This window comes from Bradyrhizobium sp. IC4060, assembly GCF_020193715.1.
Lineage (GTDB): Bacteria > Pseudomonadota > Alphaproteobacteria > Rhizobiales > Xanthobacteraceae > Bradyrhizobium > Bradyrhizobium yuanmingense.
The window spans coordinates 55,161-277,581 of sequence record NZ_JADYVJ010000010.1 but is presented as its reverse complement, the minus strand read 5'-3'; the positions used below and the strand labels follow the sequence as shown (position 1 = coordinate 277,581).

The 222,421-nt window shown below is 65.2% G+C and carries 220 protein-coding genes, 2 tRNA genes, 1 pseudogene and 1 riboswitch (1 of these 224 running past the window's edge); of the genes and pseudogenes, 121 read left to right on the top strand and 102 right to left on the bottom strand.

Going from position 1 to position 222,421, the window contains the following annotated elements:
* Positions 1 to 323: 323 nt before the first annotated feature.
* Positions 324 to 1,148, top strand: coding sequence for a CarD family transcriptional regulator (locus tag I6F16_RS28315; protein WP_074447640.1), 825 nt, complete (start codon positions 324 to 326; stop codon positions 1,146 to 1,148).
* Between the two features lie 84 nt (positions 1,149 to 1,232).
* On the opposite strand, the gene I6F16_RS28310 is transcribed toward I6F16_RS28315, so the two are convergent.
* The gene (locus I6F16_RS28310; protein ID WP_225174182.1) at positions 1,233 to 2,621 is read right to left on the bottom strand and encodes an adenylate/guanylate cyclase domain-containing protein; all 1,389 of its coding nucleotides are present in this window, start codon (positions 2,619 to 2,621) and stop codon (positions 1,233 to 1,235) included.
* 28 nt (positions 2,622 to 2,649) lie between these two features.
* Positions 2,650 to 3,027: a helix-turn-helix domain-containing protein gene (locus I6F16_RS28305; protein WP_225114895.1), complete on the bottom strand. Its 378-nt coding sequence runs from the start codon at positions 3,025 to 3,027 to the stop codon at positions 2,650 to 2,652.
* 108 nt (positions 3,028 to 3,135) lie between these two features.
* Between I6F16_RS28305 and I6F16_RS28300 the strand changes: the two genes are divergently transcribed.
* On the top strand, positions 3,136 to 3,840 hold the full coding sequence (locus tag I6F16_RS28300) for a glutathione S-transferase family protein (RefSeq protein WP_225114909.1): 705 nt from the start codon (positions 3,136 to 3,138) through the stop codon (positions 3,838 to 3,840).
* 184 nt (positions 3,841 to 4,024) lie between these two features.
* On the opposite strand, the gene I6F16_RS28295 is transcribed toward I6F16_RS28300, so the two are convergent.
* From I6F16_RS28295 to cyoA, 7 genes are read right to left on the bottom strand one after another with little or no spacing between them, the layout of a single operon-like run.
* Positions 4,025 to 4,558, bottom strand: a complete 534-nt coding sequence (locus I6F16_RS28295) for a response regulator transcription factor (protein ID WP_057028497.1) — start codon at positions 4,556 to 4,558, stop codon at positions 4,025 to 4,027.
* Positions 4,548 to 5,951 (bottom strand): ATP-binding protein, encoded by a 1,404-nt coding sequence (locus I6F16_RS28290; protein WP_225174176.1) that lies wholly within the window; start codon positions 5,949 to 5,951, stop codon positions 4,548 to 4,550. Before I6F16_RS28290 ends, I6F16_RS28295 begins: the two co-directional genes overlap by 11 nt.
* Positions 5,923 to 6,774 (bottom strand): SURF1 family protein, encoded by an 852-nt coding sequence (locus I6F16_RS28285; RefSeq protein ID WP_225114896.1) that lies wholly within the window; start codon positions 6,772 to 6,774, stop codon positions 5,923 to 5,925. Before I6F16_RS28285 ends, I6F16_RS28290 begins: the two co-directional genes overlap by 29 nt.
* Positions 6,771 to 7,151, bottom strand: a complete 381-nt coding sequence (gene cyoD, locus I6F16_RS28280; protein ID WP_036001948.1) for a cytochrome o ubiquinol oxidase subunit IV — start codon at positions 7,149 to 7,151, stop codon at positions 6,771 to 6,773. The genes I6F16_RS28285 and cyoD overlap by 4 nt, the downstream gene beginning before the upstream one ends.
* Entirely contained in the window at positions 7,148 to 7,777 is a 630-nt protein-coding gene (gene cyoC, locus I6F16_RS28275) for a cytochrome o ubiquinol oxidase subunit III (protein WP_225114897.1), read from the bottom strand. The genes cyoD and cyoC overlap by 4 nt, the downstream gene beginning before the upstream one ends.
* A complete protein-coding gene (gene cyoB, locus I6F16_RS28270; RefSeq protein ID WP_225114898.1) occupies positions 7,778 to 9,775 on the bottom strand; it encodes a cytochrome o ubiquinol oxidase subunit I in 1,998 nt (665 codons plus the stop codon).
* Between the two features lie 25 nt (positions 9,776 to 9,800).
* Positions 9,801 to 10,961, bottom strand: a complete 1,161-nt coding sequence (gene cyoA, locus I6F16_RS28265) for a ubiquinol oxidase subunit II (protein ID WP_225114899.1) — start codon at positions 10,959 to 10,961, stop codon at positions 9,801 to 9,803.
* A 182-nt stretch (positions 10,962 to 11,143) separates the two neighbouring features.
* Between cyoA and I6F16_RS28260 the strand changes: the two genes are divergently transcribed.
* A complete protein-coding gene (locus I6F16_RS28260) occupies positions 11,144 to 12,472 on the top strand; it encodes an MFS transporter (protein ID WP_225114900.1) in 1,329 nt (442 codons plus the stop codon).
* A 60-nt stretch (positions 12,473 to 12,532) separates the two neighbouring features.
* On the opposite strand, the gene I6F16_RS28255 is transcribed toward I6F16_RS28260, so the two are convergent.
* Positions 12,533 to 13,027: a VOC family protein gene (locus I6F16_RS28255; RefSeq protein ID WP_225114901.1), complete on the bottom strand. Its 495-nt coding sequence runs from the start codon at positions 13,025 to 13,027 to the stop codon at positions 12,533 to 12,535.
* Between the two features lie 89 nt (positions 13,028 to 13,116).
* Positions 13,117 to 13,662: a carboxymuconolactone decarboxylase family protein gene (locus tag I6F16_RS28250; protein WP_036001930.1), complete on the bottom strand. Its 546-nt coding sequence runs from the start codon at positions 13,660 to 13,662 to the stop codon at positions 13,117 to 13,119.
* 127 nt (positions 13,663 to 13,789) lie between these two features.
* Here I6F16_RS28250 and I6F16_RS28245 point away from each other — a divergent pair, with 127 nt between their 5' ends.
* Together I6F16_RS28245 and I6F16_RS28240 are read left to right on the top strand one after the other, a co-directional pair.
* Positions 13,790 to 15,004: an acyl-CoA dehydrogenase family protein gene (locus tag I6F16_RS28245; protein ID WP_225114902.1), complete on the top strand. Its 1,215-nt coding sequence runs from the start codon at positions 13,790 to 13,792 to the stop codon at positions 15,002 to 15,004.
* Between the two features lie 145 nt (positions 15,005 to 15,149).
* Positions 15,150 to 16,289 carry an acyl-CoA dehydrogenase family protein gene (locus tag I6F16_RS28240; RefSeq protein WP_225114903.1) on the top strand — a complete coding sequence of 380 codons (1,140 nt, stop codon included), beginning with the start codon at positions 15,150 to 15,152 and terminating at the stop codon, positions 16,287 to 16,289.
* A gap of 225 nt (positions 16,290 to 16,514) precedes the next feature.
* Here I6F16_RS28240 and I6F16_RS28235 read toward each other — a convergent pair whose 3' ends face one another.
* The 10 genes from I6F16_RS28235 to I6F16_RS28190 all read right to left on the bottom strand — a co-directional run bounded on the left by I6F16_RS28235 (position 16,515) and on the right by I6F16_RS28190 (position 28,074).
* Positions 16,515 to 17,552, bottom strand: coding sequence for an amino acid ABC transporter substrate-binding protein (locus tag I6F16_RS28235; RefSeq protein WP_036001959.1), 1,038 nt, complete (start codon positions 17,550 to 17,552; stop codon positions 16,515 to 16,517).
* 130 nt (positions 17,553 to 17,682) lie between these two features.
* Positions 17,683 to 18,276 carry a L,D-transpeptidase gene (locus I6F16_RS28230; RefSeq protein WP_225134377.1) on the bottom strand — a complete coding sequence of 198 codons (594 nt, stop codon included), beginning with the start codon at positions 18,274 to 18,276 and terminating at the stop codon, positions 17,683 to 17,685.
* 357 nt (positions 18,277 to 18,633) lie between these two features.
* Entirely contained in the window at positions 18,634 to 19,605 is a 972-nt protein-coding gene (locus I6F16_RS28225) for a hypothetical protein (protein WP_225114905.1), read from the bottom strand.
* A gap of 103 nt (positions 19,606 to 19,708) precedes the next feature.
* Positions 19,709 to 20,272, bottom strand: coding sequence for a thioredoxin family protein (locus I6F16_RS28220; protein WP_225174175.1), 564 nt, complete (start codon positions 20,270 to 20,272; stop codon positions 19,709 to 19,711).
* A gap of 31 nt (positions 20,273 to 20,303) precedes the next feature.
* Entirely contained in the window at positions 20,304 to 21,002 is a 699-nt protein-coding gene (locus I6F16_RS28215) for a cytochrome c biogenesis CcdA family protein (RefSeq protein ID WP_036020281.1), read from the bottom strand.
* 484 nt (positions 21,003 to 21,486) lie between these two features.
* Complete coding sequence (locus I6F16_RS28210; protein ID WP_225174174.1) at positions 21,487 to 22,098, bottom strand: sigma-70 family RNA polymerase sigma factor; 612 nt, start codon at positions 22,096 to 22,098, stop codon at positions 21,487 to 21,489.
* Between the two features lie 408 nt (positions 22,099 to 22,506).
* Positions 22,507 to 23,238, bottom strand: a complete 732-nt coding sequence (locus I6F16_RS28205) for a response regulator (protein WP_109142152.1) — start codon at positions 23,236 to 23,238, stop codon at positions 22,507 to 22,509.
* Positions 23,239 to 23,263: 25 nt separating this feature from the next.
* Entirely contained in the window at positions 23,264 to 25,009 is a 1,746-nt protein-coding gene (locus I6F16_RS28200; protein WP_109142153.1) for a DUF3369 domain-containing protein, read from the bottom strand.
* Positions 24,979 to 27,057: an ATP-binding protein gene (locus I6F16_RS28195; RefSeq protein ID WP_036001883.1), complete on the bottom strand. Its 2,079-nt coding sequence runs from the start codon at positions 27,055 to 27,057 to the stop codon at positions 24,979 to 24,981. The genes I6F16_RS28200 and I6F16_RS28195 overlap by 31 nt, the downstream gene beginning before the upstream one ends.
* 6 nt (positions 27,058 to 27,063) lie before the next feature.
* Entirely contained in the window at positions 27,064 to 28,074 is a 1,011-nt protein-coding gene (locus I6F16_RS28190) for a TRAP transporter substrate-binding protein (protein ID WP_036001891.1), read from the bottom strand.
* 298 nt (positions 28,075 to 28,372) lie between these two features.
* Here I6F16_RS28190 and ugpB point away from each other — a divergent pair, with 298 nt between their 5' ends.
* The 11 genes from ugpB (at position 28,373) to I6F16_RS28135 (ending at position 39,862) form a co-directional block, all read left to right on the top strand.
* Positions 28,373 to 29,695, top strand: a complete 1,323-nt coding sequence (gene ugpB, locus I6F16_RS28185; RefSeq protein WP_193374946.1) for a sn-glycerol-3-phosphate ABC transporter substrate-binding protein UgpB — start codon at positions 28,373 to 28,375, stop codon at positions 29,693 to 29,695.
* A 251-nt stretch (positions 29,696 to 29,946) separates the two neighbouring features.
* A complete protein-coding gene (locus tag I6F16_RS28180; RefSeq protein ID WP_036001878.1) occupies positions 29,947 to 30,900 on the top strand; it encodes an aminoglycoside 3'-phosphotransferase/choline kinase family protein in 954 nt (317 codons plus the stop codon).
* 353 nt (positions 30,901 to 31,253) lie between these two features.
* The gene (locus I6F16_RS28175; RefSeq protein ID WP_036001875.1) at positions 31,254 to 32,873 is read left to right on the top strand and encodes an ABC transporter substrate-binding protein; all 1,620 of its coding nucleotides are present in this window, start codon (positions 31,254 to 31,256) and stop codon (positions 32,871 to 32,873) included.
* Between the two features lie 111 nt (positions 32,874 to 32,984).
* Positions 32,985 to 33,998, top strand: coding sequence for an ABC transporter permease (locus I6F16_RS28170; protein WP_036001872.1), 1,014 nt, complete (start codon positions 32,985 to 32,987; stop codon positions 33,996 to 33,998).
* A 3-nt stretch (positions 33,999 to 34,001) separates the two neighbouring features.
* Positions 34,002 to 34,901, top strand: a complete 900-nt coding sequence (locus I6F16_RS28165; protein WP_036001868.1) for an ABC transporter permease — start codon at positions 34,002 to 34,004, stop codon at positions 34,899 to 34,901.
* Positions 34,902 to 34,995: 94 nt separating this feature from the next.
* Positions 34,996 to 36,825, top strand: a complete 1,830-nt coding sequence (locus I6F16_RS28160; protein WP_036001864.1) for an ABC transporter ATP-binding protein — start codon at positions 34,996 to 34,998, stop codon at positions 36,823 to 36,825.
* A gap of 26 nt (positions 36,826 to 36,851) precedes the next feature.
* The gene (locus I6F16_RS28155; protein WP_036001861.1) at positions 36,852 to 37,031 is read left to right on the top strand and encodes a DUF4089 domain-containing protein; all 180 of its coding nucleotides are present in this window, start codon (positions 36,852 to 36,854) and stop codon (positions 37,029 to 37,031) included.
* A 4-nt stretch (positions 37,032 to 37,035) separates the two neighbouring features.
* Complete coding sequence (locus tag I6F16_RS28150) at positions 37,036 to 38,430, top strand: AtzE family amidohydrolase (RefSeq protein WP_225113422.1); 1,395 nt, start codon at positions 37,036 to 37,038, stop codon at positions 38,428 to 38,430.
* A 1-nt stretch (position 38,431) separates the two neighbouring features.
* On the top strand, positions 38,432 to 38,827 hold the full coding sequence (hpxZ, locus tag I6F16_RS28145) for an oxalurate catabolism protein HpxZ (RefSeq protein WP_225113423.1): 396 nt from the start codon (positions 38,432 to 38,434) through the stop codon (positions 38,825 to 38,827).
* Positions 38,824 to 39,546 (top strand): GntR family transcriptional regulator, encoded by a 723-nt coding sequence (locus tag I6F16_RS28140; protein ID WP_025033634.1) that lies wholly within the window; start codon positions 38,824 to 38,826, stop codon positions 39,544 to 39,546. Before hpxZ ends, I6F16_RS28140 begins: the two co-directional genes overlap by 4 nt.
* Positions 39,547 to 39,646: 100 nt before the next feature.
* Positions 39,647 to 39,862, top strand: coding sequence for a hypothetical protein (locus tag I6F16_RS28135; RefSeq protein ID WP_225113424.1), 216 nt, complete (start codon positions 39,647 to 39,649; stop codon positions 39,860 to 39,862).
* 15 nt (positions 39,863 to 39,877) lie between these two features.
* Here I6F16_RS28135 and atzF read toward each other — a convergent pair whose 3' ends face one another.
* Both atzF and I6F16_RS28125 read right to left on the bottom strand, forming a co-directional pair.
* On the bottom strand, positions 39,878 to 41,686 hold the full coding sequence (gene atzF / locus I6F16_RS28130; RefSeq protein ID WP_225113425.1) for an allophanate hydrolase: 1,809 nt from the start codon (positions 41,684 to 41,686) through the stop codon (positions 39,878 to 39,880).
* Between the two features lie 185 nt (positions 41,687 to 41,871).
* Positions 41,872 to 42,378: a MarR family winged helix-turn-helix transcriptional regulator gene (locus I6F16_RS28125; RefSeq protein ID WP_225113426.1), complete on the bottom strand. Its 507-nt coding sequence runs from the start codon at positions 42,376 to 42,378 to the stop codon at positions 41,872 to 41,874.
* A gap of 151 nt (positions 42,379 to 42,529) precedes the next feature.
* Here I6F16_RS28125 and I6F16_RS28120 point away from each other — a divergent pair, with 151 nt between their 5' ends.
* Positions 42,530 to 44,377 (top strand): feruloyl-CoA synthase, encoded by a 1,848-nt coding sequence (locus I6F16_RS28120; protein ID WP_225113427.1) that lies wholly within the window; start codon positions 42,530 to 42,532, stop codon positions 44,375 to 44,377.
* Positions 44,378 to 44,722: 345 nt separating this feature from the next.
* Here the strand turns inward: I6F16_RS28120 and I6F16_RS28115 are convergent, their stop codons facing one another.
* The gene (locus I6F16_RS28115; RefSeq protein ID WP_036001836.1) at positions 44,723 to 45,229 is read right to left on the bottom strand and encodes a MarR family transcriptional regulator; all 507 of its coding nucleotides are present in this window, start codon (positions 45,227 to 45,229) and stop codon (positions 44,723 to 44,725) included.
* An 83-nt stretch (positions 45,230 to 45,312) separates the two neighbouring features.
* Here I6F16_RS28115 and I6F16_RS28110 point away from each other — a divergent pair, with 83 nt between their 5' ends.
* From I6F16_RS28110 to I6F16_RS28100, 3 genes are read left to right on the top strand one after another with little or no spacing between them, the layout of a single operon-like run.
* Positions 45,313 to 46,521 carry a cytochrome P450 gene (locus I6F16_RS28110; RefSeq protein WP_225113428.1) on the top strand — a complete coding sequence of 403 codons (1,209 nt, stop codon included), beginning with the start codon at positions 45,313 to 45,315 and terminating at the stop codon, positions 46,519 to 46,521.
* An 11-nt stretch (positions 46,522 to 46,532) separates the two neighbouring features.
* Positions 46,533 to 46,856: a 2Fe-2S iron-sulfur cluster-binding protein gene (locus I6F16_RS28105; RefSeq protein WP_225113429.1), complete on the top strand. Its 324-nt coding sequence runs from the start codon at positions 46,533 to 46,535 to the stop codon at positions 46,854 to 46,856.
* A 48-nt stretch (positions 46,857 to 46,904) separates the two neighbouring features.
* Complete coding sequence (locus I6F16_RS28100) at positions 46,905 to 48,116, top strand: ABC transporter substrate-binding protein (RefSeq protein WP_036001888.1); 1,212 nt, start codon at positions 46,905 to 46,907, stop codon at positions 48,114 to 48,116.
* Between the two features lie 220 nt (positions 48,117 to 48,336).
* Here the strand turns inward: I6F16_RS28100 and I6F16_RS28095 are convergent, their stop codons facing one another.
* Positions 48,337 to 49,599, bottom strand: coding sequence for an NAD(P)/FAD-dependent oxidoreductase (locus tag I6F16_RS28095; protein ID WP_036001827.1), 1,263 nt, complete (start codon positions 49,597 to 49,599; stop codon positions 48,337 to 48,339).
* A 322-nt stretch (positions 49,600 to 49,921) separates the two neighbouring features.
* Between I6F16_RS28095 and I6F16_RS28090 the strand changes: the two genes are divergently transcribed.
* A complete protein-coding gene (locus I6F16_RS28090) occupies positions 49,922 to 51,094 on the top strand; it encodes an ABC transporter substrate-binding protein (RefSeq protein ID WP_036001824.1) in 1,173 nt (390 codons plus the stop codon).
* A gap of 172 nt (positions 51,095 to 51,266) precedes the next feature.
* On the opposite strand, the gene I6F16_RS28085 is transcribed toward I6F16_RS28090, so the two are convergent.
* From I6F16_RS28085 to I6F16_RS28040, 10 genes are all read right to left on the bottom strand, one after another.
* A complete protein-coding gene (locus I6F16_RS28085; RefSeq protein ID WP_225113430.1) occupies positions 51,267 to 53,138 on the bottom strand; it encodes a sugar phosphate isomerase/epimerase and 4-hydroxyphenylpyruvate domain-containing protein in 1,872 nt (623 codons plus the stop codon).
* Positions 53,135 to 54,193: a Gfo/Idh/MocA family oxidoreductase gene (locus tag I6F16_RS28080; protein ID WP_225113431.1), complete on the bottom strand. Its 1,059-nt coding sequence runs from the start codon at positions 54,191 to 54,193 to the stop codon at positions 53,135 to 53,137. The genes I6F16_RS28085 and I6F16_RS28080 overlap by 4 nt, the downstream gene beginning before the upstream one ends.
* The gene (locus I6F16_RS28075; protein WP_036020339.1) at positions 54,190 to 54,927 is read right to left on the bottom strand and encodes an ABC transporter ATP-binding protein; all 738 of its coding nucleotides are present in this window, start codon (positions 54,925 to 54,927) and stop codon (positions 54,190 to 54,192) included. The genes I6F16_RS28080 and I6F16_RS28075 overlap by 4 nt, the downstream gene beginning before the upstream one ends.
* A gap of 9 nt (positions 54,928 to 54,936) precedes the next feature.
* Positions 54,937 to 55,680, bottom strand: a complete 744-nt coding sequence (locus I6F16_RS28070) for an ABC transporter ATP-binding protein (protein WP_036001814.1) — start codon at positions 55,678 to 55,680, stop codon at positions 54,937 to 54,939.
* Complete coding sequence (locus I6F16_RS28065) at positions 55,677 to 56,675, bottom strand: branched-chain amino acid ABC transporter permease (RefSeq protein WP_036020342.1); 999 nt, start codon at positions 56,673 to 56,675, stop codon at positions 55,677 to 55,679. Before I6F16_RS28065 ends, I6F16_RS28070 begins: the two co-directional genes overlap by 4 nt.
* Positions 56,672 to 57,547 carry a branched-chain amino acid ABC transporter permease gene (locus I6F16_RS28060; protein ID WP_225113432.1) on the bottom strand — a complete coding sequence of 292 codons (876 nt, stop codon included), beginning with the start codon at positions 57,545 to 57,547 and terminating at the stop codon, positions 56,672 to 56,674. Before I6F16_RS28060 ends, I6F16_RS28065 begins: the two co-directional genes overlap by 4 nt.
* A 161-nt stretch (positions 57,548 to 57,708) precedes the next feature.
* On the bottom strand, positions 57,709 to 58,839 hold the full coding sequence (locus I6F16_RS28055; protein ID WP_225113433.1) for an ABC transporter substrate-binding protein: 1,131 nt from the start codon (positions 58,837 to 58,839) through the stop codon (positions 57,709 to 57,711).
* Positions 58,840 to 58,895: 56 nt separating this feature from the next.
* A complete protein-coding gene (locus I6F16_RS28050) occupies positions 58,896 to 59,771 on the bottom strand; it encodes a shikimate dehydrogenase (protein ID WP_225113434.1) in 876 nt (291 codons plus the stop codon).
* Positions 59,772 to 59,902: 131 nt separating this feature from the next.
* Positions 59,903 to 60,841, bottom strand: coding sequence for a LysR family transcriptional regulator (locus tag I6F16_RS28045; RefSeq protein ID WP_225113435.1), 939 nt, complete (start codon positions 60,839 to 60,841; stop codon positions 59,903 to 59,905).
* Between the two features lie 367 nt (positions 60,842 to 61,208).
* Complete coding sequence (locus tag I6F16_RS28040; protein WP_036001797.1) at positions 61,209 to 61,385, bottom strand: hypothetical protein; 177 nt, start codon at positions 61,383 to 61,385, stop codon at positions 61,209 to 61,211.
* 165 nt (positions 61,386 to 61,550) lie between these two features.
* Between I6F16_RS28040 and I6F16_RS28035 the strand changes: the two genes are divergently transcribed.
* The 7 genes from I6F16_RS28035 to I6F16_RS28005 all read left to right on the top strand — a co-directional run bounded on the left by I6F16_RS28035 (position 61,551) and on the right by I6F16_RS28005 (position 66,870).
* Positions 61,551 to 62,279, top strand: coding sequence for a LuxR family transcriptional regulator (locus tag I6F16_RS28035; RefSeq protein WP_036001794.1), 729 nt, complete (start codon positions 61,551 to 61,553; stop codon positions 62,277 to 62,279).
* Between the two features lie 83 nt (positions 62,280 to 62,362).
* Positions 62,363 to 63,022 carry an acyl-homoserine-lactone synthase gene (locus tag I6F16_RS28030; RefSeq protein ID WP_036020350.1) on the top strand — a complete coding sequence of 220 codons (660 nt, stop codon included), beginning with the start codon at positions 62,363 to 62,365 and terminating at the stop codon, positions 63,020 to 63,022.
* A gap of 1 nt (position 63,023) precedes the next feature.
* On the top strand, positions 63,024 to 63,242 hold the full coding sequence (locus I6F16_RS28025; protein WP_036001783.1) for a hypothetical protein: 219 nt from the start codon (positions 63,024 to 63,026) through the stop codon (positions 63,240 to 63,242).
* Positions 63,243 to 63,545: 303 nt separating this feature from the next.
* Positions 63,546 to 64,463: a branched-chain amino acid ABC transporter permease gene (locus I6F16_RS28020; protein ID WP_036001780.1), complete on the top strand. Its 918-nt coding sequence runs from the start codon at positions 63,546 to 63,548 to the stop codon at positions 64,461 to 64,463.
* Entirely contained in the window at positions 64,460 to 65,404 is a 945-nt protein-coding gene (locus I6F16_RS28015) for a branched-chain amino acid ABC transporter permease (RefSeq protein WP_036001776.1), read from the top strand. Before I6F16_RS28020 ends, I6F16_RS28015 begins: the two co-directional genes overlap by 4 nt.
* Positions 65,397 to 66,164, top strand: a complete 768-nt coding sequence (locus tag I6F16_RS28010; RefSeq protein ID WP_036001772.1) for an ABC transporter ATP-binding protein — start codon at positions 65,397 to 65,399, stop codon at positions 66,162 to 66,164. The genes I6F16_RS28015 and I6F16_RS28010 overlap by 8 nt, the downstream gene beginning before the upstream one ends.
* Positions 66,157 to 66,870, top strand: a complete 714-nt coding sequence (locus tag I6F16_RS28005) for an ABC transporter ATP-binding protein (protein WP_036001768.1) — start codon at positions 66,157 to 66,159, stop codon at positions 66,868 to 66,870. Before I6F16_RS28010 ends, I6F16_RS28005 begins: the two co-directional genes overlap by 8 nt.
* Before the next feature lie 48 nt (positions 66,871 to 66,918).
* Here the strand turns inward: I6F16_RS28005 and I6F16_RS28000 are convergent, their stop codons facing one another.
* Positions 66,919 to 67,272 carry a hypothetical protein gene (locus tag I6F16_RS28000; protein WP_225113488.1) on the bottom strand — a complete coding sequence of 118 codons (354 nt, stop codon included), beginning with the start codon at positions 67,270 to 67,272 and terminating at the stop codon, positions 66,919 to 66,921.
* A 667-nt stretch (positions 67,273 to 67,939) separates the two neighbouring features.
* On the opposite strand from I6F16_RS28000, the gene I6F16_RS27995 reads away from it, so the two are divergent.
* Entirely contained in the window at positions 67,940 to 68,272 is a 333-nt protein-coding gene (locus I6F16_RS27995; protein WP_036001758.1) for a PRC-barrel domain-containing protein, read from the top strand.
* A 47-nt stretch (positions 68,273 to 68,319) separates the two neighbouring features.
* On the opposite strand, the gene I6F16_RS27990 is transcribed toward I6F16_RS27995, so the two are convergent.
* The 4 genes from I6F16_RS27990 to I6F16_RS27975 form a co-directional block, all read right to left on the bottom strand.
* A complete protein-coding gene (locus I6F16_RS27990; RefSeq protein WP_225113436.1) occupies positions 68,320 to 68,754 on the bottom strand; it encodes a VOC family protein in 435 nt (144 codons plus the stop codon).
* A 119-nt stretch (positions 68,755 to 68,873) separates the two neighbouring features.
* Positions 68,874 to 69,605, bottom strand: coding sequence for a helix-turn-helix domain-containing protein (locus I6F16_RS27985; RefSeq protein WP_225113437.1), 732 nt, complete (start codon positions 69,603 to 69,605; stop codon positions 68,874 to 68,876).
* A gap of 243 nt (positions 69,606 to 69,848) precedes the next feature.
* Positions 69,849 to 70,244: a group II truncated hemoglobin gene (locus I6F16_RS27980; protein ID WP_057028463.1), complete on the bottom strand. Its 396-nt coding sequence runs from the start codon at positions 70,242 to 70,244 to the stop codon at positions 69,849 to 69,851.
* Between the two features lie 2 nt (positions 70,245 to 70,246).
* On the bottom strand, positions 70,247 to 71,155 hold the full coding sequence (locus I6F16_RS27975; protein ID WP_036001723.1) for a helix-turn-helix transcriptional regulator: 909 nt from the start codon (positions 71,153 to 71,155) through the stop codon (positions 70,247 to 70,249).
* A 121-nt stretch (positions 71,156 to 71,276) separates the two neighbouring features.
* Here I6F16_RS27975 and I6F16_RS27970 point away from each other — a divergent pair, with 121 nt between their 5' ends.
* The 4 genes from I6F16_RS27970 (at position 71,277) to boxB (ending at position 77,230) form a co-directional block, all read left to right on the top strand.
* Entirely contained in the window at positions 71,277 to 72,818 is a 1,542-nt protein-coding gene (locus I6F16_RS27970) for a benzoate-CoA ligase family protein (RefSeq protein ID WP_225113438.1), read from the top strand.
* A 234-nt stretch (positions 72,819 to 73,052) separates the two neighbouring features.
* Complete coding sequence (locus I6F16_RS27965; RefSeq protein WP_225113439.1) at positions 73,053 to 73,865, top strand: alpha/beta hydrolase; 813 nt, start codon at positions 73,053 to 73,055, stop codon at positions 73,863 to 73,865.
* Positions 73,866 to 73,989: 124 nt separating this feature from the next.
* Positions 73,990 to 75,678, top strand: a complete 1,689-nt coding sequence (gene boxC / locus I6F16_RS27960) for a 2,3-epoxybenzoyl-CoA dihydrolase (protein WP_225113440.1) — start codon at positions 73,990 to 73,992, stop codon at positions 75,676 to 75,678.
* A gap of 100 nt (positions 75,679 to 75,778) precedes the next feature.
* Entirely contained in the window at positions 75,779 to 77,230 is a 1,452-nt protein-coding gene (gene boxB / locus I6F16_RS27955; RefSeq protein WP_128266003.1) for a benzoyl-CoA 2,3-epoxidase subunit BoxB, read from the top strand.
* A 72-nt stretch (positions 77,231 to 77,302) separates the two neighbouring features.
* Here the strand turns inward: boxB and I6F16_RS27950 are convergent, their stop codons facing one another.
* Together I6F16_RS27950 and I6F16_RS27945 are read right to left on the bottom strand one after the other, a co-directional pair.
* The gene (locus I6F16_RS27950) at positions 77,303 to 78,112 is read right to left on the bottom strand and encodes an SDR family oxidoreductase (RefSeq protein WP_225113441.1); all 810 of its coding nucleotides are present in this window, start codon (positions 78,110 to 78,112) and stop codon (positions 77,303 to 77,305) included.
* Between the two features lie 91 nt (positions 78,113 to 78,203).
* On the bottom strand, positions 78,204 to 79,262 hold the full coding sequence (locus I6F16_RS27945; RefSeq protein ID WP_225113442.1) for a polysaccharide deacetylase family protein: 1,059 nt from the start codon (positions 79,260 to 79,262) through the stop codon (positions 78,204 to 78,206).
* Positions 79,263 to 79,426: 164 nt separating this feature from the next.
* Here I6F16_RS27945 and I6F16_RS27940 point away from each other — a divergent pair, with 164 nt between their 5' ends.
* The 10 genes from I6F16_RS27940 (at position 79,427) to phoB (ending at position 89,382) form a co-directional block, all read left to right on the top strand.
* Positions 79,427 to 80,821, top strand: coding sequence for an OmpA family protein (locus I6F16_RS27940; protein WP_225113443.1), 1,395 nt, complete (start codon positions 79,427 to 79,429; stop codon positions 80,819 to 80,821).
* A 2-nt stretch (positions 80,822 to 80,823) separates the two neighbouring features.
* Positions 80,824 to 81,126: a hypothetical protein gene (locus I6F16_RS27935; protein ID WP_036001688.1), complete on the top strand. Its 303-nt coding sequence runs from the start codon at positions 80,824 to 80,826 to the stop codon at positions 81,124 to 81,126.
* A gap of 448 nt (positions 81,127 to 81,574) precedes the next feature.
* Complete coding sequence (locus I6F16_RS27930; protein WP_036001683.1) at positions 81,575 to 82,630, top strand: lysylphosphatidylglycerol synthase domain-containing protein; 1,056 nt, start codon at positions 81,575 to 81,577, stop codon at positions 82,628 to 82,630.
* 46 nt (positions 82,631 to 82,676) lie between these two features.
* Positions 82,677 to 83,969, top strand: a complete 1,293-nt coding sequence (locus tag I6F16_RS27925; RefSeq protein WP_057028454.1) for an ATP-binding protein — start codon at positions 82,677 to 82,679, stop codon at positions 83,967 to 83,969.
* Positions 83,970 to 84,117: 148 nt separating this feature from the next.
* Positions 84,118 to 85,131, top strand: a complete 1,014-nt coding sequence (gene pstS, locus I6F16_RS27920) for a phosphate ABC transporter substrate-binding protein PstS (protein ID WP_036001732.1) — start codon at positions 84,118 to 84,120, stop codon at positions 85,129 to 85,131.
* 135 nt (positions 85,132 to 85,266) lie between these two features.
* Complete coding sequence (gene pstC / locus I6F16_RS27915) at positions 85,267 to 86,256, top strand: phosphate ABC transporter permease subunit PstC (protein WP_036001678.1); 990 nt, start codon at positions 85,267 to 85,269, stop codon at positions 86,254 to 86,256.
* A gap of 4 nt (positions 86,257 to 86,260) precedes the next feature.
* Positions 86,261 to 87,106, top strand: coding sequence for a phosphate ABC transporter permease PstA (gene pstA, locus I6F16_RS27910; RefSeq protein WP_036001676.1), 846 nt, complete (start codon positions 86,261 to 86,263; stop codon positions 87,104 to 87,106).
* Positions 87,103 to 87,924 (top strand): phosphate ABC transporter ATP-binding protein PstB, encoded by an 822-nt coding sequence (pstB, locus tag I6F16_RS27905; RefSeq protein ID WP_036001673.1) that lies wholly within the window; start codon positions 87,103 to 87,105, stop codon positions 87,922 to 87,924. The genes pstA and pstB overlap by 4 nt, the downstream gene beginning before the upstream one ends.
* 11 nt (positions 87,925 to 87,935) lie before the next feature.
* Positions 87,936 to 88,652, top strand: coding sequence for a phosphate signaling complex protein PhoU (gene phoU, locus I6F16_RS27900; RefSeq protein WP_036001670.1), 717 nt, complete (start codon positions 87,936 to 87,938; stop codon positions 88,650 to 88,652).
* Positions 88,653 to 88,674: 22 nt separating this feature from the next.
* Positions 88,675 to 89,382, top strand: coding sequence for a phosphate regulon transcriptional regulator PhoB (gene phoB / locus I6F16_RS27895; RefSeq protein ID WP_008143479.1), 708 nt, complete (start codon positions 88,675 to 88,677; stop codon positions 89,380 to 89,382).
* A 299-nt stretch (positions 89,383 to 89,681) separates the two neighbouring features.
* On the opposite strand, the gene I6F16_RS27890 is transcribed toward phoB, so the two are convergent.
* The gene (locus I6F16_RS27890; protein WP_036001664.1) at positions 89,682 to 90,194 is read right to left on the bottom strand and encodes a GcrA family cell cycle regulator; all 513 of its coding nucleotides are present in this window, start codon (positions 90,192 to 90,194) and stop codon (positions 89,682 to 89,684) included.
* A 459-nt stretch (positions 90,195 to 90,653) separates the two neighbouring features.
* Here I6F16_RS27890 and I6F16_RS27885 point away from each other — a divergent pair, with 459 nt between their 5' ends.
* The 3 genes from I6F16_RS27885 to I6F16_RS27875 all read left to right on the top strand — a co-directional run bounded on the left by I6F16_RS27885 (position 90,654) and on the right by I6F16_RS27875 (position 94,070).
* Positions 90,654 to 91,862 (top strand): aspartate aminotransferase family protein, encoded by a 1,209-nt coding sequence (locus I6F16_RS27885; protein WP_057028453.1) that lies wholly within the window; start codon positions 90,654 to 90,656, stop codon positions 91,860 to 91,862.
* A complete protein-coding gene (argF, locus tag I6F16_RS27880) occupies positions 91,862 to 92,797 on the top strand; it encodes an ornithine carbamoyltransferase (protein ID WP_036042744.1) in 936 nt (311 codons plus the stop codon). Before I6F16_RS27885 ends, argF begins: the two co-directional genes overlap by 1 nt.
* Positions 92,798 to 93,062: 265 nt before the next feature.
* Positions 93,063 to 94,070 (top strand): Hsp33 family molecular chaperone, encoded by a 1,008-nt coding sequence (locus I6F16_RS27875; RefSeq protein ID WP_109142180.1) that lies wholly within the window; start codon positions 93,063 to 93,065, stop codon positions 94,068 to 94,070.
* 160 nt (positions 94,071 to 94,230) lie between these two features.
* Here the strand turns inward: I6F16_RS27875 and apaG are convergent, their stop codons facing one another.
* The gene (apaG, locus tag I6F16_RS27870) at positions 94,231 to 94,623 is read right to left on the bottom strand and encodes a Co2+/Mg2+ efflux protein ApaG (RefSeq protein WP_024337101.1); all 393 of its coding nucleotides are present in this window, start codon (positions 94,621 to 94,623) and stop codon (positions 94,231 to 94,233) included.
* Positions 94,624 to 94,817: 194 nt separating this feature from the next.
* Between apaG and I6F16_RS27865 the strand changes: the two genes are divergently transcribed.
* The 3 genes from I6F16_RS27865 to I6F16_RS27855 are packed head-to-tail and all read left to right on the top strand — an operon-like array spanning position 94,818 to position 97,855.
* The gene (locus I6F16_RS27865) at positions 94,818 to 96,074 is read left to right on the top strand and encodes an OpgC domain-containing protein (protein ID WP_035996371.1); all 1,257 of its coding nucleotides are present in this window, start codon (positions 94,818 to 94,820) and stop codon (positions 96,072 to 96,074) included.
* A complete protein-coding gene (locus I6F16_RS27860) occupies positions 96,074 to 96,853 on the top strand; it encodes a lipolytic enzyme (RefSeq protein ID WP_036020422.1) in 780 nt (259 codons plus the stop codon). Before I6F16_RS27865 ends, I6F16_RS27860 begins: the two co-directional genes overlap by 1 nt.
* Before the next feature lie 12 nt (positions 96,854 to 96,865).
* Entirely contained in the window at positions 96,866 to 97,855 is a 990-nt protein-coding gene (locus I6F16_RS27855) for an SGNH/GDSL hydrolase family protein (protein WP_225113444.1), read from the top strand.
* 114 nt (positions 97,856 to 97,969) lie between these two features.
* On the opposite strand, the gene I6F16_RS27850 is transcribed toward I6F16_RS27855, so the two are convergent.
* Positions 97,970 to 99,157 (bottom strand): O-succinylhomoserine sulfhydrylase, encoded by a 1,188-nt coding sequence (locus tag I6F16_RS27850; RefSeq protein ID WP_225113445.1) that lies wholly within the window; start codon positions 99,155 to 99,157, stop codon positions 97,970 to 97,972.
* A gap of 76 nt (positions 99,158 to 99,233) precedes the next feature.
* Positions 99,234 to 99,313: riboswitch (SAM riboswitch) on the bottom strand.
* Positions 99,314 to 99,423: 110 nt separating this feature from the next.
* Between I6F16_RS27850 and I6F16_RS27845 the strand changes: the two genes are divergently transcribed.
* The 4 genes from I6F16_RS27845 (at position 99,424) to I6F16_RS27830 (ending at position 104,015) form a co-directional block, all read left to right on the top strand.
* Entirely contained in the window at positions 99,424 to 100,530 is a 1,107-nt protein-coding gene (locus I6F16_RS27845; protein WP_035996377.1) for a 2'-deoxycytidine 5'-triphosphate deaminase, read from the top strand.
* Positions 100,531 to 100,635: 105 nt separating this feature from the next.
* Positions 100,636 to 101,049 carry a PAS domain S-box protein gene (locus I6F16_RS27840; RefSeq protein WP_035996379.1) on the top strand — a complete coding sequence of 138 codons (414 nt, stop codon included), beginning with the start codon at positions 100,636 to 100,638 and terminating at the stop codon, positions 101,047 to 101,049.
* A gap of 105 nt (positions 101,050 to 101,154) precedes the next feature.
* A complete protein-coding gene (locus tag I6F16_RS27835) occupies positions 101,155 to 102,207 on the top strand; it encodes a hypothetical protein (protein WP_225113446.1) in 1,053 nt (350 codons plus the stop codon).
* A gap of 365 nt (positions 102,208 to 102,572) precedes the next feature.
* The gene (locus tag I6F16_RS27830) at positions 102,573 to 104,015 is read left to right on the top strand and encodes an MATE family efflux transporter (RefSeq protein ID WP_225113447.1); all 1,443 of its coding nucleotides are present in this window, start codon (positions 102,573 to 102,575) and stop codon (positions 104,013 to 104,015) included.
* On the opposite strand, the gene I6F16_RS27825 is transcribed toward I6F16_RS27830, so the two are convergent.
* The 5 genes and pseudogenes from I6F16_RS27825 to I6F16_RS27805 form a co-directional block, all read right to left on the bottom strand.
* Positions 104,012 to 104,488, bottom strand: coding sequence for a hypothetical protein (locus I6F16_RS27825; RefSeq protein WP_036020431.1), 477 nt, complete (start codon positions 104,486 to 104,488; stop codon positions 104,012 to 104,014). The two genes, I6F16_RS27830 and I6F16_RS27825, sit on opposite strands and share 4 nt — an antisense overlap.
* Before the next feature lie 114 nt (positions 104,489 to 104,602).
* The gene (locus I6F16_RS27820) at positions 104,603 to 105,004 is read right to left on the bottom strand and encodes an SRPBCC family protein (protein ID WP_036020433.1); all 402 of its coding nucleotides are present in this window, start codon (positions 105,002 to 105,004) and stop codon (positions 104,603 to 104,605) included.
* A gap of 150 nt (positions 105,005 to 105,154) precedes the next feature.
* On the bottom strand, positions 105,155 to 105,514 hold the full coding sequence (locus I6F16_RS27815; RefSeq protein WP_035996395.1) for a VOC family protein: 360 nt from the start codon (positions 105,512 to 105,514) through the stop codon (positions 105,155 to 105,157).
* Positions 105,515 to 105,572: 58 nt separating this feature from the next.
* Complete coding sequence (locus I6F16_RS27810; RefSeq protein WP_225113448.1) at positions 105,573 to 106,412, bottom strand: helix-turn-helix domain-containing protein; 840 nt, start codon at positions 106,410 to 106,412, stop codon at positions 105,573 to 105,575.
* Between the two features lie 9 nt (positions 106,413 to 106,421).
* Positions 106,422 to 106,999, bottom strand: a pseudogene (locus I6F16_RS27805) (methylated-DNA--[protein]-cysteine S-methyltransferase).
* 172 nt (positions 107,000 to 107,171) lie between these two features.
* On the opposite strand from I6F16_RS27805, the gene I6F16_RS27800 reads away from it, so the two are divergent.
* Positions 107,172 to 107,245, top strand: a tRNA-Gly gene (locus I6F16_RS27800).
* A 4-nt stretch (positions 107,246 to 107,249) separates the two neighbouring features.
* Here the strand turns inward: I6F16_RS27800 and I6F16_RS27795 are convergent.
* A complete protein-coding gene (locus I6F16_RS27795) occupies positions 107,250 to 108,242 on the bottom strand; it encodes an alpha/beta hydrolase (RefSeq protein WP_225113485.1) in 993 nt (330 codons plus the stop codon).
* Between the two features lie 170 nt (positions 108,243 to 108,412).
* Between I6F16_RS27795 and I6F16_RS27790 the strand changes: the two genes are divergently transcribed.
* Together I6F16_RS27790 and I6F16_RS27785 are read left to right on the top strand one after the other, a co-directional pair.
* Positions 108,413 to 108,994 (top strand): XRE family transcriptional regulator, encoded by a 582-nt coding sequence (locus I6F16_RS27790; RefSeq protein ID WP_225174173.1) that lies wholly within the window; start codon positions 108,413 to 108,415, stop codon positions 108,992 to 108,994.
* 24 nt (positions 108,995 to 109,018) lie between these two features.
* On the top strand, positions 109,019 to 109,492 hold the full coding sequence (locus I6F16_RS27785) for a GNAT family N-acetyltransferase (RefSeq protein ID WP_225112989.1): 474 nt from the start codon (positions 109,019 to 109,021) through the stop codon (positions 109,490 to 109,492).
* Between the two features lies 1 nt (position 109,493).
* On the opposite strand, the gene I6F16_RS27780 is transcribed toward I6F16_RS27785, so the two are convergent.
* Entirely contained in the window at positions 109,494 to 110,021 is a 528-nt protein-coding gene (locus I6F16_RS27780; protein WP_225112990.1) for a DUF1003 domain-containing protein, read from the bottom strand.
* Between the two features lie 110 nt (positions 110,022 to 110,131).
* Here I6F16_RS27780 and I6F16_RS27775 point away from each other — a divergent pair, with 110 nt between their 5' ends.
* The 8 genes from I6F16_RS27775 (at position 110,132) to I6F16_RS27740 (ending at position 118,861) form a co-directional block, all read left to right on the top strand.
* Positions 110,132 to 111,205 (top strand): LacI family DNA-binding transcriptional regulator, encoded by a 1,074-nt coding sequence (locus I6F16_RS27775; protein ID WP_225112991.1) that lies wholly within the window; start codon positions 110,132 to 110,134, stop codon positions 111,203 to 111,205.
* Positions 111,206 to 111,290: 85 nt separating this feature from the next.
* Positions 111,291 to 112,742 (top strand): xylulokinase, encoded by a 1,452-nt coding sequence (gene xylB, locus I6F16_RS27770; protein WP_225112992.1) that lies wholly within the window; start codon positions 111,291 to 111,293, stop codon positions 112,740 to 112,742.
* Positions 112,743 to 114,065, top strand: a complete 1,323-nt coding sequence (gene xylA, locus I6F16_RS27765; protein WP_225112993.1) for a xylose isomerase — start codon at positions 112,743 to 112,745, stop codon at positions 114,063 to 114,065.
* A 13-nt stretch (positions 114,066 to 114,078) separates the two neighbouring features.
* Complete coding sequence (locus I6F16_RS27760; RefSeq protein WP_109145592.1) at positions 114,079 to 114,837, top strand: ATP-binding cassette domain-containing protein; 759 nt, start codon at positions 114,079 to 114,081, stop codon at positions 114,835 to 114,837.
* The gene (locus I6F16_RS27755) at positions 114,837 to 115,907 is read left to right on the top strand and encodes an ABC transporter permease (RefSeq protein WP_192893049.1); all 1,071 of its coding nucleotides are present in this window, start codon (positions 114,837 to 114,839) and stop codon (positions 115,905 to 115,907) included. Before I6F16_RS27760 ends, I6F16_RS27755 begins: the two co-directional genes overlap by 1 nt.
* Before the next feature lie 93 nt (positions 115,908 to 116,000).
* Positions 116,001 to 116,933 carry a sugar-binding protein gene (locus I6F16_RS27750; protein WP_057028437.1) on the top strand — a complete coding sequence of 311 codons (933 nt, stop codon included), beginning with the start codon at positions 116,001 to 116,003 and terminating at the stop codon, positions 116,931 to 116,933.
* Positions 116,934 to 117,037: 104 nt separating this feature from the next.
* Positions 117,038 to 118,015, top strand: a complete 978-nt coding sequence (locus I6F16_RS27745) for an aldo/keto reductase (RefSeq protein ID WP_225113049.1) — start codon at positions 117,038 to 117,040, stop codon at positions 118,013 to 118,015.
* A 3-nt stretch (positions 118,016 to 118,018) separates the two neighbouring features.
* Positions 118,019 to 118,861: an amidohydrolase family protein gene (locus tag I6F16_RS27740; protein ID WP_225112994.1), complete on the top strand. Its 843-nt coding sequence runs from the start codon at positions 118,019 to 118,021 to the stop codon at positions 118,859 to 118,861.
* Between the two features lie 182 nt (positions 118,862 to 119,043).
* On the opposite strand, the gene I6F16_RS27735 is transcribed toward I6F16_RS27740, so the two are convergent.
* Both I6F16_RS27735 and I6F16_RS27730 read right to left on the bottom strand, forming a co-directional pair.
* Complete coding sequence (locus I6F16_RS27735; RefSeq protein WP_225112995.1) at positions 119,044 to 120,273, bottom strand: ABC transporter substrate-binding protein; 1,230 nt, start codon at positions 120,271 to 120,273, stop codon at positions 119,044 to 119,046.
* 115 nt (positions 120,274 to 120,388) lie between these two features.
* Positions 120,389 to 121,315, bottom strand: coding sequence for a methyltransferase domain-containing protein (locus I6F16_RS27730; RefSeq protein WP_225112996.1), 927 nt, complete (start codon positions 121,313 to 121,315; stop codon positions 120,389 to 120,391).
* Positions 121,316 to 121,381: 66 nt separating this feature from the next.
* Here I6F16_RS27730 and I6F16_RS27725 point away from each other — a divergent pair, with 66 nt between their 5' ends.
* The 5 genes from I6F16_RS27725 (at position 121,382) to I6F16_RS27705 (ending at position 126,595) form a co-directional block, all read left to right on the top strand.
* Positions 121,382 to 122,419 (top strand): ligase-associated DNA damage response exonuclease, encoded by a 1,038-nt coding sequence (locus tag I6F16_RS27725; RefSeq protein WP_036020502.1) that lies wholly within the window; start codon positions 121,382 to 121,384, stop codon positions 122,417 to 122,419.
* Positions 122,416 to 124,077 carry an ATP-dependent DNA ligase gene (locus tag I6F16_RS27720; RefSeq protein WP_225112997.1) on the top strand — a complete coding sequence of 554 codons (1,662 nt, stop codon included), beginning with the start codon at positions 122,416 to 122,418 and terminating at the stop codon, positions 124,075 to 124,077. Before I6F16_RS27725 ends, I6F16_RS27720 begins: the two co-directional genes overlap by 4 nt.
* Before the next feature lie 121 nt (positions 124,078 to 124,198).
* The gene (locus I6F16_RS27715) at positions 124,199 to 124,504 is read left to right on the top strand and encodes a DUF6460 domain-containing protein (protein ID WP_035996474.1); all 306 of its coding nucleotides are present in this window, start codon (positions 124,199 to 124,201) and stop codon (positions 124,502 to 124,504) included.
* A gap of 27 nt (positions 124,505 to 124,531) precedes the next feature.
* Positions 124,532 to 125,266, top strand: a complete 735-nt coding sequence (locus tag I6F16_RS27710) for an MBL fold metallo-hydrolase (RefSeq protein ID WP_109142200.1) — start codon at positions 124,532 to 124,534, stop codon at positions 125,264 to 125,266.
* Positions 125,267 to 125,269: 3 nt separating this feature from the next.
* Entirely contained in the window at positions 125,270 to 126,595 is a 1,326-nt protein-coding gene (locus I6F16_RS27705; RefSeq protein ID WP_074447647.1) for an MATE family efflux transporter, read from the top strand.
* Positions 126,596 to 126,722: 127 nt separating this feature from the next.
* Here the strand turns inward: I6F16_RS27705 and I6F16_RS27700 are convergent, their stop codons facing one another.
* On the bottom strand, positions 126,723 to 127,820 hold the full coding sequence (locus tag I6F16_RS27700) for a quinone-dependent dihydroorotate dehydrogenase (protein ID WP_035996478.1): 1,098 nt from the start codon (positions 127,818 to 127,820) through the stop codon (positions 126,723 to 126,725).
* A complete protein-coding gene (locus I6F16_RS27695; protein WP_035996479.1) occupies positions 127,817 to 128,161 on the bottom strand; it encodes a DUF952 domain-containing protein in 345 nt (114 codons plus the stop codon). The genes I6F16_RS27700 and I6F16_RS27695 overlap by 4 nt, the downstream gene beginning before the upstream one ends.
* Before the next feature lie 292 nt (positions 128,162 to 128,453).
* On the opposite strand from I6F16_RS27695, the gene I6F16_RS27690 reads away from it, so the two are divergent.
* Entirely contained in the window at positions 128,454 to 129,110 is a 657-nt protein-coding gene (locus tag I6F16_RS27690; RefSeq protein ID WP_225112998.1) for a helix-turn-helix transcriptional regulator, read from the top strand.
* Positions 129,111 to 129,119: 9 nt separating this feature from the next.
* Here I6F16_RS27690 and I6F16_RS27685 read toward each other — a convergent pair whose 3' ends face one another.
* From I6F16_RS27685 to I6F16_RS27675, 3 genes are all read right to left on the bottom strand, one after another.
* Positions 129,120 to 130,763 (bottom strand): lysine--tRNA ligase, encoded by a 1,644-nt coding sequence (locus I6F16_RS27685; RefSeq protein ID WP_036020521.1) that lies wholly within the window; start codon positions 130,761 to 130,763, stop codon positions 129,120 to 129,122.
* 353 nt (positions 130,764 to 131,116) lie between these two features.
* Complete coding sequence (locus tag I6F16_RS27680) at positions 131,117 to 134,560, bottom strand: tetratricopeptide repeat protein (RefSeq protein ID WP_225112999.1); 3,444 nt, start codon at positions 134,558 to 134,560, stop codon at positions 131,117 to 131,119.
* A 369-nt stretch (positions 134,561 to 134,929) separates the two neighbouring features.
* Positions 134,930 to 135,517 (bottom strand): PadR family transcriptional regulator, encoded by a 588-nt coding sequence (locus tag I6F16_RS27675; RefSeq protein ID WP_035996500.1) that lies wholly within the window; start codon positions 135,515 to 135,517, stop codon positions 134,930 to 134,932.
* 195 nt (positions 135,518 to 135,712) lie between these two features.
* On the opposite strand from I6F16_RS27675, the gene I6F16_RS27670 reads away from it, so the two are divergent.
* The 4 genes from I6F16_RS27670 to I6F16_RS27655 are packed head-to-tail and all read left to right on the top strand — an operon-like array spanning position 135,713 to position 141,426.
* Positions 135,713 to 136,099: a nuclear transport factor 2 family protein gene (locus I6F16_RS27670; protein ID WP_035996505.1), complete on the top strand. Its 387-nt coding sequence runs from the start codon at positions 135,713 to 135,715 to the stop codon at positions 136,097 to 136,099.
* Positions 136,100 to 136,138: 39 nt separating this feature from the next.
* Positions 136,139 to 137,929 carry an acyl-CoA dehydrogenase C-terminal domain-containing protein gene (locus I6F16_RS27665; RefSeq protein WP_225113000.1) on the top strand — a complete coding sequence of 597 codons (1,791 nt, stop codon included), beginning with the start codon at positions 136,139 to 136,141 and terminating at the stop codon, positions 137,927 to 137,929.
* 55 nt (positions 137,930 to 137,984) lie between these two features.
* Positions 137,985 to 139,193, top strand: a complete 1,209-nt coding sequence (locus tag I6F16_RS27660; RefSeq protein ID WP_036020547.1) for an acetyl-CoA C-acetyltransferase — start codon at positions 137,985 to 137,987, stop codon at positions 139,191 to 139,193.
* Between the two features lie 19 nt (positions 139,194 to 139,212).
* Positions 139,213 to 141,426 carry an FAD-dependent oxidoreductase gene (locus tag I6F16_RS27655; RefSeq protein ID WP_225174172.1) on the top strand — a complete coding sequence of 738 codons (2,214 nt, stop codon included), beginning with the start codon at positions 139,213 to 139,215 and terminating at the stop codon, positions 141,424 to 141,426.
* Positions 141,427 to 141,555: 129 nt separating this feature from the next.
* On the opposite strand, the gene I6F16_RS27650 is transcribed toward I6F16_RS27655, so the two are convergent.
* The 3 genes from I6F16_RS27650 to I6F16_RS38240 form a co-directional block, all read right to left on the bottom strand.
* Positions 141,556 to 141,900: a hypothetical protein gene (locus tag I6F16_RS27650; RefSeq protein ID WP_225113002.1), complete on the bottom strand. Its 345-nt coding sequence runs from the start codon at positions 141,898 to 141,900 to the stop codon at positions 141,556 to 141,558.
* A 374-nt stretch (positions 141,901 to 142,274) separates the two neighbouring features.
* Positions 142,275 to 142,583, bottom strand: a complete 309-nt coding sequence (locus I6F16_RS27645; protein ID WP_225113003.1) for a hypothetical protein — start codon at positions 142,581 to 142,583, stop codon at positions 142,275 to 142,277.
* A gap of 227 nt (positions 142,584 to 142,810) precedes the next feature.
* Positions 142,811 to 142,933: a hypothetical protein gene (locus I6F16_RS38240; RefSeq protein WP_338060675.1), complete on the bottom strand. Its 123-nt coding sequence runs from the start codon at positions 142,931 to 142,933 to the stop codon at positions 142,811 to 142,813.
* 257 nt (positions 142,934 to 143,190) lie between these two features.
* Between I6F16_RS38240 and I6F16_RS27640 the strand changes: the two genes are divergently transcribed.
* The 3 genes from I6F16_RS27640 (at position 143,191) to I6F16_RS27630 (ending at position 145,835) form a co-directional block, all read left to right on the top strand.
* Complete coding sequence (locus tag I6F16_RS27640) at positions 143,191 to 143,685, top strand: MarR family winged helix-turn-helix transcriptional regulator (protein WP_225134318.1); 495 nt, start codon at positions 143,191 to 143,193, stop codon at positions 143,683 to 143,685.
* Positions 143,686 to 143,784: 99 nt separating this feature from the next.
* Entirely contained in the window at positions 143,785 to 145,155 is a 1,371-nt protein-coding gene (locus I6F16_RS27635; protein WP_225134317.1) for a glutamate--cysteine ligase, read from the top strand.
* Between the two features lie 113 nt (positions 145,156 to 145,268).
* Positions 145,269 to 145,835 carry a PAN domain-containing protein gene (locus I6F16_RS27630; RefSeq protein WP_225134316.1) on the top strand — a complete coding sequence of 189 codons (567 nt, stop codon included), beginning with the start codon at positions 145,269 to 145,271 and terminating at the stop codon, positions 145,833 to 145,835.
* A 109-nt stretch (positions 145,836 to 145,944) separates the two neighbouring features.
* Here the strand turns inward: I6F16_RS27630 and I6F16_RS27625 are convergent, their stop codons facing one another.
* The 4 genes from I6F16_RS27625 to I6F16_RS27610 form a co-directional block, all read right to left on the bottom strand.
* Entirely contained in the window at positions 145,945 to 146,511 is a 567-nt protein-coding gene (locus I6F16_RS27625; RefSeq protein WP_225134315.1) for a nucleotidyltransferase family protein, read from the bottom strand.
* A gap of 10 nt (positions 146,512 to 146,521) precedes the next feature.
* Positions 146,522 to 147,301 (bottom strand): signal peptidase I, encoded by a 780-nt coding sequence (gene lepB / locus I6F16_RS27620; RefSeq protein ID WP_036020560.1) that lies wholly within the window; start codon positions 147,299 to 147,301, stop codon positions 146,522 to 146,524.
* Positions 147,298 to 148,725: a metalloprotease TldD gene (gene tldD / locus I6F16_RS27615; protein WP_225134314.1), complete on the bottom strand. Its 1,428-nt coding sequence runs from the start codon at positions 148,723 to 148,725 to the stop codon at positions 147,298 to 147,300. Before tldD ends, lepB begins: the two co-directional genes overlap by 4 nt.
* A gap of 112 nt (positions 148,726 to 148,837) precedes the next feature.
* Positions 148,838 to 149,371 (bottom strand): invasion associated locus B family protein, encoded by a 534-nt coding sequence (locus I6F16_RS27610; RefSeq protein WP_225134313.1) that lies wholly within the window; start codon positions 149,369 to 149,371, stop codon positions 148,838 to 148,840.
* A gap of 458 nt (positions 149,372 to 149,829) precedes the next feature.
* Between I6F16_RS27610 and coxB the strand changes: the two genes are divergently transcribed.
* The 9 genes from coxB to I6F16_RS27565 all read left to right on the top strand — a co-directional run bounded on the left by coxB (position 149,830) and on the right by I6F16_RS27565 (position 156,929).
* Positions 149,830 to 150,684, top strand: a complete 855-nt coding sequence (gene coxB, locus I6F16_RS27605; protein WP_035996579.1) for a cytochrome c oxidase subunit II — start codon at positions 149,830 to 149,832, stop codon at positions 150,682 to 150,684.
* A gap of 83 nt (positions 150,685 to 150,767) precedes the next feature.
* Positions 150,768 to 152,384: a cytochrome c oxidase subunit I gene (ctaD, locus tag I6F16_RS27600; protein WP_035996582.1), complete on the top strand. Its 1,617-nt coding sequence runs from the start codon at positions 150,768 to 150,770 to the stop codon at positions 152,382 to 152,384.
* A 61-nt stretch (positions 152,385 to 152,445) separates the two neighbouring features.
* The gene (locus tag I6F16_RS27595) at positions 152,446 to 153,390 is read left to right on the top strand and encodes a heme o synthase (protein ID WP_035996584.1); all 945 of its coding nucleotides are present in this window, start codon (positions 152,446 to 152,448) and stop codon (positions 153,388 to 153,390) included.
* Positions 153,387 to 153,563 (top strand): hypothetical protein, encoded by a 177-nt coding sequence (locus I6F16_RS27590; RefSeq protein WP_035996586.1) that lies wholly within the window; start codon positions 153,387 to 153,389, stop codon positions 153,561 to 153,563. Before I6F16_RS27595 ends, I6F16_RS27590 begins: the two co-directional genes overlap by 4 nt.
* Positions 153,564 to 153,568: 5 nt before the next feature.
* Positions 153,569 to 154,222, top strand: a complete 654-nt coding sequence (locus tag I6F16_RS27585) for a cytochrome c oxidase assembly protein (protein WP_225113005.1) — start codon at positions 153,569 to 153,571, stop codon at positions 154,220 to 154,222.
* Between the two features lie 78 nt (positions 154,223 to 154,300).
* On the top strand, positions 154,301 to 155,197 hold the full coding sequence (locus I6F16_RS27580) for a cytochrome c oxidase subunit 3 (protein WP_035996590.1): 897 nt from the start codon (positions 154,301 to 154,303) through the stop codon (positions 155,195 to 155,197).
* Between the two features lie 97 nt (positions 155,198 to 155,294).
* Positions 155,295 to 155,696, top strand: coding sequence for a DUF983 domain-containing protein (locus I6F16_RS27575; protein WP_035996593.1), 402 nt, complete (start codon positions 155,295 to 155,297; stop codon positions 155,694 to 155,696).
* Positions 155,693 to 156,448, top strand: coding sequence for an SURF1 family cytochrome oxidase biogenesis protein (locus I6F16_RS27570; RefSeq protein WP_225113006.1), 756 nt, complete (start codon positions 155,693 to 155,695; stop codon positions 156,446 to 156,448). Before I6F16_RS27575 ends, I6F16_RS27570 begins: the two co-directional genes overlap by 4 nt.
* 115 nt (positions 156,449 to 156,563) lie before the next feature.
* Positions 156,564 to 156,929, top strand: coding sequence for a nuclear transport factor 2 family protein (locus tag I6F16_RS27565; protein ID WP_035996598.1), 366 nt, complete (start codon positions 156,564 to 156,566; stop codon positions 156,927 to 156,929).
* A 1-nt stretch (position 156,930) separates the two neighbouring features.
* Here I6F16_RS27565 and I6F16_RS27560 read toward each other — a convergent pair whose 3' ends face one another.
* Positions 156,931 to 158,268, bottom strand: coding sequence for a histidine kinase (locus I6F16_RS27560; RefSeq protein WP_036020569.1), 1,338 nt, complete (start codon positions 158,266 to 158,268; stop codon positions 156,931 to 156,933).
* An 86-nt stretch (positions 158,269 to 158,354) separates the two neighbouring features.
* Here I6F16_RS27560 and I6F16_RS27555 point away from each other — a divergent pair, with 86 nt between their 5' ends.
* From I6F16_RS27555 to I6F16_RS27530, 6 genes are all read left to right on the top strand, one after another.
* Positions 158,355 to 158,999: a response regulator transcription factor gene (locus I6F16_RS27555; RefSeq protein ID WP_028178165.1), complete on the top strand. Its 645-nt coding sequence runs from the start codon at positions 158,355 to 158,357 to the stop codon at positions 158,997 to 158,999.
* Between the two features lie 552 nt (positions 159,000 to 159,551).
* A complete protein-coding gene (gene thrC, locus I6F16_RS27550) occupies positions 159,552 to 160,970 on the top strand; it encodes a threonine synthase (protein ID WP_036040215.1) in 1,419 nt (472 codons plus the stop codon).
* Positions 160,967 to 162,256 carry a pitrilysin family protein gene (locus I6F16_RS27545; protein ID WP_036040217.1) on the top strand — a complete coding sequence of 430 codons (1,290 nt, stop codon included), beginning with the start codon at positions 160,967 to 160,969 and terminating at the stop codon, positions 162,254 to 162,256. The genes thrC and I6F16_RS27545 overlap by 4 nt, the downstream gene beginning before the upstream one ends.
* A 36-nt stretch (positions 162,257 to 162,292) precedes the next feature.
* Positions 162,293 to 162,880 carry a GNAT family protein gene (locus I6F16_RS27540; protein WP_035996611.1) on the top strand — a complete coding sequence of 196 codons (588 nt, stop codon included), beginning with the start codon at positions 162,293 to 162,295 and terminating at the stop codon, positions 162,878 to 162,880.
* A gap of 100 nt (positions 162,881 to 162,980) precedes the next feature.
* Positions 162,981 to 163,631: a hypothetical protein gene (locus I6F16_RS27535; protein WP_225113050.1), complete on the top strand. Its 651-nt coding sequence runs from the start codon at positions 162,981 to 162,983 to the stop codon at positions 163,629 to 163,631.
* A gap of 16 nt (positions 163,632 to 163,647) precedes the next feature.
* On the top strand, positions 163,648 to 163,842 hold the full coding sequence (locus I6F16_RS27530; protein WP_157783945.1) for a hypothetical protein: 195 nt from the start codon (positions 163,648 to 163,650) through the stop codon (positions 163,840 to 163,842).
* Positions 163,843 to 163,860: 18 nt separating this feature from the next.
* On the opposite strand, the gene I6F16_RS27525 is transcribed toward I6F16_RS27530, so the two are convergent.
* The 5 genes from I6F16_RS27525 to I6F16_RS27505 form a co-directional block, all read right to left on the bottom strand.
* A complete protein-coding gene (locus I6F16_RS27525; RefSeq protein WP_035996616.1) occupies positions 163,861 to 164,346 on the bottom strand; it encodes an ATP F0F1 synthase subunit B in 486 nt (161 codons plus the stop codon).
* A gap of 5 nt (positions 164,347 to 164,351) precedes the next feature.
* Entirely contained in the window at positions 164,352 to 164,912 is a 561-nt protein-coding gene (locus I6F16_RS27520) for a F0F1 ATP synthase subunit B (RefSeq protein ID WP_036040220.1), read from the bottom strand.
* Between the two features lie 60 nt (positions 164,913 to 164,972).
* Positions 164,973 to 165,203 (bottom strand): F0F1 ATP synthase subunit C, encoded by a 231-nt coding sequence (locus I6F16_RS27515; protein WP_008541273.1) that lies wholly within the window; start codon positions 165,201 to 165,203, stop codon positions 164,973 to 164,975.
* Between the two features lie 52 nt (positions 165,204 to 165,255).
* Positions 165,256 to 166,005 carry a F0F1 ATP synthase subunit A gene (locus I6F16_RS27510; RefSeq protein WP_225113008.1) on the bottom strand — a complete coding sequence of 250 codons (750 nt, stop codon included), beginning with the start codon at positions 166,003 to 166,005 and terminating at the stop codon, positions 165,256 to 165,258.
* 98 nt (positions 166,006 to 166,103) lie between these two features.
* Complete coding sequence (locus I6F16_RS27505; RefSeq protein ID WP_036020584.1) at positions 166,104 to 166,478, bottom strand: AtpZ/AtpI family protein; 375 nt, start codon at positions 166,476 to 166,478, stop codon at positions 166,104 to 166,106.
* Positions 166,479 to 166,553: 75 nt separating this feature from the next.
* Here I6F16_RS27505 and I6F16_RS27500 point away from each other — a divergent pair, with 75 nt between their 5' ends.
* From I6F16_RS27500 to I6F16_RS27490, 3 genes are read left to right on the top strand one after another with little or no spacing between them, the layout of a single operon-like run.
* Positions 166,554 to 166,796 carry a hypothetical protein gene (locus I6F16_RS27500; protein ID WP_162130829.1) on the top strand — a complete coding sequence of 81 codons (243 nt, stop codon included), beginning with the start codon at positions 166,554 to 166,556 and terminating at the stop codon, positions 166,794 to 166,796.
* Positions 166,797 to 166,838: 42 nt separating this feature from the next.
* Complete coding sequence (locus I6F16_RS27495) at positions 166,839 to 167,354, top strand: hypothetical protein (protein WP_036020619.1); 516 nt, start codon at positions 166,839 to 166,841, stop codon at positions 167,352 to 167,354.
* A gap of 13 nt (positions 167,355 to 167,367) precedes the next feature.
* Positions 167,368 to 167,841, top strand: coding sequence for a secondary thiamine-phosphate synthase enzyme YjbQ (locus I6F16_RS27490; RefSeq protein WP_225113009.1), 474 nt, complete (start codon positions 167,368 to 167,370; stop codon positions 167,839 to 167,841).
* A 63-nt stretch (positions 167,842 to 167,904) separates the two neighbouring features.
* On the opposite strand, the gene I6F16_RS27485 is transcribed toward I6F16_RS27490, so the two are convergent.
* Positions 167,905 to 169,530: an MFS transporter gene (locus I6F16_RS27485; RefSeq protein WP_225113051.1), complete on the bottom strand. Its 1,626-nt coding sequence runs from the start codon at positions 169,528 to 169,530 to the stop codon at positions 167,905 to 167,907.
* Positions 169,531 to 169,874: 344 nt separating this feature from the next.
* Here I6F16_RS27485 and I6F16_RS27480 point away from each other — a divergent pair, with 344 nt between their 5' ends.
* The 3 genes from I6F16_RS27480 to I6F16_RS27470 all read left to right on the top strand — a co-directional run bounded on the left by I6F16_RS27480 (position 169,875) and on the right by I6F16_RS27470 (position 171,202).
* Positions 169,875 to 170,546, top strand: coding sequence for a response regulator transcription factor (locus I6F16_RS27480; RefSeq protein WP_225113010.1), 672 nt, complete (start codon positions 169,875 to 169,877; stop codon positions 170,544 to 170,546).
* Positions 170,547 to 170,737: 191 nt separating this feature from the next.
* On the top strand, positions 170,738 to 170,947 hold the full coding sequence (locus tag I6F16_RS27475) for a hypothetical protein (RefSeq protein WP_036020622.1): 210 nt from the start codon (positions 170,738 to 170,740) through the stop codon (positions 170,945 to 170,947).
* 18 nt (positions 170,948 to 170,965) lie between these two features.
* Entirely contained in the window at positions 170,966 to 171,202 is a 237-nt protein-coding gene (locus tag I6F16_RS27470; protein ID WP_025033504.1) for a hypothetical protein, read from the top strand.
* A gap of 27 nt (positions 171,203 to 171,229) precedes the next feature.
* On the opposite strand, the gene I6F16_RS27465 is transcribed toward I6F16_RS27470, so the two are convergent.
* The gene (locus I6F16_RS27465; RefSeq protein WP_157785976.1) at positions 171,230 to 171,403 is read right to left on the bottom strand and encodes a hypothetical protein; all 174 of its coding nucleotides are present in this window, start codon (positions 171,401 to 171,403) and stop codon (positions 171,230 to 171,232) included.
* 349 nt (positions 171,404 to 171,752) lie between these two features.
* Between I6F16_RS27465 and I6F16_RS27460 the strand changes: the two genes are divergently transcribed.
* Positions 171,753 to 172,292, top strand: coding sequence for a TRAP transporter small permease subunit (locus I6F16_RS27460; RefSeq protein ID WP_036020596.1), 540 nt, complete (start codon positions 171,753 to 171,755; stop codon positions 172,290 to 172,292).
* On the top strand, positions 172,289 to 173,896 hold the full coding sequence (locus I6F16_RS27455) for a TRAP transporter large permease subunit (RefSeq protein WP_036020598.1): 1,608 nt from the start codon (positions 172,289 to 172,291) through the stop codon (positions 173,894 to 173,896). Before I6F16_RS27460 ends, I6F16_RS27455 begins: the two co-directional genes overlap by 4 nt.
* An 866-nt stretch (positions 173,897 to 174,762) precedes the next feature.
* Here I6F16_RS27455 and I6F16_RS27450 read toward each other — a convergent pair.
* Positions 174,763 to 177,594: a tetratricopeptide repeat protein gene (locus tag I6F16_RS27450; protein WP_225113011.1), complete on the bottom strand. Its 2,832-nt coding sequence runs from the start codon at positions 177,592 to 177,594 to the stop codon at positions 174,763 to 174,765.
* Between the two features lie 195 nt (positions 177,595 to 177,789).
* Between I6F16_RS27450 and I6F16_RS27445 the strand changes: the two genes are divergently transcribed.
* The 4 genes from I6F16_RS27445 to I6F16_RS27430 are packed head-to-tail and all read left to right on the top strand — an operon-like array spanning position 177,790 to position 180,728.
* Positions 177,790 to 178,209, top strand: a complete 420-nt coding sequence (locus I6F16_RS27445; RefSeq protein ID WP_035996651.1) for an organic hydroperoxide resistance protein — start codon at positions 177,790 to 177,792, stop codon at positions 178,207 to 178,209.
* 35 nt (positions 178,210 to 178,244) lie between these two features.
* On the top strand, positions 178,245 to 179,273 hold the full coding sequence (locus I6F16_RS27440; RefSeq protein WP_225174171.1) for an alpha/beta hydrolase: 1,029 nt from the start codon (positions 178,245 to 178,247) through the stop codon (positions 179,271 to 179,273).
* Between the two features lie 52 nt (positions 179,274 to 179,325).
* Complete coding sequence (locus I6F16_RS27435; RefSeq protein WP_225113013.1) at positions 179,326 to 179,889, top strand: cytochrome P460 family protein; 564 nt, start codon at positions 179,326 to 179,328, stop codon at positions 179,887 to 179,889.
* Between the two features lie 17 nt (positions 179,890 to 179,906).
* Complete coding sequence (locus I6F16_RS27430; protein WP_035996659.1) at positions 179,907 to 180,728, top strand: SDR family NAD(P)-dependent oxidoreductase; 822 nt, start codon at positions 179,907 to 179,909, stop codon at positions 180,726 to 180,728.
* An 11-nt stretch (positions 180,729 to 180,739) separates the two neighbouring features.
* On the opposite strand, the gene I6F16_RS27425 is transcribed toward I6F16_RS27430, so the two are convergent.
* A complete protein-coding gene (locus I6F16_RS27425) occupies positions 180,740 to 184,249 on the bottom strand; it encodes a PAS domain-containing hybrid sensor histidine kinase/response regulator (protein WP_225113014.1) in 3,510 nt (1,169 codons plus the stop codon).
* A 182-nt stretch (positions 184,250 to 184,431) separates the two neighbouring features.
* Positions 184,432 to 185,661: a 5-aminolevulinate synthase gene (hemA, locus tag I6F16_RS27420; protein ID WP_035996665.1), complete on the bottom strand. Its 1,230-nt coding sequence runs from the start codon at positions 185,659 to 185,661 to the stop codon at positions 184,432 to 184,434.
* A 267-nt stretch (positions 185,662 to 185,928) separates the two neighbouring features.
* On the opposite strand from hemA, the gene aroQ reads away from it, so the two are divergent.
* The gene (aroQ, locus tag I6F16_RS27415; protein WP_036020614.1) at positions 185,929 to 186,360 is read left to right on the top strand and encodes a type II 3-dehydroquinate dehydratase; all 432 of its coding nucleotides are present in this window, start codon (positions 185,929 to 185,931) and stop codon (positions 186,358 to 186,360) included.
* Positions 186,361 to 186,530: 170 nt separating this feature from the next.
* Here the strand turns inward: aroQ and I6F16_RS27410 are convergent, their stop codons facing one another.
* The 4 genes from I6F16_RS27410 to I6F16_RS27395 all read right to left on the bottom strand — a co-directional run bounded on the left by I6F16_RS27410 (position 186,531) and on the right by I6F16_RS27395 (position 191,319).
* Positions 186,531 to 187,592, bottom strand: a complete 1,062-nt coding sequence (locus I6F16_RS27410; RefSeq protein ID WP_035996672.1) for an MBL fold metallo-hydrolase — start codon at positions 187,590 to 187,592, stop codon at positions 186,531 to 186,533.
* 137 nt (positions 187,593 to 187,729) lie between these two features.
* Positions 187,730 to 189,886, bottom strand: a complete 2,157-nt coding sequence (locus tag I6F16_RS27405; protein ID WP_225113015.1) for a methyl-accepting chemotaxis protein — start codon at positions 189,884 to 189,886, stop codon at positions 187,730 to 187,732.
* A 161-nt stretch (positions 189,887 to 190,047) separates the two neighbouring features.
* Positions 190,048 to 190,773, bottom strand: a complete 726-nt coding sequence (locus I6F16_RS27400; RefSeq protein WP_035996788.1) for an outer membrane protein — start codon at positions 190,771 to 190,773, stop codon at positions 190,048 to 190,050.
* A gap of 225 nt (positions 190,774 to 190,998) precedes the next feature.
* Complete coding sequence (locus I6F16_RS27395) at positions 190,999 to 191,319, bottom strand: hypothetical protein (RefSeq protein WP_035996689.1); 321 nt, start codon at positions 191,317 to 191,319, stop codon at positions 190,999 to 191,001.
* A gap of 189 nt (positions 191,320 to 191,508) precedes the next feature.
* On the opposite strand from I6F16_RS27395, the gene I6F16_RS27390 reads away from it, so the two are divergent.
* Positions 191,509 to 191,793 (top strand): hypothetical protein, encoded by a 285-nt coding sequence (locus tag I6F16_RS27390; RefSeq protein ID WP_036020690.1) that lies wholly within the window; start codon positions 191,509 to 191,511, stop codon positions 191,791 to 191,793.
* 32 nt (positions 191,794 to 191,825) lie between these two features.
* On the opposite strand, the gene I6F16_RS27385 is transcribed toward I6F16_RS27390, so the two are convergent.
* The 8 genes from I6F16_RS27385 to I6F16_RS27350 form a co-directional block, all read right to left on the bottom strand.
* The gene (locus I6F16_RS27385) at positions 191,826 to 192,767 is read right to left on the bottom strand and encodes an AEC family transporter (protein ID WP_225113016.1); all 942 of its coding nucleotides are present in this window, start codon (positions 192,765 to 192,767) and stop codon (positions 191,826 to 191,828) included.
* Between the two features lie 105 nt (positions 192,768 to 192,872).
* Positions 192,873 to 193,082, bottom strand: a complete 210-nt coding sequence (locus I6F16_RS27380) for a hypothetical protein (protein WP_035996696.1) — start codon at positions 193,080 to 193,082, stop codon at positions 192,873 to 192,875.
* Positions 193,079 to 193,255 carry a hypothetical protein gene (locus I6F16_RS27375; RefSeq protein WP_225174170.1) on the bottom strand — a complete coding sequence of 59 codons (177 nt, stop codon included), beginning with the start codon at positions 193,253 to 193,255 and terminating at the stop codon, positions 193,079 to 193,081. The genes I6F16_RS27380 and I6F16_RS27375 overlap by 4 nt, the downstream gene beginning before the upstream one ends.
* Before the next feature lie 369 nt (positions 193,256 to 193,624).
* Entirely contained in the window at positions 193,625 to 195,244 is a 1,620-nt protein-coding gene (locus I6F16_RS27370) for an ABC transporter ATP-binding protein (protein WP_192893054.1), read from the bottom strand.
* 2 nt (positions 195,245 to 195,246) lie between these two features.
* A complete protein-coding gene (locus I6F16_RS27365) occupies positions 195,247 to 196,086 on the bottom strand; it encodes an ABC transporter permease (protein WP_035996700.1) in 840 nt (279 codons plus the stop codon).
* Entirely contained in the window at positions 196,083 to 197,054 is a 972-nt protein-coding gene (locus I6F16_RS27360; RefSeq protein WP_035996702.1) for an ABC transporter permease, read from the bottom strand. Before I6F16_RS27360 ends, I6F16_RS27365 begins: the two co-directional genes overlap by 4 nt.
* 199 nt (positions 197,055 to 197,253) lie before the next feature.
* Positions 197,254 to 198,804 carry an ABC transporter substrate-binding protein gene (locus tag I6F16_RS27355; protein WP_035996790.1) on the bottom strand — a complete coding sequence of 517 codons (1,551 nt, stop codon included), beginning with the start codon at positions 198,802 to 198,804 and terminating at the stop codon, positions 197,254 to 197,256.
* Positions 198,805 to 199,105: 301 nt separating this feature from the next.
* Positions 199,106 to 199,417 carry a hypothetical protein gene (locus tag I6F16_RS27350; protein WP_035996705.1) on the bottom strand — a complete coding sequence of 104 codons (312 nt, stop codon included), beginning with the start codon at positions 199,415 to 199,417 and terminating at the stop codon, positions 199,106 to 199,108.
* 180 nt (positions 199,418 to 199,597) lie between these two features.
* Between I6F16_RS27350 and irr the strand changes: the two genes are divergently transcribed.
* A complete protein-coding gene (gene irr, locus I6F16_RS27345) occupies positions 199,598 to 200,083 on the top strand; it encodes a Fur family transcriptional regulator Irr (RefSeq protein ID WP_036020650.1) in 486 nt (161 codons plus the stop codon).
* 29 nt (positions 200,084 to 200,112) lie between these two features.
* Here irr and I6F16_RS27340 read toward each other — a convergent pair whose 3' ends face one another.
* Positions 200,113 to 201,660: a winged helix-turn-helix domain-containing tetratricopeptide repeat protein gene (locus tag I6F16_RS27340; RefSeq protein WP_225113018.1), complete on the bottom strand. Its 1,548-nt coding sequence runs from the start codon at positions 201,658 to 201,660 to the stop codon at positions 200,113 to 200,115.
* Positions 201,661 to 201,793: 133 nt separating this feature from the next.
* Here I6F16_RS27340 and mddA point away from each other — a divergent pair, with 133 nt between their 5' ends.
* Together mddA and I6F16_RS27330 are read left to right on the top strand one after the other, a co-directional pair.
* Positions 201,794 to 202,582 carry a methanethiol S-methyltransferase gene (gene mddA / locus I6F16_RS27335; RefSeq protein ID WP_035996713.1) on the top strand — a complete coding sequence of 263 codons (789 nt, stop codon included), beginning with the start codon at positions 201,794 to 201,796 and terminating at the stop codon, positions 202,580 to 202,582.
* An 88-nt stretch (positions 202,583 to 202,670) separates the two neighbouring features.
* Positions 202,671 to 203,093 carry a GFA family protein gene (locus I6F16_RS27330; RefSeq protein ID WP_035996716.1) on the top strand — a complete coding sequence of 141 codons (423 nt, stop codon included), beginning with the start codon at positions 202,671 to 202,673 and terminating at the stop codon, positions 203,091 to 203,093.
* 80 nt (positions 203,094 to 203,173) lie between these two features.
* Here the strand turns inward: I6F16_RS27330 and I6F16_RS27325 are convergent, their stop codons facing one another.
* On the bottom strand, positions 203,174 to 203,398 hold the full coding sequence (locus I6F16_RS27325) for a hypothetical protein (protein WP_036020653.1): 225 nt from the start codon (positions 203,396 to 203,398) through the stop codon (positions 203,174 to 203,176).
* Positions 203,399 to 203,632: 234 nt separating this feature from the next.
* Between I6F16_RS27325 and I6F16_RS27320 the strand changes: the two genes are divergently transcribed.
* Positions 203,633 to 203,917, top strand: coding sequence for a hypothetical protein (locus I6F16_RS27320; RefSeq protein WP_036020657.1), 285 nt, complete (start codon positions 203,633 to 203,635; stop codon positions 203,915 to 203,917).
* Positions 203,918 to 204,051: 134 nt separating this feature from the next.
* Here I6F16_RS27320 and I6F16_RS27315 read toward each other — a convergent pair whose 3' ends face one another.
* The 4 genes from I6F16_RS27315 to I6F16_RS27300 all read right to left on the bottom strand — a co-directional run bounded on the left by I6F16_RS27315 (position 204,052) and on the right by I6F16_RS27300 (position 208,057).
* Positions 204,052 to 205,986, bottom strand: a complete 1,935-nt coding sequence (locus I6F16_RS27315) for an ATP-binding protein (RefSeq protein WP_036020659.1) — start codon at positions 205,984 to 205,986, stop codon at positions 204,052 to 204,054.
* Positions 205,983 to 206,666: a response regulator transcription factor gene (locus I6F16_RS27310; RefSeq protein ID WP_036020692.1), complete on the bottom strand. Its 684-nt coding sequence runs from the start codon at positions 206,664 to 206,666 to the stop codon at positions 205,983 to 205,985. The genes I6F16_RS27315 and I6F16_RS27310 overlap by 4 nt, the downstream gene beginning before the upstream one ends.
* Positions 206,667 to 206,825: 159 nt before the next feature.
* The gene (locus tag I6F16_RS27305; protein WP_036020661.1) at positions 206,826 to 207,053 is read right to left on the bottom strand and encodes a hypothetical protein; all 228 of its coding nucleotides are present in this window, start codon (positions 207,051 to 207,053) and stop codon (positions 206,826 to 206,828) included.
* 137 nt (positions 207,054 to 207,190) lie between these two features.
* On the bottom strand, positions 207,191 to 208,057 hold the full coding sequence (locus tag I6F16_RS27300) for an alpha/beta hydrolase (RefSeq protein ID WP_036020665.1): 867 nt from the start codon (positions 208,055 to 208,057) through the stop codon (positions 207,191 to 207,193).
* Positions 208,058 to 208,199: 142 nt separating this feature from the next.
* Between I6F16_RS27300 and I6F16_RS27295 the strand changes: the two genes are divergently transcribed.
* The gene (locus I6F16_RS27295) at positions 208,200 to 208,577 is read left to right on the top strand and encodes a VOC family protein (RefSeq protein WP_225113019.1); all 378 of its coding nucleotides are present in this window, start codon (positions 208,200 to 208,202) and stop codon (positions 208,575 to 208,577) included.
* A 19-nt stretch (positions 208,578 to 208,596) separates the two neighbouring features.
* Positions 208,597 to 209,481 carry an arginase family protein gene (locus I6F16_RS27290; protein ID WP_036020669.1) on the top strand — a complete coding sequence of 295 codons (885 nt, stop codon included), beginning with the start codon at positions 208,597 to 208,599 and terminating at the stop codon, positions 209,479 to 209,481.
* A gap of 94 nt (positions 209,482 to 209,575) precedes the next feature.
* Here I6F16_RS27290 and I6F16_RS27285 read toward each other — a convergent pair.
* A tRNA-Leu gene (locus tag I6F16_RS27285) sits at positions 209,576 to 209,660 on the bottom strand.
* 155 nt (positions 209,661 to 209,815) lie between these two features.
* On the opposite strand from I6F16_RS27285, the gene I6F16_RS27280 reads away from it, so the two are divergent.
* Positions 209,816 to 210,355: a disulfide bond formation protein B gene (locus I6F16_RS27280; protein WP_109142230.1), complete on the top strand. Its 540-nt coding sequence runs from the start codon at positions 209,816 to 209,818 to the stop codon at positions 210,353 to 210,355.
* A 3-nt stretch (positions 210,356 to 210,358) separates the two neighbouring features.
* Here the strand turns inward: I6F16_RS27280 and I6F16_RS27275 are convergent, their stop codons facing one another.
* Positions 210,359 to 211,444 carry an AbrB family transcriptional regulator gene (locus I6F16_RS27275; protein ID WP_225113020.1) on the bottom strand — a complete coding sequence of 362 codons (1,086 nt, stop codon included), beginning with the start codon at positions 211,442 to 211,444 and terminating at the stop codon, positions 210,359 to 210,361.
* A 100-nt stretch (positions 211,445 to 211,544) separates the two neighbouring features.
* Positions 211,545 to 211,826 (bottom strand): PsiF family protein, encoded by a 282-nt coding sequence (locus I6F16_RS27270; protein WP_036020676.1) that lies wholly within the window; start codon positions 211,824 to 211,826, stop codon positions 211,545 to 211,547.
* A 200-nt stretch (positions 211,827 to 212,026) separates the two neighbouring features.
* Here I6F16_RS27270 and I6F16_RS27265 point away from each other — a divergent pair, with 200 nt between their 5' ends.
* Positions 212,027 to 212,509: a hypothetical protein gene (locus tag I6F16_RS27265; RefSeq protein WP_035996745.1), complete on the top strand. Its 483-nt coding sequence runs from the start codon at positions 212,027 to 212,029 to the stop codon at positions 212,507 to 212,509.
* Between the two features lie 108 nt (positions 212,510 to 212,617).
* On the opposite strand, the gene I6F16_RS27260 is transcribed toward I6F16_RS27265, so the two are convergent.
* The gene (locus I6F16_RS27260; RefSeq protein WP_225113021.1) at positions 212,618 to 213,166 is read right to left on the bottom strand and encodes a TetR/AcrR family transcriptional regulator; all 549 of its coding nucleotides are present in this window, start codon (positions 213,164 to 213,166) and stop codon (positions 212,618 to 212,620) included.
* A 107-nt stretch (positions 213,167 to 213,273) separates the two neighbouring features.
* On the opposite strand from I6F16_RS27260, the gene I6F16_RS27255 reads away from it, so the two are divergent.
* From I6F16_RS27255 to I6F16_RS27245, 3 genes are all read left to right on the top strand, one after another.
* Positions 213,274 to 213,702 carry an acyl-CoA thioesterase gene (locus I6F16_RS27255; protein WP_035996751.1) on the top strand — a complete coding sequence of 143 codons (429 nt, stop codon included), beginning with the start codon at positions 213,274 to 213,276 and terminating at the stop codon, positions 213,700 to 213,702.
* 3 nt (positions 213,703 to 213,705) lie between these two features.
* Entirely contained in the window at positions 213,706 to 214,149 is a 444-nt protein-coding gene (locus I6F16_RS27250) for a PaaI family thioesterase (protein WP_225113022.1), read from the top strand.
* A gap of 111 nt (positions 214,150 to 214,260) precedes the next feature.
* On the top strand, positions 214,261 to 214,920 hold the full coding sequence (locus tag I6F16_RS27245; protein ID WP_225113023.1) for a DsbA family protein: 660 nt from the start codon (positions 214,261 to 214,263) through the stop codon (positions 214,918 to 214,920).
* 80 nt (positions 214,921 to 215,000) lie between these two features.
* On the opposite strand, the gene I6F16_RS27240 is transcribed toward I6F16_RS27245, so the two are convergent.
* The 3 genes from I6F16_RS27240 to I6F16_RS27230 all read right to left on the bottom strand — a co-directional run bounded on the left by I6F16_RS27240 (position 215,001) and on the right by I6F16_RS27230 (position 217,356).
* Positions 215,001 to 215,207 carry a hypothetical protein gene (locus tag I6F16_RS27240; protein ID WP_035996755.1) on the bottom strand — a complete coding sequence of 69 codons (207 nt, stop codon included), beginning with the start codon at positions 215,205 to 215,207 and terminating at the stop codon, positions 215,001 to 215,003.
* A gap of 80 nt (positions 215,208 to 215,287) precedes the next feature.
* The gene (locus tag I6F16_RS27235; RefSeq protein WP_225113024.1) at positions 215,288 to 216,358 is read right to left on the bottom strand and encodes a phospholipase; all 1,071 of its coding nucleotides are present in this window, start codon (positions 216,356 to 216,358) and stop codon (positions 215,288 to 215,290) included.
* 26 nt (positions 216,359 to 216,384) lie between these two features.
* On the bottom strand, positions 216,385 to 217,356 hold the full coding sequence (locus tag I6F16_RS27230) for a S1C family serine protease (RefSeq protein ID WP_225113025.1): 972 nt from the start codon (positions 217,354 to 217,356) through the stop codon (positions 216,385 to 216,387).
* Positions 217,357 to 217,620: 264 nt separating this feature from the next.
* Between I6F16_RS27230 and I6F16_RS27225 the strand changes: the two genes are divergently transcribed.
* The 4 genes from I6F16_RS27225 to I6F16_RS27210 all read left to right on the top strand — a co-directional run.
* Entirely contained in the window at positions 217,621 to 219,039 is a 1,419-nt protein-coding gene (locus I6F16_RS27225) for a M20 family metallopeptidase (protein WP_225113026.1), read from the top strand.
* Positions 219,040 to 219,298: 259 nt separating this feature from the next.
* A complete protein-coding gene (locus I6F16_RS27220) occupies positions 219,299 to 221,089 on the top strand; it encodes a peptide ABC transporter substrate-binding protein (protein WP_225113027.1) in 1,791 nt (596 codons plus the stop codon).
* Between the two features lie 26 nt (positions 221,090 to 221,115).
* The gene (locus I6F16_RS27215) at positions 221,116 to 222,075 is read left to right on the top strand and encodes an ABC transporter permease (RefSeq protein WP_025033623.1); all 960 of its coding nucleotides are present in this window, start codon (positions 221,116 to 221,118) and stop codon (positions 222,073 to 222,075) included.
* Positions 222,041 to 222,421, top strand: the 5' end (the start) of a protein-coding gene (locus I6F16_RS27210) for an ABC transporter permease (protein ID WP_035996800.1). The gene runs 537 nt beyond the window's last position; only the first 381 of its 918 coding nucleotides appear in the window; its start codon is at positions 222,041 to 222,043; the stop codon falls past the right edge of the window. The genes I6F16_RS27215 and I6F16_RS27210 overlap by 35 nt, the downstream gene beginning before the upstream one ends.

Here is a 222,421-nt window from a genome sequence, read left to right as displayed (position 1 = left end):
AATAGCGGCGCTGCCGCCGAAAACCAGCCCTGAAGACCCCTAAATCATTGATTTTTGCGGGAAATGTGCTATATTGGGCACATTAAGCCGAACCCCGTCAGCCCCGTTGGCCCCTCTGGGTTCCCGTGAAACCAAATGTCGAACAGGGGCGTGGCAGTTTCCGCGCGCAGGCTGTGTCACAGAAAACGCGTAAAAAGAGTACTTCAGCGAGGGCTTCCCATAAGGAGGCCAAAAAAGTCGCCGCGGCCAGCCGTAGCGCATCCAAGGGTCGGACCGCGACGAAGGCGCCGGCTGCAAAGTCCTCGAAGAACAAAAGAAGCGCAATGCCTAACAAGACTGCCAAACCGGCCGCGAAAGCGACCGCTGCCAAGCCTGCTGCCGCCAAGCCTTTGAATGTCAAGCCTGTGACTGCCAAGGCCCCCGCTGCCAAGCCCGCCGCGACGAAGGCCCCTGTTGCCGTTGCGCCCGCCAAGGCTCCCGTCGCCGCCAAGCCGGCTGCCAAGCCCGCGGCTGCGCCGAAGGTCGAGGAAAAGAAGGTCGTGACCCAGCGTCAGGGCTTCAAGGCCAACGAATTCGTGGTCTATCCCGCTCACGGCGTCGGCCAGATCCTGGCCATCGAGGAGCAGGAGATCGCCGGTGCGAAGCTCGAGCTGTTCGTCATCAACTTCATCAAGGACAAGATGACGCTGCGCGTGCCGACCGCCAAGGTCGCCAATGTCGGCATGCGCAAGCTGTCCGACCCGGCCCTGGTCAAGAAGGCGCTGGAGACCCTCAAGGGCCGCGCCCGCGTCAAGCGCACCATGTGGTCGCGCCGCGCCCAGGAATACGAAGCGAAGATCAATTCGGGCGACATCGTCGCGATCGCGGAAGTCGTGCGCGACCTCTATCGCTCGGAATCGCAGCCCGAGCAGTCCTACTCGGAACGCCAGCTCTATGAAGCGGCGCTCGACCGCCTGTCCCGCGAGATCGCGGTGGTGCAGCACTCGACCGAGACCGAAGCGGTCAAGGAGATCGAGGCGCAGCTCGCCAAGAGCCCGCGCCGCAATGCCAAGGCGGAAGCTGCCGAGGGCGAAGCTGACACGGATGCCGAGGGCGATACCGACGATACCGATGGCGACGACAGCACCGTCGCCGACGAGGCCGCGTAAGCCGGCACCGAACGCAAGCAATCAAAAGCCCGGCCGTTTGGCCGGGCTTTTTGTTTGGCTTCCTGAGGCCGCGGGAGTTCGGCTCTACGCGCCGCGCGGCTGGGTCCAGATCGCGATCGGCTGCTGAATGCCGCGGACCGCCCGCGCCTCTCGCGCTTCCAATGACTGAAACGTTGTGGCTGCACCGCCCAGCTCGGCCTTCGCCTGGCTGACGAGATCGTCACTTGCCACCAGCGCGCAGCCCAAGGTGCGGGTCAAGGCCTCGAGACGGCTTGCCACGTTGACGGTCGCGCCGATCACGGCAAATTCCAGACAGGTCTGCCCGAGGTCGCCGAGCACCACCGGCCCATAATGCAAGCCAAAGCTCACATGCAGCTTTGGCTCGCCTGACGCTGCCCGCTGATCGTTCCAACGCTCCGCCGCCGCGATCATCGCCTGGGCACATCGCAGCGCGTTGCTGGCGTCGTGCTCGCCGGCAAAGGGCGTTCCGAACGTCGCCATCAATCCATCCCCGAGATATTTGTCGAGCGTGCCGCTATGGCGGAAAACCTCCTGCTCCATCAATCCGTGGAATTCCCGCAACGTCCGCACAACCTCCTGCGGCGATCGTCCATCGGCAAAGGCCGTGAAGCCGACGATGTCGACGAACAGCACCGCGACGTGTTGCGTGCGCACCTGCTTCAACGGCTCGTCCTGTTTCGACAATTCCGCCACGACATTCGGTGAAAAGTAGCGCGCGAGGTTGCCGCGCTCGCGCTCCACCGCGGCATGCCGGATCAAGAGGACGTTGCTGCGGCGGACCGCGAGCGCCAAGGTCACGGCCACGATCATGAATACGACGATCTCCTGGACGCGAACGTGGAACACGATCTCGCTCGGCGAGATCATCGCAAACAAGCGCTCATCGTTGCCTGTTGCGGCCGCGATGCGGGCCGTCAGCGCAGGATCGCGATCGGGTTGCCACCAGACCCAGGCTATGCCGACAATCCAGAGCGCAGCTGTCCAGATGCCGACCGCAATGACGGTCCGCCAAGTATAGGCCAAAGTGGCGCCTGCGAGCAGGACGAAGAAATAGATGAAGTTGCCGGAATGGTACTGCATCGCGACCGGCCAGTGCGAGGCTCCGAACGGATTGGGAACCACGATGAGGCAGGTCAGCAGCGCCAGGTCGCAGAACAGGAGTGCCAATTCCGGCCGTGACAGGCCGACCCGCCCAACCCGGACCTGGGCCCAGCCGATCAGTGCGAACAAGCCGAGCAGCGCCACGTAGTAGAGCTGCTCCCAGGCGGGGTTGATCACCATGATCAGGCAGCCAATGACGACGAGGGCGACATAGCGCGCCCGCACTGCGAGTTGCAGGCCCTCCCGCTTGGCGGACGTCAGCGCGGCCTGTGCGAACTGAACTGTTTCGGCATCGCGCTCGCTCGGCGCGGGCGAATGCGCAGCCGGCAGGTTGAAGCGCTCGACGAGCATTGTCACGGCAGTCTCCTCGCTTGGGCCTTCAGCCGCTGGTTCGCTGCGCCCTTGCCGAGACGCTGATTTCGTTCCGGCGGCCTTCTCCGTCAGCCGCCGCCGCAACCGACGTCCACCAGTCCCCCAAAGCATCGATCAAGGGCACGAGCGCGTGACCGGCGGCCGTCAGATCGTACTCCACGCGCAGCGGATATCCGCCGAATTCGGTGCGGCTGACGATGCCGGCGTCCTCCAGCTTGCGAAGCTCGAGCGCGAGCATCCTGTGTGAGATGGTCGGATTATCGCGGCGCAGATCGCTGAAGCGCTTGGTGCCCTGCTTCAGATAGTAGATCAGCAGAGTCGGCCAGCGACCGCTCAGAATCTGCATCACTTCCTCGATGGGACATCTCGACACGAGATCCTTCATCGGCGCCTCCAGGTTACAAAAAAGTTCGTAATTTACTTGATGCGGCGAGCGTCTAGGGTCGCATCACCGCTGCGCAGCGTGATCATCAGAAATCACGGAGAATGGATCATGGACCCAATTCTACTCTACGGCTTCCCGAAGGGAAGCTCCATGGGGCTCGTTGCGGCTCTCGAATGGCTGGGCAAGCCATATCGGCTGTGTCGGGTCGATATGTTGGGCGAGATGCGAAACCCGTCATACGCCCATATCAATCCGCGACACGAGACGCCGGTCTTCATCACCGAGCAGGGCGAGGTGCTGACGGAAACGATGGCGATCGCGGCCTGGCTAGAGGCCAGGGATGTCGAACGGCGCATCAGCTTCGATCCGCTGTCACGGCAAGCCGATCGCATGCATCAGCTCATGGCGTTCGTGAATACCGGTTTCACCGCCGCCTTCGCGCCGCTGTGGGCCGCATTGGAAGCCGAAGCCATGGAGCCTGCCGCGAAGTCGGTCCTGCGCGCCTTCGGCACAGCAAGGGTCATCGAGCGTCATGACAAGCTCGAAGAAATGATCGAAACGCAGCAATTTCTGCTCGGGGACCGGCCGACCCTCGCCGACGCCGTGCTTGTCGGTGTCGCACGCTGGCTCGACTTCCACGCGGTCGCGGAGAGGAGCCGCTGGCCGAAGCTGGCGGCGCTGCGCGCGCGCCTCGAAGCCGATCCCGCGGTCCTCTACGCCACCGCTCTGGAGGACGGCGGGTCTGATCCGGGAACGGGATCGTGCACAGGCCACGTCGCGCTAGCCGAATTGATCGCGCAGTTCGGCAAATAGCGGCCGGTGCGCACGCCTCGTCCTTCGAGACGGCGTTGACGCGCCTCCTCAGGATGAGGCTCATCAGCATCAGTGCTCGTTGAAACTGCTGCCGCGCACTCCGCACTCATCCTGAGGAGCCCGCTTAAAGCGGGCGTCTCGAAGGATGGGCCGCAGGGAATGCTCTCAAATGGCGATAGCGCTCCTACTTCACCGGGCGCTTCTCGAGCTTCCTCGCCAGCGTCCGCCGGTGCATGCCCAGCCGGCGGGCCGCTTCCGAGATGTTGAAGTCGGTCTCGATCAAGGTCTGGTGGATGCGTTCCCATTCCAACGTCTTGATCGAGGTCGGCCGCGAATCGAGCGCGACCTCGGCGTTGCCTTCGGCCTTGTGGAAGGCGGCCTCGATGTCGTCGGTGTTCGACGGCTTTGCCAGATAGTGACAGGCCCCCAACTTAATCGCCTCGACCGCGGTGGAGATGCTGGCAAAGCCGGTCAGCACCACGATCAGCATGTCCGGGTCATGCGTGTGCAGGAGCTCGACGCAGGCAAGGCCCGAGGCGCCGCCGAGCTTGAGGTCGACCACGGCATGACCGAAAGAGCGTTCCTCCAGCACCTGGCGCACCTCCTCGATCGAGGCGGCGAGTACCACCTCGTAGCCGCGGCGCTCGAACGAGCGCTTCAGCGTGCGGGCAAAACCCGCATCGTCCTCGACGACGATCAGCGAACGGTCAGGCGTCAAAATTCCCTCCGATCGCCAATGTTGCGAGCGGCAGCGTGAGGCGCACCGTGGCGCCGCGCTTCCTGTGGTTCTTGGCGCTCACGGTGCCCCCCAATTTGCGCACGACGTTCACCACCAGGAACAGGCCGAGCCCGCCGCCGGCACGACCCTTGCTCGACTGGTAGGGCTTCCCCAACTGCGCCAGCATCTCCGGCGCAAAGCCCGGGCCGCGGTCGGAGATCGACAGCACGAGATTGTCGCCCTCGCGCTCGGCGACGAGCTCGACCCACTCGCGCGAGACCTCATAGGCGTTGTCGAGCACGTTGAAGATCACCTGCTTCAGCGCGACGTCGGAGACGATTGCGACGTCCTCGCCGAAGGTGTTGACGAAGTAGAGCGTGCGGGCGGAGCGCGCATTGCGCCATTCGTCGACCAGCGCGGTGACGAAGGCCGTCACCGTCGTCGGCGAGGAGCCTTCGCCGCGCGCTTCGCCCGCCGACACCAAGATGCCTGTCACGATCGACTTGCAGCGCTGCAACGAGGTTTCCATCTCCGCGAGGTCCTCGGCAAGCTCCTGATCGGCGGCAAGATCGGGCATGCGGCGCCAGTCGCTGAGGATTACCGAGAGCGAGGCGAGCGGCGTGCCGAGCTCATGCGCCGCACCGGAGGCGAGCAGGCCCATGCGCACGATATGGTCCTGTTCGGCGGCATGCTGGCGCAGCGCCGCCAGATGCGCGTCGCGCTCGCGCAAATTCCTGTTGATGCGGGTGACGAACACGACGAGCAGCACGGCGTTGAGCACGAAGCCCAGGAGCATGCCTGTTACGGTGAGCGTATAGGTCTCGCTCAACGGATTGGGCGGCAGATCGAGCGGCCGGTAGGCCAATGTCAGCCAGACGAAGCTGGCGCAGGTCAGCGCCACCAGCGACCAGGTCGATCGGGCATCGAGCAGCACCGCACCGAGCGTCACCTGGAGCAGGAACAGCGAGGTGAAGGGATTGGTGGCGCCGCCGGAGAGATAGAGCTGCGCGGTCAGCGCGGCGACGTCCAGTATCAAGGCGACCAACAGCTCGTTGTTGGTGATCGCAGCGCGATGGCGCACCCAGACTAGGCTGGAGACGTTGAGCAGCACCAGCGCGCCGATCACCGCGCCCATCCGCTCCAGCGGCAGGGGGATGTCGAGGCCGAAATGCACGGCACCGATGGTCACGATCTGGCCGACCACCGCGCTCCAGCGCAGCTGGATCAGCAGCGCCATGTTCTTGCGGTTGGTCTCGTCCTCGGTCGGCATGGTGCCGATCAGCTCGCTGCGCGCGTCGGCCTGCGATTGCAGCGTGACGGCTTGCCCGTCACGCCCAAGCGTCTGGGAAAGCGTTTTCCCGTCGTCAGGTCGGCTCGACGATCGTTCCAGCATCTGATCCCGTCCTGCGGGCGTCGGCATCCGAGCCGCCGGCCTTGTCGTGGACGAAGCGCTTGCGACGGAACAGCCCGCCGCCGAATATGACGAAAAGTCTGCCGGCGAGCATGAAAGCCAGGGTAAACCACGTCAGCGCGTAGATCAGGTGGTTATTGGGAAAGCGGATCACGGTCAATCCGCCGATTGGGCCGCCGGCGATTTGTGATCCGGCGTCGGCGTCCACGAAGAAGGGCGCGACCTCGCCAAGACCGCGCGCCGCCGCAATGGCGGCGACGTCCCGCGAGTACCAGCGGTTGTGCTGGGGCACGTTGGTCCGCAGGAAACCGCCCTTCGGCTCGGTGATGCGCAGGAGGCCGGTGATCTCGACCCGACCTTGCGGATTGCCGTCCCGGCGCGTCGATGCGTCGCGGCGCTCGGACGGCACGAAGCCGCGATTGATCAGGACCAGCGTGCCGTCGTCGCGCGCAAGCGGCGTCAGCACCCAATAGCCGGGGCCTTCCTCGGTAACGGCCTGAACCAGCGTCTCGCTCTCATGCAGGAAGCGCCCGCTGAGGCTGACGTGCCTGTATTCGTCATTTGCGGCGCTGACGGTGGACCACGAAGCGGGCGAGGGAATCGGCTGAGCCGGCGCGTGGACGCGCTGCTCGACCCGGTCGATCAGCGCCAGCTTCCAGGCGCGGCGCTCGATCTGCCAGACGCCGAGCGCGATCAGAAGCACGAAAGTAATGAGCGACAGGATCGTAAGCCACAAGGACGGCGACCGCGCAGCCTTGCTGCGCGCATCTCCGTCCTCACCCGTCACGGTCCCGGTTTCGCTCACTTCATGCCGCTCATCTGGTGCATCGGCATCATGTTGCTGTTGAGGTGGCTCATCACCCACAGCGAACCCGACAGTGCGATCACCACCATCACGATGGTGAAGATCAGCGCCATCATGGTCCAGCCGTTCTCGGAGGTCGTGTTCATGTGCAGGAAGTAGACCATGTGCACGACGATCTGCACGATTGCGAAGGCCATGATCACCAGCGCGGTGATCTGCTTGCTCGGCAGCGCGCCGCTCATCACCAGCCAGAACGGGATCGCGGTGAGCACGACCGAGAGCACGAAGCCGAGCATGTAGCCCGAGAACGTGCTGTGGGCGTGGCCGCCCTCGTGGTGATGGTCGTGCGCGCCGGCTGCGTGGGTATCGGTGCTCATCGCAGAACTCCCAGGAGATAGACGAAGGTGAAGACGCCGATCCAGACCACGTCGAGGAAGTGCCAGAACATCGACAGACACATCAGGCGGCGGCGGTTGGCCTCGATCAGGCCGAACTTTCCGACCTGCACCATCAGCGTCACCAGCCAGATCAGGCCGCAGGTGACGTGCAGGCCGTGGGTGCCGACCAGGGTGAAGAAGGCGGAGAGGAAGGCGCTGCGCTGCGGCGTGGCGCCCTCGTGGATCATGTGGGCGAACTCGAAGAGCTCGATGCCGATGAAGGCGAGGCCGAACAGGCCGGTGATCGCGAGCCAGATTTGCGTCTGCGCGACCTTGTTCTGCTGCATCGTCAGCATCGCAAAGCCGTAGGTGATCGACGACAGCAGCAGCATCGAGGTGTTCACCGCGACCAGGGTGAGGTCGAACAGGTCCTTCGGCGCGGGGCCGGCGGCATAGTTGCCGCCGAGCACGCCGTAGGTGGCGAACAGGATCGCAAAGATGAGACAGTCGCTCATCAGATAGATCCAGAAGCCGAGCGAGGTGCTCCAGCCTTCCGGATGCGGATGCTCGTCGGCGAGATAGAAGACCGGCTCGCCGGTCTGCGACGGATTGAGGGCAACGGTCATTTACTTGGCTCCGGCGAGCAGCTTGGTGCGCGCGTCCTCGGTCCGGATGACGTCGTCAGCCGGAATGTCGAAGTCGCGGTGATAGTTGAAGGTGTGGCCGATCCCGACGGCGAGCATCGCGATGAAGCTCAGGGCTGCGAGCCACCACATGTACCAGACGAGAGCAAAGCCCATCGCGGTGGCGAAGCCGGCGAGGATGATGCCGGTGCCGGTGCTGCTGGGCATGTGGATCGGCTTGAACCCGGTGAGCGGACGCTGATAGCCGCGCCGCTTCATGTCCCACCACGCGTCATTGTCGTGAACGACGGGGGTGAAGGCGAAGTTGTAGTCCGGCGGCGGCGAGGAGGTCGCCCATTCCAGCGTGCGCGCGTCCCAGGGATCGCCGGTGACGTCCTTGAGCTGCTCGCGCTTGAGCAGGCTGACCGCGAACTGCATCAGCATCGCGAGGATGCCGATGAAGACGAACACGGCACCGATCGCGGCGATGACGAACCAGATCTGCAAGGACGGATCGTCGAACACGCGCAGGCGCCGGGTCACGCCCATCAGGCCGAGCACGTAGAGCGGCATGAAGGCCAGGTAGAAGCCCGTGACCCAGAACCAGAACGACATCTTGCCCCAGAACGGATCGAGCTTGAAGCCGAACGCCTTCGGAAACCAGTAGTTGATGCCGGCGAACGCGCCGAACACCACGCCGCCGATGATCACGTTGTGGAAGTGCGCGATCAGGAACAGGCTGTTGTGCAGCACGAAGTCGGCCGGCGGCACCGCGAGCAGAACGCCGGTCATGCCGCCGATCACGAAGGTCAGCATGAAGGCGATGGTCCACATCATCGGCAGCTCGTAGCGGATGCGGCCGCGATACATCGTGAACAGCCAGTTGAACATCTTCGCGCCCGTCGGGATCGAGATGATCATCGTGGTGATGCCGAAGAACGAGTTGACGCTGGCACCCGAGCCCATCGTGAAGAAGTGGTGCAGCCACACGAGGTAGGACAGGATGGTGATGACCACGGTGGCGTAGACCATCGAGGTGTAGCCGAACAGCCGCTTGCCCGAGAAGGTCGAGGTGACCTCGGAGAAGATGCCGAAGGCCGGGAGAACCAGGATGTAGACTTCGGGGTGGCCCCAGATCCAGATCAGGTTCACGTACATCATCGGGCTGCCGCCGAAATCGTTGGTGAAGAAGTTGGTGCCGACGTAGCGGTCGAGCGACAGCAGCGCGAGCACCACGGTCAGGACCGGGAAGGAGGCGACGATCAGCACGTTGGTGCAGAGCGAGGTCCAGGTGAACACCGGCATCTTCATCATGGTCATGCCGGGGCAGCGCAGCTTGACGATGGTGCAGATCAGGTTGATGCCGGATAGCGTCGTGCCGACGCCGGCGACCTGCAGCGCCCAGATGTAATAGTCGACGCCGACGTCGGGACTGTAGCCGATGTTCGACAGCGGCGGATAAGCCAGCCAGCCGGTGCGGGCGAATTCGCCGATGAACAGCGAGGCCATCACCAGCACCGCGCCGCCGACCGTCATCCAGAAGCTGAAATTGTTCAGGAAGGGGAACGAGACGTCGCGCGCGCCGATCTGCAGCGGCACGACGTAGTTCATCAGGCCCGTGACCAGCGGCATCGCCACGAAGAAGATCATGATGACGCCGTGGGCGGTGAAGACCTGGTCGTAGTGATGGGCGTTGAGATAGCCTTCGGAGCCATTGAAGGCGAGCATCTGCTGGCCGCGCATCATAAGCGCATCGGCAAAGCCGCGCAGCAGCATCACGATGCCGAGGATCATGTACATGATGCCGATGCGCTTGTGGTCCACCGTGGTGAACCATTCGCGCCAGAGATAGCCCCAGAGGCGGAAATAGGTGAGGCCGCCGAGCAGCGCGGCGCCGCCGAGCGCGACCACCACGAAGGTGCCGACGACGATCGGCTCGTGCAGCGGCAGCGATTCGAGGCCGAGCCGGCCGAAAATGAGCTTGAGAAGATCAGGAGACATGCGCGTTCTCTTTAGGAATCTGACTTCAGGAATCGGACTTGGGACGCTGTCCGAGGAAGAAGGACGAGGACTTCAGCGGCGTGAACGACGGCCGCTTCAGGCCGGCACCCAGGAGCGGCGCGAAATCGGTCGGAGCCTTGATCGAGGCGGTGGTCTGCCCCTGCGGCGCATCCGGCGTGCAGGTGCCGGCGACGAAGGTCGGCTCGGGTCCGAGCACCGTGCCGCGGCGGGCATACTTGTCGTAGGCGAGCGGCAGTGTGTTGTTCAGGCCCTGATGGCCGTTGCCGCCCTTGGCGTCGATCGCCATCATCTCGCTCTGGCACATCTTGCCGGTCTCGACGCACATGTTGAGGATCAGGCGGTAGAGATCGGCATCGACGGCGCCCCAGCGCCGCACCGGCTCGTTCTGGCTGGGCTTCTCCAGCTGAAGATATTCGGCCCGGCCGAGCGAGCCGCCGGCCGACTTGGCGCTGGCGATCCAGGCGTCAAAGCCGTTGTCGTCGAGTCCCTTAAAATTGAAGTGCATGCCGGAGAAGCCGGCGCCGCTATAGTTCGCCGAAAAACCCTTGTAGGTGCCGGCGTGGTTGACGACGGCGTGGAGCTTGGTCTCCATGCCCGGCATCGCATAGATCTGGCCGGCGAGCGCGGGGATGTAGAACGAGTTCATCACCGAGGACGCGGTGATGCGGAAGGTGATCGGGCGATCGACCGGAGCTGCGAGCTCATTGACGGTGGCGATGCCGTAGTCCGGGTAGATGAAGAGCCACTTCCAGTCGAGCGCGACGACGTCGACCTCGAGCGGGGCCTTGGACTTGTCCACGGCGCGCTCGGCATGAATGCGGCCGAGGGTGCGATAGGGATCGAGCAGATGCGTGCCCATCCAGGTCAGCGCGCCCAGGCAAATGATGATGAGAAGCGGCGCCGACCAGATCACCAGCTCGAGCTTGGTCGAGTGATCCCAGTCCGGCTCGTAGCGGGCCGCGGTGTTGGACTGGCGGTAGCGCCAGGCGAACAGCACCGTCAGCGCCATCACGGGCACGACGATCAGCAGCATCAGGACGGTGGAGATGATGACGAGGTCGCGCTGTTGCGCTGCGATATCGCCGGCTGGCGCCAGCACGACATAGTCGCAGCCGCTGAGCGCAGCAGCCAGAGGTAGTAGCGCCAGGATCTTGAGACGAGACACGGGCCGAGCCTTATGAGAATGAGTTTCCTTTGCGGGGCCAAGGGGTAGCTGCGGCGCAACAATCCGGACATTGGACAATTTGTCCAATGTTGCAGTGCGGGAGCTTGGGCCAGACAGGGTCAGATTGCCTGGCGCCCCGCCGGGCGGTCAGCTTTGGTTTTCAGGACGTTAAGGGCGCACGAATGGCGACGGCACAGACCCCCGCAATGGCAAACCTCCACACGGGCGAGCACGGCCACGACCAGGCCAGTCCCGGCGAGATCGCCATCGGCGTCATCATCGGCCGTACCTCGGAATTCTTCGACTTCTTCGTCTTCGCGATCGCCTCGGTGATCGTGTTTCCGCGCCTGGTGTTTCCGTTCGCGAGCGAGCTGACCGGGACCCTCTATTCCTTCATGGTCTTCGCGCTGGCCTTCATGGCCCGTCCGATCGGCACCGTCATTTTCATGACGATCGACCGGGAATACGGCAAGACGGCCAAGCTGATCTCGGCGCTATTCCTGCTCGGCACCGCCACCGTCGCGCTCGCGTTCCTGCCCGGATATCAGGAGATCGGCGTCGCCGCGATCTGGCTGCTGGCGCTGGCGCGCATCGCGCAGGGTCTGGCCTGGGGCGGCGCCTGGGACGGCATGGCTTCGCTGCTGGCGCTGAATGCGCCGGCCTCGCAGCGCGGCTGGTACGCGATGGTGCCTCAGCTCGGCGCCCCGCTCGGGCTGATCGTGGCGAGCGCGCTGTTCGCCTATTTCGCCGGTCTCCTCTCGGCAGATGACTTCTTCGACTGGGGCTGGCGCTATCCGTTCTTCGTCGCCTTCGCCATCAATGTCGTCGCGCTGTTCGCGCGTCTGCGTATGGTGACGACGGAAGAATACGCCACGCTGTTCGAGACGCGCGAACTCCAGCCGGCGCGGATCTCCGAGACGGTCGCGCGCGAAGGCCAGACCATCATGCTAGGGGCCTTCGCGCCGCTGGCGAGCTTCGCGCTGTTTCACATGGTCACGGTGTTCCCGCTGTCCTGGGTGTTCCTGTTCACCCACGAAAGCCCGGTGCGCTTTTTGATCATCGAGATCGTCGCCGCCGTGTTCGGCGTCGCCGCGATCGTGGCCTCCGGCATCATTGCCGACCGCGTCGGCCGCAAGTCGCTCTTGATGGGATCGGCGATCGCGATCGCGATCTACAGCGGCTTCGCGCCGCAGCTGCTCGACGCCGGCGCGTTCGGCGAGACCATCTACATGGTGATCGGCTTCATCCTGCTCGGCCTGTCATTCGGCCAGTCGTCGGGCGCGATCGCCTCGAATTTCCGGCAGGCCTATCGCTACACGGCGTCGGCGCTGACCTCCGACATGGCCTGGCTGTTCGGCGCCGGCTTCGCCCCGCTGGTCGCGCTGCTGCTCGCCACCAATCTCGGCGTCATCGCCTCGGGTGCGTATCTGTTGTCCGGCGCGTTCTGGACCCTGCTCGCGCTCTGGCTCAGCGGCCAGCGCGAGGCGGGGGATATGGACGCAGGGCGCTGATCACGCAGCGCATGCAGGGGTGGGTAAAGGCGCTCCTCGCGCCGTGCCTACCTCTAGGCATCACCCCTCCCGCTGCCGCAACAGCGCTTCGACATCCAGCCGCTTGGTGAACATCGCGAGCTTCCCGTCAGGCCCGAACGGCCATTGCTCCCGCGGCTTGTCCCAATACAGCTCCACGCCGTTCTGGTCGGGATCACGCAGGTAAAGCGCCTCGCTGACGCCATGGTCGCTGGCGCCATCGAGCGCAATCCCGGCCGTGAGCACCCGATGCAGCGCATCCGCCAGCGCGGGGCGCGTCGGAAACAGGATCGCGGTGTGATAGAGCCCGGTCGCATCACGCGGCGGCGGTGAGCCGCCCTTGCTCTCCCAGGTGTTGAGCCCGATGTGGTGGTGATAGCCGCCGGCCGAGATGAAGGCCGCCCCCGAGCCCATCCGCTGCATCAGCTCGAAGCCGAGCACGCCGCAATAGAAGCCGAGCGCACGATCGAGATCGGCGACCTTGAGATGGACGTGGCCGATCCTGGTGCCGGCAGGAATGGTGGGGCTTTGCGACATGTGAATGCTCCCTCGAAAACATGCACGTAGGCCCCGCTTCGAGCCAGTGCTACGGCCAAACTCGAAACCCATCGTTTCTGAATGGGAAACTAAGCCAGCTCCGACACCTCGCCCTCGGGCAGGCCGAACTCGAACGTGTTCAGCGTCATCGACACCAGCGTGTAGTAGCCGCACAGCCCGATGACCTCGACGACGCCGCGCTCGCCGAGCAGCTTGACCGCTTCGTCGTAGAGACCTTTCTCGACGCCGTGGCCCTCGTGCAGCGACTTCGCGAGATCGTAGATCATCTTCCCCATGGGATCGTCGAAATCGGGGGTGCGGCGGTCGCGGATCGCATCGATGATCTCGCCCTTCATGCCGCCGGCGAGCGCGAGGCGCTTGTGCGCGTACCATTCGTAATGCGCGGTCCAGTGCCGCGCCGTCACCAGGATCGCGATCTCCGACAGCTTGGCCGGGAAGATCGTGTCGAAGCGCATGACCTCGCCGAGCCGCGTGGCGTGCCGGGCCATCTCGGGACTATTGAGCCAAGCCATCATCGGAGGCGGCGGCTTGCCGCGCTTGCCGGCGATCGACTCGTCATAGGTCTGCCGCTGGCTCTCGTTCATTTCGCCAGGCGAAAGAAGTTTTAGGCGCATTGTCGTTTCCTCTTTGTTTTCAAGGCTCGCCGCAGCAATGACTATAACCGATAAGTGGTTGAATTCCGCGGGGGCTTGGCCCAGACTCGCTGTCAACAATTCGAATGTTGGGTGATGGAAACGACCAATGACCGATCTCAAAACCAGCGATTCTGAATTCGCCGATCTCGAAACATTCCGCAACGAGACCCGCGCCTGGCTGGAGGCCAATTGCCCGCCGGAGATGCGCAAGCCCGCAACGTCCGATGCCGACGTGTTCTGGGGCGGACGCAACGCGAAATTCTCGTCCGAGCCGCAGCGCATCTGGTTCGAGCGCATGCGCGACAAGGGCTGGACCGTGCCCGACTGGCCGAAGGAGTATGGCGGCGGTGGCTTAAGCGCTGCCGAGCACAAGGTGCTGCGTGCGGAGATGGCGCGGATCGGCGCGCGGCCGCCGCTGTCGAGCTTCGGCATCTGGATGCTCGGGCCGGCGCTCTTGAAATACGGCAACGAGGCCCAGAAGAAGGAGCATCTGCCGAAGATCGCCGCGGGCGAGATCCGTTGGTGCCAGGGCTATTCGGAGCCGAACGCCGGTTCCGACCTCGCTTCGCTCCAGACCCGCGCCGAGAGCGATGGCGACGACTTCATCATCAATGGCCAGAAGATATGGACGTCCTACGCCAATTACGCCGACTGGATCTTCTGCCTGGTCCGCACCGACCCGGCCGCGAAGAAGCATGACGGCATCAGCTTCATCCTGTTCGACATGGCCTCGAAGGGCGTCTCGACCAAGCCGATCCTGCTGATCTCGGGCTACTCGCCGTTCTGCGAGACTTTCTTCGACAATGTCCGCGTGCCGAAGTCGCATGTCGTCGGCACCATCAACCGCGGCTGGGACGTCGCGAAATATCTGCTCCAGCACGAGCGCGCGATGATCTCGGGGATGGGCGAGCGCGGCGTCGGCCGGCCGCTCGGCCAGATCGCGGCCGATTCCGTCGGCACCGATGGGCAGGGCAGGCTCGACGACGCCATGCTGCGCGGTAGAATCGCGAGCTTCGACGTCGATGAAGCTGCGCTCGCGGCCTGCGCCGAGCGCGCGGTCGATCTCGCCAAGGCCGGGCAGGCGCATCCGGCGTTCTCCTCGGCGATGAAATATTACGGCACCGAGCTCAACAAGCGCCGCCACGAAATCCTGATGTCGGCGGGCGGCGTCGATGCGCTGGAATGGGAGAGCGAGCGCTCCAGGCAGGGCGCGCGCCCGCGCGCCTGGCTGCGCACCAAGGCTAACTCGATCGAGGGCGGCACGTCCGAGGTCATGCTCGGCATCGTCGCCAAGCGCATCCTGGACCTGCCGGGGGCGTGAGGTTTCCGTCATTCCGGGGCGCGACGAAGTCGCGAGCCCGGAATCCATTCATCCTCCCCCTCTGCCGCCCGATGGATTCCGGGCCTGCGCCTGCGGCGCATCCCGGAATGACGAACCAGATAGATTTCGAATCGGAAACACGCATATGGCCCTCGTCCTCACCGAAGAACAATCCATGCTCCGCGACTCCGCGCGCGGGCTGATCAGCGACAAGGCGCCGGTGTCGCACCTGCGCCACTTGCGCGACAGCAAGGACCCCACCGGCTTCTCCAAGGATCTTTGGCATTCCTTCGCCGAGATGGGGTTTGCCGGCTTGCTCGTGCCGGAAGAGTTCGGTGGCAGCGATCTCGGTTTCGTCGAAGCCGGAATTATCATGGAGGAGATCGGCCGCACCTTGATGCCATCGCCCTTCCTCGCGACGTCAGTGGTGGCGGCATCAGTGCTGACCCGCGGCGGCAATGCCGCGCAGAAATCGGAATATCTGTCGAAGATCGCGAACGGCTCGCTGCTCGCGACGCTCGCGATCGACGAGGGCGCCAAGCATCGCCCGCTGCAGACCAGCCTCAAGGCCGCGCGCGCCGGCAACGGCTTCAAGCTATCGGGCGCCAAGGCGTTGGTGGTCGACGGTCATGTCGCCGATCTCCTCATCGTCGCCGCGCGCACCGCGGGCTCTGCCGGCGAACGCGAGGGCCTGACGCTGTTCCTGGTCAACCCCAAGGCCAAGGGCGTTGCGATCGAGCGCACCATCATGGTCGATGCGCACAATGCGGCGCGGATTGAATTCGCCAATGTCGAGGTCACCGCCGACAGCGTGCTCGGCGAGGTCGACCAGGCGGCCGGCCTGCTCGATGGCGTGCTCGATATCGGCCGCGGCGCGGTCGCCGCCGAAATGGTCGGCCTCAGCGACGAGGTCTTTGGCCGCACCGTCGAGTATCTGAAGAGCCGCAAGCAGTTCGGCAAGCTGATCGGCGAATTCCAGGCGCTGCAGCATCGCGCCGCCGAGCTCTATATCGACATCGAGATCACCCGCGCGGCCACCATGAAGGCGCTGCAGGCGCTCGATGCCGACCTTGCCAAGGCCGCATCCGCCGTCGCCGTCGCCAAGGCGCGCGCCGGCACCACCGCCACGCGCGCGGTGCAGGAAGGCGTGCAGATGCACGGCGGCATGGGCATGACCGACCAGTTCGACATCGGCTTCTTCATGAAGCGCGCCCGCGTCTGCGAGGAGCTGTTCGGCGATGCGAACTACCACACCGAGCAGCTGGCCAGGTCGCGGGGTTATTGAGTATCCCGTAGCCCGGATGGAGCGCAGCGAAATCCGGGTTCTTTCCGCACGGCGAGACGCCCCGGATTGCGCTACGCTCCATCCGGGCTACGGCACTTGATATTGTGGAAGCGTTCGCCTCAATCTCGTCATTGCGAGCGCAGCGAAGCAATCCAGAATCTTTCCGCGGAGACAGTCTGGATTGCTTCGTCGCTGCGCTCCTCGCAATGACGAAGGACAGTGTCGTTACCGCATCGGCGGTGCGTACTGCACGCCGCCTGCGTTCCACAGCTGGTTCATGCCGCGCGGGATCTTCAGCTTCGACTTCTCGCCGATGTTGCGATCGTACATCTCGCCGTAATTGCCGACGTGGCGGATGATGCGCGCGGCCCAGTCCTTGGTGAGGCCGAGCTGCTCGCCGTAGCGGCCTTCGGTGCCGACGAGGCGCATCACCTCCGGCTTCTTCGACTTCAAGGCCTCGTCGATGTTCTCCGAGGTCACGCCGAGCTCCTCGGCGTTGATCATCGCGTAAAGCGTCCACTTCACGATCATCATCCAGTCGTCGTCGCGCTGGCGCACCACGGGGGCGAGCGGCTCCTTGGAGATCATGTCCGGCAGGATCATGTGGTCGCCGGGCTTCGTCAGGTTCAGCCTGAGAGCATAGAGCTGAGAAACGTCGGCGGAGAACGTGTCGCACTTGCCGGTGTCGTACGCCTTCACCACGTCGTTGAGGTTATCGAACTTCACCTCTTCATACTTCATGTTGTTGATGCGGAAGTAATCGGCGACGTTGAGTGTCGTCGTGGTTCCGTTCTGCACGCAGACCTTGCTGTCTGCCAGGTCGAGCGAGGTCTCCTTGTTGCGCGTGCGCGGCACCATGAAGCCGACGCCGTCGTAATAGGCCACGGCCGGGAAATACAAATCGTAGTCGAGCTCGCGCGCCATGCTCCAGGTCGTGTTGCGCGAGAGGATGTCCACCTTGCGGCTCTGCAGCTCCTTGAAACGCTCGTTGGCGTCGAGCGGAACGAACTTCGCCTTGCCGGGGTCGTTGAAGATCGCAGCGGCCACCGCGCGGCAGAAATCGACGTCGAAGCCGGTCCAGTTGCCCTTGTCGTCGGGGATCGAGAAGCCCGGCAGGCCCTTGTTGACGCCGCACAGCACCTCGCCGCGGCGAACCGTGCGCCTCAGGGTGCGGGTGTCGTAAAACTCGTAAATGATCGCGCCGATGGCGACCAGCACGGCGATGGCGACCCCGATCAGCAGGCCGCCACGAAAAGTGCGCATCATGTTGCTCTCTCGAAAAATCGGGAAAAGGAATCAGGCGAGGACGGAGTGCATGATCCGGATCCGGACGACCGCGTTGGCGCAAGGCACGCTGCGGCCGTCCGAAGCAATCATGCCGGGATCATGAACCTTAGAGCTCGGGCTTCTGCCGGATGACCACCTTGGTGCCGACAGGGACGCGATCGTAGAGGTCGGCGACGTCGGCGTTGACCAGGCGGAAGCAGCCGGACGACACCTTGGTGCCGATCGTGTCGGGTCGGTTGGTGCCGTGGATGCGGTAGACGGTGGTGCCGAGATACATGGCGCGGGCCCCCAGCGGGTTGCCCGGGCCGCCGGCCATGAAGCGCGGCAGATAAGGCTGGCGCTGGATCATCTCCGGCGGCGGTGTCCAGTCCGGCCACTCCTTCTTGTTGGTGATGGTCACCAGCCCCTGCCACTGGAATCCGTCGCGGCCGACGCCGATGCCGTAGCGGATGGCGCGCCCGCCGGGTTGCACCAAATAGAGGTGACGCTCGGCCGTCGAGACGATGATCGTGCCCGGCGGCTCGGTGGTGCGGAAGTAGACCACCTGCTTCTGCCATTCCGGCTCGAGCTGGTATCCGTCATCGGCGATCAGGCCCGGCTCGTCGCCGCGGTCCGGCTGCTGGGCGAAGGCGTGCGGTGTGGACAGGGCCAGTCCCATCGCAGCCACGAAAACCCCGGTCAGGCGACGAAAATCCGTCATTCAAGCTCTCCCCGCTGCCACACAGCGCAAATCATTCGGAACCATCAAACCTGAGGGGCAAGTTCATGGCAAGTTGATGGCGCGCCGTCCTGGCATGTCACGAGAATGCTTTGGTTTTTTGACGGGCTCGGCGCAATGCCAGGAACAGGGGATGGCGCGAAAAGCATAGGTGGTACCGCAGTGGTGGTCCGCTCCCTCCCCCGCTCGCGGGGGAGGGTTGGGGAGAGGGTGCTTCCGCAATGGGACACTCCCCCAGAGGATAGAACCCTCACCCGCCGCTACGCGGCGACCTCTCCCGCAAGCGGGAGAGGCTTAGATCGAACGCGTGGTGAGATCGAGGCCGACAATTTGCGCCAGCTAAATCTTGTTGCTCCCCGCCGGGATCCCGAGCCGCCGGACGATCTCCGTCGCCACGGCGCGGGCTTCGACGCGCGAGCCGATGCGGGGGCTGCGAAACCGCCGCCCCGAATGCAGCCGGATCACCACGATGCAATGCTCGTCCTCGGAGCGGCCGCGGCGCTCGACCGTGATCGACTTGACGTCGGGTCCGGTGATTTGGTCGGCGCGCAGGCTGCCGTCGCCCCACAGGCGCTCGACGCGAATATCGTTCGGTCGAATGACCCAGAACGCGCCGGTCGCAAGGTTGGCATAGCGATAGATGGTGAATGCCGCGATCGCACCCAGCGGCAGCAGCAGTATATCGACATGGCTGGGGGAAAGGCCGCGCCACAGCTTGTAGGCATAGGGGGCCGCGGACAAAGCCACCGCGATCAGTGCGACGATGCGGATCTCCCGTGCAGGAAACGCCTCGAGAGGCTCGCCGAGATGCATCTCGGGATTGCTGGCATCGAGCGGGTTGCTCGGCGCCTCGACATTGGGAACGTCGAAATGCGCCGCGATCCACGCCACGGTGTCGCGGACATGGGTGACGTCGGAAATCGGCGGCGAGGTCAGCCGCTCGCCCGAGGCCAGGGTGAAGACGAGCTGGAAGCGGGCCTTCACCCGCTTGCTGCCGGGGACCTGTAGCGCCGTGATCTCGTCCTTGCCGACGAGGCGCGTCCGGAGCTTTCCGAACGGCCGCTGCCGCCCGATCAGGATCTCGTCCGGCGTGATGATCCACACCACCGCCGGCGCCATCATGATGCCGACGACGAATCCGGCTCCCACCAGCAGCGCCACCGTCGATATCGTGATTTCCAGGAGGTCCTGCGTGAACAGACCCGGCGTGAAGCAGAGCGCAACGGCAGCCGCACAGCCGGCCACGACCAGCCGCTGCGCGATCGAGGAACCTTCACGAAGGCGGATGTCGGTGCTGGTGGTCGCGTCCATTGCGGGCGGCTAATTGCGTCGGTTGCGAAACTCCACGGACGGCTCCGTGGAGTCAAGCAACAAGGGCGACAATTGAAGCCCGCCGCGCGATGACCGTGCGGCGTCAGCTGCTCGCGTTCAGCAGCTTGGCCACCGTGCGATCGATCTCGTCATAGCTGCCTTCGCCGGCGTGCTGGAACACGATCTTGCCGCTCTGGTCGACGATGTATTGCGCCGGCCAATATTGATTGCGATAGGCGTTCCAGGTGTTGGACTCATTGTCCTGCGCCACCGGATAGGTGATGCCATGGCGCTTCAGCGCGGCCTGCACGTTGGCGGCGGAGCGCTCGAACGGGAATTCCGGCGTGTGCACGCCGACCACGACGAGGCCTCGATCCCGGTACTTGGCGTAGAGGCCGGTGACATGCGGCAACGTGTTGACGCAGTTGACGCAGCCATAGGTCCAGAAATTGACCAGCACGACCTTGCCGCGGAGATCGGCGATATGAAGCGGCTTCGAGTTGAACCAGTTGGTGATGCCGGTGAAGTCGGGCGCGGCCTGCTGGTTCGCGGCGGCGGTGACGACAGGCGCGGCGCGTGCGGCCTCGTCGCAGATGCCGGGAATGACGGCGCCGGTCACTGTGATGCCGATCAGTGCAGCAGACATTGCGAGCAGCTTGAGAGTCATGGAAAGTGTCCTCCGGTGAAGATGAGGGGGATCACAGGCCGATCTGGCCGGTGGGGTAGAAGCCGGTGAGCCACGCCACGATCAGCGTGTCGTATTGGAAATAGGCGGCGACCGCGAAGCCGATCACGACGACGCCAAAGCCCTGCTGCAGCCGCGGCGAGATCCGGGCCAGGCTGCGCACGCGCGTGGTCGCGGCCTGTCCGCCGTAGGCTATTCCAAGCATCGGGATCGCAGCGCCAATGGCATAGGCGACGAGCAGCGTGCCGGCCCAGGCAACGTTCTTCGACGTCGCCACCAGCGTCAGGATCGAGCCGAGCACGGGCCCTGCGCAGGGCGTCCAGACCAGTCCCAAGGTGGTGCCGAGGATCAGCCCACCGAGTGCGCCGTCGCGCTGCGTGGCGCCGATGTTGCCGAGATCGAGCCAGCCGTTGATCCGGATCGACAGCCATTCGAACGGCGCCGGCCACAGCATCAACAGGCCGAAGCCGAGCAGCAGGACCGCTGCCGCCTCGCGCAGCACGTTCGGATCGAAATCGAAGGCCCGCGTGATCGCGCCGAGCGCCAGCGCGACCATGGAGAAGGAAAAGACGAAGCCGAGCGCGATCATCGCGGGTCGCAGATGCCCCGCGCGCCCGATCGAGGCGCCGAGCAGGATCGGCAACATTGGCAGCGTACAGGGCGCCGCGATGGTGAGGATGCCGGCGAGGAGAGCAAAGAGCAGGTCGAGCATGAGGCACTCGTGAGGGAGGTCACGAGGGCTGTTCGCGTGCGGTGGGACGGTCGTTACGCAGCGTCACGGCTTCGTGACGGGGGCTGTTGCTTTGCAGAGCACGGTGGCCGCGGGCTCCCGCCTCTCCCCCTTGCCGGAGAGGCCGGCGCACTCGCAGAGTGCGGCGGGTGAGGGTTCTTTCCTCTGGGGGGAGTGCCCCGTTGCGGAAACACCCTCTCCCCAGCCCTCCCCCGCAAGCGGGGGAGGGAGCGCACCGACCGCGGAGCCGGCAACCACTCAGGCCCAAATAAAAACGACCCGGACGGGGCATCGTCCGGGTCGCTGGAGGTCTTGGGAGGTTTAACGAAACCGTATGGGAGCTTTATAGAAGGGAAGTTTTTCCGCCTGATGTTGTCGTTTGTTTCAATTGTTTCGTCAGTGGTAACGCTTCCGTGTCCGGGGAGAGGGCCAAAACGGAGGTCCTATCCCCTTGAAAACATTATTGTTAAGCGGCGAAACGGTCGACGCCGGCGCCCTTAAGCAAATCGGCGAGTTGCTTGCGCGCATAGAACATCCGCGTCTTCACCGTGCTCTGGGGGATGCCGATGATCTGGCCGACCTCCTCCACCGACTTCTCGTGGTAATAGACGAGGTTGATGATCTCCCGATGCGCCGGCGACAGCTTCTGCACGCAGGCGCGCAGGATGGCGCTGGTGTCGCTGCGGTCGAGCGAGGTCTCCGGCGTGTCGCAACCATCAGGGATCTGACGCACGTCCTCCTGATCGATGTCCTCAAAGCGGCGCTGGCGCATCGCGGTCAGCGCCTTGAAGCGGGCGATCGAGAGCAGCCAGGTGGACACCTGCGAGCGGCCCTGGAATTGGCCGGCGGTCCGCCACACGTCCAGAAACACCTGGCTGACCAGATCTTCCGCCGTGGTGGCGTCGCGCACGATGCGCAGGATGAATCGGTACACCCGTACATTGTGCCGGCAGTAAAGGATGTGCATGGCCGTCCGGTTGCCGTCGGCAATGCTTGCGAGGAGCATGTCGTCCGAGGTCGCCTGAGCGGCAATGATGCCCTGGCTGGCTTGGGCGTTGATGGCAATGACGTTCGGCATGGACTTGGCTCCCCGTAGCGCCGCAACCGAGCGGCGTTTCCTTGGGTCAAAGTGTTAAGGAGCCAACGTTTCGGGACGTCTGCACGAAAAGCGGAAAATGGTTTCGTGCGCCGTCAAATTGTTTCGCCGGACAGGGTGCGACGAAACATTCGGGGCAAAAAACCTTGTGATTTCAACGTACGGAAAATACGGGGGTGGGGATTCGGGGCCGGACGGGCGCGCCGCGGAACGAATTTTGGAGGATTGCGTTTGGTCGCGCCGCACCTACCGCTGTCGTCCCGGGGGCGATAATCTCGTAGCCCGGATGAAGCGCAGCGAAATCCGGGGCAACTCCATCCGCGGCTACAGCACCCCCGGATTGCGCTGTGCTCCATCCGGGCTACGGCAGAGCGGGTTGTGCCGCTCGCCCTACGCCTTCTCGCCCTGCGGCGAGAACAGATAGCCGCCGCCGCGGATGGTGCGGATTACGGCAGGCTTGGCCGGGTCGGGCTCGATCTTGCGGCGGATGCGCATGATGCGCAGATCGACCGCGCGGTCGAAGGCTTCGGCGTCGCGGGCGTTGGCGAGCTCGAGCAGGCGCTCGCGCGACAGCACGCGCTTCGGATTGGCCGCGAACACCTTGAGCAGCCCGAACTCGGATGCGGTCAGCGGATGCTCGTTGCCCTCGTCGTCGCGCAAGGCCTGCGCTTCGAGGTCGAGCCATTTGGTGCCGAAGCGCACCAGCTGCTCCTTGTCCGCCTTCGCCGCCGGCGCGTCTGCCGCCTTGGCCGGTCCGCTCCGCCGCAGCACCGAGCGGATGCGCGCCATCAGCTCGCGCAGCTCGCAGGGCTTCGCCACGTAATCGTCCGCGCCGAGCTCAAGGCCAACGACGCGGTCGATCGGGCTCGCGGTCGCCGTCAGCATGATGACGGGTACGTTGATGCGGCTCTTGAGGTCGCGGATGATCGAGAGCCCGTCTTCCTCGGGCATGTTGAGGTCGAGCACGACGAGATCAGGCATGCTGCCCTGGATCGCGGCGCGCAAGGACTTGCCGCCGTCGCACAGCGTCACGGTGAAGCCGTGCATCTTGAGGTAATCGCCGACCATCTCCCGGGCCGGAGCCTCATCGTCGACGATCATGATGTGCTGGCTTTGGGTCATGGTCTTTGCATCACGGGCTTTGGCATCACGGCATTTCAGTCGCGGGGAGGGTGATGGTGAAGGTCGAGCCCTTGCCGGGGCCCTCGCTCTCGGCGGTCACTTCGCCGCCGTGCATGTCGATGATACGCTTGACGATGGAGAGCCCAAGTCCCGTCGAGCTCTCCCCGGCGGTTGGCTTGGCCGACAGCCGCTGGAACCGGCCGAACAGGCGGCCGAGATCCTCCGGCGACAGCCCGGCGCCCTCGTCGCTGACGCTGACGATGGTGTCGCTGCCCTCGTGGACCACGGTGACGTCGATCTTGCCGCCGATCGGTGAGTATTTGATGGCGTTGCTGATGAGATTGTCGATCGCCTCGCGGATGCGGTCGGTGTCGCACATGGTGACGATGTTGGGCGGCGCCGTGACGCTGATCGCCTGCTGCTTGTTGACCGCGAGCGGCTGGTTGGCCTCGGCGACCTCCTTGACCAGGGCGGCGACGTCGACCGGCTCGCGGCGGATGGTGATGTCGAAGGCATCGGCCATCGCGTCCGAGATCAAATGATCGACCATCGTGGTCAGGCGCTTGGTGGCGTCGCGGATATGGTCGACCTGGGCGACGACCCCGCTTTCCGAGGCGCCGGTCGAGATCAGCTCCTTGAGCATCTCGGTGCGCCCGAGAATGACGCCGAGCGGGTTCTTCAGGTCGTGCGCGACGGTGCCGAGAATCTCGTTCTTGAAGCCGTTGGCGCGCTGCAGCCGCAGCCATTGGGCCGAGAGGCGGCGGTTGGCCTGCATCAGGGCGCGGGTGCGCTGGGCGACGCGGTCCTCCAGCTGGGTGTTGGCGTCCTGCAGCTGCTGGTAGAGGATGACGTTGTCAAAGGCGATCGAGAGCCTTGAGGAGAAGATCTCGACCAGCGAACGGTCGGTCTCCGACAGCTCGCGCTCGGCCTGGAGCAGCACCACGACCTCGCGGCCCGATCCGGTGCGCAAATAGATCACGCTGCGATGGTCGGCGAATTCGTTCTTGCGGCGCTGGAACGCGGCCTCCACCATCTCGCGCAGCTCGGGGTCGAGCGCCTTCGAGGAGGTGGTGCCGATGAAGCGGCTGTAGCAGCCGCTGCCGGCGAGCACCGAGAGCTCGGGATCGATGCCGCCATTGTCGCGCAGCACCAGGATGCCGGCGCAGTCGACGTTGAGCAGCGAAGCGAGCTGGGTCAGGACGCCCTCGGCGAGCCGCTGCATCGACTTGAAGTCGTACAGCGTCGAGGCCGCGTCGATGATGATCTCCAGCCCGCGCCGGGTCTGCACCATGCGCTCGAGCTGCTGGTAGGAGCGCAGCGCCGCGGTCAGCGAGGTGAACAGCTTGTCGGCGGTGAGCTCGGTCTTGGCCTTGTAGTCGTTGATGTCGTACTGAACGATGACGCGCCGCTCCGGCGCCTGGCCGGGCTGGCCGGTGCGCAGGATGATGCGCACGGTCTCGTTCCGGATCTCGTTGCGGATGAACTCGACCAGCTCGAGGCCGGCGACGTCGGTCTCCATGATGACGTCGAGCAGCACGGCGGCGACGTCGCGGTGCTCGGCCATCAGCTTGCGCCCTTCGGCCGCGGAATAGGCCGATAGGATCTCCAGGCTCTGGCCGTTCAGGCTGTAGTCCGACAGCGCGAAACGCGTACCGTCATGCACGGCCGGATCGTCATCGATGACGGCGATCTTCCATTTCCGGGCGTTGCTGTCCTCCGACGCGGTACCGGTGTCGTCGATCAGGTGGAGGACATCGTCCTGTTCGGCCATTGCGAAGATCCGTCACTTTCTGTGCTTTGCGCGCCGCCCTTGGCGACGCGGGGCATGATAATGCGAAAAGTAGTGCCTTGTCCCAGCTTGGATTCCAGCATCATCCGGCCGCCGAGCTGCTGGGTGACGAGGTTATAGACGATATGAAGGCCAAGTCCCGTGCCGCCTTCATTGCGCCGGGTGGTAAAGAAAGGGTCAAAGGCCTGGCGCTGCACGTCCGGGGTCATGCCGGCCCCGTCGTCGGAGAAGCTGATCTCGATGTCCTCGGTGCCGCGCGGCCGCGCCGAGATCGCGATCCGGCCGGCGCGGCCGTCGGCGAAGGCGTGGTTGGCGGCGTTGAGGAAGAGGTTGGTCAGGATCTGGCCGTAGGAGCCGGGATAGCCGTCGAGCAGCAGCCCCTCGGGGACATCGACCTCCAGCGTGATCGGCGAGCGCTTCAGCACCGGCTTGAGGCTGGCGATGATCTGGTCGGTGGCCTCGCTGAGCGAGAATTGCCGCCGCTCGGCATGGGAGCGGTCGACCGCGACCTGCTTGAATGACTGGATCAGCTCGCCGGCGCGGGTCAGGTTGGCGACGAGCTGCTGCGAGGCGTCGCGCGAGGACTGCACGAATTCCTCCAGCTGCGAGCGGCGCAGGCCGCCCTCGCCCTTGAGCTGGGCTTCGAAAATCTCGGTGCGCCGGGCAAAGCTCGAAGCCACCGTCAGGCTGATGCCGATCGGGTTGTTGACCTCGTGCGCAACGCCGGCAACCAGGCCGCCGAGCGCGGCCAGCCGCTCGGCGTCGATCAGGTTCTGCTGCGCGGTGTTGAGCTCGAGCAGGGCGCTCTCGGCCTTTTCCTTGGACGCGCGCAGCTCGTCCTCGGTCCGGCGCTTGGCGATCGCGTTCTCGCGGAACACCTCCACCGCGCGCGCCATGGCCCCGACCTCGTCGCGCGCTTTCGTGCCCTGCACCTCGCGGTCGAGATCGCCGAGCGTGATCGCCCGCATCGCGGACATGATCTGCTGCAGCGGCAGGCGGATCGACAGCGCGATCAGGACGCCCGCGGTGAGGATGATGCCGAGGAAGATCACCGCGATCGACAGCACCCGGCGTGAGATATCCGCCAGCGTGCGGTCGAACACCTCCTGCGCCTTCTGCTCGCGCTGGCGCATCTTGGTCGAGAGGTCGTCGATGGCGCCGATCGCCTCGGCCTGGCTGGCGTCGATGGTGTTGCGGAGCAGCTCGGTGCGGCTCGCAAGCTGCTCGGAGAGTTTTGCAAAGCCCTCGCGAAGTGCGGCGGTGCGGGCCGCGAGCCGCCGCAAGGCCATCTTCTGCAGGTCGTTGTCGGCGAGATCGATCATGACCGGGATGGTCCTCTCGATCGTCTCGGTATGGCGGCGCGCGTCGTCGGCGGCGCCCGACGACTGCGACAGGTAATAGGAATTGGCCGCGACCAGCATCGCGGTGAAGGCTTCGCGGGATTTGCCGAGTGAGGGCCAGATCAGCGCGTCGCGATGGCCGGTGGCACCCTCGATGATGGAGTAGAGTCCCGCCATGTCCCTGGCCGGGCCCTGCACCTGCTCCTCATAGGTCTTGGCGATGGTGGACTGCACGCTGCGCAGCTCGCCGAAGCCGTTGAGGAAGCGGTCGGTGGTGCGCTCCAGCTCCTCGACCGACCCTGATAGCATCGGGTCCTTGGCGGCGCGATTGGTCAGCGTGCCCAGCACCGCCTCGCGCAGCAACAGGATCTCGGCGAACAGGTCGGGGCTCGGCTGGTTGATGTAGCGGTGGATCAGGTTCTGCAGCCGCCCGGTCTCGCTCTCGAGCAGCGCCAGGATCCGATCGGACTCGCGCACCTGGCGCACATCGTCCCAGGCCGAGCCGAGCACCTTGGCGCCGTTCCAGATCATCGCCACCAGCACCACGACCACGGCGGAGTTCAGCGCGGCGATCGACAGGATGCGCCAGCGGATCGGCACCGCCCGTAAGAGGCCGACGATGCGCGCGCGCAGCTGCCCGAGCGGGCCGGGCGGCCTGTCCGCGTGTTCGCTATGTCCAAGTGCAGCCAAAAGGCCTCACTCCACCTTGCGAATGCGTTCGATCAGCGCGGCCGCGGCGGGATCGCGCGCGGCCTTGGCGTAGATCGGGGCCATCGCGTCCCAGAACGGCTTGCGGTCGATCTCCCTGACGATGGTGACGCCGGCGTCCTGCGCCTTGCGCTGCGACTGTTCCTCGAGGTCGCGCCACTTCTCGCGCATGAACCGGCTGGAGCGCTGCGCGGCCTCCTTAAAGATCGTCTGCTCCTCCGCCGACAGGCTGTTCCAGGCCTTCAGAGAGATCACCAGCACCTCCGGGCTCATCGTGTGCTCGGTCAGCGTGTAATGGCCGGCATGCTTGTAATGGTTCGTGGTCACGAAGGATGGCCAGTTGTTTTCGGCGCCGTCGATCAGATGGTTGGCAAGCCCGGTGAGCACCTGCCCGTAGGGCAGCTCGACCGGTTCGGCGCCGAGCGCGCGCATCATCTGGCTCATCAACTCCGACTGCTGCACGCGGATCCGCAATCCCTTGAGGTCCGCGATGGTCTTCACCGGGCGGACCCCGTTATAGATCGAGCGCGCACCCGAATCGTAGAAGGCGAGCCCGACGAAGCCGTAGGGCTCGAAGCTACCGAGGATCTCGCTGCCGACAGGTCCGTCCAGCACCTTCTGCATGTGCTCGATGGACCGGAACAGGAACGGCATCGCCAGCACGTTCATCGCCGGGACGAAATTGCCGATCAGGGCGACATTGGTCCGGTTGAGGTCGATCGCACCGGCCCGGGTCTGCTCGATCGTCTCCTTTTCCTCCCCGAGCTGGCGGGAGTGGAACACCTTGATCTCGTGGCGGCCCTTGGTGCGCTCGGCGATCAGGGCGCCCATGTAGCGCAGCGCCTGGACGGTCGGGTAATCTTCGGCCTGGGTGTCGGCGGCGCGAAATTCGCGCGCAACCGCACTCGTCGCGCGCATGCTCGACGAGACTGCGGCAAGCAGAAGCGCGACGAAGACCACCCCGGTCCGCGAGAGTTCGGCACGGCTCAACACTGGCACACTCAACCCCTCAGTGGTGGAGTCTATGGCGGAAGGAAAAGGTTCAATGCAATCTAAAGCGTTTTCAAGCGAAGTGGATACCGGTTCGCGTAAAGAAAACCCGTCAAATTAATAATTTAGAACCCGTTCCGATTGGAACGGGGCTGCAGCAGATGTTAAGGGAAGTCCCATCCCGCCCCCGGCCAGCGGGCTGATTGTGCGGCGCGGCCGGCGTTCATTCCCGGTTGAAACGACCAATGCCGGGCCTTAAGCAGGACAGCCGCCTCGTCGTCGCCGCGGCCTGGGAAGAGCCATCCTGATGTCAGCCTTGCGCCTTTTGCAGCTCGTTGCCGCCTTTGCGGCCCTCGCATTGGCCGCCCCTGCGCGGGCCGCCACCGAGATCGCCTGGTGGCACGCCATGTCCGGCGAGCTCGGGCGGCAGCTGGAAAAGCTCGCCGCCGACTTCAACGCCTCGCAATCCGATTACCGCATCGTGCCCGTCTACAAGGGCAATTACACCGAGACGGTGACGGCCGCGATCTTCGCCTTCCGCTCGCGCACCCAGCCCGCCATCGTCCAGGTCAACGAGGTCGCCACCGCCACCATGACCGCGGCCAAGGGCGCGATCTATCCGGTGTTCAGCCTGATGCGGGACCAGGGCGAGCCGTTCTCGCTCAGTGATTACCTGCCCGCGGTCTCCGGCTATTACACCGATGCGGCCGGCAATCTGTTGTCCTTTCCGTTCAATTCCTCGACGCCGATCCTGTACTACAACAAGACCATGTTCCGCGACGCCGGCCTCGATCCGGAGGCGCCGCCGAAGACCTGGCCGGAACTGGGAGCGGCCGCCAAGCGCCTGCGCGACCGCGGCGCTGCTTGCGGCTTCACCACGTCCTGGCCGTCCTGGATCCATGTCGAGAATTTCGCCGCCTTCCATAACCTCGCGGTCGCGAGCCGGGCGAACGGCTTCGCCGGGCTGGATGCGGAATTGACCATCAACAATCCGAGGCTGGTGCATCACGTCGCGGCGCTCAGCGAGTGGCAGAAGACCAGGCTGTTCGATTATAGCGGCCGTGGGCAGTCGGCCGAGCCGCGCTTCCAGAAAGGCGAATGCGGCATCTTCATCGGCTCCTCGGCCACGCGGGCCGACATCAAGGCGAATTCGAAGTTCGAGATCGGCTACGGCATGATGCCCTATTGGCCCGACGTGAAGGGCGCGCCGCAGAACTCGATCATCGGCGGCGCCACGCTGTGGGTGCTGCGCGACCGTCCGCGCGAGGAATACAAGGGCGTGGCGCGGTTCTTCGCCTATCTGTCCCAGCCCGGCGTGCAGGCGGCCTGGCACCAGAACACCGGCTATCTGCCGGTGACCCGCGCCGCCTTCGAGCTGACGCGCTCGCAAGGCTTCTATGAGCGCAATCCCGGCTCGGCGATCTCGTTCGAGCAGATCACGCTCAATCCGCCGACCGAGAATTCCAAGGGCGTCCGGCTCGGCTCCTTCATCCTGATCCGCGGCGTGATCGAGGACGAGCTCGAGCAGGCCTTCGCCGGCCACAAGAGCGCGCAATCAGCGCTCGATTCCGCCGTCGAGCGCGGCAACAAGCTCTTGCGCCAGTTCGAGCGCGCGAGTCCCGAGCGGTAGGGTGTGTTGCGATTATGTCTCGCCGCCGCTGCGAACGAGGTGCGCTCCCTCCCCCGCTTGCGGGGGAGGGTTGGGGAGAGGGTTCTCTCCACGTTGGGATTGTCTGAAGTCTGCGGAGAGTGTCCCCACGTGGAGAGAGCCCCCACCCGGCGCTTCGCGCCGACCTCCCCCGCAAGCGGGAGAGGTGCACCGTTTCCTTGGCTTGCACCGGGTCAACCAAAGTTGCCCCTGCATTCGATACGCGAGTGCAGATGACAATCACGCCGCAACAGCTGCCTCACTTCACCGACGCCGCAAGCTTCCGCGCCTTCCGCTCCGCCTCCGCGCAATGGCTGCCAATCGCTCTCGACATCGCACGTAGCCATGGCCTCGATGCCGGCTCGCCGCATGTGTTTGCGACCGGCACCAATCTCGTGGTCGGCCTCGGCGAGACGCTGATCCTGAAGATCTTTCCGCCGCTGCTCGCAGCGCAGTTCGTCTCGGAGCGCGCCGCGCTGACGCAGCTCAAAGGCCGTCTGCACCTGCCGATCCCCGAGATCGTCGCGGAGGGGATGCGCGACGGCTGGCCCTATCTCGTCATCACGCGCCTTGCCGGCACGCTGGGTTCGGAGGTCTGGCCATCACTGCCGGAGCCGCAGAAGGAGCGCCTGCTGCTCCAGATCGGGGAGACCATCGCCGCCGTGCAGCGCGTTCCGCTCGGGGAGCTCGCGTCCATCGAGCCGCGCTGGGATGCGTTCATGCGTCAGCAGATGCAGGGCTGCCGCGGGCGGCACGAGCGTCTCGGCCTCGCACCAAAATTCCTCGCCGGCCTCGACGATCTCCTACGTGACGCCCCGAAGCTGATCCCGATGGACGCGCCGCCCGTGATCCTGATCGGTGAATACATCCCCGAGAACTTTCTGCTCGCCTGTGACGGCCAATGGTCGCTCGGCGGCCTGTTCGATTTCGGCGACGTGCTCACGGGGTGGCGCGACTACGATCTGCTCGGCCCCAGCGCCTTCATGGCGGCGGGCCGTCCGGGCAGAGTGAAGAGCCTGCTCGAAGGCTTTGGCTATACGACACTGGATTTTACCCTCAAGCGCCGCCTGATGGCCCTGATGCTGCTGCACCGCGCCAGTGACCTCAACGCGCACATCTGCATCGAGGGCTGGCAGGAGCGGGCGGATGATTTGATCGAGCTGCAGGAGTTGATCTGGCCCAACTGAGGGCCCCCTCCGTCATTCCGGGGCGCCGCGCAGCGGCAGGCCCGGAATCCATTGTGCCGCGCGTTCTGCCGCCCGATGGATTCCGGGTTCGATGCTGCGTATCGCCCCGGAATGACTCTGGGGGGCCGGGACGAGCGCCGGCGGCTGCCTCCATAATGATCCCTCAAGTCGATCAGCCTAAGTTTTACGCAATTGTGCGTCTTTGTATGCAATTGCGCGTTGCGGTGCAGAGTGCTGAGAACAGGAATAATTTGTGATATCAGCGGCTTAGATGGACTTTAGTCTCCCGTTAAGCCTTGGCACAAACCTTGCGAATCCAGTTCCAGCCAAAACCTTTGTGTTGGAGCGATTTCATGAAGCGCCGCGATTTCCTCAAATCCGTTTCCGGGTTGGCCGCTGGCGCGGCGCTTCCGGCCATGCCGTCCGTGATCTCCTCAGCCAAGGCCGATGCCCGCTCGGAGACCTTGCTGATCGTCTCGGAAGGCGGCCCCAACAATCTCGACATCCATGGCATCGGCACCAACGTGCCCGGCTATGAAGTCTCCTGGAATTGCTACGACCGCCTGATCAGCCACGAGATGAAGAGCGGTCCCGGCGGCGTGCCCTATTACGACCGCGACAAGTTCAAGGGCGAACTCGCCGACGACATGAAGATCGACGACATGTCGGTCACCTTCAAGCTGAAGAAGAACGCCAAATTCCACGACGGCGCGCCTGTTACCGCGAAAGACGTGAAATGGTCGCTCGACCGCGCCGTCAGCGTCGGCGGCTTCCCGACCTTCCAGATGAGCGCGGGTTCGCTCACCAAGGCCGAGCAGTTCGTCGTGGTCGACGATCACACTGTGCGCGTCGACTTCCTGAAGAAGGACAAGCTGACGATCCCCGATCTCGCCGTGATCGTGCCCTGCATCGTCAATTCCGAGCTGGTGAAGAAGAATGCCAGCGAGAAGGATCCCTGGGGCCTCGAGTTTACAAAACAGCAGACCGCCGGCTCCGGCGCCTACAAGGTGACGAAGTGGACCGCCGGCACCGAAGTGATCATGGAGCGCAATGAGGATTGGGTCGGCGGTCCGCTTCCCAAGATCAAGCGCGTGATTTGGCGCATGGTGCCGCAGGCCGGCAACCGCCGTGCGCTGCTCGAGCGCGGCGATGCCGACATCTCCTATGAGCTGCCGTTCAAGGATTTCCAGGAGATGAAGGCGAACGGCAAGCTCAACGTGGTGTCGCTGCCGTTCTCCAACGGCATCCAGTATATCGGCATGAACGTCACCAAGCCGCCGTTCGACAATCCGAAAGTGCGGCAGGCCATCGCCTATGCGTTGCCGTACCAGAAGATCATGGACGCCGTGCTGTTCGGTCTCGGCAATCCCATGTTCGGCGCAAAGGACAAGGCCACCGAAGTCGCCTGGCCGCAGCCGCACAAGTACAACACCGACATGGAGAAGGCGAAGGCCCTGCTGGCTGAAGCCGGTTACGCCAACGGCTTCGAGACCACGATCTCGTTCGATCTCAACTTCGCCGGCGTCAACGAACCGCTCTGCATCCTCGTGCAGGAGAGCCTCGCCCAGCTCGGCATCAAGACCACCATCAACAAGGTGCCAGGCGCCAACTGGCGCACCGAGCTCAACAAGAAGGAGATGCCGCTGTTCACCAACGTGTTCTCGGGCTGGCTCGATTACCCCGAGTACTTCTTCTACTGGTGCTATCACGGCAACAACTCCGTCTTCAACACCATGAGCTACAAGTCGGCGGCGATGGACAAGTTCATCGACGGTGCGCGCACGGCGGCCGCCACCGGCGACAAGGCCGCTTACGATGCCGACGTGAAGGGCTTCGTCGATCTCGCCTTCGCCGACGTCCCGCGCATTCCGCTCTACCAGCCCTTCGTCAACGTCGCGATGCAGAAGAACATCAGCGGCTACCAATACTGGTTCCACCGCAGGCTCGATTATCGCGCGATGGCGAAGGGGTGAGGAAAGCGAATAGGGAGCGGCGAATAGCGAATAGGGGGACGTGATGGTTGACAGGAGCGAATATCCATTCGCCACTCGCTATTCGCCATTCGCGCGAGCGGAGCGAGCACCATGCTGACCATGATCGGCAAGCGCCTGATGTTCGCGATCCCCTCGCTGATCGGCGTCGTCATCGTCACCTTCCTGCTGACGCGCGCGCTGCCGGGCGATCCCGCCGCCTACTTCGCCGGCCCCGCCGCGACCAAGGAAGCCGTCGAGCAGATCCGGAAAAAACTCGGCCTCGACAAGCCGCTGATCGAGCAGTTCTTCCGCTATGCCAACGATCTCGCGCATGGCGATTTCGGCAACTCGCTGACGACGGGCCAGCCGGTCGCCACCGAGATTCGTAACCGCCTGCCGGCGTCAGCCGAGCTGACGCTGCTCGGCCTCTTCGTGTCCGTTGCGATCGCCATTCCGCTCGGCGTGCTGGCGGCAACGCGGCCGGGATCATGGATCGACCATCTCTGCCGGGTCACGACCACGGCCGGCGTGTCGCTGCCGGTGTTCTTCACCGGCCTCGTGCTGGTCTATGTCTTCTACTTCCGGCTCGGCTGGTCGCCGGCGCCGCTCGGCCGTCTCGACGTGTTCTACAGTGCGCCGCCGACGGTAACAGGCTTCTATCTGATCGACACTTTGATCGCGCGCGATGTCGAGGCGTTCCGCTCGGCGTTGAGCCAACTCATCCTTCCCGCAACGACGCTCGCGATCTTTTCGCTGGCGCCGATCGCGCGCATGACGCGCGCCTCGATGCTCGCGGTGCTCGCGTCCGAATTCGTCCGCACCGCGCGCGCCAGCGGCCTGTCGCCGGCAACCGTGATCGTCACCTACGCGTTCCGCAACGCGATGCTGCCGGTCATCACCACGCTCAGCATGGTGTTCTCGTTCCTGCTGGGGGCCAACGTGCTGGTCGAGAAAGTGTTCGCATGGCCGGGCATCGGCTCCTACGCGGTGGAAGCGCTGATCTCCTCCGACTTCGCGCCGGTGCAGGGTTTCGTGCTGACCATGGCCGTCATGTACGTGCTGCTCAATCTGATCATCGACATTTTGTACGGCGTGATCGACCCGCGCGTCAGGCTGGAGGGGTAGGTTATGAGCTCCGTTGCGCCTGCTGTTGAACCTGTCGGTCCCGCCCGCACGTCAGGCCTCGTCGCGGTACTCGAGCAGACCCGCTATGTCCTCGGCGAGAACAAGGTCACGGGTTTTGCCTTTGCGCTGCTCCTGATCATCGTGTTCGCCGCGCTGTTCGGCCCTTACGTGGTGCCGTACGATCCGCTCGCCTCCGACACCGCGGCTGCGTTGAAACCGCCGTCGGCGGCGCACTGGTTCGGCACCGACCAGCTGGGGCGCGACATCTTCAGCCGCGTCATCGTCGCCACGCGCCTCGACTTCTTCATCGCGATCGCTTCGGTCGCGCTGGTGTTCCTGATGGGCGGCCTTGCCGGCATCGCGGCCGGCTATTTCGGCGGCTGGACCGACCGCATCGTCGGCCGCATCGCCGATACCATCATGGCCTTCCCGCTATTCGTGCTCGCGATGGGCATCGTCGCCGCGCTCGGCAACACCGTGCAGAACATCATCCTGGCCACCGCGATCGTGAACTTCCCGCTCTATGCCCGCGTCGCGCGCGCGGAAGCCAATGTCCGCCGCAATGCCGGCTTCGTGCAGGCCGCGCGTCTGTCAGGCAACGGCGAGTTCCGCATCCTCCTGGTGCACATCCTGCCGAACATCATGCCGATCATGATCGTGCAGATGTCCCTGACCATGGGGTACGCCATCCTCAACGCCGCCGGCCTCTCCTTCATCGGCCTCGGCGTCCGTCCGCCGACGGCCGAATGGGGCATCATGGTCGCCGAAGGCGCGGGCTTCATGGTGTCGGGCGAATGGTGGATCGCGCTCTTTCCCGGCCTTGCCCTGATGATCGCCGTGTTCTGCTTCAACCTGCTCGGCGATGGCCTCCGCGACATCGTCGATCCCCAGCGGAGGACGTGATGGCAGACGTACGTCAGAAATTCTCCAATGATTTCAGTCGCCATTCTACTGTGCATGGGGTTGTTTTCGACCGCTTGAGTGACGGGAGCCGTCCATGACGGCCCAGCCCCTGCTCGACGTCCAGGACCTCACGGTCGAATTCACCACCCGCCGCGGCATCGTCAAGGCGGTGCAGCACGTCAACATCTCCGTCGCGAAGGGCGAGACGCTCGCCATCGTCGGCGAGTCCGGCTCCGGCAAGTCGGTGACCTCCTACGCGGTGATGCGCATCCTCGACCGCGCCGGCAAGATCGCCGAGGGCTCGGTGATGTTCTCCGGCATCGACGTCAAGGCCGCCACCGAAGACCAGATGCGGGACTTGCGCGGCCGCGAAGTCTCGATGATCTTCCAGAACCCGCGCGCCGCGCTGAACCCGATCCGGAAAGTGGGCGATCAGATCGAGGACGTGCTGCGCACCCATGTGCAGCAGGCCCAGGTCGCCGATCACGGCGAGAAGGCGATCGAGGCGCTCGAGCAGGTCAAGATCGCCCGCCCGCGCGAGCGCTATCACGCCTATCCGTTCGAGCTGTCGGGCGGCATGTGCCAGCGCGTCGTCATCGCGCTCGCGCTGGCCTGCAATCCGCAGCTGCTCATCGCCGACGAGCCGACGACCGGATTGGATGTCACCACGCAGAAGGCGGTGATGGACCTGATCGTCGAGCTGACGAAACGCCGCGCGATGTCGACCATCCTGATCACGCACGATCTTGGCCTCGCTGCCGCCTATTGCGACCGCGTCGTCGTCATGGAGAAGGGCCGCGTCGTCGAGACCGCCACCGCCGCCGACATTTTTGCCAACCCTCAGCACCCCTACACCAAGAAGCTGATGCGCGCGACGCCGCGGCTCGGGGTGAGCTTGCGCGATCTGCTGCCGGAAGAGGAGACTCTTGCCTCTCCCCGCGCGCGGGGAGAGGCCGACGCGCGAAGTGCGGCGGGTGAGGGGGACTCTCCACGAGCCGAGTTCGCAGAGGCAGCCCCTCACCCCAACCCTCTCCCCGTGAAGGACGGGGAGAGGGAGCAGAGCGGTGCAAGCGGTGAGAGGGAGAAGACGCTCCTCCTCCGCGTTGAAAAGCTCGTCAAGGAATATCCCCGTCAGGGCGCGACCGCCGTGCTCGGCAAGCTGTTCGGCCGCAAGCCGCCGGTCGAGCCGGACGTGTTCCGCGCCGTCGACGGCATCAGCTTCGTGATCGGTCATGGCGAGAGCGTCGGTCTCGTCGGCGAATCCGGCTGCGGCAAATCGACCACGTCGATGATGGTGATGCGTCTGCTCGACCAGACCTCCGGCCTGATCCAGTTCGACGGCGAGGACATCGGCGGCATTCAGCCTGCCGCCTTCGCCCGGCTGCCGCAGCGTAGCCGCATCCAGATGGTGTTCCAGGACCCGACCGACAGCCTCAACCCGCGCTTCACCGCCGCGCGCGCGATCGCCGACCCGATCATGCAGCTTGGCGATATCAAGGGCCGCGACGCGCTCCGCGCCCGCTGCGAGGAACTCGCCACCATGGTCGGCCTGCCGCACAATCTGCTCGACCGCTTCCCGCACCAATTGTCCGGCGGCCAGAAGGCCCGCGTCGGTATCGCCCGGGCGATCGCGCTGCATCCCAAGCTCGTCATCCTGGACGAGCCGACCGCGGCGCTGGACGTTTCCGTGCAGGCTGTCGTCCTCAACCTGCTGCAGGACCTCAAGGCGAGGCTAGGTATGAGTTATCTGTTCGTCTCGCATGATTTGAACGTGGTGCGCTTGTTGTGCGATCGTGTCATTGTGATGCGGACCGGACGGATCGTCGAGGAAGGCTCTTCCGAGCAGGTTCTCGGCGATCCCAAGGACGACTACACCAAGGAGCTGCTGACGGCGATCCCGCATCCACCGTTGCCGATCCACTGAGACTGCACTGATTGCTTGAGAGCGTGATGGCCGAACCCCTGGACGACTATATCGACGCCGTATCGAAGGCGCTGGCGCTGCCGATCGAGGAGGCCTGGCGGCCTGCCGTGCGCGCCAACCTCGAGGTCTCGTTGCGGCTTGGCCGTCTGGTCGACGAATTCGCGCTGCCGGACGAAACCGAGCCGGCGCCGATCTTCACGGCCTGACGCCATGTCCGCCAAGCCAGAGATGACGGCCTCCGAGATCGCAAGTGCGGTTGCGGGGCGCAAGATGTCCGCGCTCGATGCCACCGAAGCCGCGCTCGCGCGCATCGAGCGGCATGACGGCATCCTCAATTCCTTCACCGACGTCACCGCCGAACGCGCCCGCGCGAAAGCGCGCGCGATCGATGCCGACATCGCCGCGGGCAGGAATGTCGGTCCGCTCGCCGGCGTCCCCTTCGCCGTCAAGAACCTGTTCGATGTGGCGGGCCTTTCAACGCGCGCCGGCTCAAAGATCAACCGGGACCTCGCGCCCGCCAGGCGCGATGCGACTTTGATCGAGCGGATGGAGGCGGCCGGAGCCGTTCTCGTCGGTGCGCTCAACATGGGCGAATACGCCTACGATTTCACGGGCGAGAACATCCACGACGGTCCCTCGCGCAATCCGCACGACACCACGCGGATGAGCGGCGGCTCCTCCGGCGGCTCGGGCAGCGCCGTCGGCGGCGCGCTGGTGCCGTTCGCGCTCGGCTCCGACACCAACGGCTCGATCCGCGTGCCGTCGTCCTTCTGCGGCATCTTCGGCCTGAAGCCGACCTATGGCCGGCTGTCACGTGCGCGCTCCTTCCCGTTCGTGGCGAGCCTCGATCATCTCGGCCCGTTCGCGCGCTCCGTCGCCGATCTCGCGCTCGCCTATGACGCGATGCAGGGTCCGGATGCCGACGACGGCGCCTGCACTACGCGCGGGTTAGAGCCCGTCACGCCGCTGCTCGATGAGTCCATCTCCGGCCTGCGCGTTGCGATCGCCGGCGGCCACTTCCAGAAGAACGTGTTTCCGGAAGCGGTCGAAGCCGTCAGCCGCGTCGCCAAGGCGCTGGGCGCAACGCAAGTGGTGGATGTTCCCGAAGCATCGCGCGCCCGTGCCGCCGCCTATGTCATCACCACCACTGAAGGCGCTTCGCTCCATCTCGATCGCCTGCGCAAGCGCCCTGGCGATTTCGACCCGGCGGTGCGCGACCGGCTGATCGCGGGCGCCATGGTGCCGGCCCCGCTGGTCGACCGCGCCCAGAAATTCCGCCGCTGGTATCGCGCGCAGCTTGCCGAGATCTTTCGGTCGGTCGACGTGCTGCTGGCGCCGGTGACGCCCTGCACCGCGCCGAAGCTCGGCCAGGTCAATTTCAATCTCGACGGCGTCGATTTGCCGGTGCGCGCCAATATCGGAATCCACACCCAGCCGATCTCCTTCATCGGCCTGCCGGTGGTCGCGGTCCCCGTGCCGCTCGAGCCGCTGCCGATCGGCGTGCAGATCATTTGTGCGCCCTGGCGCGAGGACATCGCGCTGCGCGTCGCGCACGCATTGGAGAAGGTGGGCGTCGTCGCTGCGCCCGCGCCGAGAGGGTTCTAAGATGCAGATCGATCTCCCCGAGGTGATCGCGGAAGTCAAAGCCGCGTTCGAGCGCTATGAGCAAGCCCTCGTCAGCAACGACGTCGCCGTGCTCGGCGAGCTCTTCCGCAACGATCCGCGCACCTTGCGCTACGGCATCGGCGAGAACCTCTATGGCTACGAGGCGATCAGCGGCTTCCGTGCCGCGCGCTCGCCGGCCGGGCTGAACCGCCGCACCGCCAAAACCGTGATCACCAGCTATGGCCGCGACACGGCCGTGGCGTCCACCTTGTTCTATCGCGATACGGCTCCCGGCAAGGTCGGCCGGCAGATGCAGACGTGGATACGTTTCCCGGAGGGCTGGCGCGTCGTCGCCGCTCATGTCAGCATCATCGACGAGCCGAAAGAGACCGTATGACGCTTGATGATCTTCCGCAGGGCGCATTGCCGGCCGAGCCGGTGGTGCCGCGCGTCGACCGTGCATCGCCGTCGCTGCTGAAGGTCACGCGCGCCGAGGAGCTGCGGCTGCAGCTTGCCGACGAGATCGTGCGGGGAACGCTGGCACCGGGCTCGCCGCTGGACGAGACCGACATCGCGCGGCGCTTCAACGTCTCGCGCACGCCGGTACGCGAGGCACTGCGCCAATTGGTGGCGAGCGGCCTCGTCGAGGCGCGGCCGCATCGCGGCGCCGTGGTGGCGCGGCCATCCGTCGAGCGGCTGAAAGGCATGTTCGAGGCGATGGCGGAGCTCGAGGCCTTGTGCGCGGGTCTTGCCGCCGAACGCATGTCGGCGGCCGAGCGTCACGGCCTGGAGGCCGTCCACGAGGAGCTGCGGGTGCTGAGCTACACCGGCAATCCCGAGCGTTTCCACGAGGTCAACGAGCGCTTCCACAATGCGATCTATGCCGGCTCGCAGAACGGTTACATCGCCGAGATCACGCTCGCGACTCGCGTCCGCGTGCAGCCGTTCCGCCGCGCCCAGTTCCGCAACCTCGGCCGCCTCGCCAAGTCGCAGGCCGAGCACGACCGCGTCGTCGTCGCCATCATGCGCGGCGACAAGCAGGGTGCCGCCGCCGCCATGCGTGCGCACATCGAGCTGGTGCGCGGGGAGTATGAGATCTACGCGGTGTCGGTGTGAGTTGCGTGTTCACCACGAGGTGAAGGAGAGGCGTCGGTTCTCAGGAACCCGGCTTTGTACCGATCGTTTCCTCCCATCGATCCGATAAGGAGAAAACACCATGGCCTCCTCCGAGAAAGATCCGCGCCACCACACCCAGAAGATGAAGCAGCGTCTACAGGAGACGGTGACGCATCTGCGCGAAGACATCCGCAAGGTCGACGAGCCCCAGCTCACCGCGATGTTCGAAACGTCCGCAGAGGTGCTGTCCGGCCTCGTCAAGGCGTTCGACGATTACGAGAAGAAGAACGAAGCCGCCTGGCGCAAGCCGGTGTAAGGCCGCGGTCGCTGCCTACGCCGTCGTAGCTTCAGCCATAAACTTCCGCCAGCCGCCATACGCCGTGATGTCCCGCGCATCGCCCAGCACTTCCGGCTCGACGAGGAATCCCTTCACGCTGCGTCCGTCGGCGAGCCTGATTGTGCCGATCGCCATCGGCGCGGGGATCGCGTTGACGAACTTGCCGAAGGCGGACGACGACAACGCCCAGATCTCCAGCTCGATGGCAGCGCCTTTGCTGGCCTCAACGCGCAGCATGCCCGGCTTCGGCGGCGTCGTCTTGAGCGCATAGAGCTTGTAGTCGGGCGCGGTCTTCGTCGCCTCGATCAGCTTTCCGTTCAGCGCCGTCAGCTCGCCGTTCAGCGCCATGCCAGTGAGATGCGCGCCGACCACCGCAATCGGGATTGCATCGCCGTTGCTTGCGGGCAGTGGCGCGAGCGGGGCCTGTGCCACACCTTTCGCGCCAACCGTCAGTTTGGTATCGGCATGGAACACCCGGCCGATGCTCGCGAGCAGCGCGTCGCGCCCTGCGGGCGCCAGCAGCGTGATGCCGAACGGAATTCCGTCGCTGCGCATCGCAGCCGGCACAGCGAGACCGCAGAGGTCGAGCAGGTTGACGAAATTGGTGTAGGTGCCGAGCCGGCTGTTGAGCTCGATCGGATTGGCCAGCACCTGCGCGGTCGTATAGGCCGTCGGCGCCGTCGGCAGCACCAGCGCGTCGATGTTGGCGAACGTGCGCTCGGCGATCTTGCGCAGGCCCTGCAGGCGATAGAGCGCCGAGAAGGTTTCCGCCGCGGTCAGCCGCGCGCCGGCCGCGGTGATCTCCCGCGTGACGGGGTGGATCGTGTCTGGCGCGGACGCCAGCAGGTTCTTGATCACGAGGTAACGCTCGGCGACCCAGGGGCCCTCATAGAGCAGCCGCGCCGTCTCGTAGAACGGCTCGAGGTCGAACTCGACCAGCTTTGCCCCGAGCGCGGTCCATCGCTTCAGCGCATCGTTGTAGGCGGCTTCCGCTTTCTTGTCGCCGAAGAAGATCAGCTGGCCGTTGCGCGGCACACCCAAGCGCAGGTTTGCCGGCATCGGCGTGATCGCGCCGAACGGCCGGTCGCGCGAGAATGGATCGGCCTGGTCGGGGCCGGCCATCACCGACAGCGCGAGTGCGGCATCGTCCACGGTCAGTGCGAACACCGAGATGCAGTCGAGCGTGCGGCAGGCCGGCACCAGGCCTGCGGTCGAGATCATGCCGAGGCTCGGCTTCAACCCGACGATGTTATTGAGCATCGCCGGCACGCGGCCCGAGCCGGCGGTATCCGTGCCGAGCGACAACGGCACGAGCCCGGCGCCGACCGCGGTGGCCGAGCCCGAGCTCGAGCCGCCGGGAATCAGATCCTCGCGGATCGAATTCCGGGGAATGCCGTAGGGCGAGCGGACGCCGACGAGGCCGGTCGCGAACTGGTCGAGATTGGTCTTGCCGATGATGATCGCCCCCGCTGCGCGCAGGCGCTCGACGGCGGTCGAGTCGTGCGTGGGCGTGTAGGAGAAAGCCGGGCAGGCCGCTGTAGTCGGAAAGCCGAGCGCGTCGATATTGTCCTTCACCGCGACCGGCACGCCGTAAAGCGGCAGGCTGGCAGCATCCGCCCGGGCCGCGAGCTTCTCCGCTTCCGCGATCGCGTCCTTCTCGTCGCGCAGGCTGATGAACACGGCAGGATCGTCGTAATCGCGGATGCGCTGATAGGTCCGCGCGACCGTCTCTGCCGGCGAAGGCCGGCCCGCGCGGTGCGCGGCCACAATCGCGGCGATCGTTTCAGGCTGCTCGGCCCCCATGGCGGCAAAACTCCGGCAATTCGTCTTCGCCCGGAGTGAAGCAAGCGATGTGCCATTGTGTACAGAATCCGGGCAGGATGATCGTGCCGGATCCTATCGTGCGATCAGTGGCTTGGGGGACATTTCGGCCGGCGCCCGGCCGGTCGCCTCAGTGACCTATCTGCCCAAATCATAGGCAGTCGGGATCAGGTGAAGCCGGAGAGGATCCGGAGCAGCTGTGCCCGGTTCTCCTTGCCGATCTTCGCCTCGACGTGCCGCTCGTGCGCGGCCGCGAGCCGCTTGAATTTCGTCAGCGCCGTCTCGCCCTGCGTAGTGAGGTGCAGCGCATGCGAGCGCCGGTCCTGCTTCGACTTGATCCGCTTCACCAGCTTGCGCTGTTCGAGGCCGTCGAGCAGGTGCACCAGCCGGGCGCGCTCGATGCCGAGGCGTTTTGCCACCGCCATCTGCGACAGGCCCGGATTGGCGCCGATCACGGTCAGCACCGAATATTGCGTCGGCCTGATGTCGACCTCGCCGAGCGTCTTGATGAAGTCCTGAAAGATCCAGATCTGGAAGCGCCGCACTGCATAGCCGGCGTGGCCGACCAGCGCGTCGAGGCCGACGCCGTCGGCGCCATCGCCTGGTGCCGCGCCGTTGCCGGCGCGCTTGCGTGGGGCGTGGCGGCCGTGGGCCCGGGATGCTGTGGCTGTCACGTCGTGTCTCCTGTCGCGCAACCCTAGCGCCCTTGGGCCAAGAGCGAAAGATTGTTGTTGACGACAACAATTGCCACGCCCAACATTATGACCAAAGCGGCCCGGAACGAGGCTGCGCCGATCCTGTAAACCGGGATGGAGGAGGAAACACATGACAGCCGCCTCACATGGTGACGTTGCAGGCCTGTTCGCAGTCCCAAGGACCGTCGCGGAGCATCGGCCCGACGGCAGCATCGTTCTGCGCTCGCCCGAGCCTCTCGGCGAGACTGCGCGCTGCACCGGCGATTGGCTGGAGCAATGGGCGCAGCAAAGGCCGGATGCGATCTTCCTGGCCGAGCGCGGCAATGTCGAAATGCCCTGGACCACCGTCACCTATGCGCAGGCGCTTCGCAAGGTGCGCGCCGCCGCGTCCTGGGTCCTGGCACAAGGGCTCAGCGCGGACCGCCCCGTCGCGATCCTCTCGGACAACAGCATCGATCATGCGCTGCTCGCGCTCGCCGCCCAGCATGTCGGCGTGCCCTCGGCGGCGATCTCGCCGGCCTATTCGCTGATGTCCAAGGATTTCGATAAGCTCAAGAGCATGATCGCGCTGCTCGATCCTGGCGCGATCTACGTCTCTGCGCTTCAGCCGTTCGCACCGGCGCTGGCTGCCATCGAGCCGCTGCACAGCGCGCAGATCATCAGCGGCAATGCCGATGACACTGAGGTGCTCGCGTTCCGCGCCGTTGCGGCCACCCCCGAGACGGCCGACGTCGCAAGAGCCTTTGCGGCACTCACGCCTGATACGATCGCGAAATTCCTGTTCACCTCGGGCTCGACGGGCACGCCGAAAGCCGTCATCAACACCCAGCGCATGCTGACGTCGAGCCAGCAGGCCAAGGCGCAGACCTGGACCTTCCTCGAACGGAGCCGCGATCTCGTCATTCTCGATTGGCTGCCCTGGAGCCACACCTTCGGCGCCAACCACAATTTCAACCTCGTGCTGCGCAACGGCGGCGCGCTCTACATCGACGGCGGCAAGCCCGCGCCCGGCCTGTTCGCGACCTCGCTCGCCAACCTCAGAAGCGTGATGCCGACGGTCTATTTCAACGTGCCGCGCGGCTTCGACATGCTGATCGCGGCACTGCGCAGCGACGAGGAATTGCGCCGCCGCTTCTTCGGCGAGGTGAAATTCGCCTTCTATGCCGGGGCCGCGCTGCCGCAGAATCTGTGGGATGCTCTCGAAGAGCTCTCACTCGAGACGGTCGGCCGCAAGCTGCCGATGGTCTCGGCCTGGGGCTCGACGGAAACCTCACCGCTCGCCACCGACTGTCATTTTCTCGCCGAGCGCTCCGGCAACATCGGCGTGCCCATTCCCGGCACCGAGCTGAAGCTCGTCACCTCCGGCGACAAGCTGGAGGTGCGGGTGCGTGGCCCCAACGTCACGCCCGGCTATTGGAAGGCACCCGAGCTGACCAGGCAAGCGTTCGACGAGGAGGGCTTTTACTTGATCGGAGATGCGGTGAAGCTTGCCGATAGCGCGCGCCCCGAGCGCGGCCTGTTCTTCGACGGTCGCGTTGCCGAAGACTTCAAGCTCAATTCCGGCACCTGGGTCAGCGTCGGCGGCTTGCGCGTTGCCGGCATCGCCGCGCTGGCGCCGCTGGCTCAGGACATCGTCGTCGCCGGTCACGGCGGTGACGAGGTGCGTTTCCTGGTGTTCCCGAATATTGCGGCTTGCCGCGCCCATGCCGGTCTGCCCGAAACGGCGGCGGCCAGCGACGTGCTGGCGCACGACAAGGTCCGCAGCGCCATCGCGCAGGGTTTGGCGAAGCTGAAACAGCAGAGCGCCAACTCCTCCGGTCACGCCACCCGCGCGCTGCTGCTCGCCGAGCCACCGTCGGTCGACGGCGGCGAGATCACCGACAAGGGCTACATCAACCAGCGCGCCGTGCTGACGCGCCGCGCCGATGCGGTAGCGCGGCTGAACGATGATGCGTCGGGTGAGTGGATCGGATTGTAAAGGCCGAGTTAGCGACGCCACATTCCGCTGTCATTCCGGGGCGCGCCTCTTGGCGCGAGCCCGGAATCCATTTCACCGTAGGGGTGGTGCACGATGGATTCCGGGTTCGCGCTACGCGCGCCCCGGAATGACGAGTGGGATACGCCAACAACCCTGTCGCAACATCCTGCCGATTCTTTTGTTGCCTAAGCAACTAATCTGTGCGAACCGTTCCAGACAGAGATGACGGCGGGCGAACCGCCGCGTTCTTTTCTGGAGGAAGCAATGCGCGGCAGAAGGGGTGCCGTCGGCAAATGCCGGCGCATGATCGGGAGTGACGGGAGCTTGCGCGCCGCGCGCGACCCGTCAGGTGTCGACGCTGCCGGTGACTGCGCCGAGATTTTCGTGCAGCCGGCGCAAGAGATCGATCAGCACCTCGCGTTCGTCCTTGCTGAGGCAGGACAACAGCCGTCGCTCGCGTTCGAACGCAGCGACGATCACCTTGTCATGGGTGGCGCGGCCCCTTGCCGTCAACGAGATCGAGTGGGTGCGGCCGTCGTTCGGGTCGGTGCGGATCGACACCAGCCCGCGCTTTTCGAGGCCGGCAAGCGTCCGGCTCACCGGCCCCTTGTCGAAGCCGATGACGTGGCAGATGCGCGATGCCGGGATGCCGGGTTCGATCGCCAACAGCGACATGATCCGCCATTCGGTGACGTTGACACCGAACTCGCGCTGATAGAACGCGGTCGCGCTGTTCGAGAGCTTGTTGGCGATGAAGGTGATGAACGCCGGGACGTAACGGTCGAGATCGAGCGTCGGCCCTGCATCATGGGGCGCGGGCTTGTGGCGGGCTTTGGTCGAGGACGGCGGCATATCGGGTTTCTGACTCGCGGCGGGCCCAAAGACCTAAGGGCATGCGTCGTCCTTTCACAAGATCAAAATGAGGGAGGTCTTCCATGACCGCATCCGGCTGCGCGGGATCGGGTGTCCCGCATGTCGACGTCGACCCCTTCGACATGAGCTTTTTTGCCGACCCCTATCCGGCGCATGAGCTGCTGCGGGAAGCCGGCCCCGTGGTCTATCTCGACAAGTGGAACGTCTATGGCGTGGCGCGCTATGCCGAGGTCCACGCTGTGCTGAACGATCCCGCAACCTTCTGCTCCAGCCGCGGCGTCGGCCTTTCCGACTTCAAGAAGGAGGCGCCGTGGCGACCGCCGAGCCTGATCCTCGAGGCCGATCCGCCGGCGCACACCCGCACCCGCGCCGTCCTGTCAAAAGTGTTGTCGCCGACCGTGATGAAGCAGGTCCGTGACCGCTTTGCCGAGGCGGCCGAGGCGCGTGTCGATGCCCTGCTGCAGATGCGCAGCTTCGATGCGATCGCGGATCTCGCCGAGGCCTACCCGCTCTCGATCTTTCCGGATGCGCTGGGCCTGAAACCGGAGGGGCGTGAGCATCTGATTCCCTACGCGAGCGTGGTATTCAACGCGTTCGGCCCGCCCAACCGGCTGCGCCAGGAGGCGATCGAACGATCGGCGCCGCATCAGGCATACGTTGCCGAGCAGTGCCAGCGCGAGAATCTGGCACCCAGCGGCTTCGGGGCCTGCATCCACGCGCAGGTCGACGAGGGTGCTATCACGGCCACCGAAGCGCCGCTGCTGGTGCGCTCGCTGCTGTCGGCCGGACTCGACACGACAGTCAACGGCATCGGCGCTGCGGTGTATTGCCTCGCGCGCTTTCCTGATCAATGGCAGCGGCTGCGCGACGACCTCACGCTCGCACGCGGTGCTTTCGAGGAGGCCGTGCGCTTCGAGAGCCCCGTGCAGACCTTCTTCCGCACCACCACCCGTGAGGTCGAGATCTCCGGTGCGCGAATCGGCGAGGGCGAGAAGGTGCTGATGTTCCTTGCCGCCGCCAACCGCGATCCGCGGCGCTGGGATGCCCCTGACAGGTACGACATCACCCGCCGCACCTCCGGCCATGTCGGCTTCGGCTCCGGCATCCACATGTGCGTCGGCCAGCTCGTCGCCCGCTTGGAAGGCGAAGTGATGCTGACCGCGCTGGCCCGGCGCATCGCAAAGCTCGAGATCACGGGCGAGCCGAAGCGCCGTTTCAACAACACGCTGCGCGGGCTCGACAGCCTGCCTGTGACGATCACCCCGGCCTGACGAGGAGCTTGATGCCTGCCATTACCTTCATCCATCCCGACGGCAAGTCCGATCGCGTCGAGACCGCGGGCGGCGAGAGCGCCATGCAGGCCGCGACCCGTCACGGCCTCGACGGCATTCTGGCCGAATGCGGCGGCAACGCGATGTGCGCGACCTGCCATGTCTACGTCGACGAGAGCTGGCTCGCGCGCCTGCCTGCGATGGCCGACGACGAGGATGCGCTGCTCGACGGCACCGCCGCTGAGCGGCAACGGACGAGCCGACTGTCCTGTCAGATCACGATCACGCCCGATCTCGATGGGCTCGTCCTGAAGTTGCCAGAGCGGCAGGTCTGATCTGCCAAGCCGTCGGATCTTCGCAAAATATCAAACAGGGAGGGAATGATGAAACATCTGAAGTGGACGCTCGCGCTGGCTGCGAGCTTGGTGACCGGCGCGGCCAACGCCGAAATATCGGACAACGTCGTGCGCATCGGCGTGCTCAACGACATCTCCGGCATCTTCCAGGACACCAATGGCATGGGCTCGGTCGAGGCCGCGCGGATGGCGGCGGAGGATTTCAACGGCGGCGGCAAGGGCATCAAGGTCGAGATCGTCTATGCCGATCACCAGAACAAGGCCGATGTCGGCAACGCCATCGCGCGCAAATGGCTCGATGTCGAGGGCGTCGACGCCATCGTCGACGTGCCGAACTCGGCCGTCGGTCTTTCCATCAACGCGCTTCTGCGCGACAGCCGCATGACCTTCCTGGCGTCCTCGACCGCAAGCTCGGACCTCACCGGCAAGGCCTGCTCGCCCAACACGATCCAATGGGTCAACGACGCCTGGGCGACCGGCAACACCACCGCAGCCGCCATGGTGTCGCGCGGCGGCAAGGATTGGTATTTCCTCACGGTCGATTACGCGCTCGGCAAGGGCATCGAGGCGGAGGCGCAGAAATACATCGAGGGTCACGGCGGCAAGGTGATCGGCTCGTCGAAGCATCCGCTCGGCACCTCCGATTTCGCGTCCTTCCTGCTGCAGGCGCAAAGCTCGAAGGCGCAGGTCATCGGGCTCGCCAATGCAGGCGGCGACACCATCAACGCGGTGAAACAGGCCGCCGAATTCGGCATCCAGCAGAGTGGGCAGAAGCTCGTCGCCTTCCTGCTCTTCATCAACGACGTTCACGGCATGGGCATCAAAGTCGCGCAGGGCCTCCAGCTCATGGAAGCCTTCTACTGGGACATGAACGATGATACCCGCGCGTTCGCCAAGCGTTTTGCTGCACGGCCCGGCATGAACGGCAAGATGCCGAGCGGCAATCAGGCCGGAGTCTATGCTTCCACGCTCGCTTATCTCAACGCCGTCGCCGCCACCGGCAGCGACAATGCCAAGCAGGTCGTGCCCGAGATGAAGAAGTTCAAGGGCAAGGACAAGCTGTTCGGCGACACCGCGATCCGTCAGGACGGTCGCGTCGTGCATCCGATGTACCTGTTCGAGGTGAAGAAGCCGGAGGAGTCGAAATATCCGTACGACTATTACAAGCTGGTCGCGACGATTCCCGCAGACCAGGCGTTCCGCCCGCTCGCGGAAGGCGGGTGCGAGCTGGTGAAGTAGCGGCCGCGAGCGCGGCGCGATTGCACCCTCTCCCCTTGTGGGAGAGGGTGGCTTCGCGAAGCGAAGCCGGGTGAGGGGTCTCTCTCCTCACGAACAATCGCGAGAGTTGAGAGAACCCCTCATCCGGCGCCGTAGCCGAAGCTCTGCTTCGGCGTTCTTAAGAACGGCGGCCGAAGGCCGCCTATGCCACCTTCTCCCACAAGGGGAGAAGGAAGTAAGACTACACCACCTTGCTCGACCCCTGCGTGATCAACCGCGCTGCGCGCTGGTCTCGCGCGTAGATCCACAGCCAGCTCAGCGCGACGCTGAGGCGGTGGCGCAGGCCGATCAGGAAGTAGATGTGGGCGATGCCCCAGATCCACCACGCGATGGTGCCGCGCAGCTTGATCTTGCCGAAATCGATGATTGCGAGCCGCTTGCCGATCTGCGCGAGGTTACCAGAATGCTTATAGCGGAACGGACCCGCTGCAGCGCCGCGCAGGCGCGCTTTGATGGTCTCCGCGACGTGACGGCCCTGCTGCTTGGCGGCCGGCGCGATGCCGGGCACCGGCTTGCCGTCCCAGGCGTTGATGCTGACGGTATCCCCGATCGCGAAGATCTCGGGATGGCCTGATATGGTGAGGTCGGCCTCGACCAGCACGCGCCCGGCGCGATCGTGCGCTGCGCCGAGCCATTCGGCAGCGGGCGAGGCGCGCACGCCGGCGGCCCAGATCCGTGTCTTGGCCTCGAGCAGTTTGCCGCCGAACACGACGCCCTCGCGATTGATCTCGGTGACGGCCTGCCCGAGCACGACCTCGACGCCGATCTTTTCCAGCGAGGCCTGCGCATAGGCTGATAGCTCGTCGGGAAAGCCGGCGAGCACGCGCTGGCCGGCCTCGATCAGCACGACGCGGGCCTTGTGCGTGTCGATGTTGCGGAAATCGGCGGGCAGGGTGTGATGCGCCATCTCGGCGATGGTGCCGGCGAGCTCGACGCCGGTCGGACCGGCGCCGACGATCACGAAGGTCAGCCGTGCCGCGCGCCGCTTTGGATCGATCTCGCGCTCGGCGCGCTCGAACGCCACCAGGATGTGCCGGCGCAAGGTGGTCGCATCCTCCAGCGTCTTCAGGCCGGGCGCGAACTGCTCCCATTCATCGTGGCCGAAATAGGCGTGCCGCGCGCCCGTGGCCAGCACCAGCGTGTCGTAGGGCACCTCGCTGCCGTCGTCGATCAGCACGCAGCGTCGTTCGGCATCGACGCCGCTCACGGTGGCGAACAGCGTCGTCACCTCGCGCCGGTCGCGCATGAGATGACGGATCGGCCAGGCGATCTCGCTGGTTGCGAGCGAGGCGGTCGCGACCTGGTAAAGCAGGGGCTGGAACAGATGATGATTGCGGCGGTCGATCAGCGTGATCTCGACGGGAGCGCCCGCAAGCCGGTAAGTCGCCTCCAGCCCGCCGAAGCCGGCGCCGACGATGACGACGCGATGGGGATTTGCGGCCATGATTTAATCCTCGAATCTCGCTGCTGCTCGCCTTCATTTAAGTGCGGATTGGGCGCCGCGGTCCAATAGAGGTCATCAATCGTCGCATAGGCCTGATGTATCGATCCGGCGCGAAAAAGCGCCACAGCCTCCCGGACCGGCCCTGGGTCGGCCTCGGCCGAAGTGAGTAGAATTATAATTCTTGCCATCTCCAATCGGGGCGAAATATGGTGCAGGGCGGGCGCTGAGCCATTGGCGGCGCGACAGATTTTGCGTTCAATAGAGACAGGCCTGGAGCGGCGATCACCCCGCTTCCAGGACCGATAATTAAGGAGGGAGTGTTATGAGGACGGCATTCTGGCTGGCGGGCGCAGCGGCGCTGGTGCTGGCAAATCAGGCATTCGCCGGAGACACCATCAAGATCGGTTTCGTCTCGACCTTCAGCGGCCCGACCGCCGTGATCGGCAACGACATGCGCAATTCCTTCGAGCTCGCGCTCGATCATCTCGGCCGCAAGATGGCCGGCAAGCCGGTCGAGGTGCTCTACGAGGACGACGGGCAGAAGCCCGACGTCGGCAAGCAGAAGACCGAGAAGCTGGTGCAGTCGGACAAGGTCGATTTCATCGTCGGCTATATCTGGTCGAACGTGCTGCTCGCCTCGCTCAAGACCGCGGTCGATTCGAAGACCTTCCTGATCTCGGCCAATGCCGGGCCGTCGCAGCTCGCGGGCGAGCTGTGCTCGCCTTACGTGTTCTCGACCTCCTGGCAGAACGACCAGACCCCGCAGGCGGTCGGCACCTATATGAACCAGAAGGGTGTCAAGTCGGTGTTCCTGATCGGCCCGAACTATGCCGCCGGCAAGGACATGCTGGCCGGCGTCAAGAGCACCTTCAAGGGTCAGGTCGTGGGTGAGGAATATACGGTGTGGCCGAGCCAGCTCGACTTCTCCGCCGAGCTCTCCAAGGCGCGTGCCTCCGGCGCCGAGTCGATCTTCGTGTTCTACCCGGGTGCTGCTGGCGTGCAATTCCTGAACCAATATGCACAGGCCGGGCTGAAGAGCACGATGCCGCTCTACACCGCCTTCACCATCGACGAGCTCTCGCTGCCGCTCCAGAAGGAGAACGCGCTCGGGGTGCCCGGCGCGCAGCAATGGGTCAACGACCTCCCCAACGAGCAGAACAAGCGCTTCGTCGCCGACTACCGCAAGAAGTACCCCGGCCTGCGCCCGACCTTCTACGGCGCGCAGTCCTATGACGCCGCGAACCTGATCAACAGCGCCGTCGTCGCCGTGAAGGGAGACACCTCCAAGAAGGACGAGATGAAGGCCGAGATGGAGAAGGCCAACTTCAAGTCGGTGCGCGGCGCGTTCAAGTTCGGCAACAACCACATCCCGATCCAGAACTTTTATCTGCAGGACGTGGTCAAGGATTCCGAAGGCCAGCTCGCCTTGAAGACCGTCGCCACCATCGTCGAGAACGATCAGGATCGCTTCCACGAGAAGTGCAAGATGAAGTGAGCCACAAGCGACGTAGCCCCTTCTCCCCTTGTGGGAGAAGGTGGCGCGAAGCGCCGGATGAGGGGTTCTCTCCCCTTGCAAGATTGGCCGTGAGGAGAGAGACCCCTCACCCGTCTCGCCGCTTTGCGGCGAGCCACCCTCTCCCGCAAGGGGAGAGGGGAAGCAGAATTGCCTACACCCTCGGCATGCTTGCCGGGCGCACCTCGCGCGCTTGCGCTGCGAGCCTGATGCCGGCGTTGGCGGCGCCAAAACCCTGATAATTCCTGCGTTCGACGATCTCGAAGAAGAAGCGCTCGTCGAAGATGTGGGTGTAGACCTGGAAGAACTCGCCGTCGCCCTCGCGGTCGTAGAGGATGTGGTTGGCGCGCAGCTGCGCCATCAGTTCGGGCGAAAGATCGTATTTGGCTTCGATGTCGTCGTAGTAATTGTCGGGGATGTCCAGGAAGCCCGCGCCGCGCTGGCGCATCGCGGCGACGGTCGCAAAAATATCCTGACACGCGAAGGCGACATGCTGCACGCCCGAGCCGAAGAACTCCGAGATGAAGCGTGCCGGCAGGGTGCGGTTGGCGGAGGAGCCATTGAGCACGAAGCGCAGGCTCTGGTCGGCGTTGATGACCGCCTGGCTCTGCACGAGGCCTCTGGGGTCGGCGATCTCCATCTGCGGCAGGCGTTTCAGATCGAGAATGCCGGTGTAGAACAGCAGCCAGGTCAGCATCTCGTCATAGGGCATCGACTGCGCGATGTGGTCGACGGCGACCAGCGCATCGGCGCTGGCGTCGCTTGCGACAGGCTCGAAATCGGTGTCCCAGTTCTTGCCGGCTTGGTCGAGAAAATAGAGCAGGCTGCCGCCGACGCCATGGATCGCGGGAATCTCGAGTTCACCCGGTCCGACCGGCTGGTAGAAGGTGCGCGCTTTCAGCGTCTCGGCACGCTGCATGGCGCGGTCGGCGTCGTCGACGTCGAGCGCGATGGCGCAGACGCCGGGCCCGTGGGTGACATAGTGCGAATGCGCAAAGCCGTCGGTCTCGCAATTGATGACGAGCTCGACCTTGCCCAGCGACCAGCGCTCCACCGCCTTGCTGCGGTGCTGGCCGCTCTTGCGGAAGCCGAGCTGTGAGAACAGGCGGCCAAGCTCGCCGGCCTTGCTCTCGTTCACGGCAAATTCGATGAAGCCGGTGCCGCGGCTCTTCGCCTTCGGGGCCAGCGCCTTGCCGGCGAAATTCGGCCAGTCCGGTGCGAGCTGGTCCTCCAGCAGGATCAGCGAGCGCAGGCCGTCGACCGCGGTCTGTGCGGCCGAGCCGGCGCGGAACTGGTCGTTGAAGATTTCCAGCGACAGCGGTCCGGCATAGCCGGTCGCTGCGATCGCCGCCATGAACGCGCCGACCGGCAGGTCGCCCTGGCCGGGGAAGGAGCGGAAGTGCCGGCTCAATGACAGGATGTCGAGCTCGAGCCTTGGCGCGTCGGAGAGCTGCACCAGAAAGATCTTGTCGCCGGGGATCGAGGCCATGGCGCGGGTCGGAAAGCCAGGTGCCAGCGCATGAAAGCTGTCGAGGATGACGCCAATCGCGGGATGATCGGCGCGGCGCACGATCTCCCAGGCGTCGCGATAATCGTTGACGTGACGGCCCCAGGCCAGCGCCTCATAGCCGACGCGCAAACGACGTTTCGCGGCGCGATCGCCAAGCTCGCGAAAATCGTCAGCCGCGCGGTCGATGCCGCCGAGCGCGGCGGGTGAGACGTTGGAGCAGATCAGCAACAGATCGGTGCCGAGCTCCTGCATCAGATCGAACTTCCGCTCCGCGCGGGCGAAGTTGCGCGCGCGCTGCGGCTCCGGCATGCCTTCGAAATCGCGGAACGGCTGGAACGCACAGATCTCGAGATTGAGGTCCGTGCACATCTTCGCGATATCGCGTGGGCCGGCGCCGAACGACAGCAGGTCGTTCTCGAAGATTTCGACCGCATCGAAGCCCGCGGCGGCGATGGCGCGGAGCTTTTCGTCGAGGCTGCCTGAGAGGGAGACGGTGGCGATCGAGCGCTTGTTCATGCGGCCTGCTCCATGATCTGCCCCGGCGAGATCGTTTGCCCGGTACGCGCGGCCGCGCTGACGGCTTCGACGACGGCGAGCGTTCCCATCGCGTCCTCGACCGAGATCAGCGGCTGTTCACGGCCGGCAATCATTGCGCAGAAATGCCGGAGCTGCTCGACCAGCGGATCGAACGCGGGCGGCGCGATGGTCGCGCGCGCCAGCGGCGCGTACCAGCCGGGCTGCTCAGTGTATGACCACAGCTCCATGTTCGGCACGGAGAGCGAACCCGCCGTCCCTGCGAAGATGTAGCAGGGCTGGTCCTGCCTGGGATAGGCCGGGTTCTCGCCTGAGGAGAGCTCCCAGCTCCACGGCGCCGGCGTCGCATCCGACACGGTTACCGTGCCCAGCGCGCCGTTGGCGAAGCGCAGCAGCAGCGCGGCGGTGTCCTCGACCGCGAAGCCGCGCACCTTGTTCGAGGTCAGCGCCTGCACCTCGACGATCTCGCCGCAGATGAAGCGGAGATTGTCGATGTCGTGGATGAGATTGATCAGCAGTGGCCCGCCGCCTGCCTCACGCCGCCAGGCGACCTCGAAATAATCGTCGGGCTTCTTGAGGAGCCACAGCCCGACCACGGCCGTGAGCTGGCCGAGCTTTCCGTTCGTCACGGCCTCGCGGGCCGACTTGATGACGGGATTGTGCCGCCGGTGGTGGCCGACCAGCATCGGCACGCCGGTGCGTCTCACCGCCGCGCACAGGCGTTGCGCGGTGGCAACCGTCTCGGTCACCGGCTTCTCGATCAAAGCCGGCACGCCGGCTTCGGCGCAGTCGAGCGCCATCGGCAAGTGCAACGTGTTGGGCGACGCAATGATGAGGCCGTCGGGCTTCTCTTCGGCCAGCAGCGCGCGATGGTCCGCATAGCAGGGCACGCCATGCGCCCGCGCATATTCCTTCGCGGCGGGCGAGGGGTCTGCGATGCCGGCGAGCACGCAATCCTGGGAGGACTCGATCAACTCGATATGGCGACGGCCGATCAGGCCGGCGCCGGCCACGGCGATCCGCATTCTCGCGCTCATGCTGCACTCTCCTCCATGGCGCCGCCGAGGAAGAGCTGCCCGATGCGCGGATCGTTCAGAATGCGCCTGGCGTCATCGACCATGCGGGTCTGGCCAAGCTCCAGCACGATGCCGATGTCGGAGATCTCCAGCGCCGAGCGCGCGTTCTGCTCGATCATCAGGATGGTGACGCCGCGATCGCGCAAGCTCTTGAGGATGTCGAAGGTCTGCTGCACCATCAGCGGCGACAGACCGATCGAGGGCTCGTCGACCAGCACCAGCTTCGGCTCGAGCAGCAGCGAGCGGGCGATCTCGAGCTGCTTCTGCTCGCCGCCTGATAGCGTCGAGGCCTGCTGCGCGGACTTGCGCCGCAATGCCGGAAACAGGTCGAGCGCCGCCTCGATCCGCTTGGGCAGGTCGAGGCCCTTGTCGGCGGCGACGCCGCCGAGCTCGATATTGTGGCGCACCGACAGCTCGGGAAAGATGTTGCGGCCCTGCGGCACGTAGCAGATGCCGGCGTTGAGCAGCGCGCGCTGGCTCAAATTGGTGACGTCGCGGCCGGCGAAGCTGATCTTGCCTTCGCGCAGCTTGAGCAGGCCGAAGATGGCCTTGAATACCGTCGATTTGCCGGCGCCGTTCGGGCCGATGATCGTCGTGATCGTGGCTGACGGCACGGCAAACGTCGTGCCGTTCAAGATCGTCATCTTGCCGTAGCCGCCGACGAGATTGTGGACCGAGAGAATGGGATCGCTCATTACGCGCCCCTAATGTCCGAGATAGGCTTCGATCACGGCGGGGTTCTTGCGGACCTCGTCGGGCCGGCCCATCGCCAGCACCTTGCCTTCCGCCATCACCATCACGCGCGAGCACAGCGACATCACGAACTCCATGTTGTGCTCGATCACGACGAAGGTGGCGTTCTTCTCGCGGTTGATCGCGACCAGGCGCTCCTTGAGGTCCGCCAGCATCGACGGGTTGACGCCGCCGGCTGGCTCGTCGAGCAGCACCAGGCGCGAGCCGCCCATGAAGGCCATGGCGGCATCGAGCAGTTTTTGCTGACCATAAGAGAGACCCCCAGCCGGCTCGTCGGCGAGATGGTCGAGCTTGAAGAATCCGATCATCTGGTTCGCGGCCTCCGTCAGCCCGGCATCGGAGCGGCCGACCAGGCGCGAGGCCATGTTGCCCTGGTGCTCCTGTCCGGCGAGGATCAGGTTCTCGCGCACCGAGAGCTTTGGGAACACCTGCAACAGCTGGAAGGTGCGGCTGACCCCGAGCTTGTTGAGCTCGGAGGGACGCAGGCCCGTGACGACCTGTCCGTCGAGCTTGACTTCGCCGCCGGTCGGCGTGAGCTGGCCGAGGATGCAGTTGAACAGCGTGGACTTGCCGCAGCCGTTCGGCCCGATCAGGCCGAGGATCTCGCCCTCGCGCACGTCGAACGAGACCCCGTTGACGGCGTGGATGCCGCCAAAGCTCTTCTTGATGTCGGTGACTTCGAGGACCGCGCTCATTGCGCCGTCTCCAGGCGCGACTTTGCGACGGCGCGCAGCGCGGACGCCGCCTTGGTGCGGCGCTCGGCGAGATATCGGTCGAGGATTCCGAGAATGCCGGTCGGCGACCAGATCAGCAGCAGCATCACGGCGACGGCGTAGAGCATCAGGTAGTAGCCTTCCGTGAAGCGCAGCCATTCCGGCAGCAGCACCGCGATCATCGCTCCCAGGAACGGACCGAAATAGAAGCCGGCGCCGCCGACGATCACCATCAGCAGGAGGTCGAGCGAGAGCGACAGGTTGAACGGCACGGGATCGATATATTGCGTCAGCGGCGCATAGAGCGCTCCGGCGACGCCGCCGAGTGCCGAGCCGATCGCGAACGCCATCAGCGTGTAGCGGCGGGTATCGACGCCGAGGGATTGCGCGCGCAACGGATTCTCGCGCAGCGCCATGAAGGCACGGCCCCAGGGCGAACGGATCAGCCACCACACCGCAAGCGAGACGATCGCGAGCGAGCCGAGGCAGACATAGTAGAACGGCAGCGGCTTGTTGGTCGCGATGCCGAAGATGTGCGGACGCGGAATGTTGGAGATGCCGTAGATGCCGCCGGTCAGCCAGCTCTCGTTGCGGAACACCAGGAAGGCGAGGGTGGAAAAGGCGAGGGTGACGAAGGCGAGGTAATGATGCTGCACGCGCAGTGCGGGATAGCCGAGCACCCAGCCGATCGCAAAGCTCAAGACGATCGCCACCAGGATCGCCGCCGGCAGCGGCCAGCCATGCGTGGTCATGATCGCGGCCGCATAGGCGCCGATGCCGACGAAGGCGCCTTGCGCCAGCGAGACCTGGCCGGCATAGCCGAGCGTGAGATTGAGCCCCATGGCGGCGATGCTCATCACCGCCCATTGGCTCAGGATGAACAGGCCGTAGCGGTTGAAGTTCATGGGGACGATGATCAGCGCGGCGATGATGGCAAGGCCGAGCGCGATCTTCAGGGGTTTGGCGATGCCGCTCATACGGTGCGCTCCTCGGCACGGCCGAGCAAGCCCTGCGGCCGGAACAGGATGACGGCGATCAGGAACATCATCGGCACGGCGGCGCGATACTGCGTCGAGACATAGGCCGCCGCGAGATTGTCGAGCACGCCGATCAACAGGCCGCCGGCGATCGCGCCGCGCACCTGGTTGAAGCCGCCGACGATCGCGGCGATGAAGGCGGCCTGGCCCAGCACCTCGCCGGACGAAAATTTTGCGAGGTAGATCGGCGTGATCAGCAGCGAGGCCAGCGCGACCAGAAAGGCGTTGATCAGAAAGGTCAGCAGGATCATGCGCTCGACCGGGACGCCGATGATGCGGGCCACCGTCGGGTTCTGCGCCGCCGCCTGCATCTGGTGGCCGAGCGAGGTACGGCTCAGCAGCGTGGTCAGGCCGAGAACGGCGAGGATGGCAACAGTGAGCACGCCGATGCTCTGCAGCGACACCGCATGGCCGAGGATGGAGATGTCGCCGGTCGGCACGATCGAGGGGAAGGGCGAAGCCTCCGCGCTGTAGAACTGCTTGACCGATTCCTTGACGCCGATCGCGAGCGCCATGGTCGCGATCGCCAGCGGTAGCACACCGTGACGCATCATCGGGTCCACCAGCAGCATCTTGAAGGCGAGCCCGAGCAGGATCAGCGAGAGCAGGATGCCGAGGATGATCGCGAGCCAGAACGGCGCGCCCACATGCATCGCGGCCAGCATCAGGAACGCCGGCAGCATCACGAACTCGCCTTGCGCGAAATTGATAGTCTGCGAGGTCTGCCACAGCAGCGTGAAGCCGACCGCGACCAGCGCGTAGATGGCGCCGGTGGCGAGCCCCGCGACCAGTAGATCGAATAAGTTGGACATGTTCCCCTCTCTCCTCTCCCTCTCCCCGCTTGCGGGGAGAGGGTTGGGTGAGGGGGAACCTCCGCGAATTCGGTGATAATCGGACTCGCGGAAGCTCCCCCTCACCCGGAATTTGCGCTGCAAATTCCGGCCTCTCCCCGCAAGCGGGAGAGGCGGAGATCTCACTTCACCTTGGGCAGCACCTGCTTCACCACCTGCTTGCCTTCGACCACCTCGACCAGGAAGCTCTGGCGGTCGATGTCGCCGGTGTCGCTGAAGGTGACGTCCATCAAAATGCCCGGCTCGTCCGCGGCCTTGATGGTGAGGCCGTGCAGCGTGTCGGCGAACTTCTTCGGGTCGACCTTGCCCATCTTTTCCGTGGTGGCCTTCACCATGTAGACGGCGAGGTAGCCCTTCAGGCCGTTATGGTCAGGAACGTAATTGTACTTCTTGGAGAACTTCTCGCGGAACGCCTTGACCAGGTCGACCGGCGCGTCGGTGGTGAGGCCGACATGGCCGCGCGCGCCGTTGGCGGCATCGCCGGCCAGCTCGATCACCTTCTGGCCGATCAGCGTGGTCTCGCCCATCAGCGGCGCGGTGACGCCCTGGCGCTTCAGCTCTTTGAGGATGCGCGCGCTCTCTTCCTCGTTCAGATAGACGAACACGGCGTCGGGATTGGCGGCCTTGATCTTGCCGACGTCGGCGGCGAAGTCGGCCTGGCCCGCTTCGGTCGACAGATCGGCAACAACCTTCGAGCCGAGCCGGTCGAGCTCCTTGACGATGACGTCGCGGCCACCGCGGCCGAAATCGTTGTTGACCCAGACCACCGCAACGGTCTTCGCCTTCATCTCGTCGTGGATGTACTTTGCGACCTTCGGCATTGAGGATTGCTGGCCGAAGGAGGTGCGGAACAGGAACTTGTTACCGGTCTGCGTCAGCTCGGCGGCCTCGCCGCCCATGATCTGCGCGATGCCGGCTTCGGCCGCGAGCGGCGCGGTCACCTTCACCGAGCCGGAATAGCCGGGCCCGAGCAGCACATAGGGCTCGGCGTCGAGCGCCTTCTGCACCTGGGCGCGCGCCACCCCGGGGTTGGACTGCGAGTCGGCGTGGCTGACCTCGAGCTTGCGGCCGAGCACGCCGCCCTTGGCGTTGATCTCCTCGATCGCGAGGTCGATGCCGTTCTTCCAGTTCGTGCCGACGGTGGCACCGCCGCCCGAGAGCTCCGCGACGTTGGCGAGCTTGATCGCCTGGGCAAAGGCGCCCGTTGCGGTCATGACGGTGAGCAATGCGCCCACCACTAGCGTTGATTTCATCGTCCTCTCCTCCCGTTTCAAATCTTGCAAGCGGCCTTGTATCCGGCCGCTTCGCCTCAAGCTGCCTGATAGGCGGCGCTGCGCGCTGCCATCACGGCGTCGAAAGCCTCTCCCATGATCTCGGTGGATGGGGCAAGGCCTGTGAACAATTCGAAGGCGTCGGCGGCCTGGTAGATCGCGAGGTCGCGGCCGGTCATGATCTTCGCGCCTTTCTCTCGCGCTGCGGCCAGCAGCGGCGTGATCAGCGGCGAGTAGACGGCGTCGGCGACCCATAGGTCCGCTCTGAGCAGTCCCGCCGGCACCGGCGTGTCACGGTTCGGCAGCATGCCGACCGGCGTGCCGTTGACGAGACCGGTCGCACCCTCGAGCGCATCCTCGACGCTGGCGGCAACGCGGGCGCCGCGCGGGGCGAGCATGGCGGCCAGTTTCTCGGCGCGCGCCGGCTCGCTGTCGAAAATGCGGATGTCGGCCACGTTCAGGCTCGCCAGCGCAAACGCGATGGCCTTGCCGACGCCGCCGGCGCCGATCAGGGCGATGGCGTTGCCGGAGGGCGCCAGCAATGGCGTCACCGCCCGCGCGAAACCCGTGGTGTCGGTGTTGTGGCCGGTCAGCCGGCCATCCCTGACGACGACGGTGTTGACCGCGCCCATGCTGGCTGCGCCCGGCGCCAGCGCGTCGAGCAGCGGCACCACCGCTTCCTTGTAGGGGTAGGTGACGTTGACGCCGGCAAAGCCGAGCCGCCGGACGCCCTCGAGCATCAAGCGCAGCCCGGCCGCATCGGCGCCGGCGACCTCGATAAGCTGGTAATGGCCGCGCAGGCCGAGCGCTTCGGCGGCGCGCTCATGCATGGCGGGCGAGGCGGAATGCGCGATCGGGGCGCCGATCAGGCCGGTGAGGAGCTTCTTACTGGCGGCGTATCCGCGTTTCGACATGGTTCGCTATCGTCTCAAGGGAGCGTCCGGCCCCGGCCATTAGCGGGGAAATCCGTGCAATTCCAGCTGCGACGATAGCCTTTCCCCCGCCTAACACAATTACCCTTTTATCTGGGAAACCTAACATCATGTTATTTCCTCCGCCCGCGGGCAGGGGCGGTCTTGCCACTGCCGCGGGACGGCTCGACCGCGCGCATCTCGGTGCGCAGGGCCTCGATGAAATACTCGGCATGCAGCGACAGCGGCGTGCCGCGCTTGACTGCGATGTAGGTGTCGAACCGCGTCGGCTCGGCGATCTTCAGAAGCTCGATCCCGGGATAGCCGCCATGGGCGACGGTGAACTGGTCGATGATGGCGATGCCGAGTCCCGCCTTCACCAGCGCGCAGACGGTGGTGCCGAAGCGCGCGCGGATCGTGATGTTGTAGTCGAGCCGGTGGCGCGCGAAGATCCCGGCCATGATCCGGCCGTAGGGGTCGTTGGGATCGATGCCGATCAGCGGATAGCGCGTGATCTCGGCGGCGGAGACCTGCTTGCGGCCGGAGAGCTCGTGGCCGGGCGGCACGATGCAATAGAGCTCGCCCGAAGCGAGCGGCATGAAGTCGAGCCCGGAATGCTCGAGCCGATAGCTCATCGCCACGCATTCGCCGCGGCCGAGCATCAGGTAGTCGATGGCTTCCTCGAGCTTGAGGATGTTGATGTCGATGCCGAGATCGGGATAGCGGCGGCGGACGCGCTCGATCGCACGCGGCACCATCACCTGCGAGATGCTCGGCACCGAGCCGATGCGCAGCTCCGACAGGCCGCCGCGGCCGATCTTGGAGATGATCTCGGAGAGGTCGTCGACCTTCTTGTAGACGCCGTTGATCTGCTCGAAGATGTTCTCCGCTTCCGGCGTCGGGAAGTAGCGCCCGTTCTGGCGCTGGAAGAAGCGGATGCCAAGCGAGCGCTCGGTGTATTTGACGAGGCGGCTGATCCCCGGCGCCGAGACGTTGAGCAGCTTCGCCGCACCGCCGATGGTGCCCGTCACCATCACGGCACGGATCACTTCGACCTGGCGCAGCGTCATCATGGCCTTGAACCGTCCCTGGCATCGACAAGAGATCGCGGCGATCATCTCACGAGAGATGCGCTGTCATCCAGCGGCAAGTGTGCGCCGATGTGGTCGGAGGCTGGCGCTTTCCCTCTCCCCTTGTGGGAGAGGGTGGATCGCCGCAGAGCGGCGAGACGGGTGAGGGGTCTCTCTCCGCGACTTCAAATGGGAGTTGGATTCGCGGAGAGAGACCCTCATCCGGCGCTTCGCGCCACCTTCTCCCACAAGGGGAGAAGGGAAGCCAAAATTCGCGGTCAGAGTGTTTCGACTAAAACCCGCGCGGTCAGATGGAGAGGCGTCCTCGTGACGCGATCTGTTGCTCCGGCGTCGTCTTTGCAACGGCGTTCTAGCTCGCCGGCCCTTCCGGCGACACGCTCTCGGCCAGCTCCGCGCGCTCGCTCTGCAGCACCTCGCGCGCAAACTCGATGATCTTCTGCTTGTTCGCCGTTTCGCGGACGGCAAAAAACACGCGGTTCAATTCCAGGCCGAGCACGCTGTTGAGGGCGATGTCCTCGTCTTCCATCGTTGGCTTCCCGCTTCGGATGTTCTCAGGTGTATCGTGGCGTCAATTCTGCCACAAGTAGTTAAATCCTCAGAGCGCATGAGCACCGGGAAACTACGGCCACAGCGAATTGAGGCGGTCTGTGAATACGTGCTATACGGAAGCGCGAGGGTCAGGAAACGTACGATGTCCGCCGTAGACTATGGCCGGGAGGCGCTCGACTTCATCGAAGGCCTGCAGACCTACCGCAAGGTACCAGAGGCCATGAACGCGCTCGAAGCGGCGTTCGGTCGCTTCGGCTTCGAAACCATCATCGTGACGGGGTTGCCCAATCCCGATCAGCAGTTTGCGCAGATGGTGCTCGCCAAACGCTGGCCTGCGGGATGGTTCAGCCTCTACACCGAGAAAAACTACGATCGTTTCGATCCCGTGGTGCGGTTGTGCCGGCAGTCGGTCAATCCGTTCGAGTGGTCGGAAGCGCCCTATGATGCGGAACTCGAGCCGAATGCGGCCGAGGTGATGAACCGTGCCAGCGAGTTCCGCATGTCGCGCGGCTTCATCGTGCCGATCCACGGCCTCACCGGCTACGAGGCGGCGGTCTCGCTCGGCGGTGTCCATCTCGACCTCAATGCCCGCAGCAAGCCGGCGCTGCATCTGATGGCGATGTATGGCTTCGACCACATTCGCCGTCTGCTCGAGCCGATGCCGCATCCGTCGACGCGCCTCACGCCGCGCGAACGCGAGGTGATCGCCTGGGCTTCGCAGGGGAAGTCGGCCTGGGAAATCGGCGAGATCCTGCACATCACCCAGCGCACCGCCGAAGAGCATCTTGCAACTGCTGCGCGCAAGCTCGGCGCGGTCAACCGTACGCATGCGGTCGCGCTGGCGATTCGGAACAAGATCATCAATCCTTAAGCCGCCTTACTGGGAAATTTCCCAATACCGAAGCTGCGTCTTTTCGCAGAATCTCCCCCCATTGAGGATGAATGGGGGTTTTCATGATTCACGCAGTTTCCGCGGTAAATCGTCACCTTTATGAAGACGTAATCGAGCAGCATTTCCGGCTGCGTCACGACATCTTCGTCGAGGAGCGGCGCTGGGAGACGCTGCGCAGGCCGGATGGCCGTGAGATCGATTCCTACGACGACGAGGACACCGTCTACCTGCTGGCGCTGGAAGGCCGCCGCGTCGTGGGCGGTCATCGGCTCTATCCGACCACCAAGCCCTCGATGATGAGTGAGGTGTTTCCGCATCTGGCGGCGGTTCGCGGCTGGCCCGCCGATCCGCTAGTGTGGGAATGGTCGCGCTACTTCGTCGTGCGCGATCGCCGCGACGGCGCGCTCAACCTGCAACTGATGGCTGCGGTGCAGGAGTTCTGCCTCGACCAGGGAATCGCGCAGGTCAGCGCGATCATGGAGACCTGGTGGCTGCCGCGCTTCCACGAAGCCGGCTTCGTCGTGACGCCGCTCGGCCTACCGGCTCTGGTCGAGAACGCATGGACCATGGCGGCGACCATCGACATTCGTCGGGAGACGCTCGATGCCCTGCATCATCGGATCGGCACGGCTTCGGTCGTGCAGCAGGACGGCCCTCGTCTCGATGCCATCGCCCGTGCCAACCTCTGCGGTCATGTTGCCGCGCAACGAAAGAGCGCCTGAGATGTCGAACGTGATGCGGGACAGCCAGATCATGGCGCAAATGAAAGACGAGGATCTCGGCTACATGTCCGACATGGCGCTCGAACTGGCGCAAATGGCGGAGGACACCGGATTGACGACGCTCGCTTATCTGTTTCGGATGGCGGCCCTGGAGGCGTCGACGGCCAACAGCGTTCTCGCCGAGCCGGACGAGCTCCCCCGGCAGATGACGTCGCACTAGACGCAGCCCTGCTCGATTTTACGACGATCGTACCCTCTCACCGCCAGCCGGTGAGAGGGTGATGCCGTTTCGCTGCGGCAGGTTGCCTCATGCCGCGCGGCAGCCTTTTTGCATTGCGGGGCGCGTCCCGGCCGCACGTGCCGAGATGCAACAAAGTGCATGTTTGATGTCGAATCGCTCTTGCCTCGGAACGATACTGCCATTACCCATTTTTCGGCCTTGAAGAGGCAGGGGGAGCTCTTTCACTGATGGCGACAGTGTTCGAACATCGGCGCGCGTCTGTATGCGCCTGAAAGAGTCCTGATGCTGCTCGTCGTCGAACAATTCTTGAATGGGTTGCAGTTCGGTCTGCTGCTGTTCCTGCTCGCCGCAGGCCTGACGCTGGTGTTCGGGATCATGGATCTCGTCAACCTCGCGCACGGCTCGCTCTATATGATGGGCGCCTATTTCGCCGCCACCTTCGCGGCCTGGACCGGCAGCTTCCTGCTCGGCGCGCTGATGGCGTTGGGCGCGACGCTCGTGCTCGGCATCGTGCTGGAGGTGAGCGCGCTGCGGCATCTCTATGGCCGCGACCATCTCGACCACGTGCTCGCGACCTTCGGCCTGATCCTGTTCTTCAACGAAGCCGTGCGGCTGATCTGGGGCCCGGCGGGCCTGGCGTTGCCGCTGCCGGCCTGGCTCACCGTGCCGGTGCCGATCCTGCCCGGCATTCACTATCCCGCCTATCGCCTCGCCATCATTGGGGTAGCGCTGCTGGTCGCGCTGCTGCTCTATCTCGGCGTGATGCGCACCCGCATCGGCATGCTGATCCGGGCCGGCGCATCCAACCGCGAGATGATCGGCGCGCTCGGCATCAACATCAAGCTGCTCTACACGCTGGTGTTCGGCCTGGGCGCCGCACTCGCGGGCCTTGCCGGGCTGATGCAGGCGCCGATCCTGACCGTGCAGATCGGCATGGGCGAGAACATCCTGATCCTCGCTTTCGTCATCATCGTGATCGGCGGCATCGGTTCGATCCGCGGCGCTTTCCTCGCCGCGATCTTCGTCGGCATGATCGACACGCTCGGCCGCGCCTTCCTTCCGAACCTGCTCCGCCAGGTGCTGAGCGGCGCCGCCGCATCCACCGCCGCGCCCGCGCTGTCCTCCATGCTGATCTATCTGCTGATGGCGATCGTGCTGGTGGTGCGGCCGGAGGGGCTGTTTCCGGCCAATCGTCGATGAAGGGTTTGAGCGTGAGCAAGGCCGTCACGGCCCTGATGCTGGCGGGCCTCGTGCTGCTGCCGCTCTATTCGCAGCTGACCGGCAACGTCTTCATCCTGACGCTGTTCACCCGCATCATCATCCTGGCGCTGGCGGCTGCGAGCCTCAACCTCATCATGGGATTTGCGGGCCTGATGAGCTTTGGCCATGCCGCGTATCTCGGCATCGGCGGCTATGCCGTCGGCATGCTCGCGCAGGAAGGCGTTGGGTCCGGCTTCATCCAGTTTCCCGTCGCGATTGCGGCGTCGGCGATCTATGCGCTGGTGATCGGCGCGCTGTCGCTGCGCACCCGTGGCGTCTACTTCATCATGATCACGCTGGCCTTCGCTCAGATGGCCTACTATGTCGCCTCGGGCCTGGCTCGTTACGGCGGCGACGACGGCCTGACCATCTACACGCGCAGCGACTTCTCGGGCCTGATCGATCTCGGCAACCGCACGCAGTTCTATTATCTCTGCCTCGCCTGCCTTTTCGGCGTCATGCTCCTGATATGGCGCATCGTCAACTCGCGCTTCGGTCTTGTCGTGCAGGGCCTGCGTTCCAACGAGCAGCGCATGCAGGCCATCGGCTTCCCGGCCAAGCGTTACCAACTGGTCTGCTTCGTCATATCAGGCACGATGTGCGGCCTTGCCGGCGCGCTGCTCGCCAACAACACCGATTTCGTAAGCCCGGCCGTGATGTACTGGACCCGTTCCGGCGACCTCATGGTGATGGTGATCCTGGGCGGCATGGGCACGCTGTTCGGCCCGGTCATGGGTGCGGTGGTGTTCCTGCTGCTGGAAGAACTGCTGTCGCAGATCACCGAATATTGGGCGCTGATCCTGGGCCCGCTGCTGCTGCTCATCGTCCTGTTCGGCCGCGGCGGCATCATGGGCGCACTCGGGAGGGCTGGCCGTGGCTGAACCCTTGCTCCGCGTCGAAAAGCTGGTGCGCCGCTTCGGCGGAATCATCGCGACCGACAACGTCTCGCTCGACGTCGCATCCGGCGAGCTGCACGCCATCATCGGCCCGAACGGCGCCGGCAAGACCACGCTGATTAGCCAGCTCACCGGGCATCTCGAACCGCATTCCGGCAGCGTCTCGCTGGCGGGGCGCGACATCACCTATCTGCCGGCCTATCGCCGCTGCGCGTTGGGCCTGGCGCGTTCGTTCCAGATCACCTCGCTGCTGCTCGACTTCACCGCCGCGGACAATGTCGCGCTGGCGGCGCAGGCGCATGCCGGCACCTCGTTCCGATTCTTCGCCAATGCGCGGAAAGAGAAGGGTCTGCGCGATGCCGCCCAGGCGGCGCTCGATCGCGTCGGCCTCGGCCATCGCGCCGATATCGTGGTCTCCAGGCTCAGCCACGGCGAACGCCGCGAGCTGGAGCTCGCAGTCGCGCTCGCAAGTAAGCCGAAGCTGTTGCTACTCGACGAGCCGATGGCCGGCCTCGGCGTGACCGAATCCCAGCGCATGGTGAAGCTGCTCCAGGAGCTGCGGAAAGAGGTCTCGATCGTGCTGGTCGAGCACGACATGCCGGCGGTGTTCGCGCTGGCCGACCGCATCACGGTGCTGGTCTATGGCCGCGTCATCGCCTCCGGCGACCCGGCCGCGATCCGGGCCAATGAGGACGTCAAGCGCGCCTATCTCGGCGATCAGCATGTGGTGACGCATCATGGCTGACACGCTGCTCGAGGTCGACGGCATCGAGACCTGCTACGGCCTGTCCCAGGTGCTGTTCGGCCTGTCGCTGTCGATCAAGCCGGGCGAGATGGTCTCGCTGATGGGCCGCAACGGCATGGGCAAGACCACCACCATCCGCTCCATCATGGGCCTGACGCCGGCGCGCGCGGGCACCATTCGCTTCGCGGGCGCGGAGGTGCGGCAGCTTCCGTCCTACCGGATTGCGAAACTCGGTGTTGGTCTCGTGCCCGAGGGCCGGCAGATCTTTCCGAACCTCACCGTGCGCGAAAACCTGGTCGCGGCCGCGGCGGATCGCTTCAACAGCGATAATCCCTGGACGCTCGCCGCGATCTACGTGATGTTTCCGCGCCTCGCCGAACGCGCGTCCAACATGGGCAACCAGCTTTCCGGCGGCGAGCAGCAGATGCTCGCGATCGGCCGCGCGCTGATGACGAATCCAAAGCTCCTGATCCTGGACGAGGCGACCGAAGGCCTCGCGCCGCTGATCCGGCAGGAGATCTGGAATTGCCTGTCGCTACTCAAGAGCCGCGGACAGTCGATCCTGGTCGTCGACAAGAACGTCGACCATCTCGCCCGCATCTGCGATCGCCACTACATCATCGAGCGCGGCAAGACGGTGTGGAGCGGCACCTCCGACGAGCTGATGGCCGCGCCGGATCTGCAGCACAAATATCTGGGAATCTGAGCCCCGCTCCAGCCGCGTCGCAATGACGGAAGAGATAGACGCGATCGCTCACCAATAGATCCCATGCCGATGCAGCTCGCGGATCACGCGCGCCTCGGTGGACGGCTGCCGGCGCTTCGGCTTGGCTGTTTCGGTCGTCGACGCCGTTGCGGGCCGGGGGGACGTTGTGGCGGCCGGAATTGCCGCGGCAGGCGCCGTCGGTGCAGCTGGTGCGGTCGTCGCCGTCGGCACATTCGTTGTTGAAGGGGCTTGAGGCGTCTGCGCCGGAGCAGGCGTCGCGGTGGCCGGCTGTTCCGCCTGCTGGCTTGCATTGCTGGCCGCCAGGCTGAGGCTCCGCGAGCCTCCGGCATGGGCCTGGCTTGCGAGCAGCGACATCGCTGCGATCAGGATCAGCTTGCGCATGGTAATCCCCGTCATCTGGTCAATCGATCTTACCCAATTCCCGTGGACTTCATGGGCTTAGCGCGCGAGGCGGTGCGTGCCGATCTCGATCAGGGTGGTCCGGCAGGACAGGCGATAGATCAGGCTGAAAAGTTGACCCCACATGACCGAACTCCGTTGTTGATCAATGCAGAGAATCTAGACCGCCTGCCTTTCCGGCGTTTTTCGCCGGGTGAGGAAAATGGCTTCGTCCGGGGGCGGCGCGATGTCGTCGCAACAGTCCGGAAGAAGTCGCCTCACGCGGGCGTGAAGCAGCGCGCCGAGCGGGGCCGATCGGATTCCGATCAAGGCCGGTAGTTCTCCCGGGATGAAGCGCCCGCAGCGCGGCAGTAACGTGCGGGCGCCTCAGCCCCGGTTATTGTATGAGTTCCGATCGCCAAGACGATCCGCCGATCCTCATCTGCTCAAAATGCAGGCGGCCAATGAAGTTCCTGGCGACACTACCTGGAATAGTCACGCTGCCTGCGGAGCACGTTTATCATTGCGTCCAGTGCCGTCGCGTCGACACGATTCGGCTGAAGTGACGCTCTGGTGGCCGGGGCGGGCCGCTTACAGCAGTTGTAGCTGCTCCCGCCGCCGCGAAACCGGTGCTATAATATCGTGAACACAAGAGAACAGGGAGGACACCATGAACCACACCATGGTTCCCAGTGATCGCGTGGAGCACGTCGCCGTCTACGGACGCGACGGCACGAAGCTCGGCACGATCGAGCGGTTGATGCTCGACAAGATGAGCGGAACGGTTGCCTATGCTGTGATCAAGACCGGCGGGCTGCTCGGTACGCGTCACCATTATCCGCTGCAGTGGAGCGCGCTGAAATACGATCCAGCACGGCAGGCGTTTCAGACCGAGCAGACGCTGGACGAACTCAGCAGCGGCCCGTGCGAGTTCGATGGCGACGCGTTCGACTGGGGCGACCGCTCGCGGCCCTACCCGCATCCGCATTACTGGTCGGTCTAGCGAGCAAGACCGTTCGGCCGCGGAGCAGTATTTGACGCGAGCGCCCGCTATCCCGCGAGCGGCTGCTCGCCGACCTTGGGCCAATAGGTGCCGAAGCTCCAGAGCCCGCCCTCCGGATCGCGTGCGGCGAAATCGCGGCTGCCATAATCGGTCGTGTAGGGCTCCATCTCGATCTGCGCCCCGGCGGCTTTCACCTTTTGAAAGAGCGCGTCGGGATCCTCCACGGCCAGATAGACGGCATCCGTCCGCCGGCCGCCGATGTCGCCAACCAATTTGCCGTAGGCGTCGTCGCGATGCGCGCCCAGCATGAGGATCGACGATCCGAACGCCAGCTCGGCGTGAACGACCGTGCCCTCCTTGCGGTACACCACCCGTTCGGTGAAGCCGAGAACGTTCTTCAGCCAGGCGATCATCGCCTCGGCATCCCTACAGCGCATGGTGTGGTAGAGGCGCGGCGCTTCGTAGCCGTTCGGCTGGTTCATGACACTCTCCAGGTTCGGTGCAAGCTTGTTGCGAAGCCGACCCTAGTTCGGATCATGGCGGCCGGCTTGAACAAATGGGACCTGACCGTGCCTCGCGCCGTCTTGCCGCTGTTTTGGCGCTAGCCCCCGCCGTCCCGCATCAGGCGTGAATCGACGACATCGAGCCGCGCGGCCCATCCGGTCGGCGTCTCTCCGCTGAACATCCGGAAATCGCGAGCAAGATGTGCCTGGTCGGCATAGCCGGCGTCCGCGGCAATGGCCGCCCAGCCGCCTGCGCCATCCGTCCGGGCCAGGACGCAAGCGCGATGAAAGCGCAGCATCTGGGCCAGCGTCTTTGGCGGAGCGCCGATCTCGCGGTGGAAGCGGCGTGTGAGATGCTTGCGGCTCCAGCCGATGTCGGAGGCAATGTCGGCGATCCTGACCGCGCCCGCGCCTCGCCACAGCGTCTCCAGCGCGAAGGCGACCTCAGGCGAGGGCTCGTGTACGGCGCGGCGAAGCACGAAGTCTTCGACGATCTCGAATCGTCGCTGCCAGCCGGCCGCCTCGGCCACCCTGGCGCGGAGCTCCCTGCCGTGCCGTCCCAGAATGTCGTCGAGCCCGACGATCCGCGCGGTCAGATCGGGCACGGCGCCTCCGAAGAAGCGATACGCCCCGAGCGGCGTGAAATCGACCTGAACGCATTCGGCGCGCCCGTCGGATTCGATCACGACCGGCCCGGGAAACAGACCCGCTGCGAAACTCGGCCGCGCATCGGCGGTGTCCGGTCGGTGTCCGAGCGCAATGCGGAAGGGCGTTCCCAAATTCACCAGCAGAGGCAGTGCAAGCGGCGCGGCGTGGCGGAAGGCGGCCAAGCCGATCCCGCGCTCGCGGTAGAAGGAAATGCTGGAGATCAGCCGCGCAAGACGCGGCGAGGGCGGTCGACGGATGACATCGGGAGGTGCGTCCATCACGCGCTAACGCTCCGTCACTTCGCGCTCCATGCGTATGGTGTCGCAGAGCATGTCGGTCATGCCTGGAGCTTAGCAGGCGATCGCAGCGGAACTCAAATGACCCGGTGCGTGGCCGTCGAATTGCGCCGAAGCGCTGCCGCCCCGTCACGGCCGGTTGCGCATCCAGTCGGCCAGGCCCGCTATCGCCTTGTCGAGATCCTGGCGCGCGGCGGCGTCGGTGATCGTCTCCTCCAGCGCGCCGCGCATGCAGAGCATCCAGGCGTCGCGCTCGGCGTCCCCAATGGCGAAGCCGAAATGGCGCTGGCGCAGCCGCGGATGACCTTTCTCGGGTGTATAGAGCCGCGGGCCACCGGTCCATTCGGTGAGATAGCGCTTCAGCACGTCCCTGATCAGGCCAAGGTCGTCCGCATGCATGGCGCGGATGATCTTCGCCTCCGGCAGCGTGTCCATGCGGTCGTAGAAGCGGTCGACGAGGGCGTCGATCGTGGCGCTGCCGCCGATCCGCTCGAACATGGAGGTGGCGACGTCGGTGGACGTCATCGCTACAGCGCCACGCTGCGCAGGCCGAAGCTGCGGGCTTCGTTCTGCAGCACCGGCCGCACCGCATCGATCAGGCGTGCGGCGGCGGCATCGACGGAGAGGCCGGCGGTATCCACCACCGCGGTCGCGCGCGAATACAACGGCTCGCGGCTGAGCAGGATGTTGCGCAGCTCCGTCATCGCCGAGCGATCATCAGCCATCGGGCGTAGATCGCCCTGGCGACGCACGCGCGCCATGTGCTCCTCGGGCTCGGCCTTCAGCCAGATCGTGTAGAACGAGGAGAGGACCTGGTCGAAGGTCAGGGGCTCGGAGACGATTCCGCCGCCGGTTGCCAGCACCATCAGCTCGTTGCGCGCGAGCAGCTGTTGCAGTGCCGCCTGCTCCATGCGGCGAAAGCCTTCCTGGCCGTACAGCGCGATGATCTCGGCGACCGAGAGCCCGTTCTGCTGCTCGACCTCCTTGTTGAGCTCGACGAAACTCCAGCCGATCCTCTTCGCCAGCATCCGCCCAAGTGTGGACTTGCCGGCGCCGCGCAGGCCGATCAGCGCGATCCCGCAGAACGGCGCGCGCCGGGGCGCGGTTGCGCTGCCGCCGGCGAGCAGATCCTTGGCCTGAGCAATCTGCGCGGGCGTCGCCTTGCGCAGGAGGTCGCGAAACACCTGCCAGTCCGGGGTCGGATCGGCGCTGGGCAGCAAATCTTCGAGATGGGCGCCCATCGCGTCGGAGACGCGGCGCAGCAGCACGATCGAGACATTGCCCTTGCCGCTCTCGAGCTGCGCGATGTAGCGCTCCGAAATTCCCGACACCTTGGCGAGTACTTTGCGCGACATGCCGCGCAGCGCGCGCATGGTGCGCACACGCTGGCCGAGTTGTTCGAGGAAGCGGGATTCGGCGTCGGGACTTTCGGTCATGAGTCTTCTTTACAGTGGTCCTGCGGCGCGTTTTAATGAAACATAGTGCCTGCTGGCATTGACAGCAAGCCGCCGTGGTGTCTTTCTATGAATTATAATTCTAAATTCCGGGGAGATGTCCGTGAGCGAGGGATCCTATAACGCGGTGACCTGGCTGCTCGACCGTAACGTCAGGGAGGGCAGGGGCAGTAAGCTCGCCTTCGACGACACCGTCTCGCGACTCACCTATGGCGAGCTCCAGCAACAGACCCGGCGCGCCGCCAACATGCTGCGCCGGCTCGGCGTCCGCCGCGAGGAGCGCGTGGCGATGATCATGCTGGATACAATCGATTTCCCGATCGTGTTCCTGGGCGCGATCCGCGCCGGCATCGTGCCGGTGCCGCTCAACACGCTGCTGACCGCGGACCAATACGCCTACATCCTCGCCGACTGCCGCGCGCGCGTGCTGTTCGTGTCCGAAGCGCTCTACCCCGTCATCAAGGACGTCGTCGGCCGCATGCCGGATCTCGAGCATGTCGTGGTCTCCGGCACCAAGCTGAACGGCCACAAGCAGCTCGCCGAGGAAATTGCCGGCGAGAGCGACCAGTTCACCACCGCCGCGACGCATCCGGACGAGCCGGCGTTCTGGCTCTATTCGTCGGGGTCGACGGGTATGCCGAAGGGCGTGCGTCATATCCATTCCAATTTGCAGGCCACTGCCGACACCTATGCCAAGCAGGTGCTCGGCATCCGTGAGAGCGATGTGTGTCTCTCCGCGGCGAAATTGTTCTTCGCCTATGGCCTCGGCAATGCGCTGACCTTTCCAATGTCTGTCGGTGCCAGCGTGATCCTCAACAGCGAGCGTCCGACGCCGGCGCGCATGTTCGACCTGATGAACCGCTACAATCCCTCGATCTTCTATGGCGTGCCGACCTTGTTCGCGGCGATGCTCAACGACGAGACCATGAAGAGCGAGCGCGGCGGCAAGGCTTTGCGCATCTGCACCTCCGCCGGCGAGGCGCTGCCGGAATCCGTCGGCCACAGCTGGAAGGCACGGTTCGGTGTCGACATTCTCGACGGCGTCGGCTCGACCGAGCTGTTGCACATTTTTCTGTCGAACGCGCCCGGCGACATCAAATACGGCTCGTCCGGCAAGCCGGTGCCCGGCTATGCGGTGCGGCTCGTCAACGAGGCCGGGCAGGACGTCGCCGACGGCGAGGTCGGCGAGCTGCTGGTCGATGCGCCCTCGGCCGGCGAGGGCTACTGGAACCAGCGTCACAAGAGCCGCCGCACCTTCGAGGGGCCGTGGACCCGCACCGGCGACAAATACATTCGTGACGCCGAGGGCCGCTACACCTTCTGCGGCCGCGCCGACGACATGTTCAAGGTCTCCGGCATCTGGGTCTCGCCGTTCGAAGTGGAGAGCGCGCTGATCACGCATCCGGCCGTGCTGGAAGCTGCAGTCGTGCCTGAGGCCGATCCGGAAGGCCTCCTGAAGCCGAAAGCCTTCGTCGTGCTGCGCCCCGGCGCCAAGACGACGGATTTGCAGGAGATGCTCAAGGAGCACGTCAAGCAGAAGATCGGCCCCTGGAAATATCCGCGCTGGATCGATGTGGTGGAGTCCTTGCCGAAGACGGCGACGGGCAAGATCCAGCGCTTCAAGTTGCGCGAGGGCGCGCATTGAGTGAGCAGGCGGCGAACGCGCTCGCTTACCCTCCCCTGGAGGGGGAGAGTCGGCACGCGATCGAGCGTAGCGAGACGCGTGGCGGGGTGGGGTGATCTCTCCACACGGGCACTGCCTCTCCGGAGAGCCTGTCACCCCGCCCCGATTCAGATCTCGCTGCGCTCGCTGTGAATCGACCCTCCCCCTCCAGGGAGGGTGGGCATTTCGGCATTGGCTAGGAATGGGAATTCGACCATGACCAATCTCACCCCCACCGGCTTCCTCGACATTGGTACCGCCAGCCTCGAATACAGATGGTTCGCGCCGCTAGTCCCCGACGCGCCCACCATCGTGATGCTGCACGAAGGCCTCGGCTCCGTCGGCCTCTGGGGTGATTTCCCAGAGAAGCTGCAGCAGGCCACGGGCGCGGGCATCTTCGCCTATTCGCGCGCAGGCTACGGCCAGTCCAGCCCGGTCGCACTGCCGCGGCCGCTCGACTACATGCATCGCGAGGCGCTGGACGTGTTGCCGAAGCTGCTCGACATGATCGGCTTCAAGCGCGGCCTCCTGCTCGGCCATTCCGATGGTGCCTCGATCGCCACCATCTATGCCGGGGCCCATCAGGATCATCGCCTCAATGGGCTCGTGCTGATCGCGCCGCATTTCATCGTCGAGGACATCTCGATCAAATCCATCGCCGCGATCAAGACGACGTTCGAGACCACGGACCTCAAGACAAAGCTCGCGCGCTGGCACAAGGACGTCGACAACGCCTTCTACGGCTGGAACGACGCCTGGCTCGATCCGGATTTCCGCGATTGGGATATCTCCGAATACCTCGCCTACATCCGCGTGCCCGTGATGATCGTGCAGGGCGCAGACGACCAATATGGGACGCTGCGCCAGGCGGAGATCGCGCAGGAAGAATGTTACTGCCCGGTCGACCTGAAAATCATTGCCGGCGCGGCGCATTCCCCGCATCGCGAGGCCGCGGGGCCGACGCTCGATGCCATCATGCAGTTTGCAAAGGCCGCCTTGCGGGACGATCCGGGGCTTCAGGCTGCATGAAACCCATGCGCGCCTAGATGAAGCAAAGTGCATATGAGGTCGCGATTCGGGCTAGACTAACCTAACTAGATGCACTATTGTGCATCTAACGCTCCAAATGCATAACCAAGCTTAAGGGTGGCTCATGGCCGGGGAAGATCGGCGCCTCGCAGGCGGCGCGACATTCATCGATTTCCAGACCGAACCGTCCCGCTACAAGCATTGGAAGCTCGCGGTCGACGGTGACGTCGCAACGTTGACCATGGACGTCGACGAGAATGGCGGCCTGTTCGAGGGCTACCAGCTCAAGCTCAATTCCTACGACCTTGGCGTCGACATTGAGCTCGCCGACGCGATCCAGCGCCTGCGCTTCGAGCATCCCGAGGTGAAGGTCGTGGTGCTGCGCTCGGCCAAGAACCGCGTGTTCTGCGCTGGCGCCAACATCCGCATGCTCGCGGGCTCGACCCATGCCCACAAGGTGAACTTTTGCAAGTTCACCAACGAAACCCGCAACGGCATGGAAGATTCGTCGGAGAATTCCGGCCAGCGCTTCATCACGGTCGTGAACGGCTCCGCCGCCGGCGGCGGCTATGAGCTCGCGCTCGCGACCGATCACATCATCCTCGCCGACGACGGCTCGTCCGCCGTCGCGCTGCCCGAAGTGCCGCTGCTCGCGGTGCTGCCGGGCACCGGCGGTCTGACGCGGGTGGTCGACAAGCGCAAGGTGCGGCGCGATCACGCCGATGTCTTCTGCACCATCGAGGAAGGCGTGAAGGGCAAGCGCGCCGTGCAATGGCGCCTCGTCGACGAGATCGCGCCGAACTCCAAGCTCGAGGCCAAGATCGCCGAGCGCGCCAAGGAATTCGCAGGCCAATCGAAGCGCAAGGGCAGCGGCAAGGGCATCGCGCTGACGCCGCTCAGGCGCCTGATCGACGAGAACAGCATCCGCTACGGCTTCGTCACCGTCGATATCGATCGCACAGCGCGCATCGCCACCATCTCGATCAAGGCGCCGGAGACCGCGCCGCCCGCCGACATCGACGGCATGATGGCGCAAGGCGCCTCGTTCTGGCCGCTGCAAGTGGCGCGCGAGCTCGACGACGCCATCCTTCACTTACGCATCAACGAGCTCGAGATCGCGATGCTCGTCTTCAAGAGCCACGGCGACCGCGCCCATGTGCTCGCGGCCGACGCCTTCCTCGAAGCCAACAAGGCGCATTGGCTCGTCAACGAGATCAGGCACTACTGGAAGCGCGTGCTCAAGCGCGTCGACGTCACCTCGCGCACGCTGGTGACGCTGGTCGAGCCCGGCTCCTGCTTTGCCGGCACGCTCGCCGAGCTCGTCTTCGCCGCCGACCGCTCCTACATGCTGATCGGCACGCGCCAGGGCGACAATCGTCCGCCGCCGTCGATCGAGCTGTCCGCCATGAATTTCGGCCCCTATCCGATGAGCCACGGCCTGACACGGCTGGAGTCGCGCTTCCAGGCCGATCCGTCCGATCTGGAGCGCGCGGAAGCAACGCTCGGCACCAGCCTCGATGCGGAGCAGGCCGAAGAGCTCGGCCTCGTTACCTTCGCGCTCGACGACATCGACTGGGACGACGAGGTCCGCGTATTCCTTGAGGAGCGCGCCACCTTCTCGCCCGACAGCCTCACCGGCATGGAAGCGAGCCTGCGCTTCGTCGGCCCCGAGACGATGGAATCGAAGATCTTCGCGCGCCTCACGGCGTGGCAGAACTGGATCTTCCAGCGCCCGAACGCCGTCGGCGAAGAAGGCGCGCTGCGCCGCTACGGCAGCGGCCAGAAGCCGAAATTCGATATGACGCGAGTCTAGCGAGTAGGGAGTGGCGAATGGCGAATAGGGAATGCCCATTCGCTACTCGCCATTCGCCATTCGCCCCTTCAAACGAGCTAGTCCCACACGGGAGGTCCCCATGAACATGAACATCATGAACGTCGACTACTCGACCAAGATTCCCAATAACGTCAACCTCGCCGAAGACCGCCAGGTGCTCAAAGCGCTGGAGGGCTGGCACCCCGGCTACATGGACTGGTGGAGCGACATGGGCCCCGAGGGCTTCCAGGAATCCCTGGTCTATTTGCGCACCGCCTACTCCGTCGATCCGCGCGGCTGGGCCAAGTTCGACTATGTCCGCATGCCCGAGTATCGCTGGGGCATTCTGCTTGCGCCGCAGGAAGAGAACCGCGTCGTGCCGTTCGGCGAGCATTATGGCGAGCCGGCCTGGCAGGAAGTGCCGGGCGAGCACCGCGCCATGCTGCGCCGCCTGATCGTGATCCAGGGCGACACCGAGCCGGCCTCGGTCGAGCAGCAGCGCCATCTCGGCAAGACCGCGCCCTCGCTCTACGACATGCGCAATCTGTTCCAGGTCAATGTCGAGGAAGGCCGTCACCTCTGGGCGATGGTCTATCTGCTCCAGAAATATTTCGGCCGCGACGGCCGTGAGGAGGCCGACGATCTCTTGCGCCGCCGCTCCGGCGATGCCGACGCGCCGCGCATGCTGGGCGCGTTCAACGAAGCAACGCCGGACTGGCTGTCCTTCTTCATGTTCACCTATTTCACCGACCGCGACGGCAAGATGCAGCTGCACTCGCTCGCGCAGTCCGGCTTCGACCCCCTGTCGCGCACCTGCCGCTTCATGCTGACGGAGGAAGCGCACCACATGTTCGTCGGCGAGACCGGCATTACCCGCGTCGTGCAGCGCACCTGCGATGCGATGCGCGCGGCCGGCATCACCGACCCCACCGACATCGCGAAGGTCCGCGCGCTCGGCGTCATCGATCTTCCGACCATCCAGAAGAAGCTGAACCTGCATTACACGCTGTCGCTCGACCTGTTCGGCTCGGAAGTCTCGACCAACGCGGCCAACGCGTTCAACGCCGGCATCAAGGGCCGCTACCACGAGACCCAGATCGACGACGATCACCAGCTCAAGAATTCGACCTATCCGGTGCTCAAGCTGATCAACGGCGAAGTCAAGCTGGTCGACGAGCCGGCGCTGACCGCGCTCAACATGCGCCTGCGCGACGATTACAGCCAGGATTGCGTCAAGGGCATGCTGCGCTGGAACAAGGTAATCTCGACCGCCGGCTACGACTTCAAGCTGACGCTGCCCAACGTCGCCTTCCACCGCCACATCGGCGAGTTCAAGGACGTGCACGCGACGCCCGACGGCATCCTGATCGACGATGCCACCTGGGCCAAGCGCAAGGACGAATGGCTGCCGTCGGCCAGCGACGGCGACTTCATCACCTCCCTGATGCAGCCCGTCACCGAGATCGGCCAGTTCGCCTCCTGGATCTCGCCGCCCAAGGTCGGCATCGACAACAAGCCGGGCGATTTCGAGTATGTGAAGATCGAGTCGTGAGATAGGCGAATGGCGAGTGGCGAATAGTGCAACAGATGCTATTCGCCATTCGCTACCTCACTACTCGTGCACTCAGCTGTCCCACCCGCTGCCCTTGATCCCCGGGTTCGCATAGACGATGCCGCCATCCACCGCGATGGTCGCTCCCACCACGTAATCGCCGGCGCGGGAGGCGAGGTAGATCGCAGCGCCCGCCATGTCCTCGTCGGTGCCGATGCGGCCCACGGGGACGCGCGTTGCGACCTCGTCGGCGTGGTCGCGCGCGGCGCGGTTCATGTCTGACTTGAACGGGCCCGGCGCGATTGCGGTGACCACGATGTGGTCCGGGATGAGCTTCACCGCCATGCGCCGCGTCAGATGAATCAGCCCGGCCTTGCTCGCGGCATAGGAATAGGTCTCGCCGGGATTGACGAAGATGCCGTCGATCGAGGCGATGTTGATCACCTTCGCCGGCCGTTCCGCGCTCGCTGACGTGCGCAGCGTCGGCGCCAACGCCTTGGTCAGGAAGAACGGCGCCTTGACGTTGAGGTTCATCACCTTGTCCCAGCCGTTCTCCGGAAATTCGTCGAACTCCGCGCCCCAGGCGGCGCCCGCATTGTTGACGAGGATGTCGAGCCGGGACTCGCGTTTCCCGAACTCGCTGGCCAGCAGCTCGGCGCCGGCAACGGTCGAGATGTCGATCGGCAGCGCGATGCATTCCCCGTCATATTGCGCGCTGAGCTCCTTCGCGGTGGCCTCGCACGGTCCGGCCTTGCGCGCGGTGATGTAGACCTTTGCCGCGCCGGCGCTGAGAAATCCCGCCGCGATCATCTTTCCGATGCCGCGCGAGCCGCCGGTTACCAGCGCGATGCGGCCTTTGAGCGAGAACAGATCGTTGAACATGCGTCCCTCCCTCGGTTGCCGCCGGTTGTGGGCGGAGCGGGGAGGGGTGTCAAGGAAGGCACGCTTGTCCTCGACCAGTGCAGATTGAGGCCTACGCCGCCGCGATGCGGCGGAAGCCGTTCCACATCGCGGTCGCGGCACCCGAGGTCAGCACCGGCAGGATCCGCGCGTCCTGATAATTGCCATTGAGCGAGACGCGGGGCAGCGCGGTCATGTGGCCGGCGTTCTCCGCGAACAGCATGCCGGGCCGCGTCGTCACCGCGGTCTTGAAACCGGCGGATGCGGCAAGGGCGAATTCGCGCGCGCCCGCGGCGTCGCGGTCGCCATAGGGATAGGCGAGGTGCAGCACGGGGCGCTCCAGCACCTGCTCGATCCGCGCGCGGCTTGCGGCCATCTCCTGCGCGGCGATGTCTTCCGTCTGCTTGGCGAGATTGCAATGGCTGATGCTGTGCGCGCCGATCGTGACCAGCGGATCGGCGGCAAAGGACTTGAGCTCGGCCCAGGACAGGCAGAGGCCGCGGCACTGCGCTTCCATGTCGACGCCGTGAGTCCTGCACAGCGCCCCGATCTCGCGCGCAAGATCCTGCTCGCCCGGCAGCGCGCGCAGCCAGTCGTGCAGGCGGTCGAATGCCGCCTGCTTCGCCGCGACACTGGTCGCATCGAGCCGCAGGGCGGAATTGCCGATCTGAATGTCGATCTGCTCGGCCTTGGCGATCACGGCCTCCAGCGCCGTCCACCACAATCGCCCGGTGCCGTCGGCAAAATCGCTCGTGACATAGACCGCCAGCGGCGCGTCAAATTCGCGCAGCACCGGCAGCGCGTAATCCAGATTGTCGCGGTAACCGTCGTCGAGGGTGAAGGCGGCGAAGCGACGGTCGAACCGGCCCTGCACCAGCCGCTCATGCAGCTCGTCCATGCTGACGATGTCGATGTCGCGCGAGCGCAAATGGCACAGCGTGGCGCGCAGGAAGTCGGGGGTGACCTCGAGATGCCGGTTCGGCTGGAACGCGGCCTCGCGCGCCGGCCGCACATGGTGCAGCATGAAAATGGCGCCGACGCCCGACAAGAGCGGGCGCAACAGGTGGTGCGCCCCGCTGAGATAGAGTGCTCCCAGCCCGGCGCGGATGACGTTGTTACGCAGTTGTTTCATGACCGGGTGGGGGACTTTGGCATTCCGGCCTCAACTTACGGAAGAACCCTTGAAGAAAAAGTTATTCCGATTGTCCCACCCGGGCCTTGGGACCAGGGCCATTTCCGGTTTGACAGCCTGCCAAGGGTTTGTTTTGTCTCCGTTTCCAGAGGTCGGGTCGTCGAATGCAGAAGCTTTTCTCGTGGGCCAGCAAATGGTGGCCGGGGTTGATCCCCCTTGCCGTCATGTGGGGATTTGCGGCCTGGAATAATACCTTACCGGTCGAGGCTGATCTGTCGGCCCGCAGCTCGGCTGCGCTCAAGGACACCGTTCTGGACAAGACCCGGATCGCGGTCGACGGCCGCGACGTCAGCCTGGCCGCGGACGCCTTCTCCGAGGAGGGGCGCCGCGACGCAGTGATGGCGGTCGAAACCGTGCCCGGCGTGCGGCTGGTCGACGACCGGACCCGCCTCGTTCCCGAGGCCAAGCCCTTCGTGTGGAATGCCGAGCGCGACGTGGTGCGGGTGACGCTGTCGGGCTCCGCGCCGCTGCCATCGATGAGGGCCCGGCTGACCGAGGCGGCCCGCAAGGAAGTCGGCGGCGTCGAGGTCGCCGACCAGATGGGGCTGGCGCGCGGGGCGCCGCCCCGGTTCGAAGCCGCCGCGATGCTGCTGCTGGATCAGATCGGCAAGCTGAAGGACGGCAAGATCACGATCACGGACACCAAGGTCAATCTGTCGGGCATGGCGCGTGAGCTCGGCGGCCGTGAGGCGATCGCGGCTGCGCTGAAGAACCTGCCCGAGGGTTTTTCGATTGCGGCCAACGAGATCAAGGCGCCGCCCTACATCTTCCAGGCCTACAAGGATCCGGTGGCTGCGACGGTGACGCTGACCGGCAATGTTCCGGACAACAACGTCCACGCCGCGATCGGCACCAGCGCCTCGCGAAAGTTCTTCACCGAAAAGGTCGTCGACAATCTCAAGGCCAGTATCGGCGCCCCCGGCTCCTTCAGCACGGCTGTTATCGCCGCGCTCGGCGCGCTGTCGCGGCTGTCGACCGGCACGCTGGTCGTCTCCGACCGCGAGGTGAAGCTCTCGGGCGATGCGCTCTACGAGGGCGCCGCCAACGAGATCCGCGCAGGCCTCGGCAAGGACTTCCCGAAGAACTGGCAGTATAAGCCGGAGATCACGGTGAAGCCCGCCGCAGGCCCGGTCGACGGCACCGTGTGCCAGCAATTGTTCTCGGAGCTTCTGACCAAGGGCAAGATCCGCTTCGCGAACAGGCGCGCGGACATCGATCCTGACTCGGCCGGCATTCTCGATCGCCTCATCGAGACTGCGCTGCGCTGCCCCACCACCAATATCGAGGTCGTCGGACATACCGACGCCGATGGCGAGGATGCCTTCAACCAGGCCCTTTCGGAAAAGCGCGCGCAGGCGGTGATCGACTATCTGGTCAAGGCGGGCCTTCCTGCCAGCCGCTTCACCGCGGTCGGCCATGGCAGCACGCAGCCCGTCGCCGGCAACGACACCGATGAAGGCAAGGCGCAGAACCGCCGCATCGAATTTCTGGTGAGGTGACGATGCCTTATCTCGTCTCGTTCCATCTGGGCTGGCTGATCGGCTCGCTGCTGCTGGGCTTCTGCATGGGCTGGATCTCGGTGGTCCAGCGCGGCAACGGCACCTCGAAGGTGATTGCGCGGTGGCTCGCAGTGCTTGCCGCCGCCCTGGTCGCGGCCTCTCTCACCCATGTGGTCCCCGGTCGCTTCGGCTACTGGCTCGACCTCGGCCTGATCATGTTCGCCTGCTATCTCGTCGGCGGCACGATCGGAGCGTGGCTGCGCGATCGGGTGGTCTCGCGTACCGCGCCGCCAGCCGCTGTGTGATGTTGCTATGCACCCTCACGCGCGGGACGGGGTGTGCTCCGCCGCGGCCTTTCGGCGCATTGGAAAACCGGGACCTGGCCGCTCCAGTCACCCCTCTTTCAACAGGCAGGCCGGCTCCATAGATTGACGTTGGCTTAAGGCGTGACGGAACATTGTGCGGCCGAAATCATCAAAACTTCATGGCCCCTGCGCAGGATCGCCTGGAGATTCGCGCCAAGCCTTGCCGACGAAAGCGCCAAATTCTGCACTGGGAGCTGCGACCCTGCCTAAAATATTGAAGGCACGTGTTTTTGTTCGAATTGGCGAATTCCACTTCGGCCGAAAACGCGCTAGTGGAGGGGCAGGGGGCATGCGCGATTCCGGCGCCGGCGGCGAGGGTTCGTTGAATGCCTGCGCGTCCGCCTGTCCGCCGGCCACCCTGGCCGCTGAAGCGTTGTTCGAGGTCTAGATGCTGGAAGCCATACGCAGGGCGACGACGTTTCTGCGCCAGAAGCAAGTCCTGCATAAGCTTGGAGTCGTGATCAGCATCGCGGTCATCGGCATCGCTTGCTACGTGCTCTACCACATGCTGCGCGGCATCGATTTCAACGAGGTCCTCGAAGCGATCAAGAGCACTGAGCCGAGCCAGATTGCGATGGCGGCGCTATTCGTCACTGCGGGCTATTTCACGCTGACCTTCTACGACCTCTTCGCCACGCGCGCGATCGGCCATGCCCATGTGCCCTATCGCATCAACGCGCTCGCGGCCTTCACCAGCTATTCGATCGGCCACAATGTCGGCGCCTCCGTCTTCACCGGCGGGGCGGTGCGCTACCGCATCTATTCGGCCTATGGGCTCAACGCGATCGACGTCGCAAAAATCTGCTTTCTCGCCGGCCTGACCTTCTGGCTGGGCAATGCCGCGGTGCTCGGCCTCGGCATCGCCTACCATCCGGAGGCGGCAGCCTCGATCGACCAGCTGCCGGTCTGGCTGAACCGGACACTGGCGCTGATGATCATCGTGGCGCTGATCGGTTACGTGATCTGGGTCTGGAGCCAGCCGCGGGTGGTCGGCCGCGGCCCTTGGACGGTGGTGCTGCCGGGCGGCCCGCTGACGCTGCTCCAGATCGCGATCGGCATCGTCGATCTCGGTTTCTGCGCGCTGGCGATGTATGTGCTGGTCCCCGACGAGCCCAATCTCGGCTTCGTGATGGTCGCGGTGATCTTCGTCTCGGCGACCCTGCTCGGCTTCGCCAGCCATTCGCCCGGAGGCCTGGGGGTGTTCGATGCCGCCATGCTGGTTGGGCTCTGGCAGATGGACCGCGAGGAGCTGCTGGGCGGCATGCTCCTGTTCCGCGTCCTCTATTATCTGTCTCCGTTCGTCTTATCTGTAATCTTGCTGACGTTTCGAGAGGTTATAATCGGCGCCCGATCGAAGCGCTTGCAACAGGCGGCGCTCAAGCTGGACCCCGGCCCGGCGCCTGAAGCCGCCTATGTGAGAGAGCGCAGCGACAGCGGCGCCTGACCGGTGTCAGGTCCTTAAGGACAGTCCCCAGGAGAAGTCCGCCCCGATGGCGATCGACGCCCCCTCTTCTCCCTCCGCCCAGCCCTGGTCCGATCGGCTGCGGCACTCGACCATCATCCTGATCGCCGCGGCGCTGGCGCTGTCCGTCGTGGTCTCGCTCGGCGAATTGTCGGCGCTGCACGCTGCAATCGTGTTCCTCTGCATCGCGGCGGCTGCCTTGATCCCGTGGCGGCTGCACGATCCCGCCACCTCCCGCGACGACGTCAGACGCATCAACCCGGTCGAGAGCGCGGCGGTGGCCGCGGTGGTCGCCGGCATGCCGGATCCGGCGGTGCTGCTCGACCGGGCCGGCCGCGTCATCCACCTCAACGCCGCCGCCGCCCAGCTCGCGCCGGCGCTGCGCAAGAACGAGCTCGCCCAGTTCGCGCTGCGCTCGCCGGAGATCATCACCGCGCTGCGCGAGGCTATCGCGACCACCGAGCCGCGGCGCGCGACCTATCTCGATCATGTTCCGGTTGATCGCTGGATGGAGCTGATCATCACGCCGGTACCGGTGCCGACCAGCTTCGGCGGCGCCGACAAATGCATGCTGATGACCTTCCACGACCAGACGCCGCTGCGCCGGGTCGAGGAGATGCGCGCCGACTTCGTCGCCAATGCCAGCCACGAGCTGCGCACGCCGCTGGCGGCGCTGTCGGGCTTCATCGATACGCTCCAGGGCCAGGCCAAGGACGATCCCAAGGCGCGCGAGCGCTTTCTCGGCATCATGCACAACCAGGCCACGCGCATGGCGCGCCTGATCGACGATCTCTTGTCGCTGTCGCGGGTCGAGCTGTCGGCCCATGTCCGGCCCGACACCCTGGTCGATCTCGTCCCGATCATCCGTCAGGTCGCCGACGGGCTCGAGCCGCTGGCGCGCGAGCGTCAGGTCGAGGTGGACATCCACCTGCCGGAGCCGCCGGTGATGATCGCGGGGGACCGCGAGGAACTGCTCCGCCTGTTCGAGAACCTGATCGAGAACGCGCTCAAATACGGCGCCTCCGGCGGGCGCGTCATCGTGTCGCTGACCTCGAGCGCCGCCGCTGACGGAACTCAGGAAATGCGGGTCATGGTCCGCGATTTCGGCCCGGGCATCGCGCCGGAGCACCTGCCGCGGCTGACCGAGCGCTTCTATCGGGTCGACGTCGGCGACAGCCGCTCGCAAGGCGGCACCGGGCTCGGGTTATCGTTGGTGAAACATATCCTTAACCGTCATCGCGGCCGCCTTTTGATCGAAAGCGTGCCCAGGCAGGGCGCCACCTTCACCGCCTGCTTTCCCCAGATCAAGACTCCGGCTTGATCGGAAACGCAAGCAATTTCAATTGCTTGGTGTCGTCATCCAACTGTCACGAAACCTTCGTAAAAGCACAGCCGACCGCCCCTAAAGCGGCGGCGCGGGAGCGCGATCGGGCGCGGATGGCGCTTCGCTCCCCTGTATGGAGACCAGCATGAATTTCCTCAAAACCATGGTCGCTGCCGGCTTGGTCGCCGCATCGACGACGGTAGCCTTTGCGGCCGACATCACCGGTGCCGGCGCGACGTTCCCGTTCCCGATCTATTCGAAGTGGGCTGACGCCTACAAAAAGGAGACCGGCAACGGTCTGAACTACCAGTCGATCGGCTCGGGTGGTGGCATCAAGCAGATCCAGGCCAAGACCGTGACCTTCGGCGCCACCGACGCGCCGCTCAAGGCCGAGCAGCTCGAGAAGGACGGCCTCGTCCAGTGGCCGATGGTGATGGGTGCCATCGTCCCCGTCGTCAATATCGAGGGCGTGAAGCCGGGCGAGCTGGTTTTCGACGGCGAGACCCTGGCCAACATCTATCTCGGCAAGATCACCAAGTGGGACGATGCCGCGATCAAGAAGCTCAATCCCAACGCGAAGCTGCCGTCAGAGGCCATCACCGTGGTCCGTCGTTCGGACGGCTCGGGCACCACCTTCAACTTCACCAACTATCTCTCCAAGGCCAGCGCGGACTGGAAGAGCAAGGTCGGCGAGGGCACCGCGGTCGAGTGGCCGGTCGGCGTCGGCGCCAAGGGCAACGAGGGTGTGTCGGGCAACATCAGCCAGACCAAGAACTCGATCGGCTATGTCGAATACGCCTATGCCAAGCAGAACAAGCTCACCCACACCGGTCTCGTCAACAAGGCCGGCAAGCCGGTGCAGCCGACCGTCGAGGCCTTCCAGGCGGCCGCCTCCAACGCCGATTGGTCCAAGGCTCCCGGCTATTACGTCATCCTGACCGAGCAGCCCGGCGAGAAGTCCTGGCCGATCACGGCGGCGACCTTCATCCTGATGCACAAGTCCGCCACCGACAAGGCGGCCGCGCAGGAAGCGATCAAGTTCTTCCGCTGGGCCTTCAAGAACGGCGGCAAGATGGCCGAGGAGCTCGACTACATTCCGATGCCGGACAGCGTCGTCCAGCAGATCGAGAAGACCTGGGCTGCCGAGATCAAGAGCTAAGGCGCTATATGTGTCCCGGACACGGTTCCGGGACGCTGCAAGATCTCCGCTCCGGATCGGCCTCCTGCCGCATCCGGAGCGCGCCACCAACAACAAGCGTACATAAAACGGGTATAGGGGATCGGCGTGGCTGAGATGGCTGTTGAGAGCAATGTGATTGATGCTGCCGGTCCATATGATCGCGCCAAGGCCTTGAGCGCGTTCAAGCTCGGCGACGTCACCTTCTACTGGATCACGCGGTTGTCCGCGATCTCGGTGCTGCTGATCCTCGGCGGCATCATCATCTCGCTGATCGTCGGCGCCTTCCCGGCGATCCAGGAGTTCGGCATCTCCTTCCTGTGGACGCAGCGCTGGGCGCCCTCGGCCGATCCGCCGGTGCTCGGCGCGCTCGGGCCGATCTACGGCACGCTCGTCACCTCCTTCATCGCGATGCTGATCGCCATTCCCGTCGGTCTCGGCATTGCGATCTTCCTCACCGAGCTCTGCCCGCAATGGCTGCGCCGCCCGATCGGCATGGCGGTTGAGCTGCTCGCCGGCATCCCCTCGATCATCTACGGCATGTGGGGCTTCTTCGTGCTCGGCCCGTTCCTGGCCAACACCTTCCAGCCTTTCATGATCAGGGTGTTCGACGGCGTCCCCGTGCTGGGCGCGATCTTCGCAGGGCCCCCGTCCTATCTCAGCCTGTTCAACGCCGCGCTGATCCTCGCCATCATGGTGCTGCCCTTCATCACCTCGATTTCGGTCGACGTGTTCAAGACGGTGCCGCCGGTGCTGAAGGAAGCCGCCTACGGCGTCGGCTGCACCACCTGGGAGGTCGTCCGCAGCGTGGTGATCCCCTACACCCGCGTCGGCATCATCGGCGGCGTCATGCTGGCGCTGGGCCGGGCGCTCGGCGAGACCATGGCGGTGACCTTCATCATCGGCAACTCGTTTCGGATCTCCTCGTCGATCTTCGCGCCGGGCACGACGATTTCGGCGGCGATCGCCTCCGAATTTGCCGAGAGCGACGGCCTGCACCAGTCCGGCCTGATCCTGCTCGGCCTCCTGCTGTTCGTGCTGACGTTCTTCGTGCTCGCTGCCGCCCGTTTGATGCTGCTGCGCCTCGAAACCAAGGCCGGGAAGTGAAGCCATGAACCCGATCTATTCGCGCCGCCGCCGCTGGGACATCGTCATTCGCGGCCTCTGCATCGCAGCCGCCGCCTTCGGCGTCACCTGGCTCGCGCTGATCCTGGTCACGCTGCTCTACAACGGCCTGGCCGGGCTCAACCTCCAGGTCTTCACAGCTGACACGCCGCCGCCCGGATCGACCGAGGGCGGCCTGCGCAACGCCATCGTCGGTTCGTTGATCATGACCGTGATCGGCGTCGGCATCGGCGCGCCGCTCGGCCTGTTCGCCGGCACCTATCTCGCCGAGTACGGCCGCAACGACAAGCTGACCTCGGTGATCCGCTTCATCAACGACATTCTCCTGTCGGCACCCTCGATCATCATCGGCCTCTTCATCTATGGCGCGGTGGTGGTGCCGATGCGCGGCTTCTCGGCGATTGCGGGCGCGCTGGCGCTTGCCGTCATCGTGATCCCGGTCGTCGTGCGCACCACCGAAGACATGCTACTGCTGGTGCCGAATCCGTTGCGCGAAGCTGCCAGCGCGCTCGGCCTGCCGCGCTCGCTGGTGATCAAGCGTATCGCCTATCGTGCCGCGCGCTCCGGCCTCATCACCGGCGTGCTGCTGGCGACCGCCCGCGTCGCCGGCGAGACCGCGCCGCTGTTGTTCACGGCACTGTCGAACCAGTTCTTCAGCCTCGGCCTGAACAAGACGATGGCGAACCTGCCTGTCACCATCAACAACTTCGTGCAGAGCCCCTACGAGTATTGGAAGCAACTCGCCTGGAGCGGCGCGCTGTTGATCACCCTGACCGTGCTTGCCCTTAACATTGGCGCGCGCATCCTTGGCGCCGAGAGGACTGCAAAATGAGTGAAATGTCTGTTTCCGTCAGCGCGCCGACCGTTCATCCCGGCTCGCAGCCCCTGCCCGAGGCGCCCGCCAAGGTCACGGCGCGCAACCTCAACTTCTACTACGGCGACCACCACGCGCTGAAGAACATCAACCTGGCGCTCGGCACCAACCGCGTCACGGCGTTCATCGGCCCGTCCGGCTGCGGCAAGTCCACCCTGCTGCGCATCTTCAACCGGATGTACGACCTCTATCCGGGCCAGCGCGCCGACGGTCAGCTGTTGCTCGACCATACCAACATCCTCGACCCCAAGCTCGACCTCAACCTGCTCCGCGCCCGGGTCGGCATGGTGTTCCAGAAGCCGACGCCGTTCCCGATGACGATCTACGAGAACATCGCCTTCGGCATTCGTCTCTATGAGAAGATCTCCAAGTCCGAGATGGACGACCGCGTCGAGAAGGCACTGCGCGGTGGCGCGCTGTGGAACGAGGTCAAGGACAAGCTCAATGCCTCCGGCCTGTCGCTCTCCGGCGGCCAGCAGCAGCGCCTCTGCATCGCCCGCACCGTCGCGGTGCGGCCCGAGGTGATCCTGTTTGACGAGCCCTGCTCGGCGCTCGACCCGATCTCGACCGCCAAGGTCGAGGAGCTGATCCAGGAATTGTCCGAGAACTACACGATCGCGATCGTCACCCACAACATGCAGCAGGCCGCGCGCGTTTCCGACAAGACCGCCTTCATGTATCTCGGCGAGTTGATCGAGTTCGACGACACCAGCAAGATCTTCACGTCGCCGAGCGATCGGCGCACGCAGGATTACATCACCGGCCGGTTCGGCTGAGGAGACGGAACATGGGTTCTGAACATACCGTAAAGGCTTTCGACAGCGACCTTCAGGAGCTCACCCGCCTGGTCGCCGAGATGGGCGGCATCGCCGAGCGCATGATCGTCGATTCCGTCGACGCGCTGATCCGCCGCGACGTCGCGCTCGGCCAGCGCGTCGTCGCCACCGACGTCGAGCTCGACGCGCTGCAGAAGCGCATCGAGGAGCGCGCCGTGCTCACCATCGCCCGCCGCCAGCCGATGGCCGTCGACCTGCGCGAGATCGTCGGCGCGATGCGCGTTGCGACCGATCTCGAGCGCATCGGCGATCTCGCCAAGAATATGGGCAAGCGCGTCGCGGCGCTGGAGACGGATTTCCATCCGCTCAAGCTGTTCCGCGGCCTGGAGCACATGACCGACCTCGTGCAGCAGCAGGTCAAGTCGGTACTGGACGCCTATGCCGCGCACGACCTGCCGGCGGCGATGGCGGTGTGGAAGGGCGACGAAGAAGTCGACGCCATCTGCACCTCGCTGTTCCGCGAGCTCCTCACCTACATGATGGAGGATCCGCGCAACATCTCGTTCTGCATCCACCTGATGTTCTGTGCCAAGAACATCGAGCGGATCGGCGACCACGCCACCAACATCGCCGAGACCGTGTTCTACATGATCGAGGGCCAGGCGATCACCGACAAGCGGCCGAAGGGCGACATGACGACCTTCGCCACGACGGTGCCGAACACCTGACGACTTAAGGAGCTACGACCACATGGGCGCACGCATTATGGTGGTTGAGGACGAGGAAGCTCTCACCGAGCTTCTTCGCTACAACCTCGAAGGCGACGGCTATGACGTCGAGACGGTGATGCGCGGCGATGACGCCGACACCCGCCTCAAGGAGCACATTCCCGATCTGATCGTGCTCGACTGGATGCTGCCGGGCCTGTCAGGCATCGAGCTGTGCCGGCGGCTTCGGACCCGCCCCGAGACCAAGCAGCTGCCGATCATCATGCTCACCGCGCGCGGCGAGGAGAGCGAACGGGTGCGCGGGCTCGCGACCGGCGCGGATGATTATATCGTCAAGCCGTTCTCGGTGCCGGAGCTGCTTGCGCGCGTGAAGGGCTTGCTCAGGCGCGCGAGCCCCGAGCGCCTCGCCACCGTGCTCGCCTATGGCGATATCGAGCTCGACCGCGACAAGCGCCGCGTGGCGCGCTCGGGCCGGCCGATCGATCTCGGTCCGACCGAATATCGCCTGCTGGAGTTCTTCCTGGAGCATCCCGGCCGCGTGTTCTCGCGCGAGCAGCTGCTCGACAGCGTCTGGGGCCGCGACATCTACATCGACGAGCGCACCGTCGACGTGCATATCGGCCGCCTGCGCAAGCTGCTCAATCTCGGCCGCGAGCAGGACCCGATCCGCACCGTCCGCGGCGCCGGCTACGCGCTGGACGATCGCTTCGCGAAGGCTGAGCAGACGTAAGGCGCCAGCGACAGCTGGTTTGGCGAACTGCGGCGCCGATCTCGGCCGTCATCCCGGGGCGCGCGCAGCGTGAGCCCGGGATCTCAGCGCGAGCGCTTGCGCTCTTCGCGATTAGCCACAGGACGTGGTTTGGCGAAGACTCGGAGTGACCATCTCGCGCAACGATTGCGCCCCGCGGTTACGGATCCCGCATTCGCGGGGATGACACCGAACGATTGGGAGCCGTCATCGTGTGACGGCTGCAGTCTTGGCGATCAAGCTTGGCGATCAAAGCTTGGCGATCAGGGAATTCCGCAAGCTCACCGCGTGCCCGGTTTCGGTGCTGCGCGACGGCGGTCCGCTGCGGGCTGATAGGCCACGCGCGAATGCTGGGCGCAGTAGGGCAGGCCGGAGAGCGCCTTGCCGCCGCAGAAGAAGAAATCCGGGCTCGAGGGATCGCCGACCGGCCAGTGGCAGGTCGCCTCGTTCAATTCCAGCAGCGACAGCCGCTGGCTCATCGGCACCACGTTGTCGTAGGTAACCGGCTCGGCTTCCAACTCGACCTCGAAGGCCTGCGCCAACGCGGTGTTGCCGCGCGCGACGGGGCGGGTCACCCGCATCATATGCTGCGCGGGCCGTGCCTTGCGCGGCCGCGGCGCTGCCGATGAAGGGCTCTTGGCGCGGCCGGACAGGCCGAGCCGGTGCACCTTGCCGATCACGGCATTGCGGGTCACATTGCCGAGCTCCGCCGCGATCTGGCTGGCCGAAAGTCCGGCCTCCCAGAGCTTCTTCAGCTGCTCGACGCGATCATCGGACCAGGTCAAAACCGTCATTGCACCCTTTCCCTCGCTGCGCGCCTGCCATCCTGGGGCCTTCGCAGCGAATGCTTTAGCCTTGAAAAACCCGTGCCGTCAGAATCCCTTAAGGCTCGCCGGGCGCGCTCAAGACGCCCGAACGTTTACGCCGGTACATGAGGACTTCTGGGATCAGAACTGCTGCACGAGATGTCGTATCTGACAGTCCAAACGCTACAATATGGCGTGACTCCCGCGCAAGAGTCCGCCGACTCGCTTCCACATGTTCCGTGGTGAAAAACCCGCAAAATCGGCACCGCAAGACTACGGAATCAGCGTTTCGCGAGGCTTTCCGGGCGGCATTGACACCCGTCTTGCCAGGCATAAGATAGTGCCACGTGCCGCCCTTAAAAGGCGGCACGTTTCGTTTTCCGGGGCCGGTCGATGGTGCGTCGCGCAATGCATGCCTCACACCGTCCGCAACATTCAAGTGACGTCATGACTAACAGCGCAGCGCCGCATTTGCTCCCCGTTTTCGCCAGGGCCGACCTCGGTTTCGAGCGCGGCGAAGGCTGCTGGCTGATCGCGACCAACGGCGATCGCTATCTCGATTTCACCTCGGGTGTCGCGGTGAATGCGCTCGGCCATGTCCATCCCGCGCTGGTCAAGGCGTTGCAGGAGCAGGCGACCAAGCTCTGGCACATGTCGAACCTGTTCCAGAGCCCTGACGGCGAGAAGCTCGCAAGCCGCCTCTGCAATGAGAGCTTTGCGGACTTCGTGTTCTTCTGCAATTCCGGCGCCGAGGCGCTGGAAGGCGTGATCAAGCTGGTGCGCCACCATCACTTCTCCAAGGGGCATCCGGAACGTTACCGCATGATCACCTTCGAGGGTGCCTTCCATGGCCGCACGCTGGCGACGCTCGCCGCCACCGGCTCTGCGAAATATCTCGAGGGCTTCGGTCCGCCGATGGACGGCTTCGATCAGGTGCCGCACGGCGACCTCGACGCCGTGAAGAAGGCGATCGGTCCGCACACCGCCGGCATTCTCATCGAGCCGATCCAGGGCGAGGGTGGCGTTCGTTCTGCACCTCACGCCTTCCTGAGGGCGCTGCGCGAACTCTGTAACGAGCGCGGCCTGTTGCTCGCCTTCGACGAGGTGCAGACCGGCATGGGCCGCACCGGCGAGCTCTTTGCCTACAAGCGCACCGGCGTCACACCGGATGTGATGTCGCTCGCCAAGGCGCTCGGCGGCGGCTTTCCGATCGGTGCGGTGCTGGCGACCGCGGACGCGGCGGCCGGCATGGGGCCCGGCTCGCACGGCTCCACCTTCGGCGGCAATCCGCTCGCGATCTCGGCTGCCAACGCCGTGCTCGATGTCATGCTCAAGCCCGGCTTCTTCGACCACGTGCAGAAGATGTCGCTGCTGCTCAAGCAGAAGCTCGCCTCCGTGATCGATCGTCATCCCGAAATCGTCAGCGAGGTGCGCGGCGAGGGCCTGCTGATCGGTATCAAGGCGGTGGTGCCCTCGGGCGATCTCGTCGCGGCGCTGCGCGCCGAAAAGCTGCTCACCGTCGGGGCCGGCGACAATGTCGTGCGCTTCCTGCCGCCCCTGATCGTCACGGAAGCGGAGATCGAGGACAGCGTCGGCCGGTTAGAGCGCGCCTGCGCTGCGATCTCCTCCAGCCAGACCAAGCGGGCGGCAAGCTGATGAGCACGACGCCCAACAAAGCTCCCAAGCACTTCCTGGATATCAACGAGCTGCCGCTCTCGGAGCTCAAGAGCATGCTCGCCGCCTCTTCGGCGATGAAGGCGAAGCAGAAGGCGCAGCAGCCGGTCAGGCCGCTCGAGGGCAAGACGCTGGCGATGATCTTCGAGCGTCCCTCGACCCGCACCCGCGTCTCGTTCGACGTCGGCATGCGCCAGCTCGGCGGCGAGGCGATCATGCTCACCGGCGCCGAGATGCAGCTCGGCCGCGGCGAGACCATCGCCGACACCGCGCGGGTTCTGTCGCGCTATGTCGACGCCATCATGATCCGCATCCTCAACCACGATGCGCTGCTGGAGCTTGCGGCCAACGCCACCGTGCCCGTCATCAACGGCCTGACGCGGCGTTCGCATCCCTGCCAGGTGATGGCCGACCTCATGACCTATGAGGAACATCGCGGCCCGATCGAGGGCAAGACGGTGGCCTGGACCGGCGACGACAACAACGTGCTGGCGTCCTGGGCCCATGCCGCCGAGCGCTTCAAATTCCAGCTCAATGTCGCAACGCCGCCGGAGCTCGCACCGAAAAAGGCCATGCGCGACTGGATCAAGGCGACGGGCGCGCCGATCGTGCTCGGCACCGATCCGGAAGCCGCCGTGCGCGGCGCCGATTGCGTCGTCACCGACACCTGGGTGTCGATGGGCGACAAGGAGGGCGAGCACCGCCACAACGTGCTCAAGCCCTACCAGGTCAATGCCAAGCTGATGTCGCTGGCCAAGGCGGACGCATTGTTCATGCATTGCCTGCCGGCCCATCGCGGCGAGGAGGTCACCGACGAGGTGATCGACGGGCCGCAATCGGTCGTGTTCGACGAGGCCGAAAACCGCCTGCACGCGCAGAAGGGCATCTTGGCCTGGTGCTTCGACGCGGTGAAGTAGGCGCGCTGGAAGCCCGGCTGCGGCCTCACACGCAATTGTCGTCCCGCACAAGCGCGCCAAAAGCGCGCGCAGATCCACAGGAAGTCGTTTGGCGAAGACTCGGAGTTGCCATCTCGCTCGATGACGTGGTCCTGTGGTTATGGGTCCCGGGCTCGCGCGTTGCGCGCCCCGGGACGACACCGAGCTTGCTGTAGCGTTGTGCACCCTCATCGCATCCGGAACGCGCCCCCTTCCATTTCCGCCCTCCGACCCCAGATAAAGCGCCATGGTTTCCCAGTCTCCTGACATGAACACCGGGCCTGAAGGCCCGGTTCGCGCGCCATCATCGGTTCCGATCGATGACGCCGTGCTGCCTTACGAGGTCGACGCGCTTGACGTGCGCGGGCGCCTGGTGCGGCTTGGCCCCGCGCTCGACGACATCCTCACCAAGCACGATTATCCCGCAGCCGTGGGCAAGCTGCTCGGCGAGGCCATCGTGCTGACGACGCTGCTCGGCTCGACGCTGAAATTCGAGGGCCGCTTCATTCTTCAGGCCCAGACCGACGGTCCGGTGTCGTTCCTGGTGGTCGACTACAAGGCCCCGGACCGCCTGCGCGCCTATGCGCGCTTTGACGCCTCGCGCCTGGGCACGGCCAAGGATTCCGGCACGCTGCTCGGCCGCGGCCATCTCGCCATGACCATCGACCAGGGCCCCGACATGAGCCGTTACCAGGGCCTGGTTGCGCTCGACGGCGGCAGCCTGGAAGACGCCGCCCACGAATATTTCCTGCGCTCCGAGCAGATCCCGACGCGCGTGCGCCTCGCGGTCGGCGAGGAGTGGCGCTCGAGCGACGGCGGCAAGCATCGCTGGCGCGCCGGCGGCATGCTGATGCAATTTCTGCCGAAGGCGCCGGAGCGCGCGCGGCAGGCGGACTTGCATCCCGGCGATGCGCCCGACGGCACCGAGGTGCACAGCGTCGCGGAAGACGATGCATGGGTCGAGGCACGCTCGCTGATCGAGACGGTCGAAGACGTCGAGCTGATCGATCCCGAGCTCTCCGGCGAGCGGCTGCTCTACCGCCTCTTCCACGAGCGCGGCGTGCGCGTGTTCAATCCGCAGGTGCTCGAGGCGCGGTGCTCCTGCTCGCGCGATGCGGTCGCCGCGATGCTCAAGAGCTTCTCGCACGACGACCGCGCCGCCATGGTCAAGGACGACAAGGTCGTCGTCACCTGCGAGTTCTGCTCGTCGGTGTATCAGTTCACGCCCCACGAGGCGGGCGTCGAGGACGCCTGAGCCTACCCGCGTCGCTGCACTCGCAATGTCGAGTGGAGCAGTGCCACACGCGCGGTGTCATCGCCCGACTTGATCGGGCGATCCAGTACTCCGAGACGATGCTGATCGCAACGAGAGGCCGCGGCGTACTGGATGCCCCGGTTACGGCGAACTCGCCTCTCTAATTCAACACCCGCTTGTTGTCGGGGCTGTCCAGCGAAAACGTCGGCACGTCGATCTCGAAACGCTCGCCGGTTTCGCTGACCATCTGGTAGCGGCCGGTCATGAAGCCCGAGGCGGTCGAGAGCGGCACGCCGGAGGTGTATTCGAAGCGTTCGCCGGGGGCGAGGATCGGCTGCTCGCCGACCACGCCTTCGCCCTTCACCTCCTGCTGGCGGCCGGAGGCATCGGTGATGATCCAGTGCCGCGTCTTGAGCTGCACGGTCTCCTCGCCCGAATTGGTGATGACGATGGTGTAGGACCAGAAGTAGCGCGAGCGGTCGGCCGACGATTGCTCCGGAACAAAGTTCGGCTCGACGGTCACTTCGATCTGGCGGGTCACGGCGCGGTACATGGCTGTCATCATACCGAATCCGCCTCGGGAACCAAACCCCGCCGGCGGCTTTGGCGACATCGTCCCGCCAGAATTGGAGGAAAAGCACACCACCGAGGGAGACACCCTTATGTGATCCGCGCGCTTTGCGAGACGACACCCGGACCATTACACTGCTTCGACGTCGCGATTTGCGGAAGGGTTTCCAGGCCCCGATGACCATTGCCGACCAAGTGACGGGATCGACCATCGCAGGAACCGCGGGCGCCAAGCCCGCAGGGACCAAGGCGCGCGCCGCAGCGCCGGCCATCACGCTGCCCGCCATCGGCGAGCGCGAGCTCCGGCTCGATCTGTTCCGCGGGCTCGCGCTGTGGCTGATCTTCATCGACCATCTGCCGCCCAGTCTGCTGACCTGGTTCACGATCCGCAATTACGGCCTCAGCGACGCCACCGAGATCTTCATCTTCATCTCCGGCTACACCGCCGCCTTCGTCTATGGCCGGGCCATGCTGGAGAGCGGCGTTCTCATCGCCACCGCGCGCATCCTGCGCCGGGTCTGGCAGATCTACGTCGCCCACGTCTTCCTGTTCACGATCTTCCTCGCCGAGATCTCCTATGTCGCGACCAGGTTCGAGAACCCGCTCTACACCGAAGAGATGGGCATCATGGACTTCCTCAAGCAGCCCGACGTCGTCATCGTGCAGGCGCTGCTGCTGCGCTTCCGTCCCGTCAACATGGACGTGCTGCCGCTCTACATCGTGCTGATGCTGGCGCTGCCGCTGATCCTGTGGTCGATGAAATGGCGGCCGGACGTCACGCTCGGGCTGTCGGTCCTGCTCTACGCGGTGACCTGGGAGTACGACCTTTACCTGTCGGCCTATCCGAACGGCTTCTGGGCCTTCAATCCGTTCGCCTGGCAATTGCTGTTCGTGTTTGGTGCCTGGTGCGCGCTCGGAGGTGCGCGTCGCATGTCGGGCATCCTGGCCTCGCCCGTGACGATGTGGATCTCGATCGCCTATCTCATCGCGGCGTTCTACGTGACCTTGACCTGGTACGTGCCCCAGCTCTCCCAGTTCATGCCGAAGCAGATCGAACAATGGATGTATCCGATCGACAAGACCGACCTCGACGTGCTGCGCTTCGCGCACTTCCTGGCGCTGGCGGCGCTGACCGTACGCTTCCTGCCCCGCGACTGGCCGGGCTTGAAATCGCGCTGGCTGCGACCATTGATTCTATGTGGTCAGCATTCGCTCGAGATCTTCTGCCTCGGCGTCTTCCTGGCCTTTGCCGGCCATTTCGTCCTCGCCGAAATCTCCGGCGGGCCGGTCATGCATGCGTTGATTAGCCTCTCCGGAGTCCTGATCATGTGGGGGGTGGCCTGGGTCATTTCGTGGTACAAGCGTGTGGCTGACAAGAGCGGTGCGAAAACCAAAAACGCCGTCGGCAACGCCGATCTGGCGGGAGGGGGCTGATGAAGGCGAAGGTTCTCCTGAGCCTGGTCCTGCTATGCGGTAACCTCGCCGCGCCCACGGCGCGCGCGGGCGATGCCGCGTCTGCCGCATCCCCTATGCCTGCGGCCTGCGAACTGCCGTCCTATCTGCTGACCAGCGAAAGCCAGCTGCCCAAGGTCGCCGAGGCGATCAAGGCCGGCAAACCGCTCGACATCCTGGTGATCGGCAGCCGCTCGACCACGATTCCGTCGTCGGAGAGCAGCTCCTATCCGGCGCGCATGGAGGCGATCCTCAAGGAGAAACTGCCGCCCTCCGAGCCCGTGCACGTCTCCGTAGAAATACAGAGCAAGAAAACGGCAGAGGAGACCGCGTCCACCTTCGTTAAGCTGATGGAAGCAAAAACGCCTACTTTGGTCATCTGGCAGACCGGGACCGTGGATGCTATCCGATCCATCGATCCCGACGAATTTCGTAGCGCGGTGACCGACGGGGTTGTTGCGTTGCAAAAGGCAGGGGCGGACGTCGTCTTGATGAATTTGCAATATAGCCCGCGCACCGAGACCATGATCTCGGCGCAGCCTTTTCTCGATAATATGCGCGTCGTGGCACAGGAGCACGACATCCCGCTGTTCGATCGTTTCGCGATCATGCGGCAGTGGAATGAACAGGGCCAGTTCGACCTGTTCAACCCGTCCCGCGGGCCTGAGCTGGCGAAGCAGGTCCATGATTGCCTTGGCCGGGCGTTGGCACAGTTCGTGATCGACGCTGCTCATCTGGAGCCGGCCCAGCAGCAAAATTGAGGTCTAGCGTTAATGAGTTCTCTCCGCCCTTTTTGCCTGACGTCATGGCTAGCCGTGCCTGCAACAGCAGTGCTGTTGTTGCTGACGCCCGCCGCGCATGCGCAGACGCCGGCCGCTCAGCCGGCGACCCCCGCACCCGCCCAGTCGCCTGATCCCGCGCCCGCTGCGCCGTCCCAGACCACCGTCGCCGCGAGGTCGCCCGAGCAGCGCGGCGTCACCTCGCGCGCCATCGACAAGGTGAAGGAGGTCGCGAAGTCCGCCGCCGACATCTTCAGCCGGGTGCCCTGCCTGCCGCCGAAGGGCGGCTCCAAGGCGATGGGCTCGCTGCCGCATGTCGCGAGCAAGCTGGCCGCCGGCCAGCCCGTCGTCATCGTCGCGTTCGGCTCCTCGTCGACTCAAGGGTTCGGCGCGAGCTCGCCGGAGTTCAATTACCCCAATCGTCTCGCCGCGCAGCTGCGCCGGCACTATCCGACTGCCGACATCAGCGTCATCAATGCCGGCGTCGGCGGCGAGGACGCCCCCGAGATGATGAAGCGTCTGCAGACGCAGGTGATCGACAGGCATCCGGATCTCGTGATCTGGCAGGTCGGCACCAACGCGGTGCTGCGCAATCTCGATCCTGCCGATACGGCCAAGCTGGTCGAGGACGGCATCAGCCGCATTCAGGCCGCCGGCGGCACCGACATCGTGCTGGTCGATCCGCAATATTCGCCGGCCGTCAACCAGCGCAAGGAGAGCGCCGGCAAGATGATCAAGCTGCTCGGCAACGTCGCCGAGCTCCGCAAGGTCGGCATTTTCCCGCGCTTCGAGGTGATGCGCGACTGGCACGAGAACCAGTCGATCCCGGTCGAGGGCTTCGTCATCGCCGACGGCCTGCACATGAACGATTGGGGCTATGCCTGCTTCGCCCAGCTGCTCGGCGACGACATCATCCGCTCCGTCGGCCAGATCAAGCTCGGTGTGAGCGTGCCCGCCGATGTGAGAACGTACCGGCCGATGTGAGAGGGCGCGTAGGGTGGGTTAGGCGAAGCCGTAACCCACCACTGTCTATCTCCGCGGATGCAGCAGAGGTGGATTACGCCTTCGGCTAATCCACCCTACGAGACCTCGCTTCCCTCACGCCTTCTCCAGCGCCGCGGTGAGATCCTCGATCAGGTCATCCGCGTGCTCGAGCCCCGCCGAGAAGCGGATAAATCCCTCGCTGATGCCGAGCGCGGCGCGGTCTTCCGGCTTGAGGCGCTGATGCGTCGTCGTCGCCGGATGCGTGACGAGGCTCTTGGCGTCGCCGAGATTGTTGGAGATCTTGGCAAGCTTCAATTCGTTGAGCACACGGAACGCCGCCGCCTTGCCGCCCTTCACCTCGAAGCCGACCAGCGTCGAGCCGCCGCGCATCTGCTTCTTCACCAGCGCCGCCTGCGGATGATCGGCGCGGCCGGGATAAACCAGCCGCGAAATCTTCGGATGGCTCGCCAGCACCTCGGCGACGCGCGCGGCATTGTCGGTCTGCGCGCGCACGCGCACGCCCAGCGTCTCCAGGCCCTTGAGCAGGACCCAGGCATTGAACGGCGAAATCGACGGGCCGGTCTGGCGCATGAAATTGTGGATGTGCTCGGCGATGAAGGCTTCGGAGGACAGGATGATGCCGCCGAGACAGCGGCCCTGGCCGTCGATGTGCTTGGTCGCAGAGTAGACGACGACGTCGGCGCCGAGCGCGAGCGGGCTCTGCCAGATCGGCGTCGCGAACACGTTGTCGACGACGAGCCGCGCGCCGCCCTTGTGCGCGATCTCGGCGATCGAGGGGATGTCGAGCACGTCCAGCGTCGGGTTGGTCGGGCTCTCCAGGAAGAACGTCTTGGTGTTGGGCCTCAGCGCGCGCTGCCACTGGTCGAGATCGAGCCCGTCGACCAGCGTGGCCTCGATGCCGTAGCGCGGCAACAGGTCCTGGATGACGTAGAGGCAGGAGCCGAACAGCGCGCGGGAGGCGACCACGTGATCGCCGGCCTTGAGCGGCGCCAGGATCGCGGTCGTCACCGCCGCCATGCCGGTTGCCGCCGAGCGCGCGGCCTCGGCGCCTTCGAGCTCGATCATGCGGCGCTCGAACATCGCAATCGTCGGGTTGGAATAGCGCGAATAGATGAAGCCGGGATCCTCGCCCTTGAACCGTGCCTCGCACTCCTCCGCGCTGGCGTAGACATAGCCTTGCGTCAGGAATAGCGCCTCCGAGGTCTCGCCATATTGCGAGCGCAGGGTGCCGGAATGGACCAGGCGGGTTTCGGGGCGATAGGCAGCAGACGACTTCGACATAGGACCCTCTCCGAGATGACCGTCGAGGCGAAAACGGTCACAAAAAAACCGGCCTGGATATCTCCACGGGCCGGGATCACAGAGGTCCCCGGCCTGTTTAGCGACTTATTTAACGTGGCTGCAAGCCGGCCGGCTCAAATCACCACGGGATAAGTGATGCTCATATTCCGCAATGCCCTTTCCGTCAAGGCGTCCATCGGATAGCCGTAAAAGACTTGTATTTCCGGCATGTCCGGATGCACTCGACCCCTGATGAGGACCCCCGGTTGACGTTCACGGTCGCCGCCGACGCCAATGGTATCCTGCCCGACCGCATGATCGCGGCGATGGCGGAAGAAGGTCTCATCCTGCCCGCCTACGACTTCGTCGAGAGCCAGATCCAGCCGGCGAGCCTCGATCTGCGCCTCGGCGACATCGCCTATCGGGTCCGCGCCAGCTTCCTCCCCGGGCCCGGTGCCACCGTGGCCGAGCGCATCGACGAGCTGAAGCTGCACGAGTTCAGCCTCGCCGACGGCGCGGTGCTCGAGACCAACTGCGTCTACATCGTGCCGTTGCTCGAGAGTCTGGCGCTGCCGCCGGAGATCGTCGCTGCCGCCAATCCGAAGAGCTCGACCGGCCGGCTCGACGTCTTCACCCGCGTGATCGCCGACGGCACCCGTCGCTTCGACATGATCGGCGCCGGCTATCACGGCCCGCTCTATGCCGAGATCAGCCCGAAGACGTTTCCGGTGCTGGTGCGCGAGGGCTCGCGTCTCAGCCAGGTGCGCTTCCGCACCGGCGATGCCATCCTCAATGCCGACGAGCTCGATGCGCTGCACGCCAGCGAGCGTCTCGTCGACATCGACGATGCCGATCTCTCGGGCGGCGTTGCCGTCTCGGTCGATCTCTCCGGCGAGAAGGCGAGCGGCTTCGTCGGCTACCGCGCCAAGCGCCACACCGGCGTCGTCGATGTCGACCGCCGCGCGGGCTACGCGGTGGAGGATTTCTGGGAGCCGATCTCGGCGCGCCCCGACGGCAGCCTGATCCTCGACCCCGGCGAGTTCTATATCCTCGCCTCCAAGGAAGCGGTGCAGGTGCCGCCCGATTACGCCGCTGAGATGGTGCCGTTCGATCCCCTGGTCGGCGAATTCCGCGTGCACTATGCCGGCTTTTTCGATCCCGGCTTCGGCTATGCCGGCGCTGGCGGGCTGGGATCGCGCGCCGTGCTGGAGGTGCGCTCGCGCGAGGTGCCGTTCATCCTCGAGCACGGTCAGATCGTCGGCCGCCTCGTCTACGAGAAGATGCTGGCCCGACCCGACGCCATGTACGGCCAGCGCATCGGTTCCAACTACCAGGCGCAAGGCCTCAAGCTCTCGAAGCATTTTCGGGTGTAGCCCGATCCTGTAGCCCGGATGGAGCGCAAGCGTAATCCGGGAAGGTCTCACTTGTGGCGCGATCCCGGATTACGCTTTGCTCCATCCGGGCTACAAGGTGGTGACATGATTGAGCCATCCCAACTCGACGCACAGATCATCAACGACGTCGCGGACGCGCTGATCTATTCCGATCGCTCCGGCACGATCACACGCTGGAATCGCGCATCGACCGCGCTGTTCGGCTTCACGGCCGACGAAGCGCTCGGCCAGAACCTCGATCTGATCATTCCCGAACATCTTCGCGCCGCGCACTGGAAAGGCTTCGACGCCGCGCTCGCGAGCGGCACCATGAAGCTTGCGGGCAAGCCGACGCTGACCCGCGCGCTGCACAAGAGCGGGCGCAAGCTCTACATCGAGATGACCTTCGCATTGGTGCGAGACAACGATGGCGCGGTGCAGGGATCGGTGGCGATGGCTCGCGACGTCACGGAGCGCGTTGAGCGCGAACGGGCGGCCAAGGCGGCGCAAAATTCGTGATGCGGAATTGACGGAAAGCCGCGCAGGGAGGCCTGCACGCGCGTCATGTTGCCTGTCACCGGCGGCGGTGACACACTCGATCAAAACCATGATCAGGGAGCGAACATGACCACCGCACCAGACCTCGCGCAGCACGCGCAATGGAAGCGCTGGCGCGCCGTCGCCGATCTCTATCACGCTTACTTCACCGGGCTGATCCTCACAATAGTCACGCGCCGCGGCACGGCGGATGCCGCAGAGTTCGTCTTCCGCGTGTTTCGTCGCCAGCAGCAGGAGCGTTTCCTGCCGGGGCTCAGGAAGCTCGGGATCGACCATCTGCCGCCGGCGGTCGCGGCTGCGCAATACCACTATCTCTCCAACTGGATCGGCGGCGTTCATGTCGAATACATGTACGAGAGCGACACCAAGGCTTGGATCCGCTATCCGCCGCCGCGCTGGATCTGGAAGGGCACTGCGATCTGTGGCGTGCCGGGCGAAGTCTCACGCGCCATGCTGCGCGGCTGGCACGCCAACAATGGCGCAGCCCTCGGCGATCTCAGGCTCGGCTTCGTCTGCACCAAGCAGAGCGTCGACGGCCAGGACGGGCTCGAAGGCTATTATCATCAATACGACCATCCGCTCGAGCTCGACCAGCGCCTCGTATTCGCGCGGCACCTGGAAGCGCCTTTGTTCGATGCGAAGACGGCGCCCGCCTTGCCGGTCGCGAGCTGGCCAAGACCGCGGCTGGAAAAGGCCTATCGCAATTACGCGATGGAATATGTCCGCACCGCCGCGCCCGTGATGGTGCAGCTGTTCGGCCCGGAGGATGCCGGCTATCTGCTGCACCTCACCGGCAAGCTGATCGGCATGCAATATTTCGACGAGGTCGCCGCGGCGCTGGCGACGACCCGCGGCGGCGCGCGAGAATTCGCATCGTTCCTGAGCGCGTTGCTCGCCGCGCAGGATGATGCAGCCGAGACGGCTCAATCGGAAGACACCTTCGAGATCCGGCAGCAGAGCTGGAAGCTGATGGACGACGTCGCCGACACTCACCGCGCCTGCGCCAAGCTGCTGGAGGGATTGTTCGAGGGTCTCGCTGCAGGTTGCGGCCGGCATATCGGCGTGCAGATGCGCGCCGCTCCGGGCGGCCGTCCGCCGCTGGTCTGGACGATCGGTTAGGCGACGGCCGCAGCGGGCTTCACCTCGCCCCGCTTGCGGGGAGAGGTCGGATTGCATCGAAGATGCAATCCAGGTGAGGGGGAGTCTCCGCGAGTCCAGCTCTCGCCGTCTTCGCGGATAGAGCCCCTCACCCCAACCCTCTCAGGGCGAGCGAAGCTCGTCCCGGCCCCGTAAGAACGGGGAGAGGGAGAAGAACGAATTCCACCGCTTGAAATGCGCTGCCGCAGGGCACGCCTGCATCGGGCGCAGGCAGAATCGGAGCACGCCGTGCTAACACGCCTCAGCCGCGCCATTCGCGCGAACGACGCCATTGGCACACCAAGTGATTGCTGCGCTGCAAACGGCGCCTGCGCCCGGGAGAGGACATGTCCGACATCGCCGAAATCCCGGTCGATGAGCAAGAGCGCCCACTGCCGCCGCCTCCGCCGCCGATCAGAAGCGTCCTGACCGAGGGGCCGATCCTGCGCACGCTGCTCTCGCTCGCCTGGCCGAACGCGATCGGTCTGTCGGCCGGCATTTGCGTGGTGATCGCCGAGACCTCCTATGTCGGCCGGCTCGGCGTCGAGGCGCTGGCGGCGATGGCGCTGGTGTTTCCGACGATCATTCTGACCATGACGATGTCCGGCGGCGCCATGGGCGGCGCGGTGGCTTCGGCCATTGCGCGTGCGCTCGGCGCCGGGAATCGCGAGCGCGCCGGCATATTGGCCGTGCACGCGATGCTGATCGGCATCAGCTTCGGACTCGTCTTCATGCTGGGCATGTTGATCTTCGGGCCGAGGTTGCTCGAGATGCTCGGCGGCCGCGGCGATGTGCTGACGCATGCGATCGCCTATACGCAGGTGTTCTTCGGCGGTGCCGTGCTGCCCTGGCTGCTTAACACCATGGCGGGCATCCTGCGCGGCACCGGCAACATGAAGCTGCCGTCGTTCCTGATCCTCAACTCCGCGGCCTGGCAGATCGTGCTCGGCGGCACGCTCGGTCTCGGGCTCGGGCCAGTGCCGCAGTTCGGCATGCGCGGCGTCGCCGCTGGCGCGCTGATCGCCTATACTATGAACATCGGCATTATGGCCTGGTACCTGTTCTCCGGCCGCGCGCGGATCACGCTGAAGCTGCGCGGCCTGCGCATCCAATGGGCGATGTTCTTCGACATCCTCAAGGTCGGCGCCATCGCCTGCTTCTCGCCGCTGCAATCGGTGCTGACGATCTCCATCTTCACGCACATGCTGGCGCAGTTCGGCACTGCGATCCTCGCCGGCTACGGCGTCGGCGCGCGGCTCGAATTCCTGCTGACCTCGATCGCATTCTCGTTCGGCATTGCCTGCGTGCCGATGGTCGGGATGGCGATCGGTGCTGGCCGCATCGCGCGGGCCCGGCGCATCGCCTGGACCGCCAGCGTTGCTGCTTTCGTGGCGGTCGGCGTGCCGGCGTGCCTCGTTGCGATCTTCCCCGATCTCTGGGTCAACATGTTCACCGACAGTGTGGCGGTGCGCGCGGCGAGCCATCAATATCTTTCGACGGTCGGGCCGTTCTACGCCTTCTTCGGCCTGGCAACGACGATGTATTTCTCCTCGCAAGGCGCGGCCAAGGTGATCGGGCCCGTGCTGGCGCAGACCGCGCGGCTGATCTACATCGCCGGAATCGGCTGGTGGCTGTCGAGGCACGGCGCCAGCGCGCAGAGCTTCTTCTGGCTCGCCGCGAGCTCGATGGTCGTGCTCGGCCTCTTGTCGTGCTCCAGCGTCGTGCTGACACGCTGGGGACCGCGCGAGACGAAGCCTGCGATCAAGCCGGCGCTTTCGGCTGCGGACTAGCGACGCTTGTGGCGGCGATGGCCGCCGCCGGTATTGGCGAGACGCATCAATTGCGGGATCATCGCCATCATGTCGCTGCCGCCGCTGCCGCCGAGCATGCCCATGATGTCGCCGCCGCCCATGCTGCCGATCCCGACCGGCATGGTGCCGCCGCCCATCGGCGTGTAGCCGCCGTAGCTCGGTGCACCCAATCCGCCGCCGAAATTGCCGCCGCCCATCAAGCCGCCGAGCCCGCCGCCGCCGTTCTCCATCATGCGGCTCATCATCGGCCCCATGGTCTGCATCAGCATGGCGAAGCGGCGCTTGCCCATCTTCGCCTTCATCATCTCCAGCATCGGCGCCATCTGGGTCATCATGTCCTCGCCGCCGGCTCCTCCGCCGCCGAGGAATTGCGCCTTTGCCGGCACGCTCGAGATTGAAAACAGCAGCAGCACCGCGGCCGCCTGGCAGATCACCTTGTCCGCACCTCTCATGGCATGCTCCTCGCGTGCGTGGCGCCGCCGGGAGAGCGGAGCCGACCGGACGCACGAGGGGCATGGTTAGGGCGGTCGAGGACGGGCTTCTGTGAGACAACTCACAGTGAATGATCAGGCCGAAGCGGGCGGAAACGCCTTGTGCATGGCGGCCACCGCCTCCTTGGTTTGCCCCTGAACGTAAGGCGCGAGCTCGTTCGGCAGCATGTCGATGATCCAGACGAGACGGCAGCTCGCCTCGCCCTCGGCAATGACCTGCACCGAGGCGCTGTAATGCCTCAGCCGCTCGTTGCTGATGGCATAGACGAGGCGCCGCCGCGTATCGTCGCAATCGACCAGCACCTCGCGCGCGACCGAGCCGTTGGCAAAGGTGACGATGCGCGCATCGCCGTCGAGCGTGCACGCGGTGACGAAGCCCGGCACCAGCCGCCGATGCAGCGCGCCGAAATCGCGCACCGCGTCCCAGACGTCGCGCGCGGAGGCGGGGAGGGAGATGTCGTTGTGGATGGAGGCCATGATCTCTCCTGGAATGCGTAGGGTGGGCAAAGGCGCGCTCTTCGCGCGCCGTGCCCACCATTCATCGGGCGTTGTCGCGAGCAATTGGTGGGCACGCTACGCTTTGCCCACCCTACGCGATCTCGCAATGACGGAGCGAGTGGCTAGCGCTCACACACAAACCGCCTCGACATTGTTGCCATCAGGGTCGATCAGGAACGCGGCGTAGTAGGTCGGGCTGTAATCCCTGCGTGGGCCGGCGCCGCCATTGTCGCGACCGCCGCTCTTCAGCCCTTCGCTATGGAACGCCTTGACTGCGTCGTGATCCTTGGCGCGAAACGCGATATGCGCACCATCTGCCTTGCGGCCCTTGTTCAGGTGCAGCCACAGCGCCGGCTCGCCCTTCGGCCCGAAACCGGCATAACCGTCGCCGCTCGAGCACAGGACAAAACCGAGCGGCGCCAGCACCGCGCTGTAGAAGCGCGTGGCGGCGTCGAGGTCGGCAACGCGCAATCCGATGTGGTCGTACATGTTCGCCTCCATTGCGAAGAAGCGTGCCGCGAAGGGCACGCGCCGGAGACGACCCTAGTCAGTTGAGGGCAAGCTGCTCTTGGAGAATCTTGCGCTCCCCCTTCGACGCCTGCCGGAACTTGGTCGGCGACACGCCGGCGGCGCGATGGAAGGTGCGGACGAAATTGGAGAGATCGCCGAAGCCGACGTCATAGGCGATATCGGTGACGGCGATGTCCTCGTCAGCGAGCAGCCGTGCCGCGTGGCGCAGCCGGGAGCGCACCAGATATTGATGCGGGGTGACACCGAGCACGGCCGAGAACAGCCGCAGGAAATGAAACGGGCTCAATCCCGCCTGCTTGGCTGCTTGCTCGAGGTCGAGCTCGGCATGCGAATTATCGTCCATCCACAGCGCCGCCTCCACCGCGCGGCGGCGGTCACGTGCGGTGGGTGTGGCCGGCTTGCGCGCTTTGCCCGAGACAGCGTCGACAAAACGGCCGGCCAGGATTTGGCCGATCTCGTCGAGGCCGAGATCGCTGTTGCCATCTGCTGCCGTCTGGGCCAGCTCGCCCAGCACCATCAGCTCGGGCAGCGGCGGCGTCGCGCCGATCTGCCAGACCTCGCGCCGCCCGCCGAGGGCGTCGACCAAATCCTCGCTGAAGAAGAAGCCGAGGCAGACGTCGCCGGACACGTGCTCATGCGTGCAGGTGTATTCCTCGCCGGGAGCGCCGATCAGCATCGAGCCCGCCACCAGCTCGAAGAAGCCGGCGCGACAATGACAGCCGAAGCTGCCGGAGCGCACATAGGCGATGGAATGGCCGGTGCGGCATTCCGCAAACGGCGTGTCGTCCGGTCCCGCATCGCAGCGAAACTCGGAAGCCGTGATCGAGGGCGTCGTCAGCAACGTGGTGGCGTGCATCCCGCGTATTTAGGTAGGCGCGCGGGGCGGAGCAACCGGCAGCAGCACCTCGAACAGCGTCTTGCTGGCGATGGGATGGGCCCCTTCCAGCGCCAGCAGCCGCCGCTTGGAGATCACGCCGCCATAGGGCGAGAGCCGGTCGGCGTAATTGCCAGCCTCCAGCACCCGGTGGCAGGGCACGATCAGCATGAAGGGATTTTTCGCAATCGCCTGCGCCACGGAATAGGACGCGCCGGAGGCGCCCAGCGCCCGGGCGACCTCGTGATAGGTGCGTGTCTCTCCGCGCGGAATGCTGCAGGTGTACTCGTAGACGCGCCGGTCGAAGCCGGGCACCCCGCCGGCGTCCAGGCTGACCTCGGAAAAATCGGGATCGTGACCCTGCAGGGGCCCGTGATGCCCTCGATCGCAAGCTCGGCGTTCTCGGACGGGCGCTGCTCCCGCGCCTCGGGATGGACCTGGAAAATCCGGCGGCGGGTGTCGATCTCCCGCGCCTCCGGCAATTGCACGGCGACCACGCCGGTGCCGCTCCAGATGATGCCGCAACGGCCGATGGCCGTATCGAATATCGCGTAAGCCCGCCCCACCATGCACACGCCCCACTCAGTGCACGTTTCTCCCCGGAGAAGCGATCATAACACCGCCACAATCCGGCGCACCTGGAATCTTATCAGGACGTTAACAACCGCCCCGCTGGTCGCGCCAAACCGCTTGGCGGCAGGCGCCGTCTCGGCTAATCAAGAGGGGCGCAAAGCGCACATCGCGGGCGTAGTTCAATGGTAGAACGGCAGCTTCCCAAGCTGCATACGAGGGTTCGATTCCCTTCGCCCGCTCCAGCCCTTAGTTCGGCAGGCTTCTCAGAAACTGGACGATCGCCGCGTTCACCTCCGCCGGCCGCTCCTGCTGCGTCCAATGTCCGCAGCCGGGCAGCATCTTGATTTCGCGCAGCTGCGGCACCCATTGTTTCATGTTGGCGAGATGTTCGGCGGCACCGGGGAAGGCGATGACCATGTCATGGTCGCCGGCGACGAAGAGCGAGGGCACCACCACTTGCATGCCCTCGAATGCTGCCATCAGCTCCCAATTGCGATCGATGTTTCGGTAGTAATTGAGCGGCCCGCGAAAGCCGCTGCGCGCAAATTCGGCAGCGTAGTGGTCGAGCTCGGCGGCACTCAGCCAGGACGGAAGCGGCACCGGCACCTTCGGCAGCATGCCGTCCTTTCGGGAGACCATGCCGGCGGCGACGGTCCGCCCTTGACGCTCGGCATTGGCGCGGATCGCGGTCGCCCCTTCGCCGGAGCCGCCGAAGAGCATGGCGCCGAGCGTTGCGTGAGGATCCCGCTCGAACTCCGCTTCGGCGATACCTGGCTCCTGGAAGTACAGCTGATAGAACTGCGCATCCGCCGTCTGCGGCATGACGCTCGTCGGCCGCACGGGACTGCGCGGCCGATACGGTACGCTGAGGATCGCGGCGGCCCGGAAGCGATCGGGCCGCAGGCGCGCCGTGTGCCAAGCGATTGTCGCGCCCCAGTCATGTCCAACGATGACGGCGTCCTTTGCCTCGAACGCGTCGAGCACGCCGACGAGATCGCCGACCATATGGAGGATCGTGTATTGATCGATCGCTTCGGGCCGGTCGCTCTTTCCGTAGCCGCGCATATCCGGTGCGACCGCGTGGTAGCCAGCCGCCGCCAGCGCCTCGAGTTGATGCCGCCAGGAGTACCAGCCTTCCGGAAAGCCATGGCAGAGCAGCACCATAGGCCCGTCGCCCTGCTCGGCGACATTGAGGCTGATGCCGTTGGCTTTGATCCTCCGCTGCGTCGGGCCATCCATTCGTCGCCTCCGATTTTTTGTGGTTGGGGCGCATCCTAATCGGGCGTACGGCCTGCGCAAAATTTCTAATATATTGGACTGCCGCTCCCGGCGTGTGCCTCCGCGCGCGCTAAGCTTCTCTCACCCCGGCGGATGCGGTCCTCGTATCGGGCGATGTTCGGATGAAACCCATGGACCAGCAAAAACTCGATCGCGCCATCGGTCGGCGCCTGAAGACGCTGCGGACGCAGGCAGGGATGACGTTGAACGAGCTGGCAGGGCGCTCCGGCGTCAGCCGGGCCATGATCGGGCGGGTGGAGCGGGCACAGAGCAGTGCGACGGCGGCGCTGCTCAACAAGCTCTGCGCGGCGCTCGACGTCACGCTCAGCGATGTCGTCGCGCTCGCCGAGAAGCCGCCGGAGCGCCTGGTGCGGCTTGCCGACCAGCCGCTCTGGCGCGATCCCGACAGCGGCTATCGCCGGCGACACGCCTCGCCGCCGGATGCGGCCAGCGGCATCGAGATCATTGTCGTCGACCTTCCCGCCGGCGCGCGCGTCTCCTACAGCCCCTGGGGCCGCAACGCCTTCACCCAGCAGCTCCTGATGCTGGAGGGCGCCATCGCCGTGCATATCGACGCCAAGGCGGTGCGGCTGCGCGAGGGCGATTGTCTGGATTTCGACGTGATGCGCGCCGTGATCTTCGAGAACGAAACCAGGCAGGACGCGCGCTACGTCATCATCGTCAGGCGCGGCGCGTCCTACGGCAAGATGTGAAGGCAAAGCGTGGAGACGAGCACGATGCAGATCCGTACCGGCGACACCTATGATCCGCGCGTCGTCGCGCTGCTCGATCACCACGTCACGGCCGCGCGGGCGCAGACGGCGCCGGGCAGCGCCCATGCGCTCGATCTCGCGGGCCTGCGTGCACCCGAGGTGGCGTTCTGGACCGGCTGGGACGGCGAGACGCTGGTCGCGACCGGCGCGCTGAAGACGCTTTCGACGCGACACGGCGAGGTCAAGTCGATGCACACGCTGCAGACCGCGCGCCGGCGCGGCTATGGCGGCCAGATGCTGCGTCACATCATCACGGAAGCCCGCGCGCGCGGCATGACGCGGCTCAGCCTCGAGACCGGCTCGTGGGACTATTTCAAGCCGGCCCACGCGCTCTATGTGTCGCACGGTTTCGTCGCCTGCGGCCCGTTCGAGGGTTATGTCGAGGATCCCAACAGCCTGTACCTGACGCTGGAGCTGTCGGCGCCAGGCCGCCGATAGCTCAAGAGCGCGTCTCCTCGATCTTGTCGAGCACGCGCTCGGGGGCGATGTCCCGGGCCGCCTCCTGCAGGTCGCGCTCCGCGTCCGGCTTGACGTCGAGCCGCTCGGCGACCTGGGTGAGCAGGCGGGCCACCTTGGTCAGCTCGTGCTCGGCGAGCAGGCTGATCTGGAGATCGAGATCGGCGCGCTTGTCGGCCGCCGCCGTCATGCGGTTCTGTGAGATCAGCACGAAGGTGGAAAGGAAGATCGCCTCCACCGAGGCGATCATCGCCAGCATGACGAAGCTCTCGTCCCAGGCGGCAAGCCCCGGAATCCAATGCAGGTTGGCGATGATCCAGAACCCGAACAGGGCGAGGTGCAGGTAGACGAAGATCATGCTGCCGGTGAAGGCCGTGATCGCGTCCGCGACCTTGTCCTGGCCGCTTGCCGCCTGCTGCTCGCGGCGCCGCCGCGCCACCAGCGCCTGGATGTTGCGCTCGAGCGTCGGGCTCAGCCCCTCGCCGGAATCATGGGTGATGTCGTTATGCACGCCCCGGCAACGGTCCGCTCGCGGAGCCGTTCCTGTAAGGGGAAGCAAAAAGACCGATCCCCTCATCAAATGAGTTGCGTACCTCAAAACACCTCTGCTAGCCTTCAGCCATGGCCGAGACCCTGAGCCCGACTGTGCTGACGCTGAAGGACATCGCCCGCGAGGCCGGTGTCAGCCTCGCCACGGTCGATCGCGTGCTGCACAACCGGCCGGGGGTCCGCCCGGATACGGTCCGGCGCGTCAAGGACGCCATCGCGCGCAATTCGTTCCAGCCGCATGTGGCGGCCGCCGAGCTCGCGCGCGGCCGGGCCCGCCGCTTCGCCTTCGTGATGCCGTCGGGGCCGAACCCGTTCATGCAGCAGATCGAGGCCTATCTCGGCGAGATGGGGGGCTGGCTGTCGGCCCGCCGCCTCAATGTCGAGATGATCGCAACCGACGTGTTCGAGCCCGCCGCGCTCGCGGCCTCGCTCGAGGCGCTGTCCGGCGACTATGACGGCGTCGCCGTGGTGGCGCTGGACCATCCGAGCGTCCGCGCCGCCATCAATGACCTCGTCGATGCCGGCGCCAAGGTCGTGACGCTGGTCTCGGATGTGCCGTCCTCGCGCCGCCACCATTATGTCGGCATCGACAACATCGCCGCGGGCCGCACCGCCGGCGCGCTGGTCGGGCGCCTGGTCGGCCAGAGGTCCGGCAAGGTCGCGATCATCGCGGGCTCGCAGGGCCTGCGCGACCATGCCGAGCGCATCTTCGGCTTCAACCAGGTGATGGCGACGGAATTCCCCGATCTCAGCGTGCTGCCGGTGCTGGAAGGGCGCGATGAAGATGATCGTTCGGAGCAGCTGCTGGCGCGGCTGCTCGGCAAGCATGGCGACATCGTCGGTCTCTACAACGTCGGCGCCGGCACGCAGGGCGTCGCCAAAGCGCTGAACAGCAAGGCGTTGAACGACAAGGCCTCTGGCGCGGCCGGGCGTGACAAGCAGGTGGTGTTCGTCGGACACGACGTCACCGCGCTGACGCGCCGCTTGCTACTGCAGGGCGTGATGGATGCCGCGATCTCGCAGAACCCCGGACATGAAGCGCGCGCGGCCGTCCGCGTGCTGCTCGCGCTCGCCCGCGGCGAGCCGATCTTGAGTGAACAGGAGAAGATCCGGATCGACATCGTGATGCGGGACAATCTGCCCTAGCGGCAGGTGAACTTGGAAACGGGACCGCCAGCGGGGAAAAGCGACGCAAGATCGCTCTCCCGCGGCAGGCGAAAGGGAGGACGATTTGTATCTCGGGATCGACATCGGCACGTCCGGTGTGAAAGCGGTGCTCGTGAGCGAAGCCGGCGCGGTTGTCGCGACGGCGGCGCGCGAGCTTGCGCTGTCGCACCCGGCGCCGCTGTGGTCCGAGCAGGATCCCGACGCCTGGGTCGATGCGGCCGTCGGCGCCGTCGACGATCTCGCCGCGCGCCATCCGCGCGAGGTTGCGCAGGTGCGCGGCATCGGGCTGTCGGGTCAGATGCACGGTGCGACGCTGCTTGGCGAGGACGGCCGGCCGCTGCGTCCGGCCATCCTCTGGAACGACGGCCGCTCGCAGGCCGAATGCGCCGCGCTGGAGCGGCGCTGTCCCTCGCTGCACGCGATTGCCGGCAATCTCGCGATGCCGGGCTTCACCGCGCCGAAGCTACTCTGGGTGGCACGGCACGAGCCGAAGATCTTCGACCGCGTGGCAAAGGTGCTGCTGCCGAAAGCCTATGTCCGCTATCGCCTCACCGGCGAGATGGTCGAGGACATGTCGGACGCGTCAGGCACGCTGTGGCTCGACGTCGGCCTGCGGCGCTGGTCCGCGCTGCTGCTGCATGCCACCGGGCTCGATCTGCACCACATGCCGCGCCTCGTCGAGGGCAGTGCGGTGAGCGCGGTGCTCGCGCCTGAATACGCGCAGCGCTGGGGCATGGCGAAAAATGTCGTGGTCGCGGGCGGCGCCGGCGACAATGCGGCCAGCGCGATCGGGCTCGGCGCCATCGCGCCGGGCGATGCCTTCCTGTCGCTGGGAACGTCGGGTGTCCTGTTCCGCGTCACCGATCGCTTCGCCCCCGCGCCGGCTTCGGCGGTGCATGCCTTCTGCCACGCGCTGCCCGGCCTCTGGCACCAGATGGGCGTGATGCTGTCGGCCGCAGCTTCGCTCGCCTGGCTGGCCGGCGTGATGGAGACGCCGGCCGCAGCGCTCCTGGCGCCGCTCGGCGAGCGCGTCGATGCACCTGGCACGGTCCAGTTCCTGCCTTATCTCGACGGCGAGCGCACGCCGCACAACGATGCCGCCGCCAGCGGCGCTTTCGTCGGCCTGCGCGGCGCGACCGGGCGCTCAGAGATCGTGCAGGCCGTGCTCGAAGGCGTCGCCTTTGCCGCGCGCGACAATCTGGCGGCGCTGAGCACAGCCAGCGGGCCGATCGGCGAGGTCGATCTCGTCGGCGGCGGCTCGCGCTCGCCGCTATGGGCGCAGATCTGCGCCGACGTGCTCGGCATGCCCGTCCACCGCGTCGAGGAAGGCGAGGTCGGCGCCGCGCTCGGCGCTGCGCGGCTCGGCCGGCTCGCCGCGACCGGCGAGAACCCCGCGGACGTCTGCACGCGCCCGCGCAGGCTCGCAAGCTTCACACCCCGCCCGTCCGTCGCTGCGGCCTATGACGAGGCCTATCGGCGATGGCGCGCGCTTTATCCCGCATTGAAGGAGCCTTAAGTGAACGCGCCAGCCAAATTCTTCGATGCAAGTGCACCCGTCGCCTTCGGCGGCAAGGAGGCCGAAGGTGCGCCCGCCTTCCGCTGGTACGACAAGGACCGCCTGGTGCATGGCCGCCGGCTCGAGGATCACTTGCGCTTTGCGGTCTGCTATTGGCATTCGTTCTGCTGGCCGGGTGGCGATCCCTTCGGCGGCGAGACCTTCTTGCGGCCTTGGCACCACGGCACCGACGCGATGACGATGGCGCGCGCCAAGGCCGATGCCGCCTTCGAGCTGTTCCGCCTGCTGGACGTCCCCTTCTTCACCTTCCACGACGTCGATGCGGCGCCGGAGGGCGCTTCGCTCGCCGAGTCCGTCGCCAACCTCAACGCCATCGCCGATCTGTTCGAGCAGAAGATGGCATCGAGCAAGGTCCGCCTGCTCTGGGGCACTGCGAACCTGTTCACGCACCGCCGCTACATGGCGGGCGCCGCGACCAATCCGGATCCCGACATCTTCACCTATGCCGCCGGCCAGGTCCGTGCCGCACTGGAGGTGACGCACCGGCTCGGTGGGCAGAACTACGTGCTGTGGGGCGGACGCGAGGGCTACGAGACGCTGCTCAACACCGATCTCAAGCGCGAGCTCGACCAGCTCGGCCGCTTCGTCTCGCTCGTCGTCGAGCACAAGCACAAAATAGGCTTTAAGGGCCCGCTGCTGATCGAGCCGAAGCCGAAGGAGCCGACCAAGCATCAATATGATTTCGACGTCGCCACCTGCTACGGCTTCCTCGAACGCTACGACCTGCTCAAGGACGTCAAGCTCAACATCGAGCAGAACCACGCCATCCTCGCCGGTCACTCCTTCCATCACGAGGTCGCGCTGGCCGAGGCGCTCGGCGTGTTCGGCTCGCTCGACATCAACCGGGGCGACGATCTGCTCGGCTGGGACACCGACCAGTTCGCGATGAACGTGCCGGAGCTGGCGCTGGTGTTCCACGAGATCCTGAACCGCGGCGGCTTCACCACGGGTGGACTCAATTTCGATGCCAAGATCCGCCGCCAGTCGATCGATCCCGATGATCTCATCCATGCCCATGTCGGCTCGATGGATGCTTGTGCGCGGGCCTTCCTCGCCGCCGCCGACATGCTCGACGCCGGCACGCTGAGTGCGCCGCTCGCAAAGCGCTACGAGGGCTGGGCCAGCCCGGAGGGCCGCGCCATTCTCGGCGGCCAGCGTTCGCTCGCCGATCTCGCCGACCGTGCGATGTCTCCCGGCTTCGATCCGAAGCCGCGCTCGGGCCGGCAGGAATATCTGGAAACCCTGGTCAACCGCTATGTCTGAGGAAACGCCGCTGATGACGAAGACTGACGCGACGCCGGTGCTCGAGCTCACCGGCATCGGCAAGGAGTTCGGCGCGATCCGCGCGCTGCACGACGTCGATATGCAGGTCTGGCCCGGCGAGGTGGTCGGCCTGATGGGCGACAACGGCGCCGGCAAGTCGACGCTGGTGAAGATCATCGCCGGCAATTTCCGTCCCACGCATGGCGAGATGCGCTTTGCCGGCAGCGCGGTGCATTTCAACCGGCCGGTCGATGCCCGCGCCGTAGGCATCGAGGTCGTCTACCAGGACCTCGCGCTGGCGGATAATCTCACGGCCGCCGCCAACGTCTTCCTCGGCCGCGAGTTGAAGCGCAGGTTCGGACCGATTGCCTTGCTCGACCACAAGGCGATGGCATCGCGCGCGCTGGAGCTGTTCGGCGAGCTGCGTTCGGAGACGCGCCCGGACGATCTCGTCAGACAGATGTCGGGCGGCCAGCGCCAGGCGGTCGCGATCGCGCGTACCCGGCTCTCCAATGCGCGGCTGGTAATGATGGATGAGCCGACCGCCGCGATCTCGGTGCGCCAGGTCGAGCAGGTGCTCGGCCTGATCCACCGGCTCAAGGAGCAGGGCGTCGCCGTGATGCTGATCTCGCACCGCATGCCCGACGTGTTCGCCGTATGCGACCGCGTCGTCGTCATGCGACGCGGCGAGAAGCGCGCCGACAAGTCGATTCACCAGACCTCCCCCGAGGAGGTCACCGCCCTCATCACCGGTGCGAAGGAGGCGGCGTGATGGCCATGCCCTTGGAATCCCCGATCAGCTTCACCAATGTCGGCAAGATCAGGTGGTGGCAGCGCGGCATCTTCGCCTCGCAGACCGGCTACGTCCTGCTCGCGCTGGCGGTGCTGCTGGTGATCATGCATTTCGCCAGCCCCTACTTCTTCACCCAGGGCAACATGCAGAACGTGGCGAAGAACTTTTCCTTCATCGCCATTGCGACGCTCGGCGTCACCTTCGTGATCATCACCGGCGGTATCGACCTGTCGGTGGGATCGATGATGTGCTTTTCCGCCATGATCACATCGATGGTGATGACCGAGCTGTCGGCGCCCGGATCGCCGCTGGTGCACATGGCCGCCGACGGCAAGACCGTGCTCGCCAATGTTCCGGGGCTGATCCTGCTTGTCTCGATCCTCGCCGGCCTCGGCGCCGCGCTGATTGCCGGCCTCGTCAACGGCTTCTGCATCGCCGTGCTCGGCCTGTCACCCTTCGTCACCACGCTCGGCATGCTCTCGATCGTGCGCGGGCTCGGCTATGTCGTCTCCAACGGACGCGGCAGCTTCCCGGGTGGGCCCGACGCCGATTATTTCTATGCGCTCACGTCCGGTGACGTGCTCGGCGTGCCGGCGCCGTTCATCTATCTCGTGATCCTGGCGCTGACCATGGCGGTGGTGCTGCACCACACCTCGTTCGGCCGCCACGTCTTTGCGCTCGGCGGCAACGAGAAGGCGGCCGAGCTCACCGGCATTCCGGTGGTGCGGGTGAAGATCGAGGTCTACGTGATCTGCGCGCTCGCCGCGGGCCTGCAGGGCATCATCATCTCCGGCTGGCTCGGATCGGCGCCGGCCAACATGGCGATGTCCTACGAGCTCAACGTGATCGCGGCGGCCGTGATCGGCGGTGCCAATCTCGCCGGCGGCATCGGCGGTCCGCTCGGGGCCATCGTCGGCTGCGTGCTGCTGGAGGTGATCCGCAACGGCCTCGTGCTGGCCCAGGTCAGCTCGTACTGGCAGCAGACGTTGGTCGGCGTGATCATCATTCTGGCTGTGCTGGTCGACCGCGTCCGCTCGCGGATGACCTGAAATGACGACATCTCGGGAAGGCAAGGAAAACGTCGCCTATCCGCTTCCCGGGGGCTTTCGAGGGGATAGGCACCAACAAGAGTGGAGGAGACAATGAGGAAACTGCTTCTTGCCGGCATCGCGGTTGCGATGATGGCGACGCCGGCATTTGCTGCGAACTACCGCTTCGTCATCGTGCCGAAGGCGATGAACAATCCGTTCTTCGATTTTTCGCGCGACGGCTGCCTGAAGCGCGCCAAGGAGCTTGGCAACATCGAGTGCATCTACAAGGGACCGGTCGAGCATGAGCCGGCGAACCAGGCCCAGATCATCCAGGACTTCATCACGCAGAAGGTCGACGGTCTCGCCATCTCGGTCGCGGACGTCGCGGCCATGACCAAGTCGATCGAGGCGGCGACCGCCGCCGGCATTCCGGTCATCACCTTCGATGCCGACGCGCCGGGCTCCAAGCGCATCGCCTATATCGGCACCAACAACAAGGAGTTCGGCCTGGCCCTCGGCAAGGAATTGCTGAAATTGCGGCCTGACGGCGGCAAATACGCGATGGTCTCCGGCGGTCCCGGCGCAAAGAACCTGGCCGAGCGTGTCGACGGCGTGCGCGAGGCGCTGAAGGGCTCGAAATGGACCGAGGTCGCGGGTTCGCCGAGCTTCTGCAACGACGATCCCGCGCTCGCGGTCCAGCAGATGACGGACATGCGCACCGCAACGCCGGATCTCGCCGCCATCGTTCCGATCGGCGGCTGGCCGATGTTCGCGCCCGAAGGTTTCAAGGCCTTCGCCAGCAGGAACAAGAAGGACATCGATTCCGGCAAGTTCACGCTGGTCGTCGCCGATACGCTGAAGATGCAGCTCGAGCTGCTGCGTGACGGCTATGCCAATGCGCTGGTCGGCCAGCGTCCGTTCGAGATGGGCGAGAAGGCGATGGACACGCTGCTCGCCATCAAGAAGGGCGAGAAGGTGCCGGAGATCGTCTACACCGGCCTCGATCTCGTCACCAAGGACAACGTCGCGAAGATGTTGAAGTAGGAGCGCTGCCCAGCCCCGCGCTTCTGCATGCCTCTCCCGCTTGCGGTTTCCGCAAGTGGGAGAGATGATTTGGAATGGACGACGACTGCTGGAAGGCGATGGGAATGAAAAGGTCGCGGCTCGGCGCTCTCGATGTCACCTCGATCGGCCTCGGTTCAGCCCCGCTCGGTGGATTGTTCTCGCCCGTCAGCGATGCCGATGCGCAAGCGACGATTGAACGCGCCTGGTCGCTCGGTGTCCGATTCTTCGACACCGCCCCGCTTTACGGCTTCGGCCTCGCGGAGCGGCGGCTGGGCGCCTTCCTGCGGCAACAGAGGCGCGACTCCTACGCCATCTCGACCAAGGTCGGCCGCCTGCTGCGCGCACCGGACAATGCTGCGCCGGAGGACGAGCACTACAAGGGCACGCCGCGCGAGCGGCCGGTGTTCGATTTCAGCTATGACGGCGTGATGCGGTCGGTGGAGGAGAGCCTGCAGCGCCTCGGCCTCGACCGCGTCGACGTCCTGCTCGTGCATGATCCCGACGATCACTATGACGACGCCGTCACCGGCGCCTTCCGCGCGCTCCAGCGCCTGCGCGAGGACGGCACGGTGAAGGCGATCGGCGCCGGCATGAACCAGTCGGGGATGCTGGCTCGCTTCGCCGAGGCCGTGCCGGTCGACTGCTTCCTGCTCGCCGGCCGCTACACGCTGCTCGACCAGGGCGCACTGGATGCGCTGTTTCCGCTGTGCCAGGCCAGCAATATCGGCATCCTGCTCGGCGGCATCTACAACAGCGGCATCCTGGCCAATCCGCGGGCCAGCGCGAAATTCAACTATCAGGATGCTGATGCTGCGCTCGTGGCACGCGCGCTGGAGCTCGACGAACTTTGCCGCGGGCACGGCACCGAGCTGAAAGCCGCCGCGCTGCAATTCTGCATGGCCCATCCGGCGGTGACGGTCGCCGTGATGGGCGCGCGCAATGCCGCCGAGGTCGCCGACAACATCGCGATGTCCGAGAAGGCGGTGCCGCCGGCATTCTGGCAGGAGCTGCGGGCACGAAAGCTGGTCGATACGCGCGCGCCGCTTCCTGGCGGAGGTTGAGGCATGATCGTCGATGCACACCAGCATTTCTGGGATCCGGCGCGCGCCGATTATCCCTGGATGGAAGCGGACGAGCTGGCGCCGATCCGCCGTGCCTTCGGCCCGGCCGATCTCGCGCCGCTGCTACAGGCGAACGGCATCGAGGCCAGCATCCTGGTGCAATGCCGCTCCGCGCTGGAGGAGACCGAGGAGTTCCTGCGTATCGCGGATGCGACGCCCTCGGTGATCGGCGTGGTCGGCTGGGCCGATCTCACCGATGCGGCGCTCGGCGAGACGCTCGACCGGCTGCGCGCTCTGCCTGGTGGTGACAAGCTGGTCGGCATCCGCCACCAGGTCCACGACGAGCTTGATGCGGATTGGCTGCTGCGCGAGGACGTCCAGCGCGGACTCACGGCCGTGTTCGCCCACGATCTCGCTTACGATTTCCTTGTCCGCAGCCGCGAGCTGCCCGCGGCGATCGCAACCGCGCAGGCCTTTCCGCACGCGCGTTTCGTGCTGGATCACGCCGCCAAGCCGCCGATTGCCGCTGGCGGGAGCGCGGAATGGACCGAGCGCATTGCAGCGCTGGCTGCCTGCGGCAATGTCTGGTGCAAGATCTCGGGATTGGCGACCGAGGCGGTCTGGGACGACTGGAATGCGGAACGGCTGATTCCGTTCGTGGAGCACACCGCAAAATGTTTCGGCGAGGACCGGCTGATCTTCGGATCGGATTGGCCCGTATGCCTGCTCGCGGGAAGCTACGGCGAGATCAAGACCGCGCTGGAGGCCTGCCTGGCGCGGCTCGGCCCGCGCGTGCGGGACAAGGCTTTCGGCGTGAATGCCAAGGCTGTGTATCGCTTGGGTTAATCTGCAGTGGATGTGCGCTCTTACCCTCTCCCCTTGTGGGAGAGGGTGGCTCGCCGCGAAGCGGCGAGACGGGTGAGGGGTCTCTCTCCGCGAGCTCGCGTGTGGATAGATACCCCTCATCCGGCGCTTCGCGCCACCTTCTCCCACAAGGGGAGAAGGAAAAGGCGACGGGGCCCGCCTCGCTACTCCGACATCGGCTTGTCGGAGATGTCCCAGTCTTTCCCGGTGAAGGTGGAGATGAACAGCGTCTTCATCGGTGTGTAGTCCTCGGGCGTGTAGCTGTAGGTGACGCCATCGAGGAAATACGGCGAGTGGAAACCTTGCAGGTTCGATGCCTGCTTCAGCACGTTGGCGCGGGTGAGCTCGTTGCCGCAGCGGCGCAGGATCTCGGCCATCGTGGCGGCCTGCCCGTAGCCGGCGAAAGCGATGGTGTTGTCGGGATCGATCGCCGGCGTGTACTTCTTGCGCAGCTCCTCGAACGCCGTCACGTCCGGGTCCTTCTCCCATTTGGGCAGGCCGACCTCCTTGTTGTAGCGGATCGCGACGATGCCGGTGGCGTTCTCGAGCCCCGCGGCATTGAGGATCGAGCGGCCGGTGGAGCCGGCGGAGAGGAGGTGCAGCGGCTTCCAGCCGAGCTCGGCCACTTTCCGGATCGACTGCGACGAGGCCTTGCCGGTCGAGATGTTGTAGAAGACGTCGGCTCCGGACTTGGAGAGATTGATGAGCTGGGAATCGACGGTCGGCTCGGTGAGATCGTAGGTCTGCTCCATGATCACTTGTGCGGTGCCGCCGGCGTCAGCCAGCACCTTCTTGAAGGGACCGAGGAAGTCGCGGCCGAAGTCGTCGTTCTGGTAGAGGATGCCGATTTTCGCGTTCGGCTTCACGCTGACGACGTGGCGCGCGAGGATGCGCGCCTCGGTCGGATAGAGCGGCAGGCCCGCCATCGTCCACTTGAACTCTTTCGGATTATTCCACTTCGACGCGCCGGTGTTGAGCAGGAGCTGCGGCACGCCCTTGGAGTTCAGGTATTTGTGCACGGCGGTCTGCGGTGCGGTGCCGAGCGAGCCGTACAGCGCGAGCACTTCTTCCTGCTCGACCAGGCGCCGCGTGGCCTCGACGCATTTCGGCGCGCTGTAGGCGTCGTCCATGGTGAGGAACTTGACCTTGCGCCCGTTGATGCCGCCCTTCTCGTTCAGCATCTGGAAATAGGCTTCGCCGACGCGGCCGAGCACGCCGTAGAGCGAGCCGGGGCCGGAATGCGGCACGGTCTGACCGATCTTGATCTCGGTGTCGCTGGCGCCCGCATCGTATTTCTTCTCCGCGGCCCAGACGTAGGGCGCGGGCAATGTCGATGCGGCGATGGTGGCGAGCGCGGCGGCGCTGAAATCGCGCCGCGATGGATTCTTGGTCATTGTTGTTTTCTCCCTGATGCGCGCATTGTGCTGACATCGCAGCTCGGCTCGCAAGTGGGAAGTCGCAGCTTTGCGACGCAATGACGCTCAAATCATGAGGCGTTAGCGCCTAGACTCAAGTTTTCTCGGCGACCACGATGAGGCCACGCACCGGCTCATTGTTCTCGTTGCGTGGCGAGGCCGGCTCCAGAGTCAACAGCTTCATCCCCGCCTTCGCGATGGCGCTGCGCACATATTCCGCGGAATGGGCATAACGCAGGCCATCGCCGAGCACGATGCCGTCGCCCGCATGCGTCTCCAGCGTGAAGGCGAGCACGCCGCCTGAGACGAGCACGCGCCTTACTTCGCTCAGCACCGGTGCGAGATCGGAGAGATAAACGAACGCATCCGCGGCCACGACGAGGTTCGCGCTCGCGTCGGCCTTGCCGCGCAGGCCCTCGATCATGTCGGCGACTTCGAGCTCGGCATAGAGGTTCGTCGCCCGCGCCTCCTTGATCATGCCGGGTGACAAATCGATGCCGGTGAAATGGTCGACCTGCTTGGCGAAGGCAGCGGCCGCGAGCCCGGTGCCGCAGCCGAGATCGATGGTGCGCTTGAAGTAGGCGGGCTTCTTGGCGGCGACGCGCGCCGCCAGCACCGCCTTGAAGATCAGCGTCGGGGCACGATAGCCGAGATCGTTGATCAGCGCGTGCTCGAACCGCGGCGCGTATTGATCGAACAAGGCCTGCACGTAGGCCTTGGGCATCTCCGCCATCTCGGTATCGCCGAGCCGCATCAGGTGCAGGCCGGCGCCGTGCTGATCCCCGGGATCGCATCGCCGCGCTTCACGAAAGGCCGCGATGGCCTTGTCGCGCTCGCCGAGCTGCTGACGAATCTCGCCGAGCGTGAACCAGGCCGAGGTGAAATCAGGTGCAAGCTCGATCGCCTGCTCCAGGAGATCGGCCGCGGCGGGAAGGTCGCCCTTGAGCTGGAGATCGCGCGCGAACTCGAAACGGCGGTCGGCCATGAGATCGCCGGAGGTCAGGAACAGGCGGAGCGGCATTGAGGAACCAGGAAACGAAACGGGCAAGTGACTCGAAGATGTGATGGTTCGACTTATATAACAGGCATGCGTCCGCAAGACATCCTGCTGCCAAATGCTGCCGGCCTGTGCTGCAAGCCCGGCGGCTTCCATATCGACCCCGTCCGCCCCGTGGAGCGGGCCGTGATCACCCACGGCCATTCCGACCATGCCCGTGCGGGCCATGGCGCGGTGCTGGCGACGCAGGAAACGCTGGACATGATGCGGCTGCGTTACGGCGAGAACTTCGCCGGTTCGACCCAGGCCATCCGCTATGGCGAGGAGATCCGGCTCGGCGACGTCAAGATCAAGTTTCACCCGGCCGGCCACGTGCTGGGCTCCGCGCAGATCGCCGTCTCGTGCAAGGACACGTGCATCGTCGCCTCCGGCGACTACAAGGACGCGCCGGACCCGACCTGCGCGCCGTTCGAGCTGGTGCCCTGCGATGTCTTCATCACCGAGGCGACGTTCGGCCTGCCGGTCTTCAGGCATGGCGATGCGAGCGACGAGGTCAAGAAGCTGCTGGCTTCGGTCGCGCTGTTTCCGGAGCGCGCGCATCTCGTCGGCGCCTATTCGCTCGGCAAGGCGCAGCGCGTGATCAAGCTGCTGCGTCAGGCCGGCTATGATGCGCCGATTTACCTGCATGGCGCGATGGACACGATCACGCATTACTATCAGAGCCGCGGGATCGACCTCGGCGAGCTCAAACCAGTGAAGGGCATGAAGAAGGCGGCGCTCGCCGGCACCATCACGCTGGCGCCGCCCTCAGCCACCTCCGATCTCTGGACGCGGCGCTTTCCCGATCCGGTCACCGCCTTCGCCTCCGGCTGGATGCGCGTGCGCGCCCGAGCGCGGCAGCGCGGCGTCGAGCTGCCGCTGGTGATCTCCGATCACGCCGATTGGGATGGCCTCACCGCAACCATCGCGGCGACCGGCGCCGGCGAGATCTGGGTCACCCACGGCCAGGAAGATGCGCTGGTGCATTGGTGCCGGAGCAAAGGCCTGAAGGCACGGCCGCTCGACCTCGTCGGCTATGGCGACGAGGAGGAGAGCGAGACGCCGATTCAAGCCGAGGCCGAAGCATGAACCGCTTCGCCGAGCTGCTCGACCGCCTCGCCTATGAGCCCGGCCGCAACAACAAGCTGCGGCTGATCACCGGTTATTTCCGCGAGGTCGGCGATCCCGACCGCGGCTATGCGCTGGCTGCGCTGACCGGCGCACTCAGCTTCAAGCACGCCAAGCCCGCGCTGATCCGCGACCTCATCGCAGCACGCACGGACGAGGTGCTGTTCGGGCTGAGCTACGACTATGTCGGCGATCTCTCCGAGACGGTGGCGCTGATGTGGCCGAAGGCCGCGCTCGCCGCCCACAACAACCCGCCGCCACCGAGCCTCACCGAGGTCGTTACCACGCTGCGCACGCTGGGCAAGACCGAGCTGCCCAAGCAGCTCGAGCGCTGGCTCGACGAGTTAGATGAGACCGGGCGCTGGGCGCTGCTGAAGCTCGTCACCGGGAGCTTGCGGATCGGCATCTCCGCGCGCCTTGCCAAGACTGCGGCCGCAGCGCTCGGCGACAAGGACCCACACGAGATCGAGCTGATCTGGCCGGGGCTCGTCCCGCCCTATCTCGACCTGTTCGCCTGGCTGGAAGGCCGCGGCGACAAGCCCGTCAATCGCGATCCCGCGCCGTTCCGGCCGGTGATGCTGGCGCATGCGATCGAGGACAACGATTTCGCCGCGCTCGATCCCGCCGACTACATCGCCGAATGGAAATGGGACGGCATCCGCGTGCAGGCGGTGGCCGGGCGCGACGAGCGCGGCCATATCACCGCGCGGCTCTATTCGCGCACTGGCGAGGACATCACGGGAAGCTTTCCGGATCTCGTGCCGTCGCTGCGCCTGCCGGGCGCGATCGATGGCGAGCTCTTGATCCTGCGCGAGGGCCGGGTGCAGAGCTTCAACGTGTTGCAGCAGCGCCTCAACCGCAAGGTCGTGTCGCCGAAGCTGATCAAGGAGTTTCCGATTCACTTGCGTGCCTACGATCTGCTCGGCGACGACGAGAACGATCTGCGCGAGCTGCCTTTTGCCGAGCGGCGCGAGCGGCTGGAGCGATTCATCGCAAAGCTCGACGATCCCCGCATCGATCTCTCGCCCACCGTGCCTTTTGATAGCTGGCAGGCGCTGACCGCCGCACGCGCCGACCCCGCGAGCGCCGGCGCCGGCGAGGATGCGGACGCCGTCGAAGGCGTCATGCTGAAGCGGCGCGATGCGCCCTACTTGCCGGGGCGGCCGAAGGGGCAATGGTGGAAGTGGAAGCGCGATCCGCACATCATCGATGCCGTGTTGATGTATGCGCAGCGCGGCCACGGCAAGCGCTCGTCCTATTATTCCGACTACACCTTCGGCGTCTGGACCCAGACCGAGAATGGCGAGGAGCTGGTGCCGGTCGGAAAGGCCTATTTCGGCTTCACCGACGAGGAGCTCTTGCAGATCGACCGCTTCGTCCGCCGCAACACCACGGAAAAATTCGGCCCCGTCCGCCACGTCGTGCACGAAGCGGACAAGGGGCTGGTGCTGGAGGTCGCTTTCGAAGGATTGCAGCGCTCGCCCCGGCACAAATCCGGCGTCGCCATGCGTTTCCCCCGCATCAGCCGCCTGCGCTGGGACAAGCCGCCGCGAGAGGCCGACCGGCTGGAAACGCTGGAGAAGATGTTGAAGGCCGAGGCGGCGGAGATCGAGGTGTGAGGCATCTTCCCGGTGGCTCACCCGAATTAAACTCCCGTAACCCGATTGACGGCCCCTTGCGGGTTCCCCATGTCCCCCGCCGTGCCTTATAATGGGCTCGAATCCGCTTCAGGAGTTTGCGATGGTCCAAGACGTCAGAGATTTGCCGGCCGGCCGCAGCGACGGCCTGCACCGCTTTCTCGGCGGCTCGCCGCTGGCGGTCGCGTTCCGCCTGGTGCTGCTCTCGATCCTGGTCGGCGTGGTGCTGGCGACGATCGGCTTCGACCCCTGGAACATCATCCACAGCATCCGCCTGTTGTTCCAGCGGCTGTGGGACCTCGGCTTCGATGCGGTGAACTGGCTGTGGCGCTACTTCCTGCTTGGTGCGGTCATCGTGATTCCGATCTGGCTGCTGTCGCGCGTGTTCGGCGCGCCGCGCGGCCGGTAAGGATCGGATTGAGGGGGTGCGCAGCCGATGCAATTGCGGTTCGTCGGCTGCGGTGATGCCTTCGGCTCCGGCGGCAGGCTCAACACCTGCTTCCACGTCTCGGGGCGCAAAGCGAACTTCCTGATCGACTGCGGTGCGTCGGCGCTGCCGGCGCTGAAGCGGCTCGAGATCGATCGGGGCGACATCGACCTGATCCTGATCACGCATTTCCATGGCGACCATTTTGCCGGTCTGCCGTTCTTTCTGCTCGACGCGCAATTCTCGCGGCGAACGCGGCCGCTGACGATCGCGGGCCCGCAAGGCATCGAGAGGCGGCTGCGCGAGGTGATGGAGGCGCTGTTCGAGCATTCCTCGAACACCAAGCCGCGCTTCGAGCTGAACGTGGTCGAGCTCGCGCCCGGGCAAAGCCAAAGCTTCGGCGCGGTGAATGTGACGCCCTATCCGGTCGTGCACGGCGAATCAGGCGGACCGTTCCTGGCCTATCGCATCGCGGCCGAGGGCCGCACGCTCGCCTACACCGCCGATACCGAATGGACGGAGACGCTCATTCCGCTGGCGCATGGCGCGGACCTTTTCATTGCCGAAGCCTATATGTACGAGAAGGTGGTAAAGAACCATCTCAGCCTGAAGACCTTGGAACAGCATCTGCCCGACATCGGCGCCAAGCGGCTCGTCCTCACCCATATGAGCGACGACATGCTGTCGCGCCTGGGCGAGGTCGAGCACCTCGCCGCCGAAGACGGCATGGTGCTCGTGTTCTGAAAGATGCACGCACCCGTCCATCACCGCGTCGGTAGCCGGCAGGTCTTCGCCATTGCAGGTCCCGCGATGGTCGCGAACCTCACGACGCCGCTGATCGGCGTGGTCTCGACCACCGCGATCGGGCGGCTCGACGATGCCGCGCTGCTCGGCGGCGTCGCGATGGCCTCCGTCATCTTCGACTGCCTGTTCTGGTTGTTCGGCTTCCTGCGCATGAGCACGCTCGCCTTCACCGCGCAGGCGCTCGGCGCGGGCGAGACGCGCGAGCAGACCGTGATCCTGGTGCGCGGTTTCATCGTCGCCGGCCTGATCGGTGCGGCGCTGATCGTGCTGCAGCTGCCGCTGGCAGGCGCACTGTTCGACCTGATGGGCGGCAGCGAGGGCGTGACGCAGGCCGCAAAGACCTATTTCATGATCAGGATCTGGTCCTCGCCCTTCGCCTTCGCCAATTACGTCATCCTCGGCTGGCTGGTGGGGCAGGCCCGCGCCAATCCGGCCCTTGCGCTCCAGGTCGTCATCAACCTCATCAATATGGTGGCGACCATCCTGCTGGTGCTGGTCTACGACACCGGCATTGCCGGCGCGGCGATCGCCGCGCTTCTGTCCGAGACGATCGGCTTCATGCTCGGCGTGATCGTGTGCAGGCGCCATGCGCTCGGCGGTTTTGCCATACCTCGCGCAACGCTGTTCGATCGCGACAAGCTGATGCGGCTCCTGGCGGTGAATACCGACATCCTGATCCGCACCGCGGCGCTGATCGCCGTGTTCCTGTTCTTCACCGCCAAGGGCGCGCGGGCCGGCGACGTCACGCTGGCCGCGAACTCCGTGCTCAACAATTTCCTCCTGGTCAGCGCCTTCTTCCTCGACGGCCTTGCCAATGCGGCCCAGCAGCTCTGCGGCCGCGCCTTTGGCGGCCGCGACGCCAAGGGATTTGCGGATTCGACCAGGCTGGTGCTGCTCTGGGGGCTCGGCTTCGCAATTGTCGTCGCCGTGCTGTTCGCAGCCTTCGGCCCTGACATCATCAACGTCATGACGGCGAGCGAGGACGTCCGCCGCGCGGCGCGCGAGTTCCTGCCCTTCATCGTGCTGGCGCCGCTCCCCGGCGTGTTCGCCTTCGGTTTCGACGGCATCTATGTCGGCGCGACCTGGGCGCGGGAGATGCGCAATCTGATGCTGCTCTCGCTCGCGATCTTCTTCGCCGCCTGGCTGGCGCTGCAATCGTTCGGCAATGCCGGCCTGTGGAGTGCGCTGATCGCGTTCTACGTCGCGCGCGGCGGCTTGCAGGGCGCGAGGTATCCGGCGCTGTATCGCGCGACGTTCGTGAAGCCGTAGAAGAACCGTAGCCCGGATGGGGCGCAGCGTAATCCGGGGGCTTTGTCCATGCCGATAGCTTCCCGGATTGCGCTGCGCTCCATCCGGGCTACGAAGTCTGCGCAGGCGGGGAGAGGCGAAGGACGCCTCACATCCCCGGCCAGTCTTCCGCCGTCAGCGTCGCCGCGTCGGCGCCGACGATCTCCGACAGCGAATCCCGCCCTGTCCGCAGCAATGTCGACGTCAGGTCGCGCTTGATCTCGTCGACCAGGCCGAGGCCCTTGTAGACTAGCGACGAATAGAGTTGGATCAAGCTGGCGCCGGCGCGGATCTTGGTCAGCGCGGCGCCGCCCGAATCCACGCCGCCGACGCCGATCAGCGGGAATGCGCCCTCGACGCGCACATAGGTTTCCGCGACCATGCGCGTCGACAGACGGAACAGCGGCCGGCCGGACAGGCCGCCTTGTTCCTTCGCCCGCGTCTCTTCACGCAACGTGCTCGGCCGCGCGACCGTGGTGTTCGACACGATCATGCCGTCGACCCGGCGCGAGCGCGCGACCTGCACGACGTCGTCGAGCTGAGCGAGGCTCAAATCCGGCGCGATCTTGAGCAGCACCGGCGTGTCGCCGGCCTTCTGCCTGACACGCTCGCGGGCCTCGATCACGCGCGCGAGCAGATCGTCGAGCAGCGCGCCTTCCTGAAGGTTGCGCAGGCCCGGCGTGTTCGGCGAGGAGACGTTGACGGTGAAATAGCTCGCCACCGGCGCGAAGGTCTCGATCAGCTTGACGTAGTCGCCGACGCGGTCCGGCGAATCCTTGTTGGCGCCGACATTGACGCCGACGATGCCGCCGTGCTGCGCGCGCGCGGCAAGCCGGCGCAGAGCCGCCTCCGCGCCGTCATTGTTGAAGCCCATGCGGTTGATGATCGCCTCGTCGCGCTCGAGACGGAAGAGCCGCGGCCGCGGATTGCCGGCTTGCGGCTTCGGCGTCACCGAGCCGATCTCTACGAAACCGAAGCCGAGCCGCAGCAGCGCGTCCGGCACCTCGGCGCTCTTGTCGAAGCCCGCAGCCATGCCGATCGGATTGGGAAAGTTCAGCCCGAAGGCGCGCACCGCGAGCTTGGGATCATCGGCGCGCGGCTTGACCGGCGGCAGGAAGCGCAGGCCCTGGATCGCGAGGCGATGCGCGTCCTCGGGATCGAGCCAGCGCAGCACCGGCAGCGAAAAGGCGTCGAACGCGCGGATCACGGCAACAGCTCCGGAACATCGTGACTGCCGTCGGAGCGCATGTTGAGGTTCATCACCGCAAGGACCGCGCCGAGATCGAGCTCGCCATAGAGATGCGGGAAGAGCTCGTCATTGCGCGAGCGTTCCCAGCGCAACTCGCTGCCGAGCGCGTCGCCGTCGACCTCGACCAGGAACAGCGCGCGCTGCCCGAAATAGTGCTTGCGCAGGGTCTCGGGAACCTGGGCCGCGGTCGAGAAATGGATGAACCCGTCGCGCGCGTCATCTGCGCTGCCCCGGTAGACACCCTGCCGTTCCGCCTCGCGCCAGGCCGAGGCCGGACAGATTTTGTAGATCTTGACCACCGCTACCGCAGCCTTGTTTGTTCTTTGAGTCTCTTGGGTTTTTTCGCTTTTCGCGGGTCCTCGAAACCCCGGCGTGACCGTAAAGCCCGCCCCTTCCGAACTCAAGGCTTTGAGCCTTTTCCGCGCCGATGAAATCGGCACGGGGCTCCAGATTCCCGTTTTGCGCGCTTTCCTGACGCGAACGGCTACCCGCTTCGTTTGCGAACGCCGCCTCGGTCGCCTCTTGCGCGAAAAACGGAAAACCGGTTGATTTGAGGACAGTTTTCCTGAGTTGCGACGGGCTGGGCCTTCCATGGTCAGACAGGCCAAAGCGCAGAGGATGCTGACTCACGACCAGATCTGGGCCGCGCTGGACCGGCTGGCGGCGCGCGCCGGATTGTCGCCGTCCGGCCTTGCCAAGCGTGCCGGGCTCGACCCCACCACCTTCAACAGGTCCAAGCGCGTCACCGCCGACGGCCGCGAGCGCTGGCCCTCGACCGAATCGATCGCAAAAGCGCTGGCGGCGGCCGACGCCTCGATCGACAGCTTTGCGAAGCTGATTGATGACGACGGTGGAAGCGGCCGCGGCTCGGTGCCGCTGCTCGGCTTTGCACAGGCCGGAATGAGCGGCGCCTTCGATGAGGCCGGTCTTCCAACCGGCAGGGGCTGGACCGAGATCGCGCTTCCGATCGGAGAGGACGGTCAAGTCTTTGCGCTGGAGATTTCCGGCGCTGCGCTACTGCCTGCCTATCGCGACGGTGACATCATCCTGGTCTCGCCTGCGGCGCCGATCCGCAAGGGTGATCGCGTGGTGGTCAAGATCAAGACGGACGAGATCACGATTGCGACCCTGAAGCGCCGCACGGCAAAGACCCTGGAGTTGGCGCCCCTCGATGCGTCACAGGCGGCGCGAACGGTCGCGGCGAGCGATGTCGCCTGGGTTGCGCGGATCCTCTGGGCGAGCCAGTGATGGCGCCGCTCACGCACTCCTCGCCAGCGCGCCGTCGATCATGTTGACCGCGTTCTGCACGCCGTAGACCGCGACGAAGGAGCCGAAGCGCGGGCCCTTCTCCTGGCCGAGCAGGACCTGGTAGAGCATGTTGAACCAGTCCAGCGTCACGCCCGGGCGGCCGTCCTTGCCCTTCTTGACCTGGTCGAGGAACGGCTCGCGGCGGCCGATCTCGTAGACGACGTTCTGGATGTCCTCGGCGGATGCGTCCTGCGCCAGCTGCGACAGCGCATCGCGCAAATCCTGCAGCGCGGCGCGCTCGCTGTCCGTGGGTACGCGGAACTGCTTCGTCGGCGCGACGAAGTCGCGATAATAGTTGATGGCATAGCCGACCATCGCATCCAGCTTCGGATGCGTCTGCGGACTCACGCCGGGCCGATAGCGGCCGATGAAGCCCCACAGCGTCTCGGCGTTCTCCGCGTTCGACGACGACACCAGCGTCAGGAGCAGCTGGAAGGTGACGGGCATGTCGCCCGTCGGCGGCTTGCCGTTGTGGATGTGCCAGACCGGATTGCCGAGCTGCTGCTTGCCGTCCTGCTTCGGAAAGCCGTCGAGGAATTGCTGGTAGTCGTCGACATTGCGCGGGATGACGTCGAAATACAGCCGCTTGGCCGCCTTCGGTTCGCGGTACATGAACAGCGAGAGCGATTCCGGCGAGGCGTAGCGCAGCCATTCGTCGATGGTTAGGCCGTTGCCCTTCGACTTCGAGATCTTCTGGCCCTTCTCGTCGAGGAAGAGCTCGTAGTTGAAACCTTCGGGCGGCGTGCTGCCGAGCGCTCTGGCGATCGCGCCGGACAGCTTCACGGAATCGATCAGGTCCTTGCCCGCCATCTCGTAGTCGACGCCGAGCGCGACCCAGCGCATCGCCCAGTCGGCCTTCCACTGGCACTTGACGTTGCCGCCGGTGACGGGTGTCTCGACTTCCTGGTTGGTGTCGGGATCGACATAGGTCACCGTGCCGGCCGCGACGTCGCGGCGGATCATCGGCACCTGCAGCACGACGCCCGTGGTCTTGCTGATGGGCAGGAACGGCGAATAGGTCGCGCGGCGATCCGGGCCCAGCGTCGGCAGGATGATCGCCATGATCTTGTCGTAGGCGGCGAGCATCTTCAGCAGCGTCGCATCGAAGCGGCCCGACGTATAATAGTCCGTCGAGCTCGCGAACTCGTAGTCGAAGCCGAAATGATCCAGAAACGCGCGCAAGCGCGCGTTATTGTGCGCGCCGAACGACGGATATTCGTTTGAAAACGGATCCGGCACCCGCGTCAGCGGCTTGCCGATATGAGCGGCCAGCATCTCCTTGTTCGGAACGTTGTCGGGCACCTTGCGGAAGCCGTCCATGTCGTCGGAGAACGCCAACAGGCGCGTCTTGACCTTGTCCTCGGTGAGCACGCGGAAGGCGTGGCGCACCATCGAGGTGCGCGCCACCTCGCCGAACGTGCCGATATGCGGCAAGCCAGACGGACCATAGCCGGTCTCGAACAGCACCTCGTCCTTCGGGCTTTTCTTCAGCCGCGCGACAATGGCCTTCGCCTGCTCGAACGGCCAGGCGTTGGATTGTTCGGCGAGCGCACGCAACTCGCTCGGGTTTGCGGCTAGATCAATAACGGACATCAGGGGCCTCCGGGCCGCGGAAAATAGCGATTTCCCGGCAGAATGCAAAAGCTGCGAGCTGATTCCCCCAGCCGTCTCCCGCTGGCGCAGGGGCTAGCGCATTTGGGAGTTTTCCCCTGCGGCCATCCTTCGAGACGCCCGCTTTGGGCGGGCTCCTCAGGATGAGGGCGGAGTGCGCGGCAGCAGGTTCAACGAGCACTGATGCCGATTAGCCTCATCCTGAGGAGGCGCGTTAGCGCCGTCTCGAAGGACGAGGCGTGCGCGCAGCCCGCCGCCACAAGTCATATGCGCTAGCCATGCGCTTGCGGGGGAGGGTTGGGAGTGTCTCCGCGTCGGATCGAATGCGATCCGGCTCAATGCGCCGCTGAGGCCGAGCGTTTCGTCGCCACTTGCTTGGGGGCCGGCTTCGCGCTGGCCTGCGGTGCGCTGTCCCAGCCGCCGTTCGGGGTCGCAACGTTGACGGCATCGTCGGGCTGCGGCTCGGCGCTGAAGGTCTGGATCGCGAGCTTGGCGGCCGCCAGCGATTGCGGGTCGAGGCGCTTGGCGACATCGTCGCGCTTGCCGGCGGCATCCGCATCGCCCTGGGCGGCAGCTAAGCTGAACCATTTGTAGGATTCGGCGAGGTTCTGCTCGACGCCGATGCCGCGGGCATAGAGGATGCCGAGGTTGAACTGGCTGTCGGCGACGCCGCGATCGGCCGCTTTCCGGAACCACTGCGCCGCGCTCTTGTAATTGGCGCCGCGACCGCCGCCGTCGGCATCGAGCACGGCGAGATTGTGCATCGCCTTAGCGTTGCCGCGCTCGGCGGCCTGGGTGTAGTAGCGGCGCGCGATGTCGGCGTCCTTCTTCACCCCTAGGCCCTTTTCGTAGAGCGTGCCGAGGCGGAAGATTGCGGGGACGACCCCGGCCTGCGCCGCGCGGTCGTACCACTTCGCCGCTTCGTCGTAATTCGTGCCAACGCCCTTGCCTTCGGCAAAGCGCACGCCGATCTCGTAGGCCGCGGTCGCATCGCCCTTCATCGCGGCGCTGCGCAAGGCCGGGCCGCCAATGCCGTCAGGCAGCTTCTCGCTCGGCGGCACCTGAACGACGCCGAGCTTGGCGCGACTCGTGCCCGACAGCGCGCCGGTGACGTCGCTTGAGGCCGGCGGCATCGCCGCGGCAGGCGCTTGCGGGATCTCAACGGAGGCCGAGCCGCCGGAACCGGGAAGAGGCGCCGGCGCGGCATTGTTCTGCGACTGCCGTCCGATCGGTGTCGGCGACGTCATCGACGGGGTGATCTGCTCGGGCGCGGCTGGCTTGGTCTCGACCGGCGGCGCCGCTGGCTGCGGCGCCGGCTCGCTCGGGATGTTTTGCATCGCCTGCGGCGTCGGTGACGAGCTGCCGCCTTCGAGCAGGTTCATCGCCATCTTGAAGGTGCCGAGCACGATCACGACCACGCTCGCGCCGACCAGCAGCGAGCGGATTTTTGAGGTGATGGTCGAGCCGCCTTCCTGGCCCTTCTCCTTGGCGCGGGCGATCGCGGCCTTGGCGCCGCGGGCCGGCTTCTCGGGCGGCTGTGCGGCGGCAGCTTGCGCCGCGCGGCGGGCCGCCGCGATGAAGCTCGACGACGACACCGGCTCCTTCGGTGCGGCGGCAATTCCGCTGATCGCGCTTTCGGAGGCGGCGATGCGTTCCGACGGCGTGGCGACGCGCCCGCCCGGCCGTGTGCCCGGCTCGAGCGGGTGATCCGGCGGCAGTTCCGGCGCGAGTGCAGCGCGCGCCGTGTGCGGCTCCAGGATCTCGCTGATCGCGCGCGGGGGAACCGGCGGCGCCGCCGGCACGGGCGGCGGCGCGGCGGGGGTGGCGGCGTGGAACTCGCGCGGTGCGGCGACGAAGGCAGCCGGCGGCGCCTGCGCGGCAGCTGGATTGGGCAGCTCGGGCTTCGGATCGTATTTCGGCGGCTGTGCTGGCGGTTGCGGCCGCGGCTCGCGCGCCATCGGCGCCGGCTCCATCGCCGCTGCCATCGGCGTCGACATCGGCTGTGGGGCGGGAGGAGGCGGCGCGGTGCGTACCGCGCGCAGATCGCCCTCGATCATCGAGAGGCGATCGACGACGTGACCGAGCGCGCTGTGGACGGCCTCGAGCGAGTCCTGGGTGTGCCGGTTGGTCTCGGCCTGACTGAAGCGGATGTCGGAGAGCTCGCGCTTGACGAGATCGACCATGCCGGAATCGGGCGGCGGCGCGGAACTGCGGCTCTCGGCGAGGGCCGCATAGGTCGCCTGCTGCCGTTCCAGGTGCCTGAGGATGTCGTGCAGCCCGTCCTCGACGCGGCTCAGATTGCCGTTGCGCGGATCGGCGGCGGCCTCGATCCGCTCCAGCAGATAGGAGACGCGCTGCTCGAGATGGGCGAAGGTCGAGGCGGAATCGTTGCCGACCTGCATGCGGTCGAAGCGGTCCGACAGCGCGCGGATCGCAGCTTCCAGATGCTCGGTGCTCTCCGACGGCTGCGGCCGCTCGCGGGTTTCCAGCGCCGCCGTGAGCGCCGCGATGCGCTGCTCCAGCGCCGCGAAGCTGTCGCCATGGCCGGAGGCGCGGGTGATCTGGTCGACCTTGGACGACAGCAGCTGTACGTCTTCGGATAGCCGTGCCAGCGCCTCGTTGGAGGCGACGTTGGAGACGATGGCGCGCAGCGCCGCGATCGCGCCTTCGAGCTGCTGCACGGTCGAGGGATCGTCATTGGCGCGCAGGATCAGGTCGAGCTTGGCGCCGAGATTGCGGATCGCCTCGTCATATCCGGTGAGCTGCTCGGCCGGCGTCAGCGTGCGCAGTACCTGCTTGATGTCGGACAGTGCGCGCTCGATGCCGGCAAGAACCTGCCCGTCGGTGCCGTTGGAGCGGGTCTCGTCGATCCGGCGGTGCAGCGAGCGGATCTCGTTCTCGATCGATTCGATCGCGCGCCGCGGCATCGCCTCGGTGATGGCGGCGCGGATTTCGGCCAGCTCGCTGCGGAAGACGTTGATGGCCTGCTCGGTATTGTCGGGCCGCTGCAGCGATTCGATCTGGCTCGTGATCTTGAGCAGATGGCGCTCGAGCGCGGAGAAATCCGGCCCCGGCTGCGGTGGCGGCGGCGCATAGTTAGGGGCGGGCGGCGCCATCGGCGGCGCGCAAGGAGCCGTTGGCGCAAGCGGCGGCGCGGCACGCGGCGGCATCTGCCGCGGCGCAAAGCCGTCGAGCTCGCTCTGGCGCGCGGTGATCTCGGCGACCGCGACGTCGAACGAAGCCGGGCTCAGGGGTGGTGAGCCGCGATAGACCTGCGCGGCGGCGCGCTCGACGGCATCGGCCTGGCGCTGGCGCGTCTCGGCCGGGGTGGGGCGAGGGGCCTGCGGCTGCGGCGCTTGCCGCTGTGGACGGGAGATCTGCGACAGGCGCGCGTCGAGCCGCGAGATCGCATCGTTGAGCTGGCGCGCGACGCCCTGCTCACGCGAGACGTCTGGTCGTGAGGAGTCTTGTCTTGAGACGTCTTGTCTTGAGGAGTCTTGGCGCGGCGCGGGTTTCGAGATCCGCTCGATCTGCTGGGTGATCGCGTCGAGCCGCTGGTGGATGTCGGCGACTTCGCGGCTCTCCTGACTCGGTCCTTGGCTCGGCACGTGCTGCGGACGCTGATCGTAGGATCCGCGGAAGTTGGGCGGGGCAGTATCGCCGAGCGTGGAGTTCAGCCAATCGTTGAGCGACATGCCGGCACGGCGCGCAGCAGCCTCGGCCCGCTCCCGGACGGATGGATCGATGCCGTCGACACTCCACGATACGCGCGAATTCATGACTCTGTCCGGTTCCGACTTCGGCACCCCACCCCGGCGCCTCCAGCTTCCCCACGCGTGCCGGTTGCAAAGACAATCGAATTTGGCGCGGGTCGTCTGCCTCGAAAACCGACTTTTTCCTGTTACGGTAAATAACGAGTTAAGGAATGCGGAGCCGCTGTCTTAAAGTTGGGCGGCGGGAACTGGGGGGCGGTGTTGTGTCGCTCATCCGGTCCCGAAACAAACCGGTGTCATGCCCCGCGAAGGCGGAGCATCCGGTACGCCGCGGCTCCTCGGCTCTAGCCGCGCCGTCTCTGGAATACTGGATCGCCCGCCTTCGCGGGCGATGACAGCGAGGAGGCGGAAAGGGCTCGCGTAACGTCGGCGCCCTCAGCCCTTCTCGCGCTTGCCATCCTCCAGCGGTACCACCGTCGCCTTGCCGCTCATCGCCGACAGCGCTTCCAGCGCCTCCTCGCAGAAGTCGGCCACCATCTGCTCGTGGCGGGCGCCGAGCTGGAGCAGGAGCAGATTGCCGAGATCGAGCCGGCCTTCCGCCGTGCCGTCGGGAAAGCGCTTCTTCAGGATGCGCTCGTAATTGGCGTGGCGGTCGCGGTGGTGCTCCAGGCGGGCCATCAGGTCGGTGCGCATGGGCTCGATGTCGATGCTGTCGAGCGCATGCAGCCGCACCAGGAGGTCGTCCTTGATCGAGGGCGGCGTGCTTGGCCGCGCGGCCCAGTGCCGCAGTGCTGTTCGGCCCTCGGGAGTCAGCGTATAGATCAGTTTATTGGGCTTGCCCGACTGCACGACCTCGCGGCCCTGGATGTAGCCGCGGTCCCGCAGCTTGGAGAGCTCGCGGTAGATCTGCTGATGGTCGGCCTTCCAGAAGAAGCCGATCGAGGAATCGAACGTCTTGGCGAGTTCGTAGCCCGTCATCGGGCGTTCCGTCAGGCATGCGAGGATTGCGTCGCCCAGTGCCATGATCGGCCCCCTTCTTTAGGTTTGACCAAGCTGCTTGACTTTATGCGCATCGGCGCATATGCGTCAATGTGCATATGAGGCAGCGTGCAGGCGGGCCACAGGCCCGACTGAATAATCAAGTGAAATCAATCTCCTCGCTACTGTGCATGGGGTTGTTTTCGCACTTTTGCCCTTAGCCTAGGGAGGCACCTGAGAATGACCGGCCTCGATTCCTGGTACGCCTACATGAAGTCTCACGACCGCGCCGCGCTCTGGGACCTCCTGCATCCCGACGCCGTGTTCGAAAGCCCCGTCGTGCATACGCCGCAACGCGGCCGCGACATCACCTTCAAATACCTCTCCAGCGCCGAGAAGGTGCTCGGCGGCCCCGGCTTCACCTATGTCGGCGAGTGGCGCAGCGACAACGGCGCGGTGCTCGAATTCAAGAATGTCATCGACGGCATCGAGATCAACGGCGTCGACATCATCAGCTTCGATAGCGAGGGGCGCATCACCCACTTCAAGGTGATGGTGCGTCCGCTCAAGGCGATCAACATGCTGCACCGCCTGATGGCGGAGCAGCTTGCCGCCGCCCAATCATAAGCCCAACATCCTCCTCAAGCCCCATGCCGGGAGACCACCATGCCGATCTATAAAGCCCCCGTCGAAGACGTGAACTTCCTGCTCAACGACGTCTTCCAGATCGATCGCTACGACAATCTCGCCGGCTTCTCCGATGCGTCGAGCGACGTGCGCGAGGCCATCCTCGCCGAAGCCGCCAAGCTCGCCGAAGAGGTGCTGCAGCCGCTCAACCGCGTCGGCGATCTCGAGGGCTGCAAGCGCGCGGATGATGGCAGCGTCGCCACGCCGAAGGGTTTCAAGGAAGCCTTCAAGCAGGTCGCCGAGGGCGGCTGGCTCGGCCTGTCGGCGCCGACCGAATATGGCGGCCAGGGCCTGCCGGTGACGCTGTCGCAGGCCGTCAACGAATTTCAGATTTCCGCCAACATGGCGTTCTCGATGTATGGCGGCCTCACCATGGGCGCGACCGCAGCGCTCTTGGTGCACGGCACGCCCGAGCAGAAGAAGACCTACGTGCCGAAGATGGTGGCCGGCGAATGGACCGGCACCATGAACCTCACCGAGCCGCATTGCGGCACCGATCTCGGCATGCTCCGCACCAAGGCAGTGCGGCAGGCGGACGGCAGCTTCAAGATCACGGGCACCAAGATCTTCATCTCGGCCGGTGAGCACGATCTCGCCGACAACATCATCCATCTCGTGCTCGCCCGCATCGAGGGCGCGCCGGCCGGCATCAAGGGCGTGTCGCTGTTCGTGGTGCCGAAGTTCCTGGTCAATGCCGACGGTTCGGTGGGCGCGCGCAACGGCGTCGTCTGTGGCTCGATCGAGCACAAGATGGGCATCCACGGCAATTCGACCTGCGTGATGAACTACGACAACGCCACCGGCTGGCTGATCGGCGAAGAGAACAAGGGCATGCAGGGCATGTTCGTGATGATGAACGAGGCCCGGCTCGGCGTCGCCGTGCAGGGCCTCGCGCAGTCCGAGGTCGCCTATCAGAACGCGGTCGCCTATGCCCGCGAGCGCATCCAGGGCCGCGCGCTGTCAGGCGTCAAGGCGCCGGACAAGCCGGCCGACCCGATCATCGTGCATCCCGACGTGCGCCGCACGCTGCTCTCGATCCGCGCGTTCAACGAGGCCGCGCGAGCCTTCGTGATGTGGACCGCGCTGAAGAGCGACGTCGCCCACCGCTCCGAAGACCCCAAGGACCGCCAGGCCGCCGACGACCACATGGGTCTGATGACGCCGGTGTTGAAGGGCTTCCTCACTGACTATGGTTTCGCCAACGCGGTGCAGGCGCAGCAGATGTATGGCGGCCACGGCTACATCGCCGAGCAGGGCATGGAGCAGTTCGTGCGCGATGCGCGCATCGCCATGATCTATGAAGGCGCCAACGGCATCCAGGCGCTCGACCTCGTCGGCCGCAAGCTGCCGCGCGACGGCGGCCGCGCCATCATGGCCTTCTTCGGCGAGGTCATGGCGTTCGCCAAGGAGAACGGCGGCGACGAGGCGCTGAACCCCTTCATCACGCCGCTCTCGACCTCGCTCGGCCATCTGCAGCAGGCGACGACCTGGCTGATGCAGAACGCGATGGCTAAGCCCGACAATGCCGGTGCCGCCGCAACCGATTACCTGCATCTCTTCGGCTTCGTCGCGCTCGGCTACATGTGGGCGCGGATGGCCAAGGTGACGAATGCCAAGATTGCCGAGAGCGGGGCGACGCCCTATCTCTCCACAAAACTCGTCACCGGCCGCTTCTTCATGGAGCGGATGCTGCCGGAGACCGCCGCCAATCTCGCGCGCATCCAGGCCGGTTGCGCCACCATCATGGAACTGCCGGCGGAAGCGTTCTGAGCCTGCTTCCGCTGCCTGCTCCCAATCGTACCGAACATCACATCAGGAGGGCGTCATGCCTGAGGCATTCATCTACGACCACGTTCGTACCCCGCGCGGCCGCGGCAAGCCGGACGGCGCGCTGCACGAAGTCACCGCCCTCGCGCTCGCGACCGTGCCGCTGAAGGCGCTGAAGGACCGCAATAATTTGCCTGAGGATTCGGTCGATGACGTCGTGCTCGGCGTGGTCGATCCGGTTGGCGAAGCCGGCTCCGACATCGCGCGCTTCGCGGCGCTGAAGGCCGGTCTTGGGGAGGCCGTGCCCGGCGTGCAGATCAGCCGCTTCTGCGCTTCCGGCCTCGATGCCGTGAACTTCGCAGCGGCGCAGATCATGAGCGGCCAGCATGAGCTCGTGATCGGCGGCGGCGCCGAATCCATGAGCCGCGTCGGCATCGGCGCCTCCGGCGGGGCCTGGCCGATGGATCCCTCGATGGCGGTGCCTGCCTACTTCATGCCGCAGGGCGTGTCGGCCGACCTGATCGCCACCAAATACGGCTTCTCGCGCGACGACGTCGACGCCTACGCCGTGCAGAGCCAGCAGCGCGCCGGCAAGGCCTGGGACGAAGGCCGCTTCAACAAATCCGTGGTGCCGGTGAAGGACATCAACGGCCTCACCATTCTCGCCAAGGACGAGCACATGCGCCCCTCGACGACGATGCAGTCGCTGGCGCAGCTGCAGCCGTCGTTCACGATGATGGCGCAGATGGGCGGCTTCGACGGCGTCGCGGTGCAGTCGCATCCGGAGATCGAGCGCGTCAATTACGTGCACCACGCCGGCAATTCCTCGGGCATCGTCGACGGCGCCGGCGCCGTGCTGCTCGGCAGCAAGGAAGCTGGCAGCAAGTACGGCCTGAAGCCGCGCGCCAAGATCCGCGCATTCGCCAACATCGGCTCGGAGCCGGCGATGATGCTGACCGGTCCGGTCGACGTCACCGAGAAGCTGTTCGCGCGCTCCGGCATGAAGAAGTCGGACATCGACCTGTTCGAGCTGAACGAGGCTTTCGCCTCGGTCGTGCTGCGCTACATCCAGGCCTTCGACATCGACAATGCCAAGATCAACGTCAATGGCGGCGCGATCGCGCTCGGCCACCCGCTCGGGGCGACCGGCGCGATGATCCTCGGCACCGTGCTCGACGAGCTCGAGCGCACCAACAAGTCCACCGCCCTCGTCACGCTGTGCATCGGTGGCGGCATGGGCACCGCGACCATCATCGAGCGCGTCTAAGGGTTGAGGAGCAACCAACATGTCGTACAAGAACTTCAAGGTTGAGACCGATTCGGACGGCATCGCGCTCGTCACCTGGGACATCCCGGGCCGCTCCATGAACGTGCTCGACGAGACCTCGACCAACGAGCTCGAGGCGATCGTCAAGGCGACCACGGCGGATGCCGCGGTGAAGGGCATCGTCATCACCTCCGCCAAGGAAGCGTTCTGCGCCGGCGCCGATCTGTCCATGCTCGAAGGCATGAACCAGGCCTATGCGAAGGTTTTCAAGGAGCAGGGCGAGATCGCGGCGAACCAGATGCTGTTCGACCAGAGCCGGCGCTTCTCGCAGGTGCTGCGCGGAATCGAAACCTCAGGCAAGCCGTGGGCGGCGGCGATCAACGGGCTCGCGCTCGGCGGCGGCTTCGAGATCACGCTGTGCTGCCATTATCGCGTCGCGGCGGAGAATCCCAAGACGCGCCTCGGCCTGCCCGAGGTCAAGGTCGGCCTATTCCCCGGCGCCGGCGGCACGCAGCGCGTGCCGCGCCTGGTGCCGCCGCAGGACGCCATGACCATCCTGCTCAAGGGCGACCCCGTCACGGTCGACAAGGCCAAGGCGCTGAATTTGATTCACGCCATCGTGCCCGCAGCCGACCTCATCAAAGCCGCCAAGGACTGGATCAAGGGCGGCGGCAAGGCCGTCGCGCCGTGGGACGAGAAGGGCTTCAAGCTGCCCGGCGGCCCGGTGTTCTCCAAGGCCGGCATGATGATGTTCCCGGCCGGCAACGCGATCTATCGCCGCGAGACCTACGACAATTACCCGGCCGCGCGGGCGATCATGAGCTGCGTCTATGAGGGCCTGCAGCTGCCGATCGACGCCGCGCTGCGGGTGGAGTCGCGCTACTTCACCTCGGTGCTGCGCTCCAAGGAAGCGGCTGCGATGATCCGCAGCCTGTTCCTGTCGATGCAGGAGCTCAACAAGGGCGCGCGCCGTCCCAAGGATGTGCCCGCGACCAAGGTGAAGAAGATCGCCGTGATCGGCGCCGGCTTCATGGGCGCGAGCGTCGGCTATGTCTCGGCCCGCGCCGGCCTCGACGTCGTCCTGATCGATCGCGACCAGGAGAGCGCCGACAAGGGCAAGGCGCATGCCCAGAAGGTGATCGAGGAGCAGATCAAGAAGGGCCGCGCCAAGCCCGCGGACGCCGAAGCGCTGCTCGCGCGCATCACGCCGACCGCGGACTACGCCGCGCTGAAGGACGTCGACCTCGTCATCGAGGCCGTGTTCGAGGACCGCAAGGTCAAGGCGGAGACCTTTGCCAAGGCGCAGCAATATCTGAAGCCTGATGTGATCTTCGCCTCTAACACTTCGACGCTGCCGATCACCTCGCTGGCCGAGAGTTTTGAGGATCAGGGCAAGTTCATCGGCATTCACTTCTTCTCGCCGGTCGAGAAGATGATGCTGGTCGAGATCATCCTCGGCAAGAACACCGGCGACGTCGCGCTCGCGACCGCGCTCGACTACGTCCGCCAGATCGGCAAGACGCCGATCGTGGTCAACGACTCCAGAGGCTTCTTCGCCAATCGCTGCGTCGGCCGCTACGTCGCCGAAGGCAACGAGATGTTCCTGGAGGGCGTGCCGCCCGCGATGATCGAGAACTGCGCCAAGATGGCCGGCATGCCGGTCGGCCCGCTCTCGCTCTCGGACGAGGTCGCGCTCGATCTCGGTCTCAAGATCATGAAGGCGACCGAAGCCGATCTCGGCCCCAACGCGATCAATCCCGAGCAGAAGAAGCTGATGGTGGAGATGGTCGAGAAGCAGGGCCGGCTCGGCCGCAAGAACAGCAAGGGCTTCTACGATTATCCCGAGAAAGGCAAGGGCCAGAAGAGCCTGTGGCCGGGCCTCTCCGCGTTGCAGCCGAAGCAGCTCGACCCCGACACGCTCGATATCGAGGAGCTGAAGCAGCGCTTCCTGGTGGTGCAGGCGGTGGAAGCCGCGCGCACGGTCGAGGACCACGTCATCACCGATCCGCGCGAGGCCGATGTCGGCTCGATCCTCGGCTTCGGCTTCGCGCCGTTCACGGGCGGCACGCTGTCCTACATCGACTTCATGGGCACGAAGAAGTTCGTCGAGCTCTGCCACAAGCTGGAGGCCAAGTACGGCTCGCGCTTCACCCCGCCGAAGCTCTTGGAAGAGATGGCCGCGAAGGGCGAGACCTTCTACGGCCGCTTCGCGCCGAAGAAGGCGGCGGCCTGACGAGAGGCTTGTAGCCCGGATGGAGCGCAAGCGAAATCCGGGAGCAGTCCTTCAACGCGAGAACCCCGGATTGCGCTTCGCTCCATCCGGGCTACGCAAATAAAGGCCGGATCATCGATCCGGCCTTCTTCATTTGCTGTCTCCGAACGGCGAGAAGGCGCGGCCCCCGACCGCATCGTCGGCGAGGCTGGCCTTCCAGCTGCCCTCGTCGCCGCGGCCGATGCGCACCTTGAAACGCCAACCATTCTGGTTGGTAAAGGCGACGTCCGCGCCGCTCTTCGTCCTGGCGTAGCGGCAGGGATATTCGGTCGGCCGGTCCGGAAAGACGATCTTGCCTTCCTTGCTCTCGAACACAGCCGAGGTGATCTGCGGATGGATCGTGAAGATGCAATTGCGTTCCGGCGCGACCGGCGTCGAGAGCCCGAGCATCGCCAGCGGCGCGCCCGCGGCGGTCATGAGGACGATCATGTTCATGGAGGCAATTGTCTCCTGGAGATGCTCCTTCGACGTCGCCGCGGATCAGATGGTTCACAAAAGGAAGGGCTGGATCATCGCTTGGGCGCTCTGCCTTGAGCCTTGTCACATCGATTGATGCGCTTTCGTCTCACCCCAGCACCCAATCCCTCCACCCCGGCCACGCTCGCTTCGCCCTGGCACCGCTCTTGCTGATGATCCACCGGATGGCCCATCGACATTGAAGGTGTCCCGCAATGATCCCCACGGTGTCTCAAGACAGCGCAGCCGGCGTTGCGGTAAGATACGCCCCCTTGTTGCTGCTGGATCGGCCGTGGCGCCGCCGCAGGCTCCTCCGGTGGCGCAGAAAAATTCCTTCGTGGTTTGGCCTGGTCTTACTCGTCCTCGTCTTTGATGTTGCGCTGGCCGTGCTTGCCTGGTTCGCCGTCGATCTCGTCCTGCACTGAAAGCTCACCTCTGTGCACGTAGAACGTCGCCGCCAAATAGGCGACCTGGCCGGCAATCAGGCAGCCGACGACGATTGGAACGCCCGTCCAGAATCCAAAGCCCGAGGTCTGAAGCACCGTCGCGGCAAGGATCGCAGTCGCCGGCGAGACCAGCAATAGAGTCCAGACTCGGAAGAATAGACCCGTCGCCAAGCCGGTGATTGCGCTCGCGAGCAGGAGGAGGATTACAGTCGTCACAATAGCTTTCCGGTCCGACGGTTAGCGTCCTGTCCCGCGCTGAAGTTGAGGCACAGGAGGATTGCTCTCACAAGGATGGCGACGTCCGCGGAGCGCAAAAGGCGGAGTTATTGTTAACCCGGACAATGCTCGTAAAATCCCCGTCAGCGCATCGCGAATCATCGGATTAGCGAATGACGCAAGCAAAGAGCCGAATCATCGGTCCGGCTCTTCGTCGACCCCGCCCGTTACGCTTCGCGAACGGCGGACCAGAGCTGATCGGCGATCATCTGGACAATCACTTGGCCTTCCGTCACGATCTGATTGCCGTCGAGGCCCAGCGCAGGGACTTGGCCCGAAGGAGGCCCCAACTTCAGATAATCCTCACCATTTCGGGCTTCTTGGCGCCGCTACCGACCTCGACCAGGCCACAGAGCGGGCTGGCCTCCAGGAGCACGAGGCGGGGACGGCGGGCACACACCGGGGAAACCATCCGGTTTCGAGGAATTTCCTTCCCCTGACGCTTGGCTCGGCCGAAAGAACGACTACATGCACCTGCTTGAATAGTCAAGATTGATGCAGGTGCATCGAATGGAGTAAGAGACGGGCGACGAGCTTGAGCGGGACCATGAAACGCAAACCATCGACCGAGGCAACCGCCGCCTGGATCCGCCTCATGCGGGTGCAGAGCCGCGTGCTCGATTGCGTCGAGCAGGACTTGAAGAAGGCCGGCTTCCCACCGCTGGCCTGGTATGACGCCCTGCTCGAACTGTCGCGGGCGCCCTCGGGCGAGCTGCGGCCGGTCGAGCTCGAGCGGCAAATGCTGATCCCGCAATATTCAACCTCGCGGCTGATAGACCGCCTGGTCGACGAGGGCCTCGCCTCGCGGCGCGAATGCAAGATCGACAAGCGCGGCCAGTTCGTCGAGATCACCGAAGCCGGCCGCGAGCTGCAGAAGCGGATGTGGGGTGCCTATTCGGCCGCGATCGAGAAATATGTCGGCTCGAAGCTGTCGGATGCCGACGCCGTCAAGCTCAGCAATCTGCTCGATCGCCTGGGCTGCTCGTGCGGCGAGATGAAACTGCCGCCCGAGACTGCCAACGAAACCATGCCGTCGCGATGATCGCGCGGCAAACCCGCTCGCCCGTACAACCGGTGGGTTGGCGGGCCGTCCCTGTCACCCGCGCGCGTTCGGTCGGAGCGCTTTTGATTAGAGTTTGATATGGCGCGAGACCAGATCGATATGACGCCGCTGCAATCGCGCGACGAGCTCGTCGCGTGGTTCGAGGCCGGCTGCAAGGACCCGTCCGAATTTCGCATGGGCACCGAGCACGAGAAGACGCCGTTCACGCTCGAAGGCCACCGTCCGGTGCCGTACGAGGGCGCGCGCGGCATCGGCGCGCTGCTCGAAGGCATGAAGCTCCTGCTCGGCTGGGAGCCGATTATGGAGCAGGGCAACATCATCGGCCTCTATGACGTCACCGGCGGCGGCGCGATCTCGCTCGAGCCCGGCGGACAGTTCGAGCTGTCCGGCGCGCCAGTCGAAAACGTGCATCAGACCCAGAGCGAGCTCATGGCGCATCTGGCGCAGGTGCGCGAGATCGCAACGCCGCTCGGCATCGGCTTCCTCGGTCTCGGCATGACGCCGTCCTGGTCCCGCGCCGACATCCCGATGATGCCGAAGGGCCGCTACAAGATCATGACCAATTACATGCCGAAGGTCGGTCAATACGGCCTCGACATGATGTACCGGACCTGCACGGTGCAGACCAATCTCGACTTCTCCTCGGAAGCCGACATGGTCAAGAAGCTGCGCGTCTCGCTTGCGCTTCAGCCGGTCGCAACTGCACTGTTCGCCAATTCACCGTTCACCGAGGGCAGGCCGAACGGCTTCCTCTCGTTCCGCTCCGAAATCTGGCGCGATACCGACAACGCTCGCGCGGGCATGATGCCGTGGGCGTTCGAGGACGGCATGGGGTTCGAGCGCTATGTCGACTACGCGCTCGACGTGCCCATGTATTTCGTCAAGCGCGGCGAGGAATATATCGACGTCTCGGGCTCCTCGTTTCGCGCCTTCTTCGACGGCCGCAACAACAACCTTCCCGGCGAGCGTCCGACCTTGTCGGACTGGGCCAACCACCTCTCGACGATCTTCCCGGAAGTGCGGCTCAAGCGTTATCTCGAGATGCGCGGCTCCGACGGCGGCCCGTGGGGCCGCTTGCCGGCGTTGCCGGCGTTCTGGGTCGGGCTGCTCTACGACGACGCTTCGCTCGATGCCGCCTGGGACCTGGTGAAGCACTGGACCTCGCATGAGCGCCAGGCGCTGCGCGACGACGTGCCACGCCTCGGCTTCAAGGCGCGGATCAAGGACCGATATTTGTTCGAGGTCGCCAAGGAATGCCTGGTCCTTGCCCATGCCGGCCTGCGCCGGCGCGGCCGGATCGACCAGCTCGGGCGCGACGAAACACGGCATCTCGAACCGCTCGATCGCATCATCGATTCCGGCCGGACGCCAGCCGAGGAGATGCTGGATAAGTTCAACGGTCCCTGGAAGGGCTCGGTGGAACCAGCCTACGCGGAATACGCGTTCTAGACCTCTGAAGCCGGCCACCCGGGATTCAGCCGTTCATCGCCCATACAGGTTTGTGGCGATCAAATGATCGGCTGAAAAACCCGAGCGTCGTCAATAACTCGAAAGCTATTCCGATGAGGAAGGGCCGCCTGTCCGGGGCCATCATGGCCAGCGCTGCGGCATCCGTCACGCTGCTTTCGCTTGCGTTTGCGAGCGCGCCGGCGCTTGCCCAGACGGCGTTCGACCGGCCCGGCGGCGACTATTTCAGTACGCCCGTCACCTCCGGCGATCCCGAGGATTGCGCGCTTTTGTGCGAGCGCGATCGCCGCTGCCGCTCCTGGAGTTTCAACTATCCCGATGTCGAAGGCGGCTCGGCGGTGTGCTGGCTGAAGAACACCGTGCCGGCCCGCGTGCCGGGAAGTTGCTGCATTTCGGGAGTGCGCGGCGCCGGCGTGATCGAGCCTCGCGTCGAAGGCGTCGAGACGTCGATCGACCGCCCCGGCGGCGACTTGCGCAATTTCGAACTCAAGGATGGCGAAAGCGTCGAGGCGTGCAAGGCCGCCTGCATCGCCGACAACAAATGCCGCGCCTTCACCTATGCCCGCCCCGGCTACACCGGGCGCGAGGCGCGCTGCTTCCTGAAGAAGGAAATCAAGCCGCCGCGAAGGAAGGCGGGGTTCACGTCGGGCGTGGTGCGGTAGCATCCATACTCGTGCCCCGGACGCCATCAGCGCGTTTACGCGCGTCTTCGACGCGCTATGGCGGCGCTTCTTCAGCGCCGCACTGCAGAGACGGGACACGTGAGGCACCTCACTCCGCCGCGATCACCGTGATCTCCGGCCACAGCGCTTTCCAGCGCTTAGCCTTCGCTTCGTAGTTCGCCGCGGAAAAATTCGGTCCTGGATTTGGCCGCGCGATCAGTGCCGCAATGTCGTCAAACCCGCGCGGTGCGTAGACTTCGTGGCCATCGCTTGCGCGCCTGACGCCGACCTGCGTGTTCTGCGTGAGGAAGCGGTCGATGCCTTCCCTCGAGCTTCTCAGCGGCGGATAGGGCAGGCCGTGCTTGGCCGGGTACCACATGTGCACGCGGGCCTGGTTGCGGACCTCGATCTTGGCGCCGAGATGCGCGAGGCGCGCATGGAGGGTGCGGATCACCGCGTCCTCGGCCTCCCACAATGTGTCGGCGTCGAAATAGAACACGTCGTAATCGGCGATGCCGTGGTCGATCGGGCGCCCCGTGAGCACGTTCCATACCGTCTGCACCAGGCATCCCGACATCAGCCACGCATCCGGCAGCGCGAGCCGGTGCAGTTCGTCGAGGATCGCGGCGTTGACCGGATTGCGTAAGGCGAGCGCGAGGAATTCGTCCTTGCTCACCTGCGACCGGTCAGTGCACGGCGGTGAAGAACCGCGACAGCCTGAATCCGGACAGCCAGGTCCACACCGGCTGGCTGCGCATGCCGAGGTCCCAGGAGCCGACCACGGCGTCCGCACGGCCGATCAGATTGTCGATCGGCAGCAGGCCGACGCCGCCGGAGCGCAGCGGCACGCGGCTATCGGCGGAATTGTCGCGGTTGTCGCCGAGCACGAACAGATGTCCCGCCGGCACCGTCACCTCGGGCGTGTTGTCGAGCGGACCGCTGTCGCGCATCTTGAAGATCAGATGCGAGACGCCGTTCGGCAGCGTCTCGACATAGCGATAGGCGGGCTCGCTGCCGCCACGGTCGTTCTCGGCGGCACCGACGCCATCGGGCTTCAGCTCGGCCGGACGGTCGTTGATGAAGAGCTGGCCCTGCCGCATCTGGATGCGGTCGCCGGGCAGACCCACGACACGCTTGACCCAGGCCTGCGAGCGATCGCCGGGCCAGCGGAAGACGACGACGTCGCCGAGCTTCGGCGTCTCCGCGAACACGCGGCCGCTCTCCGGCAGGCTGATCTGGATCGGCAGCGACGAGGTGCCGTAGCCATAGGGGAATTTCGAGGCGAGCAGCGCATCACCGATCAGGAGCGTCGGCTCCATCGAGCCCGACGGCACGTAGAACGGCTCGGCGAGCGCGCCCTTGGCGATGAAGACCGCGGCGACGATGCCGGCGAGCTGAGCGATCTGTCCGCCCCAGCCGCTGCTTTTGCGCTTGGGGCTGACCGTGACCTTGTCTTCAACGCTCATGCGCCGGTTCCACCCACGGTGATGCGTTCCATCAGCAGCGACGGCTGGCCGACGCCGACAGGCACGCCCTGGCCGTTCTTGCCGCAGGTGCCGATGCCGGTGTCGAGCGCAAGGTCGTTGCCGATCATGCGGATGCGATGCAGGTCGGTCGGTCCGTTGCCGATCAGCATGGCGCCCTTGAGCGGCGCCCCAATCTTGCCGTTCTCGATCTTGTAGGCTTCGGTGCACTGGAACACGTATTTGCCCGAGGTGATGTCGACCTGTCCGCCGCCGAAATTCGCGGCGAACACGCCGTTCTTCACCGAGGCGATGATCTCGGCCGGATCGCGATCGCCGGCGAGCATGTAGGTGTTGGTCATGCGCGGCATCGGCACATGGGCATAACCCTGGCGACGGCCGTTGCCGGTCGGCTTCATGTTCATCAGCCGTGCGTTCTGGCGGTCCTGCATGTAGCCGACCAGGATGCCGTCCTCGATCAGCACGGTGCGATTGGTCGGCGTGCCCTCGTCGTCGATCGACAGCGAGCCGCGGCGCGAGGCGATGGTGCCGTCGTCGACCACGGTGACGCCCTTGGCCGCGACCTGCTGGCCCATCAGGCCCGCAAAAGCAGATGTCTTCTTGCGATTGAAGTCGCCCTCGAGGCCATGGCCCACCGCTTCATGCAGCATCACGCCGGGCCAGCCGGCGCCGAGCACGACGTCCATCTCGCCGGCGGGCGCCGGAATCGATTCCAGATTGACCAGCGCCTCGCGCAGCGCGCCGTCGGCAGCGTCGCGCCAGTTCCTGCTCTCGATGAACTCGGCATAGCCGGCGCGGCCGCCATAACCCTTGCTGCCGCTCTCCTGCCGGTCGCCCTGGCCGGCGACCACGGAAATGTTGATGCGCACCAGCGGGCGGATGTCGCGATAGCTCTCTCCGTCGGGCCGCAGGATCTCGACGACCTGCCAGGTCGCACCGAGACTGACGCTGACCTGCCGCACCCGTGGATCCTTGTCGCGCAGGTAAGCGTCGATCTCGGCGAGCAGTTTTACTTTTGTCTCGAAGCCTGGGGCATCCAGGGGATTGTCGTCGCCATAGAGGCGGACATTGGTATGCGGGGGCGGCGCCGAGAAGCTGCCGGAATAGCCGCCGCGCACGGCAGCAACCGCGTCCGCCGCGCGAATCAGCGCCGGCAGCGACACGTCGGAGGAATGCGCATAGCCGACCGCATCATCCTTGACGGCGCGCAAACCAAAACCCTGCGAGGTGTCGTAGGTCGCCTGCTTGAGCCGCCCATTGTCGAACATGAGAGCTTCGGTCTGGCTGTATTCCAGGAACAGCTCGCCGTCGTCAGCGCCGGAAAGCCCGCGCGCGACCTCGCTGCGAACCTGGTCGCGGTCGAGATTGGCACGGTCGAGCAGGGAGGTCGTGGCAGGATTGGTCATGCGTCCGTCCATTAGCCGGGGATGTGGGGCAAGATAATGGTTTCGGACCAGTTCCGCGAGAGCGCGAAGCCTCACATTACGGAAACAAAAGGATTGCCCAGGTTAGCCGCTGCTACGGCAGCTTGTCATAGCCCTCGCCGAGCCCGTTCAGGCTGAGCGGGAAGCCGATGCCTTCTTCCGGGGTCTCGAAGATGATGAAGGTCGCGGTCTTGGCGCTGCGGAGCTGACCGAGCAGTTTGTCCTCCAGGACCACCTCGGCGACGCAGCCGTTGGGCAGGCAGCGGACGAAGCCGGCGCGGCCGACGTCCTGGTTGTCGAGCTTGAGCCCGAGGCCGGAGGGCAAGAGGACCCCGAGCGGAGCGACCACGCGCATCAGCCGGCTCTTCTGGTCGGCGGTCTTGAGCACGATCACGGTCAGGCCGGCATTGGAGCGGTCTTCCGCCACCACGCTCTGGATCAGGGCGCATTGCTCGGTCTGGGCGCCCGGCGGGGTGTCGCAGCGGATCTGCCAGTCGCCATGGACGGAGCGCACCGCGCCCTGCGCATGGGCAAGCCCCGGCAGCGCCAGCAGGACCATCGCAGCCACGAGGCCGGCGAGCGCCGGGAGGCCGTTCGCCGGCCTTGCCATCGATCTCGGAAGCCCCATCGGGTCGGTCCCTCTGCTCGCCTGGGTTGCTCGCGCTTGGCGGACTGATCTGGCGGACTGATACGGAATGACGGCGTCTTGAAGGCGATTCCCAAGCAAATTCCGCGCCGCCCACACCGCCATTGCCCGCACGAATCAGGCTGCCGCGTGGCAGTCTTCCAGTGCCTACCGCGGGCAATTCCGCTGTCAAGCCGCAGCGTCCCGGGAAACGGTATTTTTGTCTGATCTTGCTGGGAAATATCTTGCCGGTGATGGCTGGCAGGCGGGGCTCAAGACTGCATTGCGATAGATCAAGAATTATGGTTTGAGAGGCTTGATTTCGCGTTCTAGCGATCTGGCCCCAATTCCTCTTAGAGGTATTCTTGCGTGGCGGTTTGTCGGACTGGCGGATCGAATAAGCGTTTCCCGCAAGCAGGGGAATGCACGTGGGGTGATCTCGGAAGGGGAGCGCGAACGACATGAGGATGTCGATGGGTCGGGTGGGCCGGCAATTGCTGGGATTGGCCACCATCGCCTTGGTGGCGACTGGAGTCACGCTGGCGACGGGTGGTGCGGCCTTGGCCGAGCTCGGGCAGCCGGCGCCGTGGGAGTGGACGCTTCAGCAGTCCGGTTCCCCGGTGATGGACAACATCGTCTGGTTCCATAACTTCCTCTTCGTGCTGATCACTCTGATCACGCTGTTCGTCCTGGCGCTGCTCGTGATCGTGGTCGTCAAGTTCAACGCGAAGGCCAATCCGGTGCCGTCGCGGACCACCCACAACACGCTGATCGAGGTGGCTTGGACGCTCGTCCCGGTGCTGATCCTGGTCGGCATTTCGGTGCCGTCGTTCCGGCTGCTGTTCCTGGAGCTCGACATTCCGAAAGCGGACCTGACCGTGAAGGCGACCGGCAAGCAGTGGTACTGGTCCTATGCCTATCCGGATAACGGCAAGTTCGAATTCGATTCGCTGATGGCGCAGGACAAGCAGCCCCGTCTGCTCGGCGTCGACAACGAGATGGTGGTGCCGGTCAACAAGGTGATTCGCGTCCAGACCACGGGTGCGGACGTCATCCATGCGTTCGCGCTGCCGGCTTTCGGCGTCAAGATCGACGCCATTCCCGGCCGTCTGAACGAGACCTGGTTCAAGGCTACCAAGACCGGCATGTACTACGGTCAGTGCTCGGAACTGTGCGGCAAGGATCACGCCTTCATGCCGATTGCGATCCGCGTGGTGAGCGACCAGGAGTTCGCCTCTTGGGTCGAGACGGCGAAGAAGAAATTTGCGAGCGGCGGCACCAGCACCTACGCCTCCGCGGCCGGCCCGACGCAGTAAGCGCCGGGGGCGGCCTGAGGGACTGAAAGCGATAAGGGTGGGACCTCCAAAGGTCCGAATGGGACGCAAGGCAGGATTTGAAAATGGCAACGAGCGCAGCGGCACACGGCGATCACGCGCATCATGACGAGCATGCCCATCCGACCGGATGGCGGCGCTACGTCTATTCGACCAATCACAAGGACATCGGCACGATGTACCTGATCTTCGCGGTCGTCGCCGGCATCATCGGTGCGGCGATGTCGATCGCGATCCGGGCCGAGTTGATGTATCCGGGCGTGCAGGTCTTCCACGAGGCCCATACCTACAACGTGTTCGTGACCTCGCATGGCTTGATCATGATCTTCTTCATGGTCATGCCCGCGATGATCGGCGGCTTCGGCAACTGGTTCGTGCCGCTGATGATCGGCGCGCCCGACATGGCGTTCCCGCGCATGAACAACATTTCGTTCTGGCTGCTGCCGGCATCGTTCGCGCTGCTCTTGATGTCGACCTTCGTCGAGGGCGAGCCGGGCTCCAACGGCGTCGGGGCGGGTTGGACCATCTACGCGCCGCTGTCGACCTCGGGCCATCCCGGCCCGGCGGTCGACTTCGCGATCCTGTCGCTGCACCTCGCTGGTGCCTCCTCGATCCTGGGCGCGATCAACTTCATCACCACCATCTTCAACATGCGCGCGCCGGGCATGACCCTGCACAAGATGCCGCTGTTCGTGTGGTCGATCCTGGTGACGGTGTTCCTGCTGCTGTTGTCGCTGCCGGTGCTCGCCGGTGCGATCACCATGCTGCTCACCGACCGCAATTTCGGCACGACGTTCTTCGCCCCCGACGGCGGCGGCGACCCCGTGCTGTTCCAGCATCTGTTCTGGTTCTTCGGTCACCCCGAGGTCTACATCCTGATCCTGCCCGGCTTCGGCATGATCAGCCAGATCGTCTCGACCTTCTCGCGCAAGCCCGTGTTCGGCTATCTCGGCATGGCCTATGCCATGGTCGCGATCGGCGGCATCGGCTTCGTGGTGTGGGCGCACCACATGTACACGGTCGGCATGTCCTCGGCGACGCAGGCCTATTTCGTCGCCGCCACGATGGTCATCGCGGTTCCGACCGGCGTGAAGATATTCTCCTGGATCGCCACGATGTGGGGCGGCTCGATCGAGTTCCGCGCGCCGATGATCTGGGCGGTGGGCTTCATCTTCCTGTTCACGGTCGGCGGCGTGACCGGCGTCGTGCTGGCGAACGCGGGTGTCGATCGGGTGCTCCAGGAGACGTACTACGTCGTCGCCCACTTCCACTACGTGCTGTCGCTCGGCGCGGTATTCGCGATCTTCGCCGGCTGGTACTACTGGTTCCCGAAGATGTCGGGCTACATGTACAATGAGGGCCTTGCCAAGCTGCACTTCTGGGTCACCTTCGTCGGCGTCAACCTGGTGTTCTTCCCGCAGCACTTCCTCGGCCTGTCCGGCATGCCGCGCCGCTACATCGACTATCCCGATGCGTTCGCGGGCTGGAACCTGGTCTCGTCGGTCGGCTCATACATCTCCGGCTTCGGCGTGCTGATCTTCCTCTACTGCGTGCTGGACGCCTTCATGAAGAGGGTGCCGGCAGGCGACAATCCCTGGGGTGCCGGCGCGACCACGCTGGAGTGGACGCTGTCCTCGCCGCCGCCCTTCCACCAGTTCGAAGTGCTGCCCCGCGTGCAGTAACCAATCCCCCGCGGCGCCCGTGACGGGCGCCGCGGCGCTGTAACGAAGCGAGTAGATCTAAGTGTCCGTCCTCGACCACAACGCCATCGACATCAATCCCCACATCTCCGAAGCGGAGGTTGGCGATTATCTCGCATTGCTCAAGCCGCGGGTGATGTCGTTGGTGATCTTCACTGCGCTGGTCGGGATGGCGATGGCCCCGGGGCATTTCCACCCGGTGCTGGCGATCACCTCGCTGCTCTGCATTGCCGTCGGCGCCGGTGCCTCCGGGGCGCTCAACATGGCGCTCGAAGGCGACATCGACGCCAAGATGTCGCGCACGGCGAACCGGCCGATCCCGCGCGGCCGCATCACCCGCCCCGAGGCGATGGCGTTCGGCATGACGCTCGCCTTCTTCTCGGTGATGACGCTCGGCATCCTCGTCAACTGGATCGCGGGTGCGCTGCTCGCCTTCACCATCTTCTTCTACGTCGTGATCTACACGATGTGGCTGAAGCGCTGGACCGCGCAGAACATCGTGATCGGCGGCGCCGCCGGTGCGCTGCCTCCGGTGGTGGCCTGGGCCTCGGTGACGGGCACGGTCGATGTCGAGCCGCTGCTGCTGTTCGCCATCATCTTCTTCTGGACCCCGCCGCATTTCTGGGCGCTGGCGCTGTTCCGCTCCGACGACTACGCGCGCGCCGGCATTCCGATGCTGCCGAACGTCGCCGGTCCCGACGCCACGCGTCTGCAGATCCTGCTCTACACCATCGTGCTGATCGCGGTCGCCGCCGCGCCCTGGGCGCTCGGCTATTTCGATGCCGTCTACGGCGTGGTCTCGCTGATTCTCGGTGCCGGCATGCTGGTGCTCGCCATCAACGTCTATCTGCGCCGCGAGCGCAGCCAGTCGCTGCGCGCGACCCGCAAGCTGTTTGCCTTCTCGATCCTGTACCTGTTCGCGCTGTTTGCGACCCTGCTGGCCGAGGTCGTGTACCGGGCGCTTGCTCCGATGGTTGGGGGCGCATGATCACCGCGATGGCCGACAAACCCGAGCCGGAAGGAATCGTCCTCACCGAGGCGCAGCGGAAGAGCCGTCGTCAGCGCTCCATCGCGATCGCTTTGGCGCTCGGCGTGCTCGTGGTGCTGTTCTTCGCCGTCACCATGGTCAAGGGGCCGGCCGTGCTCGTGCGGCCGATGTAGGAAACATGGATCACGAGCCCACCATATCGCAGGACGTCAGCGCCAAGCCGGGCCATCGCAACGTGGGCAAGGGCCGCGGGCTGGGGCGCGATGTGGTGGTCGCGTCCATCTGCGGCGGCGTGGTCGCGCTGATGGTCGGCGCCTCCTACGCGGCGGTGCCGTTCTACAATTGGTTCTGCCGCGCCACCGGATTCAACGGCACGACGCAGGTGGCGACCTCTGCGCCGGCCACGGGCCCGATCGCGCGGAAGATCTCGGTGCGCTTCGATTCCAACGTCGCGCCCGGCCTGCCCTGGAAGTTCGAGCCGGAGCAGAGCGAGATCGAGGTCAATATCGGCCAGGTCGTGACCGTCTTCTACACCGTGACCAACCAGGCGGCGCGCGCCACCGCGGGCCAGGCCGCCTATAACGTCGCGCCCCTGACGGTCGGCGCCTATTTCCAGAAGATCAACTGCTTCTGCTTCACCGAGCAGACCATGGCACCCGGTGAGAAGCGCGAGATGCCGGTCGTGTTCTACGTCGACCCGTCGATCGCCGCCGACCACGAGAACGACGGGCTGAGCACGATCACGCTGTCCTACACGTTCTATCCGGTGCGCGATCCCGTGGTGAAACCGCTGGCATCGGGCGAAGCCGACAAGCGCAAGGGAAATCTTTGACCGCAGGGCTCACGCGCAGGCGGTTGGACGCAAGGGGATAAGTGCCGGACAGGCACGGGATTGAGGAGAGAGACGGAAATGGCCACGGCGCACACCAAGCATCACGACTATCACCTGGTCGATCCCTCTCCCTGGCCGGCGGTCGGCTCGCTCTCGGCCTTCATCATGGCGGTCGGCGCGGTCGCCTGGATGCACCACATGTTCTCGGCGGCGCCGATCGTATTCGGCGTCGGCACCGTGGGCGTGCTCTACACCATGGCGAGCTGGTGGGCCGACGTGATCAAGGAGGCCCAGTACAAGGGCGATCACACCCGGGTCGTGCAGCTGCATCACCGCTACGGCATGATCCTGTTCATCGCCTCCGAGGTGATGTTCTTCGTCGCCTGGTTCTGGGCTTATTTCAACGCGGCGCTGTTTCCGGCCGACGCCGTCCACGCCACCCGCGATGCGGTGTTCGGTTGCGGCCTCGGCACGCAGCCCGGCGCCTGCGCGGTCCCGGGCACCTGGCCGCCGAAGGGCATCGAGACCTTCGATCCCTGGCATCTGCCGCTGCTGAACACGCTGATCCTGCTCACGTCAGGTACCACCGTGACCTGGGCGCACCATGCGCTGCTCGAGAACGACCGCCAGGGCCTGAAGTATGGCCTGATCCTCACCGTCGTGCTCGGCGCGCTCTTCACCTGCGTGCAGGCCTATGAGTACGCCCACGCGGCGTTCTCCTTCGGCGGCAACGTCTATGGCGCGACGTTCTTCATGGCGACCGGATTCCACGGCTTCCATGTGCTGGTCGGCACCATCTTCCTGCTGGTGTGCCTGTTCCGCGCCTATGCCGGCCACTTCACGCCGAAGCAGCATCTCGGCTTCGAGTTCGCGGCCTGGTACTGGCACTTCGTCGACGTGGTCTGGCTGTTCCTGTTCCTCTGCATCTACGTCTGGGGACGCGGCGCCGAGACCATGGCCAGCGCCGCGCACTGAGCCCGATCGAACCGATCAGGAAGGGCGGCCGCAGGGCCGCCCTTTCGCTTTCCGGCCGCCGGAAGTTTCGTCGGAAACTGTGATAGAGTCCGCCATCATGAACGACAGTGCCGGCACACCCCCGTCCGAAACCACCGTCCTGCAAAGCGCGCTGCGTGGGCTTGCCTGCAAATGCCCGCGCTGCGGCCAAGGCAAGCTTTATGCGGGCTTTCTGACGCTCGCGCCGGCATGCGACCGTTGCGGGCTCGACTATGCCTTCATCGATACCGGCGACGGCCCGGCGATCTTCATCATCATGCTGGCCGGCGGCATCGTCGTCGCGTGCGCCCTCATCGTCGAAGTCAAATACCAGCCGCCATATTGGCTGCATGCGGTGCTCTGGCTGCCGCTCATCCTCGCCACCACGCTGTTGCCGCTGCGCTCGATGAAGTCGTTGCTGATCGCGCTGCAATTCCACCACAAGGCGGCGCCGGGCCGGTTGGTCGATCGCGCGAAATGAATGAGCCTGCGTCGCGCAAGGCCCCCGTGGCCGGCTTCGCGCTGTTCACGCTGTTCCTCACGGCTGTGTTCGTGGCGCTCGGTGTCTGGCAGCTGCAGCGCCGCACCGCCAAACACGAGTTGATTGCGGCGCTCACCGAGCGGCTTGCGGCCGCGCCGGTTGCGCTGCCGCCGTCCGCGCAATGGGTCGCGCTCAATCCCGCCCGCGACGAATTCCGCCGCGTCAGCTTCACCGCGACCTACGCAGCCCTCCCCGATGCAATGGTCTATTCCTCCGGCTCGGCGGTGCGCAAGGACGCCTCCGGCCCCGGCACCTGGGCGTTCCTGCCGGCGCGGCTTCCCGGCGGCGACATGGTCGTGATCGACGCGGGTTTCGTCGAGAACACGATGCAGGACCGCGGCGTCGAGGATCGCGCGGTGAACAAGCTTATCACGGGCCAACCGGTTGAGCTCACCGGCTATCTGCGCTTTCCCGAGGCGCCAAGCTGGCTGACTCCGGCGGAGAATCGCGGCAAGCGGCTCTGGTTCGTGCGCGATCATCTGGCAATCGCAAGCGTGCTGGGCTGGGGCACGGTTGCGCCGTTCTATATCGATCTCGAACGGCCCGCGCCGGCGAACGGCATCCCGCGTCCGGGACCGCTCCAGGTGAATCTCAAGGACGACCATCTGCAATATGCAATCACCTGGTTCACGCTTGCAGGCGCCGTGCTCATCGCCTTCGGCGTGTGGGCAAGAGGCCGGCGGCAGAGCTGAGCTCATTGGCAGGTCCATCGAGGGAACCCGGTATCGCCCGGGGTTTATTATTCAGCGCATATTCACGAGGGTGGTTCTAAGCCGCCAATATTGTCCGCGGCAGATTGGGTGCGGCGTGAGTGATTTCGACCAGATGGGAATTATCGTCGACTGGGTGGATGCCTGCCGTAAGGGCGACCTCACAGCCCTGCTCGACCTCTATGCCGACGACGCGCAGCTCGAATGCACCTGCGACGGCGCGCGGCGCTTTCGTGGCCGGAGCGAGATCGAGGCCTATTGGCAGCCGCGGCTCAGCGCCTTCTCCTCGGCGGGGTTCGGGCTGGAAGAGATCAATCCCGCGCCCCACGGCGTCCACCTCGAATATTCCGTCGCCGGCGCGCTGCGCATTCAGGCCTCGTTCCGCTTCAGCCCGGATGGCAAGATCCGCAGCACGCTGTGCGAACCGGCGCGACAGAATGCGCATGATGGTTGCGCCTGCTGAATTAGCCTGGTGACGGAACGTCCCGCATCGTCTCCGCCGGAAGGCGGCAGCGCACGTAGGTTCGGTCATCCACGCGCAACAGCGATAGCGATCCGCTGAGCGCGCGCACGCGCTCATGCATGCCGGTCAGGCCCCGGCCGAAGACGTTGTCCGCAGGGAAACCGCCGCCATCGTCGGAGATCTCGACGACGAGCGTCTTGTCGGCAACCGTCGCCTGCACATGTGCGTTGCCCGCGTTGGCATGTCGCAGCACGTTGGTCAGTGCCTCCTGGATCACTCGATAGACGGTCTGCGCCAGCGGTCCGCCGATTGCGCTGAGATCGCGATCGATCGCGTCCGTCAGCACGATATGAGGTGCCTGCTTGCGAAAATTCCGGAGCAGCGTTTGCACGCTCCTCGAAAGGCCGAGCTCCTCGATATAGAGCGGCCGCAGCCGGTCGAGGATGCGGCGGTTGGTCTGCTGCAGGGCCTCGACCGATTGCAGCAGGTCCTGTGCCGAATTGCCGAGATGTCCCGTTGGCTCGGAGGCATCGGTCAGCGCGATCGTGCCGGCGCGGATGCTGAAGAGGAGGGGCCCGAGCTCGTCGTGCAGTTCGCGGGCGAGATCGCGCCGCTCGTCATCCTGCAGCGACACCAGGCGGTGCATCAGATCGCGATTGTCCTGGCTGAGTTGCGCCAGTGTCGCTGCCAGCGCATTGGCTTCCTCGCAGCTCTGCCGGATCTCCGGCGGTCCTCCGACCGGGATCGGCCTTGCGTAGTCGCCGCGCCGAATCCGCGTAAGACCGTCGCCGAGATGTTGCAGGGGGCGCAGGGCCGAACCGGCGAAGACATAGGCAACGGTGCCGGTGAGCACCATCAGGACAGCGACCAGGCTGGTCAGCGCAAGGAAGCCGATCCACTTCTCGAACAAGTCGGCCGATATGTCCGGGAAGAACACGATATCGCCGACATGTCTGCCGTCTATGACGATCGGAAACGCCGCTTCCATCTCTGGTATGGTGATGAGGTTGACGAACCATTGCGGAACCTTCTTCAGGTTGCGCAAGTCTTTCGGAGAAGGCGGGGGACCTCCGTCCATGCGGCGGAATTGAATATCCGTGGAGGCGTCCAAGGACTGAACAAATGCATCGAGGGTCTTTTGCGGATTGTCCGATGCGCGCAGGGTGCTGTTGAGCGCGGCGGCGATGGTCTGGATCGAGCGTCGAGCCGGCTCGTGTTCATCAGCTACCTGACCTGGTGCAAATATCTGCAGTAATATGCCGCCCAGGATCAGGGCTGCGAGAAGGCTCGCGCCGAGCGGGAGAAACAATTGCGTTCGGAACGAAAGTCGTCGCCACATTAGGTCAATTCTAACGCGTATCGGCCGGATTTGCTCTTTCCATTTATTCCCGGCGGGCTATGAGTCGAAAAACAAGAGAGTGCGCGATGCAAGATACCGCCAAGCTGGCGACGAGGGTCCTGATCGTCGACGACCATCCCGTGGTGCTGTCCGGCTGCCGCACCCTGTTCGCATCCGACCATTCAATCCGCATTGACGAGGCGAGCGATGCCAAATCCGGGCATCGCGCCTATGTCAGCAAGCGGCCCGACGTCACCGTGATCGACATCAGCCTGCCCGACGTCTCCGGGTTCGAGCTGATGCGGCGCATCCGCAAGGACGACCCCGACGCCAAGATCATCATGTTCAGCATGAACGACGATCCGGCGTTCGTCGTGCGGGCCGTCGAGCTCGGGGCGCAGGGCTATGTCTCCAAAGGCGACGATCCCAGGATCCTGCTCAAAGCGGTGCGCAAGGTGGTCGCGGGTGACAACTTCATCTCGCCGCAGCTTGCGGAAGCCGTGACGTTTTCCGGCGCGGCGATCAAGGCCAACCCCGCGTCACAGATGACGCCGCGGGAGCTCGAAATTCTTCGCTTGCTCGGACGCGGCGACAAGATCGTCGAGGTCGCCGAGGCGCTCGGCATCTCCTACAAGACGGTCGCCAACACCACGTCCCTGCTCAAGCAGAAGCTTGGCGCCAAGAACCATTCCGACCTGATCCGGATCGCAGTGGAAATCGGAATGAACTGACTTTCGCCATCGACCGAACCGGCTGCTCCGGGATGCAGCGGTTCGGCCGACGGATCGACGCCGCCGTTGGCCGGGCAATGCATTGGACAACGGGCTGACACCCATCCGCCGACACAATGGGCCGAGGCTGTATTCGTTCCCGCGACTGATTCGGGAAAAAGCGGAATTCAGGGTCAGGATCACGGCCGGGGCTTGGCTGCAACTGCCAAAAGCGAACCAGAGCCGGATCGGGAAGAATAGGAACATTTTCGACACGCGCGGGGTTTTGGACTTGACGATTTCATGACAGGCGACGAAAGCTTGCCGGAACAGTTTTGAGGGCTCGGCGACCCCGACGAGGCAACTGGTCTGCACACAACGACAGGCCTTCCAAGAGAAGGGCTGCGGCAATGCCGCAGCCCTTTTTCATTGGGCGAGGGGTACGCCGGAAGCGGTTTCCCGATGCCGCAAAACACTCTATGGTGGTTCAAAGCCACCGGCTGTTGACAAGTAATTACGTAAAATCAAAGGCTTAAGGGTCGAGCTCCGGCCCGGCCGCCTTTGGAGGGCAGTTTGACTCGCTATATCTCGACCCGGGGCGAAGCCCCCGAACTCGGCTTTTGTGACGTGATGCTGACCGGGCTTGCCCGCGACGGCGGCCTGTATGTGCCGGCGGTGTGGCCACAGCTTCCGAGCGAGACGATCGCCGGCTTCTTCGGCCGCCCCTATTGGGAGGTCGCGGTCGACGTGATTCGTCCCTTCGCCGGTGGCGAGATTTCCGACGCCGAGCTCGGGCGCATGGCGAACGAGGCCTATGCCACCTTCCGCCATCCTGCGGTGGTGCCGCTGCGCCAGATGTCCCCGCACCAGTTCGTGCTGGAGCTGTTCCACGGTCCGACGCTCGCCTTCAAGGACGTGGCGATGCAGCTGATCTCGCGGCTGATGGACCATGTGCTAGAAAAGCGCGGCCAGCGCACCACCATCGTGGTCGCGACGTCAGGCGATACCGGCGGCGCCGCGGTCGAAGCCTTTGCGGGCCTCGAGAACGTCGATCTAATCGTGCTGTTTCCGCACGGCCGCATCTCCGAGGTGCAGCGGCGGATGATGACCACGACGGGCGCGGCCAACGTCCATGCGCTCGCCATCGAGGGCACCTTCGACGACTGCCAGGCGCTCGTGAAGGGGATGTTCAACAACCATCGCTTCCGCGATGCGACCTCGCTCTCCGGCGTCAATTCCATCAACTGGGCGCGCATCGTCGCGCAGGTGGTCTACTATTTCACCTCTGCCGTCGCGGTCGGTGCTCCGGCGCGCGCGGTCGATTTCGTCGTTCCGACGGGCAATTTCGGCGATATCTTCGCCGGCTACGTCGCCAAGCGCATGGGGCTGCCGGTGCGCACCCTGCGCATCGCCGCCAACGTCAACGACATCCTGGCGCGCACGCTGAAGACCGGCATCTACGAGGTGCGCGAGGTGCACGCGACGGCATCGCCGTCGATGGACATCCAGATCTCCTCGAACTTCGAACGGCTGCTGTTCGAGGCCGGCCGGCGCGATGGCGCCGGCGTGCGCCGCCTGATGGAACAGCTGAAGCAGTCCGGCCGCTTCGTGCTGCCCGATGCGACACTCGCCGCGATCCGCGAGGAGTTCGATGCCGGGCGCGCCGACGAGACCGAGACTGCGGCTGCGATCCGCGCCGCCTGGCGCGAAGCAGGCGAGCTGGTCGATCCTCATACCGCCGTGGCGCTCGCCGTCGCGGACCGCGACACCACCGATACGAAGGTGCCGAGCATCGTGCTCTCCACCGCCCATCCGGCCAAGTTCCCCGACGCCGTCGAGGCGGCTTGCGGCCAGCGGCCGCAATTGCCGGCCTGGCTCGACGGCCTGATGACCAAATCCGAACACATGAGGGTGATGAAGAACGATCAGGTCGAGCTCGAGCGGTTCGTGCTGTCCGCCAGCCGCGCCGCAAAGCAGGGAGTTGCCGGATGAGCGTCGAGATGTCCAAGCTTGCCTCCGGCCTCACCGTCGTCACCGACGAGATGCCCCACCTCGAGACGGCGGCGCTCGGTGTCTGGGCCGGCGTCGGCGGACGCGACGAGAAGCCGAACGAGCACGGCATCTCGCATCTGTTGGAACACATGGCGTTCAAGGGCACGACCAGGCGCTCCTCGCGCGAGATCGTCGAGGAGATCGAGGCGGTCGGCGGCGACCTCAATGCCGGCACCTCGACCGAGACCACGTCCTATTACGCGCGGGTGCTGAAGGCCGACGTGCCGCTCGCGCTCGACGTGCTCGCCGACATCCTTGCCAATCCCGCCTTCGAGCCCGACGAGCTGGAGCGCGAGAAGAACGTCATCGTGCAGGAGATCGGTGCCGCGCAGGACACGCCCGATGACGTCGTGTTCGAGCATCTGAACGAGCTCTGCTATCCCGACCAGCCGATGGGCCGTTCGCTGCTCGGCACCGCCAAGACGCTGCGCGCCTTCAACCGCGACATGCTGCGTGGCTATCTGTCGACGCATTATCGCGGGCCCGACATGGTGGTGGCCGCGGCCGGGGCGGTCGACCACGGTCAGGTCGTCGCCGAGGTCGAAAAGCGTTTTGCGAGCTTCGAGGGTACGCCCGGGCCGAAGCCGCAGGCCGCTCGGTTCGGCCAGGGCGGCGCCAAGGTGGTGCATCGCGAGCTCGAGCAGGCGCATCTGACGCTGGCGCTCGAGGGGGTGCCTCAGACCGATCCTTCGCTGTTCTCGCTGCAGGTCTTCACCAATGTCCTCGGCGGCGGAATGTCGTCGCGCCTGTTCCAGGAGGTGCGCGAGAAGCGCGGCCTCTGCTACTCTATCTACACCTTCCACGCCCCCTACACCGATACCGGCTTTTTCGGCCTCTATACCGGCACCGATCCCGCCGACGCGCCGGAGATGATGGAGGTCGTGGTCGACATCATGAACGAATCGGTGGAGACGCTGACCGACGCCGAGATCGCCCGAGCCAAGGCACAGATGAAGGCGGGGTTGCTGATGGCGCTGGAGAGCTGCTCCTCCCGCGCCGAGCAGCTCGCCCGGCATGTGCTGGCCTACGGGCGGCCGCAGACAGTGCAGGAACTGGTTGCCCGGATCGACGCCGTCAGCATCGAATCGACCCGGGACGCGGCCCGTGCGCTGCTGTCGCGCAGCCGGCCTGCGGTCGTCGCATTGGGCAGCGGCAGGGGTCTGGACACGGCGGTGTCTTTTGCGGAAGGATTGACACGGGCGCGCGCCAAGGCGCGGCTGCACTAAGAGCCGCGTGCGGGCCTCGCCCGGGGAAGCATCACCATGGCCCTCTTTCGCCTGCCATCCAGTGGACCCGCCGCCCTGGCGCCGCGCGGCAACGGGCTGCTCCTGCGCGCGCCGCAAATGTCCGACTTCCTGCAATGGGCTCATTTGCGCGAGACCAGCCGCGACTATCTCACGCCTTGGGAGCCGATCTGGCCGTCCGACGATCTCACCCGCTCCGGCTTCCGCCGCCGCCTGCGCCGCTATGCCGAGGACATTGCCGCGGACCGCTCCTATCCCTTTCTGATCTTCCGCGAGCTCGACGGCGCCCTGGTCGGCGGCATCACGCTCGCCAATGTCCGGCGTGGCATCGTGCAGGCCGGGACCATCGGCTATTGGGTCGGCCAGCCTTATGCCCATCGCGGCTACATGACGGCCGCACTGCGGGTGCTGCTGCCGACGCTGTTCGGCGAGCTCAATCTGCACCGGGTCGAGGCCGCCTGCATCCCGACCAATGCGCCGTCGATCCGGGTGCTGGAGAAGTGCGGCTTCTCGCGCGAGGGCCTGGCGCGCCGCTATCTCTGCATCAACGGGGTCTGGCAGGATCACCTGCTGTTCGGCCTGCTGCACGAGGACTTCCGCGGCTGAGCAGCCTGATGGATGCAGCCAAATCCCTTTTTGCCGCCTTGGGTTCGCCGATATTGGCGATATAACCCGGCCGGAACATTGTCATGGAGTACGGGTGTTGATGGTGCAGGAGCTTCGGTCATCGCGAACGAGGTTGCGGCGGGGCGCAGCGGTCGTGCTGGCATTATCGGTCGGGCTCGCCTCCGTCTCGCCGGTGGCGGCACAGTCGTTGACCGACCGCTTCAAGAGCCTGTTCGGCGGCAAGTCCGACGAGCCGGCGGAGCCGAAGCCGGCGCCTGCGCCCGGGCAGCCGGCCGAAGACGACGTCGATTGCCCGCAGGTCACGGTGCGCGCGGGCGCCTCGACCTACGCGGTCGGCGCCAGCGGCAAGCCGGCGGTCGGCAATGACATCCGCTTCCAGGCCTCGATCACCAAGATGGCGCGCGAATGCTTGCGCAGCAGTGCCGGCATCACCGCCCGGATCGGCATCCAGGGCCGCGTCATCGCCGGCCCCGCCGGGGCGCCTGCCTCCGTCGAGGTGCCGCTGCGCATCGCCGTCGTGCAGGGCGGCGTCGGCGAGAAGGTGATCGCCTCGAAGGCCTACCGGACCACGGTGGCGATGTCGGAAGGCGGCAGCGTGCCCTTCACCTTCGTCGCCGAGGATCTGGCCTATCCGGTGCCGGCGCCCGCGGTCGCCGATACCTACATCTTCTATGTCGGCTTCGACCCGCAGGCGCTCTCGCCGGAGCCGAGAGGGAAGAAGAAGAAGTAGGGGAGATCTTGCGGCAATGTCAGCTGTCATTGCCCGCGAAGGCGGGCAATCCAGTATTCCAGAGGCCGCGGTGCTTGAACTGAGAAGCCTCGGCGCAATGGATCACCCGCCCCAGTGCGCAAGTGCGCACAAGGTGGGTGATGATACCGCACTTGTGGATGCTGTTACCCGACAGACAAAAAAGCCGGCGCTCGTCGCGCCGGCTTTTTGATTGGGTAAGGCAAATCCCTCAGTTCAGCTTCTGCCTGACTTCGTTGATGCCCTTGGCGAGCAGGTCGTCGGCGATCTGGCCCTTGACCGACTGCGACAGGATCGTGGAGGCAGCCTGCACGGCGGCTTCCGCGGCGGCTGCCCGGACGTCCGCGAGAGCCTGAGCCTCGGCGAGTGCGATCTTGCCCTCGGCGGTCTTGGTGCGGCGGGTGACGAAATCTTCCAATTTCGCCTTGGCCTCTGCTGCGATGCGCTCCGCTTCGGCATTCGCGTTGGCGATGATGTCGGCGGCCTCGCGCTCGGCACCGGCAGTGCGCGCCTTGTAGTCGGCGAGCACCTTGGTGGCCTCCTGCTTGAGGCGCGCCGCCTCGTCCAGCTCGGCCTTGATACGAGCGGCGCGATGATCGAGCGCCGACATCGCCGTCTTGAACACCCCCACATAGGCGAAGATCACCATCAGAATCACGAAGGCAACGGCGACCCAAAACTCAGGTGTGAAGAACATCGAGACTAACCCTTCAAGGTCGCATCAACGGCGGCATTGACCGACGCTGCATCCGGAACGACGCCCGTGAGCTGCTGAACGATGGTGCCGGCTGCATCGGCCGCGATGCCGCGGACGTTGCTCATGGCGGTCGCGCGGGTCGAGGCAATGGTCTTCTCCGCCTCGGCGAGCTTGGCGGACAGTTGCTCTTCCAGCGCCTTGCGTTCGGCTTCCGCCTGCGCATTCGCCTTCTCGCGGGATTCGTTGCCGATCGCCTGTGCACGCGCGCGCGCCGACGCGAGCTCGCCTTCATAGGCCTTGAGCGCCGCCTCGGACTGGTCCTTCAGCTTCTGCGCTTCGGCGAGATCGCCCTCGATCTTGTTCTGACGCGCCTCGATCGCACCCCCGACACGCGGCAGCGCGAACCGGGAGACGATCAGATACAGCGCGACGAAGGCGATCGCGAGCGACACCAGTTGCGAAGCAAAGGTGCTGCTCTCGAAAGGCGGAAAGCCACCGCCGTGGTGACCGCCATCGGCCTCCGTGTGAGCGCCGGTACCTTTGGCGCCGCCATGACTTTCAGCCATGGAGTTCTCCTGTTGCTGTCAGACGCGCCGCCTCCCACCTGGAAGCGGCGCGAAACGCGTTCAGAGCGGGACGAACAGCAGCAGCAGAGCGATCAGCAGCGAGAAGATGCCGAGCGCTTCGGTCACGGCGAAGCCGAAGATCAGGTTGCCGAACTGGCCCTGAGCAGCTGCCGGGTTGCGCATGGCTGCGGACAGATAATTGCCGAAGATGAAGGCCACGCCGATGCCGGCGCCGCCCATGCCGATGCACGCGATGCCCGCGCCGAGAAACTTAGCTGCTTGCGGATCCATTTTTGACTCCTTGGAAGAAAGACAGGTGTGGGTGGAAAAGCACCCGGATCACTCAGTGTCCAGGGTGAATGGCGTCGTTGAGGTAGATACAGGTCAAGATCGCAAACACATAGGCTTGCAGGAACGCGACCAGCAGTTCGAGCGCGGTGAGCGCGACGGCGAGCGCCAGCGGCATGACACCGCCGATCCAGCCGACCACGCCAAGAGACGCGCCGAGCATGGCAACGAAACCGGCGAACACCTTCAGCGCGATGTGGCCCGCGAGCATGTTCGCGAACAGTCGAACGCTGTGCGAGACCGGCCGCAGGAAGAACGACAGCACCTCGATCGCCATGACCAGCGGCAGGATGTAGCCCGGAACGCCCGAGGGCACGAACACTTTCAGGAACTTCAGGCCGTTCTTGTAGAGGCCGTAGATCAGGACCGTGAAGAACACCAGCAGCGCCAGCGCCGCAGTGACGATGAGATGGCTCGTCACGGTGAACGTGTACGGAACGATGCCTACGAGGTTCGAGACGCAGATGAACATGAAGAGCGAGAAGATCAGCGGGAAGAACCGCATGCCATCCGCTCCGGCAGTGCTGCGGATCATGCTGGCCACGAACTCATAGGAGAGCTCGGCCACCGACTGCAGACGCCCCGGAACCAGCTGCTTGCCGCTGGTGAGCAGAAGCAGCGCAATGATCCCCACCGCGGCGAACATGTAGAGAGAGGCATTGGTGAAGGCGATCGTGTGATCGCCGATACGGCCGATTGTGAAGAGCGGTTCGACGTTGAACTGATGGATCGGGTCGATTTTCATCCGCGCGGCATCTCTCGTCTGCTGGACAAGCCGACCAGTGAAGATTGGTCGGCCGGCTGTGCCGGCGAGCGGCACGACAGTTAACCCGGCTAGGCCAATTACGAACCACCGCGCCTGTTCGGACCCGCGCCTGCCGTTCTCACCACATTCACCACGCCGGCGATGAAGCCCAGCAGCAGGAACGCGATGAATCCGAAAGGCGACGTCGACAGCAAGTGGTCGAACCCCCAGCCAATCCCCGCTCCGACAGCGACGCCGGCGACCAACTCCGAGGATAGTCGGAAACCAAGCGCCATCGCCGAGGCTCTGGCCGCTTTGTCTCCATCGTCACCTGCGGGTTGCTCGGTCTTGGCCCGGCGGTCGCGAAATTCGGACAACCGCTGATCAAGATTTCCGAGCCGATCGGAAAGCGCGGCTTCCTCGGGCGATCTATCGCGATCTCCATCATCGCCGTGTCCCGTGCCCTGTGTCATGCAACGAAGACCCGAAACGCTGCGGCTGAATGGAAATTGCGCCCGTCACCCTCAAAAGCCGCGCGGACCATACTGATGGCCTATAATCAAGTCAAGCCAAGTCACGATTGCGTCGCTTCCGATTATGTATTTGATTTACTTGATGATATTGACGCGCACGGCAGCGCTGCACACAGCGTGACGCCGCACCGCAGCAGGTCTGCTTGCGAACGGCGGACGCAGCCGTGCTTTCGCCGCGCTCGCGGGATCAAAGAAGCCGCCGCGTTCGTTGATTTCGGGGGCGGCTTTTTGGCGGCGGATTGCCGGCTGGGGGTGTAGAATTGCAACCGCAGCCGCAGCAGTGCCGGGGCGGAGACAATGATGAGACCTGCGACGTCATCCACGACATCATGGCTCGCGGCGGCGGCCGCGGTGATGGTAGTCAGCGGCGGCCTCGCGGCCGCGCAATCTACGCCCGACGGCGAAAATGGCCGCTACAGCATGACGCCCATCCCCGAGGGCGTGCTGCGGCTCGACACGCGCACCGGCACGGTGTCGACCTGCACCAGGAACGGCGCCGGTTGGGCCTGCTACGCGGTGCCCGACGAGCGGACCGCACTCGACGCCGAGATCGGCAGGCTCCAGGCCGAGGTCGAGCGGCTGAAGGCACAGCTCGCGGCGGGGCCAACGGTATCGGGCAAGATCGACGAGGCGCTGCCGAAATCCGATCCACTCAGGAAGCCCGAGCCCAAGGTCGCCGAGGGCGAGCGCAAGATCGAGATCCCGCTGCCGAGCGAGCAGGACGTCGACCGTGTGATGTCGTTCCTGGAAAAGGCCTGGCGGCGGCTGATCGACATGGCCAACCGCGTGCAGAAAGACGTGTCGGGGAAGATCTGATGCGGGCCCCTCCATGACATCTGCCAGATCCGTCACCCGCTCCGCACCATCGTCCGTACAGGCCACGACCGTCACATCGGCACTGCTCACCGTGCAGACGCCTGGCCGCGGCTTCACCGATCTGACCAGCGAGGCCGCACGATTCATCGCCGAGGCGCGGGCGGGCGAGGGTGCATTGACGCTGTTCATCCGCCACACCTCGGCCTCGCTGACGATCCAGGAGAACGCCGATCCCTCCGTGCTGGTCGACCTTACCACCGCGCTGTCTCGGCTCGCACCGGAGAACGCCGGGTGGACCCATGATACCGAGGGGCCCGACGACATGCCGGCCCATATCAAGACCATGCTGACGCAGACTTCGCTTCAGGTCCCGGTCCTGAGCGGCAAGCTCGCGCTCGGCACCTGGCAGGCGATCTACCTGATCGAGCATCGCAGCCGCCCGCACCGCCGTGAGATCGTGCTGCAATTCATCGGCAGCGATCGATAACGACACAAAGCAAAACCGGCCGCGGAGACCGCGGCCGGTTGGTGTCGTCGATTGCTGCTGCGATCAGGTCGCCTTGATGTCGACGTCCTTGGTTTCCGGCAGGAACAGGAAGCCGATCACCACGGTAATCGAGGCGAAGATGATCGGGTACCACAGACCGGCATAGATGTCGCCTGTCGAGGCCACGATGGCGAAGGCGGTGGCAGGCAGGAGGCCGCCGAACCAGCCGTTGCCGATGTGGTAGGGCAGCGACATCGAGGTGTAGCGGATGCGGGTTGGGAACAATTCGACCAGCATCGCCGCGATCGGGCCGTACACCATGGTCACGAACAGGACCAGGACGAACAGCAGGCCGATGATCGCCGCCGGCTGCGGACGGAAGACGTCGAACGGATGCGACATCTTCACGATGCCGGTGTCACCCGCCTTGGGATAGCCGGCCGCCTGCACCGCGGCGAGAACCGCCGGGTTGCTGTCCTTGGCGTTGGCGTAGGGCACGTCCTTGCCGTTGACCACGACCTTCACGCCCGAGCCGGCCGGACCCGAAGTCGTCGTGTACCTGACCGACGATTGCGACAGGTAGGCGCGTGCGGTGTCGCAAGGCGCGGTGAACACGCGGGTGCCGACCGGGTTGAACAGATCGCCGCAGCCGGCGGGATCGGCCACCACCTCGACCTTGACCGACTCGATGGCCTTTTCCAGCGCCGGGTTGGCGTTGGACGTGATCATCTTGAAGATCGGGAAGAAGGTCAGCGCCGCGATCAGACAGCCGCCGAGGATGATCGGCTTGCGGCCGATCTTGTCGGACAACATGCCGAACACGATGAAGAACCCGGTGCCGAGCAGCAGCGACCATGCAATCAGCAGGTTGGCGGTATAGCCGTCGACCTTCAGGATCGATTGCAGGAAGAACAGCGCGTAGAACTGGCCGGTGTACCAGACCACGCCCTGGCCCATGACGCCGCCGAGCAGGGCGAGCAGCACCAGCTTGCCGTTCTGCCAATTGCCGAAGGCTTCCGTCAGCGGCGCCTTCGAACTCTTCCCCTCTTCCTTCATCTTCTGGAAGATCGGCGATTCGTTGAGGCGGAGCCGGATCCAGACCGAGATGCCGAGCAGCAGCACGGAGACGAGGAACGGAATGCGCCAGCCCCACGCCGCGAAATCGGCCTCGCCGAGCGCGGTGCGGGTGAACAGAATCACCAGCAGCGACAGGAACAGGCCGAGGGTTGCCGTGGTCTGGATGAAGGAGGTGTAGAAGCCGCGCTTGCCGTTCGGCGCATGCTCCGCGACGTAGGTCGCCGCACCGCCATATTCGCCGCCGAGCGCCAGACCCTGGGCGAGGCGCAGCACGATCAGGATGATCGGGGCCGCGATGCCGATGGTCGCCGCGTTGGGCAACAGGCCGACGATGAAGGTCGACAGACCCATGATCAGGATGGTGACAAGGAAAGTGTATTTGCGGCCGACGATGTCGCCGACGCGGCCGAACACGATCGCGCCGAACGGACGCACCAGGAAGCCCGCGGCAAACGCCAGCAGCGCGAAGATATCGCGGGTTGCCGGGGGATAGGCCGAGAAGAACTGCGCGCCGATGATGCCGGCCAGCGAGCCGTAGAGATAGAAGTCGTACCACTCGAAGACGGTACCGAGCGAGGAGGCGAGAATGACGAACCGTTCGTCCTTCGTCATCCCCTGCGCGCTCGATTGAGACACAGCCATTGTCGACATGTTGGATCGCTCCCCAAAAATGCGTTTCCCTCGCGCCCCGGACGTCCGGACATGCCGGATCGCCCCAGGTCTTGGCCACAAGGTAACATCGGCGTGAAACCGGCCCCAATACGACTTTCGGCCCTGCGCACTGTCGCGCAGGTGACGTCGCGGTATCGGGGGCCGGCGCGCGGGCCATCAGGGCGGGGATTAACCCCTTTGCAGCAAAGGAATAATGTGCACTTGCATGCCACGGCCGCTCGGGGGAAGAATTGACGTACCCGGGATCTGTTCGCCGACCCGGCGCGAACGACAGCAAGAGAACGATGAACGCTCCTTCGACCCATCTCGTCATCGCCGATGATCATCCCCTGTTCCGCGATGCACTGCGGCAGGCGGTGGCGGGCGTTCTCCCGTCGGCCCGGATCGACGAGGCCGGCACCTTCGAGGATCTGACCAAGCTTCTGGAGCAGACCTCCGAGGTCGATCTGGTCCTGCTCGACCTCTCCATGCCCGGGATCTCCGGCTTCTCCGGCCTGATCTATCTGCGTGCGCAATACCCGGCGATCCCGGTCGTAATCGTCTCGGCCTCCGACGACAGCGCCACGATCCGCCGTTCGCTCGATTTCGGTGCGTCCGGCTTCATTCCGAAGCGATTCGGGGTCGAGACCTTGCGCGACGCCATCCTCAAGGTGATGGAGGGCGACGTCTGGGTCCCCGCCGATACCGACCTGTCCGCCGCCGCCGACCCCGACATGACCCGCCTGCGCGACCGCCTGGTGACGCTGACGCCGCAGCAGGTTCGCGTCCTGATGATGCTGTCGGAGGGACTGCTCAACAAGCAGATCGCCTACGAGCTCGGTGTTTCCGAGGCCACCATCAAGGCGCATGTCTCGGCGATCCTGCAAAAGCTCGGCGTCGAGAGCCGGACGCAGGCGGTGATTGCCGCGGCGAAGATCGCCGGCAGCCAGTGGAAGCAGGGTACGCCGACGGGGTAGCGCTTGCGCGTTAACTGGTGGATGTCCGGGCCCGCGGCAGAGCGCAATCATTCGGTGCGATGAGAGCTTCGGCGGTTTTGACCCGTGTGGGCATGTCGATCGATGGATTAGCTGGACCGCCAAGCCGCCGTTTGGAATAGACCGCCAGTAGCTGACGCGGCTAAGTTGGGGTCAAACCCCGGAGGATGAAGATGCCGTACTTCACAGCCAACCAGACCCAATCCGATCGCACGTCTAAGGTGCTTGCAGATGTCTTCTGTGCGCTTTTACTGGGGACCTTTTCCATCGTCTTTTTCGGCCTGGTTGGCGGCCTTATTGCTTTAGTTCTGCTGGAAGCTTGCTTGCTCGCCCTCGATTGGGTGATGCCGAGCGACGATGATGCCGCTGGGGTTGTCCGCTAGGAGATCAAGGGCCAACGAATGAGCAAGCCCGTAAAATCTGAAAGCGAACTCGTCGCCATGGCGAGAGCCGAGTTGAAGGTCCACGCCGACTGTCCCGATGGAATGACGATTTCCATCCTCCGCGACGGGAAATCCTGGGAGTTTCGGGCCAGCGCTGATCAGGCGACCTCTGATCGGCCGGGCTATCCTGAATGCGTTGCCATGCTGGTCCAGATTGGGGATCACCTCTGCAGGCAGTACGACGTCGAGGGTTAGGCGCGCCGCCTCGACAGCCGACACCGGTCAGAAGATGCGGTCGATCACCATCGTCAGGCCAGCTGAGAAGGCCATGATGATCACCAGGGGGACTCCTGTCTCAAAGAATGGCAGCTCCATCCACCGATGTGACTGCCCGTTGCGAGGCAGGAAGACCCAGAGGAGAGCGATCGACAAGACGACCAGGAATGCGCCGATCACGAAATCCTCCTCTGGAGCAGCGATATCTCGCTGGAGGTTGTCCTCCGCCGGTCGCGTCGCCGGTAAGCCCCGAAGGTCAACCCAATTAAGCCTAGTGACGCTAACTTAGACATTGCTGCGGCAAACTGTCCATTTTCCTGTTGACCGGGAATTGGCCGACGGTAAAGGTGGCCCTGCTTCACGCGGCGGCTGAGACCTGAACGTGTCTTGCCGAAAACCGACAGCAAGAACGGGCGGAAGCATCAGGAGGGGTCAACTAGCTCCCGCGCAGACGTGGCAGGCAGCTGATGCAGCGCCATGGTCCTGCTCGCCTGGGGGATAGTACTCAGCGAGCGGGGACAAGGCATCGATGCGCCCATTGTTGGCGATGAGTACGGCTATCGACTGGCTGAACGAAAAGGTCGGCAACGTCTGCAATATTCTGGTGCTCGCGGCCTGCGTCGTGAGTGCTGTCAATGCGATGATCCGGTACGCCTTCAGCTACAGCTCGAACAGCTGGCTAGAGACGCAGTGGTATATGTTCGCCGTCATCGTGATGTTCGGCGCGTCCTACACCTTTAAGCGCAACGAGCACGTCCGCGTCGAGATCCTTTATCTCATGCTCACCGAACGCGGCCAGCTGTGGCTGGACCTGATCGGGACATTGGTCTTCCTCGTCCCTGCCTGCCTGCTCCTCAGCTACCTGTCTTGGGGGATGTTCTACAATTCGTTCGTCATCGGCGAAATGTCCAACAATGCAGGCGGCCTTCTGCGGTGGCCGATCAAGTTCGTCCTGCCGGCCGGCTTCTTCATGGTGGCTTTGCAGGGTATCTCGGAGGTCATCAAGCGCGCCGCCGCCTTGCGCGGTGAAGTCACCATCGATGCGAAATACGAGCGGCCGACCCAATGATCACGATCGAGATGATGCCGCCGCTGATGTTCGGCGGACTTGTGCTGGCGATGCTCATCGGCTTTCCGGTCGCCTTCACGCTGGCCGCCCTCGGGCTCTCGTTCGGATTTCTCGCGATCCATTTGGGATTTTTCGAGTTCAGCTTCCTTCAGGCGATCCCGGAGCGCATCTACGGCAGCGTTCTGTCCAACGAGCTGCTGCTGGCCATCCCATTCTTCACGTTCATGGGCGCGATCCTCGAACGATGTGGCCTCGCAGAGGACATGCTGGATTCGATGGGACAGCTGTTTGGCCCCGTTCGCGGCGGTCTCGGCTATTCCGTGATCATCGTCGGCTTCATCCTTGGGGCCATCACAGGCACAGTGGCGGCGCAGGTCATCGCCATGGCGCTGATCTCGATGCCGGTCATGATCCGCTACGGCTACAACGTGCGCTACATCACCGGCGTGCTCGCAGCCTCCGGCACCATAACCCAGCTGGTGCCTCCCTCGCTGGTTTTGATCGTGCTCGCGGACCAACTCGGAAAGTCGGTGGGTGACATGTATCTGGGCGCCTGGGGGCCATCGATACTCCAGATCGCGCTGTTCGCGGGCTACACCTTCGTTCTGAGCATCGTCAAACCGGGCCATGTTCCGGCGGTGCCGAAGGAAGCGAGGACGCTCAAGGGCTGGGCACTCTGGCGCAAATGCCTTCTGGGCATCATTCCGTCCGCCGTTCTGATCTTCGTGGTGCTCGGCACGATGATGCTGGGGCTCGCCACGCCGACCGAAGCGGGTGCCATGGGCGCCGTCGGCGCGATCGTCCTCGCCGTCATCCATCACAAGGATTTCAGCTCGGCCGGTCACAAGGTCTTGCTCGTGGGCGTGGCCGCGGCCGGCGTGGGCACCATCATCGGCATCTACTTCACGCCTAATCTGCCGTTCAAAATGGCGTTCGCGATTGCCTATCTGGCGGTGGCCTGGGCGTGTCTCGAGGTAATCAGGATTCCCGACCTGCGCTTGCTGGTAAAGCAGGGTTATGAGACCACCATGCGCATCACCTGCATGGTGACTTTTATCCTCATTGGATCGACCTGTTTCTCGATTGTCTTTCTCGGCTGCAACGGGGGCGTCTGGCTGGAACACATGCTGACATCGTTGCCGGGCGGTGTATGGGGCTTCTTAATCTTCATCAATCTGTTCATCTTCTTTGTCGCCTTCTTCCTCGACTTCTTCGAGATTGCCTTCATTATCGTTCCCATGATCGCGCCGACCGCCCTCAAGCTCCTCACGCCTGTCGTCGGCGCGGATGCCGCCTTGATCTGGTTTGGGATCATGCTGTGCGTGAACATGCAGACCTCCTTCCTGCATCCCCCCTTCGGCTTCGCACTGTTCTATTTGCGCGGCGTGGCGCCGAGGGAAGTCAAGAGTTCAGACATCTATTGGGGCGCGGTGCCGTGGATCGGTCTGCAGGCGATCATGGTTGCGGTCGTGATCGCATTCCCGATCACTGTCACCGGGTTGCTGGACGCCCCGATCAAGGTGGATCTGGATAAGATCAAGATCGAGATTCCGGACATCGAGTTGCCGCCACCGCTGGTCGATTTCGGGCAGCCCAAGAACTAAGGGACGTCCGCCGAAGCACTTCCGCTTTTCGTCCAACCCGGGCGGTTGACGCTCTCCGCTTTTCGCGCTGCTGCTGGAGACGACGGGACATCATGTGCGCGTTCTTCGAAACATGATTTGCAGGGACGTGACCGAGCCACCCCTAGGGGTTGGGCCGTCGTCGCGCAAAACAGCAACGGCTGGGTCAACCGATCGGCGGCCATATATTCTGCTTTACAGAAATTCGGATTCAACGTAAATGTCGCCCACCCTGATCCGGCGAAAGGGGCGGTCGTACGTCGTCACGAGCCGCGGATCGGGCTGCGGTGGACGCATTTGCGCCGTCGCGGATGTGAGACGCAGGGCGGGGTGATGGATTGAGCCGAGCCCCGTGAGCGCCTCGCAAGCCGCGTTGTACGAACGGCGCTGGTTGCGTAACGGCAAAACCGTGTGGTCCTGGCCGTCGTTGCTAGGGTCAAGCGCTTGCGGATGCGGCATCTGCGCCAACCGGCGCGGTGCCGGTGACTTTCGTGAGGGCGAGGGAGGCCAGAGGGAACTCGGCTCCCGGGAGAGCACGGCATAAGCCGTCCGACCATCGCGCAGGGAAGGCCGTGTGTTCGGCTCCACCTGTATGCTGCTGTGCGGTTCTTCCTGCGTGTGCATTTCGCGCAGCGGACCGCGGGTGCGATGTCAGCACCCGGCCTTCCCTGCGCCCTTTCTTCCAAGAGGGCGTGACGCGAAGCGCAAAACTCGGGCGAAAGGCGCCGCGAGAAGGCGAGGGCATGTCTGCAAGCCGAGGTGCTGGTTTGAGGACGATAGCGGTTCACCTAGCGCTGTCATTGCGAAAAGCGAAGCGACGAAGCAGGGCACGCCGACGGGGTGATCCGCTACAGCGTGGTCAGAAGCACGCTGACCGCTCTGATATCCGCCGTATCGGAGCCCTCGGCAAAGCCTTCGAGCGCCGATTGGAGCCATCGCTTCGCCTCGTCGCGCTGCCCGCGTCCGGCAAACAGCCCGGCGAGATCGATCGCAGCGCGCAGCTCCCAGGCCGTGGCGCCTTGCCGGCGGCCGAGATCCAGGGATTGCATGAAGTGGGCTTCTGCCTGCTCGGCGTCGGGCTCCGGCAGCGACAACAGAACTCTGCCTTTCATCCGCAGCAACTCGGGCATGTAGAGATGATCGCCGCTCTGATCGACGAGGCGGATCGCATCGTCGATCAGGCGCGCACTCTGCTCGACCTGTCCAAGCGCCAACAAGCCTTGAACCAGTGCGATGTTGAAGGTCGTGGTGAGCAGTTCGTAGCCCGCCTCGTGGAGCTTGCGTAGGCAAGCCATGATCGTATCGACGCCTTGCGCGGCGTCTCCCCGACGGATCGCCAGTTCGCCTTTCACGCCGCGGCCCACCACGAGATAGGGACCCATCGAGCGAGATTCGGCATGCGCGATGAATTGGTCGATGCTCTGCTCGGCGCCGTCGAGATCGCCGTCCCAGAGCGAGATCGAGACCGCCCAGATCAACGCGATGCACAGCGTGATCGGATGCTCCATCTGCGCGGCTTCAGTCACCGTCTGTTGCGCCAGCTGCCGCGCGTCCGCGGGCCGGCCCTGCAACCAGAGTTCGCGCGCCAGCGTGATGCCGGCCCGGTTGCGATGATCGAAGCCATGGATGGTGCTGATTCGTTCGGCGCCCGGCCCTTGCCGTGCGACCTCCAGCATCTTCAGCGCGTCGCGGTGCTCGCCGGCCAGATGCAGCGAAACCCCGAGCAGCGAATGGGCGAGGACGATCGAGCCGGGATCGCCGAGCGGCTGCGCGACCGCAAGGCTCTGCTGCGCATAGCCAAGCGCGGCATGGAACTGCCCCATCCGTTCGTGAAAGATATGCATGCGGCCGAGCAGCTGCAGCTGGTTCGGCGCGTCGCCGCGCGCCTCCGCGATCGCAAGGCTCCTGCTCAAGGCCACGCGCGCCGCCTCGCTGCCGCCGCGCGTGAACATCAGGGTCAGCCCGAGGGCAGCCTGGATGTGCATTTCATCGGCGCTGCCGCGCGCGGACGGGGTCATCGCAAGCAGTGCCCGTTCCGACCAGCGCCGGCATTCGATCAAGAGGGACATCGCGAGGAAGATCGGCGCTGCCGCGGCGGCGAGCGCAATGCCGGCGGTGGCGTCGCCGCCCGCGCCAAAGCACCAGTCCAGCGCGGCACGCACATTGTGGAGCGCGGAGAAGTGGATCGCCCGTTCGTCGGCGTTCGGCGTTGCCGCCCATGTGCTGCCGGCCTGCTCCAGCCATCGCCGGTAGTAGGTCGCGTGGCGGGCGGCGAGCGCGGCGTCGTTCGGCTCGATCTCGAGCAGATAGGCGCGCGTGGTATCGAGCAGACGGTAGCGCATCATGGCGCCGACCGGCCGCGGCGCGACCATCGATTTGGCGACGAGACTGTCGATGGCATCGAACAAATGGGAGCGGTCGGCACATTCATCCGGGACGACCTCGAGGGCGGCGTCGATGGTGAAGTGACCTGCGAAGACCGCCAGCCTGCGGAGGACGAGGCGCTCGATGTCGGACAGCAGCCCGTAGCTCCAGTCCAGCGTCGCCCGCAACGTCTTCTGTCGCGGGGGCGCGGTGCGCTGGCCCTGCCAGAGCAGATTGAGACGCTCATCGAGCAGCGCGGCCGTCTGCTCCAGGCCGTAAGCTTCGACCCGGCCGGCGGCGAGCTCGATCGCCAGGGCCATGCCGTCGAGGTTGCGGCAGATCCTCGCGATAGTCGCGGCGTTGGTATCGTCGAGCGCGATCTGCGCGCCGCCAGCGGTCGCCCGTTCGATGAAGAGCTGAAGCGCGGGATAGGTCTGTGCAGCCGCCGCACTCAGCCCGGCACTATCAGGCGGTACGGCGAGCGGCGCCAGTCGATAGACCTGCTCGCCCTCGACGCGCAGGGCTTCGCGGCTGGTGGCGAGGATGTGGACATCAGGCGCAGCGTGGAAGATCGCCGAAGCCAGCGGTGCCGCCGCGGCGATGACATGCTCGCAATTGTCGAGGATGAGCAGCAACCGCTTGTCCCTGACATGCGCGAGCAGCGCGGGCAGGGGATCGTCGGTCTCGGCCGGCAAGCCGAGCATCAACAGGATCGAGGTGATCACGAGATCGGGATCGCTGAGCGCGGCAAGGTCGACGAAATGCGCGGCGTCGGAGAACGTCGCGAGCAGGTCGTGGGCGATCGCCACCGCGACGGCAGTCTTGCCGACGCCGCCCGGACCGACGATCGTGACGAAGCGCGAGGTGAGAAGCTTGTCGGAGATGGTGGCGACGGCCTGGTCGCGCCCGACCATCCGTTGCAGCCGATTTGGCAGCTTGACCGGCGGCAATTCCGTTGGCGGGGACGAGCGCCGCGCCGCCGCAAACTGCGTGTGCGAGATCGGCGCCACGAAGCAATAGCCGCGCCCGGAAAGCGTCGTGATGTAGCGTGCGCCGTCCTTGCCGTCGCCGAGCGCCTTGCGGAGAGCGGCGATGTGAAAGCGCAGATTGGCCTCTTCGACGGTGATGCCGGGCCACACCAGCGCCATTAGATCCCATTTGCTGACGACCTCGTTCGGCCGCGACATCAGTGCGATCAGCGCGTCGAAGGCCTTCGCACCCAGCGGCACCGCGAGGCCGTCGCGCGTCACGAGCCTTTCATGTGGCGCCACGGTGAATGGTCCGAACGAGAGTCTTGGCCCGGTCGGCGTGGTCATCGCGAAATCTTGCTCATTTGCGAACCGGATAGCCAGAGGGCAGCCATCCCGCAAGGCCTGCGTTGCATCGGCCTCAGACCTTGTTTGCAGACCTCGCATCAGCTTCTGCGCCGGCCTCACAACTTCTCACAAGTCCAAACGGGTCTCCGGAGCGCGTCGCTGCTAGTCAGTTTGCGCGACTGCAAGGAGCTCTTCATGACGCAAACGGCAAAACTGCTCTACACGGCCCGGACCCACACCAGCGGCGGCCGGCACGACGGCATATCGCGCAGTTCCGACGGTCGCCTCGACGTCAAGCTGTCGCCGCCGGGCGGGGCCGGCATCGGCACAAATCCCGAGCAATTGTTTGCGGCCGGCTGGTCGGCCTGCTTCGAAGGCGCCATGGAACTCGCCGCGCGCAAGCAGAAGGTGACCCTTCCCAGGAAAAGCGCGATCGACGCGGAGATCGATCTCGTGCTCGACGAGGGCGCCTACGCGCTGAGGGCGCGCCTCAATGTCAGCCTGCCGGGACTCGACCCCGAGATCGCACGCGGCATCATCGATGAAGCGCATCAAACCTGCCCCTACTCCAAGGCCGTCCGCGGCAACATCGACGTCACGGTCGCGCTGATCTGACGCACCATCATCAACCACGACGAGGTAACACCATCATGAAGCAGCTCATCGATCAGCACCGCCGCCAGTTTCTCGGCATCGCCACCGGAGCCGCCGCCGCGGGCATCGGCGTGATCGCGTTCGCTCGTGCCGAGACGGAACCGCAGCGATCCCAAGCATCGAATGCGTCCTTCGGCGCGATCAAGCAGATCGATGCCGGCGTTCTCAACGTCGGCTATGCCGAGGCGGGTCCCTCGAACGGTCCGGTAGCGATCCTGCTGCATGGCTGGCCCTACGACATTCACGCCTTCATTGACGTCGCGCCCCTCCTGGCAAAGGCCGGCTATCGCGTGATCATCCCATACTTGCGTGGCTACGGCACGACGCACTTCCTCTCCAGCGAAACGCCGCGCAACGGCGAGCCTGTGGCCATGGCCGCGGACATCATCGCGCTGATGGACAAGCTCGAGATCAAGAAAGCCGTCGTCGCCGGCTTCGACTGGGGTGCACGCACCGCCGACATCATCGCCGCGCTGTGGCCGGACCGTTGTCGCGCGTTGGTAGCGGTCAGCGGCTATCTGATCTCGAGCCAGGCTGCCGGCAACGCGCCGTTGCCGCCGCAGGCGGAGCTGCAATGGTGGTACCAGTTCTACTTCGCGACCGAACGCGGCCGGGCCGGATACGAGAAGTACACGCACGATTTCGCCAAGCTGATCTGGAAGCTGGCCTCGCCGCAGTGGAAGTTCGACGACGCCACCTTCAACAGGAGCGCGGCGGCGCTCGACAACAGGGATCACGTCGCGATCACGATCCACAATTACCGCTGGCGGCTCGGGCTTGCCCAGGGCGAGGCGAAATACGAGCCTCTCGAAAAGAAGCTGGCCGCTGCTCCGCAGATCGAGGTGCCGACGATCACGATGGAGGGCGATGCCAACGGCGCGCCCCATCCCGATCCCAGCGCCTATGCCAAGAAGTTCTCAGGCCGATACGAGTTTCGCCTGATCACCGGCGGCGTCGGCCACAATCTGCCGCAGGAAGCGCCACAAGCCTTCGCCAAGGCCGTCATCGACGCCGACGGCGCCTAGGCATTCGTCGGCACCTCCGTCCAGCCTCATTGATCGAGCCCGATGAAACATCATGACGATAGCCGAACCCGAAAAGAAGAAATCTCTCTACACCACGATGATCGTGCTGACCGTGGTCGTCCTCGTCGTGCTCCTGACCTGCATGCCCTACCTCGTCACGATCGCCTTCGCGGAAGGGCCAGCGGAACAGAGCGCGGCGGACGCCTCGCCGATCTTCGGCGTCACAATTCCAGCCGGCTATAAGCGGTGGGAGCTGATCGCGCCGGCCGAAGAGGCCGCGCCGCTCGACGAGCTGCGCGCTGTTGTCGGCAACCAGACCGCCATCGATGCCTATCAGGCCGGAAAACTGCCGTTCCCGGACGGCACCATCCTGGTCAAGCGCGCCTGGAAGCGGAAACAGTCACCCGAGTTTGCGTCCGCGACGATTCCCGGCGCCGCCACCACGGTCCAGGTGATGGTGAAGGATTCCAGGAAATACGCGGCTACCGGCGGCTGGGGCTTTGGCCGCTTCATCAACGGCAAGCCGGTGGACGAGGCGCAGCACCGCACCTGCTTCGCCTGCCACGAAGCCCGCGCCAAGAGCCGCGACTATGTCTTCACGCGGCTTGCGCCTTGAGACATACGGTGACTGGCTTGAAGACTTGGTTCATCAGCGGCAGCTCTCGCGGGCTTGGCCGTGCCATCACGGAAGCGGCACTCGCCGCGGGCGACCAGGTGGTTGCCACTGCGCGGACGCTCCAACCGCTTGAACCGTTGCGGGAACGTTTCGCTGAAAGACTGTGCCTTGCAACGCTCGACGTCACGGATGAAGCTGCCGCGCCGGCAGCCATCGCGCTTGCTGCGGAGACGTTCGGCGGACTCGACGTGGTCGTCAACAATGCCGGCTACGGCGACCTCGGATCGGTCGAGGATACTGGCCTGGACTCGTTCCGGCGGCAGATCGAGGCCAATTTGATAGGCACCATTATCGTCACCAAGGCGGCGATTCCGGTGCTGCGCCGGCAGCGCCGTGGCCACATCGTGCAAGTCTCGTCCGTAGGCGGCCGGATCGGCGCCCCAGCCCGCGCCGCCTATTCGGCCGCGAAATGGGGTATCGAGGGCTTTTCGGAATCGCTGGCGCGCGAGATGGCGCTGATCGGCGTGAACGTCACGATCGTCGAGCCCGGCGGCTTTCGCACCGGCTTTGCGCGAGCCGCACATGGGACCGGCGAAGGACGCCCGGAATACGATGCGCTCGTCGGCGCTGCCGTCAGGATGCAGCGCGATTACGACGGCCGGCAGCCCGGCGATCCAGCCAAAGCCGCGGCCGTGGTTCTGAAGCTTGCCGATATGGAGCGCCCGCCTCTGCGCATTGCGCTCGGAAGCGATGCCGTCGACGCCATCGCTGCGATCGATAAGCTCCGCCTCGAAGAGCTGGAGAGGTGGCGAGCGCTCAGCGTATCGACTGACTATTGACCCCGGGGGCCTCACTCCGCCGCCACCATTTGTTGCGTGCGCCACTGGCCCAGCAGGGCACGCAGCGAAGCCGGCTTCACCGGCTTGTTGAGCACCGCGATCTTCTCGTCACGCGCGGCGACCTGCACGGCGGGACTGCGATCGGCGGTGATCAGGATCGCAGGGATGCCATCGCCGAAACGGCGGCGGATCTCGCGGATGGCGGCGATGCCGTTGCCGCGATCGAGGTGATAATCGACCAGAAGGCCGGTGACGCGGCGGCCGGCGGTTTCGATCGCAGCGATCGCGCCTTCGGGATCGGCGACCGCGATCACCTCGGCGTCCCAAGCCTTGAGCAGCGTGCGCATGCCGTCGAGGATCGCCGCATCGTTCTCGATGCAGACGATCAGCGCGCCCGAGATCGGTGTGCGCGCCAGCGGCGTCGCGCTGGTCACGGCCGCGGTGTGGGTGACCGCCTTCGCCGTCGGCACCGTCACCGAGAAGACCGAGCCGCCGCTTCGATTGCCGTCGATGGCGATGCCGTGCTTGAGCACGCGGGCCAGGCGTTCCACGATCGAGAGGCCGAGGCCCAGACCGCGCGCGATCCGCGCCCCCTGCTCCAGGCGATGGAATTCCTTGAAGATCTCGCCTCGCTTGACCGCGGGGATACCGACGCCGGTGTCGTAGACGCAGATCTTGAGCGAGGCGCCGCGGCGGCGGCAGCCGACCAGCACGCGGCCGCGCGGGGTATACTTGATCGCGTTCGAGATCAGGTTCTGGAGCAGGCGCCGCAGCAGGAGCCGGTCCGACTCGACCGGCAACGAGCAGGGCACGAAGGCGAGCTCCAGGCCCTTGGCGCGCGCGATCGGCGCGAACTCGATTTCCAGCGACCGCATCAGATCGGCCATCTTGAAGCTCGAGATCGAGGTCGCCATCGCGCCAGCGTCGAGCCTGGAAATGTCGAGCAGCGCGCCGAGGATTTCCTCGATCGCCTGCAAGGATTCGTCGATGTTCTCGACCAGCCGCGTCTCCTCGCCATTGTGCTGGCGCTCGACGAGGCTGGTGACGTAGAGCCGCGCCGCGTTCAGCGGCTGCAGGATGTCGTGGCTGGCGGCGGCGAGGAAACGCGTCTTGGAGATGCTGGCGTCCTCCGCCGCGCTCTTGGCGATGGCCAGCTCGGAGTTCAGCCGCGTCAGCTCCTCGGTGCGGTCGCGCACGCGCTTTTCCAGGGTCGCATTGGCGCGCTCCAGCGCTTCGGCGGCTTCGAAGCTCGGCGTGACGTCGGTGAAAGTGATGACGAAGCCCCCGCCGGGCATGCGGTTGGTGAGCACTTCGATCACCATGTGGCGTTCCGGCAGCCGCTCGAGATAAGGCTCGCTGTCGGTGGTGTAGGCCGCAAGGCGCCGTTCCAGCAGGGCCTCGCGCTCGAGCGGATCGTTCGGATCGCCGAGGCCGATGAACTCCAGGATCTCGCGCAAGGGCGTGCCGAACTGGATCAGATGCAGCGGCACATTGAGGAGGTCGCCGAACTGCCGGTTGGAGCAGATCAGTTGCAGATCGGCGTCGAACACGGCGATGCCCTGGCGCACATGGTTGAGCGCGGTCTGCAGGATCTCGCGGTTGAAATGCAGCGCGGCGTGCGAATCGTCGAGCAGCTTCAGCGCGGCCTTGGCGGAGACCGTCCGCTTGCGCAGCAGCAGCGACATCACGAGGCGGGAGGAGGCCGCGCCGATCGAGGAGGCAATCAGATGCTCGGCGTGCTGCAGCAGCTCGAAATCGGCGGGCGCACCGGGCTCCAGCCGCACGTTGCGCCGCGCCGAGAAGGCCTCGAAGGAATGTCGCGCGCGGTCGGGCCCGAGATATTGCGCCACCGTGGTCTGGATGTCCTGCACGGTGACGGTGCTGCGCCAGCGGCGGAAGCTCGGGGAGATCGGTGCGAGCGTATTGGGCACGAACAGATCGGCTTGCAGCAGCTCGATGGAGGATGGCCGGCGTGCCAGCGACAGCAGCACATAGGTCAGGATGTTGAGGGACAGCGACCAGATCACGCCGTGCATCAGGGGCGGCAGGTCGGCGCCGAACAGTGCCTGCGGCCGCAGCGCCTCGATGCCGAACGGGCCGTGCTGCAGCAGCAGGATGCCTGACGTCGAGGAATCCATGAAGCTCGGCATGAACAGCGTGTAGAGCCACACCGCAAACCCGACCAGCATGCCGCCGATCGCCCCGCGCGCGGTCGCGCGCCGCCAGAGCAGGCCGCCGAAGAAGCTCGGGGCGAGCTGGGCGATGGCGGCAAAGGAGAGCAGGCCGATCGCCGCGAGCTGGGTGCTGCCGAGCGCGCGATAGTAGAAATAGGCCATCACCATGATGGCGAAGATCGCGAGCCGGCGCGAGCGCAGCAGGAAGTTGCTGAAATCGGCCCCGCCGGCGCGCCCCTCCGGCCGACGTTTCAGCACCAGCGGCACCACGAGGTCGTTCGAGACCATGATGGAGAGCGCGACGCATTCGACGATCACCATGGCGGTTGCCGCCGAAAGCCCGCCGACGAAGACGGCGACGCTGAGCAGGTTCGCGCCGCTCTCGATCGGCAGGGCCAGCACGTACATATCAGGGTCGGCCGTGCCGAACGGGAAGGTCACGAGGCCGGCGAGCGCGATCGGGATCACGAACAGGTTGATGGCGACGAGGTAGAGCGGAAACAGCCAGCGCGCGCGGCCGACCTCGGCATCCGAGGAATTCTCCACCACGCTGACGTGAAACTGGCGCGGCAGCAGCATGATCGCGCACAGCGACAGCAATGTCATGGTCAGGAAGTTGCCGATCGACGGCGAATAATTGATGGCGCGCACCGCTTCCGGCGTCCTCATCGCGCGCTCGATCAATTCATGCGGCGAGAACATCCAGAAGGTGACGAAGATGCCGGCGGCGAGGAAGGCGACCAGCTTGATGATGGATTCGGTCGCGATCGCCAGCATCAGGCCGTGCTGGTGCTCGGTCGCGTCGGTCTGTCGCGTGCCGAACAGCACAGCGAAGGCCGCCATCGTCAGCGTCACCATCAGCGCCATGTCGCCGAGGATCGGGATGTGCGAGAAGGCCTGGTCTTCGCTCAGGATTGTGCCCAGCGAAGAAGCCACCGCCTTGAGCTGGAGCGCGATATAGGGCACCGAGCCGATGATCGCGATTGCGGCGACGGTCGCCGCCACCGCCTGGCTCTTGCCGTAGCGGGCTCCGATGAAGTCGGCGATCGAGGTGATGTTGTGGGCTTTCGCCAGCTGGATCACGCGTCGGAGCACCCCGGCCCCCAACCCGATCATCAGGATCGGGCCGACATAGATCGCGAGGAAATCGGTCGAGGTGCGGGTCGCGAAGCCGACCGACCCGAAGAAGGTCCAGGACGTGCAGTAGATCGCCAGCGACAGCGGATAGATCAGCCCGGAGGCCCGGCCGCGACCGGCCGGCGAGCGGCGGTCGCCGTGGCTCGCCACCAGGAACAGGAAGCCGATATAGCCGAAGGCGGCGGCGATCACGCCCCAATCGTGCAGCATGGGTCGGGGGCTCTCTCCCTGGGCGCCGGCGGCGCCCGAGCTCATTTTCCTTGCAAACCTAGCGCGTTGAGCGAGTGCAGGCGACAGCGAAATGCCGTGCGGCGGTAGGAACTGCCGGCGTCGTTAAGCGGTGGGGCGAGCTGTCCGCCCGCTCTTACCCTCCAGGGGAGGGTAAAAGAGGCCTATTCCGCGGCCAGCGACTTCGCGCGCAGCGGCAGGCCGAGGCGGTCCCACACTTGCAGCAGCGCTTCGGCGAGCTGATCGATCAGGCCGTCGTCGTGATAGGGCGAGGGCGTGATACGCAGGCGCTCGGTGCCCTTGGCGACGGTCGGATAGTTGATCGGCTGGATGTAGATCCCGTGCTGTTCGAGCAGCAGGTCGGAAGCCTGCTTGCACTTCTCGGGATCGCCGACGAACAGCGGTACGATGTGTGTGTCGCTCGACATCACCGGCAGGCCGGCGGCATTGAGGATCGCCTTGACGCGGGCGGCACGGTCCTGGTGGCGCTCGCGCTCCCAGCTCGACGTCTTCAGGTGCCTGATCGCGGCGGTCGCGGCCGAGCAGACCGCCGGCGGCAGCGCGGTGGTGAAGATGAAGCCCGGCGCATAGGAGCGCACGGCGTCGATGATCTGGCCGTTGGCGGCGATGTAGCCGCCGAGACAGCCGAACGCCTTGGCCAGCGTGCCCTCGAGAATGTCGATGCGATGCATCACGCCGTCGCGCTCGGCGATGCCGCCGCCGCGCGGGCCGTACATGCCGACGGCGTGGACTTCGTCGACATAGGTCATCGCGCCATATTTCTCGGCGAGATCGCAGATCCTGGCGAGCGGCGCGACATCGCCGTCCATGGAATAGAGACTCTCGCAGACGATCAGCTTCGGCCGATCGGGACCGGCCGCTTTCAACAGCTCTTCGAGATGCGCAACGTCGTTGTGGCGGAACACGATCCGCTCGCAGCCGGACTGGCGGATGCCCTCGATCATCGAATTGTGGTTGAGCTCGTCCGACAGGATCAGGCAGTTCGGAATGAGCTTTGCGATGGTCGGGATGCCGGTCTGGTTCGAGACATAGCCCGAGGTGAACAGCAGCGCGGCTTCCTTGCCGTGGAGATCGGCGAGCTCGGCTTCGAGCTGCACCAGCGGATGATGCGTGCCGGCGATGTTGCGGGTGCCGCCGGCGCCGGTGCCGACGCGCGTGGCAGTCTCGACCATGGCGCCGACCACCTTCGGATGCTGGCCCATGCCGAGATAGTCGTTGGAGCACCAGATCACGACGTCGCGCTTGCCCTTGGGCGAGTGCCAGACCGCATGCGGGAACCGGCCGGCCGTGCGTTCGAGGTCGGCGAACACGCGATAACGCCGCTCGGTGTGGAGACGATCGAGGGCGGAATCGAAGAATTGGGCGTAATCCATCGGCAAACCTGCAACGGAACCTGACCAAGGGGACGGGTCTACTTAGAGCTTTTCCAGCTCCAATGTCTATGCGCTATCCCACATTTGGATCTGTGGGGCATTTGGGCAAAATGCCCTATCCGGCGCGTCTCAGTTTGATCCCGATCAATCCTGCGCGACATATAATGCTGCTCTGCACCATCTGCCGGGGCGACCCAGCCTATGGTCTTCCGTCGCAGCCCGGCGCGCGCTTTCCTTGCTCAACCAGGCTCTCGAAAGGACCCTTCCATGAAGCGCGTGATGATCCTCAACGGCCCCAACCTCAACATGCTCGGCATCCGCGAGCCGCACATCTACGGCACGACGACGCTCGCGGAGGTCAACGCGAGCTGCGAGGACGCGGCCGCCAGGCTCGGCCTCAAGCTCGCCTTCCACCAGTCCAACCACGAGGGCGTGCTGGTTGATCTGATCCAGTCGGCGCGGCAGGACGCCGAGGCCATCGTCATCAATCCGGCCGGCCTCTCCTTCACCTCGGTCTCGATCATGGACGCGATCAAGACGTTCGAGGGTCCGGTGCTGGAGGTGCACATCTCCAACATCCACGCCCGTGACGAATATCACCGGCACTCCAAGATCTCGTACGTGGCGACCGGCGTGATCTGCGGGCTCGGGCCGTTCGGCTACATCGCGGCGCTGCACGCGATCGCGAATATGAAGTGAGGCGCCAGCCGCGCCGGAGGTCTGCTCCCTCGCCCCGTTCTTACGGGGAGAGGGTTGGGGTGAGGGGCTGTTTCGGCAATGATGGTGAGAGTTGGACTCGCGGAGACTCCCCCTCACCCGCCACGCTTCGCGTGTCGGCCTCTCCCCGCAGGCGGGGAGAGGCGAATAACTCACGTCGTCCGAAACTGCAGCACGCCGTCCTGCATCTCGGGCGTGAGGCGGCCCTCGACGATCATGTAGTTGACGTGGGCGACGAGCTCGCCGGCGGCAAAGCCCATCTGGTGCTCGTCCAGCACGTGCTTGTTGAACACCACGGGCACCAGAGCGCGCGAGGTTTGCGGCACCTCACGGCAGGCTTCCGCGATCAATCGGCAGCGCTCTTCGTGGTGGTCGGCGAGCTGCTTGATGCGGGTCTTCAATCCGTAGAATGGCACGCCATGGCCGGGCAGCACCAGCACGTCATAGGGCAGCGTCGTGGTCAGGCTGGCGAGCGAGGCCAGATATTCGCCGAGCGAGTTCTGGTCGGGCTCGACCGCCCAGACGCTGACATTCGGCGAGATCTTGCTCAGCACCTGGTCGGCGGAGAGGAACAGCTTGTCGTCGGCGCAATACAGCATCACCTGGTCGAGGGCGTGGCCGCCGCCGGTGATGACCTTGAAGCGGCGCGTGCCGATCACGACGTCGTCGCCATGCGAGATGCGGCGGTAGGACGGCGGCAGCACCGAGACGCGCTTCAGATAGTCCTGGCCGCGGCCGAGCAGCTTTTCGGTGAGCGACTCGTCCATGCCATGGCGGCGGAAGAACAGCCGCTGCGCCTCGCGCCGCTCCTCGGTGCCGCGGTTCTGGTGATAGACCGATTGCAGATATTCGACCTGCGACATCACCAGCGGGCAGCCGAACCGCTCGACGATCCAACCGGCGAGGCCGACATGATCCGGGTGGGAGTGGGTGACGATCAGGCGCGTGATGTTGACGCCTTTCAGCGGTCCGTCGAACAGCTTCGTCCAGGCCTCGATCGTCTCCTCGTTGCCGAAGCCGGCATCGATCATCGCATAGCCGTCGCCATCGGCGAGCAGGTAGATGTTCACGTGGTTGAGGCGGAACGGCAGCTTCAGCCGCGCCCACAACACGCCGGGCCGCACCTCGACCACCTGTTCGGGGCCGGGATGCTGTTCCCAGGGGTAGCGCAGGGCCTCGGCCGAGGACTGCGGGGTGTCGGTTTTCGAGCTCATGCTATCGGCTTAAACCCAGCGCGCGCGGGGCGCCAGCCGAAAAAGGATGCTGGGCGGCGACAGCATGGCGGTCATACCGAGGCAGTTTTCCGTAGCCCGGATTGCGCTACGCTCCATCCAGGCTACAGGACAGGGCCTTACGCCGCCCGCATGTCGTTGAGGAAGGCGTCGATCTCCCCGCGCAGCATATCGGCCTCGCGGCGCAGCGCGTCAGAGGCGCCCAGCACCTCGGTGGCCGCAGCGCCGGCTTCGGCGGACGCGGTGGAGACGCCGACGATGTTGCTGGAGACCTCGCTGGTGCCGCCGGCGGCATGCTGGATGTTGCGGGCGATTTCGCGCGTCGCGGCGCCCTGCTCCTCGACCGCTGCTGCGATCGTGGTGGTGACGTCGTTGATCTCGCCGATGATCCGGCCGATGCCCTGGATGGCGCCGACCGCGGAGGTCGTGACTGACTGCATGCTGGCGATCTGGGTGCGGATCTCGTCGGTCGCCTTGGCGGTCTGGCTCGCCAGGCTCTTCACCTCGGAGGCAACCACCGCGAAGCCGCGGCCGGCCTCGCCGGCGCGTGCCGCCTCGATGGTGGCGTTGAGCGCGAGCAGATTGGTCTGCGAGGCGATGGTCTGGATCAGGTCGACGACGACGCTGATGCGGCTCGCGCTGTCGGCAAGGCTCTGCACCGTGGCGTCGGTCGCTCCCGCTTCGTCGACCGCCTTTTTGGCGATCTCGGCGGAGGTCACGACCTGACGGCTGATCTCCTGGATCGAGGAGGACAGCTGCTCGGTGCCGGCCGAGACGGTCTGCACGTTGACCGACGTCTCTTCCGCGGCGGAGGCGACCGCGTTGACCAGCGCGTTGGACTGGTCGGCGGTGTTCGACATGCTCTGCGCGGTCGATTGCATCGAATTGGCCGATTGGGCCAGATTATCGAGCGCGGAGCGCACCGTGCTTTCGAACTGGGCGATCTTCGCCTCCATGCGCGCGGCGCGCTCGGCCTTGGCGATACGGTCCTTGTCCTGCTCGCTCGTCAGCGCGCGGGTCTCGATCATGCTCTCCCGGAACACCTGCAGCGTGTTCGCCATCACCGAGATTTCGTCGTTGTGATTCTTCGAGCGGTAGATCTCGGTTTCGAGATCCCCGTTCGCGAGCAGCTGCATCGACTGCTGCAAGGCGCCGATCCGGCGCAGGATGTTACGGCCGACATAGAGCCAGACGAACAGCGCCGAGCCGACCAGCATCAGCGCGCCCAAGCCCAGCATGACCGACGTCGCGAGCGAAATCTCCTGCCGCGCCTGGAAGGTCGAGGTGTTGGTCTCTTTCTGCACGCCGTCGACGAGCTGCTGCACGCTGATGCCGAGCCCGACATTGAGCTTGCGGGTCTCGTCCAGGATGGTCTGGCCGTAGTCGATGGAGTCGAGCTCTTTCTCGCGCAGATTGAACACGCCGGTCTTGCCGGTGCCGAGCGCGAGCAGCTTTTCCGCGGTGTCGCGCAGCATCTTGTTGCCCTGGTTGTCCGGCAACAGATCGAGGTTCGACCGCAGGCGCCCCTGCGCCGTCTTGAATTCCTTCTGGATGTCATCGAGCTTGTCGCTGGTGTTCGCCGACAGCGCCGCGCTCATGTTGGCGGCGGCGAGATTACCGCTGGCGACGACGTTGCCGAGCTGACCGACGGTCTGCGCGGCGTCGGTCGCGTCTGCGGCTGACAGGTCGGCTGAACCGAGAATGGCATTGACGCGGGTCTGCGCGTCCAGCATCGCCGGACTCGCTGCGCCGACGAACGCGCCCTGCGCGGCGCGAAGCGCGTCATATTGCTTGTCGTGCAGCGCCGCGATGTCGAGCCGTTCGCGGGCGGCTTTCGTCAGGCTCTGAGCCGCCTCGTTGATGCTCTTCATCGTCTCGCTGAGCCCGGAGACGACGCTCTTGTCGCCGCCGAGCTCGATGATCTCGTTGAGCTTCTGCTGCGTCTGCTCCTGTAATTCCCTGAGCTTCTTGGTACGTTCGGTCAAGGCGTCCTCGCTCTGCGCCGCAAGCAGGGCCGGTCCCTGCGCCGCGAGGCTCGCACTCAGCGCCGACAATTGCAGGCTGGCGGAAAGGCGCGGAATGTCCCGTCCGCTCAGTTCAGTCATGCGTCCGCCGAGATTCTGCAGCGCAAGGCCGGCGCCGGCCGCGATCACGAGGCCCATGCCCGCGATGACCGCAAACGCCGCGAACAGGCTGCCGCGCACGCCCCATTTGGGCATTTTGAAACGCGGACGGAAACTGCCAAGGAAGCGGCCAAGGCCCAAACGGATCGGCATCGAAAATTCCCCCAATGTTCTTCTATTTGTGGCTGCAGTATCGGCAGCACCGGTTAAGGAATCGCAATGAGCCCAATCGGTTGACGTTGTTCCGCAGAGCGAAAAAAGAGGGGCCGGCAACGAGGCCGGCCCCTTCATCTTGATAAGGTCCTGGTAACCGATCAGTAGCGCGCCATGGCCGGGCTCGCCCAGTTGAAGCGGTAGTTGACGCCCGCCTTGAAGGTATGGTCGTCGGTGGTGAAGGCGCCGGTGCCGGCGAGCGGACCGGCAGTGAAGCTGGCGTCGCCGAAATTGTAGTACTGGTACTCGGCCTTGGCCGACCAGTTCGGGGCGAACATGTATTCGAGGCCGGCGCCGACGGTGTAGCCGTTGCGGTGATCGCCGGTGATGACGAAGGCGGCCGGCACGCCGCCGACGGTGACCCTCTCGTTGTTGTCCGAATAGGCGTAGCCGCCCTTCACATAGACCAGGCCGGGACCCCAGGTGTAGCCGACGCGGCCCGTGATCGAGCCGAGGCCGCGCTGGTCGTTGGTGTAGGCGATGCCGCCCGGGAACACGGCGCCGACGCTGCCGGAGAGCCAGGAATACTGGCCTTCGACGCCGACCACGAAGTTCGGGTGGAACTGCCAGTCCGCACCGACCTGCACGCCGCCGAGGAAGCGGCCGTTGCCGTTGTTGCCGGTGGAGAGGCCATTGAAATTGTTGTCGCTGGAGAACGCGCCGCCGACATGGGCGCCGAGATAGAAGCCCGTCCAATTGTAGATCGGCGCGGCGTAGGCCGGCGCGGGCGTCTTGTAATAATTGCGGTTGCCGAGATCGGCACCGACGGCCGGCGCAGCCGCGCCCAACACGAGCAGCGCCACGGTCGCAAACAGAATCTTCTTCATCGTCTTGAACTCCAACACGTAAGGTCCCCCGGCAGGCGCGTTTTCTGCGCCGCATTGGTTTTGCAGATAGCTCGCTTTTGACGAAAATGCTGTCACATCAGTGGCACAGCGACGGCCAACGTAACTTGTTGGGCCGTAAATGATTTTCGTGCTTAATGGCAACTTAAGAAGTGGTGAAGGAAGGCTTAACGGCGCACTCTGTCGGTAACTTGCGCGCGCCTTGCGTTAACCAAGACGCCGCCGTGCCTCATCGCGCATCTGCGCGCGAAAGGCGGCGCGCTTTGCCGGCCTGTCTTCCTCACGCACGTCGTGTCGATCGAAGATGTCGAACTTCTCCAGGATCGGATAGCGCTCGCTCGCCATCGCGAGCACGCGCAGTATCCTGGTCCCCTCCGGCGTCGGGCCGCTGACCTCCCATCGCCGGATGGTGTCGGCGCCGCCTCTTTCCGGCAGTCCGCAAAGCTTGGCCATGTCGGCCGCGCTGAGCTTGCGCTCGAGGGCATCGGAGAGGTCGTTGCGAAGCTGCTTCAGTTCGGCGCCGGTCATGCTTGCGTCCAGGGAAGTCACTGAAAGCAATGCACTAGCGCTGATTCGGGTCCATCCGAAGACGGTGTGAGTCCGCCGCGCTCCGGCACCTTCGTCCGCACACGGAGTTATGAAGGGAGAACCCATGGAAATTTGCCGATGCATGAACACTTGGCATATCGGGGCGCGCAACGGGTGAAGGGATCAGCCATGAAAACCATCAGACTCGCCATTTCCGCGCTGATCACGACGGGACTGCTTGCCGCACCATTCGCAGCTGAGGCGAAAAAGGTCCGGTCCAGCCGGCAATACAGCACTGGTGTGGTGGCTCCGACCTATGGCGGAGCCGGAGCGCCGGCCGCGCAACCGAGGGCGGCCTACGGATCGTCGGGACAGTCGGTTGGCACTGTCACCGCGCCGTCGATCGGATCATACAATTGGCCCTCGGTCGGCGTGACCAACTCGGCTCCCACCTGGAGCAACACCACGAGATAGAGGGCTCCGGCAAGGTGGAGGCCACTGGCGGATCAACGCATGCCGCTCGCCAATCCCGAGAGCAGATAAAGCGCGATGAGCAATGTCGCGACCGACAGCATCGTCGTGATCGAGACCGTGGCCGCAACCAGCTTCTCCTCGACCTTGTGTTCATGTGCGAGGACGTAGACGGTTTTCGCCGTCGGCACGGCCGCGCAGATGACCGCCGCAACCGTGTAGAGAGGGGTGAGGCCGATCACGACGCAAAGCCCGTAGACGATGAGCGGCATGACCACCAGTTTCACCGCGGCGAGCGCAAACGACGCTTTCAGGTTGGACCGCAAGCCCTCGATGGACAGGCCGAGCCCGATGGCGAACAGCGCGCACGGCGTGAGCGCGGCGGCGATCATGTTGAGATAGGCCGCGACCGGTGCCGGAATCGGCAATCCCGTCACCGCCCAGGTGAGGCCGATGAACGTCGACAGCACCATGGGATTGAGCAGGATCTGCTTTGCCAGTCCCATAGAGCGCACGGAGGCCCCGCGTGCATCGCGCTTTTCCAGCAGGATCACCGTGATCGGAAACATCACCGCGGCCACGAACACCGTTGCGACGGCCGCGGGCAGGACGGCGGGTTGGCCGTAGATCGCATGCAGGATCGGCAGCGCAACGAACCCGGTGTTGGTCATCGCCGCCGCCATCCCGTGAATGGTGCTGCTGGCGAGGTCGTGTTTGCCGCCTGCGCGGACCGGCACGAACACGAGCGCGAAGCAGATCAGCGAGCCGCCGCCGAAGGCGAGCAGAAAACGCCATTCCAGGAGATTGCGCGCCGGCTCCTGGGCGATCGTGACAATCAACAGCGCCGGCATCGCCACGTTGTAGGCGAAATGCACCAGGGCATCGGCCAGCGCCCGCGAGAGATAGCCGAGCTCGCCGGCGAGCCAGCCGGTGACGATGATCGCGAATACGGGAAGAACGAGGCTGGCGACCTCCATTCGGCTTCCCCCTCATTTTCGAACAGGGAGGGTAGACCGGCAATGGACTGGCGTCACTCCGTGATTTGTGGGTCGCCTTGATTTGTCGGAGGAGAATCCGCCTCGCTAGATTCCCCGGCGCCCCTGGTCTCCGATCACGCAGCGCCAGGCCGCCAGGCGCTCGGCCGGATGCTGGTTCATCCATTCGGCAAGCTGCGGCGCGCCCATCAGGCAGGCCTGCACCGAGATTTGCGCAAAGTCCGACGTGGTGACGATCTGCTCGTGACAATTGGAGGGAGAGGCGAGGCTGCAAAGCACGGCGATGATCTTGATCACGATACGTTACCTCCGTCGCGGTCGATGAACGGGCGACGGATCGCCGGCTTTCCCTGGCCCTCGTCCGTCGGATCGACCGGCGGGAAGATGCTGTCGTAGATCGCCCGCGCTTCCTGGATGAGACGCGTTCGCTCGCGCTCGGACTTCGAGACAAATCGAATAACTTCGCCCATGTTGGCTCCGAATATCAGTGTGAGTCCGTCATGAGATGACGTCGATCATTCAAACGTCATCTATGGTCATGCCCTTAAGCTTTGAAGCGGCCGGTCCGGTCACGACCGGATAAAAAGCGCGTGACCAGGCTGCGCAGTTCCCAGCATCCCGGTGCGTCTTGCTTGCTGGGTTGTTGAGCTGCCCATCACACCACGTTCGTTGTACGGCGCCAGCCGCGACGAGCGATTATGGCGTCAACTCACCCCTTGCCGACATGAGCAAGGATGATCTCACGAAAGCAAATGCCGCTGAATCGAATATGTTTCGCCTCGCTCGGCGTGCAAGTTTTTGGAACCATCACGGAAATCAATGAACGAGGACGAGCCGCCTCAGGCCGCCGGCGCGTGCTCCTTCCGTCCGGGCACGGCTGCGAGCAATTCGCGCGTATAGGCGTGCTCGGGCGCGGCGAAGAGTTGCGCCGTCGGCTTCAGCTCGACGATGGCGCCGCGCTGCATCACCGCGATACGGTCGCAGATCTGGGCCGCGACGCGCAGATCGTGGGTGATGAACAGCATCGACAAGCCAAGGCGCGCCTTGAGATCTTCCAGCAGCTTCAACACCTGCGCCTGCACCGAGACGTCGAGCGCGGAGACGGCCTCGTCCGCGACGATGATCTCCGGCTCGAGCGCAAGCGCGCGGGCGATGCCGATGCGCTGGCGCTGGCCGCCCGAGAATTCATGCGGATAGCGCTCGAGCGCGCCGGCGTCCAGGCCCACCATCTTGAGGAGATCGCGGGCGCGGTCGAACGCCACCTTCGGATCGGTCCCGGCTGCGATCGGCCCGTCGGCGATGATGTGGCCGATTTTGCGGCGCGGATTGAGCGAGGCGAACGGATCCTGGAAGATCATCTGGATGCGATGGCGCTCGCCGCGCAGCGCCTTGCCGGAAAGCGAGGTCAGGTCGGTCTCGCCGATCCGCACCGTGCCGCGGTCGGCTTCGATCAGTCGCATCACCAGGCGCGCTACCGACGACTTGCCCGAGCCGGATTCACCGACGAGGCCGAGCGTCTCGCCCTTGAGGATGTTGAAGTTGACCGCGCGCGCCGCATCGACGCGGCGGGCCTGGCGGAACCAGCCGCCCGACGTGACGTAGGTCTTGTCCAGCCCGATCACCTCGACGGCCTTGGCCCGATCGTCCAATGGCTCTCGCGGCGGCGGATCCATCGAGGGCACGGCGGCAAGCAATGCCTTGGTGTAGTCGTGCTGCGGCTCGTTGAAGATGGCCGCGGCCGGACCTTCCTCCACGACCTTGCCGTGGCGGAGCACCACGACCTGGTCGGCGATGTCGGCGACCACGCCGAAATCATGGGTGATGAACATCACCGCCATGTTGCGGCTCCGCTGGAGGTTGCGGATCAGCTTCAGGATCTGGGCCTGCGTGGTGACGTCGAGCGCGGTGGTCGGCTCGTCCGCGACCAGCACCGCGGGCTCGAGCGCGAGCGCCATCGCGATCATGGCGCGCTGGCGTTGGCCGCCGGAGAGCTGGTGCGGATAGGCGCGCACGATACGCTCAGGGTCGGGCAGGCCGACTTCGCTTGCCAGCGCCAGCGCCTTGGCCCGCCGCTCCTTCGGCGTGAGCAGGCCGTGCGCCTCGAACATCTCCGCCATCTGGTCGCCGATCCGCATCAACGGATTGAGCGCGGTCATCGGCTCCTGGAAGATCATCGCCAGCCGACGGCCGCGCAGATCGCGCCAGCCGTCGTCAGCGAGCTTGAGCAGGTCCCGGCCCTCGAACTGGATTTCACCGGAGGTGACCGAGACCGTATCCGGCAAAAGGCCCATCAGCGCATGCGCGCACATCGACTTGCCGGAGCCGGACTCGCCGACGACGCAGACGATCTTGCCGGGCTGCAGATCGAGCGAGACACCGTCGACCGCGAAGGGGCGCTCGGCGCCCTTGGGCAGCGCGATCCGCAAGTTCCTGATGGAGACGGCGGGCGAGGCGGTCATCGTCAGCGGCCCTCCCGCGACAGGCGCGGATTGAGCGCATCGTTGAGGCCTTCGCCGATCAGGTTCAGCCCGAGCACCGAGATCAGGATGGCGATGCCGGGAAACACGGTGATCCACCAGGCCTGTCGGATCACGGTGCGGCCGGCGCCGACCATGTAGCCCCAGGAGATCAGATTGGGATCGCCGAGGCCGAGGAAGGACAGCGAGGATTCAAGCAGGATCGCGGTGGCCACCATCAACGAGGCCAGCACGATCACGGGCGACAACGCGTTGGGCAGGATCTCGCGCAGGATGATCCAGCTGTTGCTCTGGCCGGTGACGACGGCGGCCTGGACATATTCGCGCGTGCGCAGCGACAGCACCTCGCCGCGCACGAGGCGAGCGACCGGCGGCCAGCTCACCACCGCGATCGAGGCGACGATCGAATAGATCGAGGGCTGCAGGATGGCGACCAGCACGATCGCGAGCGCGAAGCTCGGAATGGTCTGGAAGAACTCGGTGAAGCGCATCAGGGCGTCGTCGACCTTGCCGCCGAAATAACCGGCCATGGCCCCGATCGGCACGCCCACGATCAGCGCCGCCAGCGTGGAGACGAGACCGACCAGAAGCGAGACGCGGGCGCCGAAGATCATGCCGGCGAAGATGTCGCGGCCGAGCGCGTCGGTGCCGAGCGGCACGGCCCCGAGCGTGAACGGCGGCAGGAACGGCCGCTGCACCATGCGCCAGGGCGAGTTCGGGAACAGCATCGGTCCGAACACCGCGACAGAGATTGCAACCAGGAGGATGACGAGCCCGATGACGCCGCTCGGGCTCTTCAGCATCGATTTCCAGAACTGTTTCATGCGGCGTATTCGATCCGCGGATCGACCAGGCGATAGACGAGGTCGGTGATGAGGTTGAAGGTGAGGACCATGGCGGAGCAGATCACGAACACGCCGAGCAGCAGATTGTAATCCCGCTGCAGCAGTGCGTCGTACATCAGCCGCCCGATGCCGGGCCAGGCGAATACGGTCTCGGTGATGACGGCGCCGCCGATCAGCGTGCCGGAATGCACGCCGGCGAGCGTCACCACCGGCAGCAGCGCGTTGCGCAGCACGTGGCGGCGCTGGATCACGGCGTCGGAGAGCCCCTTGGCGCGCGCCGTCTTGACGAAGTCGAGGCGTTTCACCTCCAGCATCGAGGCGCGCGTCATGCGGGTGTAGGTCGCCATGAAGAACAGTCCCAGCGTCATCGCCGGCATGATCAGGTGCTTTGCGACGTCGAACGCGTGGGCAAGGCCGGTGAGATTGGCGCCGACCGTCTCGTAACCGAAGCTCGGCAGCCAATCCATCGTGACCGAGAACAGGAGGATGCCCATCAGCGCCACCCAGAAGATCGGCATGGCGTAGAAGATCAGAGCGAACACGGTGATGGCGGTGTCGAGGAAGGTCCCGGCAAAGCGCGCGGCGAAGGTGCCGAACAGGATGCCGAGCGTGAGCGAGATCGCGAAGGCGGTCAGCGTCAACAACAGCGTCGCCGGCAGCCGCTCGCCGATCAGTTTTGCGACCGGAGCCTGCTGGCGGAAGGAAAAGCCGAGGTCGAGGCTGACGACGCCCTTGACGTAGATGAAGAGCTGCTCGGGCAGCGGCTTGTCGAGCCCGAACTTCTCCCGGAGCTGCTTGACGAAGACCTGATCGCTGGCCCCGGCCTCGCCCGCCATCACGATCGCGGGATCGCCAGGCGCCAGGCGGATCAGGAAGAAATTGAGAACGACGATCGCGAGCAGGACGATCACGCCCTTCAGGACGCGCTGAGCAACGAAGGAGAGCATCTAGTGAGTCATATTGGTGATGTGACCTGGCGCCACGGAGACGGAGTGACTCCCTCGCCCCGCTTGCGGGGAGAGGGTTGGGGTGAGGGGGACTTCCCGCGAACGTATCAGCAGTTGGACTCGTGGAGACTCCCCCTCACCCGAATGTGCGCTATGCGCACATTCGACCTCTCCCCGCAGGGGAGAGAGGTAAGAGGCTTCACTTGTCGAGCCATGCGTCCTTGAAGCCGTCATTGACCCCGATCCCCGTGGTGATCAGGTTCTTGACCTTGCAGCGCATGATGGTCGGAAATTGCAGCTCGAGCATCCAGGCAACCGGCACGTCCTCGACCAGGATCTTCTGCGCCTTCTCGTAGATCTCCTTGCGCTTGGAATCCGGCGTTGCAACCGCGCCCTCGGCGAACAGCTTGTCGATATCCGGGTTGGAGTAACCCTCGACGTTGTTGAACATCTGGCCCTTGGCGATGTTGCTGGAGATGTAGTTGCGTCCCACTCCGAGCGCGGGGTCGCCGTACTGGTAGAGATAGGTAAAGGCGATGTCGTAATCCCACTCGGCGATCTTCTGGTTGCCGCCGGCGACGTCGGTGGCGATCGTCTCGATGGTCATGCCGACATCCTGGAGGTTCTGCTTGACGGCTTCGCCCCAGCGCTGCCAGGTCTCGCCATAGGCGAGCGGCAGCAGGCGGATCTTTTCGCCCTTGTAGCCGGCTTCCTTCAGCAGTGCCTTGGCCTTGGCCGGATCGTAGGGGTATTTCTTCACGTCATCGGTATAGAACTTGATGGTCGAGGCCGACGGGCCGGTGGCGACCTTGCCGAGCCCGTTCCAGATCACGTCCTTGGCGAAGTCGCGGTCGACCGCATACATGATCGCCTGCCGCACCCGCTTGTCGGCGAGCGGACCCTGGCGGTTGTTCAGCCACAGCCAGGCCAGCGGCGAGAAGAATTCCCAGCCGGCGCCGGTGACGCAGGTGTCCTTCAGCTTGGACAGCCGCGGCACGTCGAAATTCTCGACCGAGCCGCCGGGCAGCACGTCGACCTTGCCGGTCTCGTAAGCCACCGAGCGCGCGGCGGCGTCCGGGATGATCTGCCAGTAGATCTCGTCGAGATGGGGCTTGCCCTTTTCGTGGTAGTTCGGATTCTTGACCAGGCGGATGAACGAGCCCTTCTGCCATTCCTTGAACATGAATGGGCCGGTGCCGATGGGTGCGTTGTTGTAGGGGTTGGTCTTCCAGTCGGTGCCTGCATAGAGATGCTTCGGCACCATCGGCATCGAGCCGACCTCGAAGATGCCGAGGAACGGGCCGAACGGCTGCTTCAGCGTGAAGACCACCGTATGATCGTCCGGCGTCTCGACCTTGTCGACCTGCGCCAAATTGGTTCGGGCGCGCGCATGGGTCTGCTTCAGCATCTCGATCGAGAACAGCACGTCGGCGGCGGTGAAGGGCTTGCCGTCGTGCCAGGTCACGCCCTTCTTCAGCTTGAAGATGTAGGTCTTGGCGTCCTCGCTGACGCTCCAGCTCTCGGCGAGCTCCGGCAGGGGATCGAGCTTGGGGCTGTAGCGCAAGAGGCCTTCGAAGATGTTGCCCGAGACCATCTGGGTCGGGCCGTTCTGGACCTGCGCAAGCATCAGGCCGGGCGGCTCGGGCTGGATCACGGCATTGATCACACCCCCCGTCTTCGGCTCTTGCGCCAGCGCAGGGGCCGCAAGGCCGCAAGCCAGGAGGAGACCAAGCAACACTCGTTTTGGCATGTCGTAATCTTTCTCAAGCGAGACCAGCCGGAAACGCTTCGCACGCGCCCTCGCGCGCAAAGCGACGGTCGGTCCATCCCAGTCCCCATCCGCCATCGAGGCTCACACAGTCCCGTTCAGCGCGGCAAGATGAAAGTCGCGACAGTGCTCGCACAAAAAATGTACAGCTCGTCCTGTTTCTCCGCCTGTGCGACGGCACGGTAGATCGGCCAGCTCCGAGGGATCAGGCGGCCTTCAGAAGTGATGAGAGCATGCCGGGGCAGTGCACAAGTCCGCGCCTGCGACCAAAAGCATCAGCCCGTCATTTTGCGCCGAGCGCCCGCCGCAATTCGTCGAGCGCCTCTGCAAGCTGCTCGCGGTGCGCGATGTCGTCCTTGGGAAGCGCGGCGACGCTGCCGGCGAGCTCCCGCAGGATGCCGGCCAGCAGGCCGAAGTTGACGTGCAGATGCACCGATTTGCGTTCATCGGCCGCACCAGGATGTTGCAGCACCAGCGCAATGCCGCTGCCGTCGAGCTTCGCCTCGAAGCGGGACGAATGCTCGAAGGTGCCGACATAGAATTTGTCGGGATATTCGAGTGCGACCTCTGCCTTGTCGGGAACCGGCTTGGACATGCGAACCTCATCTATGCCCGCGCATTCTGGCCGGGAATGAGCCGGCCCGCCTTGCGCCAGGTCAGAGGCGGTCGACGCCAAATTTGATCCGGATCAAAGCCGGCCCGCCGCTTTTGCGATCGAATGGCAAGTAGCGGGACGCGGCTGCGCATCCCGTTTGCTTGAGCCGTGAGACGATGGATGGACATTCAGGCCACGACTATCCCTGCGGATGACGACGGCGGATCCGATATCGCCGGTCTTGAGCCGTCGCCGGATGCGGGCGTGCAGCACTGCCTGCAATTGCTCGGCAATGCCGGCTTGCGCCCGACACGCCAGCGCGTGGCGCTGGGCCGACTGCTGTTCCTGGGCGGCCATCGTCACGTCACCGCAGAAAGTCTCTACGCAGAAGCGATGGCTGCGAACGCATACCTGTCGCTCGCCACCGTCTACAACACGCTGAACCAGTTCACCGAAGCGGGGCTCTTGCGCCGGATCGCGGCCGACGGCATCAAGTCGTTCTTCGACACCGACACGTCCCTGCATCCGCACTTCTATCTCGAAGGCGAGGACGTGCTGGTCGACGTGGCCGAGGGCCTCGCCTTCACCAAGATGCCCGAGGCGCTTCCCGGCCACGAGATCGCGCGGCTCGATGTCGTCGTCCATTTACGCCGGAAGCGAACTTAGCGCTTGCCCTGCAGGGAGGGTAAGACGCCTCACTGCAAGCCTGCGCGGCGGAATCCCTCCAGATAGTGTTCGCGATCTCGCTCACTGGCCCACGGCAGCTGCGTCGCGATCCAGTGCAGCGAGATGCCCGGCTGGGTGCGGCGGAGCTCTCCGAGTGCCATTTCCGCAAGCGTGCCATCGCCGGTCATGCCGGCGGAGACGGCGAGCACGCGGTATGCGCCGGTAAGATCGCCGCGGTGGCGGATCGCCTCGCGCGCCAGCGCGATGGCCTCGCCATAGTGCCGTTCGGTGAAGCGCGCATAGGCGGCGATACCGTGATAGATCGCCAATGACGGATCGCGCGGCGACAGCCGGATCGCCTTTTGCGCGGCCTCGAACGAGTCGTTCGAGCGTCCGGCATAGGACAGTGCCAGCGCGTAATAGCCCTGCGCCAGTGAGAAGTTCGGATTGAGCGCGAGCGCCTGCTCGAACTCGGACAGCGCGTCTGGGAGCCTGCGGGTCGAGAAGCAGACGCTGCCGAGCGCGGCATGTGCCCAGGCGTCCTCATGGTCGCAGCGCACCGCTTTGAGCGCGGCGGCTTCCGCGGACGGCGCAACCGCGGCCAGCTCGGTCCAGCCGAGATGCACGCCGAACATGTCGTTCACGGCCAGCACCGACAACGCCTGGCCGTAATCCGGATCGATCGCGATCGCGCGCGCGAGCAGCGCCTTCGCGGCCGCATGGTCCTGCCGGGTCACGCGCCAATAATGCGACAGCGCGCGCATCAACAGGTCCCAGGCGTCGAGGCTCGCCGGCGGCTTACGACGGCTGCGGAAATTCTCGGCGGCGTGGATCTGCGGCTCGATCGCGGCGGCGATCGCGTTGGTGATCTCGTCCTGCACGGCGAAGACGTCGACGAGCTCGCGGTCATAGCGCTCGGCCCAGAGATGACCGCCCGACACGGCGTCGTTGAGCTGCGCGGTGATGCGCACCCTTTTGTCCGTCTTGCGCACGCTGCCTTCGACGATGTAGCGGACGCCGAGCTCCTCGGCGATCTGCCTGATATGGACCGCGCGTCCCTTGTAAGTGAAGGAGGAGTTACGGGCGATCACCATGAACCAGCGCTGCTTCGACAGCGCGGTGAGGATGTCCTCGCTGATCCCGTCGCCGAAATAGTCCTGCTCGGGATCCCCGCTCTTGTTCTCGAAGGCGAGCACCGCGACCGCCGGGCGGTCCGCCATGCGCGGGGGAGCGAGCCTGGCTTCGGTCCGCGCGGGCGATGCCGCCACCTCTTTCCGGACCTCGCCGACGAACCGAAAGCCCTTGCGCGGAATGGTCTTGATCAGGCGCTGGCTCGCGCCGTCGTCGCCGAGCGCCTTGCGCGCGGCGTTGATCCGGCTGTTGAGGGCGGAATCCGAGACGATGCGGTCGTTCCAGACCTGGCTGATCAGGTCATCCTTACTGACCACACGCGCCCGTTGCGTGACCAGATAAAGCAGCAGATCGAACACCTGCGGCTGCAACGGGACGGGTTTTCCGTCGCAAGTGAGCTCCCGGAGGTCGCCGTCCAGCACGTTGTTTTCAAAGCGAAATCGCACGTTCTCGTCGTCTCAAGCAAAAATCAAAGTCGTCTCAGGCGAAAATCAATCGTCCGCGAAAGCCGCGGGACGTCCGATCCGGCATGGTGCGAAGACCAAACCGTGTCGATGCCTCGGCACAACGGAGTGTTTCATGACCCAAATTGATCATCAGGTTCATTCTCTCGGCCCGGAGGTTACGGGCTCTCGTATTTTCAGGTTCATCGCCTTTCTGTACGGAATTGCGGCATATCTCGTGTTTTTCGTCACCATTCTCTACGCGATCGGCTTCGTCATGGGGGTGATGGTGCCCAAGACCATCGATACCGGTGCCGAAGCGCCCGTCGTTCGCGCGGTCGTCATCAATCTGCTGCTGATGTCGCTGTTCGCGGTTCAACACAGCGTGATGGCGCGCCAACAATTCAAGGCATGGTGGACGCAGTTCGTCCCCAAGCCGGTCGAGCGAAGCACGTATGTGCTGTTCGCGAGCCTGTCATTGCTCCTGCTGTTCTGGCAGTGGCGTCCGCTACCCGCGGTCATATGGGAGGTCGAGAACCCCGATCTTGCCGTGACACTGGTCACATTGTCCTTCGCTGGCTGGGTGCTGGTGTTCACCTCGACCTTCATCATCAACCATTTCGAACTGTTCGGCCTGCATCAGGTGACGAATCATCTCGTCGGCAAGGAAATGCAGCCGCCGCGTTTCAAGACGCCGCTGCTCTACAAATTCGTCCGCCATCCGATCTATCTCGGTTTCATCATCGCGTTCTGGGCGGCGCCAGTCATGACCGCGGGTCATCTCTTGTTCGCGGCCGTGACCACGCTCTACATCTTCGTCGGCATCGCGCTGGAGGAGAGCGATCTCGTCGATCTCTTCGGCGACGAGTACCGGCAGTACAAGCAACGCGTCTCCATGCTTATTCCCTGGCGCCGGTCGGTATAGTCTAGGTCAAGCCCCGCGCATCCAATCGAAACGGCGCGCGGGGCGCCGACGCGCGATAACGATCCATCAGAAAAAGGGAGACGTCCAAATGAAACATGTCGGAAACTGCTTCTGCGGCGCGGTCACGGTCGAGGTCACGGGCGCGCCGGAGGCGATGGGCTATTGCCATTGCCGCTCCTGCCGCTCGTGGTCGGGCGGTCCGGTCAACGCTTTCAGCCTTTGGAAGCCGGAAGCCGTGCGCATCATCGAAGGCGCTCAGAATGTCGAGACCTTCGTCAAGACGCCGCTCAGCCAGCGCAAATATTGCAGGAAGTGCGGTGGCCATCTCATGACCAACCATCCGCCGCTCGGTCTGGTCGACGTTTTCGCCGCCACCATCCCCACCCTCGCGTTCACGCCCAGCGTCCACGTCAACTATGCCGAGACCGTGCTGCCGATGCGCGATGGCCTGCCCAAGCTGAAGGATTTTCCCGCCGAGTTCGGCGGAAGCGGCGAAATGATGCAGGAATAGCGGCGCGCCTTTGGCATTTTTTCGAGAGGGCGGCAGAGCGCCGCCCTCTCTGGCTTCTTCCAAGAGAGAAGGATCAAGGACTAGCCTCCGCGCGATTCGACCACCTTGCGGCAGGAATCGGACAGCTTCGACTTGTTCTCGCGCAGGCAGGCGTTCATCTGCGGCGGCTTGCCGATATGCTCGGCGCAGAATTTGCTGGCGTCGCCGCGGCAGGCCATTTGCTCCTGCACAGATGGACCGGACTGTGCGGCAGCAGGCAGGGCGGCAGCTGCGAGCAGCAGCGCGGCAAGAACCGAAATCTTCATAGAGCACCTCTTTGGAATTCTCGTTGGTCCCGACCGGGATCAATCGGGCCGGACCATTCCGCAAAGGCCGGGCGCCGGTCCATGCCATGTTCATGGCAGCGGCCAGTCCTCCCGCCCGCGGTACCCCCATCTTCATGGCATGTATCCGCGCGCCGACTTTTGTCATTCAGGCTGCACCTCGGCTGCGAGACCTGGTGATTGCGTCGGGACGCCGAACGGAACCAGGAGAGCAAGATGTCGAAGAGAGCTGGAGCGCTGGGCGCAGGGCTGACGGTCATGGCGCTGGCGGGCGCGGCGACGGTGTCGCTGGGCACGAGCCCGGCGCAGGCCGTGGTCTATTGCAAGACCGTTGGCGTGCCCAAGGGCTGCGTGGTGCGGCCGACTGGCGCCGTGGTGGTGGGAGCGCCGGTCGCGCGGGCTGCCGTCGCGACCCCCGGTGTCGGCGCGCCCGGTGTCGGTGTGCGTGCCGGCACGCCGATGAATCGCGGCGGCCCGGTCAATCGCGTCGGCGTGCGCTGATATTTCCGCTTCATTGAATTGATGCATCGCTTCGGGCCAAGGGGCCTGCGGACGACCCCCCGTCCTCCGCAGGCAATTTTACCCGGCCCGTCCCCTCTCTCCGTGCGCCCCACACGTTCGGGGAGGGGGCCCTTTCAGCCCGCGGCCATGTCGCTGTCGGGAAAACGTTGCGGCAATTTCAGCCGCACGCGCGTGCCGGAGGAATCAGACGTCAGGTCGAGCACCGCGCCGCAGCGCGCGGCGCGGCTTTTCATGTTGCGCAGGCCGCGCGCGGTCTGGCCGGCCCCCGCGGCCTCGCCATTGCCGGCCAGCGCAAAGCCGCCTCCGTCATCAGTCACGCTGATCACGCCATACGGCCCCTGGCCCGCGTCGAACGTGTCGATGGTCACCGCGATGCGGCGGGCCTGCGCGTGCTTGACCGCATTGGTCACGGCTTCGTCGAGGATGCGCACGATCTGGACGACGTGCCATGGCCTGAGCTCGGGATGCAGCGGCAGGCCCTGCGGCGTCGCCACGCGCCAGTCGAGCGTGATGTCGTGCGGGCGCAATTGGGCCGTGGCGCGCTCGCGCCAGGAGCCGAGCGCCAGCATCAGGTCGCCGCCAATGTCGTCCATGGAATCGATCACGAGACGGAGATCCTTCAGCGCCGCGCGGGCGGCGTCCGTGATGCTCGCGCCCGTGCTGCCGCGTTCGGACAGCGCGACGATGCTCACCAGCTGGCCGCCGAGGCCGTCGTGCAGGTCTCGCATCAGGCGCGTGCGCTCGTTGGCGAGCGCCGCCGCGCGGGCGCGCTCCTCCTCGCGGGCAAAGCTCGCCTTCAGCCGCTCCTCGGCCTCCCGCACCCGCGTCACCAACTGGCCGGCAAAGCTGTCGACCTGGTTCAAGGCGCGGGCGAAGCGCCAGGTCAGCCCGGCGCCGATCGCGACCAGCATCGCCGAATAGGACAGGCGCGAGACGAAGATGCGATCGTTGCTCACGATGTCGAGCACCGTGAGCATGTCCTGGACCCAGCAGACCAGCACGATGGTCACCGCGCAGCCGATCGTGAAGCTCGCCGCGTCTTGCCGTCGCACCACCGCGGTTGCAGTGACGCAAGCCATCAGAAACAGGCAGAGCCCGACGGTGGGAATGCCGAGCACCAGGAACAGGATGCGCGGTAGCGGCGGGCCCCCGATCAGCCCGACCACGAACACGAGGACGCCGGGCACGAACAGCAGCGTGCCGTAGCGCGGCCAGCGCCAGCCGAAGAACAGCACGCCGAACACGACGATCAGCGCGCTCTCAATCGGTGCGGAGGCCAGCAGCACCGCGGCCAGGTGCGATACCGTAGCCGGCGGCACCGGCGGCGGCGCGAATGCCTGCACCACGCCGAGCACCATCGCCGTCGCCAGTACGCCATAGACCGGCTCGTGACGCCGCATCAGCCACATGATCGCGAGGATGACGGCCAGGATCGCCTGCCAGGCGGAAAACACCACCGGCAGGGTGACGAACAGCAGCGTGCGTGTCTCATAGGCCGGGCGCAAGGCGGCATCCGGCCCGACATAGACGGTGTCGAGGAAGCCCTTGAGCGGGCCCCATACGAACAGCCGCACCGTGATCTCGTTTCCGCCCTCGCGCAGCAGCGACGCGGGGATGGCGGCGATCTGCGGCGTGTTGCGGTCGGGCCGGTTGGCGTTGGTGTCGCGTCGGGAGTCGAGCACGACGACGCCGTTGACGGCGACCTCCACCGCGTTGCTGAAGCGCGGCAGGAACACCGACCAGCCCGAGGCCGCATCGCCGCTCCGGAACGTGAAGGTGCCGGCGTAGATCGGCGGGTCGGCCAGCGAATAGCGCGACGAGGTGAAATGGGGCAGCGTCACCGGGCGCGTCAGACCGTCCTCCCGCGCCGAGAAATCGTCCACCGCGTAGTCGTCGGGATCGCTCGGCTGCAGCAACCGAATCCCCAGGATCGTGACGATCACGATCAGCGCCTGAAGCAGCAGATAGGGCACGAGGCGCGAGGCGATTAGCCGGCGCCGCGGGCGTGTCGGTGCCTTCGTAGGTGCTTTGGCCGCGATCTCGCTCACAGCTTGATCAGGCCCTGCTGCACCGCCTCGAACACCGCCTCGCTGCGCGTATGCACCTCGAGCTTGCGATAGATGTTCTTGATATGGCCGGGGACGGTCTGTTTGGACAGGCCGAGATGGCTCGCGATCTCGGCATAGCTGAAGCCTTTGGCGATGCCCCACAGAATATCGATCTCGCGCGGGGTGAGCCTTGCCGTATTGAGCGCGGGGCCGGGCGGCGGCTCCGCCGAATTCTGCGCGGCACCTTGCGTCCTGCGCACGATGAAGCGGGCGATCGAGGCCGAGATCGGCGAATGTCCCGCGACCAGATCGCGCACCGTGGTGGCGATGTCGGTGGGGAAGGCGTCCTTGAGCAGGTAGCCGGTGGCGCCGACCGTGATCGCGGAGATCACGCTTTCCTCGTCGCCGAGCGCGGAAATCACCATGATTTCGGTGTCGGGGAAGCGCTGCCGCATCTCGCGGATCAGCTCGACGCCGTGGCCGTCGGGCAGTCGGAGGTCGGTCAGCAGCACGCGCGGCGCCCCGGCGGCGAGGGCCTGCCGCGCCTCCGCAAGCGTACCGGCGCTGCGGACCTCGTAACCGGCCTTGGCCAGCGCATCCTGCAGCCGCCAGCAGGTCGGCGCATCGTCCTCGACGAGGAGGATGGTGATGGCTTCACCCGTCTCGCCTTGTTCGGTCATGATCATGGTCCCGCGATCCGCGTGTCCCCCGCGGCGCGAGGCAAGTCTAACCGCAGCCCGAAGACGGTGACACCCATAATCATGGGGGCGGGAAAGTCACGGGACTGCCATGTGCCGACCCAACGTTGCCGCGCGACGGAGTGCCGCCGCCAATCCAGCTTACGAAAGATCAACCCGCGGCGGCGGATATCGCCGCGCCAGGACCGATAGCGACAGCGGCCGTTCGTCTTCCGGTAGCTCCAAATAGGCCAGCACGAGCGGCCGCTTCCAATCGCCGACGCCGAAATCCATCGCCGTCCATTTCTGCGGCTCGGGCCCTTCGAGCCCCCGGACCCAGACGAAATAGCGGGGAAGGTCGTCCGTGTCCGTCGTGCGTCTCCTGGCCATCGAAGCGGTCCGCTGCGTCAAGATCGTTGCCGCACGATATAGGGAATATCTGGGGGAAGTCGAACGTCCCGGGACGATCGGGGAAGCTTGCCGCCCGCGCCGGTGCCGGTTGGCGACAAAAGCGCTGTCGTTGCCCGTTAAGGTTCGATCCGTTCGAGAAATGATCGCGTCAGCGCGACAACCTCATCGAGGTTGGTTTCGAGCAGCCAATGGCCGCCATCCAGGAAATGCAGTTCGGCATCCGGCAGGTCGCGGAGATAGGCCCGCCCTGACTCCTCAGGCATGTAATGGTCCTGCGGCCCCCACAGGATCAATGTTGGCGGCTTGTGCTGCTGAAGATATCGGCGGTGCTCGGGAAACCATTGGCGGTTCGCCTTGAGGCCAAACAGAACGTCTGCGGCGGCGTCTTTCCGCCGCTCGGTCATCAGCGACCAGTGCAATCGCCAAAGGTCCGGCGCGATGAGCCCAGCCAGATCCGCACGCACGTCATTCAGGAACTCGTCGCGGAAATTCTCTTCAGTGATAGCTTCCCTCATCGCCGCACGCATCTCCTGATCGGGCAGTGACCAGAACTTCTCGATGTCGGCGTATGCCGGGCCAAGCGCATCTTCGTAAGGTATGTCGCCGTTTTGAATGATCTGGGCCACCACCCTTTCAGGCCGCATGATCGCCAGCCTGGCTCCGATCGGTGAGCCGAAATCATGAAGGTAGATCACGAAGCGTTCGATCTTCAGCTGCTTCACGAACTGGTCGAGCCACGCGGCATAGCCGTCGAAGCTGTAATCGAAGTCATCAGGTGTCCCGCTATAGCCGAACCCGGGATAGTCGGGAGCAATCAGCCGCCATTTATCGGCCAGTCGCGGCATCAGATTGCGGAATTCGTAGGATGAACAGGGATAGCCGTGCGGTAGCAGAACGACGGGCGCGCGTTCAGGACCGGCTTCTCGGTAGAAGGTATCCACGGATCCGATCCGGACCCTGCAATGTCTGACGCGTGTGTCCATGTCTTGCTTCCTTTGTAGATAAAGCAACTTCGGGGGCGGGGTTCCCGGCATCTGCTTCGTGGTGGGTAGAACCGCAGGCGGCTCTGCGGAACAACGACCGGAAGCTCACCGTTACGAAGCAACACCGGAACGGGAGGTCGTTGTGATCCATCATGTCTCCGTCGGTACGAATGATGTTCAGCGTGCGAAGCGCTTCTACGATGCGGTCTTGCCGGTCGTCGGGATCACGCCGATGGCCGAGGACGAGGGTGGACTGGGCTACGGAAGCGGGACGTTTCACTTCAGCGTTCAAGTTCCGATCGATGGAAAACCCGCGACCGTGGGTAACGGCAGTCATATCGCCTTTGCCGTCGAGAACCGCGCGATGGTCGATCGCTTCCACGCAGCAGCATTAGAGCATGGTGGCAGCGACGCTGGCGCTCCCGGGCTGCGGCCGAGTTACGACCTCAACTATTATGGGGCGTTTGTCCGCGATCCAGACGGTCACAAGATCGAGGCCGTGACCTACTCGGCACAATAGTCGCGAGCGGGAAGGCGCCATGCCGACCATGCCCTATGCAATTATCGAAGCGCCTTCGACGCTCGGCCTTGCGACCGACGGCGTGGAGCGCTTGCCCGAACAGCTGCTGAAGCTTCGACTTGCGGAGCGCATCGGCGCACGCCGCGCCGGGCGGCTGGTGGTGCCTTCGAAAGATCCGGTGCCGGATCCCGAGACCGGCATCTTGAACGCCGGCGCAATAGCGGCGTGGTCGCCCCAGCTCGCCGACGCGGTGGAAGCGGTGCTTGTCGCGGGCGAGTTTCCGCTGGTGCTGGGCGGCGATTGCACGATCTTGCTGGGCTCGATGCTCGCGCTTCGACGGCGCGGCCGCTACGGCCTGTTGTTCATCGACGGCCACGCCGATTTTTTCCAGCCCGAGGCGGAGCCCAATGGTGAGGGCGCCTCGATGGACCTTGCCTTCGTTTCCGGCTACGGCCCGTCCCTCCTGGCCGACATCGAAGGTCACGGTCCTCTGGTCCGCCCTGAAGACATTGTGGCGTTTGGATATCGCGATCACCAGGATCAGGCGGAATATGGAAGCCAGCCGCTTCCCGAAGAGCTCAAGGTGCTTGATCTTCCGGCTGTGCGGGCGCGGGGCATCGAGGCCGCTGCACGCGAAGCCGTCGATTACCTGATGCGAGCCGAGCTGGACGGCTTCTTCATCCATCTCGACGCCGATTGTCTCGACGATGCCATCATGCCGGCTGTCGATTTTCGCGTGCCGGGTGGGTTGTCGTGGGACGAGCTATCGACCGTGCTCCGGGTTGGCTTGGCGAGTGGCAAGGCGGTCGGCCTGGAGATCACCATTTACAATCCGGGCCTGGATGAAGACGGCAGCGCCGGGCGTGGCCTGGCCGATGTGCTCGCAGCAACGCTCGGGTCGTAGTTCGAGTTTGCTGAACCAGTCCGACTTCGCCAAGAGGCTTCGCCGGACACGCTTCGCCCTTCTAGCCCCCACGCGAAGCCCAAAGGGCGAAGCGTGGTGCCCCTGGCCGGAATCGAACCAGCACTCCTTGCGGAACTCGATTTTGAGTCGAGCGCGTCTACCAGTTCCGCCACAGGGGCCCTCGGTCGGCCCCATAGGCGGCGTCGCGAAGCCGGCGGACTATAGCCATGGACGGGACGGGGTCAACCCGCGCCAAAGTGATCCCGGCCGTTCTCGACAGCCGCATGGGCCGGGGCTAGAGGCTTAGGGCGCGCGAGATACGAAAGAGGCTGCCGTGACCACCCAGAGTGCCGCCATACCTGCGTTCAAGCCGGGCGCCACGAGCCCCGCGCTGACCGCCGCGGCCTTGGTCACGCTGATCGGCGCAGCCACGATTGCGGGCGCCTGGTTCTTCCAGCTCGTCCTGGAGATCCTGCCCTGCCCATTGTGCCTGGAGCAGCGCTACGCCTATTACCTTGCGATACCGCTCGGTGTGCTGACGGCGCTGGCGGCGCGAAGCGGCGCGCCGCGGCCGCTGCTGCTGGCTGGGCTGGCGATCCTCACCCTGGCCACGCTCGCCAATGCCGGCCTCGGCGCCTACCATTCCGGGGTCGAATGGGGGTTCTGGAAGGGGCCGACCGATTGCTCCGGTCCGGTCGTCAACCTCGGCAGCGCCGCCGATCTCTTGTCGAAGCTCGACACCGTGAAGGTGGTGCGCTGCGACGAGGTGCAATGGCGCTTCCTCGGCCTGTCGCTCGCCGGCTACAACGTGCTGATCTCGCTCGTGATGGCCGCGATCGCCGCGTGGGGATTCGTGCGGACCGCGAAGCGCTAAAGCTCAATCATCCACGTCGTCCTGCGTGCGCCCGAACAGGTGCACGATGCCCGGCGTTGCGATCGTCACGAAGACGAAACGCGACAGGTGGTGGGCGCCGACGAAGATCGGGTCGATGTGCAGCGTCAAGGCCAGCGCCAGCATCGCGTCCATCGCGCCCGGCGCGAAGGCGACGACGACGTCGGAGAATTTCACCGGGGTGGTCAGCGCCACGATGGCAACGAAGATGGCGGAGACGGCGATGGCCACGGCAAACGAGCCCAGCGCAGCGCGGAGGTGGCCGGCGAGCGTCTTGATCCGCATCCGCGCGAAACGGCTGCCGATCAGTGCGCCGATCCCGATCAGCGCAACGCCACGCACCCAGTCCGGCAGGCCGCCCTCGACCCATCCGGCACCATGCAGCACGCTGGAGGCGATCATCGCGCCGAACATCCAGCTCGCGGGAAACCTGATCAGCCGCAACACGAGCGCCGCGGCCAGCGACGCGGCGGCCAACTCGAGCAGATCGAGCGGCGAGGCGATGGTCGTCGTCAACGACGGTGCAGCGGAGGGCGTGACGCCTGCAATCGCCAGCACCATCGGCAGCGCGGCGGTCAGGATCATGACGCGCATGGTCTGCACCACCGCAATGCCCGGCAGGTCGGCGCCGCGCTCGACCGCCAGGATCGTGATCTGCGACAGCGCGCCGGGACTGCCGGCCAGGAAAGCGGAGGTGCGGTCCCAGCCATGCATGCGCTGGAGGTAATAGCTCGACCCGAACGTGGAGCAGAACGTGGCGAGCGCAAGCAGGCCGATGGTGACGGGGTAGGCGCTGACCTGCTGAAGCAAATGGCGCGAGACGACCGAGCCCAGCGAGATGCCGAGCAGCACCAGCACGGTCTGGGTCAAAATCGGCGGCAAGGTCAGCTGGCGGCCGGCGATCGCGGCGATCCCGACCGCGATCATCGAGCCGGAGATCAGCCCGCCGGGAAGGCCGGCGAGCAGAAACACAAGGCCGCCGGCGGTGCCGATGACGAGCGTCTCCACCGTGCTCAGGATCGTGGCACGGCTCGGCCATTCGAACGACAGGGAGGCGGTGATGTGCTTCACGCCACCTTATCGCAAATCAGCGCGAGGCGCACAATTGCAGGCTCATCATGCCGCAATGCGCGAGGCCTTCCGCGGAGGCTCGGACGGAATCGTGACGGGCTTATTTCTTGTCGGCTGCGGGAGCGGCGACTGCGCTGCCGGCCTTCGCCTCCTTTTTGCATTCGCGACGGAATTTCTTGCGCTCCTTCCCCTTCAATCCCTTGGCGTCCGCCTGCCTGGAGCATTCCAGCGATTCCGCCGATCGCTCCTTCGTTGCCTTCTTGTCGTCGACGGTGGCGGCAGTGTCGGTCTTGGCGGCCGGCGCGGCGGTCTGCGCGAAAGCGGTGCCGGTGACGAGCAGGGAGGCGAGAGCAACGGCGGCGAGGCGGGACGTGAAGGTCATGTGGTGCACTCTGCTTGCGAGAATTGCGAAGGGCTGGAACGTTGGCTCGCGTTGCTGAACGCGACATGAATGAGTTGAGCGGCAGGATCACTATATTTTGCCGGCGCAACCCATCGCATCCTTGTCGCAAGCGGCCGGCACGCTAGGATAGCAATCCTCAATTCACTTCCGTCGGGGAAGATCAAGCAGGAGACCCAGGGATGACCATTCAGACGAAATTGTTGTATGCGATCGCAGCGTCCGGTGTCGCGGCATTGCTGACGAGCGCGCCGGCACAGGCACTGACAGCGCAGGAGTGCAGCGCGAAGTACCAGGCCGCCAAGAAGGACGGCTCGCTCGGCACCATGAAGTGGAATGACTTCCGCAAGGCCCAATGCGGTGCCGATGCGACGCCCGCCGCTGCGCCGACAGCGGCTGCGCCCACAGCTCCCGCGGAGCCGAAGCAGGCCAAGAAGGAAGAGGCACCCGCCGCCGCGCCGGCCCTGCCGGCCGGTCCTGCGGTCTACCCAAACGCGGTCGATCCGAAATATGCCAAGGAGACGCCCGGCAAGGCGCGCCTGCACACCTGCGTCGACCAGTACAATGCCAACAAGTCCACCAACGGCAACGGCGGCTTGAAATGGATTCAGAAAGGCGGCGGCTATTACAGCGAATGCACCAAGAAGCTGAAGGGCGCCGCCTGAGCTTCGCAGCGAAGGCCGGAGCAAGGCTCCGGCCGATTCGCCTTGATTCTCGCGCATGATCTTGGCAGAACACCTGCGCTCACCCGGCCCTTGGGGTCCGGATCATGCTCAGTCGAGCAGCTTCTCAACAGATTTCGCCACGAGCTGCGACCGCTTGCGCGGACCGCTCTCGACGAACAACAGGCTCTGGCCGAAGATGAAGCAGTAGAACAGAAAGGCCTGCGCATCGGCCTCTTCGGTCGCAAGGCCGGTCGCCCGATAGAGGTCGCCGACGTGCCTGAGCCGCGCCGCGTCGACGCTCGCCACCGCCGCCGCGGCGTTGTCCTCCGATCGGGCCCATTGCCGGATCGCGAGCTCGATCGCCATCCCTTCTGGATTGAGCCGCTCGGAATAAAGCTGGATCACCGCCTTCAGCCGCTCGCGGGGCGCTTGTCCGTCGAGGCTCGTCTGCTGCGCGATCGCGGCGATGCGGCCCTTGCGCCAGGCTTCGAGCATGGCCTCGAGCAGTGCGGCGCGGTCGGCGAAGCGCCGGTAGAAGCCGCCCTTGGTGACGCCGAGATTCTTGGCGAGCACCTCGACCCGGACGCCCTCCACCCCCGCGCGGGCGAGCTCGGCAAACCCAGCCTCGACCCAGACGTCGCCCTTGCCGTCGCTCATGAAGAAAGCCTCACCCGGTCTTGATACGGTGCCGTATTGCTAACGTGACACGGGTTTGATACGCTACCGTATCAACGAGCAAGGACGAAATTGCGGGAGGAAATGCGATGGAGCAGGAGGCGACCTATCGCGGCACGGTCTATCCGTGGCAATGCGACCATGTCGGGCACATGAACATCATGTGGTATGTCGGCAAGTTCGACGAGGCCAATTGGAATCTGTTCGCTCGTCTCGGCCTGACGCCGAGCTATTTGCGCATCTCCGGCCGCGGCATGGCCGCGGTGCAGCAGAACATCGCCTACAAGCGCGAGCTGCTCGCCGGCGACATCGTCGAGATCCGCAGCCATCTGCTCGAGATCAGGGACAAGTCGATCCGCTTCCGGCACGACATGACGAATGCGGAGACCGGCGAGCTCGCGGCGACGTGCGAGATCACCGGCGTGCACATGGACCGTCAGCTCCGCAAGTCCGCCCCGTTCGCCGATTGCATTCGCGAAGCTGCCTTGAAGCATCTTGCCGAACCAGCCGAGGTGTGAGCCATGACCGCATTCGAGCCGAAAAACCCGGGCTATCGCGCGGCGGCGATCGCCATGTTCGATGCCCAACCGGCCATGCGCACGCTCGGTATCGTGATCGTCCGGCTCGCGCCGGGCGAGGTCGAGCTGGCGATGCTGCATGCGCCGGCCCTCACGCAGCAGAATGGTTTCATCCATGCCGGCATCATCACGGCCGGGCTCGACAACGCCTGCGGCGTTGCGGCCTTCAGCTTGATGCCGGCGGAGGCCGGTATCCTCACCGTCGAATTCAAGACCACGCTGCTCGCGCCTGCCCGCGGCGAGCGTTTCGTCTTCAAGGCCGAAGTGGTCAAGCCCGGCCGCACGCTGACCTTCTGCGAGGCAAAGGCCTACGCCGAGCATGACGGCAAGATCACGCCGATCGCCACGATGAGCGGGACCCTGATGGCGATGCTGCCGGCGGCTTAGTTGAGCCGGACGCGATTCGCGTGGCAATCGCGCCCGCGGCATTCTATATGACCCGTAACAATGACCGGTGCGCGGGCGTATATCCGCAAGACGGGACCGGAACGGGACGATATGACTGGATTTGGGAATAATGGCCTTGGGCCGAGCCGGCGCGCAGCCTTGACGCTGATCGGAGCGGGCGCTCTCGCCGTGGGTGGGATCGTTTCGGCGCGCGCCGCCACCGGCGATGACGAGGTGCTGACCGAAGCCAAGGTGCTGCGCGATCCCGACACGCCGGTCGCAGGCAATCCCGACGGCAACATCACCATCGTCGAATGGTCCGACTACAATTGTCCCTATTGCCGCAAGCTCGAGCCCGAGCTGCGCCAGGTGGTCCAGGACGACGGCAAGGTGCGGCTGGTCATGAAGGACTGGCCGATCCTCGGGCCGGCTTCGGTCACCGCGGCGCGGAGCGCGCTGGCGGCCAAGTTCCAGGGCAAGTATCACCAGGCCCATGACGCCCTGATCGGCGTCAGCTCGCGCCTGACCGAGCCGCGCATCAACGAGCTGCTCGCGGCTGCCGGGGTCGACATGGATCGCTTGAAGCGCGATCTCACCGGCCACGCCAAGGACATCGACGCCATCCTCAAGCGCAACAACGAGCAGGCTGAAGCTTTCGGCTTCCAGGGCACCCCGTCCTTCATCGTCGGCAAGTATCGCGTGCCCGGCGTGCTCAGCATGACCGAGTTCGAGCAGGTCATCGCCGACGCTCGCAAGGCCAAGATGAACTGAGCCGGCGATATTTCAGGACGCAATACAAAGGCGCCGTCGCGGGTCTGCGACGGCGCCTCGTTCATGTCGATCGGACGAAATTACTTCGACGAGATCCGGACCCAGTCCTTGTGCGCGCGATCGCGCAGCGCATCCCAATCGGCCTTGGCGACGTCCCAGTTCACGATCGTTCGGTTGGTGGTCGCGATGTCGCCTTTGGCGACTGACGACGTCTGCATGGAATCATAGACGTAGACGCCGCCCGCAAGCAGCAACGCGCCCAGGATCATTCCGAAAAAAGTCTGCATGGCGAACCTCCGGTGACGGGCGATAACGTCGGCCCGGAGTGATGGTTCCGCGACTATGCGGCGCATCCAAGTGAGGTTGTTCATTCTCCATTCAGCCACTCCATCAGCTCCGCATTGATCTCGCGCGGATAGGTGTGGCTGAGGTCGTCGATCTCTCGATAGGTGACTTGGGCACCGGCGGCGGACAGCGCCGCCTGCGTCTGCCGTGCGGTCTGCACCGGAAACATCCAGTCGAGCTTGCCGTGAGTGATGAAGACCGGCAAGCCTTGCAGGCGCGTTGCGTCGGCCATCTCCGCCATCAGCGGATGGAAGGTCGCCGCAACCGGGGCGAGATGCGTGAAGGGCGAGGCGCCGTCGAGGCCGGTGACGTAGCAGAAGGTGCCGCCGTCGCTCATGCCGGTCAGCAGCATGCGCGAGGGGTCGATGCGCCAGCGGCCGCGTACAGAATCGATGATGCGCATGAGGTTCGGTGTGTCGGTGTCGTCGCCCATCAGCGCCCAGGTCGGGCCGGTCGCGGTCGGCGCCACCAGGATCGACCCGAGAGTGCGGGCGTCGCGGAGCCAGCTCCACAGAAAGCCGCGTCCGTTGCCGCTGCCGCCATGCAGCGCCATCACCAGCGGCATGGCACGCTCGGGCGCATAATATTCGGGGACATAGACCGAGAAGCCGCCGCGGCTGCCAGGCTCGTTGTGGTCGTGGAAGATGCCGGTATCTTCGCCCGCGCTGGCTTGGAGCCGCGACAACAAATCCGCATTGTCGCGATTGGCGGCGTTGAGGAAGAAGCTGCTCACCGGCGGAAACTGCGCTGCCAGCGGATAGAGCGCCTCCTGCGCGCGCGGGACAAGGCGCAGCGCGCGGAACACCGCGACGAGATCGCCATGGCCACGCTCGACCTCACGAATGCCGGCAAAGGCAGCGAGCGTCTCGCCGCAGGCGCGATCGAGCCGCTCGCGCAAGCCTCCGAACTGCTCCGGCCAATCCCCGATTGCTGCGTGCGCCGTCTGCAGCGCCTCGTCCGGCGTGCCGATCGCATCCATCACCGAGGCGAAGGCCGGTGGATGCAGATGCCGCTGGAAGAAGCCGAGCGCTTCCAGCGCATTGAGCAGCGGCGGCAGCACGGCCACGATGTCGTCCACCACGGCCTCGGTCATCGCCCGCTTCCTCAAAGCCTTTTGGATCAGTGCAGCTTCGGCGCCTTCAGGAGCTTGAAGCGATCGGTCGACGTCACGGTGACGTCGAAGGTGACGCCTTCGTGATGAACGGTGAGCGGCACGTCGACGCCGGCGGCGCCGAGCGCCCACATTTTCTTGTAGAAGGCGGTCTGGCTCGTCACCCTGTCACCGTTCACGGCGAGAATGACGTCGCCGGTCTTGAGCTCGGCGCGGGCGGCCGGGCCATTGGCGGAGATCCCGATCACCACCACGCGGTTGTCGATCTCGGTCGAATAGAGTCCGAGCCAGGGTCGTGCCGGCTTGTTGACACGGCCGAACTTGCGCAAGTCCTCCAGGACCGGCTTCAGGAGGTCGATCGGCACGATCATGTTGACGTGCTCGGCCTCGCCGTCACGTTCGCGATCGAGCTGGAGCGAGCCGATGCCGATCAGCTCGCCGCGTTCGTTGAGCAGCGCCGTACCGCCCCAGTTCGGATGTGCGGGAGCGGTGAAGATGGCCTCGTCCAGCAGATATTCCCAGTAACCGGCGAATTCCTGCTTGGCCACGACCTGGCTCGCGACCGAGCGCGTGCGTCCGCCGGCGCCGCCGACCACGACGCGGTCGCCGATCCGTGTCGCCGCCGACGAGCCGAGCGGCAGCGGCGCAATGTCGAGCTGGCCGAGCGCCTGCACCAGCCCGAACCCGGTCTCGGAATCGAAGCCGAGCGCATGGCCCTCCACCACTCGTCCGTCGGCGCGGTGCAGCCAGACCGACTCTGCCTCGGTGATGAGATAACCTATCGTGAGCACCAGGCCGTCATCGATCACGACGCCGTTGCCGGCGCGTTCGGTGCCCAGCGTCTCGGCACTGAAGGCGTCCGGAGGGATGATGGCGTGCAGGCCGACGACGGAGCCGAGCGCGCGGTCGAGATCGAAACCATAGTCGCTCGCCCGCGGCTGGTTCGCCGGCGGCACTCTCCATTCGGTCAGAGCGCTCATGGAGTTCTCCTGGCTGAGAGCATCGCTCCGGCAAGGCTGGCGGAGCGACGCGCGAAGCACGCCTAATTTAGGCCGGAGCAGGCCGTCTTGAAAGCCTCGTTCCCAACTATTCGGGAGAACGCCGCGTGAAATCTTGGAAAGGCCCGGAAACACATCGTCATCTGATCCGGCGCATGGCTGCTGTCCGGCGCAGTGCTAGGCGCCGTGCAGTGAAGCTGCTAACCATTGCCGCCTCGTTTGACCAAGGGATCACGGACGACAAGCATGGACAACCGCAGCGACATCTGGCGTGGCATCGACACGATCAAGGCACGCTTCATCGACCTCAGCGACAGGGTCTGGGGCATGCCTGAGGTCTGCTACACCGAGGCGCGGTCCGCCGCCGAGCATCTCGCCGAGCTGCGTCATCAGGGCTTCCGCATCACTGAGAACGTCGCCGGCATCCCGACTGCGCTGATCGGCGAGTGGGGCGAGGGCGGTCCGGTCATTGCCTTCATGGGCGAGTACGATGCGCTGCCGGGCCTCAGCCAGGAGGCGGGTGTCGCCGAGCATCGCCCGATCGAGGACGGCGGCCATGGCCATGGCTGCGGTCACAACCTGCTCGGTTCCGCAGCGCTGCTCGCCGCGACCGCGGTGAAGGACTGGCTGGCCGAGAACAAGGTGCCCGGCCGCGTGCGCTATTACGGCTGTCCGGCGGAGGAAGGCGGCGCGGCCAAGGCCTTCATGGTGCGCTCCGGCGCGTTTGAAGACGCCGACATCGCCATCACCTGGCACCCGCACAGCTTCTGGGAGGTGGCGGTAACGCCCTCGCTTGCGAATACGCGCGCGGATTTCATCTTCACCGGCCGCACTTCGCATGCGGCGGCCTCGCCGCATCTCGGCCGTTCGGCGCTCGATGCGGTGGAATTGATGAATGTCGGCGTGAACTACATGCGCGAGCACATGCCGAGCGACGCGCGCGTGCACTATGCCCTGCTCGACACCGGCGGCATCGCGCCGAACGTGGTGCAGGCCCATGCCCGCGTGCGCTATTCGATCCGCGCGCGCGATCTTCCCGGCATGAACGAGTTGGTCGAGCGTGTGTCCAAGATCGCGCAAGGCGCGGCGTTGATGACCGAGACCAAGGTCGAGATGAAGATCATCTCCGCGGTCTCCAACATCCTGCCCAACACGCCGCTGGAGCAGGCGCTGCATCAGGTCATGGAAGAGCTCGGACCGCCGCATTTCGACGATGCGGACAAGAGCTTTGCCGGCCAGATCCGTGCGACCTTGAGCGACAAGGATATCGCCTCGGTCTATTACGCGATCGGCATGGAGCCGACCGATCGGCCGCTGGCCGACTTCCTGGTGCCGCTCGATGCCAAGCGCAATCCGCTGGTCGGCTCCACCGATGTCGGCGACGTGAGCTGGGTGGTGCCGACCGTGCAGGTGCACGCACCGACGGTTGCAATCGGCACGCCCTTCCACACCTGGCAGGTGGTGGCGCAGGGCAAGAGCCCGCACGCGCACAAGGCCATGGTGCAGGCCGCCAAGGCGATGGCAGGTCTCGGCATCAAGGCGTTGACGGAACCGGAGCTGATCAAGGTTGCCAAGGCGGATCTCCAGAAGCGGACGGCCCGCACTCCTTACGTCTGTCCGTTGCCGGATCACGTCGCGCCGCCGCTCGACATGTCCGTGGCGTAGGAATTCGCCTCGATACTTCGTCTGATCCAGCGAACAAATTTTCCGCAGTGCAGCGCGCAATCCAGCAGATTTTGATGCTGGATTGCCGAACGGATGGGCTGCGGAGCGCAATTTTGCCCAACGGACAGCCAATAGACCGTTTGCATACACACGGTCCCAGTTGACGTGCACCCCATTCGGTGTGCCATCTACCGCCAGCTAAACTAGGCGGTCGCGAGCGGCCGCCTGCATCCATGTCGGAACCAGACGGGGGACAACCATGCTGGACAAAGAGCTGCGTTCGATGATCGGTCAGGTGAAGGACGGGCGGATGGACCGCCGCGCCTTCGTCAAGCGCCTCGCCGCGGTCGGTCTCACCGCTCCCCTCGCCAACCAGCTCCTCGCGCTCGGCGGCGTTGCCATGGCGCAGAGCCCCGCGGTCTACAAGCCGACCAAGCGCGGGGGCGGCGGCCCTCTCAAGGTGCTGTGGTGGCAGGGGCCGACGCTGCTCAATCCTCATTTCGCCACCGGCACCAAGGACCAGGACGGATCGCGGCTTTTCTACGAACCGCTCGCCAGCTGGGACGCCGACGGCAATCTCAACCCGATCCTCGCGGCAGAGATTCCCTCGCTTGCAAACGGCGGTCTCGCCGCCGATGCCAAATCGGTGGTCTGGAAAATCAAGCCGGGAGTCAAATGGCACGATGGCAAGCCGCTGACTGCCGACGACTTCGTGTTCACCTGGCAATACGCCAGCGATCCCGCCACGGCTGCCGTCAGCATCAGCACCTATGGTGACATCACGGTCGAGAAGGTCAGCGATCTTTCGATTCGCATCCTGTTCAAGACCCCGACGCCGTTCTGGGCCAACGCGTTCGTCGGCGCTTATGGATGCGTTCTCCCCAAGCATCTGTTTGCCGACTACAAAGGCCCGAAGTCCCGCGAGGCGCCGAACAATCTTGCCCCGGTGGGCACCGGTCCCTACAAGTTCGTCGAGTTCAAGCCGGGCGATGTGGTCCGCGGCGAGCTCAATCCCGACTATCACATGCCCAACCGTCCGCATTTCGACACGATCGAGATGAAGGGCGGCGGCGATGCCGTCTCGGCGGCGCGCGCGGTGATCCAGACCGGCGAATTCGATTTCGCCTGGAACATGCAGGTCGAAGACGACGTGCTGCTGCGTCTGGAGAAGGGCGGGAAGGGCAAGACCGTCTATGCCACCGGCGGCGACATCGAGTTCATCGCGATCAACTTCACCGATCCGAACACTGAGATCGACGGCGAACGGTCCTCGATGAAGACCAAGCACCCGATCTTCTCCGATCCGAACGTGCGCAAGGCGCTCGCCCTGCTCGTCGACCGCGACTCCGTCAAGAAGGCGATCTATGGTCGGGCCGGCCGCACCACGGCCAACTACCTCAACGGCCCCGAGAAGTTCGTCTCCAAGAACACCTCGTGGGAGTTCAACATCGAGAAGGCGTCGAAGATGCTCGATGACGCCGGCTGGAAGGTCGGCGCCGACGGCATCCGCGAGAAGGACGGCAAGAAATTCAAGCTTCTGTACCAGACCTCGACCAACGGTCCGCGCCAGAAGACCCAGGCCATCGTCAAGCAGGCCTGTCAGAAGGCCGGCATCGACGTGGAGCTGAAATCGGTCGTCGCCTCGGTCTTCTTCTCGTCTGACGTCGCCAACCCGGACACCTATCCGAAGTTCTATGCCGACATCGAGGAGTTCCAGATCCCGATGACGCAGCCCGATCCGGCCCTGCACATGCGGCGCTACATCTCCGCCAATGTGGCCACCAAGGAGAACAAATGGCAGGGGCAGAACTTCCCGCGCTACGTCAACAAGGAGTATGATGACGCCATTGCTGCGGCTGAGACCGAGACCGATCCAGTCAAGCGCGCCGCGCTCTACATCAAGTGCAACGACCTGTTGTGGCAGGACACCGTGTTCATTCCGGTGATGCATCGCCTGCTGGTGGATGCCTGCTCCAACACGTTGCGGCCGGCGCTCTCGGGCTGGGCCAATCGGACCGATAACCTTCAGGACTGGTACCGGGAGGCATGAGCGCAGGCTAGACGGGATTCTTCCCTATGAGTCAGTATGTCCTGCGTCGCCTCCTGATCGCCGTTCCGAGCCTGCTGGCGATTTCGCTGGTGCTGTTCGTCGTGCTTGCGCTCGCGCCCGGCGATCCGTTCTCCGAACTGGCCACCAATCCGAACGTGCCGCCCGAAGTGCAGGCGGCACTCCGGGCCAAGTTCGGTCTCGACGACCCGATCTACCTCCGCTACCTGCACTGGCTCAACGCCATGCTGCACGGCGACTGGGGCTTCTCCTTCGTCAGCCGGATGAACGTCGACACGCTGATCCTCCAGCGCCTGCCCGCCACGCTCTACGTGATCGGCTCGGCGCAGATCCTGGCGCTGCTGATCGCGATTCCGGTCGGCGTCTATGCCGCGACCAGGCCGTATTCGCTGTTCGACCAGATCGCGAATACGCTCGCCTTCGTCGGCTTCTCGCTGCCGACCTTCTTCACCGGCATCCTGTTCATCCTGATCTTCTCGGTCACGCTGGACTGGCTGCCTTTCGTCTACACCACCGACATCAAGGCCACCGGCATCCGCTGGGTGCTGGAGATGATCCGTCAGGCGATCATGCCGGTGGCGGTGCTCGGCCTGTTCCAAGCGGCGTCGATGACGCGCTTCGTGCGCTCGGCGATGCTCGACGTCATCCGGCTCGACTACGTCACCACGGCGCGGGCCAAGGGCCTCGGCCAGACCACGGTGATCATCAAGCACGTGATGCGCAACGCCATGATTCCCGTGGTCACGCTGATCGCGTTGCAGATGCCCGCGGTGTTCGGCGGCGCCATCGTCACCGAGCAGATCTTCCGCATTCCCGGCATCGGCTCGCTGCTGATCTCCTCCATCCTTTCCAACGACACGCCGGTGGTGATGGCCGTCACCTTCGTCTTCGCGTGCCTCGTGGTGCTGTTCAATCTCATCGCGGACGTGCTTTATGGCTGGCTTGACCCTCGCATCTCCCTCCGCTGAGCGGCGCGCCTATTCGCCCTGGCGCGAAGCATGGCGGCGTTACAGCCGCCACCGGCTCGCGGTGGTCAGCGCTGTCCTGCTCCTCATCCTGGTGCTCGCCGTCGTGCTTGGGCCGTTCGTGTGGCGTGTGAAGATCAACGAGATCGACATCGTCGCGGGCCTGCAGGGTCCGTCGCTCGCCCATCCCTTCGGCACCGACGATCTCGGCCAGGACATTCTGGCGCGCATGATCTATGGCGGCCGCATCTCGCTCGCGGTCGGGCTCGCCGCGATGCTGGTCGCTGTCATCATCGGCACAGTGATCGGCGCGCTCGCCGGTATGTCGCGCGGCGCGCTCGGACACGGA

Excerpts from the sequence above, each read along its gene's own strand:
- I6F16_RS28040 (WP_036001797.1), bottom strand. The coding sequence starts at position 61,385 with ATGGAAGACGAGGACATCGCCCTCAACAGCGTGCTCGGCCTGGAATTG.
- pstS (WP_036001732.1), top strand. The coding sequence starts at position 84,118 with ATGAATTTCCTCAAAACCATGGTCGCTGCCGGCTTGGTCGCCGCATCG.
- I6F16_RS27215 (WP_025033623.1), top strand. The coding sequence starts at position 221,116 with ATGAGTCAGTATGTCCTGCGTCGCCTCCTGATCGCCGTTCCGAGCCTG.
- pstC (WP_036001678.1), top strand. The coding sequence starts at position 85,267 with ATGGCTGTTGAGAGCAATGTGATTGATGCTGCCGGTCCATATGATCGC.
- I6F16_RS28080 (WP_225113431.1), bottom strand. The coding sequence starts at position 54,193 with ATGAGCGCGAGAATGCGGATCGCCGTGGCCGGCGCCGGCCTGATCGGC.
- I6F16_RS28100 (WP_036001888.1), top strand. The coding sequence starts at position 46,905 with ATGAAACATCTGAAGTGGACGCTCGCGCTGGCTGCGAGCTTGGTGACC.
- I6F16_RS28135 (WP_225113424.1), top strand. The coding sequence starts at position 39,647 with ATGGCCTCCTCCGAGAAAGATCCGCGCCACCACACCCAGAAGATGAAG.
- I6F16_RS28140 (WP_025033634.1), top strand. The coding sequence starts at position 38,824 with ATGACGCTTGATGATCTTCCGCAGGGCGCATTGCCGGCCGAGCCGGTG.
- I6F16_RS28095 (WP_036001827.1), bottom strand. The coding sequence starts at position 49,599 with ATGGCCGCAAATCCCCATCGCGTCGTCATCGTCGGCGCCGGCTTCGGC.
- cyoD (WP_036001948.1), bottom strand. The coding sequence starts at position 7,151 with ATGAGCACCGATACCCACGCAGCCGGCGCGCACGACCATCACCACGAG.
- I6F16_RS27395 (WP_035996689.1), bottom strand. The coding sequence starts at position 191,319 with ATGACCGGCGCCGAACTGAAGCAGCTTCGCAACGACCTCTCCGATGCC.
- I6F16_RS27540 (WP_035996611.1), top strand. The coding sequence starts at position 162,293 with ATGGCCCTCTTTCGCCTGCCATCCAGTGGACCCGCCGCCCTGGCGCCG.
- I6F16_RS27435 (WP_225113013.1), top strand. The coding sequence starts at position 179,326 with ATGACGATAGCCGAACCCGAAAAGAAGAAATCTCTCTACACCACGATG.
- I6F16_RS27305 (WP_036020661.1), bottom strand. The coding sequence starts at position 207,053 with ATGGCCAGGAGACGCACGACGGACACGGACGACCTTCCCCGCTATTTC.
- I6F16_RS27755 (WP_192893049.1), top strand. The coding sequence starts at position 114,837 with ATGGCCATGCCCTTGGAATCCCCGATCAGCTTCACCAATGTCGGCAAG.
- I6F16_RS28015 (WP_036001776.1), top strand. The coding sequence starts at position 64,460 with ATGAAGGGTTTGAGCGTGAGCAAGGCCGTCACGGCCCTGATGCTGGCG.
- I6F16_RS28150 (WP_225113422.1), top strand. The coding sequence starts at position 37,036 with ATGTCCGCCAAGCCAGAGATGACGGCCTCCGAGATCGCAAGTGCGGTT.
- I6F16_RS27735 (WP_225112995.1), bottom strand. The coding sequence starts at position 120,273 with ATGACCAAGAATCCATCGCGGCGCGATTTCAGCGCCGCCGCGCTCGCC.
- I6F16_RS27470 (WP_025033504.1), top strand. The coding sequence starts at position 170,966 with ATGAGCAAGCCCGTAAAATCTGAAAGCGAACTCGTCGCCATGGCGAGA.
- tldD (WP_225134314.1), bottom strand. The coding sequence starts at position 148,725 with ATGACCAATCCTGCCACGACCTCCCTGCTCGACCGTGCCAATCTCGAC.
- I6F16_RS27650 (WP_225113002.1), bottom strand. The coding sequence starts at position 141,900 with ATGAACATGATCGTCCTCATGACCGCCGCGGGCGCGCCGCTGGCGATG.
- lepB (WP_036020560.1), bottom strand. The coding sequence starts at position 147,301 with ATGAGCGTTGAAGACAAGGTCACGGTCAGCCCCAAGCGCAAAAGCAGC.
- cyoB (WP_225114898.1), bottom strand. The coding sequence starts at position 9,775 with ATGTCTCCTGATCTTCTCAAGCTCATTTTCGGCCGGCTCGGCCTCGAA.
- aroQ (WP_036020614.1), top strand. The coding sequence starts at position 185,929 with ATGAAGCGCGTGATGATCCTCAACGGCCCCAACCTCAACATGCTCGGC.
- hpxZ (WP_225113423.1), top strand. The coding sequence starts at position 38,432 with ATGCAGATCGATCTCCCCGAGGTGATCGCGGAAGTCAAAGCCGCGTTC.
- I6F16_RS27965 (WP_225113439.1), top strand. The coding sequence starts at position 73,053 with ATGACCAATCTCACCCCCACCGGCTTCCTCGACATTGGTACCGCCAGC.
- I6F16_RS27860 (WP_036020422.1), top strand. The coding sequence starts at position 96,074 with ATGAAGGCGAAGGTTCTCCTGAGCCTGGTCCTGCTATGCGGTAACCTC.
- I6F16_RS27570 (WP_225113006.1), top strand. The coding sequence starts at position 155,693 with ATGAATGAGCCTGCGTCGCGCAAGGCCCCCGTGGCCGGCTTCGCGCTG.
- I6F16_RS27300 (WP_036020665.1), bottom strand. The coding sequence starts at position 208,057 with ATGGACACACGCGTCAGACATTGCAGGGTCCGGATCGGATCCGTGGAT.
- I6F16_RS27325 (WP_036020653.1), bottom strand. The coding sequence starts at position 203,398 with ATGAAGATTTCGGTTCTTGCCGCGCTGCTGCTCGCAGCTGCCGCCCTG.
- I6F16_RS28290 (WP_225174176.1), bottom strand. The coding sequence starts at position 5,951 with ATGCTGGAACGATCGTCGAGCCGACCTGACGACGGGAAAACGCTTTCC.
- I6F16_RS27715 (WP_035996474.1), top strand. The coding sequence starts at position 124,199 with ATGGTCCAAGACGTCAGAGATTTGCCGGCCGGCCGCAGCGACGGCCTG.
- argF (WP_036042744.1), top strand. The coding sequence starts at position 91,862 with ATGAGCACGACGCCCAACAAAGCTCCCAAGCACTTCCTGGATATCAAC.
- I6F16_RS28175 (WP_036001875.1), top strand. The coding sequence starts at position 31,254 with ATGAAGCGCCGCGATTTCCTCAAATCCGTTTCCGGGTTGGCCGCTGGC.
- I6F16_RS27475 (WP_036020622.1), top strand. The coding sequence starts at position 170,738 with ATGCCGTACTTCACAGCCAACCAGACCCAATCCGATCGCACGTCTAAG.
- I6F16_RS27310 (WP_036020692.1), bottom strand. The coding sequence starts at position 206,666 with ATGACCGAACAAGGCGAGACGGGTGAAGCCATCACCATCCTCCTCGTC.
- I6F16_RS27790 (WP_225174173.1), top strand. The coding sequence starts at position 108,413 with ATGGACCAGCAAAAACTCGATCGCGCCATCGGTCGGCGCCTGAAGACG.
- I6F16_RS27665 (WP_225113000.1), top strand. The coding sequence starts at position 136,139 with ATGCCGATCTATAAAGCCCCCGTCGAAGACGTGAACTTCCTGCTCAAC.
- I6F16_RS27510 (WP_225113008.1), bottom strand. The coding sequence starts at position 166,005 with ATGAAAATCGACCCGATCCATCAGTTCAACGTCGAACCGCTCTTCACA.
- I6F16_RS27655 (WP_225174172.1), top strand. The coding sequence starts at position 139,213 with ATGTCGTACAAGAACTTCAAGGTTGAGACCGATTCGGACGGCATCGCG.
- I6F16_RS28085 (WP_225113430.1), bottom strand. The coding sequence starts at position 53,138 with ATGAACAAGCGCTCGATCGCCACCGTCTCCCTCTCAGGCAGCCTCGAC.
- I6F16_RS28255 (WP_225114901.1), bottom strand. The coding sequence starts at position 13,027 with ATGTCGCAAAGCCCCACCATTCCTGCCGGCACCAGGATCGGCCACGTC.
- I6F16_RS27685 (WP_036020521.1), bottom strand. The coding sequence starts at position 130,763 with ATGTCCGTTATTGATCTAGCCGCAAACCCGAGCGAGTTGCGTGCGCTC.
- phoU (WP_036001670.1), top strand. The coding sequence starts at position 87,936 with ATGGGTTCTGAACATACCGTAAAGGCTTTCGACAGCGACCTTCAGGAG.
- I6F16_RS27815 (WP_035996395.1), bottom strand. The coding sequence starts at position 105,514 with ATGTACGACCACATCGGATTGCGCGTTGCCGACCTCGACGCCGCCACG.
- I6F16_RS27240 (WP_035996755.1), bottom strand. The coding sequence starts at position 215,207 with ATGCAGACTTTTTTCGGAATGATCCTGGGCGCGTTGCTGCTTGCGGGC.
- I6F16_RS28115 (WP_036001836.1), bottom strand. The coding sequence starts at position 45,229 with ATGCCGCCGTCCTCGACCAAAGCCCGCCACAAGCCCGCGCCCCATGAT.
- I6F16_RS27230 (WP_225113025.1), bottom strand. The coding sequence starts at position 217,356 with ATGAGCGCTCTGACCGAATGGAGAGTGCCGCCGGCGAACCAGCCGCGG.
- I6F16_RS27290 (WP_036020669.1), top strand. The coding sequence starts at position 208,597 with ATGCCGACCATGCCCTATGCAATTATCGAAGCGCCTTCGACGCTCGGC.
- ctaD (WP_035996582.1), top strand. The coding sequence starts at position 150,768 with ATGGCAACGAGCGCAGCGGCACACGGCGATCACGCGCATCATGACGAG.
- I6F16_RS27490 (WP_225113009.1), top strand. The coding sequence starts at position 167,368 with ATGACATCTGCCAGATCCGTCACCCGCTCCGCACCATCGTCCGTACAG.
- I6F16_RS27980 (WP_057028463.1), bottom strand. The coding sequence starts at position 70,244 with ATGACGTCCACCGACGTCGCCACCTCCATGTTCGAGCGGATCGGCGGC.
- I6F16_RS27720 (WP_225112997.1), top strand. The coding sequence starts at position 122,416 with ATGAACCGCTTCGCCGAGCTGCTCGACCGCCTCGCCTATGAGCCCGGC.
- I6F16_RS27730 (WP_225112996.1), bottom strand. The coding sequence starts at position 121,315 with ATGCCGCTCCGCCTGTTCCTGACCTCCGGCGATCTCATGGCCGACCGC.
- I6F16_RS28215 (WP_036020281.1), bottom strand. The coding sequence starts at position 21,002 with ATGCTCGACCTGCTCTTTGCTCTCCTCGCCGGCATCCTCACCATCGCG.
- I6F16_RS27990 (WP_225113436.1), bottom strand. The coding sequence starts at position 68,754 with ATGAACCAGCCGAACGGCTACGAAGCGCCGCGCCTCTACCACACCATG.
- I6F16_RS27355 (WP_035996790.1), bottom strand. The coding sequence starts at position 198,804 with ATGCCAAAACGAGTGTTGCTTGGTCTCCTCCTGGCTTGCGGCCTTGCG.
- coxB (WP_035996579.1), top strand. The coding sequence starts at position 149,830 with ATGAGGATGTCGATGGGTCGGGTGGGCCGGCAATTGCTGGGATTGGCC.
- I6F16_RS27745 (WP_225113049.1), top strand. The coding sequence starts at position 117,038 with ATGAAAAGGTCGCGGCTCGGCGCTCTCGATGTCACCTCGATCGGCCTC.
- boxC (WP_225113440.1), top strand. The coding sequence starts at position 73,990 with ATGGCCGGGGAAGATCGGCGCCTCGCAGGCGGCGCGACATTCATCGAT.
- I6F16_RS27865 (WP_035996371.1), top strand. The coding sequence starts at position 94,818 with ATGACCATTGCCGACCAAGTGACGGGATCGACCATCGCAGGAACCGCG.
- I6F16_RS28240 (WP_225114903.1), top strand. The coding sequence starts at position 15,150 with ATGGCCCTCGTCCTCACCGAAGAACAATCCATGCTCCGCGACTCCGCG.
- I6F16_RS27535 (WP_225113050.1), top strand. The coding sequence starts at position 162,981 with ATGGTGCAGGAGCTTCGGTCATCGCGAACGAGGTTGCGGCGGGGCGCA.
- I6F16_RS27330 (WP_035996716.1), top strand. The coding sequence starts at position 202,671 with ATGAAACATGTCGGAAACTGCTTCTGCGGCGCGGTCACGGTCGAGGTC.
- I6F16_RS28045 (WP_225113435.1), bottom strand. The coding sequence starts at position 60,841 with ATGATGACGCTGCGCCAGGTCGAAGTGATCCGTGCCGTGATGGTGACG.
- I6F16_RS27740 (WP_225112994.1), top strand. The coding sequence starts at position 118,019 with ATGATCGTCGATGCACACCAGCATTTCTGGGATCCGGCGCGCGCCGAT.
- I6F16_RS27945 (WP_225113442.1), bottom strand. The coding sequence starts at position 79,262 with ATGAAACAACTGCGTAACAACGTCATCCGCGCCGGGCTGGGAGCACTC.
- I6F16_RS27440 (WP_225174171.1), top strand. The coding sequence starts at position 178,245 with ATGAAGCAGCTCATCGATCAGCACCGCCGCCAGTTTCTCGGCATCGCC.
- I6F16_RS27775 (WP_225112991.1), top strand. The coding sequence starts at position 110,132 with ATGGCCGAGACCCTGAGCCCGACTGTGCTGACGCTGAAGGACATCGCC.
- I6F16_RS27890 (WP_036001664.1), bottom strand. The coding sequence starts at position 90,194 with ATGACGGTTTTGACCTGGTCCGATGATCGCGTCGAGCAGCTGAAGAAG.
- I6F16_RS28035 (WP_036001794.1), top strand. The coding sequence starts at position 61,551 with ATGTCCGCCGTAGACTATGGCCGGGAGGCGCTCGACTTCATCGAAGGC.
- I6F16_RS28300 (WP_225114909.1), top strand. The coding sequence starts at position 3,136 with ATGGACCCAATTCTACTCTACGGCTTCCCGAAGGGAAGCTCCATGGGG.
- I6F16_RS27850 (WP_225113445.1), bottom strand. The coding sequence starts at position 99,157 with ATGTCGAAGTCGTCTGCTGCCTATCGCCCCGAAACCCGCCTGGTCCAT.
- I6F16_RS27320 (WP_036020657.1), top strand. The coding sequence starts at position 203,633 with ATGTCGAAGAGAGCTGGAGCGCTGGGCGCAGGGCTGACGGTCATGGCG.
- I6F16_RS27925 (WP_057028454.1), top strand. The coding sequence starts at position 82,677 with ATGGCGATCGACGCCCCCTCTTCTCCCTCCGCCCAGCCCTGGTCCGAT.
- I6F16_RS27255 (WP_035996751.1), top strand. The coding sequence starts at position 213,274 with ATGGAGCAGGAGGCGACCTATCGCGGCACGGTCTATCCGTGGCAATGC.
- I6F16_RS27575 (WP_035996593.1), top strand. The coding sequence starts at position 155,295 with ATGAACGACAGTGCCGGCACACCCCCGTCCGAAACCACCGTCCTGCAA.
- I6F16_RS27460 (WP_036020596.1), top strand. The coding sequence starts at position 171,753 with ATGCGCCCATTGTTGGCGATGAGTACGGCTATCGACTGGCTGAACGAA.
- I6F16_RS28160 (WP_036001864.1), top strand. The coding sequence starts at position 34,996 with ATGACGGCCCAGCCCCTGCTCGACGTCCAGGACCTCACGGTCGAATTC.
- I6F16_RS27590 (WP_035996586.1), top strand. The coding sequence starts at position 153,387 with ATGATCACCGCGATGGCCGACAAACCCGAGCCGGAAGGAATCGTCCTC.
- I6F16_RS27840 (WP_035996379.1), top strand. The coding sequence starts at position 100,636 with ATGATTGAGCCATCCCAACTCGACGCACAGATCATCAACGACGTCGCG.
- I6F16_RS28155 (WP_036001861.1), top strand. The coding sequence starts at position 36,852 with ATGGCCGAACCCCTGGACGACTATATCGACGCCGTATCGAAGGCGCTG.
- irr (WP_036020650.1), top strand. The coding sequence starts at position 199,598 with ATGGACATTCAGGCCACGACTATCCCTGCGGATGACGACGGCGGATCC.
- I6F16_RS28090 (WP_036001824.1), top strand. The coding sequence starts at position 49,922 with ATGAGGACGGCATTCTGGCTGGCGGGCGCAGCGGCGCTGGTGCTGGCA.
- I6F16_RS27450 (WP_225113011.1), bottom strand. The coding sequence starts at position 177,594 with ATGACCACGCCGACCGGGCCAAGACTCTCGTTCGGACCATTCACCGTG.
- I6F16_RS27505 (WP_036020584.1), bottom strand. The coding sequence starts at position 166,478 with ATGACACAGGGCACGGGACACGGCGATGATGGAGATCGCGATAGATCG.
- I6F16_RS28260 (WP_225114900.1), top strand. The coding sequence starts at position 11,144 with ATGGCGACGGCACAGACCCCCGCAATGGCAAACCTCCACACGGGCGAG.
- I6F16_RS27820 (WP_036020433.1), bottom strand. The coding sequence starts at position 105,004 with ATGGCCTCCATCCACAACGACATCTCCCTCCCCGCCTCCGCGCGCGAC.
- I6F16_RS27675 (WP_035996500.1), bottom strand. The coding sequence starts at position 135,517 with ATGGCACTGGGCGACGCAATCCTCGCATGCCTGACGGAACGCCCGATG.
- I6F16_RS27500 (WP_162130829.1), top strand. The coding sequence starts at position 166,554 with ATGGCCTATAATCAAGTCAAGCCAAGTCACGATTGCGTCGCTTCCGAT.
- I6F16_RS27445 (WP_035996651.1), top strand. The coding sequence starts at position 177,790 with ATGACGCAAACGGCAAAACTGCTCTACACGGCCCGGACCCACACCAGC.
- I6F16_RS27405 (WP_225113015.1), bottom strand. The coding sequence starts at position 189,886 with ATGCCGATCCGTTTGGGCCTTGGCCGCTTCCTTGGCAGTTTCCGTCCG.
- I6F16_RS27410 (WP_035996672.1), bottom strand. The coding sequence starts at position 187,592 with ATGAGCTCGAAAACCGACACCCCGCAGTCCTCGGCCGAGGCCCTGCGC.
- I6F16_RS27400 (WP_035996788.1), bottom strand. The coding sequence starts at position 190,773 with ATGAAGAAGATTCTGTTTGCGACCGTGGCGCTGCTCGTGTTGGGCGCG.
- I6F16_RS27825 (WP_036020431.1), bottom strand. The coding sequence starts at position 104,488 with ATGAGAGGTGCGGACAAGGTGATCTGCCAGGCGGCCGCGGTGCTGCTG.
- I6F16_RS28000 (WP_225113488.1), bottom strand. The coding sequence starts at position 67,272 with ATGCGCAAGCTGATCCTGATCGCAGCGATGTCGCTGCTCGCAAGCCAG.
- I6F16_RS28020 (WP_036001780.1), top strand. The coding sequence starts at position 63,546 with ATGCTGCTCGTCGTCGAACAATTCTTGAATGGGTTGCAGTTCGGTCTG.
- I6F16_RS27485 (WP_225113051.1), bottom strand. The coding sequence starts at position 169,530 with ATGACGAAGGACGAACGGTTCGTCATTCTCGCCTCCTCGCTCGGTACC.
- I6F16_RS27950 (WP_225113441.1), bottom strand. The coding sequence starts at position 78,112 with ATGTTCAACGATCTGTTCTCGCTCAAAGGCCGCATCGCGCTGGTAACC.
- I6F16_RS28225 (WP_225114905.1), bottom strand. The coding sequence starts at position 19,605 with ATGGACGCGACCACCAGCACCGACATCCGCCTTCGTGAAGGTTCCTCG.
- I6F16_RS27855 (WP_225113444.1), top strand. The coding sequence starts at position 96,866 with ATGAGTTCTCTCCGCCCTTTTTGCCTGACGTCATGGCTAGCCGTGCCT.
- I6F16_RS27785 (WP_225112989.1), top strand. The coding sequence starts at position 109,019 with ATGCAGATCCGTACCGGCGACACCTATGATCCGCGCGTCGTCGCGCTG.
- pstA (WP_036001676.1), top strand. The coding sequence starts at position 86,261 with ATGAACCCGATCTATTCGCGCCGCCGCCGCTGGGACATCGTCATTCGC.
- I6F16_RS28105 (WP_225113429.1), top strand. The coding sequence starts at position 46,533 with ATGCCTGCCATTACCTTCATCCATCCCGACGGCAAGTCCGATCGCGTC.
- I6F16_RS27580 (WP_035996590.1), top strand. The coding sequence starts at position 154,301 with ATGGCCACGGCGCACACCAAGCATCACGACTATCACCTGGTCGATCCC.
- I6F16_RS28315 (WP_074447640.1), top strand. The coding sequence starts at position 324 with ATGCCTAACAAGACTGCCAAACCGGCCGCGAAAGCGACCGCTGCCAAG.
- I6F16_RS28120 (WP_225113427.1), top strand. The coding sequence starts at position 42,530 with ATGACAGCCGCCTCACATGGTGACGTTGCAGGCCTGTTCGCAGTCCCA.
- I6F16_RS27390 (WP_036020690.1), top strand. The coding sequence starts at position 191,509 with ATGAAAACCATCAGACTCGCCATTTCCGCGCTGATCACGACGGGACTG.
- I6F16_RS27495 (WP_036020619.1), top strand. The coding sequence starts at position 166,839 with ATGAGACCTGCGACGTCATCCACGACATCATGGCTCGCGGCGGCGGCC.
- I6F16_RS27835 (WP_225113446.1), top strand. The coding sequence starts at position 101,155 with ATGACCACCGCACCAGACCTCGCGCAGCACGCGCAATGGAAGCGCTGG.
- I6F16_RS27640 (WP_225134318.1), top strand. The coding sequence starts at position 143,191 with ATGAAACGCAAACCATCGACCGAGGCAACCGCCGCCTGGATCCGCCTC.
- I6F16_RS28165 (WP_036001868.1), top strand. The coding sequence starts at position 34,002 with ATGAGCTCCGTTGCGCCTGCTGTTGAACCTGTCGGTCCCGCCCGCACG.
- I6F16_RS27375 (WP_225174170.1), bottom strand. The coding sequence starts at position 193,255 with ATGGGCGAAGTTATTCGATTTGTCTCGAAGTCCGAGCGCGAGCGAACG.
- I6F16_RS28170 (WP_036001872.1), top strand. The coding sequence starts at position 32,985 with ATGCTGACCATGATCGGCAAGCGCCTGATGTTCGCGATCCCCTCGCTG.
- I6F16_RS27385 (WP_225113016.1), bottom strand. The coding sequence starts at position 192,767 with ATGGAGGTCGCCAGCCTCGTTCTTCCCGTATTCGCGATCATCGTCACC.
- I6F16_RS27940 (WP_225113443.1), top strand. The coding sequence starts at position 79,427 with ATGCAGAAGCTTTTCTCGTGGGCCAGCAAATGGTGGCCGGGGTTGATC.
- I6F16_RS28070 (WP_036001814.1), bottom strand. The coding sequence starts at position 55,680 with ATGAGCGCGGTCCTCGAAGTCACCGACATCAAGAAGAGCTTTGGCGGC.
- I6F16_RS27560 (WP_036020569.1), bottom strand. The coding sequence starts at position 158,268 with ATGTGGCGACGACTTTCGTTCCGAACGCAATTGTTTCTCCCGCTCGGC.
- I6F16_RS27585 (WP_225113005.1), top strand. The coding sequence starts at position 153,569 with ATGGATCACGAGCCCACCATATCGCAGGACGTCAGCGCCAAGCCGGGC.
- I6F16_RS27530 (WP_157783945.1), top strand. The coding sequence starts at position 163,648 with ATGTCAGCTGTCATTGCCCGCGAAGGCGGGCAATCCAGTATTCCAGAG.
- I6F16_RS27250 (WP_225113022.1), top strand. The coding sequence starts at position 213,706 with ATGACCGCATTCGAGCCGAAAAACCCGGGCTATCGCGCGGCGGCGATC.
- I6F16_RS27975 (WP_036001723.1), bottom strand. The coding sequence starts at position 71,155 with ATGACCGAAAGTCCCGACGCCGAATCCCGCTTCCTCGAACAACTCGGC.
- pstB (WP_036001673.1), top strand. The coding sequence starts at position 87,103 with ATGAGTGAAATGTCTGTTTCCGTCAGCGCGCCGACCGTTCATCCCGGC.
- I6F16_RS27455 (WP_036020598.1), top strand. The coding sequence starts at position 172,289 with ATGATCACGATCGAGATGATGCCGCCGCTGATGTTCGGCGGACTTGTG.
- I6F16_RS28110 (WP_225113428.1), top strand. The coding sequence starts at position 45,313 with ATGACCGCATCCGGCTGCGCGGGATCGGGTGTCCCGCATGTCGACGTC.
- I6F16_RS27365 (WP_035996700.1), bottom strand. The coding sequence starts at position 196,086 with ATGAAACAGTTCTGGAAATCGATGCTGAAGAGCCCGAGCGGCGTCATC.
- I6F16_RS28210 (WP_225174174.1), bottom strand. The coding sequence starts at position 22,098 with ATGCCGAACGTCATTGCCATCAACGCCCAAGCCAGCCAGGGCATCATT.
- boxB (WP_128266003.1), top strand. The coding sequence starts at position 75,779 with ATGAACATGAACATCATGAACGTCGACTACTCGACCAAGATTCCCAAT.
- I6F16_RS27995 (WP_036001758.1), top strand. The coding sequence starts at position 67,940 with ATGAACCACACCATGGTTCCCAGTGATCGCGTGGAGCACGTCGCCGTC.
- I6F16_RS27710 (WP_109142200.1), top strand. The coding sequence starts at position 124,532 with ATGCAATTGCGGTTCGTCGGCTGCGGTGATGCCTTCGGCTCCGGCGGC.
- I6F16_RS27520 (WP_036040220.1), bottom strand. The coding sequence starts at position 164,912 with ATGGCTGAAAGTCATGGCGGCGCCAAAGGTACCGGCGCTCACACGGAG.
- I6F16_RS28005 (WP_036001768.1), top strand. The coding sequence starts at position 66,157 with ATGGCTGACACGCTGCTCGAGGTCGACGGCATCGAGACCTGCTACGGC.
- I6F16_RS27760 (WP_109145592.1), top strand. The coding sequence starts at position 114,079 with ATGACGAAGACTGACGCGACGCCGGTGCTCGAGCTCACCGGCATCGGC.
- I6F16_RS27360 (WP_035996702.1), bottom strand. The coding sequence starts at position 197,054 with ATGCTCTCCTTCGTTGCTCAGCGCGTCCTGAAGGGCGTGATCGTCCTG.
- I6F16_RS27885 (WP_057028453.1), top strand. The coding sequence starts at position 90,654 with ATGACTAACAGCGCAGCGCCGCATTTGCTCCCCGTTTTCGCCAGGGCC.
- I6F16_RS27545 (WP_036040217.1), top strand. The coding sequence starts at position 160,967 with ATGAGCGTCGAGATGTCCAAGCTTGCCTCCGGCCTCACCGTCGTCACC.
- I6F16_RS27480 (WP_225113010.1), top strand. The coding sequence starts at position 169,875 with ATGAACGCTCCTTCGACCCATCTCGTCATCGCCGATGATCATCCCCTG.
- I6F16_RS28235 (WP_036001959.1), bottom strand. The coding sequence starts at position 17,552 with ATGCGCACTTTTCGTGGCGGCCTGCTGATCGGGGTCGCCATCGCCGTG.
- I6F16_RS28025 (WP_036001783.1), top strand. The coding sequence starts at position 63,024 with ATGTCGAACGTGATGCGGGACAGCCAGATCATGGCGCAAATGAAAGAC.
- I6F16_RS27555 (WP_028178165.1), top strand. The coding sequence starts at position 158,355 with ATGCAAGATACCGCCAAGCTGGCGACGAGGGTCCTGATCGTCGACGAC.
- I6F16_RS27265 (WP_035996745.1), top strand. The coding sequence starts at position 212,027 with ATGACCATTCAGACGAAATTGTTGTATGCGATCGCAGCGTCCGGTGTC.
- cyoC (WP_225114897.1), bottom strand. The coding sequence starts at position 7,777 with ATGACCGTTGCCCTCAATCCGTCGCAGACCGGCGAGCCGGTCTTCTAT.
- I6F16_RS27690 (WP_225112998.1), top strand. The coding sequence starts at position 128,454 with ATGGTCAGACAGGCCAAAGCGCAGAGGATGCTGACTCACGACCAGATC.
- I6F16_RS28310 (WP_225174182.1), bottom strand. The coding sequence starts at position 2,621 with ATGCTCGTCGAGCGCTTCAACCTGCCGGCTGCGCATTCGCCCGCGCCG.
- I6F16_RS27525 (WP_035996616.1), bottom strand. The coding sequence starts at position 164,346 with ATGTTCTTCACACCTGAGTTTTGGGTCGCCGTTGCCTTCGTGATTCTG.
- I6F16_RS27795 (WP_225113485.1), bottom strand. The coding sequence starts at position 108,242 with ATGGATGGCCCGACGCAGCGGAGGATCAAAGCCAACGGCATCAGCCTC.
- I6F16_RS27270 (WP_036020676.1), bottom strand. The coding sequence starts at position 211,826 with ATGACCTTCACGTCCCGCCTCGCCGCCGTTGCTCTCGCCTCCCTGCTC.
- I6F16_RS27610 (WP_225134313.1), bottom strand. The coding sequence starts at position 149,371 with ATGGGGCTTCCGAGATCGATGGCAAGGCCGGCGAACGGCCTCCCGGCG.
- I6F16_RS27235 (WP_225113024.1), bottom strand. The coding sequence starts at position 216,358 with ATGACCGAGGCCGTGGTGGACGACATCGTGGCCGTGCTGCCGCCGCTG.
- I6F16_RS27830 (WP_225113447.1), top strand. The coding sequence starts at position 102,573 with ATGTCCGACATCGCCGAAATCCCGGTCGATGAGCAAGAGCGCCCACTG.
- I6F16_RS28030 (WP_036020350.1), top strand. The coding sequence starts at position 62,363 with ATGATTCACGCAGTTTCCGCGGTAAATCGTCACCTTTATGAAGACGTA.
- I6F16_RS28305 (WP_225114895.1), bottom strand. The coding sequence starts at position 3,027 with ATGAAGGATCTCGTGTCGAGATGTCCCATCGAGGAAGTGATGCAGATT.
- I6F16_RS28060 (WP_225113432.1), bottom strand. The coding sequence starts at position 57,547 with ATGTCCAACTTATTCGATCTACTGGTCGCGGGGCTCGCCACCGGCGCC.
- I6F16_RS27635 (WP_225134317.1), top strand. The coding sequence starts at position 143,785 with ATGGCGCGAGACCAGATCGATATGACGCCGCTGCAATCGCGCGACGAG.
- I6F16_RS27680 (WP_225112999.1), bottom strand. The coding sequence starts at position 134,560 with ATGAATTCGCGCGTATCGTGGAGTGTCGACGGCATCGATCCATCCGTC.
- hemA (WP_035996665.1), bottom strand. The coding sequence starts at position 185,661 with ATGGATTACGCCCAATTCTTCGATTCCGCCCTCGATCGTCTCCACACC.
- I6F16_RS28250 (WP_036001930.1), bottom strand. The coding sequence starts at position 13,662 with ATGCGCCTAAAACTTCTTTCGCCTGGCGAAATGAACGAGAGCCAGCGG.
- I6F16_RS28200 (WP_109142153.1), bottom strand. The coding sequence starts at position 25,009 with ATGGCCGAACAGGACGATGTCCTCCACCTGATCGACGACACCGGTACC.
- I6F16_RS28245 (WP_225114902.1), top strand. The coding sequence starts at position 13,790 with ATGACCGATCTCAAAACCAGCGATTCTGAATTCGCCGATCTCGAAACA.
- I6F16_RS27225 (WP_225113026.1), top strand. The coding sequence starts at position 217,621 with ATGGACAACCGCAGCGACATCTGGCGTGGCATCGACACGATCAAGGCA.
- I6F16_RS27670 (WP_035996505.1), top strand. The coding sequence starts at position 135,713 with ATGACCGGCCTCGATTCCTGGTACGCCTACATGAAGTCTCACGACCGC.
- I6F16_RS27245 (WP_225113023.1), top strand. The coding sequence starts at position 214,261 with ATGACTGGATTTGGGAATAATGGCCTTGGGCCGAGCCGGCGCGCAGCC.
- I6F16_RS28055 (WP_225113433.1), bottom strand. The coding sequence starts at position 58,839 with ATGAAATCAACGCTAGTGGTGGGCGCATTGCTCACCGTCATGACCGCA.
- I6F16_RS27750 (WP_057028437.1), top strand. The coding sequence starts at position 116,001 with ATGAGGAAACTGCTTCTTGCCGGCATCGCGGTTGCGATGATGGCGACG.
- phoB (WP_008143479.1), top strand. The coding sequence starts at position 88,675 with ATGGGCGCACGCATTATGGTGGTTGAGGACGAGGAAGCTCTCACCGAG.
- I6F16_RS27875 (WP_109142180.1), top strand. The coding sequence starts at position 93,063 with ATGGTTTCCCAGTCTCCTGACATGAACACCGGGCCTGAAGGCCCGGTT.
- apaG (WP_024337101.1), bottom strand. The coding sequence starts at position 94,623 with ATGTACCGCGCCGTGACCCGCCAGATCGAAGTGACCGTCGAGCCGAAC.
- I6F16_RS27930 (WP_036001683.1), top strand. The coding sequence starts at position 81,575 with ATGCTGGAAGCCATACGCAGGGCGACGACGTTTCTGCGCCAGAAGCAA.
- I6F16_RS27260 (WP_225113021.1), bottom strand. The coding sequence starts at position 213,166 with ATGAGCGACGGCAAGGGCGACGTCTGGGTCGAGGCTGGGTTTGCCGAG.
- I6F16_RS28230 (WP_225134377.1), bottom strand. The coding sequence starts at position 18,276 with ATGACGGATTTTCGTCGCCTGACCGGGGTTTTCGTGGCTGCGATGGGA.
- mddA (WP_035996713.1), top strand. The coding sequence starts at position 201,794 with ATGACCCAAATTGATCATCAGGTTCATTCTCTCGGCCCGGAGGTTACG.
- I6F16_RS27705 (WP_074447647.1), top strand. The coding sequence starts at position 125,270 with ATGCACGCACCCGTCCATCACCGCGTCGGTAGCCGGCAGGTCTTCGCC.
- I6F16_RS28075 (WP_036020339.1), bottom strand. The coding sequence starts at position 54,927 with ATGAGCGATCCCATTCTCTCGGTCCACAATCTCGTCGGCGGCTACGGC.
- I6F16_RS28205 (WP_109142152.1), bottom strand. The coding sequence starts at position 23,238 with ATGACCCAAAGCCAGCACATCATGATCGTCGACGATGAGGCTCCGGCC.
- I6F16_RS27370 (WP_192893054.1), bottom strand. The coding sequence starts at position 195,244 with ATGACCGCCTCGCCCGCCGTCTCCATCAGGAACTTGCGGATCGCGCTG.
- I6F16_RS28065 (WP_036020342.1), bottom strand. The coding sequence starts at position 56,675 with ATGAGCGGCATCGCCAAACCCCTGAAGATCGCGCTCGGCCTTGCCATC.
- I6F16_RS27725 (WP_036020502.1), top strand. The coding sequence starts at position 121,382 with ATGCGTCCGCAAGACATCCTGCTGCCAAATGCTGCCGGCCTGTGCTGC.
- atzF (WP_225113425.1), bottom strand. The coding sequence starts at position 41,686 with ATGGGGGCCGAGCAGCCTGAAACGATCGCCGCGATTGTGGCCGCGCAC.
- I6F16_RS27220 (WP_225113027.1), top strand. The coding sequence starts at position 219,299 with ATGCTGGACAAAGAGCTGCGTTCGATGATCGGTCAGGTGAAGGACGGG.
- I6F16_RS27350 (WP_035996705.1), bottom strand. The coding sequence starts at position 199,417 with ATGTCCAAGCCGGTTCCCGACAAGGCAGAGGTCGCACTCGAATATCCC.
- I6F16_RS27810 (WP_225113448.1), bottom strand. The coding sequence starts at position 106,412 with ATGCACGCCACCACGTTGCTGACGACGCCCTCGATCACGGCTTCCGAG.
- I6F16_RS27515 (WP_008541273.1), bottom strand. The coding sequence starts at position 165,203 with ATGGATCCGCAAGCAGCTAAGTTTCTCGGCGCGGGCATCGCGTGCATC.
- I6F16_RS27660 (WP_036020547.1), top strand. The coding sequence starts at position 137,985 with ATGCCTGAGGCATTCATCTACGACCACGTTCGTACCCCGCGCGGCCGC.
- I6F16_RS27425 (WP_225113014.1), bottom strand. The coding sequence starts at position 184,249 with ATGCTGCACGATTGGGGCGTGATCGCCGCCGCCTTCGGCTATATCGGC.
- I6F16_RS28180 (WP_036001878.1), top strand. The coding sequence starts at position 29,947 with ATGACAATCACGCCGCAACAGCTGCCTCACTTCACCGACGCCGCAAGC.
- I6F16_RS27630 (WP_225134316.1), top strand. The coding sequence starts at position 145,269 with ATGAGGAAGGGCCGCCTGTCCGGGGCCATCATGGCCAGCGCTGCGGCA.
- I6F16_RS28220 (WP_225174175.1), bottom strand. The coding sequence starts at position 20,272 with ATGACTCTCAAGCTGCTCGCAATGTCTGCTGCACTGATCGGCATCACA.
- ugpB (WP_193374946.1), top strand. The coding sequence starts at position 28,373 with ATGTCAGCCTTGCGCCTTTTGCAGCTCGTTGCCGCCTTTGCGGCCCTC.
- I6F16_RS27935 (WP_036001688.1), top strand. The coding sequence starts at position 80,824 with ATGCCTTATCTCGTCTCGTTCCATCTGGGCTGGCTGATCGGCTCGCTG.
- I6F16_RS28050 (WP_225113434.1), bottom strand. The coding sequence starts at position 59,771 with ATGTCGAAACGCGGATACGCCGCCAGTAAGAAGCTCCTCACCGGCCTG.